201 protein-coding genes, 10 tRNA genes and 2 rRNA genes (2 of these 213 running past the window's edge) are annotated in these 199,595 nt (G+C 31.4%); 108 read left to right on the top strand and 105 right to left on the bottom strand.

What is annotated here, in order from left to right; all coding sequences use genetic code 11:
- From ACTPNM_RS14625 to ACTPNM_RS14605, 5 genes are all read left to right on the top strand, one after another.
- Positions 1–2,111, top strand: a 23S ribosomal RNA gene (locus ACTPNM_RS14625); it begins 762 nt to the left of the window's first position.
- Between the two features lie 97 nt (positions 2,112–2,208).
- Positions 2,209–2,317: ribosomal RNA gene (rrf, locus tag ACTPNM_RS14620) — 5S ribosomal RNA — on the top strand.
- Positions 2,318–2,500: 183 nt separating this feature from the next.
- Positions 2,501–4,594, top strand: coding sequence for a phosphate acetyltransferase (pta, locus tag ACTPNM_RS14615; protein ID WP_440122529.1), 2,094 nt, complete (start codon positions 2,501–2,503; stop codon positions 4,592–4,594).
- A gap of 21 nt (positions 4,595–4,615) precedes the next feature.
- Positions 4,616–5,797, top strand: a complete 1,182-nt coding sequence (locus tag ACTPNM_RS14610) for an acetate/propionate family kinase (RefSeq protein WP_440122528.1) — start codon at positions 4,616–4,618, stop codon at positions 5,795–5,797.
- A 1-nt stretch (position 5,798) separates the two neighbouring features.
- Positions 5,799–6,605, top strand: a complete 807-nt coding sequence (locus ACTPNM_RS14605; protein WP_440122527.1) for a tRNA pseudouridine(38-40) synthase TruA — start codon at positions 5,799–5,801, stop codon at positions 6,603–6,605.
- On the opposite strand, the gene ACTPNM_RS14600 is transcribed toward ACTPNM_RS14605, so the two are convergent.
- From ACTPNM_RS14600 to ACTPNM_RS14585, 4 genes are all read right to left on the bottom strand, one after another.
- A complete protein-coding gene (locus ACTPNM_RS14600; protein WP_440122526.1) occupies positions 6,602–8,251 on the bottom strand; it encodes an ArnT family glycosyltransferase in 1,650 nt (549 codons plus the stop codon). The genes ACTPNM_RS14605 and ACTPNM_RS14600 overlap by 4 nt on opposite strands.
- Before the next feature lie 3 nt (positions 8,252–8,254).
- A complete protein-coding gene (locus ACTPNM_RS14595; RefSeq protein WP_440122525.1) occupies positions 8,255–9,121 on the bottom strand; it encodes a lysylphosphatidylglycerol synthase transmembrane domain-containing protein in 867 nt (288 codons plus the stop codon).
- Complete coding sequence (locus ACTPNM_RS14590) at positions 9,114–10,064, bottom strand: glycosyltransferase family 2 protein (RefSeq protein WP_099213908.1); 951 nt, start codon at positions 10,062–10,064, stop codon at positions 9,114–9,116. The genes ACTPNM_RS14595 and ACTPNM_RS14590 overlap by 8 nt, the downstream gene beginning before the upstream one ends.
- A gap of 103 nt (positions 10,065–10,167) precedes the next feature.
- Positions 10,168–11,310: an acyl-CoA dehydrogenase gene (locus ACTPNM_RS14585; protein ID WP_440122524.1), complete on the bottom strand. Its 1,143-nt coding sequence runs from the start codon at positions 11,308–11,310 to the stop codon at positions 10,168–10,170.
- A 93-nt stretch (positions 11,311–11,403) separates the two neighbouring features.
- Between ACTPNM_RS14585 and ACTPNM_RS14580 the strand changes: the two genes are divergently transcribed.
- The 27 genes from ACTPNM_RS14580 to rfbB all read left to right on the top strand — a co-directional run bounded on the left by ACTPNM_RS14580 (position 11,404) and on the right by rfbB (position 38,878).
- The gene (locus ACTPNM_RS14580; protein ID WP_440122522.1) at positions 11,404–12,474 is read left to right on the top strand and encodes an anhydro-N-acetylmuramic acid kinase; all 1,071 of its coding nucleotides are present in this window, start codon (positions 11,404–11,406) and stop codon (positions 12,472–12,474) included.
- A gap of 180 nt (positions 12,475–12,654) precedes the next feature.
- Complete coding sequence (locus tag ACTPNM_RS14575) at positions 12,655–13,881, top strand: Glu/Leu/Phe/Val dehydrogenase dimerization domain-containing protein (protein ID WP_440122520.1); 1,227 nt, start codon at positions 12,655–12,657, stop codon at positions 13,879–13,881.
- A 175-nt stretch (positions 13,882–14,056) separates the two neighbouring features.
- Positions 14,057–14,740, top strand: coding sequence for a MotA/TolQ/ExbB proton channel family protein (locus ACTPNM_RS14570; RefSeq protein WP_099213912.1), 684 nt, complete (start codon positions 14,057–14,059; stop codon positions 14,738–14,740).
- Positions 14,740–15,132, top strand: coding sequence for an ExbD/TolR family protein (locus ACTPNM_RS14565; RefSeq protein WP_159616334.1), 393 nt, complete (start codon positions 14,740–14,742; stop codon positions 15,130–15,132). The genes ACTPNM_RS14570 and ACTPNM_RS14565 overlap by 1 nt, the downstream gene beginning before the upstream one ends.
- Positions 15,133–15,951, top strand: a complete 819-nt coding sequence (locus ACTPNM_RS14560; RefSeq protein WP_440122518.1) for an energy transducer TonB — start codon at positions 15,133–15,135, stop codon at positions 15,949–15,951. It begins immediately after the preceding gene.
- Positions 15,952–15,982: 31 nt separating this feature from the next.
- Positions 15,983–17,191, top strand: coding sequence for a bifunctional folylpolyglutamate synthase/dihydrofolate synthase (locus ACTPNM_RS14555; protein WP_440122517.1), 1,209 nt, complete (start codon positions 15,983–15,985; stop codon positions 17,189–17,191).
- A gap of 69 nt (positions 17,192–17,260) precedes the next feature.
- Positions 17,261–17,335, top strand: a tRNA-Val gene (locus ACTPNM_RS14550).
- Positions 17,336–17,363: 28 nt separating this feature from the next.
- A tRNA-Val gene (locus ACTPNM_RS14545) sits at positions 17,364–17,438 on the top strand.
- 106 nt (positions 17,439–17,544) lie between these two features.
- Positions 17,545–18,825, top strand: a complete 1,281-nt coding sequence (locus tag ACTPNM_RS14540; RefSeq protein ID WP_440122515.1) for a nucleotide sugar dehydrogenase — start codon at positions 17,545–17,547, stop codon at positions 18,823–18,825.
- Positions 18,825–19,757 carry a Gfo/Idh/MocA family oxidoreductase gene (locus tag ACTPNM_RS14535; RefSeq protein ID WP_440122514.1) on the top strand — a complete coding sequence of 311 codons (933 nt, stop codon included), beginning with the start codon at positions 18,825–18,827 and terminating at the stop codon, positions 19,755–19,757. Before ACTPNM_RS14540 ends, ACTPNM_RS14535 begins: the two co-directional genes overlap by 1 nt.
- Positions 19,758–19,787: 30 nt before the next feature.
- Positions 19,788–21,113 (top strand): UDP-glucose dehydrogenase family protein, encoded by a 1,326-nt coding sequence (locus ACTPNM_RS14530; protein WP_440122513.1) that lies wholly within the window; start codon positions 19,788–19,790, stop codon positions 21,111–21,113.
- Positions 21,113–22,129, top strand: a complete 1,017-nt coding sequence (locus ACTPNM_RS14525; RefSeq protein ID WP_440122512.1) for an NAD-dependent epimerase — start codon at positions 21,113–21,115, stop codon at positions 22,127–22,129. The genes ACTPNM_RS14530 and ACTPNM_RS14525 overlap by 1 nt, the downstream gene beginning before the upstream one ends.
- Position 22,130: 1 nt before the next feature.
- The gene (locus ACTPNM_RS14520) at positions 22,131–24,578 is read left to right on the top strand and encodes an SLBB domain-containing protein (RefSeq protein WP_440122511.1); all 2,448 of its coding nucleotides are present in this window, start codon (positions 22,131–22,133) and stop codon (positions 24,576–24,578) included.
- Positions 24,579–24,722: 144 nt separating this feature from the next.
- Complete coding sequence (locus ACTPNM_RS14515; protein ID WP_440122509.1) at positions 24,723–25,511, top strand: ATP-grasp fold amidoligase family protein; 789 nt, start codon at positions 24,723–24,725, stop codon at positions 25,509–25,511.
- 316 nt (positions 25,512–25,827) lie between these two features.
- The gene (locus ACTPNM_RS14510) at positions 25,828–26,886 is read left to right on the top strand and encodes a hypothetical protein (RefSeq protein WP_440122508.1); all 1,059 of its coding nucleotides are present in this window, start codon (positions 25,828–25,830) and stop codon (positions 26,884–26,886) included.
- Between the two features lie 17 nt (positions 26,887–26,903).
- Positions 26,904–28,136 carry a flippase gene (locus ACTPNM_RS14505; RefSeq protein WP_440122507.1) on the top strand — a complete coding sequence of 411 codons (1,233 nt, stop codon included), beginning with the start codon at positions 26,904–26,906 and terminating at the stop codon, positions 28,134–28,136.
- On the top strand, positions 28,126–29,295 hold the full coding sequence (locus ACTPNM_RS14500; protein WP_440122505.1) for an alanine dehydrogenase: 1,170 nt from the start codon (positions 28,126–28,128) through the stop codon (positions 29,293–29,295). The genes ACTPNM_RS14505 and ACTPNM_RS14500 overlap by 11 nt, the downstream gene beginning before the upstream one ends.
- 14 nt (positions 29,296–29,309) lie before the next feature.
- Complete coding sequence (locus ACTPNM_RS14495) at positions 29,310–30,296, top strand: ATP-grasp domain-containing protein (RefSeq protein ID WP_440122503.1); 987 nt, start codon at positions 29,310–29,312, stop codon at positions 30,294–30,296.
- 1 nt (position 30,297) lies between these two features.
- On the top strand, positions 30,298–31,356 hold the full coding sequence (locus ACTPNM_RS14490) for a glycosyltransferase family 4 protein (protein WP_440122502.1): 1,059 nt from the start codon (positions 30,298–30,300) through the stop codon (positions 31,354–31,356).
- Positions 31,357–31,624: 268 nt separating this feature from the next.
- Positions 31,625–32,635: an O-antigen ligase family protein gene (locus tag ACTPNM_RS14485; RefSeq protein ID WP_440122501.1), complete on the top strand. Its 1,011-nt coding sequence runs from the start codon at positions 31,625–31,627 to the stop codon at positions 32,633–32,635.
- Positions 32,625–33,422, top strand: a complete 798-nt coding sequence (locus tag ACTPNM_RS14480) for a glycosyltransferase (protein ID WP_440122500.1) — start codon at positions 32,625–32,627, stop codon at positions 33,420–33,422. The genes ACTPNM_RS14485 and ACTPNM_RS14480 overlap by 11 nt, the downstream gene beginning before the upstream one ends.
- Positions 33,423–33,424: 2 nt before the next feature.
- Positions 33,425–34,177, top strand: coding sequence for a glycosyltransferase family 2 protein (locus ACTPNM_RS14475; RefSeq protein ID WP_440122499.1), 753 nt, complete (start codon positions 33,425–33,427; stop codon positions 34,175–34,177).
- A 129-nt stretch (positions 34,178–34,306) separates the two neighbouring features.
- A complete protein-coding gene (locus ACTPNM_RS14470; RefSeq protein WP_440122498.1) occupies positions 34,307–35,239 on the top strand; it encodes a sugar transferase in 933 nt (310 codons plus the stop codon).
- A gap of 39 nt (positions 35,240–35,278) precedes the next feature.
- Complete coding sequence (galE, locus tag ACTPNM_RS14465) at positions 35,279–36,289, top strand: UDP-glucose 4-epimerase GalE (protein WP_440122497.1); 1,011 nt, start codon at positions 35,279–35,281, stop codon at positions 36,287–36,289.
- A gap of 78 nt (positions 36,290–36,367) precedes the next feature.
- Positions 36,368–37,243 carry a glucose-1-phosphate thymidylyltransferase RfbA gene (gene rfbA, locus ACTPNM_RS14460; RefSeq protein ID WP_440122496.1) on the top strand — a complete coding sequence of 292 codons (876 nt, stop codon included), beginning with the start codon at positions 36,368–36,370 and terminating at the stop codon, positions 37,241–37,243.
- Between the two features lie 2 nt (positions 37,244–37,245).
- Positions 37,246–37,800, top strand: coding sequence for a dTDP-4-dehydrorhamnose 3,5-epimerase (gene rfbC, locus ACTPNM_RS14455; protein WP_440122495.1), 555 nt, complete (start codon positions 37,246–37,248; stop codon positions 37,798–37,800).
- Between the two features lie 31 nt (positions 37,801–37,831).
- Positions 37,832–38,878, top strand: a complete 1,047-nt coding sequence (gene rfbB / locus ACTPNM_RS14450) for a dTDP-glucose 4,6-dehydratase (RefSeq protein WP_440122493.1) — start codon at positions 37,832–37,834, stop codon at positions 38,876–38,878.
- Positions 38,879–38,930: 52 nt separating this feature from the next.
- On the opposite strand, the gene ACTPNM_RS14445 is transcribed toward rfbB, so the two are convergent.
- The 5 genes from ACTPNM_RS14445 to porV form a co-directional block, all read right to left on the bottom strand.
- Positions 38,931–40,766, bottom strand: coding sequence for an amino acid ABC transporter substrate-binding protein (locus tag ACTPNM_RS14445; RefSeq protein ID WP_440122491.1), 1,836 nt, complete (start codon positions 40,764–40,766; stop codon positions 38,931–38,933).
- A gap of 31 nt (positions 40,767–40,797) precedes the next feature.
- Positions 40,798–42,333 (bottom strand): glutamine-hydrolyzing GMP synthase, encoded by a 1,536-nt coding sequence (gene guaA / locus ACTPNM_RS14440; RefSeq protein WP_121148125.1) that lies wholly within the window; start codon positions 42,331–42,333, stop codon positions 40,798–40,800.
- A gap of 71 nt (positions 42,334–42,404) precedes the next feature.
- Positions 42,405–43,469: a 3-oxoacyl-ACP synthase III family protein gene (locus ACTPNM_RS14435; RefSeq protein ID WP_440122490.1), complete on the bottom strand. Its 1,065-nt coding sequence runs from the start codon at positions 43,467–43,469 to the stop codon at positions 42,405–42,407.
- Positions 43,470–43,642: 173 nt separating this feature from the next.
- Positions 43,643–44,125, bottom strand: coding sequence for a cytidine deaminase (gene cdd / locus ACTPNM_RS14430; RefSeq protein ID WP_440122489.1), 483 nt, complete (start codon positions 44,123–44,125; stop codon positions 43,643–43,645).
- A gap of 81 nt (positions 44,126–44,206) precedes the next feature.
- Positions 44,207–45,301, bottom strand: coding sequence for a type IX secretion system outer membrane channel protein PorV (porV, locus tag ACTPNM_RS14425; RefSeq protein WP_121148133.1), 1,095 nt, complete (start codon positions 45,299–45,301; stop codon positions 44,207–44,209).
- A 374-nt stretch (positions 45,302–45,675) separates the two neighbouring features.
- Here porV and gldJ point away from each other — a divergent pair, with 374 nt between their 5' ends.
- Both gldJ and ACTPNM_RS14415 read left to right on the top strand, forming a co-directional pair.
- A complete protein-coding gene (gldJ, locus tag ACTPNM_RS14420) occupies positions 45,676–47,376 on the top strand; it encodes a gliding motility lipoprotein GldJ (RefSeq protein ID WP_440122488.1) in 1,701 nt (566 codons plus the stop codon).
- A 65-nt stretch (positions 47,377–47,441) separates the two neighbouring features.
- Positions 47,442–48,695: a UDP-N-acetylmuramoyl-tripeptide--D-alanyl-D-alanine ligase gene (locus ACTPNM_RS14415; protein WP_440122486.1), complete on the top strand. Its 1,254-nt coding sequence runs from the start codon at positions 47,442–47,444 to the stop codon at positions 48,693–48,695.
- Here ACTPNM_RS14415 and ACTPNM_RS14410 read toward each other — a convergent pair.
- From ACTPNM_RS14410 to ACTPNM_RS14355, 12 genes are all read right to left on the bottom strand, one after another.
- Complete coding sequence (locus tag ACTPNM_RS14410; protein ID WP_440122485.1) at positions 48,692–49,543, bottom strand: N-acetylglucosamine kinase; 852 nt, start codon at positions 49,541–49,543, stop codon at positions 48,692–48,694. The two genes, ACTPNM_RS14415 and ACTPNM_RS14410, sit on opposite strands and share 4 nt — an antisense overlap.
- A 69-nt stretch (positions 49,544–49,612) precedes the next feature.
- Positions 49,613–50,128 (bottom strand): DUF2892 domain-containing protein, encoded by a 516-nt coding sequence (locus ACTPNM_RS14405; RefSeq protein WP_440122484.1) that lies wholly within the window; start codon positions 50,126–50,128, stop codon positions 49,613–49,615.
- A gap of 61 nt (positions 50,129–50,189) precedes the next feature.
- Positions 50,190–53,336 carry a cytochrome c biogenesis protein CcsA gene (gene ccsA / locus ACTPNM_RS14400; protein ID WP_440122483.1) on the bottom strand — a complete coding sequence of 1,049 codons (3,147 nt, stop codon included), beginning with the start codon at positions 53,334–53,336 and terminating at the stop codon, positions 50,190–50,192.
- A gap of 105 nt (positions 53,337–53,441) precedes the next feature.
- The gene (locus ACTPNM_RS14395; RefSeq protein ID WP_440122481.1) at positions 53,442–54,320 is read right to left on the bottom strand and encodes a phosphatidylserine decarboxylase; all 879 of its coding nucleotides are present in this window, start codon (positions 54,318–54,320) and stop codon (positions 53,442–53,444) included.
- Positions 54,321–54,325: 5 nt separating this feature from the next.
- Positions 54,326–56,389: a methylmalonyl-CoA mutase gene (gene scpA, locus ACTPNM_RS14390; RefSeq protein ID WP_440122480.1), complete on the bottom strand. Its 2,064-nt coding sequence runs from the start codon at positions 56,387–56,389 to the stop codon at positions 54,326–54,328.
- Positions 56,382–57,029 carry a hypothetical protein gene (locus ACTPNM_RS14385; protein ID WP_440122479.1) on the bottom strand — a complete coding sequence of 216 codons (648 nt, stop codon included), beginning with the start codon at positions 57,027–57,029 and terminating at the stop codon, positions 56,382–56,384. The genes scpA and ACTPNM_RS14385 overlap by 8 nt, the downstream gene beginning before the upstream one ends.
- Positions 57,022–58,368, bottom strand: coding sequence for a methylmalonyl-CoA mutase subunit beta (locus tag ACTPNM_RS14380; RefSeq protein ID WP_440122478.1), 1,347 nt, complete (start codon positions 58,366–58,368; stop codon positions 57,022–57,024). Before ACTPNM_RS14380 ends, ACTPNM_RS14385 begins: the two co-directional genes overlap by 8 nt.
- Positions 58,368–58,685, bottom strand: a complete 318-nt coding sequence (locus ACTPNM_RS14375; RefSeq protein WP_440122477.1) for an FtsB family cell division protein — start codon at positions 58,683–58,685, stop codon at positions 58,368–58,370. The genes ACTPNM_RS14380 and ACTPNM_RS14375 overlap by 1 nt, the downstream gene beginning before the upstream one ends.
- Before the next feature lies 1 nt (position 58,686).
- The gene (gene udk, locus ACTPNM_RS14370; RefSeq protein WP_047790269.1) at positions 58,687–59,292 is read right to left on the bottom strand and encodes a uridine kinase; all 606 of its coding nucleotides are present in this window, start codon (positions 59,290–59,292) and stop codon (positions 58,687–58,689) included.
- Between the two features lie 100 nt (positions 59,293–59,392).
- Positions 59,393–59,466: transfer RNA gene (locus ACTPNM_RS14365), tRNA-Thr, on the bottom strand.
- Positions 59,467–59,633: 167 nt separating this feature from the next.
- Positions 59,634–59,708, bottom strand: a tRNA-Pro gene (locus ACTPNM_RS14360).
- 146 nt (positions 59,709–59,854) lie between these two features.
- Positions 59,855–60,085 (bottom strand): hypothetical protein, encoded by a 231-nt coding sequence (locus tag ACTPNM_RS14355; protein ID WP_125066875.1) that lies wholly within the window; start codon positions 60,083–60,085, stop codon positions 59,855–59,857.
- A 360-nt stretch (positions 60,086–60,445) separates the two neighbouring features.
- Between ACTPNM_RS14355 and ACTPNM_RS14350 the strand changes: the two genes are divergently transcribed.
- Positions 60,446–61,057 carry a DUF1684 domain-containing protein gene (locus ACTPNM_RS14350; RefSeq protein WP_440122476.1) on the top strand — a complete coding sequence of 204 codons (612 nt, stop codon included), beginning with the start codon at positions 60,446–60,448 and terminating at the stop codon, positions 61,055–61,057.
- Positions 61,058–61,090: 33 nt separating this feature from the next.
- On the opposite strand, the gene ACTPNM_RS14345 is transcribed toward ACTPNM_RS14350, so the two are convergent.
- The 4 genes from ACTPNM_RS14345 to ACTPNM_RS14330 all read right to left on the bottom strand — a co-directional run bounded on the left by ACTPNM_RS14345 (position 61,091) and on the right by ACTPNM_RS14330 (position 63,927).
- Positions 61,091–61,795 (bottom strand): crotonase/enoyl-CoA hydratase family protein, encoded by a 705-nt coding sequence (locus ACTPNM_RS14345; RefSeq protein WP_440122474.1) that lies wholly within the window; start codon positions 61,793–61,795, stop codon positions 61,091–61,093.
- A gap of 54 nt (positions 61,796–61,849) precedes the next feature.
- The gene (gene crcB, locus ACTPNM_RS14340) at positions 61,850–62,242 is read right to left on the bottom strand and encodes a fluoride efflux transporter CrcB (RefSeq protein ID WP_440122472.1); all 393 of its coding nucleotides are present in this window, start codon (positions 62,240–62,242) and stop codon (positions 61,850–61,852) included.
- Positions 62,243–62,392: 150 nt separating this feature from the next.
- Positions 62,393–63,364, bottom strand: a complete 972-nt coding sequence (locus ACTPNM_RS14335) for a BT_3928 family protein (protein WP_440122471.1) — start codon at positions 63,362–63,364, stop codon at positions 62,393–62,395.
- A gap of 17 nt (positions 63,365–63,381) precedes the next feature.
- On the bottom strand, positions 63,382–63,927 hold the full coding sequence (locus ACTPNM_RS14330) for a DUF1599 domain-containing protein (RefSeq protein WP_099213972.1): 546 nt from the start codon (positions 63,925–63,927) through the stop codon (positions 63,382–63,384).
- Positions 63,928–64,007: 80 nt separating this feature from the next.
- Between ACTPNM_RS14330 and folP the strand changes: the two genes are divergently transcribed.
- Entirely contained in the window at positions 64,008–64,826 is an 819-nt protein-coding gene (folP, locus tag ACTPNM_RS14325) for a dihydropteroate synthase (protein WP_440122840.1), read from the top strand.
- Positions 64,827–64,906: 80 nt separating this feature from the next.
- The gene (cdaA, locus tag ACTPNM_RS14320) at positions 64,907–65,689 is read left to right on the top strand and encodes a diadenylate cyclase CdaA (RefSeq protein WP_125066882.1); all 783 of its coding nucleotides are present in this window, start codon (positions 64,907–64,909) and stop codon (positions 65,687–65,689) included.
- 48 nt (positions 65,690–65,737) lie between these two features.
- On the opposite strand, the gene ACTPNM_RS14315 is transcribed toward cdaA, so the two are convergent.
- The 3 genes from ACTPNM_RS14315 to truA form a co-directional block, all read right to left on the bottom strand.
- A complete protein-coding gene (locus ACTPNM_RS14315; protein ID WP_440122470.1) occupies positions 65,738–66,193 on the bottom strand; it encodes a hypothetical protein in 456 nt (151 codons plus the stop codon).
- A 70-nt stretch (positions 66,194–66,263) separates the two neighbouring features.
- Entirely contained in the window at positions 66,264–68,030 is a 1,767-nt protein-coding gene (locus ACTPNM_RS14310) for an ABC transporter ATP-binding protein (protein WP_440122469.1), read from the bottom strand.
- Positions 68,030–68,764, bottom strand: coding sequence for a tRNA pseudouridine(38-40) synthase TruA (truA, locus tag ACTPNM_RS14305; protein WP_440122467.1), 735 nt, complete (start codon positions 68,762–68,764; stop codon positions 68,030–68,032). Before truA ends, ACTPNM_RS14310 begins: the two co-directional genes overlap by 1 nt.
- A 247-nt stretch (positions 68,765–69,011) precedes the next feature.
- Here truA and ACTPNM_RS14300 point away from each other — a divergent pair, with 247 nt between their 5' ends.
- Positions 69,012–69,509, top strand: a complete 498-nt coding sequence (locus tag ACTPNM_RS14300; protein ID WP_440122466.1) for a metallophosphoesterase family protein — start codon at positions 69,012–69,014, stop codon at positions 69,507–69,509.
- On the opposite strand, the gene ACTPNM_RS14295 is transcribed toward ACTPNM_RS14300, so the two are convergent.
- The 4 genes from ACTPNM_RS14295 to ACTPNM_RS14280 all read right to left on the bottom strand — a co-directional run bounded on the left by ACTPNM_RS14295 (position 69,492) and on the right by ACTPNM_RS14280 (position 73,645).
- Positions 69,492–71,321, bottom strand: coding sequence for a tetratricopeptide repeat-containing sensor histidine kinase (locus ACTPNM_RS14295; protein WP_440122465.1), 1,830 nt, complete (start codon positions 71,319–71,321; stop codon positions 69,492–69,494). The two genes, ACTPNM_RS14300 and ACTPNM_RS14295, sit on opposite strands and share 18 nt — an antisense overlap.
- Positions 71,322–71,328: 7 nt before the next feature.
- The gene (locus tag ACTPNM_RS14290) at positions 71,329–72,063 is read right to left on the bottom strand and encodes a hypothetical protein (RefSeq protein ID WP_440122463.1); all 735 of its coding nucleotides are present in this window, start codon (positions 72,061–72,063) and stop codon (positions 71,329–71,331) included.
- Between the two features lie 272 nt (positions 72,064–72,335).
- Complete coding sequence (locus ACTPNM_RS14285) at positions 72,336–72,992, bottom strand: response regulator (protein ID WP_440122462.1); 657 nt, start codon at positions 72,990–72,992, stop codon at positions 72,336–72,338.
- Between the two features lie 218 nt (positions 72,993–73,210).
- Positions 73,211–73,645, bottom strand: coding sequence for a DUF4293 domain-containing protein (locus ACTPNM_RS14280; RefSeq protein WP_440122461.1), 435 nt, complete (start codon positions 73,643–73,645; stop codon positions 73,211–73,213).
- Between the two features lie 199 nt (positions 73,646–73,844).
- Between ACTPNM_RS14280 and rho the strand changes: the two genes are divergently transcribed.
- Positions 73,845–75,452 (top strand): transcription termination factor Rho, encoded by a 1,608-nt coding sequence (gene rho / locus ACTPNM_RS14275; RefSeq protein ID WP_440122460.1) that lies wholly within the window; start codon positions 73,845–73,847, stop codon positions 75,450–75,452.
- Positions 75,453–75,498: 46 nt separating this feature from the next.
- Here the strand turns inward: rho and ACTPNM_RS14270 are convergent, their stop codons facing one another.
- From ACTPNM_RS14270 to ACTPNM_RS14260, 3 genes are read right to left on the bottom strand one after another with little or no spacing between them, the layout of a single operon-like run.
- Complete coding sequence (locus ACTPNM_RS14270) at positions 75,499–76,047, bottom strand: 5-formyltetrahydrofolate cyclo-ligase (RefSeq protein WP_440122459.1); 549 nt, start codon at positions 76,045–76,047, stop codon at positions 75,499–75,501.
- A gap of 4 nt (positions 76,048–76,051) precedes the next feature.
- The gene (locus ACTPNM_RS14265; RefSeq protein WP_440122458.1) at positions 76,052–76,417 is read right to left on the bottom strand and encodes an MmcQ/YjbR family DNA-binding protein; all 366 of its coding nucleotides are present in this window, start codon (positions 76,415–76,417) and stop codon (positions 76,052–76,054) included.
- Positions 76,417–77,028 carry a DUF4230 domain-containing protein gene (locus tag ACTPNM_RS14260; protein WP_274641137.1) on the bottom strand — a complete coding sequence of 204 codons (612 nt, stop codon included), beginning with the start codon at positions 77,026–77,028 and terminating at the stop codon, positions 76,417–76,419. The genes ACTPNM_RS14265 and ACTPNM_RS14260 overlap by 1 nt, the downstream gene beginning before the upstream one ends.
- A gap of 145 nt (positions 77,029–77,173) precedes the next feature.
- Here ACTPNM_RS14260 and ACTPNM_RS14255 point away from each other — a divergent pair, with 145 nt between their 5' ends.
- The 7 genes from ACTPNM_RS14255 to ACTPNM_RS14225 all read left to right on the top strand — a co-directional run bounded on the left by ACTPNM_RS14255 (position 77,174) and on the right by ACTPNM_RS14225 (position 83,124).
- On the top strand, positions 77,174–78,271 hold the full coding sequence (locus ACTPNM_RS14255) for a sensor histidine kinase (protein WP_440122457.1): 1,098 nt from the start codon (positions 77,174–77,176) through the stop codon (positions 78,269–78,271).
- A gap of 5 nt (positions 78,272–78,276) precedes the next feature.
- Positions 78,277–79,602 (top strand): sigma-54-dependent transcriptional regulator, encoded by a 1,326-nt coding sequence (locus ACTPNM_RS14250; protein WP_440122455.1) that lies wholly within the window; start codon positions 78,277–78,279, stop codon positions 79,600–79,602.
- 184 nt (positions 79,603–79,786) lie between these two features.
- Positions 79,787–79,966, top strand: coding sequence for a hypothetical protein (locus ACTPNM_RS14245; RefSeq protein ID WP_440122454.1), 180 nt, complete (start codon positions 79,787–79,789; stop codon positions 79,964–79,966).
- Between the two features lie 86 nt (positions 79,967–80,052).
- Complete coding sequence (locus ACTPNM_RS14240) at positions 80,053–81,354, top strand: Glu/Leu/Phe/Val family dehydrogenase (protein WP_440122839.1); 1,302 nt, start codon at positions 80,053–80,055, stop codon at positions 81,352–81,354.
- Between the two features lie 11 nt (positions 81,355–81,365).
- Complete coding sequence (locus ACTPNM_RS14235) at positions 81,366–81,785, top strand: GreA/GreB family elongation factor (RefSeq protein WP_274641141.1); 420 nt, start codon at positions 81,366–81,368, stop codon at positions 81,783–81,785.
- A gap of 10 nt (positions 81,786–81,795) precedes the next feature.
- Positions 81,796–82,182 carry a hypothetical protein gene (locus tag ACTPNM_RS14230; RefSeq protein ID WP_440122453.1) on the top strand — a complete coding sequence of 129 codons (387 nt, stop codon included), beginning with the start codon at positions 81,796–81,798 and terminating at the stop codon, positions 82,180–82,182.
- A 198-nt stretch (positions 82,183–82,380) separates the two neighbouring features.
- Complete coding sequence (locus ACTPNM_RS14225; RefSeq protein WP_440122452.1) at positions 82,381–83,124, top strand: ThiF family adenylyltransferase; 744 nt, start codon at positions 82,381–82,383, stop codon at positions 83,122–83,124.
- On the opposite strand, the gene ACTPNM_RS14220 is transcribed toward ACTPNM_RS14225, so the two are convergent.
- Positions 83,121–83,882: a response regulator transcription factor gene (locus tag ACTPNM_RS14220; RefSeq protein WP_440122451.1), complete on the bottom strand. Its 762-nt coding sequence runs from the start codon at positions 83,880–83,882 to the stop codon at positions 83,121–83,123. The two genes, ACTPNM_RS14225 and ACTPNM_RS14220, sit on opposite strands and share 4 nt — an antisense overlap.
- A gap of 168 nt (positions 83,883–84,050) precedes the next feature.
- Here ACTPNM_RS14220 and ACTPNM_RS14215 point away from each other — a divergent pair, with 168 nt between their 5' ends.
- From ACTPNM_RS14215 to ACTPNM_RS14155, 13 genes are all read left to right on the top strand, one after another.
- Complete coding sequence (locus ACTPNM_RS14215; RefSeq protein ID WP_440122449.1) at positions 84,051–84,737, top strand: hypothetical protein; 687 nt, start codon at positions 84,051–84,053, stop codon at positions 84,735–84,737.
- A gap of 49 nt (positions 84,738–84,786) precedes the next feature.
- Positions 84,787–87,192 (top strand): TonB-dependent receptor domain-containing protein, encoded by a 2,406-nt coding sequence (locus tag ACTPNM_RS14210; protein WP_440122447.1) that lies wholly within the window; start codon positions 84,787–84,789, stop codon positions 87,190–87,192.
- Between the two features lie 12 nt (positions 87,193–87,204).
- Positions 87,205–88,209, top strand: a complete 1,005-nt coding sequence (locus ACTPNM_RS14205; RefSeq protein ID WP_440122446.1) for a hypothetical protein — start codon at positions 87,205–87,207, stop codon at positions 88,207–88,209.
- Positions 88,210–88,224: 15 nt separating this feature from the next.
- Positions 88,225–88,473 carry a hypothetical protein gene (locus tag ACTPNM_RS14200; RefSeq protein ID WP_440122445.1) on the top strand — a complete coding sequence of 83 codons (249 nt, stop codon included), beginning with the start codon at positions 88,225–88,227 and terminating at the stop codon, positions 88,471–88,473.
- Complete coding sequence (locus ACTPNM_RS14195; protein WP_440122444.1) at positions 88,451–89,422, top strand: hypothetical protein; 972 nt, start codon at positions 88,451–88,453, stop codon at positions 89,420–89,422. The genes ACTPNM_RS14200 and ACTPNM_RS14195 overlap by 23 nt, the downstream gene beginning before the upstream one ends.
- 11 nt (positions 89,423–89,433) lie before the next feature.
- Positions 89,434–91,605, top strand: a complete 2,172-nt coding sequence (locus ACTPNM_RS14190) for a peptidase domain-containing ABC transporter (protein WP_440122443.1) — start codon at positions 89,434–89,436, stop codon at positions 91,603–91,605.
- Positions 91,606–91,655: 50 nt separating this feature from the next.
- Positions 91,656–91,817, top strand: a complete 162-nt coding sequence (locus tag ACTPNM_RS14185) for a hypothetical protein (RefSeq protein ID WP_415269494.1) — start codon at positions 91,656–91,658, stop codon at positions 91,815–91,817.
- 211 nt (positions 91,818–92,028) lie between these two features.
- Positions 92,029–92,178: a hypothetical protein gene (locus ACTPNM_RS14180; protein WP_415269495.1), complete on the top strand. Its 150-nt coding sequence runs from the start codon at positions 92,029–92,031 to the stop codon at positions 92,176–92,178.
- 78 nt (positions 92,179–92,256) lie between these two features.
- Complete coding sequence (locus tag ACTPNM_RS14175; RefSeq protein WP_415269496.1) at positions 92,257–92,409, top strand: hypothetical protein; 153 nt, start codon at positions 92,257–92,259, stop codon at positions 92,407–92,409.
- Positions 92,410–92,484: 75 nt separating this feature from the next.
- On the top strand, positions 92,485–92,634 hold the full coding sequence (locus ACTPNM_RS14170; RefSeq protein WP_440122442.1) for a hypothetical protein: 150 nt from the start codon (positions 92,485–92,487) through the stop codon (positions 92,632–92,634).
- Positions 92,635–92,712: 78 nt separating this feature from the next.
- Complete coding sequence (locus ACTPNM_RS14165) at positions 92,713–92,865, top strand: hypothetical protein (protein ID WP_415269496.1); 153 nt, start codon at positions 92,713–92,715, stop codon at positions 92,863–92,865.
- A gap of 75 nt (positions 92,866–92,940) precedes the next feature.
- A complete protein-coding gene (locus ACTPNM_RS14160; RefSeq protein ID WP_415269496.1) occupies positions 92,941–93,093 on the top strand; it encodes a hypothetical protein in 153 nt (50 codons plus the stop codon).
- A gap of 75 nt (positions 93,094–93,168) precedes the next feature.
- Entirely contained in the window at positions 93,169–93,318 is a 150-nt protein-coding gene (locus ACTPNM_RS14155) for a hypothetical protein (protein WP_415269497.1), read from the top strand.
- Positions 93,319–93,540: 222 nt separating this feature from the next.
- Here ACTPNM_RS14155 and ACTPNM_RS14150 read toward each other — a convergent pair whose 3' ends face one another.
- From ACTPNM_RS14150 to ACTPNM_RS14130, 5 genes are all read right to left on the bottom strand, one after another.
- Positions 93,541–95,220 carry a tetratricopeptide repeat protein gene (locus ACTPNM_RS14150; protein ID WP_440122441.1) on the bottom strand — a complete coding sequence of 560 codons (1,680 nt, stop codon included), beginning with the start codon at positions 95,218–95,220 and terminating at the stop codon, positions 93,541–93,543.
- A 96-nt stretch (positions 95,221–95,316) separates the two neighbouring features.
- Positions 95,317–96,036: a DUF2490 domain-containing protein gene (locus ACTPNM_RS14145; protein ID WP_440122440.1), complete on the bottom strand. Its 720-nt coding sequence runs from the start codon at positions 96,034–96,036 to the stop codon at positions 95,317–95,319.
- A 3-nt stretch (positions 96,037–96,039) separates the two neighbouring features.
- Positions 96,040–96,675 carry a class I SAM-dependent methyltransferase gene (locus tag ACTPNM_RS14140; RefSeq protein WP_440122439.1) on the bottom strand — a complete coding sequence of 212 codons (636 nt, stop codon included), beginning with the start codon at positions 96,673–96,675 and terminating at the stop codon, positions 96,040–96,042.
- A gap of 80 nt (positions 96,676–96,755) precedes the next feature.
- Positions 96,756–97,619, bottom strand: a complete 864-nt coding sequence (locus ACTPNM_RS14135; RefSeq protein WP_440122438.1) for a helix-turn-helix domain-containing protein — start codon at positions 97,617–97,619, stop codon at positions 96,756–96,758.
- Between the two features lie 115 nt (positions 97,620–97,734).
- Positions 97,735–97,809: transfer RNA gene (locus ACTPNM_RS14130), tRNA-Pro, on the bottom strand.
- A gap of 221 nt (positions 97,810–98,030) precedes the next feature.
- On the opposite strand from ACTPNM_RS14130, the gene trxB reads away from it, so the two are divergent.
- A complete protein-coding gene (trxB, locus tag ACTPNM_RS14125) occupies positions 98,031–98,969 on the top strand; it encodes a thioredoxin-disulfide reductase (protein ID WP_440122437.1) in 939 nt (312 codons plus the stop codon).
- A gap of 54 nt (positions 98,970–99,023) precedes the next feature.
- Here trxB and ACTPNM_RS14120 read toward each other — a convergent pair whose 3' ends face one another.
- From ACTPNM_RS14120 to ACTPNM_RS14105, 4 genes are all read right to left on the bottom strand, one after another.
- Positions 99,024–99,635 (bottom strand): aspartyl/asparaginyl beta-hydroxylase domain-containing protein, encoded by a 612-nt coding sequence (locus tag ACTPNM_RS14120; RefSeq protein WP_440122436.1) that lies wholly within the window; start codon positions 99,633–99,635, stop codon positions 99,024–99,026.
- Between the two features lie 146 nt (positions 99,636–99,781).
- Entirely contained in the window at positions 99,782–100,228 is a 447-nt protein-coding gene (locus ACTPNM_RS14115) for a GNAT family N-acetyltransferase (RefSeq protein ID WP_440122434.1), read from the bottom strand.
- Positions 100,229–100,294: 66 nt separating this feature from the next.
- Positions 100,295–100,705, bottom strand: coding sequence for a nuclear transport factor 2 family protein (locus tag ACTPNM_RS14110; protein WP_273693628.1), 411 nt, complete (start codon positions 100,703–100,705; stop codon positions 100,295–100,297).
- Positions 100,706–100,710: 5 nt separating this feature from the next.
- Positions 100,711–101,235, bottom strand: a complete 525-nt coding sequence (locus tag ACTPNM_RS14105; protein ID WP_274641150.1) for a TetR/AcrR family transcriptional regulator — start codon at positions 101,233–101,235, stop codon at positions 100,711–100,713.
- Between the two features lie 181 nt (positions 101,236–101,416).
- On the opposite strand from ACTPNM_RS14105, the gene ACTPNM_RS14100 reads away from it, so the two are divergent.
- Together ACTPNM_RS14100 and ACTPNM_RS14095 are read left to right on the top strand one after the other, a co-directional pair.
- Positions 101,417–102,172 carry an SDR family oxidoreductase gene (locus ACTPNM_RS14100; RefSeq protein WP_440122433.1) on the top strand — a complete coding sequence of 252 codons (756 nt, stop codon included), beginning with the start codon at positions 101,417–101,419 and terminating at the stop codon, positions 102,170–102,172.
- A gap of 78 nt (positions 102,173–102,250) precedes the next feature.
- Positions 102,251–102,832, top strand: coding sequence for a TetR/AcrR family transcriptional regulator (locus tag ACTPNM_RS14095; protein WP_440122432.1), 582 nt, complete (start codon positions 102,251–102,253; stop codon positions 102,830–102,832).
- A 22-nt stretch (positions 102,833–102,854) separates the two neighbouring features.
- Here the strand turns inward: ACTPNM_RS14095 and ACTPNM_RS14090 are convergent, their stop codons facing one another.
- From ACTPNM_RS14090 to ACTPNM_RS14005, 18 genes are all read right to left on the bottom strand, one after another.
- Positions 102,855–103,415: a TPM domain-containing protein gene (locus ACTPNM_RS14090; RefSeq protein WP_440122431.1), complete on the bottom strand. Its 561-nt coding sequence runs from the start codon at positions 103,413–103,415 to the stop codon at positions 102,855–102,857.
- A 56-nt stretch (positions 103,416–103,471) separates the two neighbouring features.
- Positions 103,472–103,813 carry a hypothetical protein gene (locus ACTPNM_RS14085; RefSeq protein ID WP_440122430.1) on the bottom strand — a complete coding sequence of 114 codons (342 nt, stop codon included), beginning with the start codon at positions 103,811–103,813 and terminating at the stop codon, positions 103,472–103,474.
- A 99-nt stretch (positions 103,814–103,912) separates the two neighbouring features.
- Positions 103,913–104,569 carry an intradiol ring-cleavage dioxygenase gene (locus tag ACTPNM_RS14080; protein ID WP_440122429.1) on the bottom strand — a complete coding sequence of 219 codons (657 nt, stop codon included), beginning with the start codon at positions 104,567–104,569 and terminating at the stop codon, positions 103,913–103,915.
- A gap of 132 nt (positions 104,570–104,701) precedes the next feature.
- Positions 104,702–105,604 carry an alpha/beta hydrolase family protein gene (locus tag ACTPNM_RS14075; RefSeq protein ID WP_440122428.1) on the bottom strand — a complete coding sequence of 301 codons (903 nt, stop codon included), beginning with the start codon at positions 105,602–105,604 and terminating at the stop codon, positions 104,702–104,704.
- Positions 105,605–105,856: 252 nt separating this feature from the next.
- Positions 105,857–107,443: an Eco57I restriction-modification methylase domain-containing protein gene (locus ACTPNM_RS14070; RefSeq protein WP_440122427.1), complete on the bottom strand. Its 1,587-nt coding sequence runs from the start codon at positions 107,441–107,443 to the stop codon at positions 105,857–105,859.
- Positions 107,436–108,035, bottom strand: coding sequence for an HNH endonuclease (locus tag ACTPNM_RS14065; RefSeq protein WP_440122426.1), 600 nt, complete (start codon positions 108,033–108,035; stop codon positions 107,436–107,438). Before ACTPNM_RS14065 ends, ACTPNM_RS14070 begins: the two co-directional genes overlap by 8 nt.
- Positions 108,036–108,038: 3 nt before the next feature.
- Positions 108,039–108,686: a hypothetical protein gene (locus ACTPNM_RS14060; protein ID WP_440122425.1), complete on the bottom strand. Its 648-nt coding sequence runs from the start codon at positions 108,684–108,686 to the stop codon at positions 108,039–108,041.
- Position 108,687: 1 nt separating this feature from the next.
- On the bottom strand, positions 108,688–111,027 hold the full coding sequence (locus tag ACTPNM_RS14055) for an ATP-binding protein (RefSeq protein ID WP_440122424.1): 2,340 nt from the start codon (positions 111,025–111,027) through the stop codon (positions 108,688–108,690).
- A gap of 2 nt (positions 111,028–111,029) precedes the next feature.
- A complete protein-coding gene (locus ACTPNM_RS14050; protein ID WP_300022921.1) occupies positions 111,030–111,248 on the bottom strand; it encodes a helix-turn-helix domain-containing protein in 219 nt (72 codons plus the stop codon).
- A gap of 305 nt (positions 111,249–111,553) precedes the next feature.
- Complete coding sequence (locus ACTPNM_RS14045) at positions 111,554–111,973, bottom strand: hypothetical protein (RefSeq protein ID WP_440122422.1); 420 nt, start codon at positions 111,971–111,973, stop codon at positions 111,554–111,556.
- A gap of 281 nt (positions 111,974–112,254) precedes the next feature.
- Positions 112,255–112,674 carry a hypothetical protein gene (locus ACTPNM_RS14040; protein ID WP_440122420.1) on the bottom strand — a complete coding sequence of 140 codons (420 nt, stop codon included), beginning with the start codon at positions 112,672–112,674 and terminating at the stop codon, positions 112,255–112,257.
- Positions 112,675–112,825: 151 nt separating this feature from the next.
- The gene (locus tag ACTPNM_RS14035) at positions 112,826–113,254 is read right to left on the bottom strand and encodes an META domain-containing protein (RefSeq protein WP_440122419.1); all 429 of its coding nucleotides are present in this window, start codon (positions 113,252–113,254) and stop codon (positions 112,826–112,828) included.
- Between the two features lie 11 nt (positions 113,255–113,265).
- On the bottom strand, positions 113,266–114,267 hold the full coding sequence (locus tag ACTPNM_RS14030; RefSeq protein WP_440122418.1) for a PliI family lysozyme inhibitor of I-type lysozyme: 1,002 nt from the start codon (positions 114,265–114,267) through the stop codon (positions 113,266–113,268).
- Between the two features lie 237 nt (positions 114,268–114,504).
- On the bottom strand, positions 114,505–116,313 hold the full coding sequence (locus ACTPNM_RS14025; protein ID WP_440122417.1) for an acyl-CoA dehydrogenase family protein: 1,809 nt from the start codon (positions 116,311–116,313) through the stop codon (positions 114,505–114,507).
- 45 nt (positions 116,314–116,358) lie between these two features.
- A complete protein-coding gene (locus ACTPNM_RS14020; protein WP_133537302.1) occupies positions 116,359–116,721 on the bottom strand; it encodes a four helix bundle protein in 363 nt (120 codons plus the stop codon).
- Between the two features lie 38 nt (positions 116,722–116,759).
- Complete coding sequence (locus ACTPNM_RS14015; RefSeq protein ID WP_440122415.1) at positions 116,760–117,950, bottom strand: acetyl-CoA C-acyltransferase; 1,191 nt, start codon at positions 117,948–117,950, stop codon at positions 116,760–116,762.
- A gap of 68 nt (positions 117,951–118,018) precedes the next feature.
- On the bottom strand, positions 118,019–120,424 hold the full coding sequence (locus ACTPNM_RS14010) for a 3-hydroxyacyl-CoA dehydrogenase/enoyl-CoA hydratase family protein (RefSeq protein ID WP_099214019.1): 2,406 nt from the start codon (positions 120,422–120,424) through the stop codon (positions 118,019–118,021).
- A gap of 17 nt (positions 120,425–120,441) precedes the next feature.
- On the bottom strand, positions 120,442–120,903 hold the full coding sequence (locus ACTPNM_RS14005; RefSeq protein WP_121148237.1) for a MarR family winged helix-turn-helix transcriptional regulator: 462 nt from the start codon (positions 120,901–120,903) through the stop codon (positions 120,442–120,444).
- A gap of 190 nt (positions 120,904–121,093) precedes the next feature.
- On the opposite strand from ACTPNM_RS14005, the gene ACTPNM_RS14000 reads away from it, so the two are divergent.
- The 5 genes from ACTPNM_RS14000 (at position 121,094) to ACTPNM_RS13980 (ending at position 125,864) form a co-directional block, all read left to right on the top strand.
- Positions 121,094–122,023 (top strand): ABC transporter ATP-binding protein, encoded by a 930-nt coding sequence (locus tag ACTPNM_RS14000; protein WP_028892832.1) that lies wholly within the window; start codon positions 121,094–121,096, stop codon positions 122,021–122,023.
- Between the two features lie 3 nt (positions 122,024–122,026).
- The gene (locus ACTPNM_RS13995) at positions 122,027–123,349 is read left to right on the top strand and encodes an ABC transporter permease (protein ID WP_440122414.1); all 1,323 of its coding nucleotides are present in this window, start codon (positions 122,027–122,029) and stop codon (positions 123,347–123,349) included.
- Positions 123,350–123,438: 89 nt separating this feature from the next.
- Positions 123,439–124,278 carry a mechanosensitive ion channel family protein gene (locus tag ACTPNM_RS13990; protein WP_274640387.1) on the top strand — a complete coding sequence of 280 codons (840 nt, stop codon included), beginning with the start codon at positions 123,439–123,441 and terminating at the stop codon, positions 124,276–124,278.
- Positions 124,279–124,350: 72 nt separating this feature from the next.
- Complete coding sequence (locus ACTPNM_RS13985) at positions 124,351–124,662, top strand: four helix bundle protein (RefSeq protein ID WP_415269512.1); 312 nt, start codon at positions 124,351–124,353, stop codon at positions 124,660–124,662.
- Between the two features lie 38 nt (positions 124,663–124,700).
- A complete protein-coding gene (locus ACTPNM_RS13980; RefSeq protein ID WP_440122412.1) occupies positions 124,701–125,864 on the top strand; it encodes a sigma-54-dependent transcriptional regulator in 1,164 nt (387 codons plus the stop codon).
- Positions 125,865–125,931: 67 nt separating this feature from the next.
- On the opposite strand, the gene katG is transcribed toward ACTPNM_RS13980, so the two are convergent.
- On the bottom strand, positions 125,932–128,130 hold the full coding sequence (gene katG, locus ACTPNM_RS13975) for a catalase/peroxidase HPI (protein ID WP_440122411.1): 2,199 nt from the start codon (positions 128,128–128,130) through the stop codon (positions 125,932–125,934).
- Positions 128,131–128,418: 288 nt separating this feature from the next.
- Here katG and ACTPNM_RS13970 point away from each other — a divergent pair, with 288 nt between their 5' ends.
- The 3 genes from ACTPNM_RS13970 to ACTPNM_RS13960 all read left to right on the top strand — a co-directional run bounded on the left by ACTPNM_RS13970 (position 128,419) and on the right by ACTPNM_RS13960 (position 129,719).
- Positions 128,419–129,060, top strand: coding sequence for a peroxiredoxin (locus ACTPNM_RS13970; protein ID WP_121148250.1), 642 nt, complete (start codon positions 128,419–128,421; stop codon positions 129,058–129,060).
- A 90-nt stretch (positions 129,061–129,150) separates the two neighbouring features.
- Positions 129,151–129,459 (top strand): thioredoxin family protein, encoded by a 309-nt coding sequence (locus tag ACTPNM_RS13965; RefSeq protein ID WP_099214027.1) that lies wholly within the window; start codon positions 129,151–129,153, stop codon positions 129,457–129,459.
- A 2-nt stretch (positions 129,460–129,461) separates the two neighbouring features.
- Positions 129,462–129,719 carry a DUF6952 family protein gene (locus ACTPNM_RS13960; RefSeq protein WP_028892839.1) on the top strand — a complete coding sequence of 86 codons (258 nt, stop codon included), beginning with the start codon at positions 129,462–129,464 and terminating at the stop codon, positions 129,717–129,719.
- 57 nt (positions 129,720–129,776) lie between these two features.
- On the opposite strand, the gene ACTPNM_RS13955 is transcribed toward ACTPNM_RS13960, so the two are convergent.
- The 3 genes from ACTPNM_RS13955 to ACTPNM_RS13945 form a co-directional block, all read right to left on the bottom strand.
- Positions 129,777–130,199, bottom strand: a complete 423-nt coding sequence (locus ACTPNM_RS13955; RefSeq protein WP_440122409.1) for a response regulator — start codon at positions 130,197–130,199, stop codon at positions 129,777–129,779.
- Positions 130,200–130,201: 2 nt separating this feature from the next.
- On the bottom strand, positions 130,202–132,076 hold the full coding sequence (locus ACTPNM_RS13950; protein WP_440122407.1) for a sensor histidine kinase: 1,875 nt from the start codon (positions 132,074–132,076) through the stop codon (positions 130,202–130,204).
- 96 nt (positions 132,077–132,172) lie between these two features.
- Positions 132,173–132,553, bottom strand: a complete 381-nt coding sequence (locus tag ACTPNM_RS13945) for an Hpt domain-containing protein (protein WP_274640382.1) — start codon at positions 132,551–132,553, stop codon at positions 132,173–132,175.
- A gap of 132 nt (positions 132,554–132,685) precedes the next feature.
- Between ACTPNM_RS13945 and ACTPNM_RS13940 the strand changes: the two genes are divergently transcribed.
- The 5 genes from ACTPNM_RS13940 to ACTPNM_RS13920 all read left to right on the top strand — a co-directional run bounded on the left by ACTPNM_RS13940 (position 132,686) and on the right by ACTPNM_RS13920 (position 139,312).
- Positions 132,686–133,054, top strand: coding sequence for a response regulator (locus ACTPNM_RS13940; protein ID WP_274640381.1), 369 nt, complete (start codon positions 132,686–132,688; stop codon positions 133,052–133,054).
- Between the two features lie 157 nt (positions 133,055–133,211).
- Positions 133,212–134,183, top strand: a complete 972-nt coding sequence (locus tag ACTPNM_RS13935; RefSeq protein ID WP_440122406.1) for a HEAT repeat domain-containing protein — start codon at positions 133,212–133,214, stop codon at positions 134,181–134,183.
- A 12-nt stretch (positions 134,184–134,195) separates the two neighbouring features.
- Positions 134,196–135,629 (top strand): glycosyltransferase family 2 protein, encoded by a 1,434-nt coding sequence (locus ACTPNM_RS13930; RefSeq protein WP_440122405.1) that lies wholly within the window; start codon positions 134,196–134,198, stop codon positions 135,627–135,629.
- A gap of 6 nt (positions 135,630–135,635) precedes the next feature.
- The gene (locus ACTPNM_RS13925) at positions 135,636–138,047 is read left to right on the top strand and encodes a sulfatase-like hydrolase/transferase (RefSeq protein ID WP_440122403.1); all 2,412 of its coding nucleotides are present in this window, start codon (positions 135,636–135,638) and stop codon (positions 138,045–138,047) included.
- A gap of 119 nt (positions 138,048–138,166) precedes the next feature.
- Positions 138,167–139,312 (top strand): YaiO family outer membrane beta-barrel protein, encoded by a 1,146-nt coding sequence (locus ACTPNM_RS13920; RefSeq protein ID WP_440122402.1) that lies wholly within the window; start codon positions 138,167–138,169, stop codon positions 139,310–139,312.
- 93 nt (positions 139,313–139,405) lie between these two features.
- Here the strand turns inward: ACTPNM_RS13920 and ACTPNM_RS13915 are convergent, their stop codons facing one another.
- From ACTPNM_RS13915 to ACTPNM_RS13895, 5 genes are all read right to left on the bottom strand, one after another.
- A complete protein-coding gene (locus ACTPNM_RS13915; protein WP_440122401.1) occupies positions 139,406–140,719 on the bottom strand; it encodes a DUF3570 domain-containing protein in 1,314 nt (437 codons plus the stop codon).
- A 27-nt stretch (positions 140,720–140,746) separates the two neighbouring features.
- Entirely contained in the window at positions 140,747–140,956 is a 210-nt protein-coding gene (locus ACTPNM_RS13910; RefSeq protein ID WP_099214035.1) for a DUF4266 domain-containing protein, read from the bottom strand.
- Positions 140,953–141,948, bottom strand: coding sequence for an FAD:protein FMN transferase (locus tag ACTPNM_RS13905; protein ID WP_440122399.1), 996 nt, complete (start codon positions 141,946–141,948; stop codon positions 140,953–140,955). The genes ACTPNM_RS13910 and ACTPNM_RS13905 overlap by 4 nt, the downstream gene beginning before the upstream one ends.
- Positions 141,932–142,369: a thioredoxin family protein gene (locus tag ACTPNM_RS13900; protein WP_440122398.1), complete on the bottom strand. Its 438-nt coding sequence runs from the start codon at positions 142,367–142,369 to the stop codon at positions 141,932–141,934. Before ACTPNM_RS13900 ends, ACTPNM_RS13905 begins: the two co-directional genes overlap by 17 nt.
- Positions 142,370–142,492: 123 nt before the next feature.
- Positions 142,493–143,386 carry a LysR family transcriptional regulator gene (locus tag ACTPNM_RS13895; RefSeq protein ID WP_099214038.1) on the bottom strand — a complete coding sequence of 298 codons (894 nt, stop codon included), beginning with the start codon at positions 143,384–143,386 and terminating at the stop codon, positions 142,493–142,495.
- Positions 143,387–143,495: 109 nt separating this feature from the next.
- Here ACTPNM_RS13895 and ACTPNM_RS13890 point away from each other — a divergent pair, with 109 nt between their 5' ends.
- A complete protein-coding gene (locus tag ACTPNM_RS13890; protein WP_440122397.1) occupies positions 143,496–144,119 on the top strand; it encodes a LysE family translocator in 624 nt (207 codons plus the stop codon).
- Between the two features lie 107 nt (positions 144,120–144,226).
- Here ACTPNM_RS13890 and ACTPNM_RS13885 read toward each other — a convergent pair whose 3' ends face one another.
- From ACTPNM_RS13885 to ACTPNM_RS13870, 4 genes are all read right to left on the bottom strand, one after another.
- The gene (locus tag ACTPNM_RS13885) at positions 144,227–144,727 is read right to left on the bottom strand and encodes a cupin domain-containing protein (protein WP_440122396.1); all 501 of its coding nucleotides are present in this window, start codon (positions 144,725–144,727) and stop codon (positions 144,227–144,229) included.
- Positions 144,705–144,878, bottom strand: coding sequence for a hypothetical protein (locus ACTPNM_RS13880; protein ID WP_440122395.1), 174 nt, complete (start codon positions 144,876–144,878; stop codon positions 144,705–144,707). Before ACTPNM_RS13880 ends, ACTPNM_RS13885 begins: the two co-directional genes overlap by 23 nt.
- The gene (locus tag ACTPNM_RS13875) at positions 144,871–146,313 is read right to left on the bottom strand and encodes a sodium:solute symporter (protein WP_440122394.1); all 1,443 of its coding nucleotides are present in this window, start codon (positions 146,311–146,313) and stop codon (positions 144,871–144,873) included. Before ACTPNM_RS13875 ends, ACTPNM_RS13880 begins: the two co-directional genes overlap by 8 nt.
- A 63-nt stretch (positions 146,314–146,376) precedes the next feature.
- Positions 146,377–147,009, bottom strand: coding sequence for an NAD(P)H-dependent oxidoreductase (locus ACTPNM_RS13870; protein ID WP_440122393.1), 633 nt, complete (start codon positions 147,007–147,009; stop codon positions 146,377–146,379).
- 182 nt (positions 147,010–147,191) lie between these two features.
- On the opposite strand from ACTPNM_RS13870, the gene ACTPNM_RS13865 reads away from it, so the two are divergent.
- Positions 147,192–148,463 carry a DUF2851 family protein gene (locus ACTPNM_RS13865; RefSeq protein WP_440122392.1) on the top strand — a complete coding sequence of 424 codons (1,272 nt, stop codon included), beginning with the start codon at positions 147,192–147,194 and terminating at the stop codon, positions 148,461–148,463.
- Between the two features lie 77 nt (positions 148,464–148,540).
- Positions 148,541–149,311 (top strand): SH3 domain-containing protein, encoded by a 771-nt coding sequence (locus ACTPNM_RS13860; protein ID WP_440122390.1) that lies wholly within the window; start codon positions 148,541–148,543, stop codon positions 149,309–149,311.
- Between the two features lie 84 nt (positions 149,312–149,395).
- Here ACTPNM_RS13860 and ACTPNM_RS13855 read toward each other — a convergent pair whose 3' ends face one another.
- From ACTPNM_RS13855 to uvrA, 28 genes are all read right to left on the bottom strand, one after another.
- Complete coding sequence (locus tag ACTPNM_RS13855) at positions 149,396–151,849, bottom strand: alpha-ketoacid dehydrogenase subunit alpha/beta (protein WP_440122389.1); 2,454 nt, start codon at positions 151,847–151,849, stop codon at positions 149,396–149,398.
- A 117-nt stretch (positions 151,850–151,966) separates the two neighbouring features.
- Positions 151,967–154,750: an aminopeptidase gene (locus ACTPNM_RS13850; protein ID WP_440122388.1), complete on the bottom strand. Its 2,784-nt coding sequence runs from the start codon at positions 154,748–154,750 to the stop codon at positions 151,967–151,969.
- A 144-nt stretch (positions 154,751–154,894) separates the two neighbouring features.
- Positions 154,895–155,605, bottom strand: coding sequence for a TIGR00730 family Rossman fold protein (locus ACTPNM_RS13845; RefSeq protein WP_440122387.1), 711 nt, complete (start codon positions 155,603–155,605; stop codon positions 154,895–154,897).
- Between the two features lie 149 nt (positions 155,606–155,754).
- Entirely contained in the window at positions 155,755–155,931 is a 177-nt protein-coding gene (locus ACTPNM_RS13840) for a hypothetical protein (RefSeq protein ID WP_440122386.1), read from the bottom strand.
- Between the two features lie 68 nt (positions 155,932–155,999).
- Complete coding sequence (locus ACTPNM_RS13835) at positions 156,000–156,185, bottom strand: hypothetical protein (protein ID WP_440122385.1); 186 nt, start codon at positions 156,183–156,185, stop codon at positions 156,000–156,002.
- Positions 156,186–156,280: 95 nt separating this feature from the next.
- Positions 156,281–156,424 carry a hypothetical protein gene (locus ACTPNM_RS13830; RefSeq protein WP_440122384.1) on the bottom strand — a complete coding sequence of 48 codons (144 nt, stop codon included), beginning with the start codon at positions 156,422–156,424 and terminating at the stop codon, positions 156,281–156,283.
- A gap of 86 nt (positions 156,425–156,510) precedes the next feature.
- Positions 156,511–156,684 (bottom strand): hypothetical protein, encoded by a 174-nt coding sequence (locus tag ACTPNM_RS13825; RefSeq protein WP_440122383.1) that lies wholly within the window; start codon positions 156,682–156,684, stop codon positions 156,511–156,513.
- A gap of 28 nt (positions 156,685–156,712) precedes the next feature.
- A complete protein-coding gene (locus ACTPNM_RS13820; RefSeq protein ID WP_440122382.1) occupies positions 156,713–156,892 on the bottom strand; it encodes a hypothetical protein in 180 nt (59 codons plus the stop codon).
- A gap of 550 nt (positions 156,893–157,442) precedes the next feature.
- Positions 157,443–157,661: a hypothetical protein gene (locus ACTPNM_RS13815; RefSeq protein WP_440122381.1), complete on the bottom strand. Its 219-nt coding sequence runs from the start codon at positions 157,659–157,661 to the stop codon at positions 157,443–157,445.
- Positions 157,662–157,678: 17 nt separating this feature from the next.
- On the bottom strand, positions 157,679–157,855 hold the full coding sequence (locus tag ACTPNM_RS13810; RefSeq protein ID WP_440122380.1) for a hypothetical protein: 177 nt from the start codon (positions 157,853–157,855) through the stop codon (positions 157,679–157,681).
- Positions 157,856–157,872: 17 nt separating this feature from the next.
- Positions 157,873–158,052 (bottom strand): hypothetical protein, encoded by a 180-nt coding sequence (locus ACTPNM_RS13805; protein ID WP_440122379.1) that lies wholly within the window; start codon positions 158,050–158,052, stop codon positions 157,873–157,875.
- A gap of 84 nt (positions 158,053–158,136) precedes the next feature.
- Positions 158,137–159,426 (bottom strand): HlyD family secretion protein, encoded by a 1,290-nt coding sequence (locus ACTPNM_RS13800; protein ID WP_440122378.1) that lies wholly within the window; start codon positions 159,424–159,426, stop codon positions 158,137–158,139.
- A gap of 62 nt (positions 159,427–159,488) precedes the next feature.
- Positions 159,489–159,656 (bottom strand): hypothetical protein, encoded by a 168-nt coding sequence (locus ACTPNM_RS13795; protein ID WP_440122377.1) that lies wholly within the window; start codon positions 159,654–159,656, stop codon positions 159,489–159,491.
- Between the two features lie 46 nt (positions 159,657–159,702).
- Positions 159,703–159,897: a hypothetical protein gene (locus ACTPNM_RS13790; protein ID WP_440122376.1), complete on the bottom strand. Its 195-nt coding sequence runs from the start codon at positions 159,895–159,897 to the stop codon at positions 159,703–159,705.
- Positions 159,898–159,912: 15 nt separating this feature from the next.
- The gene (locus ACTPNM_RS13785; RefSeq protein WP_099214051.1) at positions 159,913–160,140 is read right to left on the bottom strand and encodes a hypothetical protein; all 228 of its coding nucleotides are present in this window, start codon (positions 160,138–160,140) and stop codon (positions 159,913–159,915) included.
- Between the two features lie 237 nt (positions 160,141–160,377).
- On the bottom strand, positions 160,378–160,587 hold the full coding sequence (locus ACTPNM_RS13780; RefSeq protein ID WP_440122375.1) for a hypothetical protein: 210 nt from the start codon (positions 160,585–160,587) through the stop codon (positions 160,378–160,380).
- Between the two features lie 84 nt (positions 160,588–160,671).
- Positions 160,672–162,858: a peptidase domain-containing ABC transporter gene (locus ACTPNM_RS13775; RefSeq protein WP_440122373.1), complete on the bottom strand. Its 2,187-nt coding sequence runs from the start codon at positions 162,856–162,858 to the stop codon at positions 160,672–160,674.
- 55 nt (positions 162,859–162,913) lie between these two features.
- Positions 162,914–163,102, bottom strand: a complete 189-nt coding sequence (locus ACTPNM_RS13770) for a hypothetical protein (protein WP_440122371.1) — start codon at positions 163,100–163,102, stop codon at positions 162,914–162,916.
- Positions 163,103–163,121: 19 nt separating this feature from the next.
- Positions 163,122–163,316, bottom strand: coding sequence for a hypothetical protein (locus ACTPNM_RS13765; protein WP_440122369.1), 195 nt, complete (start codon positions 163,314–163,316; stop codon positions 163,122–163,124).
- 60 nt (positions 163,317–163,376) lie between these two features.
- Complete coding sequence (locus ACTPNM_RS13760) at positions 163,377–163,559, bottom strand: hypothetical protein (RefSeq protein WP_440122368.1); 183 nt, start codon at positions 163,557–163,559, stop codon at positions 163,377–163,379.
- 24 nt (positions 163,560–163,583) lie between these two features.
- Entirely contained in the window at positions 163,584–163,763 is a 180-nt protein-coding gene (locus tag ACTPNM_RS13755; RefSeq protein WP_440122367.1) for a hypothetical protein, read from the bottom strand.
- Between the two features lie 11 nt (positions 163,764–163,774).
- Entirely contained in the window at positions 163,775–163,966 is a 192-nt protein-coding gene (locus ACTPNM_RS13750; protein ID WP_440122366.1) for a hypothetical protein, read from the bottom strand.
- A gap of 233 nt (positions 163,967–164,199) precedes the next feature.
- Positions 164,200–164,358 (bottom strand): hypothetical protein, encoded by a 159-nt coding sequence (locus ACTPNM_RS13745; protein ID WP_440122365.1) that lies wholly within the window; start codon positions 164,356–164,358, stop codon positions 164,200–164,202.
- Between the two features lie 35 nt (positions 164,359–164,393).
- Positions 164,394–164,600, bottom strand: coding sequence for a hypothetical protein (locus ACTPNM_RS13740; RefSeq protein ID WP_099214059.1), 207 nt, complete (start codon positions 164,598–164,600; stop codon positions 164,394–164,396).
- 2 nt (positions 164,601–164,602) lie between these two features.
- Positions 164,603–164,761 (bottom strand): hypothetical protein, encoded by a 159-nt coding sequence (locus tag ACTPNM_RS13735; protein WP_164723453.1) that lies wholly within the window; start codon positions 164,759–164,761, stop codon positions 164,603–164,605.
- 116 nt (positions 164,762–164,877) lie between these two features.
- Positions 164,878–166,476, bottom strand: a complete 1,599-nt coding sequence (locus ACTPNM_RS13730; protein WP_440122363.1) for a vitamin K epoxide reductase family protein — start codon at positions 166,474–166,476, stop codon at positions 164,878–164,880.
- A 119-nt stretch (positions 166,477–166,595) separates the two neighbouring features.
- Complete coding sequence (locus ACTPNM_RS13725; protein ID WP_099214061.1) at positions 166,596–167,279, bottom strand: response regulator transcription factor; 684 nt, start codon at positions 167,277–167,279, stop codon at positions 166,596–166,598.
- A gap of 139 nt (positions 167,280–167,418) precedes the next feature.
- Positions 167,419–170,244, bottom strand: a complete 2,826-nt coding sequence (gene uvrA, locus ACTPNM_RS13720; protein ID WP_440122362.1) for an excinuclease ABC subunit UvrA — start codon at positions 170,242–170,244, stop codon at positions 167,419–167,421.
- A 75-nt stretch (positions 170,245–170,319) separates the two neighbouring features.
- Here uvrA and ACTPNM_RS13715 point away from each other — a divergent pair, with 75 nt between their 5' ends.
- From ACTPNM_RS13715 to ACTPNM_RS13590, 26 genes are all read left to right on the top strand, one after another.
- The gene (locus ACTPNM_RS13715) at positions 170,320–171,168 is read left to right on the top strand and encodes a class I SAM-dependent methyltransferase (protein WP_440122360.1); all 849 of its coding nucleotides are present in this window, start codon (positions 170,320–170,322) and stop codon (positions 171,166–171,168) included.
- Positions 171,168–171,395, top strand: a complete 228-nt coding sequence (locus ACTPNM_RS13710) for a PspC family transcriptional regulator (RefSeq protein ID WP_099214064.1) — start codon at positions 171,168–171,170, stop codon at positions 171,393–171,395. Before ACTPNM_RS13715 ends, ACTPNM_RS13710 begins: the two co-directional genes overlap by 1 nt.
- Positions 171,392–172,396 (top strand): potassium channel family protein, encoded by a 1,005-nt coding sequence (locus ACTPNM_RS13705; RefSeq protein WP_440122359.1) that lies wholly within the window; start codon positions 171,392–171,394, stop codon positions 172,394–172,396. Before ACTPNM_RS13710 ends, ACTPNM_RS13705 begins: the two co-directional genes overlap by 4 nt.
- Complete coding sequence (locus ACTPNM_RS13700; protein ID WP_440122358.1) at positions 172,396–173,295, top strand: SDR family oxidoreductase; 900 nt, start codon at positions 172,396–172,398, stop codon at positions 173,293–173,295. Before ACTPNM_RS13705 ends, ACTPNM_RS13700 begins: the two co-directional genes overlap by 1 nt.
- Before the next feature lie 85 nt (positions 173,296–173,380).
- The gene (locus ACTPNM_RS13695; RefSeq protein WP_440122357.1) at positions 173,381–175,072 is read left to right on the top strand and encodes an alanine/glycine:cation symporter family protein; all 1,692 of its coding nucleotides are present in this window, start codon (positions 173,381–173,383) and stop codon (positions 175,070–175,072) included.
- A gap of 12 nt (positions 175,073–175,084) precedes the next feature.
- Entirely contained in the window at positions 175,085–175,984 is a 900-nt protein-coding gene (locus ACTPNM_RS13690) for a helix-hairpin-helix domain-containing protein (protein ID WP_440122355.1), read from the top strand.
- A 31-nt stretch (positions 175,985–176,015) separates the two neighbouring features.
- A complete protein-coding gene (locus ACTPNM_RS13685) occupies positions 176,016–177,182 on the top strand; it encodes an acyl-CoA dehydrogenase family protein (RefSeq protein ID WP_440122354.1) in 1,167 nt (388 codons plus the stop codon).
- 230 nt (positions 177,183–177,412) lie between these two features.
- Positions 177,413–177,610, top strand: a complete 198-nt coding sequence (gene rpsU, locus ACTPNM_RS13680; protein WP_028892869.1) for a 30S ribosomal protein S21 — start codon at positions 177,413–177,415, stop codon at positions 177,608–177,610.
- An 84-nt stretch (positions 177,611–177,694) separates the two neighbouring features.
- Complete coding sequence (locus ACTPNM_RS13675; protein ID WP_440122353.1) at positions 177,695–178,582, top strand: tyrosine-type recombinase/integrase; 888 nt, start codon at positions 177,695–177,697, stop codon at positions 178,580–178,582.
- Between the two features lie 14 nt (positions 178,583–178,596).
- Positions 178,597–178,905, top strand: a complete 309-nt coding sequence (gene hpf / locus ACTPNM_RS13670; RefSeq protein ID WP_440122351.1) for a ribosome hibernation-promoting factor, HPF/YfiA family — start codon at positions 178,597–178,599, stop codon at positions 178,903–178,905.
- A 97-nt stretch (positions 178,906–179,002) separates the two neighbouring features.
- A tRNA-Thr gene (locus ACTPNM_RS13665) sits at positions 179,003–179,076 on the top strand.
- Positions 179,077–179,119: 43 nt separating this feature from the next.
- A tRNA-Tyr gene (locus tag ACTPNM_RS13660) sits at positions 179,120–179,202 on the top strand.
- A gap of 22 nt (positions 179,203–179,224) precedes the next feature.
- Positions 179,225–179,297, top strand: a tRNA-Gly gene (locus tag ACTPNM_RS13655).
- An 11-nt stretch (positions 179,298–179,308) separates the two neighbouring features.
- Positions 179,309–179,381, top strand: a tRNA-Thr gene (locus ACTPNM_RS13650).
- A 75-nt stretch (positions 179,382–179,456) separates the two neighbouring features.
- Complete coding sequence (gene tuf, locus ACTPNM_RS13645; protein ID WP_099214072.1) at positions 179,457–180,644, top strand: elongation factor Tu; 1,188 nt, start codon at positions 179,457–179,459, stop codon at positions 180,642–180,644.
- Positions 180,645–180,702: 58 nt separating this feature from the next.
- A tRNA-Trp gene (locus tag ACTPNM_RS13640) sits at positions 180,703–180,775 on the top strand.
- A gap of 54 nt (positions 180,776–180,829) precedes the next feature.
- Entirely contained in the window at positions 180,830–181,021 is a 192-nt protein-coding gene (secE, locus tag ACTPNM_RS13635; RefSeq protein WP_274640337.1) for a preprotein translocase subunit SecE, read from the top strand.
- Positions 181,022–181,023: 2 nt separating this feature from the next.
- Positions 181,024–181,572, top strand: coding sequence for a transcription termination/antitermination protein NusG (gene nusG, locus ACTPNM_RS13630; protein ID WP_099214163.1), 549 nt, complete (start codon positions 181,024–181,026; stop codon positions 181,570–181,572).
- A 65-nt stretch (positions 181,573–181,637) separates the two neighbouring features.
- A complete protein-coding gene (gene rplK, locus ACTPNM_RS13625; protein ID WP_047790105.1) occupies positions 181,638–182,075 on the top strand; it encodes a 50S ribosomal protein L11 in 438 nt (145 codons plus the stop codon).
- A 20-nt stretch (positions 182,076–182,095) separates the two neighbouring features.
- Positions 182,096–182,785: a 50S ribosomal protein L1 gene (gene rplA / locus ACTPNM_RS13620; RefSeq protein WP_099214074.1), complete on the top strand. Its 690-nt coding sequence runs from the start codon at positions 182,096–182,098 to the stop codon at positions 182,783–182,785.
- Between the two features lie 21 nt (positions 182,786–182,806).
- On the top strand, positions 182,807–183,325 hold the full coding sequence (rplJ, locus tag ACTPNM_RS13615) for a 50S ribosomal protein L10 (RefSeq protein WP_274640336.1): 519 nt from the start codon (positions 182,807–182,809) through the stop codon (positions 183,323–183,325).
- A 50-nt stretch (positions 183,326–183,375) separates the two neighbouring features.
- Positions 183,376–183,750 (top strand): 50S ribosomal protein L7/L12, encoded by a 375-nt coding sequence (gene rplL, locus ACTPNM_RS13610; protein ID WP_099214076.1) that lies wholly within the window; start codon positions 183,376–183,378, stop codon positions 183,748–183,750.
- A 240-nt stretch (positions 183,751–183,990) separates the two neighbouring features.
- A complete protein-coding gene (gene rpoB / locus ACTPNM_RS13605) occupies positions 183,991–187,800 on the top strand; it encodes a DNA-directed RNA polymerase subunit beta (RefSeq protein WP_440122350.1) in 3,810 nt (1,269 codons plus the stop codon).
- A 98-nt stretch (positions 187,801–187,898) separates the two neighbouring features.
- Entirely contained in the window at positions 187,899–192,173 is a 4,275-nt protein-coding gene (gene rpoC / locus ACTPNM_RS13600) for a DNA-directed RNA polymerase subunit beta' (RefSeq protein WP_274640334.1), read from the top strand.
- Between the two features lie 91 nt (positions 192,174–192,264).
- Positions 192,265–192,576, top strand: coding sequence for a DUF3467 domain-containing protein (locus ACTPNM_RS13595; protein WP_047790111.1), 312 nt, complete (start codon positions 192,265–192,267; stop codon positions 192,574–192,576).
- Between the two features lie 70 nt (positions 192,577–192,646).
- A complete protein-coding gene (locus ACTPNM_RS13590; RefSeq protein ID WP_440122349.1) occupies positions 192,647–194,452 on the top strand; it encodes a BspA family leucine-rich repeat surface protein in 1,806 nt (601 codons plus the stop codon).
- A gap of 22 nt (positions 194,453–194,474) precedes the next feature.
- Here ACTPNM_RS13590 and ACTPNM_RS13585 read toward each other — a convergent pair whose 3' ends face one another.
- On the bottom strand, positions 194,475–195,161 hold the full coding sequence (locus tag ACTPNM_RS13585) for a Crp/Fnr family transcriptional regulator (protein ID WP_440122348.1): 687 nt from the start codon (positions 195,159–195,161) through the stop codon (positions 194,475–194,477).
- A 103-nt stretch (positions 195,162–195,264) separates the two neighbouring features.
- Between ACTPNM_RS13585 and ACTPNM_RS13580 the strand changes: the two genes are divergently transcribed.
- The 4 genes in view from ACTPNM_RS13580 to hemN are tightly spaced (at most 51 nt apart) and all read left to right on the top strand, a layout consistent with a single transcriptional unit that may run on beyond the window.
- On the top strand, positions 195,265–197,637 hold the full coding sequence (locus ACTPNM_RS13580; RefSeq protein ID WP_440122346.1) for a heavy metal translocating P-type ATPase: 2,373 nt from the start codon (positions 195,265–195,267) through the stop codon (positions 197,635–197,637).
- A 4-nt stretch (positions 197,638–197,641) separates the two neighbouring features.
- Positions 197,642–198,307 (top strand): deoxyribose-phosphate aldolase, encoded by a 666-nt coding sequence (gene deoC, locus ACTPNM_RS13575; protein WP_440122345.1) that lies wholly within the window; start codon positions 197,642–197,644, stop codon positions 198,305–198,307.
- A 42-nt stretch (positions 198,308–198,349) separates the two neighbouring features.
- Positions 198,350–199,048, top strand: a complete 699-nt coding sequence (gene deoD / locus ACTPNM_RS13570; protein WP_440122344.1) for a purine-nucleoside phosphorylase — start codon at positions 198,350–198,352, stop codon at positions 199,046–199,048.
- 51 nt (positions 199,049–199,099) lie between these two features.
- On the top strand, positions 199,100–199,595 hold the 5' portion of the coding sequence (gene hemN, locus ACTPNM_RS13565) for an oxygen-independent coproporphyrinogen III oxidase (protein WP_440122343.1). The gene runs 866 nt beyond the window's last position; the window shows 496 of its 1,362 coding nt (coding positions 1–496); the start codon lies at positions 199,100–199,102; the stop codon falls past the right edge of the window.

Raw genomic sequence — 199,595 nt, 5'->3', positions numbered from 1 at the left:
AACCAGTTGACGTTGAAAAGTCTTTGGATGACCTGTGGGTAGGGGTGAAAGGCCAATCAAACTCGGAAATAGCTCGTACTCCCCGAAATGCATTTAGGTGCAGCGTTGAGTAAAAGTTTTATAGAGGTAGAGCTACTGATTGGATGCGGGGGCTTCACCGCCTACCAATTCCTGACAAACTCCGAATGCTATAAAATGTTTCTCAGCAGTGAGGGCATGGGTGCTAAGGTCCATGTCCGAGAGGGAAAGAACCCAGACCATCAGCTAAGGTCCCCAAATATATGTTAAGTTGAAAAAACGAGGTTTGACTGCCCAGACAGCTAGGATGTTGGCTTGGAAGCAGCCATTCATTTAAAGAGTGCGTAACAGCTCACTAGTCGAGCGGTCGAGCATGGATAATAATCGGGCATAAACATATTACCGAAGCTATGGACTTATTAAAGTGGTAGGGGAGCATTCTATAGGCGCTGAAGGTGTGCTGTGAGGCATGCTGGAGCGTATAGAAAAGAAAATGTAGGCATAAGTAACGATAAAGGGGGCGAGAAACCCCCTCACCGAAAGACTAAGGTTTCCTCAGCGATGCTAATCAGCTGAGGGTTAGTCGGGACCTAAGGCGAATCCGAAGGGAGTAGTCGATGGACAACAGGTTAATATTCCTGTACTTCTTATAATTGCGATGGGGTGACGGAGTACTGAAAGCACCGCGAACTGACGGAATAGTTCGTTGAAACATTTAGGTATTAGACTGGTAGGCAAATCCGCCGGTTTAGCTGAAGTGTGATAGTACCACAAGTCTTCGGATGCGTGGATAGTGTGCCTAAAATCTTCCAAGAAAAACCTCTAAGCTTCAGATTATAAGAACCCGTACCGTAAACCGACACAGGTAGTTGGGATGAGAATTCTAAGGTGCTCGAGAGATTCATGGCTAAGGAACTAGGCAAAATAGACTCGTAACTTCGGGAGAAGAGTCGCCCTACTCCGGTAGGGCCGCAGTGAAAAGATCCAGGCGACTGTTTATCAAAAACACAGGGCTTTGCTAAATTGAAAGATGATGTATAAGGCCTGACACCTGCCCGGTGCTGGAAGGTTAAGTGGAGTTGTTAGCTTCGGCGAAGCAATCAAATGAAGCCCCAGTAAACGGCGGCCGTAACTATAACGGTCCTAAGGTAGCGAAATTCCTTGTCGGGTAAGTTCCGACCTGCACGAATGGTGCAACGATCTGGATACTGTCTCAGCCATGAGCTCGGTGAAATTGTAGTATCGGTGAAGATGCCGATTACCCGCAGCGGGACGAAAAGACCCCGTGAACCTTTACTATAGCTTCGTATTGACTTTGGATAAGTAATGTGTAGGATAGGTGGGAGACTTTGAAGCGGCGTCGCTAGGCGTTGTGGAGTCATCCTTGAAATACCACCCTTTGCTTATCTAGAGCCTAACTCAGCAATGAGAACAGTGCGTGGTGGGTAGTTTGACTGGGGTGGTCGCCTCCAAAAGAGTAACGGAGGCTTCTAAAGGTTCCCTCAGCACGCTTGGTAACCGTGCGTAGAGTGCAATGGCATAAGGGAGCTTGACTGAGAGACATACAGGTCGATCAGGTACGAAAGTAGAGCATAGTGATCCGGTGGTTCCGCATGGAAGGGCCATCGCTCAAAGGATAAAAGGTACTCCGGGGATAACAGGCTGATCTCCCCCAAGAGCTCACATCGACGGGGGGGTTTGGCACCTCGATGTCGGCTCGTCACATCCTGGGGCTGGAGAAGGTCCCAAGGGTTGGGCTGTTCGCCCATTAAAGTGGCACGCGAGCTGGGTTCAGAACGTCGTGAGACAGTTCGGTCTCTATCTGCTGTGGGCGTTAGAAATTTGAGTGGATCTGACTTTAGTACGAGAGGACCGAGTTGGACTGACCTCTAGTGTATCTGTTGTCTCGCCAGGGGCACTGCAGAGTAGCTACGTCGGGAAGGGATAAGCGCTGAAAGCATATAAGCGCGAAACCCACCACAAGATGAGATTTCTTTAAAGGGTCGTGGAAGATCACCACGTTGATAGGCTATAAGTGTAAGTGCAGTAATGTATGTAGCTGAGTAGTACTAATAACCCATAGGCTTATGTACGTATCCCGGTCTTCGACCGGGAGCAAACTCTTTGATGATTTAGGATATGATTTTACTAATATGTTAACTTTTACAGTTGAAATATACTGCAACGATTTAAGGTGATTATCGCAATGGGGCTCACCTCTTACCATTCCGAACAGAGAAGTTAAGCCCATTAGCGCCGATGGTACTGCCACTGGTGGGAGAGTAGGTCGTTGCCTTTCTTTTAAACCTCAATCTTTTATTAGATTGAGGTTTTTTTTTACTCTTATTTTAATGAAAATTCTTTTTTGCAGATGAGTGATTATTATTCGACTTCCTGAGATTACTATATCTCGTAGTTTTTAATTCTTTTCCCGTTATTTTTATAATTTTAAAAGAAGTAATTTTGCTTCAAAAGCAAGAATATGAATAAATCAATTTACATAGCTGCAAGTGATGCAAATTCAGGAAAATCTATGTTGAGTTTGGGGTTGATGCAATTATTACTTCGAAAAGAACCTAAAGTAGGTTATTTTAGACCTATAATTGACAATCCAATAGGTAATAAGAGAGATAATCATATAAATACAGTTCTTAATTACTTTAACTTGAAAAGTAGTTATGATGATTGTTATGCTTTTACAAGGTCAGAATTAATTAGAAATCTGAATGAGAATAAAGAAGACGAAATTATTAACAAAATCATTGAAAAATATAAGAAATTAGAAGAAGAGAATGATTTTGTAATTATTGAAGGAACTGATTTTTCTGATCATGGAGCTGTGATTGAAATGGATTTAAATGTTCTTATAGCTAAAAATATTGGAACACCTGTAATCATAGTATCAGGAGGTGTGAATAAAACACTTGAAGATTTTACTCAGAGTCTACGATTAACTTACGACTCTTTTGTGAATAAAGATGTACAGGTTATTGCAGTTGTAGCAAATAAAGTGCAAGAAAAGAATATTCCAATTATTGTAAAAGAAGTTGGTGGTAACTTACCAAAGTCAGTTTCTATAAATGCTATTCCAATAGATCAAAAATTAAATAATCCAACAATCAAGGAATTTTTAATGGAGATTGAAGGAAAAGTTTTATTTGGTGAAAAGTTTTTAAATAATACTACAGGTGATATTAAAGTTGGAGCAATGCAATTATCTCATTTTTTACATCATTTAGGAGATGATAGTGTAGTGGTAACACCTGCCGATAGATCAGATATATTGTTAGGTACTTTGCAAGCCAATATCTCTAGTAATTATCCATCTGTAGCTGGGATTATTCTTACAGGAGGAATGGAATTAAATTCTTCTATAATAAAACTAATTGAAGGATTAGAAAAAATAGTGCCAATTCTTTGGGTAAAAGATGGAACATTTAGTGTAGCATCAAGATTGGGAGCTGTACGTTCTCATATTTATGCTGAGAATGTTGATAAGATAAAAATGTCTATCAACATGTTTGAAAAATATGTTGATGTTACAAACTTGAATGAAAAGCTGGTTAGCTATAGAGGATCAGAAGCACTCACACCGAGAATGTTTCAATATAATTTATTAAAAAAAGCAAAAGAGACTCGTAAACATATTGTGTTACCTGAAGGGAATGATGATAGAATATTAATTGCAGCTTCTCAATTACAAAAGACTGATGTTGTTAAGTTAACAATATTGGGGAAAAGAGTAAATGTAGAAGCTTCAGTTAAGCGATTAAATATCCCTTTTGATTTTGAAAAAACAGAAATTATCAATCCTATAGAATCAGAATACTTTGCTGATTTTTCTAATACATTATATGAACTAAGAAAACATAAAGGTTTAAGTCCTGCAATGGCAGAAGATTTAATGGGAGATGTTTCTTATTTTGGAACGATGATGGTGTATAAAGGAATTGCAGATGGTATGGTTTCTGGAGCAGCACATACTACGCAACATACTATAAAACCAGCGTTACAGTTTGTAAAAACCAAACCAGGGTTTTCAGTAGTTTCTTCAATTTTCTTTATGTGTTTGGAAGATAGAGTGTCTGTATTTGGTGATTGTGCCATTAATCCAAACCCGACAGCTGAAGAATTGGCTGAAATCGCAATTTCTTCAGCAGATTCAAGCATTGCTTTTGGAATAGATCCTAAAATAGCTATGTTATCTTATTCATCAGGTACTTCTGGAAAAGGAGAAGATGTTGATACTGTTAGAAGAGCTACAGAAATAGTGAAAGAAAAGCGTCCAGATTTAAAAGTAGAGGGACCTATTCAGTATGATGCAGCGGTTGATCCTTCAGTAGGAAAAAAGAAATTACCAAATTCGGAAGTTGCAGGTCAAGCAAATGTGTTAATTTTCCCAGATTTAAATACAGGAAATAATACCTATAAAGCTGTACAACGTGAAACAGGAGCTTTGGCTATAGGACCGATGTTACAAGGGCTGAATAAACCAGTAAACGATTTAAGTAGAGGTTGTACAGTTGATGATATTTTTAACACTGTAATTTTAACTGCAATTCAAGCGCAAGAATAGCTTGCTTATCAATATAAAATAATGAAAGTTTTAGTAATTAACTCAGGAAGTTCTTCTATAAAATATCAATTGTTTGAAATGCCTCAACAAGAAGTACTTTGTTCGGGTATGATAGAAAGAATTGGTTTAGAAATAGGAAAAGTTCACTATAAATCAAACAATGATAAAATTGAAGAAGAAGTAGTAATTAAAGATCATAAATCAGGTTTAGAGAGAGTAGTTGATTTATTATTGGATGAAAAAGTAGGCGTAATTACTTCTACTGATGAAATTAAAGTTGTAGGGCATAGAGTAGTACATGGAGGAAGCACATTTACAAAAACCGCCATAGTTACTGATGAAGTTAAAAAGAAAATAGAGTCATTATTTTCGTTAGCTCCTTTACATAATCCGGCAAACTTAGAGGGCATTATAGTATCTGAATCCATTTTTACAAATGCACAACAAGTGGCTGTTTTTGACACAGCATTTCATCAAACCATACCTGTTGAAGCTTACAAATATGCAATTCCTAATAAATTTTTAGATGAACATAGAATTCGTTTATATGGATTTCATGGAACTAGCCATAAATATGTATCGGAAAAAGCGATTGAATATCTTCAAAAAGAAAAATCAAAAATTATTACCATTCATTTAGGAAATGGGTGTAGTATGACTGCAATAGAAAACGGAAAAAGTATTGATCACAGTTTAGGGTTTGGTCCAGTTACAGGTTTAATCATGGGGACACGTTCTGGAGATATTGATCATTCTTTGATTTTCTATTTGATAAACAACTTAGGATATGATGCTGATTATGTAAACAACATGTTACAAAAAGAAAGCGGAATGTTAGGCTTAACTGGGTTTAGTGATTTACGAGATATCGAAGCAGCGGCAGCAAAAGGAGATAAGAATTGCCAGTTAGCGTTGGATATGAATGCCTATAGAATAAAAAAATACATAGGTTCGTATGTGGCTGCGATGAATGGTTTGGACTCAATTGTATTTACTGCTGGGATTGGTGAAAATTCAGATGTGATTAGAAAATTAGTTTGTACAGATATGGAATATTTGGGGATTGAATTGGATACGGAAAAGAATGCTATTCGAGCAAAAAAATTAACTGAAATTCACAAAGAAACTTCTAAAGTAAGAGTATTGGTAATTCCAACAAATGAAGAGTTAGAAATCGCAAAGCAATCGTACGAGTTATTTTAGTATGAATTATAAGTATGCTTATTTAGTACGGTTTCAATATTTAGGATTTCGTTTACACGGTTGGCAAAAACAACCTAATTTAAAAACAGTTCATTTTTTTGTTGATAAAACATTAAAGTTCGTGTGTAAAGGAATTCGATGTAAGTCGGTAGGAGTTGGGAGAACAGATGCAAAAGTATCATCTACCGATTATTATTTTCAGTTGTTTATTGACGAAAAATTAGATGAACCTTTTTTTATTGAAGACTTTAATCGGAATTCACCTTCTGATATTCGTGTGTTAGCTGTAGAGCAGCTTCATGATGAAGAGTTTAATATTATTCAACATCCGAAAATTAAGGAGTACCGTTATTACTTTTCTTTTGGAGAGAAAAATCATCCTTATTGTGCCCCTTTTTTAACGGGATATTTAGATGAATTAAATGTGGAGTTAATGAAAGAAGGAGCACAGCTTTTTGAAGGTTTTCATAATTTTAAACATTATTGTACAAAACCTTCACCAGAAACGAAAGTTGAACGTACTATTGATTTATGTAGAATTGAAGAGAATACTGAGTTATCGGCTTCTTTTTTTCCACAGAAAAGCTATGTGCTAATCATTAGAGGAAGTGGTTTTTTACGTAATCAAATTCGTTTAATTATGGGAGCTTTAGCTGAATTAGGTAAAGGTAACTACGGCTTAGAGTTCATCAAGAAAAGTTTGAGTCCTGAAAATAGTGATATAGACTTTATGAAAACTATAGCACCAGCTTCTGGTTTGCATTTACATGGGATTGAATTTAAAAATGAAAAGAGTAAATTTCATTAAGATTTTCTTGAAGCTATTTTTAATAAATACGCATCACTTAACTTAGAATCTCTCGTTTTAGGGTTTAGAAATTTTAAGCTAAGTCTAGTTACTCTAAAATGATCAACTCTGTGTTTTTCTTTAATGATAAAACCATCTTCTTCAACTTTTTTAAGTGGGATATTTCGAATAACAATCCAAACGTCTTTATTAATGTTTTTAAGTTCTTCCTTTGTAATATGGGGAGTATTTCTTTCGGTATAAAAATCTAAAGGCCAAGAGTAATCATTTTCATAAAAATATACGTTTTCAATGTTTATGGAATCGTTTTGGTTAACAATGGTAGCTAGTTTTATCCCTCCTTGATATTGTAGCAATTCAGGATAGAAGTAAGTATTAAGTACTACATTGATAAACACCATTAAGAGAACAGAATTAATAACTATTTTTTTACTAAGATTCTCCTTCTGAATTAAAGAAAATAGTAATACTAAAAATAAAATACAACTAATTATAAAAGTTAAGATAGACGGAGTATTAAAAGTAAAGCATAAAATTAAAACAACAGCAATGGTTAATACAATTGTCATAAAGTAAACGAAGCCTACAAATATTTTTAATGTTTTTTGTTGATTGTCTTTTTGTAGCTTATACAAAACCCCTGCTGTAAAAACCGAGAATAAAGCTAATAATGGATTTAAATAATGAGGTAATTTAAATTTTGAAAAGCTAATAATTAGTAATGTAATTAATACTCCTCCTAGGGTTAATAGTTCTATGTCTTGTACAGACTTAAATTTATTTTTAACCAATTTTTTGATCTGATAAAATAAACCGTAGTACATTAAAAAAGCCCAAGGTAAAAAAGTCCAAAGTAGAGAATGAAAAAAGAAAAAGTAATCAGGACTGTTTTTGGTAAAACCTTTAGCTGTAATTCTTTCCACATTTTGATTCCATAATATAAAGTTAACTCCATCTATACCAAACTGAATATAGTAAGCATACAAAACAGGTGTAATGGAAAGGAAGAACATGGCTAAACCTATAAGAACTTTGTAGGAAAATATTACGTTAAACTTTTTGGTATAAATTATATGTGAAAATATAGCGAAACAAATAATCCCTACTCCATAGAATCCTTTAGTAGAAAAGGATACGCCCATACCAATAGCTCCAAGAATAATTGAAACTAGATTTCTTGTTGAAACATATTCAAACAATTGCCAAATGGCAAAGATTGTAGCTCCAGTTAATACAGCATCTGTACGAACATCGTGATTAGCTAAAATGATAGATTGGCTAGTTAAAAAAATAAGTGAACCAAAATGAGCTACACTTTCACTATATAGTTTTTTTGTTAATTGATAAACAGAATAAGCTCCTAAAGCAGTAAATAATAAGGCAGGAATTCGGTAAGCCCATTCATGTAAACCAAAAATTTTAAATGAAATAGCTGATAACCAAAAATGCATATGTGGTTTATCTAAATAAGGATTAGGACCTTTTAGTAATTCAAAAAAATTATCACTCAAATACATACGCATTGCCATGGTAGCATGTTGCGCAGAATCATTGGCCATTAAAGGAATAAACAACCCTATAACATAAACCACTGCAACTAAAAAATAGAGATATTTAATGTTTTTTTGTTGGTAAAAAAAGTCCATAAATTATTTATTGTATGAAACAGTTGTTAGCTGTACTTTGTTTATAATAAAAACTAATCCAATTAATGAAATTAAAGCAGTAATAATATTAAATGAAAGTCCAATACTTGTAGCAATTGTGTCTTGTGTGTTTAAAAAACTGGATGCTTTTAAAAAGATATATTCTCTAGCTCCAAATCCAGCAAAAGATACCACAGAAAGTACTGAAGATATTAGAAAAACAAAACAGTAACTAATAATTGCAGTTACTTTTAACTGAAAGGCTTTAATAATACAAACAATAACACCAACTTGTAATAATTGAATAACTATTGAATAGCCAAAACTATAAGTATAATAAATGTCACTGTTTTTAAAAATTCTCGTTAATACAAATTTTGCTATAAAAAAAGTAATAAAAGCAAGAACTATACTTATCAAAAGTAGTATTGAATTTGAAAAAAATAAATAACCTCCCATTAAAATTAATAGAAAAAAAATAGCCAATAAGCCAATAAGTCTATCTATAAATACACATTTAGTTAGCTGCTTTGGCTTCCATCCAAACTGTTTATTTAATATATATACTTTATAGGCGTCTCCACCCACACCCCCTGGAATAAAGAAGTTGTAAAACATTCCAACGAAATACAATTTTAAATTACTAATTTGACTTAGTGGAAACTGATTTTGATGAAAAATATAATTTAATCGTAAGGATGAAACAAATTGCGAAATAACAAATAAAACAATAGCCAATACTAAGTAAAAAGGATTGGAAGTTTCATACAGTTCAATAACTTGGTTAAAGTCAATTTTAGTAAATACCAAGTATAAGAGTAAGATACTTACTCCTATTTTAGCGAGAGTTTTAACAATTTTATTATTCACTTACATGAATTTTTCTAATAGTATAAGGACGTTTTTTTTGTGATTCGTAATAAGTTCTCATTAATAAATCTGTAATAATCCCCACAGTAAAGAATTGTAAACTAATAATAACTAACATTACACCTACAATTAATAAAGGTCTGCCCCAAATATCTTGTCCTAATAATTTTAAAATTAGTAGATAAAAATTGATAGCTAATCCGAAGAACATAAAAAATAACCCGAAGTTACCAAAAAGATGAACTGGACGCTGCATATACTTTCTTTGGAAGATTATTAAAATAATATCATTAATAACCTTTACAGTTCTACCTAAACCATATTTTGATTGCCCATGTATTCTAGGGTGGTGTTTTACTGGTATTTGCGTAATTCTAGCACCATTTAAATGCGCCAAAAGATTAATAAATCGGTGCATTTCACCATATAAATTTAAATCTTTAGCTATATCTTTTTTAAATACTTTTATAGCACACCCTTGATCTTTTAAATCTAAACGAGTAGCTCTTCTAATTAAAAAATTGGCAATTTTGGAAGGAATAGTACGAATAAAAGAGTCTTTTCTTTTAGCTCTAATTCCAGTAACAACATCCCAATCTTCTGTTTCTGCTTTTTCAATCATGTGTGGGATATCTGACGGGTCATTCTGCATGTCTCCATCAAGCGTAACTATATAATCACCTTTTGCCTGATCAAACCCAGCAGCTAATGCTAAACTCTGACCATAATTTTTACGTAGCTCAACCAAAATAACTCTAGGGTTATTCATGTTAACAACATTTTTCTTTGTGTTATCGGTTGAAAAATCATCAACATAAATGATTTCGTAATCAAATCCTTCTAAACTATCATCAATTTGTTGAGTTAACGGAACTACATTGTCTTCTTCATTATAAACAGGAACAATTACAGATATAAATCCGTAGGATTTTTTATTTGACATAAGTGATTATTTATTGGGCAAAGTTACTATAAAGAATTTAAAAAAGTAAAAGCTCATTTTTAAAATGAGCTTTTACTTATATATAGATATGAAAGAGAAATAATTAATCTCTTAATACACTTCTTGAAATTACAATTTTTTGAATTTCAGAAGTTCCTTCGTAAATCTGAGTAATTTTTGCATCACGCATTAAACGTTCAACGTGGTATTCTTTAACGAAACCGTTACCTCCATGAATTTGAACTGCTTCAACAGTTTGCTCCATTGCTACTTTAGAAGCATATAACTTAGCCATAGCACCTTCACGATCGTAGTTTTCACCAGCATCTTTCTTGCAAGCAGCAGCCATAACTAAATGACGTGCAGCAGCAATCTCTGTATACATGTCAGCTAATTTGAAAGCAATTGCTTGGTGGTTACAAATTTCAGTACCAAAAGCTTTACGTTCTTTAGAGTATTTTAAAGCTAATTCGTATGCTCCAGAAGCAATACCTAAAGCTTGAGCAGCAATACCAATACGTCCACCAGATAAAGTTTTCATTGCAAACTTAAATCCGAATCCATCTTCACCAATGCGGTTTTCTTTAGGAACTTTTACGTCGTTAAATTGTAATGTATGTGTGTCAGAACCACGGATTCCTAATTTATCTTCTTTAGGTCCAATGTGGAAACCTTCCATACCTTTTTCAACAATAAAAGCATTAATTCCTCTATGTCCCTTACTTCTGTCAGTTTGTGCAATTACTAAATAAGTATCTGCACGCCCACCATTAGTAATCCAGTTTTTAGTACCATTTAATAAGTAGTAATCACCTTTATCTTCAGCAGTAGTAGCCTGTGAGGTAGCATCAGAACCAGCTTCAGGTTCACTTAAACAAAAAGCTCCTATTTGTTCACCAGTAGCTAATTTTGTTAAATATTTTTGCTTTTGTTCTTCAGTACCATAAGCTTCTAAGCCATAACATACCAATGAATTGTTTACAGAAACCATTACTGAAGCAGAAGCATCAATTTTAGATAATTCTTCCATAATTAATACGTAAGAAACAGCATCCATTCCACTTCCTCCGTATTTAGGATCTACCATTACTCCCATAAACCCTAATTCACCCATTTTGCGAACAAGTTCATTAGGAAACTCTTGTTTTTCATCTCTTTCTATAACTCCAGGTAATAATTCGGTTTTAGCAAAATCACGTGCAGCATCACGAATCATTAAATGCTCTTCTGTAAGGTTAAAATCCATTATCTATTTTTATATTTTGTTAAATTCGTAAAAAATGTGCTCAAAGATACTTTTTTAATAGCAATTTTTCAATAGACTTACTATTTTTACTTTATGCAAGACAACTATATTTATTGTATTGGATTAATGTCTGGAACTTCTTTAGATGGAATAGATTTAGCATACATTAAAATACACAAAAAATTATACAAGGATTTTAAAATTTTAAAAGCTGATACAATACCATATTCTAATGAATGGAAAAGTAAACTGCAAGAGGCAATTAATTATGATGAGAAAGATTTACAGGCTTTAGATATTGAATATGGTAAATTTCTAGGAAAGGTATTAAGTAATTTTATTACTGAACATCGCATTTTAAAATTAGATTTTATAGCTTCTCATGGACATACTATTTTACATCAACCAGAAGCAGGAATAACTTTACAAATAGGTAATGGCCAAGAAATAGCAAATATTACTAAAAAAGAAGTTATTTGTGACTTCAGAATTCAAGATTTAGAGCTAGGAGGACAAGGAGCCCCTTTGGTGCCTATAGGAGATAAATTATTATTTGTAGATTATGACTATTGTCTAAACCTAGGTGGGTTTGCAAATATTTCTTATGAGAAAAATAATGAAAGAATAGCTTTTGATATTTGCCCTGTAAATATTGTATTGAATCATTATACTAGAAAATTGGGACTTGATTTTGATGATAAAGGAGTTATAGCTTCAAAAGGAGAAATAAATACAAAATTATTAGAAAACCTAAATAGTCTTCCTTTTTATACTCAATTACCACCAAAATCTTTAGGTTTAGAATGGGTACAATCAACTATTTTTCCTTTAATAGATAAAGAAGAAACAGAAATTCCTACTATTTTAAGAACTTTTGTAGAGCACTCAGCAATGCAAATAGGTAAAGTAATAGGAGATAAAAATGAAGCAATGGTTTTAGTAACTGGAGGAGGAGCTTTCAATAGTTTTCTTATGAATAGAATAGAGTTTTATATTAAAAAAACAGTACCAATGGTTAATGATGGGTTAATCAACTACAAAGAAGCATTAGTTTTTGCATTTTTAGGGCTGTTGAAAAAGCAAGAAAAAGTAAATTGTTTACAGTCAGTAACTGGAGCAAAAAAAGACCATTCTTCTGGTAATTTTTTTTATCCACAGAAATAATTTAAAGTATTTGAGTAATGTTGTTTTTTATAATAAATTTGTTCGGTAACAACTACACACTAAAACCTATATTATAATGAATCAACTTTAGCTTCCCTTAGGGGAATAATTACAACGAATTTTTTTGAATATGAAAAAGAAACAGGTAAAGTTGAAAATCATCTATTATAACATTAAACAATGAAAGAATTATTAAAGCAATACGAAGAAAAGCAACCAGAAATAGTATTTAATTGGAAAGACTCTGAAACAGAAGCTGAAGGTTGGACTGTAATAAACTCATTAAGAGGAGGTGCTGCCGGAGGTGGTACACGTATGCGTAAAGGATTAGATAAATATGAAGTAATGTCACTTGCTAAAACGATGGAAGTGAAGTTTACAGTATCTGGACCTGCAATTGGAGGAGCAAAATCAGGAATTAATTTTGATCCGCAAGACCCTCGTAAAAAAGGAGTTTTAGAGCGTTGGTATAAAGCTGTTGCTCCATTATTGAAAAATTATTATGGAACAGGAGGAGATTTAAATGTTGATGAAATACATGAAGTAATTCCAATTACAGAAGATAGTGGTGTTTGGCATCCACAAGAAGGGGTTTTTAACGGACATTTTAAACCTACTGAAGCAGATAAGATTAATCGTATTGGTCAGTTACGTCATGGAGTTATCAAGGTGTTAGAAGATGAAAACCTATCGCCAGATATTTCCAGAAAATATACAGTAGCTGATATGATTACAGGGTATGGTGTTGCTGAAGCAGTTCGTCATTACTATGATATTTATGGAGGAACAGTAGAAGGAAAGCGAGCAGTAGTACAAGGTTTTGGTAATGTAGGTTCAGCAGCAGCTTATTATTTAGCGCAAATGGGGGCTAAAGTTGTGGGTATAATTGATCGTGTTGGGGGAGTCATTAAAGAAGAAGGATTCTCTTTTGAAGAAATTCAAGAAATGTTCTTAAACAAAGACGGTAATACTTTAGTTTCTGAAAACATGATTCCTTTTGAAGAAATTAACGAACGTATTTGGGACTTGCCATGTGAAATTTTTGCACCATGTGCAGCTTCAAGGCTAGTTACTCAAGATCAAATTAATAGCATGATAAACTCAGGATTAGAAGTTATTTCATGTGGAGCAAATGTTCCGTTTGCAGATAAAGAAATTTTCTTTGGTTCTATTATGGAGGACACGGATAAGAAAGTAAGTTTAATTCCAGACTTTATTTCGAACTGTGGTATGGCAAGGGTATTTGCTTACTTTATGGAGCGTAGAGTAGAAATGACAGATCAAGCTATTTTTGAAGATACTTCAAATACTATTAAAAAAGCTTTACAAAGAACACATGCAAAAAGTGCTGCAAAAACTCAAATAAGTGAAACAGCTTTTGAAATTGCATTAAAAGAACTAGTATAAACCTATTAGTTTTTATGATTACAAAAGTGCTTTTTTTGGTTAATCAAGTATAATAAAAGTAAAAGTCTTCCTTCATTGTTAAAAGTAAGGAAGACTTTTTATATCAAACAATTTTAAATAAAAGAAATCGTTAGTTAAATAGCGAAAACATAATATAAATCCTAATTTAGTATTCATGCTATTATTTCAAGAAACTCAGGAGTTGGTAGAGGAAGTGCCTCAAGAAAAAACTTTATCAATCTATAATTTAATTATGGATGGAGGTGTAGGCGGTCAAATCATTATTGCTTTGTTATTCGTTTTATTAGCCGTAGCTCTTTATATTTATTTTGAACGTTTTTTTGCTATTAAAGAAGCATCAAAAGTTGATGTTAATTTTATGGACCAAATTAGAGATCATGTAACTAACGGAAGAATAGATAGTGCTCAATCGCTTTGTGATAATACAGTTACACCAACGGCAAGGTTAATTGGAAAAGGAATTTCTAGAATAGGAAAACCTTTAGAAGACATTAATACGGCAATAGAAAATGCAGGAAAACTTGAAGTGTATAAGTTAGAAAGAAATGTTTCAGTTTTAGCAACAATTGCAGGTGCCGCTCCAATGATAGGTTTTTTAGGAACTGTAATTGGAATGATTGTTGCGATTCATGAAATAGCAAATTCAGGAGGACAAATTGATATTAAGATGTTATCAGACGGTTTGTATACAGCTATGACAACTACTGTAGCAGGATTAATAGTTGGAATTATAGCATATATCGCTTACAACCATTTAGTAGTTCGTACAGATAAAGTAGTTTATCAAATGGAAGCAAAGTCTGTTGAGTTTTTAGACTTATTAAACGAGCCAGTATAATGAATTTACGTGGAAGAAATAAAGTCAATCCAAATTTCAATATGTCATCAATGACTGATATTGTTTTTTTGTTATTGATATTTTTTATGTTAACATCTACACTTGTAACAGTGAGTGCAATTGATGTTTTGTTGCCAAAAGCTGGAGGTAAAACAGAAAACAATACATCAGTAGCAGTAACCATAACAAATGATGCGTCATTTTATATAGATAAAACAAAAGTAAGCAACGTAAATTTAGAAAGGGAGTTGTTAACTAAAGTAGGTGTTGATAAAAAGAAAACAGTAGTTATTCGTGGTGATCAAAATGTGCAGTATAAAAATGTAATGCAGGTAATTGATATTGCTAATAGAAACAAGTTAAAAATGATTTTGGCTGTTAAAGGTAAATAAATGACAGTTTTAGATACACAACATAAACGTAAATCAGCTGTGATAACAGCAATTATTCTGATATTATTAATAATCGGGATATTCAATTACGGAATGAAATATCTCGATCCGCCTATTGAATATGGTTTAGCGATTAATTTTGGTACTTCTGAAGTAGGAAGTGGTGAGCCTGTTGAAAAAACAAAATCGAAAGCTACTCCAAAGCAAGAAGAAATTGTTGAAGAGTTGGTAGGAGAAACTCCAGAGGAAACCATCAAAGAAGAAATTATTACAGATGATACAGCGGAAGAGGTTCCAGTGGTTGAAAAAGAAGTAGAAAAGAAAGAAGCTGTAAAAGAAACTCCAAAAGAAGTAAAGCCTAAAGAGAAGCCAAAGCCAAAACCATCAAAAGAAACGACTGATGCTTTAAATAGTTTGTTAAATGGAACATCAAAAGATGGAGCAAACTCTGGCGAAGGAGATGATAAACAATCGGGAGTTAAAGGAAATGAAAATGGAGACCCAAATTCAGATAAATATTACGGGAATTCAGGAAGTGGTTCAGGAGGTAATTATAACCTTGCAGGAAGAAAAGCTTTATCAAAACCTATTCAAAAACCAGATTGTCAAGAAGAAGGTACAGTTGTGGTAAGTATTGAAGTAAATCAAAAAGGACAGGTAACTAAAGCAACTCCAGGAGCTCGAGGAACTACAAATTCAGCTTCATGTCTATACGATGCAGCAAAAAAAGCAGCATTGAAAACAAAATGGAATGCAGATGGAAATGCACCATCAAAACAACGAGGAACAATTATCTATAAGTTTTCTCTTTCAAAGTAAATATACCTATTTTTTAGACTAAGATATAAAAATGACCTATCAAGAAGTATTAGACTGGATGTTTGCTCAGTTGCCAATGTATCAGCGTCAGGGACAAGCAGCATTTAAAAAAGATCTAACTAATATCACAGCACTTTGTGATGAACTTGGTGATCCGCAAAAAAAGTTTAAAACCATTCATGTGGGCGGAACTAACGGAAAAGGTTCTACGAGTCATATGATAGCTTCTATATTGCAAGAAGCGGGGTGTAAAGTGGGTTTGTATACTTCACCACATTTAAAAAACTTTACAGAGCGTATCCGAATCAATGGAGAAGAAATACCAAAAGAGTCGGTAGTTACATTTATAGAAAAGAATAAGTTGTTTTTAGAAAAACAAGGATTGTCTTTTTTTGAAATGACTGTTGGTATGGCGTTTGAAGAATTTGCAAATCAAAAAGTAGATGTTGCCGTTATTGAAGTCGGTTTGGGAGGAAGATTAGATTCGACAAATATTATTATACCAGAAGTTTCGGTAATAACCAACATAGGATTAGATCATACACAGTTTTTAGGAGAGACTTTACCAGAAATAGCTTTTGAAAAAGCAGGGATTATTAAAAAAGGTGTTCCTGTGGTTATTGGTGAACGTCAAAAAGAAATAGAAAACGTTTTTATTGCTAAAGCAGAAAAATGTAGCTCTTCAATTATTTTTGCTTCGGATGAAGAGCAATATTATAGAACTGATTTATTGGGTGATTATCAAAAAAATAATGTAAAAACAACAGTAAAAGCCATTCAGCAACTAAAAGGGTTTGCTATCTCTGAAGAAAATATAAAAAACGGATTATCGAAGGTGGTAAAAAACACTAATTTGAAAGGGCGTTGGCAGGTGTTACAAGAACATCCGAAAATAATTTTTGATACCGCACATAATAAAGAAGGATTGCTTTATACATTACAACAGTTAAAAAAGGAAAAATATAAGCAGTTGCATATTGTTTTAGGAGTTGTTTCAGATAAGAATTTGAGTGAAATTTTACCAATGTTTCCTCAAAAAGCAAAATATTATTTCTGTAAACCAAATATTCCTCGCGGATTATCTGCAAGCGAATTACTAGAGGAAGCAAGTGTGTTTAGTTTAAAAGGAGAGATGTTTGGTTCTGTAAATCAAGCTTTTGAAAAATCAAAGGTAAATGCTTCAAAAGAAGATGTGATTTATGTAGGTGGAAGTACATTTGTGGTTGCAGAAATTTTATAGAAAAAAATAAAAAAAAATATTGTTAATTTATAAAACTGTTATATATTTGCACCCGCAATTAACAAGTAAGGGCGCGTAGCTCAGTTGGTTCAGAGCACTTGGTTTACACCCAAGGGGTCAGGGGTTCGAATCCCTTCGCGCCCACAACTCTTACAAAGATTTAATTGCAAACGGGCGCGTAGCTCAGTTGGTTCAGAGCACTTGGTTTACACCCAAGGGGTCAGGGGTTCGAATCCCTTCGCGCCCACTGTTAAGTCTCATCTTTTTGGATGAGACTTTTTTGTTTTATAAGCTTTTGTTCGTACTATTTTTTGTAGTTTTGTGAACTTGAAAAATCTTTAAAGGACTACGTATTGGATAAGAAAATAGCAATAATAGGGTTAGGGTATGTAGGGTTGCCATTAGCGAGGTTGTTTGCTACAAAATATTCTGTAGTTGGATTTGATATAAACAAAAAAAGAGTACAAGAGCTAAATAAAAGCATAGATGTTACTAAGGAGGTAGATTCCGAAGTATTGTTGTCTGTCATACGAAGCAAAGAGACTAAAAAAAATGGGCTGTTTTGCACATCTGAAGTTGATGATATTAAAGATTGTACTGTTTTCATAGTAACAGTCCCAACACCTGTAGATAAAAATAATAGAGCAGTACTGACACCTTTAATACATGCAAGTGAAACTGTAGGGAGAGCTTTGAAGAAGAATGATGTTGTTATTTATGAATCAACAGTATATCCTGGGGTAACAGAAGAAGTTTGTGTTCCAGTATTGACGAAAACATCTGGGTTAGAATTTAATAAAGACTTTTTTGCAGGGTATTCTCCTGAAAGGATTAACCCCGGAGATAAAAAAAACACCATTGAAAATATTTTAAAAGTAACTTCTGGTTCAACTCCTGAGGTAGCCAAGTTTGTTGATGAATTATATAGTTCAGTTGTTACAGCAGGAACTCATTTGGTTTCTAGTATAAAAGTAGCAGAAGCTTCAAAAGTAATTGAAAATTCGCAACGAGATATTAATATAGCTTTTGTGAATGAATTAGCGAAGATTTTTGGGTTTATGAATATCAATACTCAAGAAGTATTAGAGGCGGCAGGAACCAAATGGAACTTTCTACCTTTCAAACCAGGTTTAGTAGGAGGACATTGTATAGGAGTAGATCCATATTATTTGGTGCAGAGGGCGGAAGAATTAGGCTACCACCCTGGGATTATCCTTGCCGGTAGAAGAATGAATGATGGAATGGGAGAGTATGTGGCTTCCCAAGTAATCAAGTTAATGATAAGCCGTGATGTCAAAATTAAAAAAGCGGATGTTTTAGTGTTGGGGATTACATTTAAAGAGAATTGCCCAGATGTTCGCAATACCAAAGTGGTGGATGTCGTTCGTTCATTAAAAGAATATGGAGCAAATGTGATAATATATGATCCATGGGCAAATGTTGATGAGGTTGAAAAAGAATACGGATTACAATCGACAAAAGAATTACCAACTGAAAAGTATGATGCTATTGTATTAACAGTAGCACATAATGAATATAAAGAGTTAGATATTATTTCCTTAAAAAAGGAAGAGTCTGTGGTGTATGATGTAAAAGGAGTATTATCGAAGAAAGTAGTAGATAAAAGTTTATAATGAAGAATTTTGCACTTATAGGAGCAGCGGGTTATATAGCTCCACGTCATTTAAAAGCGATTAAGGATACAAATAATGTTCTAATTGCAGCTTTGGATAAAAATGATAGCGTTGGTGTTATGGATAGTTACTTTCCTAAGGCCGATTTTTTTGTAGAATTTGAGCGTTTCGATCGTCATATAGAGAAACTCAAAAGACAACAAAATATTCAACTAGATTATGTGAGTATATGTACTCCTAATTATCTTCATGATTCCCATATTCGAATGGCACTCCGTAGAGGAGCTGATGCAATTTGCGAAAAACCTTTGGTTTTAAACCCATGGAATGTAGACGCTTTAGAAGCGATAGAGAAAGAATCAGGAAATCAAATTCATACAATACTTCAGTTGCGATTACACCCAAGTATTATCGCTCTTAAAAACAAAATAGATAAAGAAAATAAGAAGGAGAAATATGAAGTGGATTTAACTTATATCACTTCACGAGGAAATTGGTATGATATTTCTTGGAAAGGTGATGAGAGTAAATCAGGAGGAATAGCGACTAATATTGGGGTGCATTTTTTTGATATGCTTTCTTGGATTTTTGGAAGTGTTCAAGAGAATATAGTTCACCTAAGAGAAAAACATAAAGCGTCAGGCTATTTAGAGTTTGAAAAAGCACGTGTGCGTTGGTTTTTGTCAATTGATGAAACTACCTTGCCAAAACAAATTCAAGAAAAAGGACAACGAACTTATCGTTCTATTACAGTAAACGAAGAAGAAATTGAATTTAGTGGGGGGTTTACTGAATTACATACTATAAGTTATCAAGAGATATTAAAAGGAAATGGTTTTGGTCTGCGAGAGGCAAGGCAATCAATAGAAATAGTGCATGATATTCGTAATTCTAAATTAATAAATACAGGAGAGAAGCATTATCTTTTGTAATATATATATTTGTATAAAAAATAGAAAGAAATGAAAGTAACTGTTATTGGAACAGGATATGTAGGATTAGTATCGGGGACCTGTTTTTCAGAGATGGGGAACAAGGTGGTTTGTGTTGATATTAATCAAGAAAAAATAAATAAACTTCATCAAGGAATTATTCCTATTTATGAACCAGGTTTAGAAAAAATGGTGTTGAAGAATGTAGAGAAGCAGAATTTATTCTTTACTACTAAATTAGAAGAAGCTATCAACGAATCTGAAATTGTTTTTATAGCAGTTGGAACTCCAATGGGGGAAGACGGATCTGCAGATTTACAATATGTATTAGCTGTAGCTAAAGAGATAGGTCAGAAGATGAATGACAGATTGATTGTTGTTGATAAATCTACTGTGCCAGTAGGAACAGCAGATAAAGTAAAAGCAACAATACAAGCAGAACTAGATAAAAGAAACGCAACAATTAAATTCGATGTAGTGTCAAATCCTGAGTTTTTAAAAGAGGGGGATGCTATCAATGATTTTATGAAACCTGATAGAGTGGTAATAGGAGCAGAATCTGATTATGCTTTTGATAAAATGCGTCAACTGTATACACCTTTTACTATGTCGCATGAACGTTTTATTGCTATGGATGTTCGCTCAGCAGAAATGACAAAATATGCAGCAAATGCAATGTTGGCAACAAAGATATCCTTCATGAATGAAATGGCAAATATCTGTGAGCGAGTTGGAGCTGACGTAAATAATGTTCGAGCAGGAATTGGTTCAGACTCAAGAATTGGTTATAGTTTTATTTACCCTGGTGCAGGATATGGAGGTTCTTGCTTTCCAAAAGATGTAAAGGCCTTAAAAAAGATAGCTGAAGAGAATGGATATGAAGCAAAATTGATTACGTCTGTTGAGAAAGTAAATAATCGTCAGAAATTTGTGATAGCTGATAAAATCATCAATAAATTTGGAGAAGATTTATCAGGAAAAACTTTTGGTCTCTGGGGGTTGGCATTTAAGCCAGGAACGGATGATATGCGTGAAGCGCCTGCAATTTATGTGGTAAAAGAACTAGTAAAGAGAGGTGCTAAAGTACAAGCATATGATCCTAAGGCTATGGAAGAAGCACAACACTTTTATTTAAAAGATGTAGAGAATGTTGACTATAAAAATGCAAAGTACGAGGTGCTAGATAATGCAGATGCGTTGATTTTATTGACAGAATGGAAAGAGTTCCGTTCACCAGATTTCTCTGAGATTGAAAAACAACTGAAAGCTCCAGTTATTTTTGATGGAAGAAATCAATATACTACCTATGGATTGGAAGAAAAAGGATTTGAATATTATCAAATAGGGAAAAACTAATGAAAATTTTAGTTACAGGAGCAGCAGGCTTTATTGGATTTCATTTAAGTCAAAAACTTTTAGAGCTAGGACATACAGTTGTAGGAATAGATAATATCAACGATTATTACGATGTCAATTTAAAGTATGCTCGATTAAAAGAGTTAGGTATTGATAGAAAAAATGCTGAGATATTTTATCAAGAAACAAATAGTAGTACTCATGATAACTTTAAGTTTATACGACTAAGCTTAGAAGATAAAGAAGAATTATTTAAATTATTTACTATATCAAAATTTGATGTAGTTTGTAATTTAGCAGCTCAAGCTGGAGTTCGTTATAGTATTGAAAAACCTGATGTTTACATTCAAAGTAATATTGTTGGTTTTCTGAATATTTTAGAATGCTGTAGACATCATGAAATTAAGCATTTGGTATATGCAAGTAGCTCAAGTGTATACGGAGCAAATAAAGAAGTCCCCTTTTCAGAAGAGGATAATGTAGATACACCAGTTAGTTTATATGCTGCGACCAAAAAGAGCAATGAACTAATGGCACATACGTATAGTCATTTGTATAAGATTCCAACAACAGGACTGCGATTTTTTACAGTGTACGGACCATGGGGAAGACCCGATATGGCACCAATACTATTTGCCGATGCCATTTCAAATGATCGTCCAATCAAAGTGTTTAATAATGGAGATATGGAACGTGATTTCACTTATATAGATGATATTGTAGAAGGAGTAAAAAGAGTAATTGAAAAGTCTATTGAAGAAAGAGACTTGTATAAAGTCTATAATATAGGAAATAATGATTCTGTAAAATTGCTGGATTTTATCACCCAGATAGAAAAGAGTTTAGGAAAAGAAGCAACAAAAGAAATGTTACCCATGCAGATGGGGGATGTGAAAAAAACATGGGCAAATGTTGATGGATTAATTAAAGATTATAATTACAGTCCTAATACAAGTTTAAGTAAAGGAATAAAAGAGTTTATTAATTGGTTTAAAGTTTTTTACATTGGAAGTTAAAATGTTATTTAAGAGAATTCTGCTACAAATATTTCTAGCTACTTTTTTGGTGTTAGCTAGTGCTGAGGGACAAGCCCAAAATATTCAGAATCAAATGAGTCAAATAGAAGTTGATGATTTATCTGATGAACAAGTAGCTAAGTACTGGGAAAAAATAAAAGAAGAAGGATATACTCTAGATCAGGCTTTAGCAATAGCAAAAACAAGAGGAATGTCCGAATTACAAGCTCAAAAGCTTAGAGCAAGAATAGAGACGCTTAAAAGTAAACCATTAAATAAAAAAGAGGAAAATGAAGAAGAACTACAAGAAGAAGTAGATAGTACTCAACTTCTTTTTGGGTTAACAGGAGAAGAAGAAAAAAAGGAAGAAAAAAAAGAAGAACTCTTCGGATATGACTTTTTTAATAATCCAAATATTTCGTTTACACCAAATTTAAATATAGCTACACCAGAGAATTATATAATAGGAGCGGGAGATGTAGTTTCAATTGATCTTTGGGGTGCTGCAGAGGTAAATTATGAGAAAAAAGTAAACAAACAAGGAGCAATAAATGTAGAAGGTGTTGGTTATATTCAATTAATAGGATTACCAGTTAGTGCTGCAAAATCTAAAATAAAAAATTACCTAAAAAGAATCTATGCAGGAATAGGAGCTTCTTCTAGTAGTTATAATAAAGTAAATATAGCTGTTTCTATAAAAGAAGTAAGAAATGTTCAAGTGAATATCGTAGGAGAAGTGAAGGTCCCAGGGTCATATTCAATTAGTGCTTTATCCACAGTATTAAATGCTTTATATGCAGCAGGAGGGCCAACAAAGAATGGTACTTTCAGAAGGATCCAGCTTTTTAGGAGAGGAGTGAAGGAAGCTGATTTTGATTTTTATCAGTTTTTAGTAAATGGTTCAGAAGAAGGAAACATAACGGTTCAAGATCAAGATGTTATAATAGTAAAACCTTATGAAAGTAAAATTACTATTGAAGGGGCCGTTAAAAGACCAGGTATTTTTGAGATGAAAACTGAAGAAAGTGTAAAAGACTTATTAAATTATTGTAGTGGTTTCACCTCAAATGCATATAGACAAAAAGTTGTTATAGAGAGAATTAAAGGGGTTCAAAAAGAGATTGTAGAGGTTTCAAAAGATAATTTTGATTTAGTTAAAATAAAAGACGGAGATTATATCAAAGTAAATGAAATAGTAGACGAGTTTTTGAATAGAGTTAGTATTGGTGGGGCTGTTTTTCAGCCTGGTAACTACGAATATAAAGAAGGAATGACTGCTTCTAACTTGTTACTAAAAGCTGAAGGGGTAACCAAAGAAGCCTTTTTAGATAGAGGTATTATTGTAAGAACACATGATAAGAGTGATAAGGAAACGCTATCTTTCTCTCCAAGAAAGGCAATGGAAAATAAAGAACATATACTCTTAAAGGAAAGTGATAGTATTTACATTTTTACGAAAGAGGAGTTGAAAGAAAAAGAGTTTATTACTATTAATGGAGCAGTGAATAAAGAAGGAGAATTTGACTATATGAAAGGAATGCGTGTTGAGGATTTAATAGTATTGGCGGGAGGATTGAAAGATGGGGCGGATGCAAGTATGATTGATGTATCTAGAAGACTGAAAGATGGAAGTTTTGAAACGGTTAGTGAAAATTTTGATTTAAGTGCAAGTAAAAATCTAGGTACTGATCATTTAGATAATTTTGTGCTAAAACCGTTTGATATTGTTTCTGTAAGATACTTAAAAGGGTATACAGAACAAAAAAGAGTAACTATTACTGGTGAAGTTAATTTTGAAGGAGAGTATTCAATTGGTCAAAAAAACCAAAGAATTTCTGATTTAATAGAACAAGCTGGAGGCTTAACAAAGTATGCTTATGTAGAAGGAGCTTTTTTAACTAGAAAAAATAACGAAGAGGAAGATGAAAAACAGTCAGTTTTTATAGCTGATTTTGCACAAAGAGATTCGTTAGCTAGCAATGTTGAAGAACGTATACAGAAGAAAAAAGATTTTAAAATAGGAATAGAGTTACAAAAAATATTAGCCTCAGGAGGGAAAAAATCAAAGTATGATATAATTTTAGAAGAAGGAGACGAGTTATTTATCCCTTCTGAAAGACAAACGGTGAAGGTTGAAGGAGAGGTGTTGTCACCATCATTGGTGAGATATGAAAAAGGGAAATCATTTAAACATTATATTGAAAACTCTGGAGGTTTTTCAGAAAGTGCAAAAAAGAGTAGAGCATATATAGTGTATGCAAATGGAGATATTAGAACAACAAAAAAGTTTTTGTTTTTTAAATCGTACCCAGATGTAAAACCAGGAGCAGTTATTTTAGTCCCTAAAAAACCAGAAGTTAAAAATAAAGTAACTACTCAGCAGGTAATAGCTATTACAACAGGATTAGCAACTTTAGGGGTACTAGTGAAAACATTAACGGAGAAATAACATGTTTAATTTATGATTAAAAGGGTGTTCAGGTATAATAATCTTATTGGTTTTTTACTTAAACCAATAAGAAAGTTCTATAGTTTTTATAAATATAGACTTCTGCCTGAGGAGGTGTATTTGAAGGAGAGGTTTAAAAAAACTTTGGGTTATAAGTTAGATTTGCAGAAACCACTAACATTAAATTCTAAAATTCAATGGTTAAAATTAAATGAAAGAAGTAATTTACATACCATTTGTGCTGATAAATATAAAGTTAGAAATTTTATAAAAAAAACATTAGGGGAAGAATATTTGATTCCCTTGTTTTTTGTTACTAAAGATGTAAACAAAATAACTCCGGAGAACTTACCATCAACACCTTTTATTATTAAAACTAATCACGATAGTGGAACTTATTTTATAGTTAAGGATAAGTCTAATCAGGACTGGAATGAAATAAAAAAAGCATTAAAATCATCTCTTAAAAATAATTATTATTACAAAGGGAAAGAATGGCAATATAAAAATATTGACCCTTGTATTATTGTAGAAAAGTTATTACAGACGAGTGAAGGAACAATACCTAGTGATTTAAAATTCCATTGTTTTAATGGAAAAGTAACTTTTATACAAGTAGATATTGATCGTAAAACTAACCATAGAAGAAGTTTATTTGATATAAATTGGAATTTATTAGATTTTCAAATTCATTACCCTAAAGGTGGGTATGTAAAAAAACCAGATAGTTTAGATAAGTTGATTGAATTTTCGGAAAAAATTTCTAAAAACTTTACTTTGGCTAGGGTAGATTTTTATGAGGTTAACAATAAAATATTTTTTGGAGAAATCACTTTTCATCCAGAGTCAGGTTTTGGAAATATTTCACCAATTGAGTGGGATTATAAGTTGGGTGATTTACTCGAGTTACCAATAGAAAACTATGGATTGTAAAAATAAAGTACGTTTTGAGCTGAAATGTTAGAAGAAAATTGAAATAAGAATAGTTTTAGTGGAATAAGATAAAGTTGTATCTATACAAAAGACAAAGATTAATGAAGAATGTATATTTAAATGAAAATATAAATGTAGCTTAAACCTTTTTAGTTTTTAGATTGTATCTTGAAGTTAAACATAGTACAGTTAATTTAGTGCTAAACAAATAAGGGATTAAAAATAGAATAATAATTTAACAGATAATAACCAACCCAATGAAACTTATTATACTAATTCAAGGGGTATTGGTTTTAAACTTAACTGAAAAAATAATATGAGAGATGATAGATTAGATCTAAATGTTTTTTTGAATAAAATCATTCTTAAGAAAAAAAAACTTTCAAGAGTCTTTATTGTAACTTTTTTAGTGTTTTGTATTTATACAGTATTTTTTTATAAAAAAGATTATAAATCAAGAATTGTTTTTTTACCAAATATATCTTCATCATCATCCATAATGGGGGCAAGATTAGGAGGGGTTGCAGCTTTGGCAGGAATAAATTTGGGTGAAAATTCTCAGAAAGATATTTCTCCTGAACTTTATGTAAATATCTTAAATAGTAATACTTTTTTAGATAAGTTGTCAAAAAGTCATTTAACTACCTTTAACGATAAAGGGGAGGAAATTAAAATGACTTATAAGGAGTATTATAAGATTCATAACCCTGAACCTATATTAAGTAAAATAAAAAAGTCAATAGGTTTTAATAAAAGTAAAGGGTTAAACATTATAAAAAATGAAGATATAAAAAGGTATTCTAATGAAGATATTAATGTTTTTAAATCTCTACAAAACTCATTGAGTTTTAATTATAATTCAGAAGAAAATTTAGTAACTATTGAATCTACATTAAATGAAGCATTACCTTCGTCAGAATTATTGTTGAGTGCGGTAAATCTTTTAAAAGAGGATTTATCAAAAATAAAATCACTAAAAACAAAAACTGAATTAGAATTTATTGAGAAAAGGTATGAAGAAAAGTTAGAAGAGTTTAAAAGTATTCAATACAGTTTGGCTGCTTTTGAAGATAGAAATCAATATCTAAAAAGTTCAAGATCAAAAACTCGGTTAATGAATTTAAGAACCAATTATGAATTACTTTTTAACATATGTTCTGAATTACAAAAGCAAATTGAAACAAAAAAAATACATTTAAAAGAAAATTCACTTTATATTACAGTTATAGAGCCTATAACCATACCTAATGAAAAATCAGGGTTAAGAAAAAGTTTAATGCTAGTTATAGGAGGGTTTTTAAGCTTTTTTGTTGTAATATTTTATGTGTTTATTGAAGATTTTTATGTTAAAATAAAAAAAGAAGTACATAAATAAGTTTACTTAAAGCTCTAATGATAAACATAAAAAACATAGAAAAACCTAATTCTTCTATGCTGAAAAATTTTTCTTTTTTAGCAATATTACAAATTTTTAATCTTTGTCTACCATTGATAACAATACCATATGTTATAAGTGTTGTTGGAGCTGAAAATTATGGGCTTCTAGCCTTTTCATTAGCTACAATAATGTATTTTAATATAATTGTAGATTATGGATTTAATTTAACAGGAACAAGAGAAGTTGCTCTTAATAAGGGGGATTTACCAAAAATAATAGAAATATTTAGCAATGTAATTACAATTAAGACAATATTAGTAATCTTATGTTTTTTCATATTGTTAATTTTAGTACTATTTGTAGATGTATTTAGTTTAAATAGTAAACTTTATCTTTTTACTTTTGGAATAGTAGTTGGACAAGCGTTTTTTCCAATTTGGTTCTTTCAAGGCATGGAAGAGATGAAATACATTACATATTTAAATGTAATTACGAAAAGTATATTTACGATTGCTATTTTTATTTTTTTAAAAAATAAAGACGATGTTTTTTTAGTGCCATTTTTTAATTCTTTAGGAGGTGTTTTTTCAGGGATAATATCATTTATTATAATTAAAAAACAATTTAAGGTTTCATTTAAATTTCAAAAAACAATTGTTGTTAAAAGATATTTTAGAGAAAGTTGGAATGTTTTCGTTATTGATTTTTTACCAAACATGTATAATAATTTTTCTACTTTTTTGTTAGGCTTTTTTGCTTCATTAGAGTTCGTTGGTTTTTACGCATTAGCATTAAAATTAATTGGAGTATTGAATAGTTTTTTATATGTGATTAGAAATGCAACTTTTCCATACTTAAATAAAGATAGAACTAAATTAAGCAAGGTTACCAAAGTAACTATAAGTGTGGGGATGTTATTTACAATATGTGTGTTTGTTTTTTCGGGAGTTATAGTGCCGTTTATCTTTGGTGAAACTGGCCAGAATAGTTTAAGGTATTTGTATATATTAGCTCTTAGCCCATTGTTTTTATCTATAGCTATTTCCTATGGGAGTAATAAATTATTGATTTTTAAAAAAGATAAAATAATGAGAGATATAACTATAGTGTATTCCTTAATAGGCTTTGTAATGGCTTTAATACTTATACCTATATATGCTGCTTTTGGAGCAGCTCTTACAGTGGTTGCAACAAGATTAATAATGGCAGTATTAACATATAAAAAATCAATTGAATATGAGAATTAGTGTTTTAAAAGAGATTAAAAAAGATGAAAATAGAGTAGCTCTTTTACCTTGTCAAGTGAAAATTTTAATAGAAAAAGGACATAAAGTATTTGTAGAAAAAAATGCAGGTTTAAATTCGGGATTTTCTAATTTAGATTATAAAAATTCTGGAGCTAAAATAGTAACAAAAAATGAAGCCTTATCTGAAGGAGAGTTATTGTTAAAGGTCAAAGCTCCATTAGAAATTGAATATGATAATTATCAGAAAGGGCAAACATTATTTACTTATTTACATTTTGATGAGAATATACCCAAAAGTAAAATTAATTTACTGATTAAAAATAATTTTACAGGTATAGCTTATGAGTGGGTTGGCAAAAACGGAGATTACCCTTTACTCTACCCTATGAGTAAAATTACTGGGTATTTATTTGCCCAAAAATCAATTGAGTTATTGAGTAAGTATAAAGGAAAATTAGCTGGCGCTTATGAAAATGAACATAAGGCAGCAGAAGTGTTGATAATAGGTCTGGGTACCATTGGTATGTCTGCTTTTAAATATTTTAGATCTAATAATATAAAAATAACAGTTGTAGATAAGTCGCCAAGTACAATAAATGAAAGGCTTAATAAAAGGTTCTCTACAGTTGATATAGATTATTTATCAGAAATTAATGTCATTAGATTTGATATGAATAACCCTATGAATATTAAGGATGTATTAATGGTCGAACTACATAAATTTGATATAATATTGAATTGTGCAGTAAGAAGAAGTGACCTTACTAAAGAAATGTTAGATTATATAATAGATAACTCTATGTTAGAATTATTAGAAAAAGGAACAGTGGTTTGTGATACAACTGGTTGTGATAAAGATTTAATTGAAAGTTGTATTTCGTCATCTGAACTTGAATATGTAGATAAAATTAATGGAATTATACACTATAACTGTGATCACATACCTTCTGGTGTAGCCAATACATCTAGTAGGCTCTTAACAGATAAAACTTTTCCTTATGTTTTAGAAATAGCATCAAAAGGGGTTAAGCAAGCTATTAAGGACAATGAATATTTAAGAAATGGGGTGTCATGCTATAATGGCTTTATAACTCATAAGTATTCAGCAGAAAAAAAAGATATGATGGATGCTTTTAAGAGCATTAATGAACTAATTTAACGGAATAATAGAAGATGAAACTAGGGATTTTAACTGATTTTTACAATGAATATAAGTTATATGAGAAAAGCTGTGTTGAGTTAGGAATTGATTATGTAATAATAGATTTTTTATCGTCCAAATGGTTAGAAAATATTAAAAATAATTTAGAATGTGATGGTTTTTTGGTACGTCCATCACATGATTTTCAAGAGCATAATGATGTTTATATGGAAAGATTATTTTTTTTAAATAAAGTTTTAAATAAAAAAATATATCCTAGTTATAATGAACTAAAGCTTTATGAAAATAAAAGAAACATGGCTAGTTGGCTTCAAATAAATGATATTAAACATCCGGAAACAAGGGTGTTTTTAAGTAAAAAAGAAGCTTTGAGTTTTGTGTTTGGTACAGAGTTTCCTATTGTTTTTAAATCAAATACTGGAGCTGGGGCTTCTGGAGTTGAAATAGTTAAAAGTAGGAGAGAAGCAAAAAAAATCATAAAAAATATTTTTGGAAGATTTAATCCATTATTAACTTTAGGTAATCCTAAGATTAAAAGAAAATTTAACATCAAAGTTCCTTTATATGGAGATGCTCAAAAACATGTTGTTTTAATTCAAAAATTTTACCCTATTAAATGGGAATGGAGAATTATAAAAATTGGAAATTCTTATTTTGGTCATCAAAAATTACTTAATGGAGAATTTGCTAGTGGAAGTGGTAAAGTAGCATGGGAGAAACCACCAGAAGATTTATTAAAACTTGTTAAAAGTATATGCGATAAGGGAAACTTTAATTCTATGGCTGTAGATATTTTTGAAACGATAGAAGGTGAATATATGGTTAATGAGTTACAAAGTATTTTTGGTTCGTATTTGGATTATCAAATGAAAATAGGTGAAAAAAAGGGAAGATATAAATATATAAATGATGAATTTATATTTGAAGAAGGAGTTTTTAATCAATATGGAAGTAACTTATTAAGAGTTAGTCATTTTGTTGAAATATTAAAAGAATAAAATGATTGCTTTTTTTGTTTATAAATTAGATAGTTATAGCGGGGCTGCTCAACAAGCTTTACTATTAGCAAAAGAATTGAATAGAAAAGTGTTAATATTTAACCATAACAACTCTAGTTATAGAAAGTATAGGATTGGTGAAAAGATATTAGTTGTTGATGTACCCAAAAATAATGTACTAAAGTTGTTTATAGTAATTTATTTTTCTTTTGTAAAAAGAGTTAGGGTTTATCATCTACATGGTTTTTTTAAACATGGTTTAGTTTTGGCGACTCTATTAAAAAAAAAGATTATTTTAAAAACAACGTTGTTAGGCTCGGATGATTTCGATTCCTTAAAGAAGAAAAAAAATTGGAACAAAAAAAAATGGTTAATAAATAAAGTTGATGTTAACGTTGTACTATCAAAAAAAATAGGAGAAATTAACTCGAAATATATTTCTGCAACTAAAATAAAATTAATTCCTAATGGTGTAAGAATAAATAATAACTTAAAAGCTATTAAGGAGAAAAAAGAGAATTTTTCATACGTAGGTTTAGTTTGTGAACGCAAAAGAACTTATGAAAGTATTAAGTATTTTGCGGAGTTTTATTCAAATATTCCACAAGCTAAACTATATATAGTTGGTCCTTACAAGGATGTTAAGAATAATGTAGAGTTTAAAGAAGAATATGTGAAAAAATGTTTTGATTTAATTAAATCAAAAAAAATACAAGATAAAGTTGTTTTTACAGGTTTGATATCTAAAGAAGAGACTCAAGAAATTTTAAATAAATCAAAAGCATTGTTGTTTTTTTCTTCTAAAGAAGGTTTACCTAATGTAGTTTTAGAAGCTATGTCTAATAATTGTGTTCCATTGGTTAGTGAACTAGATGGTGTATCTGCAGAAATTTTTAATAATGGGGAGCATGGGTTTATTTTAAAGGATAATGTTTTTAATCCTGTAGATATAAAAGAGATTGATAAAATTCTAAAAACAAGAGCTCCTTATAAATTAATAAAGGAAAAGTTTGATATAAACATTATAGCCAATGTTTATAGAGGAGTATATGAGAGTTAATAGAATAAATAATAAGTTTTTAGTTTTAATTTTTATATTATTTCCTTTTTGGGAAATAATAACACTACAATTAAACTATTTTACAAAACTACCAGTATCTTTTTTTACATCATTAAAATATTTATTGGTTTTTATTCCTATTTTTTTATTTATGCTTCAAATTTTTGAAGGCAACAGAATAGTTTTAAGAAAAGAAGCGGGGTTAATGTCAATATACATATTATATGTTTTTTTTCATATAGTAGGTTCAGCTAACATTTTTTTAAAAATGGACGCTATTAAGTTTGAATTTTTATTTCCTTTCTTTACACTACTTTATTTCCATAATAGTATTGATAATGACAAAGACTACATAGATTTTTTGATAAAGGTTATTTTTTATCAAGGAATAATAACCTTGTTTTTAGCTGTTTTAGAGTATCTTAATCAAGAAGTTTTAACCATTATTTATAGACAATCTCTAGACGAAATACCACATATTCATTGGTTTAATATACCTAGGTTAATCTCTACAGCAGGTAACCCAATTAACTTGGGAGCTACTTTATGTGTTTGGATAGCTTCTTACATCTATATGGTGAAAAAAAAATATTTTAAGATTCTAAATGTATTGTTTCCTTTAGCCTTATTATTAAGCTTATTTGTTGTTTCCATGACATTAAGTAGAACTTCATTAATTGTATATGTTTTTGTTGTATTATTTTCCTTTTTAATTGGCATTAAAGGTTGGTTTAATAAAATACTTTTTTTGTCGTTAATAGGAGGGACTGGGATATTAATAATTTCAGTGTTTTTACAAGGTATTGATATAGCTTTTTTATTTGATAGATTTGGGAATTTATTAGAAGGCAACGAATATACTAAAAATGCAAGAGTTATAAATTGGAATTATGCTGTTAGTAGCATGGATACAATTGAATATATTTGGGGTAAGGGTATTGGAGCATCAACACCCAATGGAGAGTATGTTACTAAATATAATGGTTATATGATTGAAAACGGATATATGTCTACTTTTATTAATTATGGAATTATAGGTGTGTGTTTTTATGTAACTATAATAATAAGGTTTTATTATTTAAGCTTGAAAATAAAAAAAAGAAATGAAGCACTGGGGTTGTTTTTGATATTGTTTTTGGTAGTATATACACTTTTCAACACTTCTAATGATTATAATAGGAACTTACCATATATGTTGTACTTTTGGTGTTTTTATATTTTAGCGGAGATTGAACAAATAAAAATAAACCAAATTAGTAGAGGTAGACATGACAGTTGATATTTTAATAGCGACAGTAAATAAGAATTTAAAAAATGTACCTCTAGTTCTTTTAGAAGAGCGTGAAGATGTGTCATATATTGTTTCGGTACAAGATATTGATGGTTTTGGATATGAAATTCCACATGCACTAAAAAACAGGAGAGATGTCAAGGTTGTATTCTGTATAGGCAAAGGATTATCTTTGAATAGAAATAATTGTTTGAAATACTCAACAAAGGATATTTGTGTAATAGCAGATGATGATGTATCATATAAAAATGAATATATAGATATAATTAAATCGAAATTTATTGAAAACACTACATTAGATGTTTTAGTAGGGAAAATAAAAACATATGCAGGAGAGCCAGAATATAAAAAATACAAAGAAAAAAAACACTCTATTAATATTTTCAATTTTAAAAATATAAGTAGTATTGAAATAGCGTTTAGAAGAGCATCAATAATTAAAAATAGTTTATCATTTGACACTGATTTTGGTTTAGGTTCAAAAAAGTTTCCTAAAGGAGGAGAAGAAAGTATTTTTATTAAAGATGCGCTAGACAAAAAACTTAATGTTTTATATTTTCCGTTTTTTATAGTAGAGCATCCATACGAAAGTTCAGGAAAAATTAAAGAATATAACGAAAAGTATTATTGTTTTTTAGGAGGGTACAGTAGAAGAGTTTTTGGTAAGTTAGGAGTTGTTTTTATTATATATTTTTTAATAAAATTAAGAGAAGGTCTTACACTCTCTCAAAATAGCTTATTTATAAAAAAATTTATAAAAGGATTTAATCAATAAAAATGAATAAAAAAGTTTCAATTATAACACCAACATATAATTCAGGAAAATTTATTTCTGAAACTTTAGAAGCTATTCAAAAACAAACATATACCAATTGGGAGCTTTTAATTACAGATGACTGCTCTACGGATAATACCTTAAAAACTGTTAAAATTTATACAGATAAAGATAGTAGAATAAAAATTTTTCAATTAGAAGCAAACTCAGGAGCAGGTATAGCAAGAAATAATTCTATAAAAGAGGCAACAGGTAGGTTTATTGCTTTTTGTGATAGTGATGATGTTTGGCGAGAGGATAAATTAGAAAAACAAGTTGCTTTTATGTTAAAAAATGATTTGTCTTTTACATACTCTGCCTATCAAAAAATGAATGAAAAAGGAGATAAAGGATCTGTTATTTATCCACCTAAAAAAACAACTTTTAAAAGTTTGTTAAAAACATGTACCATAGGATGTTTAACCGCAATTTATGACACAGAAAAACTAGGTAAAAGATATATGCCTGTTATAAGGAAAAGGCAAGATTATGGTTTGTGGCTTACTATATTTAAAGATATAAAATACACTGAAGGTATTCATAATGAGGCTTTAGCTTATTATAGAGTAAGATCTAACTCTGTATCTAGTAATAAACTTAAAGCAGCAAAATATCATTACAGAGTTTTGAGAGAGTGTGGAGAGGTAAGTTTTATCAAATCAATGTACTATTTTTTTTATTATTCTGTTAGGGGGGGGATTAAATACTTAAAGTAATAGATAGTTAAAATTAAAGCATAGTAGTTTCTTAAAAAATTCTTAATATTGCCTAGTGAACTAAAAAGTGATTTAATATTAGGGTTTAGATACTTTTCTTCTTAGGTGTTCACTTTTTAAGATGAAATAATGATAAAAAGAAAAAAGGAAAAATGTCTGTTTGTTAACGTTAGCAAGTCGCTAGATAAATTATTATCTAGTAGTAAAATTGCAGATAGATATGAAATTGTTTTTTATAAAGAGTTAGAGCCATCTAAAATAACATTCACAAACTATATAAAAGAGAACTATATAAAAGTTGTAGTTTTCGAAAGTTCTCAGTTAAATGAACTATCAAAAAAACAAGTTAATGAATTAATTAAGTTAAGATTGTCAGGTGTTGAAATTCACGATTCAGAAGACTTTTATGAATGTATAAATAAAAGAGTACCAATTATAAAAACACAGGACAATCAATATTTTTCTGACGAGATTTTTAGTTTAAGACGTAAACGTAGATTATTATTCTTTAAAAGAGGATTTGATATTTTATTTTTCCTAATTCTTTTTCCTATTGCGTTACCATTAACAATAATTGGTTGTTTTTTCACCAAGCTTACTTCAAGAGGAACGATGTTTTACTCTCAAATAAGAGTAGGTAGAGGAGGGAAGCCTTTTAAAATTTATAAAATACGAACCATGAAGACAAACAATGGAGGGTATACGGTGGCTAACGATAATAGAATTACTCCAGTGGGTAAATTTTTGCGATTCTCTAAAATAGATGAGTTACCTCAGTTATATAATATTTTAAAAGGTGACATGAGTTTGATAGGACCAAGACCAGAACAACCAAAATATGTAGAGGAGTATAGTCAAGAAAATCCATTTTTTAATTTAAGGCATATGATACGACCTGGTGTTTCTGGTTGGGCACAAATACACTTACCTAAAGCAACTCCTGAAGAAAGTCTTAAAAAATTGGAATATGATTTGTTTTATATCAAAAGGTATTCTTGGAAATTAGATGTTAAAATTTTATTAAAGACTATAAAGATCATTTTCACAATGAATAGTCATTAAATAGTTTCTAAAAAGTAGTTATAACATCAAGATTAAGAAATGAAAAAAATACTAGTAACAGGCGGTTTAGGCTTTATAGGATCTCATGTCGTAGTAGAGTTACAAAACTCAGGTTTTGAGGTAGTGATTATCGATGATTTATCTAATTCTAAAATAGATGTATTAGAACAAATTACTAAAATATCCAATATTAAACCAGACTTTTATCAGATAGACTTACGAGATAAAAAAGCAGTAAGTAGCTTTTTTAATGATGGTACAATTGATGGAGTAATACATTTTGCTGCTTTTAAGGCTGTAGGAGAAAGTGTTCAAAAGCCATTGGATTATTACGAGAATAATATCAACGCCTTAGTTTATCTGTTACAAGAAATGAAAAATAGGAATATTGATCATTTTATTTTTAGCTCATCATGTACGGTTTATGGACAAGCAGACGAGTTACCTATTACAGAAGACGCTCCAGTAAAGATTGCTGAATCTCCTTATGGGAATACCAAGCAAATTGGAGAAGAAATTATAAAAGATAGTTGTAAAGCGTACGACATGAATGCTATAGCTTTACGATACTTCAACCCAATAGGAGCACATAAATCTGTAAAAATTGGAGAGTTACCATTAGGTGTTCCGCAAAATTTAATTCCGTTTATTACACAAACAGCTGCTGGTATCCGAGAAGAACTAGCTGTTTTTGGAGATGATTACCCAACACCAGATGGTACCGCCATTCGTGATTATATTCATGTAGTTGACCTAGCAAAAGCGCATGTGAAAGCCTTACAACGTTTATTGAATAAGGATAATGAAGAAAATTTTGAGTTTTTCAATGTGGGAACTGGTAAAGGAAGCTCTGTGATGGAGATTATAAAAACTTTTGAAGAAGTTACTCAACAATCGTTGAATTATAAAATAGTAGCAAGAAGAGAAGGGGATATCACAGCAGCGTACGCTGATACTACAAAAGCTAATGAAGTTTTAGGTTGGAAACCTCAAGAAACATTAGAAAAAGCATTGCTTTCCGCTTGGAAATGGCAACAAAAACAAGAATAAAATAGAAATCAAAGCTCAGGTTTTTCCTGAGCTTTATTTTTTCTATAAATTAGCATACTCATAAATAATAGTTAATAAATGAAAGGAATCATACTAGCAGGTGGGTCAGGAACACGTTTATATCCGATTACCAAAGGAGTATCAAAACAGTTACTTCCGGTATATGATAAGCCTATGATTTATTATCCTCTATCAGTATTAATGTTAGCAGGAATTAAAGAAATATTGATTATTTCTACTCCTGATGATTTACCCAGTTTTCAAAAGTTATTAGGAGATGGAAGTGACCTAGGAATTTATCTTAGTTATGCAGAGCAGCCATCTCCAGATGGGTTAGCGCAAGCATTTATTATTGGTGAGGAGTTTATAGGAAATGATAATGTTTGCTTGATTTTAGGAGATAATATTTTTTATGGACACGGATTGCCTGAAATGTTACAATCTGCAATTCAAAATATAAAAGACAATAATAAAGCTACTGTTTTTGGGTATAATGTAAAAGATCCTCAACGTTACGGAGTAGTAGATTTTGATACTAACGGAAATGCAATTTCTATAATAGAAAAACCCAAAGAACCGAAATCTAATTATGCAGTGGTTGGTTTGTATTTTTATCCAAATAATGTGATTCAAGTGGCAAAAAATGTAAAGCCTTCAGGAAGAGGAGAATTAGAAATTACTTCGGTAAACCAGCATTATTTGGAAAGCGAACAGCTAAAGGTTGAGTTAATGGGGCGTGGCTATGCATGGTTAGATACCGGAACACATGATTCTTTATTAGAAGCCAGTCAGTTTATTGAAACGATAGAGAAACGTCAAGGATTAAAAGTGGCCTGTATAGAAGAAATAGCGCTGTATATGGGCTATATTAATAAAAAGCAAGTTAAAAAGTTAGCAGAGCCTTTACAGAAAAATAGTTACGGACAATACTTACATAATCTAGTAAAAGATTAGCAATGGTTTTTACAAAAACAGAGATTCCAGAGGTTGTAATTATTGAACCGAAAGTTTTTGGAGATCAAAGAGGGTATTTCTTTGAATCGTTCAATCAAAAGGAATTTGAAGAACATATTGGACATATAAATTTTGTGCAGGATAATGAATCAAAATCCACTTTTGGAGCTTTACGAGGACTGCATTTTCAAAAACCACCTTTTGCTCAAGCTAAACTAGTGCGTTGTATTCAAGGAAAAGTATTAGATGTAGTTGTGGATGTCCGAAAAGATTCACCAAGTTATGGTAAGCATATCACCGTAGAATTATCCGAAGAAAATAAAAAGCAATTATTTATACCGAGAGGGTTTGCACATGGGTTTGTTACTTTATCTAAAGAAGCCATTTTTGCATATAAAGTAGATAATTGGTATGCACCAGAATACGATTCTGGAATTATTTGGAATGATGCTACTTTGAATATTGATTGGAAAATTAATTCAGAAGAGGTAATACTTTCTCCAAAAGACCAACAACTTTCAACTCTTAAAGAGCTAGAAACTCCATTTATTTATTAGTAACTTTGAAAAGTTTATATAGTAAACTCTTATGAGGAACATATTAATTACTGGAGGGGCGGGTTTTATTGGCTCGCATGTGGTACGTTTGTTTATAAACAACTATCCTGATTATAATATCATCAATTTAGACCTTCTAACGTATGCTGGAAATTTAGAAAATTTAAAAGATATTGAAGGCAAATCTAATTACACCTTTGTAAAGGCGGATATTTGTGATTATGATGCTGTAACTGATATTTTTTCAAAATATAAGATAGATGGAGTAATTCATTTAGCGGCTGAATCGCATGTAGATCGCTCTATAAAAGATCCTTTTTCTTTTGCCAGAACTAATGTGATGGGAACGTTGAGTTTATTACAGGTAGCAAAAAGCTATTGGGAAGATAATTTTGAAAACAAGTTGTTTTACCATGTGTCTACCGATGAGGTTTATGGTTCTTTGAATAAGGAAGGGTATTTTACTGAAACTACAGCTTACGACCCACATTCTCCTTATTCTGCTTCGAAAGCATCTTCTGATCATTTTGTAAGGGCTTTTTTTGATACCTATGGTTTACCAATAGTAATTTCTAACTGCTCTAACAATTATGGAGCTAATCAGTTTCCAGAGAAATTAATTCCATTGTTTATAAATAACATTGTTAATAACAAACCATTACCGGTGTATGGTAAAGGAGAAAATGTGAGAGATTGGTTGTATGTGGAAGACCATGCTAAGGCAATCGATATTATTTTTCACAAAGGAAAATTAGGAGATACATATAACATTGGAGGTTTCAATGAATGGAAGAATATTGATTTAATTAAGGTAGTTATAAAAACAGTAGATAAGCTCTTAGGAAGACAAGAGGGAATCTCTGAGAAGTTAATAACGTATGTAACTGATAGAGCTGGACATGATTTTAGATATGCTATAGATTCGTCAAAACTCAAAAATGAATTAGGCTGGGAACCGTCTTTACAATTCGAGGAAGGAATAGAAAAAACAGTAAAATGGTATTTGGAAAATAATGAATGGATTGACCATATAACAAGTGGAGAGTACCAAAAATATTATAAAGAAATGTATGAATAATAAAAAAGCCAAAACTTTTAGTTTTGGCTTTTTTATTATATTAGATTAAGGTTTACCTAAGTCTACTTAAGCTTAAATCATTATTGTATTTAACAATAAATAATCCTTGATTTCCGCTACTTCCAAACATTTTTTTATGGTAGTCAAATTTATTTTCAACACGTAAAGAAACTCCTTTTTTAAAGGTTTCTGTAAGCTCATTTCCTGAAGCCAAACGCATTAAAACATCATATGTAATATCAAACCCTTTAATAGCATAGTCTGAAGGAATAGTATTATTTTTTTGTAAATATTTGTTATTGAAATCTTTCGTTTCTAAGGCGTCTTCGTCTGAATAAGTGTTAGAAACGTAAGTAAAATTGATGCTGGAAAGCTTATTATTATCAATCTTATCATAAGCGTTACCTTTGCTAGTAGCAAATACTTGAACTTTAGTTTCATCAGGTAAGCTAATCATACTATTTAAAGCATCAGCAACAACTACATTATCTTCTGAAGCAAAGATTACCCAGTTATGTCTTTTAGAAGACATCTTACTTGTAAAACGCTCTCTTTTTATATAACCTTTTTCTGGTTTTAAAACATGTATATTATTAATACTATCATGTTTTTTTAGTTCAGAAATAATTTTAGAAACCCTCGTGTTCGTTTCTTTTTGATTATCACTAACAATAAAAATTTCTTGATCTTTATAGCTGTCTTTTAAATAAGAAGCTAAATAACTCACATAATTATCTTTTTCAGGTGAAGTTTTAACTAATTTAGAAGAAGAGAATTTACTTTGTTTACTAGAGTAATGAGGAAAAACTACAGGTGCATTTACATCGCGAGCAACAACTTCAGCTTTATCAGAGTAAAAAGGACCAATAACTACATCAGTATTTTCTAGTTTTTTGTCTTTTAATATAGTTGCTATATTTTTTCCTCTGTTTCCTGTATCAAAAACATTAACTTTTACTTGTACTCCTTGCTTTTTAATAGAGTCAATAGCTATCTCTGCCCCAAGATAAAAGTCAGTAACCATATTTGCTAATTGGTTTCCTTCAAAAATATCTTTACTTGATTGAGAGTTATACTCGTCAGCTTTAAATGGAAGTAAAATAGCAAGGTTTATAGAAGTATCTGTTTGAACAGAATCTTTATAAAAAGTATAATTCTCTTTTTTACTTACTTCTTCAATAGGTTTAATTTTTAATAATTGACCTATTGATAATTTATTATCAACTAAACCTGGATATTCAGGGTTTAAACGTAATAAATCTTCTTTGGATACATTGTAGAAACGAGTTAAACTATACATAGTTTCTTTACTCTTTACAGTATGTGTTAAGAACTTTTCTAAAACTTTTTCTTTATCAATAGTAATAGTTTTCTTAACTTCCTTAACCTTTAATACCTGACCTATACTTAAATTATTACCTTGAATATTAGTGTATTCAGGATTAAATTTAATTAAGTCATCTTTGGTAATACCGTATTGTTTTGTAATACGATACACAGTTTCTCCTTTTTGAACTTCGTGAGTCTCATATTCAACAATTGTTTGTTTAAAAACAGTATCATCTTCATTAGTTTCAGGAGTTGTATCCTCAACATTATTAGTATCGGTAGTATCTACAGTTTCTTCTTCAGGAGAAGAAGTAGTAGATGAAGAAATATTCTTTTTAATTTTAGGATTAGGTATTACAATTACCGTGTTAGCATCTGGACGTCTTCCAACATCTGGGTTTAAACGTAATAAATCTTTTGTTTTCATGTCTAAGCGATCTGCAACGTCTCGCATCGTTTCTCCTTCTTGGATTTTGTAAGATACGTAACGCTTTTGCTGCCCACATGAAACGGTAATAGTTAAAATACAAACTAATAGTAAAAACTGTAATTTCTTCATCTACTCTTTTTTTGAAATTAATAATGGATTTTTATTCCCATTCAATTGTTGCTGGTGGTTTAGAGCTAATATCATATACAACTCTATTTACACCTTTTACATTATTTATTATTTTATTTGATGTTTTTTGTAAAAACTCATAAGGTAAATTAACCCAATCTGCTGTCATACCATCTGTACTTTCTACAGCTCTTAAAGCAACTACCTTTTCGTAGGTCCTTTCATCTCCCATAACTCCAACAGAGTTTACTGGTAATAAAATAGCACCTGCTTGCCATACTTTATCGTACAATCCGCTTTCTTTTAACCCGTTGATGAATACAGCATCTACTTCTTGCAAAATACGAACTTTTTCTGCGGTAATATCTCCCAAGATTCTGATAGCTAAACCAGGTCCTGGAAATGGATGACGACCTAATAATTCTTTATCAATTCCCATAGAAGCACCAACCCTACGTACTTCATCTTTAAAAATCATACGTAAAGGCTCAACAACTTTCAATTTCATGAAATCAGGTAAACCGCCTACATTATGATGACTTTTAATAGTAGCTGAAGGACCTCCATTTACTGAAACTGATTCAATTACATCAGGGTATATTGTTCCCTGTGCTAACCATTTGGCATCTTCTATTTGGTGTGCTTCATCATCAAAAACATCAATAAAAACCTTACCAATAGCTTTACGTTTTGCTTCTGGGTCACTTAATCCAGCTAGTTCGTCCAAAAAACGTGCCGAAGCATCCACTCCTTTAACGTTTAATCCCATACCTTCGTATTGTTTTAATACATCGGTAAACTCATTTTTACGTAACAATCCGTTGTTTACGAAAATACAGTGTAAGTTACTTCCAATTGCTTTGTGTAATAAAACTGCAGCTACGGTAGAATCTACTCCTCCAGATAAACCTAAAACAACTTTGTCATTACCAATCTTAGCTTTTAATTCAGCTACAGTTTCGTCAACAAAAGAATCTGGAGTCCATGTTTGAGCAACCCCAGCTATATTAACTAAAAAGTTTTGTAATAATTGTTTACCATCTGTAGAATGATATACTTCTGGATGAAATTGGATAGCATAAGTAGTCTCTCCATCAATTTTGTATGCTGCATTTTGTACATCATGAGTACTTGCTAATAATGTTCCTCCAGTAGGTAACTCTTTAATTGTGTCTGAATGACTCATCCAAACTTGACTTCCTTCAGAAATATCTTTAAAGAATTCTTCTCCTTCTTTAATAAAAGATAAGTTAGCTCTACCATACTCACGAGTATTAGAAGGAGCTACTAAACCACCTGAAAAATGAGCTAAATATTGAGCCCCATAGCATACAGCTAATAAAGGTTTTTTACCTCTAATTTCAGATAAATCAGGGTGTGGAGCTTCTTCTGAACGAACTGAAGATGGGCTTCCTGAAAGGATTACAGCTTTAAAATCGTTTAAATTTTGTGGTATTTTGTTGTAAGGGTGAATTTCACAATAAATATTTAATTCTCTTACACGGCGCGCAATTAACTGTGTGTATTGCGATCCGAAATCTAATATAAGTACGTTGTGTTGTTGCATGCGCAAAAATAGTACTTAGATTTTATATTTGCGAGAATATTTAGTAAGAAATTAAAGAGTTTTTTAAACTATTAAATCTTGTAAACTATGGCATTAATATTCATGCCAGCACCTACTGATGCTAAAATAATAACATCTCCTTTTTTTACTTCTTGGTTTTCAATATTTCCTTTTAAAACTAAATCGAGTAGGGTAGGTACGGTTGCTACTGAACTATTTCCTAATTTGTGGATACTCATAGGCATTATACCTTCAGGAACAGGCTTTTTGTATAATCGATAAAAGCGTTTAATGATAGCTTCATCCATTTTTTCATTGGCCTGATGGATAAATATTTTTTTTACATCATCAATGCTTACACCACTTTTATTTAAAGCAGTTTGCATTGCTTTAGGTACATTAGTTAATGCAAACTCATAAATTTTTCGGCCGTGCATTTTAATGTAACGAACATCTTTGTCTTTACTCTTGTCATTTGAGTTGCCAAAAAATAAATAATAGGCTTCATCTTTAGTAAAAGTTTGTGAAGCATGACTAAGAATACCACTATCGTTTTTGTCTGTAGCTTCCACGATACAAGCTCCAGCGCCATCACTATAAATCATGGAGTCACGATCGTTCATATCTATAACTCTTGATAGTGTTTCACCTCCAATAACTAAACATTTCTTTGCAATGCCAGTCTTTATAAAAGCCTGTGCTTGAATAACACCTTCAATCCAACCAGGACAGCCAAATAGAATATCATATGCTACACAATTTGGGTTTTCAATTTGTAGTAAATGTTTTACACGAGTTGCTAAACTTGGAAGAATGTCACTTTGAATAGCGTCTTTTTTTACATCTCCAAAATTATGAGCAAAAATGATATAATCTAATTCTTCTGGATTAATATTAGCATCTTCAATTGCCTTTTTTGCCGCAAAAAAACCAAGATCTGAAGCTTTATATTCTGGTTTAGCGTATCGACGCTCTTCAATACCGGTTATCGATTTAAACTTTTCAATAATCACAGGGTTAGAATTGTCAAAGGAAGTTCCATCAGCATTTAAAAAGAAACTGTCATTAAATTTACTATTTTCTTTTTTTATTGAAGGAATAAAGGCTCCTGTTCCTGTAATTACGGATAATTTCATTCGAAATACTAATTTTTAAATGTTGAGTAGTTACAAATAAAGCATTTTTATTGACGATAACCACTTTATATACAGTCAATTTTTTAGAATTATGATATTCTTAAAAAATGAAGTGCGTTTTGTTTTTTTATAAAAAACAAATAGGCTTTTTTAAGATTTTAATGCTATAGGTGTTATAAATAGGAGCTGTCAAAAGAAAAAGGCAGTAAAGATAGTAACGACTCAGTTTTCACAATTTTACCAACTTCTCCCATAAAAATAATCTTTATAGGTTGTTGTTGATTTATTTCATATTCTGATAATGTTTGACGGCATGCACCGCAAGGCCCAACAGGTTTATCTACTGTTGAGTTTTCAGAGGCTGCAGTTATAGCTATTTTTTTGACCTTCATATCAGGAAATTCAGAACCAGCTTTCCAAATAGCAACACGTTCTGCACACATACCAGAAGGGTATGCAGCACTCTCTTGATTATTACCTAAAACAATTTCACCATTATCAAGTAATATAGCAGCACCAACATTAAACTTTGAATAAGGGGCATAAGCTTTCTGTCTTGCTTCAACAGCTTTTTCCATTAAAAAGGCATCTTCGGTAGATAATTGTGAAATATTATCAAATAAAGTAGCAGTAGTGGTTAAATCAATTTTTTCCATCGTAAATAAATTAGTCAAAAAAAGCAGTCGGTGAGACTGCTTTTGTATTCTGATACGAATTTATAAAAAAAATACTGTTTTTTAATAAACTTCATAGAGTTCTCCTAAATCAAAAGATAAAGAAAAACGTAAAGTATTTTCTAAAGGATTATTAACTGCTGCTGTGTTTACTAAATATGATAAATCTAGAGTAAAAGCTCTTGCAGTAAACCCGGTACCTAAAGTAAAGTACTGGCGTTGTCCTTTTTCTTCACTCTCATGAAAATAACCAGCTCTAAGAGCAAAGGCGTTGTTGTATAAATATTCAGCTCCTAAAGCCCAAGTAGTTTCTTGTAATTCTTCACTAAAGCTTCTGTCTCCTAAAGAAGTAAACATTCCTTCAAACCAACCTCTTTCAGAGTTAGGGCTTGATGGGACTAATAATTTTGTGAACTCTAAGTTAAGCCCTAAAATATTTTTGTCATCAAAAATGAAGTCAAAACCACCACCAACTTTAGCGTTTGTAGGAATAAAGTTAGGAACACCAGGGCTGTATTCAACTTTTGGACCTATGTTAGATATGTTAAAACCTAACCTGTAGCGTCCGTTAAAGCTTCCATAGTTATCTTCTTTAGATTGATAATAACCAGAAACATCAACTGCAAAAGAATTAACGGCATCTAAATTAGAGTCGTTACTTCTTATTTTGTAGTTTGAGTGGATGTACTTTAAACCAATTCCCATAGAAAAAGTTTCACTTAACTTTAAAGAATAAATTCCTGTAATGGCTAATTCATTAGGATTTTCTATCCCATTAGAAGTACCACTGTCATTTGTTAAAGCTACTTCTCCAAGAGAAAAATACTTTAAATCAACTCCCCAAGCTGATTTTTCACTATACCTATTAACGTAAGAACCTCCACCAACAAAAATATCATCAGTTAAGTTTCTAAGCCAAGGAGTATAGTTAAGTCCTATGCTTATTTTGTTTTGATTAAATGCAGTTTTTGCAGGGTTATGAAAGATAGAAAAGGCATCTGAAGATGTAGCAACTCCAATATCCCCCATACCACCAGCACGAGCATCAGGTGTAATCAATAAAAAAGGCATTGCCGTTGTATTTATTGATGTTTGGGCTTGCGCTTTATTTTGAAGGGTAAAGCACACAAAAAATAATACGATTGATAATTTTTTCATGTAAAATTTGATTAATTGTTTAGCAAATATATAATTTTTCTTGGGGGAGTATACAACTAATAACTTTTTTTGGACTTCTTGTAATACTTAGCTTAAAAGTTTATTTATTAGTTTAATAACGTAACGTGATTACTAACATAATATTATATGTGTTGTTAGATTTAAGAGGAAAATTATTTTTTACCGTTAAAAATATTAAACTTTAACAGCCTATATTTTAATCTTTTTCTTAGATTCGTAATACTAAAGTATAAAAACTGTCGTTTGTAATCTTGCATAGACAAGGTTACTAAATGTGAATTTATAGATAAATTAGTTGTAAGAAATTAGAAATATTGTAAATTGCGACACCCTTAAAAAACAGTTAAAAATACATGAAAAGTACGTTGAAATTATTTAGTTTATTAGCGATCACTGGTTTATTAATTACTTCTTGTAAGAGTAATGGAGCTAGATCGGGTAAGTCTTCATTAACTGGTTGGAACTTTAATGATCCTAATTATGGAGGTTATTTGAAGGGAGAGTACAAAGAAGGTAAAAATGTGCCGCCAGGGATGGTTCATATTGAAGGAGGTACCTTTACTATGGGATTAGTTCAAGATGATGTTATGTTTGATTGGAATACAACTCCTCAAAAAATGCACGTTCGTACTTTCTATATGGATGAAACAGAGGTGACCAATGCAGAATATGGGTTGTTTATGCAATACACTAAAGATGTATTCCCTCCTGAAGATCCGCAGTTTAAAGATATTTATCCATCAATATTACCAGATACATTAGTATGGAGAAAAGGTTTAGGTAATACAAACTTATTATCTGAAAGTTATTTAAGACATCCTTCGTATGCAGAATATCCTGTTGTTGGGGTTAGCTGGATACAAGCCAATAAATATTGTAAGTGGCGTACTAATGCTGTTAACTTAAAGATATTAATGGATAAAGGAGTTATAAAAAACATCTTTAAGGAAGATTCAATAAGCTTTAAAGGAGAAAATAACTTTGACACAGATACATATTTAACAGATCCTTATGCCATTTTTGATGGAGATTCTACAATCTATAAAAAAGGTATCCCAGTACCAAGATCTAAAGGAGAACCTAAACCAGAAAAAGGAGCTTTTACAGGAAGACAAGTAACTTCTTCTGATGGTATATTATCTCAGAAATTTAGATTACCAACAGAGGTAGAGTGGGAATATGCAGCAAAGTCTATTTTTGAAAACCGTGAGTATAATAATATTAGAGGTAGAAAGAAGTATGCTTGGAGTGGAAAATATACTCGTGATAGAGATAAAAGAAGAAGAGGAGATCAGTTAGCTAACTTTAAGCAAGGTAAAGGAGACTATAGTGGTATTGCTGGTTGGAGTAGTGATGGATCAGATATTCCTAACGCTGTTAAAAGTTATCCTCCTAACGCCTTTGGTTTATATGATATGTCTGGTAACGTATCTGAATGGGTACAAGATGTATATCGACCAATTATTGATTCAGAAGCAAATGATTTTAACTATTTTAGAGGTAATATTTTTACTAAAAAGCTAATTAATGAAGATGGTAAAGTTGTTATAGTTGGTGATGGTGAAGTACAATATGATACTCTAGAAAACGGTAGAATTGTACCTAAAGATTTACCAGGAAGTGTTAAGTATATTCCAATTACTAAAGAAGATACTTACATGAGAAGAAACTATAACTTAGCTAATAACTCTAGTTTAGGTGATGGAGACCAAGCTTCTTCTAAGTTCTACGGATTAGATAAAGATCAATTAGATCGTACTACTAGAATGTATAATTCTCCACAAAAACCAGAAGCAGAAGTAGATACTTTAGGAAACGTTGTAAACAACTATAAGTATGACGATAAGAGAAGAACTACACTAATAAGTGATAAATCTAGAGTTTATAAAGGTGGTTCTTGGGCTGATAGAGAATATTGGTTAGATCCAGCACAAAGAAGATATTTCCCAGAATATATGGCAACGAACTATATAGGGTTTAGATGTGCAACTGATAAAATGGGACCAATGGTTTTAAACAAAAGAAAAACCGCTACACCAGATAAAGTGAAATAATATTTGAACTTAAAATTATATTAGAACCTCATTGAATCTCAATGAGGTTTTTTTATTTTTACAATATGAAGATAGAAGATTTATACAAGCTGTACATCACTTATGGTTTAGTAGATACAGATACTAGAAGTATTAGAAAAAACACACTTTTTTTTGCTTTAAAAGGAGAAAATTTTAATGGAAATAAGTTTGCAGAAGAAGCTATTAACAAAGGTGCTAGTTATGCAGTAATTGATGAAGTTGAGTATAAAACTTCAGAAAAACTAATTTTGGTTAAAGATGTTCTAGAAACACTTCAAGAACTAGCAAATTATCATAGAAATCAATTGAGTGCTCCTATAATTGCTTTAACAGGAAGTAATGGGAAAACGACTACAAAAGAATTAATAAATGCAGTTCTTTCAACTAAGTATAAAACAACAGCTACTTTAGGAAACTTAAACAACCACATTGGCGTACCATTAACCTTATTGTCAATGAATAAAAATACGGAGGTAGGTATTGTTGAAATGGGAGCCAATCATGCAAAAGAAATTGATTTTTTATCAAGAATTGCTAATCCTGATTATGGTTATATAACAAATTTTGGGAGTGCACACTTAGAAGGTTTTGGTTCTTTAGAAGGTGTGGTAAAAGCTAAATCTGAATTGTATGATTTTTTAAGAGCTCATAATAAAAAAGTTTTTGTCAATCCTACAGATGAAAAGCAAGTAGAAGGAACAGAAGGTATAGAGGCAATTACTTTTGAAGAAAGTATAAAATTAACTGAAGCAAATCCATTTGTAAGGCTATCTTATAAAGGTACTGATGTTTCAAGTAATTTAATAGGAGCATATAATTTTGCTAATATATCAGCAGCAATAACTATAGGAAATTACTTTAACGTATCATTAGAGCAAATAAAAAATGCTATAGAGAACTATGTTCCGTCTAATAATAGATCTCAAGTAATAAATACTGAAACTAATAAAGTAATTCTTGATGCATATAATGCTAACCCAACAAGTATGAAAGCTGCTTTAGAAAGCTTTAGTGAACTACATGGTAATAATAAAACAATAATTTTAGGGGATATGTTTGAGCTTGGAGAATATAGTTCAAAAGAGCACCAGAACATAGCAGATATGATTGAAAAACTAGATTTAAAAAAAGCTTTTCTTATAGGAGATAATTTTTATAAGACAATTACTGAGTGTAAAAAGTTTAAGAACTTTTATGAGTTTGAAGATTATATAAAGAATAACCCAATAGAAAATAGTACAATTTTAGTTAAGGGGTCAAGAGGGATGGCTCTTGAAAGAATTGTAGAGTCTTTTTAAAATGAATGATTTCGATGAAAGTCAACTAAATTATCAATTGGGCGTTGAATAACATCTGTAACGATTAAGTTGTTTTTTAAAGCAACTTTTTCTAATATATCCTGAAAGTAATAAGCTATTGATCCGATAAAATAAATTGGGGTATGTTTGTCTTTTTCAAACGGAAGAATACGATACTTAAAAAATTCTTGAACCCCTTTTTTAATCATTTTTCTGATATACTTTTCACTTTTATACTCTAGCATAAATTTAGCAAATGAAGCCAAGTACATATTTGGGTAAGGCTTTCTATACAGGTTCATTTTTACGGTATCTGTATCAAGTTCGAAAGAAGCTTTGAAAGCTGAAGCTATTCTTTTAGGCATTTTATCGTAGTAAAAATCACGTAATAATTGTTTACCAAAATAATTTCCACTTGCTTCATCCATAATAGTATAACCTAATGAAGGAGCTGTAGTAGTTATATTTTTGCCATCGTAATAACAACTATTTGATCCAGTTCCTAAAATGCAGACAATTCCAGGTTTGTCGCCTGTACTAGCATAAACAGCAGCTAAAGTATCTTCTGAAACAAATACAGTGGCTTTTTTAAAGATAGATTTTAGAACATTTTGTAAGCTTTCAGTAGCTTTAGGGCTTCCACAACCAGCTCCATAAAAATGAATCTGTAAAGTATCGTTTTGTACTTTTAAGAGATCATCAGCATTACTGATTGTACTAAGCATTTCATCCTCTGTAAGAACCGATGGATTTAAGCCTAGAGTAGTTGTTCTAAAAACTTCTTTTTTAGTATCGTCAAGAGCAATCCAATCAGCTTTAGTAGAGCCACCATCGGCAATTAAAATCATTTCTTATGTTTTTATAAGCTAAATATATGATTAAATGAGATTAGAAAAACTCAAAAACACGAAGAAGTGTTAAATCTTCTTCATTTGTTGCTTCATCATTTGCATTTGCTCTTTAAGCATTCCATGTTTATCTAGCTTTTTAGCTTCTGCCATTAAGTTCGTAGCTTCTCTTTTTCTGCGTTTGGTCATTGCTATCCCAGCTAACTGTAATTTAGCCATAGCTAAATCATGATCCATAGCTAAACCTAATTTAACAGCTTTCTTTAAATATTTTTCAGCTTGAGTTATGTTCGTTTGAGACAACATAATTCCGTGTAAGTAGTTATAGTAACCTTCTTGCTTTTTCGTTAAAGCAGCAGAAGGATTTTTAATATATCCTAACCATTTTTGAGCTCCAGCAAAGTTTTGTTTACGTAGCTGTAAAAAGGCCAAAAGAATAAATTCGTTTTTAAAATAAAATAAAATAAACAGCCCAGCAAGTAGAAGTATAGATATACCGTTCATGATGTGCCCTTGTGTAAATTCATACACTGACCATACAGTTATTAAGGTAGCTAATACTAATTTTATATTTTTATTGAACATAATTGTTTTTTCTTTTTATCGGTTTGCAAAAATACATTTTTTTAACAGAAAAACTGCCAACTTACTTCTTGTAATACTTTTTATTCTTTACCCAAGCTAGAATTCCTAAGATACTAACAAAAGCTATAGAGTAATATACTGAAGTAGGGGTGATTACTTTATCACCACTAGCATACGAATGTAGTCCTGATAAATAGAAGTTTACCCCAAAGTAAGTCATCATAATAGATGCAAAAGCTATAATTGACCATAAGTTGAAGGTATACCTTCCTCGTAAACCTGGAATTAATCTCATGTGTAACACAAAGGCATATACCATAATTGAAATTAAAGCCCAAGTTTCTTTAGGGTCCCAACCCCAGTAGCGTCCCCAACTTTCGTTAGCCCACATACCTCCTAAAAAGTTACCAATAGTAAGCATTACCAAGCCTACGGTTAATGCCATTTCATTAATAACAGTTAGTTCTTTAATATGTAGATCCATTTTCTTTTTATTCTTTTCATTAGTGAAAATGATTAAGAATAAAGAAAAGATTCCTAAAATCATTCCCATAGCAAATGGACCATAACTAGCTACAATTACAGAAACGTGAACATATAACCACCAAGAATTTAATACAGGTTGAAGGTTCGCAATTTCAGGATCTAACCAGTTTTGATGCGCAAACATTAAAATAACTGAAACTAAAAATGTGGTAGCAGCAATAGTTAATGAAGATTTTTTTCCTAGGATCAATCCAAACAACATGGTTGCTAAGCCAACAAAAATAATGGACTCATAAGCATTACTCCAAGGAGCATTTCCACTTATATACCAACGAGCAGTTAACCCTAAAACGTGAAAGACAAATAAGAAAATTACAATACCTATTAATACTTTTACTACACTGTTAACCCATGGTTTATTGTTGAAAATTTGTAAGAAAACAAATACAATTAAAACTAAACTTACATATCCGTAAGATTTAGAAAGTTTAACAAAAATGTTTAGTTTGTTGTAAGCTATTTCTAAATCGATTTTATCTTTTGCAGGGATAACTTCTGAACCAAACTTTTGTTGAAACTTCTTAATTCCGTTTAGAACTTTGTTAGTTTCAGTATAGTTTCCTGACTTTTTTGAAGCTTGTAATAATTGTAAATAAACAGGTAATGATTGACGAACAAAAACAGAGTCTGTTCCTTTAAAGTTAGCTTGTAGTGTTTCTGGTTGAGAAACCCACTTATTGTTTTCATCATTTGGAATAGGGTAGATGCGTAACATACCACCTCCTAAAGCTTGAGATAGTAACCAAACTCTTCGTTCAATTTTTATAATATCTTTCTCAAACTTATTTTGAATTTTTTTCTTTTCAGCTTCAACTACTAGTTTGCTAATTTTTGAAGAGCCATCTTTATTGTAGAAATCAATAAAACGAGCATATTCAGCATCTTCAGGTACACCTAAAATTTCTCTAACTTGGGTGTTTCCATCTTCTAAATATACAAAAGGAACATTTAGCCAAAGCATAGGGTTTTCAGTAATAGAAAGTAAAATTTGGCTTGGGTCTAAATCTTTGAATTTATCAACATGCGCTACTTTCCTCACTAATTCAGAAGCAAAAGTATGAGCAGGTTTCATACGTCCGCCAGCATCTTGAATAACTAAAGAACTAAATAAAGCAGCGTGTTTATCATCTACTTTATTAGCTGTTAAAATAGAATCTATTTGAGCTTCAGTAATTTGTTTTGGTTCATGAGTTTCATGTTGACCAAAACTAACTAAAGAAAATAGTAAAGCAATAACAGATAATTTAGCTTTTTTATTTCTGATTTTTACTAATGATTGTTTTAAATCATCAAAGCGAGTATTTTTAACAAACAATGAAGCGATTAATCCGAAGAATAATAAAAAATAACCGATATAAGTAATCCAAGTTCCCCAAAAATCGTGGTTTACTGATAAATGTGTTTGTTCGTGTTCACCTTCGATTTTATAACTTGATTGGAAGAATTTATAACCTCCGTAATCTAAAATATGATTCATAAAAATTCTATAATCAAAAGTTTCATTAGGTGCTATTACGGTAATCTCACTAGCATAAGCAGCTGCACTTTCTGAACCAGGGTACTTTTCTAACTGAAAGTCATTTAGTTTTATACTAAAAGGAGTTTGTAATAATTTAGCACCATACCATGCTCTAAAGTTTAATTCACCAATACTAAATTGTTGTTGATTATCAACATTAAACTTTCCACCGTAAAACTCAACACGTTTAGTTTCTCCGTTAGCAGTAACATCAAAAATTACAGTGTCATATTTTTTATCGTCTTTTTTACCTCTTACAGTTTTTATTTCTCCTTTTTCTGGAGATTTAGGAACTACAAACTGTAGACCATTTACATTATGAAGTGTTAGCAGTTGAAAGTATTGTGCACTATCTTTAACTATTAAACCTTTTTTCTGGTCAGCCATTCTAAACCAATCACCATCATTTTTAGAAATCATTTTTAAGCTACCATCTTCATAAAAGAAGTTAATTGAAGCCGCTTCTTTATTAGGAGCTTCAAAACCTACTAAAATGTTATGAATGTTCTCTATAGTTCCTTTTTTAATGTAGTGTTCATGTCTACTTCCGTCAGAACTTTCTACAAAAAACAAGTGTTCAGTTCCGTTTTCATCTAAAACCATTTTTGTTTCAGACCAAGGGATATAGTCCACTAAATTAAAAGTAACTTCATGGTTTTTACCTCCTTTTTCAGGTTGGAAGTTTTCTCTAAAGTTTACCGAGTTATCGCCCCAAGCAGATAAAAGTAACTTGTTAGCAGTGGTTTTTTGAAATTCGCTATTATCAATTATTACATTTAAATATGTGTGTTCTGAATAAAATTGGTTGGTTGTTTCTCCTTCGTCAATAACCATTAAACCTTCATAACTAATATAACGAGTAATACCAGCTCCAATTAAGATTAAAAGAAAAGAAATGTGAAATAACAATACTGACCATTTTTCTTTTTTATATAACCTGTACCTAAAAATGTTTCCGAAAAAATTGATAACAAAAAACACCATTATTAACTCAAACCACCAAGTGTTGTAGATTAGTGCTTTAGAAGTTTGTGTTCCGTAATCGTTTTCAATAAAAGTTGCAACTCCCATGGCAATGGCAAAAGCAAAAAATAAAACGGCCATTAAACGGGTAGAGTAGAGGGTATCTAAGATTTTTTTCATCAGTAAATCTGCTAAGTATAAAACGACGCAAATTTACGGATTAAAGCTTTAATCGCCTTATGAAATCAATCATTTTTAAAAGGTAAAATGTTAAATTTATGAAGGTTAATTTCCAATACGTTCTCCCATTTTAACAAAGGTTTCCATTCTGTTTTTAGTGTTAGCTAAAATGTCTTCGTCAATAGTGGTTTTTGAGCTATCAACCAATAATACAATAGTAGACCCTCCAAAAGCAAAATATCCCATCTCATCACCTTTTTTAACCTCTGTATTTGGGGTGTAAGTTTCTATGATGCTTCCAACCATCGTAGCGCCCACAGGGGCAATGATAATATCCCCTTTGTCGTGTGTTTTTAAAGTGCAGAATTCTCTTTTGTTTTCACAGAATACTCTGGTGAAGTTAGCAGCTAGGGCATAAGGTGATACTGAAAAATAACGTCCTTTAATTTTTGTTACTTCAGATGGAATTCCGTCGTAAGGGAAGTGGTAACGATGATAATCGTTAGGTGCCAATCGAAGTATAATTAAAGAATCGTCTTTATGCTTTGTGGCTAGTTCTTTGTTGCCTAAAAATTCTTCTAAGGTGAATTTTCTTCCTTTAACAAAGAAGTTTTGAATATCTGAAATATTTTTAAAGGCTAACATTTTTCCGTCACCAGGAGAAACAAAACCTTCTTCAATAGGTCGGGCGTCAGATTTTAACTTTCGATAGAAAAAATCATTAAAAGAAATATAGTCTTCTGAAGGTCTTTCGGCTTCGCTCATATCAATTTGAAGCTCTCTAACAAAACTATTTATTTTGTTAATAGAGTTGGGTTTGTTCATGAGTTTACCATACCACGATGATAAAAATTTACGCTTAACTAATGGCAATAAAGCCATTTTACCAAACGGGTTGTTATATAGCAACTTTAAATACCCTTCTCCAGGAGGGGTTTCGGTAATTATTTTACCTGTTTTTCTATCAATGAATTTTATTTTCATAACCGTTATTCTTCGGTACTATCAATTAAAATAGTTAACATGTCAATAGCAGCTTGTGCAATTTTAGTTCCTGGACCAAAAACACCTACGGCACCAGCATCAAACAAGAATTGGTAGTCTTGTGCAGGAATTACACCACCAACAATAACCATAATATCTTCACGGCCATATTTTTTAAGTTCAGCAATAACCTGAGGAACTAAGGTTTTATGTCCTGCAGCTAATGATGAAATTCCTAAAATATGTACATCATTTTCTATAGCTTGTTTGGTAGCTTCTTGCGGAGTTTGGAATAAAGGGCCTATATCTACATCAAAACCTAAGTCGGCATATCCTGTAGCTACTACTTTAGCTCCACGATCGTGACCGTCTTGTCCCAATTTAGCAATCATAATACGTGGACGACGTCCTTCTAACTCAGCAAACTTATCAGCTAGTTCAGTAGCTTTTTTAAATAACTCGTCATCTTTTATTTCTTTACTATACACGCCAGATATGGTTTTATGCACTGCTTTATGACGTCCGAAAATAGTTTCAAGGGCGTCAGAAATTTCACCTAATGTAGCTCTGTTTCTCGCAGCTTTTACTGCTAAATCTAATAAATTTCCTTCACCTGTTTTAGCAGATTCAGTTAAATCGCTCAATGTTTTATCAACTTCAGCTTGATTTCTTTTTGATTTTAAATTGTTTAGTCTATCAATTTGAGATTGACGAACGGCTTCGTTATCAACTTCTAAAATATGTAAAGGGTCTTCTTGTTCTAGCTGATATTTATTAACACCAACAATAACATCTTGACTACTATCAATTTTGGCTTGTTTTATAGCAGCAGCTTCTTCAATACGCATTTTAGGAATCCCTTTTTCAATAGCCTTGGTCATTCCTCCTAATTCTTCAACTTCTTGAATTAATTCCCAAGCTTTGTTGGCGATTTCTTCGGTAAGTTTTTCTACATGATAACTACCCGCCCAAGGATCAACCGTTTTTGTAATATGGGTTTCTTGTTGTAAATATATTTGTGTGTTACGAGCAATGCGCGCTGAAAAATCAGTAGGTAAGGCAATTGCTTCGTCTAAAGCGTTGGTGTGTAAACTTTGTGTTCCTCCAAAAGCAGCAGCCATAGCTTCAATTGCAGTACGAGCCACGTTGTTAAAAGGATCTTGCTCAGTTAAACTCCATCCACTAGTTTGGCAGTGAGTTCTTAATGCTAACGACTTTGGATTTTTAGGGTTGAATTGTTTTACCAATTTAGCCCATAACATTCTACCTGCACGCATTTTGGCAATTTCCATAAAATGATTCATTCCGATAGCCCAGAAAAAAGATAGGCGAGGAGCAAAGGTGTCGATATCCATTCCTGCTTCCAATCCTTTTTTTATGTATTCTAATCCGTCAGCTAAAGTGTATGCTAATTCAATTTCTGCTGTAGCACCAGCTTCTTGCATATGGTAACCAGAAATAGAAATTGAATTAAACCTAGGCATGTTTTCAGAAGTATATCTAAAAATATCAGCAATAATTTTCATTGATGGAGTAGGTGGGTAAATGTAAGTGTTACGCACCATAAACTCTTTTAATATATCGTTTTGAATAGTTCCGGATAATAATTCTGGAGCTACACCTTGTTCTTCGGCTGCTACAATATAAAATGCCAAAATTGGTAATACAGCTCCGTTCATGGTCATAGAAACCGACATTTTATCTAGCGGAATCTGATCGAACAAGACCTTCATGTCTTCCACAGAATCTATAGCAACACCTGCTTTTCCAACATCACCTTGTACACGTTCATGGTCTGAGTCGTACCCTCGGTGTGTAGCTAAATCAAAAGCGACCGATAATCCTTTTTGACCCGCAGCTAAATTTCTACGGTAAAAGGCATTACTTTCTTCTGCAGTAGAAAAACCTGCATATTGACGAATTGTCCAAGGTCTACGAACATACATAGTAGAGTATGGTCCACGTAAGTTAGGTGCAATACCAGCAACAAAATCTTCGTGTTTAAAGTTTTTATATTGCTGCTCTTGGCTTTTATCTATTTGTATGTTTGATATATCTTGTCTACTCATTTTTGTCCAAGGTGTTTAAAACAGTGTAATACAGTTCGAATGCAATAAAGGTTTTTAAAGAAGGGTCTTTGTAGTTTTCTTTATTTATATATGTAAAAGCAAAAGCACTTGAGCGAGGAGATGTGTCAGGTATATCTCTTAAGGTTGCAAGCACCTCTTTTAAATCGCTAACTTTTGTCTCTTTAAGTAGTTTACTTGAGTATTCATCAGAATAATTCACTCCTAATTTGTTAGTGTATAGGGGTTCTGTGCTGTTTCTCTCGTCTTTAATTTCGGTTATTTGGATTTGTTCTTCTTCTTCAATGTTTTTTATAAAACGTTCAAATTTTTCTTTATCAGTAATCCAGATATATTCTTTTAAAGTTTCATTAGAAATCTTTAAAAGTTCTAATCCTTCTTTAGAAGTTAAAATGTTTATATTGATCCTGTTAGAGTTGAAATCATTTACATACTTAAAAAAAGCTTCATCAGAGTTTTCCTTGTTGATTGAATAATAGTTGCAAATTTGACTCTCAAATGAATCAACCATCAATTTGATAAGTTCAGTTTTTGGAATGTTGCCTAGATTTTGAGCATTTAAGGATAATGTTCCAAAAAGGAATATAATGAAAACAGATATGTTAACTAGTTTTTTACTCATTTTTTAAACGTTCTTGTTCTAGCTTTTCTGCTAATCGTTTTTGGATAATAGGTTGAATTAGGGTTTTTTCATTACGAATTTTCAAGAAAGGAGAAGCTTCTAAATCGTTTTTCATCTTGTCTTCTTCGTTTTGAATTTTGTTTGTACCAAGTAATACTAACTCTCCTGAATCGAATAATTGTTGTTGTTTATCCGCAGTTTCTTTTATTTTTCTTTGGATAACTCCTTCTTTTAGTTGTTTTAAAAAACCACCACCTTTCTCTATTAACTTAAAAACTTCTAGTGCTTTTTGAGCAAGTTGTTGAGTGATTGTTTCAATATAATATGCACCGTCAGCAATATTTTGAGCTTCTGCTAGCTCACTTTCTTGTTGTAAAATTAATAGCTGATTTCTTGAAATACGTTCTCCAAATTCATTTGAGTGATGAAAAATTTTATCATAAGAGCTATTGGCTACTGTATTTGCTCCTCCTAAAATAGCACTCATACACTCTGAAGTTGTACGAAGCATATTTACATTATAATCATATAAGGTTTTGTTTCGTAAACTTGGTTGAGCAAAAATATGGGCAGTAGCTTTGGTGTTGTATTCGTTTAATAAAGAATCCCATAAAATCCTAAAAGCTCTTAGTTTGGCGATTTCAAAAAAGTAATTGCTACCTACTGAAAAATTAAAGTGAATATTATTAGCAATTGAACTTCCGAAATGATTCAAATATTCATTTGCATGTGCAAGGGTGTATGCTAATTGTTGAACAATCGAAGCTCCAGCATTTTGATAAGTAGAAGCGTTAACACAAATGGAATTTTGAGTTGCTTTTGCTATTTCTTCTAATTGGGTATGGTCATTTTTAAGATTAGAATACCAATTTCCTGAGCTGGCTAAGTGTCCTATAATATCAATGTTAAAAAAGCAATTGTCTGAGTTTGTATAATCAGCTAGTTTTTTAATGAGTTCTGATGATAAAAAATCAAAAGTAAAGTAAAGTGTAGTTTTTTGAGTGTCAATTCCTTTTAATAAGGCATTGTAGTCAAACTCTTTTTTAGCAATGAATTCAATAGCACTAGCTCCTCTTTTAAGAGAGTCGATAGCAAACGCATTTGCTTTTTCTTCATCTTCAATATTGATAGATTGGCAAATGGTAAAACCTTGCTTGGAAGTTTTTACTCTAATATTAGTTCTATCTTCTTTAGTGTAAAAAGGTTTTACAGTAATACTCTCTTCAGTTTTCCATAAAAGAGTGTCGTTATAATCGGCACCTTTAAGGTCTACTTGTATTTTTTGTTTCCATTCTGCAGGGGTAACACCTTGAAATTCGTCAAATAAATAGTTACTCATTACTTTTTTATGGTATCAAATTCAATAATATAAATATCTTCATCTTCTTTCTTCATTAAATATTTTTCTCTAGCATAGCGTTCTAGTTGAAGAGAGTCTTGTAGTTGTTGTATGGTTTTTTTGTCTTTCTTGATTTTTTTTTCATGATAATCAATCCAGCTTTTTAACTCATTAATTTCTTTATTAAACTCTCTATGTGTAAGGTAAGAATTTTCATCAAAAAAAAGCATCCATACCACAAATACAGTAAGTATAATCACATAAATATTAGTGGCTACTTTAAAGGAAGGTTTGTTTTTTATTGATTTAAAACTCATGTTATAAACGGTCGTTAATTACAGTTCTTACAATGTCTATAGCAACAGTATTATATCTGTCGTTAGGTATAATAATATCAGCATAATTTTTAGTAGGTTCAATAAATTGTTGGTGCATTGGTTTTAAGGTGCTTTGGTAGCGGTTTAAAACTTCATCAACATCTCTACCTCGTTCTTTAATGTCTCTTCTTACACGTCTAATTAAGCGTTCGTCAGCATCAGCATGAACAAAAACTTTAATGTCACACAAGTTACGAAGTTCTTTGCTATTAAAAATCAAAATACCTTCAATAATAATAACTTTTCTTGGGTGTGTTTTTATTGTGTCTTTGGTTCTGTTGTGGGCAACGAATGAATATACAGGTTGTTCAATAATGCATCCGTTTTTTAATTCAGATAGGTGATCTACCATTAAATCAAAATCGATAGCTCTAGGATGATCAAAGTTTATCTTTGTTCGTTCTTCGTAAGTTAGGTTATCTGTTTGTTTATAGTAAGAGTCTTGAGAGATAACGCATACTTCATCGGCAGGAAGTTCGTTAATAATTTGGTTTACTACAGTGGTTTTTCCACTCCCTGTACCTCCAGCAATACCAATAACAAATATATTTTTCATTAAGTTTTTGTAAAAATAGAGTTATGACAAATTTAGCAAATTAAGCGCATAAAAAAAGCGCTAACTTTTTTGTTAGCGCTTTTAGTTTTTGAGCCGATGGAGGGACTCGAACCCACGACCTGCTGATTACAAATCAGCTGCTCTAGCCAGCTGAGCTACATCGGCGTTTGCTTTAAAAGCGTGGCAAATATATAATGTTTTTTGAAACTGAAAAAACTTTTTTTAAAAATTTTTAATGCTTGTTTTTTGTAATGGTTTAGAGAGTTTTTTAAGTTGTTGAATTAGAGTTTGTTTTAACTTTTTTAGTGAAGTTTTTTTTTTAATAAAATAAGTCGGGATGAGTGGATTCGAACCACCGATCTCTGGTCCCCCAGACCAGCACTTTAACCGGACTAAGCTACATCCCGATTTCACAAATATATTTAAAAAAGAAAAGTTCTAAGTAAATTTACTTAGAACTTTATCAAGAATAAATATTATAATGAGAGTGGTAGTTGATGAAACTACTATTCTTATGTATATATCATAAACGAGCTTAAAGGTTGTTTATTGTTTAAGCTGTTAAAGGTTTTCCTTTTAAACGTTTTTCAATACGTTGTTTTACAGCTGTTAAACGCTTCATTAAGTCCATTAACGTGCTGTCTTTTGTTTGTTTATATACCTCATTAATCTCTAGAATCAGAGCTTTTGCTTCTCTAGAGGCTAGTATTCTATCACTAGTAGTAACAAATTTGAATTTTCTGTTTTCAAATTCTTCTGCCTTATTGATTAATTCTGAATTCATAAATTTACCAATTTAATTTAAAATTTCTTTATTAGGTTTTGTCTGATAAAAGATATATGCCTAAAATAACTGGGGCGGCAAATATATGGGAAACTTTCTGTTTGCAAAGAAACAAGCTCATCAATTTGTTTTATTATTTAATAAGTTTTTCTTATAAGGTGAAAAAATCTTTTCTTACACTATCTTATATCAGTCATAAGTATTATCTATAAATATAAATGTAACGATTTTATTTTGTTATTTCAAATTATTAATAGAAAATTAACAGTTTTCACCTCTTTATTTAGCGATTTTTTAAGGAATGATGGTGTTTTGGTTGTAATACAGTATTTTTGTGTTAAGAGATATATAAATGCCAATATGAAAAAACTATTATTATTAATTTTTACTGTTTCAATATTGTCTTGTAACAGTCAAGGAAAAAGAGCTGTCTTGGGAGAGTCTGATTTTCAAAAAGAAATGAATACTAAGTTCAAAGACGCTTCTAGGTCACCACTTACCAAAAAAGGATTAAAGAAGTTTAAAGGATTAGATTTTTTTCCTATTGATAAAAAGTATACTGTAAAAGCAGAATTAGTAAAAACACCAGATGCGCCTATTTTTGATTTTCAAACGACGACCGATAGGGTGGCGATGTATAAAAAATATGGTGTTTTATCTTTTTCTATTGATGGAGAGGATTTTAAACTAGTTATTTATCAAGATGTAAATCCTAAGCCCGAATATGCAAATCATTTGTTTTTACCTTTTTTAGATAATACGAATGGTAAAACGTCTTATAAAGGAGGTCGTTTTATAGATATTTATACAACAGATATCCAGAAGGATGGAACTGTGGAGATTGATTTTAATAAAACATACAATCCATATTGTGCTTATAGTGATAGATATTCTTGTCCAATTACACCAAGCGATAATTATTTAGATACAGAAATTAAAGCAGGGGTAATGGCTTATAAGAAACCTAAATAAATAAAAAGTCCTGCAAATTGCAGGACTTTTTATTTATTTAGAAGGAGGTGTTAGACCTTCTTCACTGTCTTGTTTGATAGCTTTAGCTAAAGATTCTAAATATGATTCTCTTACTTTTAACTTGGTCTCTTTATGTGCTTTCTTGTTTAGTTTAGAAAACATTTCTGCAACCTTTACAGCTGTTGGTAGTAAGTGTTCTTGAGGAACAACTTTATCTAAAAATCCAGCAGTAATAGCATCTTTAGGGTTATATATTTCAGAGCAGCTAACGCTTCTTTCAAAATAAATAGGAGATAAGCGCGCTTTTGCTATTTCAATTCCAGCATTGTGCATAGTCATACCTATTAAAACTTCATTTAGCCCAATTTTAAAATCACCTTCAATACCTAACCTATAGTCAGTAGATAGGAGAAGAAAAGCGCCCTTAGCCACTGCGTGTCCTGAACAGGCTGCAATTATTGGGTAAGGAAAAGAAAGCATTCTATGTGATAATTGCGATCCTTTAGTTACTAGTTCTAAGGCTGATTCAGGAGACTTTGTCATGCTTTTTAAATCATAACCTGCTGAGAATATTCCTGGTTGTCCTGTTAATATTACAGGTTTTTCTTCTTTTTCAGCTTTGTCAAAAGAGGTGTTTAAAGCATCAATCACTTCATGAGAAATAGCGTTAGCTTTTCCGTTAGTAATAGTAATAATTACGTGATTTTCTTCTGAATTGTATTGTATAAGTTCACTCATTTGTTATATAAATTTACTCACAAAGTGAGGTTTGTTTTAGGGGTAAAGTATTATTTAAATTGATTGTGCGTTCGTCCAAAAGTAATTAACAATGTAGATTCCTGCGAAAACAGCTAAAAACCCGATGATAAAACTTGCTATAGTGTATAAAGCAAAAGAGGTAAAATCGCCAGACTTTAAAAAGATATGATTTTCATAAGCAAAGGTTGAAAAAGTTGTGAATCCACCACAGAATCCAGTAGCTAATAATAAAGTGTGGTTTTGAGTTATTGTTTCGTTTTTAGTAGCAAGTCCTAAAATAATTCCAATAAGTAAACTTCCAAGAATATTAGCTGCAAAAGTTCCGTAAGGAATTCCTGTTTGCGAACTGTTTAAAGCTTTTCCAATGATGTATCGTAATACGCTTCCTGCACCGCCACCTATAAAAACTAATAATAATTGTTTCACAAAAATATTTCTAAGTTAATAGCTTGGTTTTGCTCTCTTATTGAAAGAGATGTTGTAAGAATCTCTACAAGAGCTATTTCATGTTATTGCGAAAATAAGAAAACCTCACAAATTTGTGAGGTTTTCTTTATATATAAATAGTATAACTGTTTATAGTTCTACATCATCGGCATCGGTCCAATTCCATTTTCCAACAATGACTCCTCTTTTTACGGTAACAATACCAGGGTTAGCCCTAATTACTGTTTTTAAAGCAGTTTCATCACAAAACCCAAAAGTATAAGGAAGTCCATATTCTTTTTGAGTTGCAGCTAAGTCTTCAATATAAGAAGCAGTTAGTACATAAATTTCATAACCTTGTTCACTAGCTTGTTTAGCTACTTCAGAAACTCCAGTAATACCTTCTTTTTCTGTTTTCTTGAAGTTAGACATGATAATAAGCATAGCTTTTTCTTTAGCAAGCATTCCTTCTAACTTATCTCCTTCATCTGTTTCAATCATGAAATCGTGTATAGGAGGAAGCTCATCGCTATCTTCTGGATATTCCATTCCTTTAGCAATATCTGTTCCTATAGAATAAGCTCTAAAATCAATAATTGGTAAATGTTGTAAAACATAGTAACTAATAATGAGCGCTAAAAAAACAGAAGAAAAGGTTGTTATTGAAGAAAACTTATTTGAAATTAAAGGCTTAATGTGTTTAACACCTATAATAAGAATAACAATAAAGATCATAAAAACAACATTCTTGTAAAATGTTTCTTTAGGAGTAAGCTTTAAAGCGTCACCAAAACATCCACAATCTGTAACTTTATTGTAAGTATATGAATACCATGTTAAAAATAAGAATACTAGGTTTAAACCAAATAAGCTCCAAACGGTAAGTTTTGGTTTATAACCAACTAAAAGCATAATACCTAAAACCAATTCGGTAACAATTAAAAGAATTGAAAAAGGTAAAGCAAAAGGAATTAAGAATTCTAAGTTTAGTACACCGGCACTAAAGTACTCTTCAAATTTATATTGAGATCCAATTGGGTCTACTAATTTTACAAATCCAGAGTAAATAAAAAGAAGTCCTACAAGTACTCTTGAAATATGAGTTAACATTTTTAAAATCATATAGGGATGTTTTTAGGTTAATTATCTGATTCAGAAAGGTGAATCATGGCAAAAATAGCATAATTAATCATATCTTGATAATTAGCGTCAATTCCTTCAGAAACTAAGGTTTTACCTTGATTGTTTTCTATTTGTTTTACACGAAGTAGTTTTTGTAGAATTAAATCGGTTAACGAAGAAACTCTCATATCTCTCCAGGCTTCACCATAATCATGGTTTTTGTTTTCCATTAATTCTTTGGTAATCTTTATGTGCTTATCATATAAATTAGTAGCCTCTTCAGTAGTTAAATCAGGTTGCTCAACAACGCCAAGCTCAATTTGAATTAATGCCATTATTGAGTAGTTGATAATGCCAATAAATTCTGATTTTTCTCCTTCATCAACTTTTCGTTCAGTATTTTCTTGTAATTGACGTATGCGTTGAGCTTTTATAAATATTTGATCGGTTAATGAAGGAAGTCTTAATATTCTCCAAGCACTACCATAATCACTCATTTTTTTTACAAACAAATTTCTACATTCTTCAACTACAGTATCATACTGTTTAGAGGTGTTCTGCATCTTTCTTATTTAAAAGTATTCGACCAAAAATAGTAAATATTACAAGCTTTTCATTTATTTTTACTTGGAAATTTAGCATGATGACAATTAATTGTAAAGGAACCTTAGTAGATTTAACTAAGCCTAAGGTTATGGGGATTTTAAATGTTACTCCTGATTCTTTTTTTGATGGTGGAAAGTATAAAAACGAACGAGATATTCTTGAGCAAGCAGAAAAGATATTGAGTGAAGGGGCTACGTTTATAGATGTTGGAGCGTATTCTTCAAGACCAGGAGCAAAACATATTTCGGAAGAAGAGGAGCTACAAAGAATGCTTCCTGTTGTGGAATTGCTGATTAAAAACTTTCCTGAAATTATTATATCGATAGATTCTTTTAGAAGTAGAGTGGTAGAAGAGTCGATTAATGCAGGGGCAGCAATTATTAATGATATTTCTGGAGGAAAGATGGATGAGCAGATGTTTAAAACAGTTGCTAAACTTCAAGTTCCATATATTATGATGCATATGAAGGGAACGCCGCAAAACATGCAACAAAATCCACAATATGAAAATGTGGTTACAGAAGTGATTTCCTTTTTTGCTGAGCAGCTTTTTAAATTGCGTGAACTAAAGGTGAATGATGTAATTATTGATGTTGGTTTTGGTTTTGGTAAAACGCTCGATCAAAACTATGAGTTGCTTAAAAAATTATCACTATTCAAAAGTTTAGATGTTCCCATTTTAACTGGTGTTTCAAGAAAATCAATGTTGTATAAGTTGTTAGGTGTTACACCAAAAGAAGCTTTAAATGCTACTACCGTAGCTAATACAATTGCTTTGTTAAATGGTACACATATTTTAAGGGTGCATGATGTAAAGGAAGCAGTTGAGACGGTTAAAATTGTGGGGCAGTTGTAATAAAATCCTTACATTTACTTATCAGGCAATTTATAATGCCTAAAAACTTGTTTTTAAAGTTAAAAAACTTCAAAAAATTAATGAATTTAGATTTTATCGACTTTTCGTTTCTTGATGTGTTAGATATTTTTTTAGTAGCAGTGTTGCTTTTCTATATATATAAATTACTAAAAGGAACTGTAGCTATTAACATTGTAATTGGAATTGCATTTATATTTTTAATATGGAAAGTTACTCAGGCTCTACACATGGAAATGTTGAGTGGAATTTTGGGTTACTTACTTTCTGGTGGTGTTATAGCATTGATTATTGTATTTCAACAAGAAATTCGTAAGTTTTTATTAATGATAGGGACGACTAATTTCTCTACTAAAAAAGGGTTTTTAAATCAGTTGAAGTTTCTAAAAACTGAAATTCATACAGAAACAGATGTTGAAACTATTTTGACAGCTTGTGTTAATTTATCAAAAACCAAAACGGGTGCATTGTTAGTGATAGAGAAAACAAATAATCTTGATTTTTTAATTAATACTGGTGATAAAATGAATGCTTTGGTAAATGAAGCAATTATTGAAAGTATTTTTTATAAAAATAGTCCGTTGCACGATGGAGCAACTGTTATTCGTGATAATTATATTGTAGCAACTCGAGTAATATTACCTGTTTCTAATAGTGCTAAGATACCTTCTAGGTTTGGATTACGTCATAGAGCAGCTATTGGTGTTAGTGAGAAAACGGATGCAATTTGTTTGTTGGTTTCAGAAGAAACAGGGGAGATTTCGTATATAAAAGATGGAGAGTTTGTGTTATATAAATCGTTAGAAGAACTCCATAGGAAATTAGAAAAAGATGTAATGGCATAAAAAAAAGCTCGCAACTTGCGAGCTTTTTTATTTTCTGTTCAAAAAAGATTATTGAGCAGGAGCCATTTTAGATTGAATAGCAGTCATAACGCTATTGAATTTTTTAGCAGCTTCTTCGTCTAAGTTAGCAACGATGTCTTTAGCTTGTGTAGCTAATTCAACACCTTTTTTAGCTAATTCAGAGTTCTTTACTACGTCTCCTTTTGCTTCGATATAATCTTTAGCATATTGAGAATAAGACTGTAAGTATTCTCCTACTTTTGGGTCTTCAAATTCTGGAATTTCGATACCTTCGATTGCAGATTCTACAGCTTCAACAGCTTCTTCAGTAGCCTCTTTAGCTTCTTCTGTTGCTTCAGTAGCAGCTTCTTTAGCTTCTTCAGTAGCTTTTTCTACAGTTTCAACAGCTTCTGTTGTAGCGTCTTTAGCTTCTTCTTTAGTGTTCTTACATGATGTTGCTAATAAAGCACCAACTACAAATACTGATAAAATTACTTTTTTCATCGTTTATTGATTTTTAGTTTTTAAGATTGAATAACAAATGTACTATTTTGATTGATGTAAACAAATTTATTTACACCACCGTTTCACTATTAAACTGTTTTTCGTACAAATTCTTATAATAGCCCTCATGTTTTTTTAACAATTCTGTATGATTCCCTTTTTCAACTATACAACCCTTGTCCATAACAATAATCATATCAGCTTTTTTAATGGTTGCTAAGCGGTGTGCAATTACAATAGAAGTTCTGTTTTTTGTGATTTCGTCAGTTGCGTATTGGATCATTTGTTCTGAATGTGCGTCAACAGAAGAAGTGGCTTCATCTAAAATCAAAATACTAGGTTTGCTAACATAGGCACGTAAAAAGGCAATTAATTGACGTTGACCTGAAGATAACATACCTCCGCGTTCTTTTACATTATAATGATAGTTGTTAGGAAGACTCATTATAAAATCGTGGATTCCAATTTGTTTGGCAGCAATTTTAACTTCTTCAAGAGAAATACTTTCATTGTTAAGAGTGATATTATTTAAAATACTATCAGAAAATAAAAATACATCTTGAAGTACTACGGCTACTTTTTGACGTAAAGAAGCTATTTTATAGTCTTGAACAGGGATATTATCGATAGATATTTCACCGCTATCTATTTCATAAAAGCGATTTATCAAATTAATAATGGTAGATTTTCCAGCTCCTGTAGCACCTACAATTGCAACGGTTTGTCCTTTCTCAACACTAAAACTAATTCCTTTTAAAATTTCTTCTCCTTTAATATAGCTAAATCGTACATCTTTAAAATTAATAGTTCCTTGTATATTATTAGCAGTAATTGTTCCGCTTTTATCTATTGAGCTCTCAGTATCAATTACATTAAACACACGTTCTCCAGCAACAATACCCATTTGTAATTGATTAAATTTATCTGCTATTTGTCTTAAAGGTCTAAAAAGCATTTGAGCCATTTTAATAAAACCAATAATAGCACCAACACTTACAGCTTTATCTTCAACAACTTGTAACCCGCCATACCATACGATAAGTCCTATTGCAATAGAAGAAAGAATTTCAGCAATAGGGAAGAAGATAGAGTAGTACCATACAGTTTTAACATGAGCTTTTTTGTGCTTATTGTTAATTTCAATAAAGTTCTTATACTCAATTTTTTCTCTATTAAAAAGTTGAACAATTTTCATTCCAGTAACTCTCTCTTGTACAAAACTATTAAGGTTTGCTACTTGGTTACGAACATCTTGAAAGGTGGATTTTATAGCTATTTGGAATAATTTGGTAGCGTAAATTAATACAGGTAGGGTTGCTAAAGCAATTAAAGCTAACTTCCAGTTTGTATAAAACATTACAATGATTACTACAATCATTTTTAAAACATCACTAACAATCATAAAAACACCTTGTGTAAAAAAGTTAGCAATAGTTTCTATATCTGAAACAACGCGAGTTACCAATTTTCCAACTGAAGAATTATCAAAATACCCCATTTTAAATTGAAGTATTTTTCTAAAAGTTTTGGTTCTTATGTCTCTAATAATGTGTTGACCTACCCAGTTGGCGTAATAAATAAAGCTAAATTGAAAAAAGACTTGAATAAGTAACACAACTATCATAGCAATTGTGAAATATAATAGCCTTGAAATATCTTTAGTTACAGTGAAATCGTCTATAGCTGTCATTAAAATGACAGGGGTTAGTACAGCAAAACCAGCTAGTAAAATGGTAGATAATGCTGCAATTATAAATCGTACACGGTATTTTTTTGCAAAACTCATTAGTCGTGCAAAAATTTTAATATCGAATGCTTTTCCTGTTGTTTTACTCACTATATATATTCGTATTTTACTTTTGTTAAAAATAAACCTTTTGCAGGAACTGATACGCCTGCATTACTACGATTTTTACTTTCTATAATTTTTTTGAAATCATTTATAGTTATTTTTTCTAGACCAACATCAATTAATGTTCCTACAATAGCACGAACCATGTTTCTTAGAAAACGATTAGCACTGATATGAAACGTTAATTCATTCCCGTTTTTAATCCATTCAGCATTAGTTACTGTACAGTTAAATGTATGTACATCAGTCTTTACTTTTGAAAAGCATTCAAAATCTTCATAGTCGTATAGAGTTGCAGCGGCTTTATTCATTAACTCTATATTTAATTGCTGATGATGTAATTGCCAAGTGGTATCTAGTAAAAAAGGGTTTCTACCTAACCAAATTTTGTACTCATAACTTCTGCTAAGGGCATCAAAACGAGTGTGGGCATCGTCATGTACTAATTGTGTTCTAAATATAACTATGTCATCGGGCAGAATAGCGTTTAATTTATAAGAAAAGTTTTCGTTTACTGGAGTATCTACATCAAAATGAGCAAACATTTGTGAAGCATGTACTCCAGAATCGGTTCTCCCTGCGCCTACAATGTTTACTTCTTTTCTTAAAATTGTACTGATTGCCTTATTTATTTTTTCTTGAACTGAAATTGCATGTGGCTGTACCTGCCATCCATGATAATTTTTTCCGTTGTATGCTAATTCAATAAAATACCTCAAGAAGTGTAAATTTTTAAGGAGCTAAATTATAAAATTCTAATTTGAAAAGTGCTAGAGAGAAGTGTAAAATAATGTTTTTGAGTTTTATTAACATATGTTAACAGATTAACTGTAATGTTTGTGTTATTTTTGTCACCTTTATAGAAAACGATAGTGAATTCCCCTTTCATTAATATCCCCTTAGTATAAAGAAATCCATGATGTAATGTCGTGGATTTTTACTTTTTAATTCATTAGTTTTGCTCTAATGAAGAAGATTTTACTCCTTTCTGATACACATAGTTTTATTGATGAACAAATTTTAAAGTTTGTAAAGCAAGCTGATGAGGTTTGGCATGCAGGAGATATAGGTAATTTAAAAGTTACTGATGCAATAAAAAAGCTTAAACCACTTAGAGCTGTTTATGGGAATATTGATGATAAAGATGCTAGAGCAGAATTTCCGTTGGATAATAAATTTATTATTGATGGTGTTTCAGTTTGGATAACACATATTGGAGGTTACCCAAATAAGTATAATCAAAGGGTTAGGGGTGGATTAAAAGAAAATACACCACAGTTGTTTATTTGTGGGCATTCACATATTTTAAAAGTTCAATACGATAAAAAACTAAATTTACTTCACTTAAACCCTGGTGCAGCTGGAAATCATGGATTTCATAAAGTTAGAACTATGTTGCGTTTTGAAATAGATAATGGTAGTATAAGGAATATGGAAGTTATTGAACTAGCTAACAGAGGTTAGCTTGCTAAGATTTTTTTCTTTTTTTAGTATAGGAACCTTGATGTGTATAGAAGTGCCTACATTTACTTCAGATTTTATAGTTAATTTACCATCCATCATGTGAATTCTAGCTTCAACTTGATTAAGACCAATACCATCAGAAAAAGAAGAAGACGAGGTAGAAAATCCTACCCCATCATCCTTAACGAGAACGGTTAGTTGATTATTCTCTTCTTTTAAATCTATTTGTGCATGTTTGGCTTTACTGTGTTTCAATATGTTATTGATTAACTCTTGAATCACATTAAATATTTTTATTTCAAATTCTTGATTATATCGGTTGATGTTTTTTGCAGAAACATCTAGTTTTAATTGACTGTTAGAATACTTTTTAACGACGTCTTTAATAGCGTATTCAAGTCCGAATTTTAATAGAATTGAGGAAACCAAGTTATGAGATAAATCTCTAACCTTTTGCGAAGCTTCAGAAATTATAGCTTGTGTTTTTTCTATTTCTTGAGGAGTATCACCGTCAAATTGTTTTTTTGTAGCTGTTAAATGCATATTAGCAGATGAAAGCAAAGCGCTAACATTATCATGTAATATTTCTGCAATGAGTTTTCGTTCAGTTTCTTTTCCGTCTATTGTAGCATTAAGAATTTTAACTTGTGCTTCTGATTTAACTTTTTCAAGATTTTGTTGTTGTATAAGTTTGCTTTCAGATAATTTAAGGCGTAGATTTTTCTGACGAAGTTTATAGTTATATATGATTACTCCCGAAATAATTAAGACTAAAAAACTTAAGGCGCCAAAGAGCATAGAGGTTTTAGCTTCTTGAGCTTCTTCTAGTTTTCGTTGTTCTTTTACTAGGGCGGTCTTTTCCTTTTCTAAGTTTTCTTTATGTTGAGTGTAAATTTGCTCAACCATTCTTCTAATTTCCTTATCTCTCAAGTTATCTTTAATGTTGTAAGATTTTTCTTGATAATCATAAGCAGTGTAATCTTTAAGAAGGTATAAAGTGTATGCTAAATTAAAATATAAATCCTCTTTAAATTTAGTAGCCTTTATACTATTACTCATTTCTAATAACTCTAATCCTCTAAAGTATACTTCTTTGGCCTTTTTGTAATTTTTTTCATGTAAGTATATGTTAGCTAAATTATTTAGGGCAGAAGCTTCAGATATTTTATTGTCATTATTTTTATGTATTTCTATAGCTTTATTTGTGTATTCTTTAGCTAGAGATAAGTTATCTTTTTTATAGATACCAGATAAATTACTGTATGCTTTAGCTCGTATATCTTGAACCTCTTTGTTGAGAGAGTTTAATTGAATTATTTTTTTATAATAAACTTTAGCACTATCAATTTCGTTTGTTAATTGATAATTGCCAGCTAATCCAATTAGAACTTTAGCATATGATTCGGGAGGAATAGAAGCCATTGGTGAAAATTCATCTTTTGACTCAAATGAATTAAGAATGTTCAAAGATTTGTAATAATAAGAGATAGATTTATTCCTAACATTTAAATTTTGAAAAATTTCAGCTATTAATAAGTTAGTAGAAAAATCTAATTCGGCATTATTTTTTGTTTTTTGGGCTAAAATTAGAGCTTTATTTAAGGCTTCAGTATATTTTTCCTTTTGGTATAGTTGGTATAAGTTATTATAGCTTTCTTTAAGAGAAAGAGAATCAACATTATTTTTTTGTAAATATGTTTTCTTTTCTACATTTATACTATCATTTATTTTAGGATATACAGTACTCAAAGAGTACGAGTTACCTATTGTAAGCATAGAAAGAAAATACGATAAAAATAATACACTTCTCATTTTAAATTTAAATATCAACAGAGGTTCTTGGCTTTTCTTCTATTGTATATGAAGCAACAACCTCTTCAGTTCTAGCACTAACTTCTTGTTGTAGTTTATAGTAATTAACAAAGTTAAGATTTAATTTTTCCCCTTGGGAAATATTTAAATCTATTGAAAAACTATTTTTTTCTTCTATATCACTACTAAAGTTTGCTTGTGTTAGAGGGGCAATATCTTCAGATAAATGAACTTCGTAAGTGTCTTTAGTATTATTATATACAAACATTGTTTTAACCTTATCAGCAACAACAAAATCTAAATTGTACTTACCGTCATTGCTAACACTTATGGTGTACGATATTAGGTAATTAGGAGTAGAGTCTGTTCCTTTTCTTGAAAGTGTTATATTATCATCTTCTATATAAACGTGTCTTTTTTTGCCTCTATTAGCTTCCAAAAAGCCTATTTTTAAATGGTCGTTTTTAATAGAAAAATCATTGCTGTGTTTTGTAGCTGTTTTTTGTGGTGTTTCAGCTAAAATTATTTCTTTAGAGTTGTCCACATTAGTTACTGTAGTTACATCTGTGTTTTCTGTTGTATTAAAATCAATAGAATAAGCACCAGTAGCATCTCTTTTAAGTGTATATGATTGTAATAAGCTTTCAGGATTATTCTCTATAACTTCCGCTTCGTTAGAAGAACAAGAAGCGAAAATAACACTAAGGCTCAAAGCTAGGAAATAAGGAGTAAATTTTTTCATGACTTATTGGTGTTTATTGAGATTAGACTTCTTTTTTTTAAAAAATAGCGATGTACTTAGGATAGATGTTAAGAGACGGGGGACGATATCTCTTAGGGGATAAAAGAAAACAAAATGAAGGGGTTTTCTATACTATGTTAAATAACGCGTACATCGCTATTGGGTTTATTGTTATTAGCAGTAGTTGATTAGCGATGCATAAAGTGTATAGACTCGGGGGGCTTCTTCTTAATCTGGGGGACTAAAGAAAATTTGAAGGGTTGATTATGTCTTTACACTATTTTGTTTCTCACTGCATACATCGCTAAACCTACTACATTTTTTACTTTTAATTTTTTATATAAATTACTTCTATATGTTTCTACTGTTTTTATGCTGACATTGAGCTGATCTGCAATTTCGTTGGAGCTTTTCTCTTTAGCAATTAACTTTAATACAGCAATTTCCCTCTCAGTTAAATCTCCATGCAAAAATTCTGTTTCATCTTCGTCTTTTGCATCTGAAGCATATAGGTCTAATAATTTTACTTTAATATCTTCACTAATATATTGTATGCCGTTGTGTACAACTTTAATAGCATCAATTATTTGTTCATTAGCTCGACTTTTATCTACAAAGCCATTAGCGCCTAACGCAATCATTTCTTGAACAAGTTTTGGGTCGCTTAAACTAGATAGTATTATTGTTTTAATTGTTGTGTTACGTTTTTTAAACGTTTTTAAAACTTCTATACCATCCATTTCAGGCATGTTAATATCTAAAACTAATACATCTGCTGTATTTTTAGAAGACCAGTTTACTACTTGCCTTCCAGTTAAAGAAAAACCCTCAACTTCAATGTCGTCTTCAGTATTTAATAAAGCAATGACTCCGTCTATTAAAATCTTATGGTCATCTGCTATGTGAACTTTTATCTTGTTGTAATTCATGGTTGTTATTACAGTTACAAATTTATGAGGTTAAAACAGTGTGTACAATACACAATATCCCTAATCGTTTCATTAATGACTCAGGGTTAACCCTGAGTTTTTTTTAACATTTCTTTAACATTTAAAGCTGTAGGCCTTGAATATGCTAGGAACAAAAATAAAAAAACCGAGGATTAAACCTCGGTTTTTTTCGCACTAAATATACTAAGATGTTAGGTTTATCGTAATCTATCTACAGATTTTACAAGATCTTCATCCTTCTTAATGGCTCTATTTGCTAAAACTAACAGCAAAATAACAATGATAGGAAAGAACATCCCAATACCTTTCTCAGAAACCGAAGCTTCTCCAGATAATGTTTGTGATAAATATATCAATACTCCTAATAAAAAAAGATTTATCAATATGTTTAAGCGGTTTAGAACAAATTGTAACTGACGATTTTTAAATAAAAATATTGTTGCAATAGCTACTAAAGCCGAGATAAAAAATAAAACAGGAATACTTTTTTCTAGAATTGAGTTTCCAGAAAACAAATCTAATATATATATAGTGTTAGTTTGAGAGTTACTCCAAAGACTAAATAGAAAAGTCAATCCTCCAGAGATAATTCCTGCCACTAATAGGTATATAGATTGTATTCTTTGTATCATAATTTTTTATCGGGTAGCAAATGTAATACTTCTTTTTTTAAAAAGAAATATTAGAAGTTAAAATATTTGTATATATTTGCCTTGTATGTAACCGCACAAAATTATTATATAGCCCCTATATAATTAGCACTCAAAACAAAACTTAATACAAAATAATTCTTTATACATAAGGAATTTTAGTAACTTAATTATTTAACGAATGTTCGATATTTCGGAATTAAAAACTAAAAAATTAGCTGATTTACAAGTTATTGCCAAATCAATAGGATTAACCAAGATTAGTCAACTTAAAAAATTAGACTTGGTATACAAAATTTTAGATGCGCAAGCAGAAGCAAGTGCTAATGAGGCAAAACCAAAACCAGCACCTAAGGCAGATAAGCCAAAAAGGAAAAGAATAACTAAGACTGAAGCTAAAACTACTACAGAAAAGCCAGAAAGTAAAGTTGTTAAAGAACCAGAAGTAAATAAAGCTCCAGAAAAAAAGGAAGTTGTTAGTAAGCCTAAGAAAAGGCAAGAAGAGAAGAAGCAAACTCAAGCTTCAGACGATAATAAAAAACAGCAACAACCTCAACAGCAAAAGCAGCAGCATAATAAAAACCATAACAGAGGTAATAAGCATAATAAAAATCAGAACAGTAATAAACAACATCATAAGAGTGGTAACAAATACCGTGACCCAGATTTTGAATTTGATGGAATTATTGAAAGTGAAGGTGTATTAGAAATGATGCCTGATGGATATGGATTCTTACGTTCTTCTGATTATAACTACTTATCATCACCTGACGATATTTACGTATCACAGTCTCAAATAAAATTATTTGGATTAAAAACAGGTGATACAGTTAGAGGTAATGTCCGTCCTCCAAAAGAAGGAGAGAAGTATTTCCCACTGATTAGAGTTTCAAAAATTAATGGATTAAACCCGAACATTGTTCGTGACCGTGTTTCTTTTGAACACTTAACTCCGTTATTTGCTGATGAAAAGTTCAATTTAGCAGAAAAAGGAAGTTCATTATCAACTAGAATTATCGATTTGTTTTCTCCTATAGGAAAAGGACAACGTGGTATGATTGTAGCGCAGCCTAAAACTGGTAAAACGGTATTACTAAAAGATGTAGCAAAGGCAATAGCAGCGAATCATCCTGAAGTTTATCAGATTGTTTTATTAATTGATGAACGCCCAGAAGAGGTTACTGATATGCAACGTAGTGTACGTGGTGAAGTAGTTGCTTCTACTTTTGATGAACCAGCTGATAAACATGTACGTGTTGCCAATATCGTGTTAGAAAAAGCAAAACGATTAGTTGAATGTGGGCATGATGTTGTAATTTTATTAGACTCTATTACACGTTTAGCAAGAGCATACAATACAGTAGCACCAGCATCTGGTAAGATTTTATCAGGAGGTATCGATGCGAATGCATTACATAAACCAAAACGCTTCTTTGGTGCAGCTCGTAATATTGAAAATGGTGGTTCGTTAACTATTATTGCTACTGCACTTACCGAAACTGGTTCGAAAATGGATGAGGTTATCTTTGAAGAATTCAAAGGAACAGGTAATATGGAGTTACAATTAGAACGTAACATTGCTAACCGTAGAATTTATCCTGCAATTGATTTAATTAAATCGAGTACACGTCGTGATGATTTATTATTAGATGAAAAGACTGTACAACGTATGTGGGTATTACGTAAATATTTGGCAGATATGAACCCTATTGAAGCAATGGAGTTTATTCAAGATAGAATTAAAAGATCATTAAATAACGAGGAGTTCCTGATTTCAATGAATGGATAATCCGTTAGTTATATAAAATAAAAAATCCCGCTCTTAGCGGGATTTTTTATTTTGGATATATCACAGAATTTAATGGGACATCAAATTCATGGGTATCTTCTATCTTTTTAATAGGAGAAAAGAAGTTGAGTCCGATAGTTTGAGTGTCTTCTCTACATTCTGATAAAAACCGATCATAAAACCCTTTTCCGTAACCAACTCTATAGTTTTGTTCGTCAGAAATTAACATAGGTACAAAAACCAAATCGATGTCTTTTACATTAGCTTCTTCGGCTTTTATAGGTTCTGGAACTCCAAATTTGTTGAGTTCTAGTTTGGTGTCTTTTTCAAAATAGAAATGAGTTAGTGAGTCATCTTCAAAATTACAACGACTAACAATAATTCTTTTCCCTTTATCTCTAAAAAAATCGATGATAGGTTGAGTGTCTATTTCATTAAACTTACGCATGGATAAAAACAAATGTACAGTATAAATATCATCAGTTTTTAACTCGAATATTTGTTGGTAAATGCTCTCTTGTAATTTTTCTTTTTCTGTTTGAGTAAGGGCATTTCTTTTTTGTTTGTATAATTTTCTAAGGTCAGATTTAAGCATTGGGTTATAGCGATTTTAATTCTTCTTTAAGTTTTTTTGTTAACCCTTTTACAATAAGTTCATATGAATGGTCAATCAACTCAAAAGCAAAAGTATCAGAAACATCATTGTTTAAAGTAACCGTGTTCCAATGTTTCTTACTCATATGAAAACCTGGATTAATACTTTCGTACTCAGTTCTTAATTCTAAAGCACGCCCAGGTTCACATTTTAAATTAACCTTAGGCTCATGTTGTTCCCAGCTATCTATACCCGATAAAGCAAACATTTTATTCATTACTTTAAATACTAAAACATTATCATCGAAAGGAAAATGTTCAGTTACTCCTTTTTTGGTAATGCAATAGTTACGAAATTCTTCAATATTCATTATTCAATTAAGTTTTGAGTTGATTCAGGAATCTTTAAAGCTGTGTAGTCTAGTTTCCATCCAATAGTTTCCACTAAATTTTGCATTAAGGTAACAGCTTCTAAGGCTTCTTTATTTGCTGTTTGCATTAAATTACTTTCAGGTATTTTTTGAAGAATATGATCTTTAGCTTCTTTATTTACTTCAGTTAAATCTTCTGAACTAAATTTGTTAAGTAATCCGTTTTGAATATCATAAAAACGTAAGTTAGGCTCTATTGAAAATACTTCGGGTTGCGGAAATTCAGAAAGAACTAATACTTTTTTCTTAGTATCCGTATACATTTTTATTTTTCTAAAATCAAAACCAATATGAACTTTAGCATTAATTAAAATAATAGCTTTTTTCTTACTCGTAACAAGTCCTAAAAACTTCTCTTTGGTATTTTCATGATGATATATCTCGGCAAATTCTCCTTCAACAGTAATTAATTTAGATACTTTTTTAATCTTATCAAGCAGAACTACCGATTGTTTTTCGGTTAAATTTTTTCTTTTTGCTGAGGTGAATTTTTTAAAAATGTAATAGGATATAATGGCACCTCCTGCCAAACCTATAAAAAGTAATTCCATAGTTACGAATTTACATAAAATAGGTAAAGCATAAAAGAGAATATATATTGTAGTAGTTTTTATAAATGAAGTAAGTGGAGGAAAGTTATTTTGTATTTTTATTCTCAGAAAGTAAAAGAGTTTATCAGAGTAAAACAACTACTTAATGGGATCAGCAAGCGCAACAGAAAAAGAACTAAAAGAACGTATAAAAGAGCTAACTTGTTTATATGAAGTAACCTCTTTAATAATAAATGCAAACCTAGATCAAGTTGATGTAGCTTTAAAAGCTATAGCTAAAAGTTTAAAAAAAGCATTACAGTTTCCAAAAAACACGCGAGTTTTTATTGATACGGAAAAATATTCTGAAGAGGGAAGTAAAACCGAGGAAGAGCTTTGTATTATTTCAAGTCCTATTTCAGTATTTAATATTCCTAAAGGGAAAATATCAGCATTTATAAAAGGAAAGGAACTTAAGGACAATTTATATCTAAAGGAAGAAAAAGAATTATTTGATACCGTTGCTATAAAAATAGGAGGACTTTTAGAGCGTATTGAAATAAAGAACAATGAGTTGTCGATGAAACGTAAAATGGAGCATGCCGATCGTTTATCAATCTTAGGAGAATTAACCGCTGGTATTGCCCATGAATTAAATACTCCTTTAGCTAATATATTAGGTTATTCAGAACTATTGAAAGCAGATATGTCTAGTAATGAAAAGGCTTTGGCAGATGTAGATAAAATTATTCAAAGTGCAATTTTTTCAAGAGAAGTAGTAAAAAAACTCATGTATTTTGCTTGTGAAATGCCACAAGAAATGAAAAAAGTAAACATAATTCCGAGTATAAAAGATGCTATAAATTTACTGGACGCTACTTTTAGAAGGCAATCTGTAAAATATTTAGTGAAAGTTGAGGAGTCAGAATTATGGTTGCGAGCAGATACAGTTCAACTTACTCAAATTATTTTTAACCTTATTATAAACGCTATTTATTTTTCACCTAAAAACGGGCTTGTAACCATAGAAACATTCCAAACAGATAAAGAAGTTATTTTAAGGATTTCTGATGAAGGAATAGGCTTAAGTAATGAAGCTCTTGAAAAAGTGTTTCAACCTTTCTTCACAACGAAACCAACAGGAGAAGGAACAGGGCTAGGATTAAGTGTTGTGCATGGTATTGTATCGAGTCATAAAGGAACAATAACTGCTAAAAATGGCATTGAAAAAGGTGCTATCTTTGAGGTTAGGTTACCAAAATAAAAGAAATGCCGTTAAAAAAAGAAAATATATTAATAGTAGATGATGATGTTCATATTTTAGAATTGTTACATCGACATTTACAGTCTTGGAATTATCATACCTACAAGGCGGTATCGGTTAAAGAAGCAGTTATAATTTTAAGAGATACACCAATTGATTTGCTAATAACTGATTTAAAAATGCCTGAAGTAGATGGATTTGAACTAGTTAAATTTGTCTCAGAGCATTATCCAAAGCTACCAAAACTTATTGTAACAGGATATCCATCTGTTCAAGATTCACTAGAGGCAATTAAGTCAGGTGTAGTAGCATACCTAACGAAGCCGTTTACTAAAAACGAGTTGAAAACGGCAATGGATGATGCATTAGCAAAATCAGGAATAAGTAAGAAAAGTGCTGCTCAAAAAAAAGAGAAGAAAGACTTTTATGGAGACATGATAGGGGCTTCAGAAAAGATTAATGAAATTTTCCAAATAATAGATCGAGTAAAAAATAATAAAGCTACAGTTTCTATTAAAGGTGAAAGTGGTACTGGTAAAGAATTAGTAGCAAGAGCAATACACTATGAAGGTAAGTTTGCTAAAGGGCCATATATAGCTGTAAACTGTGGAGCAATTCCTGAAAATTTATTAGAATCTGAATTATTTGGTTATGTAAAAGGTGCTTTTACAGGAGCAGAAAGTAATAGGAATGGTTTTTTTCAAGCGGCAAATGGAGGAACTATTTTTTTAGATGAAATAGGTAATGCTTCTTTAAATGTACAATCTAAATTATTAAGAGTTTTACAAGAAAAAGAAGTTGTAAAGGTTGGGGCTCAAAAAGCAGAAAAAGTTGATGTTAGAGTTATTGCAGCAACAAACAATAACCTAAAGGAAATGATTCAAAAAGGAACGTTTCGAGAAGATCTGTTCTATAGATTAACAGTTGTTGAAATAGAGGTGCCACCTTTAAGAGAAAGGAAAGAGGATATTTCTATGTTGGTGGAAAAGTTTCTATTTAAATATGGAATAGAATACAAGGATAGGTTCATAAAAATAAGTCCCAAAGCTACAGATATACTTCAAAGATACAATTGGCCTGGAAATATAAGGGAGTTAGAAAATATAATACAACGTGCGGTAATTATGTGTGATCGTATAGTAGAGGTAGAGCACTTACCTGATTCATTAAAATATAATGTCGATTTTTCTGAAGAAGGATTGATATCTTTAAAAGAAATGGAAAAGCGTCACATACAACATGTATTAAATGCAACTAATAATAATAAAACAAAAGCGGCAAAAATTCTCCAAATAGATCGTAAGACACTGCGAGAAAAGCTAAAAGAATAAAACATCTTTTTTGAGAGTTTTTTCTCCACATGAGGAGAAACTCCCCACTTCAACTTTAAAATCAAATTTCAAATAAACTTCTGAGTCCTCTGTAAATAAAGGGATTCAGAGGTTTTTTACTTTTTTGGCATGTTCGTCGGCATGCCATTTGCCTTTATAGATGAAAATAAAATAAATGTAATTTATGAATACGAATCCTTTTAATATTTGTCCATCATGTATAGAAGTAAATATATGTGTGTTAACCAAATCTAAAGAAAAGGTATGGTCGTGTAGTGAGTATAATGAGGTAAATGAAGTAGTAGAGAAAGAGAAGAAAGAAGAGGCAGTTGTAAGCCCAGAAATGCAAGTTCAAACTGCTTAAGACAAGAAAAGCTTACTAATAAATAAAGTATGAATAATACAAAAAGTGAAGTATCAGAAAGTAAAATAAATTCAAACATAAGTGAGATGACATTAACCAAAGAATTAAAAAAACCAGCGAAGCGAAAGAATGCTAGAGGAATGGTTGATAATGTATTAGAGCAGTTTAATAGTGCATCTGATCAAATTGGTTTACACCCTAATATTCGTAAAATATTAAGTATTACGAATAACGAAATCATTGTTAATTTTCCTGTGAAGATGGATAATGGTGATGTTGAAATTTTTCAAGGATATCGTGTACAGCACAACAATGCTTTGGGACCATATAAAGGAGGTTTACGTTATCATCCAACGGTAGATATAGATGCAGCAAGAGCTCTGGCTATGTGGATGACATGGAAAACATCTTTGGCAGGTTTACCATATGGTGGAGGTAAAGGAGGTATACAAATTGATCCTGCTAAATATTCAAAAGATGAATTAGAACGAATTACAAGACGTTTTACGTTTGCTTTAGGAGATAATATTGGGCCAGAACATGATATTCCTGCTCCAGATGTAAACACAAACGCTCAAACTATGGCGTGGATGGCAGATACATATATGAGTACTAAGGCTCCTGCAGAACGTTCAATGAATCAACATGTAGTTACAGGAAAACCAATTGGTAGTGGAGGTCTAGAAGGAAGAGACAGAGCTACAGGTTACGGAGTGTTCCTAACAATTAAGTTTTGGATAGAAGAAAATAACCAAACCTTAGAAGGTAAAACCTTTATCGTTCAAGGTTTTGGAAATGTAGGGTATTGGGCTGCTTATTTCTTAGAAAAAGAAGGAGCTAAAATGACAGGAGTTCAAGATGCTTACGGAAGTATTCAAAATACAAGTGGAATCAAGGTAGAAGACCTTTTTAACTATACAAAAGCTAATAACGGAAGTTTAGTTGGGTACCCAGAGTCAACAGAGATAGAAAAGGAAGACTTCTTTGCTATTGACTGTGATATTTGTATTCCTGCCGCTTTAGGGAACCAAATAACTGAATATAACGCACACTTAATTAAAGCTAATTTAATAGCAGAAGGCGCAAATGGACCTATAAATGTAGAAGGAGAAAAAATCCTTTTAGAAAGAGGAGTAACAATAATTCCTGATATATTATGTAATTCAGGTGGTGTAATTACTAGTTACTTTGAATGGCTTCAAAACCGTAATGGTGAGTTATGGAATATGGAAGAGGTTATTGTACGATTAGATAAGAAACTAAAAGATTCATATACCAGAGTTTCAGACTATGCAAAATTAGAAGGTGTAGATATGCGAAAAGCAGCTTATTGCATAGCTATACAGCGTATTGAAAAGGCTTATGTTCAACGAGGTATTTTTCCATAAAAAGAAGTAAAATGAAACACGGAAGTTTAGTTTTAGAGAAAAAAGAGTATGTGTACATTAAGAGTTTGCTAAATGTTTCAGAGCATACTGAAGAAGGTAAAGTACAAACATCACTAGATAAGTTTGCTGAAGAATTAAAATCGGCTAAAATTTTAGATGAAGAAGAAATGCTAGATGATGTGGTACGATTAAATACTGTTGTGACTATAACTTCTGGAGATGATTGGAAAAAAACTATTCAGATTGTAAAACCAACTGAAAAGGATTTGAAAAACAACAAGATTTCCATTTTAACACCAATAGGCATAGCTTTATTTGGTTATGCTTTAAACGATGTAGTTCACTGGGATTTACCAGGAGGAAGGAAAGAGGTTGAAATTTTAAAAGTAACTCAAAAAGAGGGGGAAGAGAGTTTTAGCACCTTAATTTAAAGACAAAAAAATGACACTTAATAATCACGGTAGCGATATAGATGTAGTACATAAATACAACCATGTAGAATTAAAAGGATGGGTAGATCAATTGCAATATATTAATAAAGAAATTGACAATCTTTTAAGCTTACATGAACACTCTTTAATAAATAAAACCATTTCTGAAGAAACATTGAAGCTTTTTTCTGAGAGAAAAAAAATAAACAATGAGCTTTATAAAACTGTTTTGTCATACTCAAACACCTATGTTAACGTAGCGGAGTGTGATGATATTCAGTGTGACATGGCTTATTTAGGAGAGTACGATAGGTTACGTGAGAATTATCACAATAATTTGGAAGCTTACCAAAAACTTAAAGACAAGTTTTTTGAGGAAGTTTTACTAAAAGAATAGCATTCTTGTAAAGCAAGTATGTTAGATTTGTAGAGTTAGTTGTAAAACCTTGGAATCATGTAGTTCCAAGGTTTTTTATTTTTAAAAATATTAAGAGCTCTTAAGAGGTGTATTAATGTTTTAATAACTACACTTTAGTGTAAGGTTTGATTAGGTATGTTTAGTTATTTTTGTTTAAATAAACCTTAGAAAGAATCAATGTATAGTAGAAATAGAATATATATTAAACCAGAAGAACAAGAGTTGATAAAGGATTATCCAATCTTATTAGGTGGTAGTGGTATAGGTAGTAATATTGCTGAGTGTGCTTTAAGGTTAGGTTTTGAAAAAATTACTATTGTTGATGGGGATGAGGTTGAGCTATCAAACTTGAATAGGCAGAATTATACTGAAAAAGATATTAAAACTGATAAGGTGGAAGCTCTTTCTCAAAGGTTGTTGTCTATTAATCCTAAAGCAGACATTACAGTTTATAATTGTTTTATTACAAAAGAAAATATACACTCAATAATTGAAGGACACAAAGTAGCGATAAATGCTTTAGATTTTACATCTGACATACCGTTAATATTTGATAAGATTTGTAGGGATAAAGGGATTCCAATTATTCATCCATATAATTTAGGTTGGGGAGCTTTAGTTTCTGTAATTACTCCTGATAGTTTATCACTAGAATCAATAGCTAAGGAAGAAGAAAAGTTTAATGAAGTGAAAATGGTAGAATATGCAGTAAGCTATATGAAGTTTTGGGGAAAACCTCAAAAATGGATAGAGGATGTTATAGAGGAGTATAAAAAAGAAAAAAAAATATTACCTCCTCCTCAATTATCTGTTGCGTCATGGTTAGTGGCGTCCATTTGTACGCACTTGCTATTTAATATTTCTACAGGGAAATCGGTAAAAAAATTTCCTGAATTTTACTTGTCATCTATCAATAGCTAAATAAGTCTATTATTAGTAGCAAAAGAAATAGCTTCTGTTATGTTGGCGACTTCTAATTTGTCAAATAATTTTTTTCTATGAAATTTAACAGTATCAGGAGAAACAAAAATAGATTCGGCTATTTCATTAATTTTAAAACCCCTTGCAGAATATTGTAAGATTTCTTTTTCTCTATTTGTAAGGGTTATTTTTTCTTCTGTTTTCCAATATTCACCTTCCAGATTATAAGTAAACATTTTGTTGTCTCCTTGTTTGTATATTTTAATATTTCCAGAGTGTTGCTCTGTAGATAAAGAGATAATACATATAGCCTTCCAAACTTTACCATCATTACTTAAAAATAAAGGAGTTAATTTTTGGTTTATTAAAATGTTTTTTTTCTCTTGGTTTTTAATACTAAAATCATAAGAAATTGTGTAAAGTAACCTTTCTTCAATAGGTAGTTTTTCAAAAAAATCAAACCCTACTGTATTTATTTTTAAAAGTAAATCTAAATCGGGTGGTGTAACATATTTAAAATAAAAAGCATACCCCATTTCTTTTACTTCTTCAGCTGTATGACCACATAAGAATAAGGGGTTGTCAGAAACATATTCAAATCCTTTTTTTTGATAGTCAATAATATAAATGCTTTTATAAGTAGTTCGAGCAAAAGCTTTGATAGGAGCTAAATAATCAGATGTTTTAAGTAGTTCACTTTCAGAAATATTATCAACAGTGTTTTTCATCGAGAAAAAATCATTGATGTTGTTTTTCATAATTAAAAATATTGAAGAGTCCCAACAAATCTACTAAAAAGTATATTATTAGGTCTAATAAAACTACACAAAAGTGTAGTTTTTTGATAATCAAACACTTAACTACACTTTAGTGTAATTTAAAAGCTTAGGTCTATAGATAGTTTTGGAAGTATAAAACACAATGTTATGACTTTTAAAAACACATCCTTAGAAATATTATCATCAAGTGAAATAATAAATTTAGCTGAATTTATAGTTAAAGAGAACTTTAAACATCATACAAAAGGAAACTTACCTAGTAATGATTATTCAAGTGTTAAATCTATTTATAAGGAAGAGTTAGGTTTTTTGAAGAGTTCGAAAGTTTTTGTTTCAAAAGGAGATAAAGGAGAAATTGAAGGAGCAATAAGAGTATTAAGATGGGATTACTCAAAAAAGTTACCAATTCAAAAAATATTTGGGATAAACCCAATAGAGATTGCAGGGATGTCTCCTTTGAAAACAATTTGGCATATAGGTAGATTCGCAATAAAAAAAGAAGTGAGTGATATAAACCTTTTCAAAAAACTCATGATCTGTGCCATAACACCAATATGTGAAAAAGAAAATTCCGTAGCTTTTGCAGAGTGTGATAGTAAATTATTGAGGGTTTTAAGAATATTAGGAATAGAAGCTACTGTGGTCGGAGAGTCGGTGAATTACTTAGGGTCAGAGACTATACCTGTGTGTATGACTTATTCAGGTTTAATAGAGTTCTATAGAAAAAATAAGCATTTAATATTTAAATCGATGGATGAGAGTTTGGTAAAAAAATCAAAGCTACCCGAAAGTGTAGTTATTGGTAGTCAGCGAATTAACTACACTTTTGGGTAATAAGATAGCTGTAGTGATCATTTAAATTTGGAATATAATAAAAAAGACAATGAAGAAAAATAAACTTTTAACACTATTAATATTATTTGTAAGTATTACAGTTTTTTCCCAAATAACATATAAAGGAACTGTTATAAATGAAGAGAATAAACCATTGTCCTTTGTGAATATAATTGTTTACGATAGTTCAGATAAATCTTTGATGAAAGGTGTTATTACAGATGATAATGGGGAGTTTGATGTTAAGGTTGAAAAAAATAAGCCTGTTTATATTGAAATAAGTTTTTTAGGTTATAAAACTATTAAAAAAGAGTTTGATAACCAACAAGATGTAGATTTTGGTGAGGTAGCTCTTCAGCCTGATTCGAATACTTTAGATGAGGTTGTTATAACCAAGAAAAAAGAGTTAATAGAAAAGCATTCTGATCACTTTGTTGTTAATCTTTCTAATAGAAGTTTTGTACAAAACTCCAATAGTTGGCAAACTCTTAAAAAAGCACCATTATTATCAGTAAAAGAAAATAAAGGGTTAGGTATACTTGGTAAAGATGATGTGGTGGTTTATATAAATAGTAGGAAGAGTAATTTTTCTGGAGATGAGCTAACAAATTACTTGAAAAATTTAGCCGCAGATAGAATTAGCAAAGTTGAAATTTATACGAGCCCTCCAGCTAGGTTCGATGCACAAGGAAATGGAGTTGTGAATATAATTTTAAAAGCGAATCCTCAAGAAGGGTTAGTAGGTTCCATTTCAAATATCTTTAGACAATCAAGATATGCAGCTTTTAAAACTTCAGTAAATCTAAATTATAATAAGGATAAATGGAATGTCTATAACTCTACATGGTTTTCAGAGGGAACAAGTTACGTTAAAGAACAATCAAAGCAATATTTTCCAAATAATATAAACACATCCACTCACGACACAGATAGGTTATTGCCATCAAACACCATTGTAGGAACAAAGTTAGGAATAGATTACAATTTATCAGACAAACATTTATTAGGGTTTTTATTTGATGTAAATTATAACAAACCTAGTATTGAAAACAGAACCTACAGTAACTATTTCACAGGTAATACATTAGATTCAATTACTACAACTACCGCAGACGGAAGTCAAAAGAAGTTAAATTATAATTTTAACCTTAATCATTTATTTAAAATAGATAGTCTTGGAAGTACTTTAAGTTGGGATGTAAATTATTTTAAGTACGAAAATACTCAAAATACAAAGAACAATAACTTTTTAAACAATTCGTCAGAGCCTAGCTTATTAAGTGTAGATAATTTTCGATCTGATGTTACTCAGTATATTGATAATATAAATGTTAAAGCAGATTATTATAAGGTTTTAAATGATGAATGGAACCTGAGTTTAGGAGGGCAATATTATGAAACAAATACAGAAAACGAAATTATTTTAAGAAGGTATAATTCTGGAGTTTATGAAATCGATCCTGATGTGAGTAATCTATTTAATTTTGAAGAAAAAGTTACTTCAGGGTATATATCTATAAAGTATAACCCAAGTCAGATATGGAACTATAGTTTAGGTTTAAGAGTTGAGGGCACTTACCAGAAAGGAAATCAGAAAACCACAAAATCAATCAATACTAACAAATATAAGAATGTGTTTCCTTCAGCCTATGTGAAATACGCACCCAATAGAAAGCATGTATTAAGTGTATCATTAAATAATAGAATTGTTCGCCCAGGATTCTGGCAGCTAAATCCATTCAGAAATTACGTGACTCCTCAAATCTATTCAGAAGGAAACCCATTTCTCAACCCCTCTAGAACCTTTACAACAGAGTTGTCGTATGTGTTAAACTCTAAGCACACCTTTATTTTTAACTATAGCAAAGAGAGAGATGTGATAGGTCAGTTATCGAGAGTATTACCAGATAATGTTTTGAATTATTATCGAGATAATTATGGGGTTTATGAAAGGTTTGGAGGAACATATTTATATAATTTTTCAACTAAGAATAGCAGATTTGAAAGTCAATTTACTGCAAATGCAAGTTATAAAAAACTTATAGCTATACCTTCTTTTAATGAGGCCTTTACTAGGGATGGTTTAGAGTTAGATTTAAGATCGTACAATTACTACTATTTCTTAAAAGATAAGAGTTTGGAGGCATGTATAGATTTTTATTACAACAGGTATGGTCCGCTTACTCAAAGTACTTTATCGCCTGTTTTTTCAACGGATTTTAGTTTGTCCAAAAGGTTTAACAACTGGTATTTAAGCCTCTTTATTCAGGATATTTTAAAAACAGATAAGTACAAGTTTAATCTGTCAGAAAACACCGGGTATAGACGAACTAATGAAAATTATTATGACGCACGAAGAATAGTGTTTTCGATGAGATATAATTTTGGAAGAAAAACAGTAAAAAAGAAAAGAAATAGAAGAACAAATTCTTCAATTAGAAACAGAGTAAATTAAAAAGATAAGATTATGATTTTAGTATTAACCTATAGTATGTATGAGCAGTGTACCGATCCAGTTGTTGATTGGTTATTAGAAGATAATGTTCCTTTTTTTAAGTTAAATTTAGAAGACTTAGTAACCAAAAAAGTGTCTTATTGTGTTGATGTAATTAACAACGATATCTTAATAGAAGGAAAAAGTATAAAAGATGCAATCGATGTTATTTGGTACAGAAGGTTTTATTCAATATTAGATTACATTCCTTTTGGTGAGAACAATAAAATCTTAGAACAAGTTAATGAGGAAGCAGATTCAGAAATAAAAACTTTTTTAGAGTATTTAAAGTACTTTTTTAAAGATAAAATCATCATGCCTGAAATGCCAACTTATGGAGAAAACAAACTAATCTTTTTAGATTATGCTAAAAAAGCTGGTTTGAGTTGTCCAGAGACAATTGTAACAAATGATAAAGAAGAGTTGTTAAAGTTTTATTATAGAAATGATGGAGAAATTATAAGTAAACCTCTTTATTTCTCAAATTACTTTATCAAAGGAGAAGAAACTTATTCAATTTATACAACAACTTTTAAGAAAGAAATGGTAGAAAAGGCTCCTGATAAGTTTTTTCCAACCTTGTTTCAGGAAAAAGTGTCATCTCTTCATGAAATTAGAATATTTTATTTGGATGGTAAAATCTTTTCAACAGCAGCAATTACTACAAATTCAGAAAAGAATGTAGATATCAAACTAAATTACTATACAGACCATATTCACTGGGTAAATTATCAATTACCACAAGATATTGAAGATAAGCTTCGTGTTTTTATGAAAAGCATTAATTTAAACACAGGTTCTATAGATATATTAAAAACAGAAAACGGATTTAAGTTCATAGAAGTAAATCCAGTAGGACAATTTTTAGCTCCAGGTAACTATGGGAACTACTATTTAGAATACGAAATAAAAAACTGGTTAAAGCACCAATTAGAGAAATGCGGAAATGTAAGAAAAGTGCTAGAATATATTAATTAAACAGAAATGAAAATTATGAGAAGTGAAAAATTAAGTCCGATAACCGATGATTGGGAGGTTCTAAAAAGGATTCCTTTGAATTATCACTACATGCATGTTGACCCTACTAACAGTATTAGAGAATTGTATTCAGAAGTACGATTTAGTTCATCAACAAAGCACAGATCCATGAGAAGTTTTATAAACTACAGTAATTACAAACCGAACTCAAATTTATTTTTAAGACAAATACTTAAGATCAATGAAAAGAACAGAGTACTTTAAGTTATTTTCCCATAATGTAGCTGTAAAGGGAAAAGAGAGAAGCACAATATACAATCTCCAGCGATCAGACATCAAGTTTATACCAAACAGTTTATATGATGTCTTAGAGAAACTAGAAACTCAATCTATAAATGAGGTTAAAGATTTAGTTAAGCCAGAAGAAAGAATAATTTTCGAAAGTTATATAGAATTTCTTTTAAAAAATGATTTTGGGTTTATCACTTTTGATCATCAAGAGTATCCAAAAATGTCTATGCAATGGCGAACACCAAATAAAATTAATACTGCAGTTATAGAGTATGATTTTAATGACCCTAAATATTCTTTACAAAAACTTATATATCAGTTAGACGAACTCCTATGTTCCCATATTGAAGTGCGATTAAGAGTAAGAGATTGTAATGATATAGTCGAGTTTTCTAGCTACACAAAAGGATTAGTATTTAGATCTGTTAGTTTAATTGTTGAATATGTTGAAAACATTGAAGATACTGTTGAAAATATTTTTGAAGAAAATCAGAAATTAGACTACGTCATTGTTCATAATTATCCAACATCGGGGATGTTCTCAAAGAAATTTGAAAATCAAGTTAATTACTTAGAAGAAAATATTTATTCTGATTTACACAAGAAACATTTTCCTGATAATAACTACATCGTAAATGTAAAATACTTTACAGAATCTAAGAGCTATCATACCTATTATAACAAAAGAGTATGTATTAATTGGGACGGAAATTTAAAGAACTGTTTGTTGCACTTAAATGATTATGGCAATATAAATGATGTTGACGTAAGAGAAGTAATAGAAACTAGTGAGTTTAAGGAACTATGGAAAGTAAATCCAGATCGAGTTCTCGACTATAAAGAAGATGAACTGCGCTACAGTAAGTTTTACACCCATCAATTAGAAAAAGTAGATGATTATTTCTATAAAGTAGTAAGTTAAAAAAGTAAAACATGAAATTTTATCACCAAATAGGCGTAACAGATTGTGGACCAACCTGTATTAGAATGATTGCTTCTCAATATGGTAAAGAATATTCTTTAGAAGAAATAAGAAAGAGATGTGAAATAACTAGAACAGGGGTTTCGTTCTCAGATCTTATTCAGGGAAGTGAAAAGCTAGGGTTAAAAGCTATGGGGGTAAAAATCACTGTTGATAACTTAAAATCAGATGTTCCTTATCCTTTAATTCTTCATTGGAATCATGATCATTTTGTTGTTCTTGAAAAAATTAAAAACAATGTTTATTATATTCTTGACCCAGGACATGGGAAATTAAAACTAAAAGAAGAAGAGTTTTTAAAGTTTTGGAAAACAACAGAAGGAAAGGGAATCGCCCTACTACTCCAACCAACAGAAAAGTTTTTTGATGTAGAGCCAGAGAAGGTTGAAAACGGTACAAAGAGAGGGCTACAGTTTTTAAAATCGTATTATAAAACATATAAGAAACCAATAGTTAAACTTGTAGCTATTTTAGGAGTTACTTCAGTTTTAGCATTTATTTTTCCAATGACGATTCAATATTTATTAGATGAAGGAGTACAAAAAAAGAAACTAAATATTGTATGGGTGGTACTACTTTTTCAATCACTATTGTTTCTAGGACAAGTTGTTTTTGAGTGGTTTAGAGGAGTTTTATTAATAAAACTTGGAGTTACAGTAAGTTTAAAAATTATAACAGATTTCTTATATAAAATTATAAAACTACCAATCAAGTTTTTTGACACACGATTATACACAGACATTCTTCAAAGAATTGATGAGCAAAATAAAATAGAACGATTTTTGAATCATATAATGATTCAATCAATATTTACCTTTTTTTTGATTGTAGCTTTATCTATCCAACTTGCAATATTAAACACTACCGTATTCATAGTTTTTCTGGTTCTTAGTTTACTCTCAGTCGGATGGATGTTGTTTTTTAATAAGAAAAGAGAAAGACTCAACTATATTGCTTTTAACAATGAATTAGAAAATAGAAACGCATTAATTGAATTAATCACAGGTATGACTGAGGTTAAAATAAACAATGCTCAAGCAGTTAAAGTATCTGCGTGGAAAAAGATACAGTATAAGTTGCACGATATAAAATTACAAGGACTACGGATAGATCAGTTTCAAGAAGTAGGAATGCGAGGGTTTAACCATATTAAAAGTATACTGATAACATTTATTTGTGCATACTGGGTAATTAACCAATCAATGACACTGGGGGTAATGTTAAGTGTAGGGTACATACTTGGTCAATTAACAAATTCATTTGAAACAGTTGTAGATTTTGTACGAGCTCTTCAGGAGGCAAAAATATCTTTTGATAGAATGGATGAGGTTCACCAAAAAGAAGATGAGAACAAACCTTTAATGATTAAACCAAACGGACTAAAAAATAAAATTGCTCTTAAAGGTGTAAGTTTTAAATACGAAGGAAGTAATGCTCCGTACATACTTAAAGACATTGATTTAGAAATTCCTGTTGGAAGTGTTACTGCAATTGTGGGGGTAAGTGGAAGCGGAAAAACAACCTTGATGAAATTATTACTAAAATTTTATCAACCAACAGAGGGGAGAATAAATCTCGACAATCTTGATTTTAAAGATGTAAATGCAGATGATTGGAGGGATCAATGCGGAGTAGTATTACAGGATGGACATATATTTAGTGGAACAATTGCTGAGAACATTGCATTGTCTGATGAAGAACCAGATATGAAACGACTCGAATTTGCAGCAAAAACAGCATGCATTTATGACTTCATTCAACGTTTACCACTAAAGTTTGATACCAAAATAGGAAATACTGGACTAGAGTTAAGTGGTGGTCAAAAACAAAGACTATTTATTGCAAGAGCCGTATATAAAAATCCAGAATATATTTTTCTAGATGAAGCTACTTCTGCTTTAGATGCGAATAACGAGAGTATGATTATGGATAATTTAAATCAGTTTTTTAAAGGAAAAACAGTTTTTGTAATTGCTCATAGATTAAGTACAGTAAAAAATGCAGATCAGATTTTGGTCTTAGAAGACGGAAAAGTTATAGAGCAAGGGAATCACAAAGTTTTAGTAAAAAATAAACATAAATACTTTAATCTGGTTAAAAACCAGTTAGAGCTAGGAGCATAATAATAATAAATAAATAAAAAGAAGTAGTAAAACTTAATAACATACTAATTATGAATTTAGAAAACTTAGAAAAATTTGAAAAGTTAAATCAAGATCATTTAGAAACAGTAGAAGGAGGATTTTATGAATCTATTAGTGAATTAGGAGACCCAGATAGACCTTCAAGAAAAGTAGATTATATCGGTCAGCCAAAGTATTCTTCTTTATTCTAAGGTTTAGAGAATTTAAAGTGTTAAATCAAAGAAGATTTTCAAATTATTCAACAAATATTACTGTAGTGCTGGTTCTAGGATCTAAAAGTGGAGACACTTTTTAAAAAAGAAAAATATGCAATATAGTACTGCAGTAATCTTTTTTGAACGATTAAACTTTAATCAAAAGAAACCTTTTTAAAACCAGTGAATTAACCATAAAACAAGAATTATGAATTTAGAAACTTTAGGAAAATTTGAATTAATGAACAAGCAAGAGTTAGATATTATTCAAGGAGGATTTGCAGCAGCTTCAACTGTGGAATCAGAAAGAGATGATTCTGATACAAGTAGTGAGAAGAAGGACGGAAATACTTTATAATAATAAAAATTAAGGAACAAAAAATTAGGGCAAGTGAAACCTATATAAGAAGTAGCATTAACAATAAAAATTAAGATCATGCAATTAGAGACATTATCAGGAATTGAAATGATGAATCAAGAAGATTTAAACATTATTCAAGGAGGATTTGCGGCAGCTTCTACAGTAGAATCTACAAGTGGAGATTCAGATACAGTAAGTGAGAAGAAGGACGGAAATACTTTACAATAGTAAAAATTAGGGAACAAAAAATTAGGGCAAGTGAAACCTATATAAGAAGTAGCATTAACAATAAAAATTAAGATCATGCAATTAGAGACATTATCAGGAATTGAAATGATGAATCAAGAAGATTTAAACATTATTCAAGGAGGATTTGCGGCAGCTTCTACAGTAGAATCTACAAGTGGAGATTCAGATACAGTAAGTGAGAAGAAGGACGGAAGTACTTTATAATAGTAAAAATTAAGGGACAAGAAATTAGGGCAAGTGAAACCTATATAAGAAGTAGCATTAACAATAAAAATTAAGATCATGCAATTAGAGACATTATCAGGAATTGAAATGATGAATCAAGAAGATTTAAACATTATTCAAGGAGGATTTGCGGCAGCTTCTACAGTAGAATCTACAAGTGGAGATTCAGATACAGTAAGTGAGAAGAAGGACGGAAATACTTTACAATAGTAAAAATTAGGGAACAAAAAATTAGGGCAAGTGAAACCTATATAAGAAGTAGCATTAACAATAAAAATTAAGATTATGCAATTAGAGACATTATCAGGAATTGAAATGATGAATCAAGAAGATTTAAACATTATTCAAGGAGGATTTGCGGCAGCTTCTACAGTAGAATCTACAAGTGGAGATTCAGATACAGTAAGTGAGAAGAAGGACGGAAATACTTTACAATAGTAAAAATTAGGGAACAAAAAATTAGGGCAAGTGAAACCTATATAAGAAGTAGCATTAACAATAAAAATTAAGATCATGCAATTAGAGACATTATCAGGAATTGAAATGATGAATCAAGAAGATTTAAACATTATTCAAGGAGGATTTGCGGCAGCTTCTACAGTAGAATCTACAAGTGGAGATTCAGATACAGTAAGTGAGAAGAAGGATGGAAATACTTTATAACAAACTGTAGTAAATGGTTAAATCACAGAAAAAACCTACATTTTTCTGTGATTTTCTTTCTTTAAAATTTATTAATTATTTGTTTTGTCAATGTTTATAAGGAGATTGTAGGTGAAAAACCTGTAGATACTTACAATGTTTAATTTCAGGTTTACCAGAGTTTATTTTATTTTTTCTTTTTGAAAAACTAAATTAGTTTTTATATCTAAACTTAAAAAAGGATTAAACAGTCAGTTCACTTAATTGTTGTTTTCGGAAATCAGAAGGTGTAAACCCAGTATGATTTTTAAAAACACGATTAAAGGAGGTTTTACTTTTGAAACCAGCTTCGTAGGCAATTGCTAAAATTTTATAATCTTTATAATCAGGATCTTTCATTATCTTTTGTGCTTCGTTTACTCTATACAGGTTGATGAACTGATAAAAATTTTGATCGAAACAAAGGTTTAAAACTTCAGATAGGTGGTGCTTGCTCATAGAGAGTTTAGAAGCTAATTCTGATTGATTAATTTCAAAATCAAGATAAGGTTTTTTTGTCTCCATATAATCAAGAATCAATTTCATGTAGTAATCTTTATCTTTTTCTGTTAAAGAAGAATTTTTGTACTGAACAGTTTTTGGAGATTGTTCTTTTTTTACAGTGGCAAACTCTAGCATTTTGGCTTTTAAAGCTTTGTTTTCGTTTTGAAGTAAGGAATTTATTTTTTTAAATAGCTCACGGTCGGCTTCAATGGTTTTCTTTTTGCGGATATAAAAAAAGAGTAATCCTCCTAAAAAAACAATTGAAACTCCGCCACCAATAAGCAAATTACTTTTTTTATTCTCAATAGAAGCTAAAGAATTTAATTTTGATTCTATATTCTGTTTTTCAGTATCGGAATCATGTTTTAAATCAAGAAGAGCAGCATTTGACTGTTCCTTCAATAAAACCTTCATTATTTCAGCATAATTTTCTTGTTCTTTATGAGAGTTTTTAAAATCACCTAATAACTTATAAGCTTTAGCCAAGTGTAAGTGAGCTTCCTTTTCTAGCTCAAGATCTTTTCTATTAGTGGCTATAACTAAAACTTCTTTTAATAAAGGTATAGCTTTGTTAGTTTCTTGTTTTTTAACGTAAGACATTCCTAAATTAAGGAGAGCAACAGGTCTTTTAGGTAATCCGTTTTTTTTAGAGTACGCTAATGATTCTTTAGCTGTTTTTATAACCTTGTCCCACTTTTCTTGTTGAAAATAAGAATACCCAATATTATCAAGAGCGGTATTAACAGCTTGAACATTATTTATGTTTTCAGCCAAGTTTTTCATTTTGTATAAATAAGCTAGTGCTTTCTCGTAATTTTCTTTTTTAGTATAGCTATTGCCTAGTCCGTTGTATGCCGCTAGTTTAATAATATCAGATACATTATTTTTTTCAGTCAAAGCAAGTACTTTTTCCATGTAAGCAATTACTTTATCAGGCTTGTCTATTTGACTGTAAACATTAGCAAGATTAACTAATATGTTAATTTCTGTTACTTCGTTATTGAGGTTAGCTTTATTAAAATCAAGAGCTTTATGGAACTCTACAAGAGCTTTTTCATAGGAATCAGTAACATTATAGTAGATACCATGATTTATAATAGATTTTATTTCTACGTCTTTTAACTCTTTAAAATTTTGAGTAATTAATAAAATAGAATCGTTATACTTTTTAAAATCTTCAACATTAGCTTTATTATAGGCTTCTCGAGAGAGGTTTAGGTAGTAGTTACACTTTTTTTTAGCTAAATCAATATTAGCTATGGTGTTGTTATGTGAAGGCTGACTCTCTTGGGCTTGGATAATAAAAGAAGAAAGTGATAATACACAAAAAACAAAGTAATATAAAGTTTTTAGTTTTGAGATAGGGGAATTAATTATCATACTAATTAAGTATTCTTATCAGCACTATTTCTAGTGAGTCATTGTAATAAAAAAATAAACACAAATGTAAGGTGTTTGTGTTTATTTTTCTAAAAATTATAGTAAACTAAACTGTTTCTTTTTCTTTCTGAAATCAATTTTGTGAGATAGTTTTATCATTAAAGTATGGTTGTTTTCAATACGGTTTTCTTTTATAATTATGTATTGATTCATATATCCTATACTTAATGCCAAAGCACTATTTAAAGGAATATCAACAGCACCATAAATTCTGTTCTGACTAAAGTTTTTATTGTTTGCGTACTTGTCGACATCTAAAAATACTTGATTAGAGAATGATAAACCTATTATTGTTTTACCTTCTTTAGAACATATGATTGGTGTTTTTGTACTAAATACTAATCGTAATCGGTGTCTTGTTTTGTCTTTCATGATACGCTGTTCTAATAGCATTCCATAATTAACGGAAACTTTTTTAATTTTATTTTTTATGGTAAAGTACTCATAAATACGATGCTCTATTCTTTTCTTAGGGACAGGATGTGCTCCATAAGGAAAGAGAACTACCCATTCATACCCAGCACCAAAACTTATATTTTTTAAGTAGTTATAACTTGTACCAAGTCTTAGTTTTGATTGTTGCCAATTCTTAACAAGATTATGTCTGCTCCAAGAGTATAAGGTTTCAATATTGAACTTTTCAGTTAATTGATACTTACCAGAATAATACCACCATGAATTAAACTGGTCGGCTTTTTGGGCATTACTCTTAAAAACTATAAATAGAAATACTACAGCTAGCATCTTTTTCATCATTTCCTAGAGTTTTTTACCTATAAAACGAAGCACACTTCCTTTGCCGTTGTGGGAGTTTCCTTCATTCAAAAAAACTTCCTCTTCTTCTAAAACTTGAATTTCAAAACCAGTAAAATCTTGTTGTATTTGTTCTACTGAAAAAAGCATATCTATATCTTTTGGTCCACCTATTTTTGGATCATCATTCTGATATTTTAAATGATTTTTACTGAACGCTTCGAATATTATGTATCCTCCAGATTTAAGAAGTGTAACTAATTTTTGATGAATTGTAGAAATTTTCCAAGCTGTAAAATGAGCGTAGATTAAACCAATAGCATCAAAAGATTCTTTTGGAAATTCAAGGTTTTGTATATCGCCTACAATATACTGTAGATCTATACCGAATTCGTTGGCTAATTTTAGAGCTTTACTTTTTCCTTCTATGCTCAAATCGGTAGCAGTAACATCCCAACCTAATTTTGAAGCGTATACACCATTTCTACCCTCTCCGTCAGCAGGTAATAAGATTTTTCCAGTTCTTATTTTTTGAAGCTCTTCTTTAAAAAATAAGTTGGGTTCTTTGCCATAGGCAAAGGTGGTGTTTTGATATTTTTCATTCCAAAACTCTTTATACTTTAAATCACCTTTTGTCATCATATTTTAATTTGATTTATATGATGTAAAAGTATATTTAGTCTAAGCCTCTAGGATAGGATAATTGTAAAGTAGTATTGTACTTATGTTAGTTTTTTTCTGAAAGCTTCAGGAGAGTAACCAGTATGTTTCTTAAAAAAACGTATAAAATAAGAAACATCTTCATAGCCTAAATGATATGCTATTTGATTTATTTGATTGGAAGATGCTAAAAGATACCTTTTAGATTCTAGTATAATTTGTTCATTAATAATTTCTGAAGCTGTTTTATCTAAAGTCTGTTTAGTTATAGTATTTAACTGGTAGTTAGATAGATTTAACATACTAGCATATTTAGAAACTTGTTTTATGCTAGTAATATTTGTTTCTAATAAATGTAGAAATTTTTCAAGAGATTCTTGAATATATAGATCCTTAGTGTTAGAATCTTTATTGTTGGTGCTTTTTAACCTTAGTAGCTCTATAAAAAGAATATGAAGATTAGACTTTATAACTTCTTTATATGCTTCAGCTTTATCTTTATATTCTGAAAAAATAGAGGTCAATAAAGGGTTAATTCTTAAAAAAAAGTCTTCTTCTAGTAGATAGTAGTTTGAAGTACTTACTTTTTGTAATAGAGAATTCATTCTTTTATCAAAAGGATAGTAAAAATCAGTATTAAACTGAATCATAAAACCTTCGCTGTTACTTTTTAATTCTAATTCGTGCACTTGACCAGGGCGAACTATAAAAACAGTATAATCTGTAACATCATAACTAACAAAGTCTATTTCATGGTTTCCTATCCCTTTTTTTAATACTAAAAAGAAGTAAAAATCGTGCCTGTGAAGCTCGTGAACCATATCTTTTCCGTTAAGAAGTTCCTGAAGATCCTTAATCATAAAATCACCAGATAGGTTAGGTTCTTTTTGAGAAGTCTTTAAATGTCTTACGGGGATGGTTTTCATGATATTAGAATGAAACTAAAGCAATACAAATTTAAGTAGAAAAAGAGCAAGGAATAATAAGTAATTCTAAAAAATAAAAAAGTCCTACAAATCAGATGATTTAAGGACTTTTTAGTCGGGGTGGCAGGATTCGAACCTGCGACCTCCTGCTCCCAAAGCAGGCGCGATGACCGGGCTACGCTACACCCCGAAAAGTGTAAAATTCGTAGTGTAGTTTATCTCGAGTAAAATGAGAGGCTACACCCCGAATAATTGGGACTGCAAATGTAGAAAAAAAAAGTAAATGACAAATAAAAAAATGAAATAATTATTAAATAATTTGACTTTATAAGACAATAGTTAAAATATATTTAAAAGCAGATAACTAGAAATAAAAAAAAATTACATTTGTAACTTCAAAAATTCAAGATAATGGCAGAAAAAATTAAATGTTTGATTATTGGGTCTGGTCCAGCAGGTTACACAGCAGCTATTTATGCAGCGAGAGCAGACATGAAACCAGTTATGTATACAGGAATGCAAATGGGAGGTCAGTTAACTACAACAACTGAGGTAGATAATTTCCCAGGATATCCAAAAGGTACTGATGGTACAGCAATGATGGAAGATTTAAAAAGTCAAGCAGAGCGTTTCGGAACAGATGTTCGTTTTGGAATGGTTACTAAAGTAGAGCTTTCTAAAGAAGAAGGAGGAACTCATAAAGTAACTGTAGATGAATCGACAGAAATAGAAGCGCAAACTATAATTATATCTACAGGAGCAACTGCAAAATATTTAGGATTAGAAAGCGAGCAACGTTTAATTGGTGGTGGAGTTTCAGCTTGTGCTACTTGTGATGGTTTCTTTTATAAAGGACAAGATGTTGTTGTTGTTGGGGCAGGAGATACTGCTGCAGAAGAGGCAACATACTTAGCAAATATTTGTAGTAAAGTTACTATGTTAGTACGTAAAGATTATATGCGTGCTTCTAAAGCAATGCAACACCGTGTTAACAAAACAGAAAATATTACTGTTATGTATAATACTGAAATTGATGAGGTATTAGGAGAAAACGTTGTTGAAGGAGTTCGTGCTGTTAATAACCAAACTGGTGAAAAAACAGAAATTCCAGTAACAGGAGTATTTATTGCGATAGGTCACAAACCAAACTCTGATTTATTCAAAGGTTTATTAGATATGGATGAAACAGGATATTTAATAACAAAAGGTAAATCTACCAAAACAAACTTACCAGGAGTTTTTGCCGCTGGTGATATTCAAGATAAAGAATACCGTCAAGCAGTAACAGCAGCAGGTACAGGTTGTATGGCTGCTTTAGACGCAGAGCGTTATTTAGGAGCTTTAGAATAGACTATAAAGTTATATAAAACAAAAAAGGGTACGTATTAGTGTACCCTTTTTATTTTATTTAGAATTTTGTGCACTTTCTTTAATAACCCTTCGAATCCAATCGTTAGGAATCATGTCTATGGTAAGGTTTATACGTTCTTCATCACCATTATTAATAACCTTATGAGGATCCGTAAGTCTCATGTACCAACATTCTCCTGGTTTCATCAATACGGGAGTATCATTTAAATAAAAAGTAACATTATCATTATTAAGAATAGGTATTGTAAGTCGAATTACTGATCTTTCAACCTCTAAACCTAAGGTAGGATCCGTATGTTCTTTAACTGTTGAATGTGGAGCTAATCGAAGTAGTCGTACTAAAGTTACTGTAGTGTTTTCTTTAAAAAAATCAATAACACTAGTCAAATATGGAGACTTTTTTAAAGCATTAGTATCTAACCAATCTGTCCACGAACCATCAGCATAATCTTCAGCAGGAGGAGGGAAAGGTAATGATGTATCAACTAGGTGTGCAGGCGATCGCAAAGCAATTACATTATAATATTCAAAATTATCCAATTGTAAAGCTTTAGCTTCTTCAAGCATTTTGGTTGTATCAAAGTTAAAAGGCAATTTAATACGATCACTAAAAGTATTACTTGTTTTGGTAGTAACTGTTTCCATAGACGTATGTTTATAAAAGTTTAGGTTAGTATATTGTAAAACTACAAAAAGTTAAACTTTCTTCACAAGTGTTACATTTTGATAAAGTTAATTCTTCTGTTTTAATTTTAGGAACTAAAGTTATTAGTAATAACTCTTAAGCTCTTTTAGAGAGTATTATTTAACTGCATGTGTAAAATAGGATAAGGTTTTCCTGTAGCGTCTAGCTCTGAACGGTTGATAGTTTTAAAACCAAAATGTTGATAGAAACCAACAGCCTGCTCATTTTGTTCATTTACATCTACCTTATCTACATTCAATTTGTCAATAGAGTATTCTAATAAGGCTTTACCTACCTTTTTACCTCTATATTCAGGATGGATAAAAAGCATTTCTAAATTTTCTTCAGCAACGCCTAAAAAACCTACTATTTTATGATTGATTTTTATACATTTTAATTCTACCGCATCCAAATACGTATTAAAAATAAGGGGTTTAAAATAAGCGATATCTTCTTCTTTTAAAAAATGATGTGTAGCTCTAACGGAAGCTTCCCATACATCAGCTACTTCTTGATATTCAGACTTGTTTATATTATCTATTTTATAATTCATTTTACAGTTCAATTATTTAATTCATAAGTATATTATTATTCACTTTTTCAATTTTATGCTAAAAAATTAAAGATACCTATCAACTTCCTCTATTTCAAGATCATTAATACTAGCGTACCTTTTTTTCATTTGTCCGTTGTTATCAAATTCCCAGTTTTCATTACCATAAGCCCTAAACCATTTGCCTTCTTTGTTTTGATATTCATATTCAAAGCGTACAGCAATTCTGTTTTCACTATGTGCCCAATACTCTTTTTTTAGTTTGTAATTAAGCTCATTTTGCCACTTTTTACTCAAGAAGTTAATAATTTCTTCTCTACCATTAACAAAGGTGTCTCTATTTCTCCATTCACTATCAACAGTGTAAGCTAATGCTATTTTTTCAGGGTTTTGAGAATTCCAAGCGTCTTCTGCGAGTTGAATTTTTTGTTTAGCTGTTTCGAGGGTAAAAGGAGGAAGTGGATGTTTCTGTTCCATAATAATTATAGTAAGTTTTGTATGATTTTTTTTGATTTATATACTATTTCATTTGATTTGAAGAGTTGACTTTCTATAATAGCACTTTCAAAAAGTAGATAAATATGTGTAGCAAGTAGTTCATTGTCTATTAACTCTTGAAAAAAGTTGTTCAATTCTTTTTTATGTAATTGAATTACGGTTAATATACCCTCTTGTTCTTTAGATATTTCTGATAGAATATTTAGGAAACTACAACCTCTAAAATTTTCTTTTGTATTCATATAAGCTATAAAATCGAATGCTAGCAATACTCTATCTTTTGAATTTTTACTTTTTGAAGTATACTTAAAGAGTTCTTTAAACCAAAGCTCGTGCCTGTTATTTAAGAAATCAATACACAAAGCATCCTTTGATTTAAAGTGCTGATAAAAACTAGCTTTAGCAACTTTAGCCTCTTTTATAACTTGATTAATACCTGTACTGTTATAACCTTGTTGATGAAATAAATGTGCAACTGTTTCTAATATTCGTTCTCTGGGACTACTCATACCTCTTAATTTATGTCAAAGTTACAAAGTTTAAAAAGAACAGACAAGTCTGTTCGGTGTTTTAACATTTTAACCAAATAAAATAAGTGTAAATTTAATTTGGAACAATCGTTCTAATATATGTATGTTTGTAAACGGAACGATCGTTCTATAATTAATTATTAACTAAAAAATAAAAACAATGAGTACATTAAAAGGAAAAATAGCCGTTATAACTGGCGGGAACAGTGGAATTGGGTTTGCATCTGCTCAAGAATTAAAAAATCAAGGAGCAACAGTAATTATTACAGGAAGAAATTCTGAAAAAGTAAAAGAGGCTTCGAAAAAACTAGGAGTACAAGGAATTGTTGCTGATGTAAAAAGTCTTTCTGCTATTGAAAACTTAGTAGAACAGGTAAAGAGAGACTTCAATAAAGTTGATATACTATTTGTAAATGCGGGTATTTTTCAACCAGCACCAGTTGGAAGTATAAGTGAAGAAATGTTTGATCATCAAATGGCTATTAACTTTAAAGGAGCTGTATTTACTACTGAAAAATTCTTACCCATTTTAAATGAGGGAGCATCAATTATAAATTTATCATCTATAAATGCTTATACCGGAATGCCAAATACAGCAGTATATGCAGCATCAAAAGCAGCGTTAAACTCTTATACTAGAACAGCAGCTACTGAATTAGCTTCGAGAGGAATACGAATTAATTCGGTTAATCCTGGTCCAGTAGCTACTCCAATTTTTGGAAAAACGGGAATGAAAGAAGAACAATTGCAAGGTTTTGCTCAAACCATTGAAAATCGTGTTCCTTTAAAGCGATTCGGACAACCAGAAGAGGTGGCAAAGTTGGTGTCTTTTTTAGCATCTGACAATGCTTCTTTTATTACAGGAAGTGAGTATAATATTGATGGAGGTATAAATATCAATCCATTAATGAGCTAAATTTTTTTGAATATATTTGGAATGATAGTTCCAGTATGGTAATTTTGTGGAAGTGTTAATCGCTTCCACATTTTTTATATGCCAAGAGTTAAATCATTTAATGAAAAAGAAGTACTAACCAAAGCAATGTGTTTGTTTTGGAAACAAGGGTATTCTGCTACCTCCGTACAAGATTTGGTAAGTCACTTAGGAATAAACAGAGCAAGTTTATATGATACCTTTGGAGATAAAGAACAACTATTTAAAAAGTCTTTCGAGCTTTATAGAGCTACTACAAAAGAGGGACTAATAGAGTTTTTTCAAAATCACCCAGATGTAAAAGAAGGGTTTTCAGAGTTATTTAATAAAGCTATAGATGAAGCTATTCTTGATGAAGATAAAAAAGGATGTTTTGTTGTAAATGCTACGACAGAACTTATTCCGAATGACGAAAGTTTACACAAAGTACTAATTGAAAATAAAAGTGATTTCGAAAACCTATTTTATGAGTATTTAAAAGCAGGTAAAGAAAGAGGACAATTAAAAAATAGTCAAGATTTAAAATCTATAGCCACTCTTCTTTACACACTTTACAATGGTATTCGAGTTGTTTCTAAAGTAAATCCTGATAAAAAAGAGTTATCAAATTCAATAAATGTTGCCTTGTCTTTACTGAGCTAATCAAATAAGGTTGAGTAAAAAGTTACCTTTTTAAAGGTTTTTGCCACTTAGCTATTAACTCTGTAATTCCTTTTTCAATACCAACGTAATATTCTCCTTTTTTAAACTCAGGGATAATTGTTTTCTCAATTACTTCCTCACAAATTTCGTCTGTTAAAATTTGTTTAGTTCCAATGCCAGTAGAAATTCTTATTTTTCTTAAGGTTTTACTAAAAACAATAGTTAAACCGTTGTTTTTTTCTTTTTGCCCTACACCATTATGATTTGATAAGTCAATAGCGAATTGACTAAAATCGGTGTATTTTCCGATTGATTTAATAGAAGCAATAGCTATTTGATTGGAAGTCTTTTTCTCATACTCTCGAATTAACAAGGTTAACCTTTCCAGTTGTTCAATGGTGAAGAGAGATTCATAATCATTTACTACATTTTTTAGTGTGGGTAAATCACTTTCACCTAAATCGAATTTGGTAAATTCAGCTTTAGGAGCGTTAGTGTTTATTTCATTCTTCTCATCTTGCTTAGACTTACAGCCCAAAACTATTAAAAAAGAGAGTATAATTATTTGAAAGGAAAGTTTCATTTTTTGATATAGTGATTAGATGCTAATAAAAATGGAAAATAAAGATCCAACTAACTTTATTCTACCCAGTCTAAAACAAGCTCAGGCATTTTAAAGCTTTCAGTTAAATCTATTTTTTGAGTTTTTTCAACATTTGCTTTAAACCATTCTGAAAACTCGGAAGTATCTTCTTTAAAAAGTTCCATAAAATTATCATTAACAGCCTCGGTGTATACCAATACTTCGTAGCTGTCTTTTTTCTCTTTTAAAAACCATAACTCTTTGGTAACGCCAATTCTTTCATGCATTTTTGTAAACTCCTCGTTTTTTTCTCCGTTTACTTTTTCAGCAAAACTTTTCCATTCATCAATTTTTTCTTTCAGTATAGGAAAGCTATACATGTACTTTTTTATTTCCATAAAAATATAAGGTTAACTTTTTCTTGAATTAAGCAACTAATTTAACAAATTGAAACTGAATAGAAAATCTAAAAAAGTAAGTGGTGGTAAGAAAAGGTTTTACTCATAGTCAGGAATATTTAATCCTAAAATTAAATCTCTATGGGCAGTCCAAATGCCATCTTCTTTTTTAAGTTGTATAATTCCAGAACCACCTCTGTTTTTTTCTGACTGCTTTTTTTCTTCAGTAAGAGCAGGGTCGCTTTCAAATTGATAGCTGTCAATATAATAAGGCACAGTATTGGGCTCTTTTACATAAATATGAATGTGTTCTGGCTCTTGTGTATTGGGGTAAGATGCAGGTCTGAATGTATAAAAAGTAAATTTTCCATTGTTACCTGTTTTTAGCCAGTTTCTATATTGTCCGTGTCTTTTTTCCGAACCTACAGGTTTGTCACTAGGTTGATAAATTCCATTTCTGTCTGTGTGATAAATGTAGAGTATAACATTTTCTGCGGGTGTTTTTCTGTCTTTTTTAAATGCAGTACCCGTTATTTTTAGTTTTGGTTCATTTTCATGAAAACCAGGTAAGGTATCAACTGACTTAGGTGTTATGTTAAGCATTTTATAATCCAATAAAGCTTTACAGTCTTGGCAACCTCCACCCACGTTTCTTTCTATGTTTGTTTGCGATTGTCCTTTGCAGGAAGTTACAATAAGCATTAAAAAAAGCGCTCCTAAATAGTGTTTTAGTGTTTGGTATTTAGAAGGATACATAACGTATTCGTATAAAATTAGTTGTGTTTTTAAAGCTCTAATTTAATGAATACGAACTGAATAAGAAAACTACTGTTTTTCAGAAGTAGGCGAGAACAAGTAATTACTTATAGCCATTGTTGTGGGTAGTTTTTATTTTTTTAATCGTTTGTTAAACCATTCAATTACCATTTCGTTCAATTCTGTTTTATATTCTGAAAAGAAATGATCTGTTTCAAATTTTCTTAATTCAAAATCATAATTCATTTCAGATAACTTCTCTGCAATTTTATCAGCTTGTTCTGGGTTTACTCTTTTGTCGTTTGTTCCGCATAAAATTAAAAGGCTACTATTTTTGTCTAATTCGTCTGCCCAGTAAATTACTGACCGTTTTTTTAATTCCGATTCTTTATTGTTCCAGTAATCAGGAATACATTCGGCAAATACATTGGTTTCCATTTTTGGTCTAAACTTGGCTGTGTCAAACAAATCAGATACTCCATTTCCGACGATAGCTGTTTTTATTTTGTTTGATTTTTGTAAAGCTAAATAGGTCATCATTCCGCCTCTTGACCAACCAAACATTCCGATACTATTAGGGTCAGCTTTTTCAATTTCCTTTACGGTTTCTGTCAAATTCAGCACGTCATTAATTTCTGCGCCACCAAATTCATCTTTTTCTCGATAGTTGCTACCAATAATAATATAACCTTGTTCCGCTAATTTGGAAGTGTACATTATCAAAGTTGCAATTGTTAATTGAGCAAAATCTCTATTCCCACCACGATTGAAAATAACAACAGGATATTTTCCATCTTTTTTTGGCTCAACTAATAATCCTTTAACTTTTTGGTTGTCACTTTCGTAAGAGATAGAGTAAAAATCCAACTTCTTTAGATGCTCAAAAGAAGGAAGTAATTCGTTGTTTTGAGAAATTTTATTCCAAATAGTTGTGTTAGAAATATCAACTAATCTTTTCGAGATTAATTTTCCGTTTTGAGCAAATCCGGAATTTAAAAAAAGGAAGAAAAATGTTGATATTAAAATTCTGTTCATTGGTTTGGGTAAATTACAGGGAACTGTCTAGTATAAGAATAGTAGTGGATTTACACACACTAACTTTTCAGTTAAACATAGACCTTTTTTATATTTACTTACTTCGGTTTTAGCGATTAAACCACTATTATTTTTATACATTGTTGTACACTGGCTTTTCTTTCCTCAAACTCGCTAGCGTTGGCAAAGACATACTCTTTTGCAATTTTAGGCTTGTGTGTTGGTTGTAGCGAATTGCAAATGTGTATGGCTTTAAGCATTGGCATATTCACGTAATCTTTTCTTTTTTAATTTATTTCTTATTTCTGTCAGTTTTTTTAGATTATCATAGTCCATTCCCAAAGTTGAGTTAAGTATATTAAAGTCATTTTGATTTAATATTTGCTCAATATTTGATTTGTTCTCAAAATCAATTGTGAAATTTTCAAATTGATTTTGCTCAATCTCAAAGTATGGAATGGGTAACTTTTTAAATTCACTTGGAATCAATTCTAAAACTCCTCCACCATAATATCTGCCATCTAATTCTGTAAGAAGTAAGGTTAGCGTATTGTAGAATGAATAAATAAAACTATTCAAGTCAAATCCATTTCGTATATCAATTTTGTAAGCAGAATCAGTCACAAAAGCACCTGAATTGTTCTTTAAAAGCTTTGGATATAAGTGACTTCTTTTAAAAAAGAAAGCTTCTGGACTTTCTGAAACATTAGGAATCACATACCAATTGTTCCTGATTCTACACTTATACCTATTTGGAACTTCTTCCAATTCACCAAGTTTTAAATACTCTCGTAATTTTTTTGAAATTTTATCATTGTCGTTTAGTTGCAAAAGCCGTGTTGGACGATTATCTTTTTCAAGCTCTTTTAAGTTTTCATCATTAAAAACCACACTTCCATTTACAAAGAGACCTTTTTGTATGATTGGTTTTGTGTACTTTGATAAATTGTATTTTTTTTCTGTTTCTTTATCAATAATAAAAAACTTATTTGCTGCAGTAACGATACCAGGTCGTGAGACTGTATAATCGTTGACAGTTTTAAGCTCTTTTTTTAGGTTGTTTATAAATGTTAATTCATCAGATGACAAGAAATGATGAGTCCATTTTATTTTAGAAGAAACAAGTAATTCGTTATTTTTTAAGATGAAGTCATTATTTTTTAATGATTCTTTTGAAGTTATATTAGCAAAAAATTCGCCTTTGAAATCGGATTTTTTATAGGCAAAAAGTACGATTGTATCTTGTCCTTTGCACTCGAACATTAAGTCATTGAAAGTAAAAATTTCAATTCTTTCAAACTCTTTTTTTAGATATTCTCTAACTTCTTCGGCAAATTTAACTTGTAATAGTTCTGAAGGTAAGACGAATGCTAAAACTCCATTTTTTGATAATAATTTATTTGCTTTTACCAAGAATGTAGCCCAAATATTCTTAACGGATGCCTCAGTTAGTTTTTCACTTAAATGTATTTCTCTGCTTAATTGAATTTGTTTTGATGTAAGTATATTTTTTTTGACATAAGGCGGATTACCAATAATAGCTGAATATTGCCTTGAGGAAGAGTATTCTAAGAAGTCGGTTTTTATAAATGAAGCTGTTTTTTTACTCCATTTTTTAGAAGCTGTTTTCAATTCTACATCATTGATATCTAACGCTGTTAAGTTGATGTTTATATCGCTTTCTTTTTCTAATTCTAAAATAAATGCTCCATCACCAACACTTGGTTCTAATATTGACATACGTGTTCTGTTTTCAAAGTTAGATAAGACTCTCTTTGAAATAAATTCAGCCAAATAAGATGGCGTATAATAAGAACCAGTATTTTTTTTATTAGTCATTAGAATTAAAAATTTGTCTAAATATATCAGTTATTTCTTTAGTTATTTTACTGTGAATTTCACTTAACTCATCATTATTTATCTCTTTTAATTTTAAATCTACTTTCTCTTCTAAATCCATTAATTTTTCAATTCTCCACATTAATGAATGAATTGGATGCCAAAGCATTAGTTCGTCCTTTATGTATCTAGCTAAATTGTTGTTTTCAATTGGAATAATACGACCATTCGTATTTCTAAAAAACAAATCTTTGTATTCATCTCTTGTTGGTTTTACAAAACCTTTATTTCCATCATTTTCGATTGCTTCATTATCTGTTGGCCATTTATTCCATTTTGCTCTATTACAATATGAACAACAATAGATGAGATTGTCGTACTGATTAGCTGGTGTCTTTGGTCTAAAATTCAGTGGCTTTTGTGGAATAAAATGGTCAATTGCAAAACTTCGAATTCTATATTTATTTGTGTCATTACAATAAGCACATCTTTTCTTGAAGTCGACAATCAGTAAATCCTTGTACTGCGAGTATCTAGAATAAGTTGGTGGATTAAGTCTATGTTTTGGTGTTTCTTGAATAAAAGTGTACATATCTTAATCCAATTTTTTTAGAAGCTTTTCAGTCTGCTTAATTATTAAATCTAATCTATCATTGGTTCCTTCACTAAAATATTTTTGAGGTAATGCATCATATCCTGATAGAGATTTTGATAATTTGTTATTTAATTCAATGTATCTATTTTCTTTATCTCCTAATTTTTCCCCTTTCTCTAATAAAGATTCTAGAACTTTTAACTCATTTATATCTTCTTGAATTTTATTTTGATGAATTTCAATCTCATATATCAAATCTTCAACGAATTTCTTTTTTTCAACTTTGTTATCTGGATTTAAAAAAGAATGTATTTCTGCCTTATCAACAATAAATCTTGGGTTTATTTTTTTGCTCTCTTTTTTTGCATTTAAAACATTTTGTGTCAGTACAAAGGCAGGGAATTCACCAAATTTTTCTAATAATTCATTAAAAAAATAATCACCATTGAATTCAAACCCTTTATTGTGGTCTTTTAATTTATAATCAATAGATAGAACATCAATTTTCTCAGATTTAATAATATCAATAAGGTCTTCTATTGATTTTGCATATTCTATCTTAACAATATTAAAAACATCTTCAAATGCAGCTTCAATAGTGTCTATTTGTTCTATTTCTTCATCAAGTATTCCTAATGTATATTTCATATTAATTAATTTTTTTAAACCAAAATGTGATTTCAAAACCTTTAGAAGGTCGAGATAATAGAACTTTACCTTTATTACTATCAATTGCTGATTTTACTAGCCACATACCAAGTCCTGTTCCAATTTGATTCCCTAAATCGTCTGTTTTAGAAGTTTCAAATGGTTTGAAAATATCGTTGATTTTAGTGTAGTCTTTGACTATTCCAGGACCATTATCGGTATATTGAACTTTGATGTTTTTACTTTCGATTTCTAATTTAATTGAAATTTTCCTTTCACCTTTAACACCATTTCTTTGAAAGGCTTCTATTGAGTTGGTAATTAAATTATCGAAAATTGTATCTAAATCTAATTCTGAGATATTAGTTGTTAATGAACCTTTAACACTTTCGTCATAATCATAAGAAAATGAAATATCTCTTTCTTTAAATAAATTACTATTCCAGTCCTTATTAAAGTTTGAGAAATAATCAATAAGGTTTATTTTTTTATTTTTTCTTCTATCTTTCTTTGTTAAACCAATTGCAAATTCAATCCATTGTTTTAATTTCTGGTCTTGCCTATATAGTTTATCAATTTCATCGTTCAACTTTATTCCTTCTTCTTTGCTATTTAAATCTTCTTCATTAATCACTTTATGTAATTTTCGCTTAAGAAGAAAAATTCTAGAAGTGAGATTATTTTTTATGCCGTGGAATTCGTGAGAAAAGCTTGCAATCATTATCCCTGCCGAAGCCATTGCTCTTGAGGTAGCTAGTTCATCTTCTTTTTCTGAGAGTTTTTTATCTCTAGCTTTTACACCTTGTTTTAGTTTTTTGTTTTTAGACTTTGTATCTTCTTGTGACTCGTTTTCATCATTATCTTCATTAGCAATGTTTCCGCTTTCATCAATAATTTCCTCCTCTTTATTTATCTCAGAATTTAGTTTGTCAAGATTAAAACCTACCGTACTTCTGTCATCTTCTTGAACTTTTATTAAACCTTTTAATAGGTTTTTAAAAAATTCGAATGTTGCACTTTCTTGTATACCTTCTCGGTTTGATTTGTCTTCTAAATAGGGATTATCTATTCTTGAAAATTTCACCACTCCTGCTACTTGGTTTGGTCTAACTCTACTTCCTTTTCGAGAAAAAGCAGCTGGGTTCTGACCAAATCGTTCTCCTAACATTAACCAATCATAAGCTTGAGTGTTAATTTCTCCGTATGGTCTAATTCTAAAATCATCTCTGTATAACTTTATTCCACCAAACTTTTCAATCCATTTTCCTCTATTTCCTAAAAATTCCTTTTGGTAGAATTTTTCTCTGTCTTTTGTTGATAATGTATTTTTAAGGAAATAGAAAGTAAATTCAAAGTCTCCTATATTTTCGAAAATTCCCTTTTCGTTGGATGCTCCTTTAATTAATTCGTTAAAAGTTCTTTCGATTTCAAACTCTTCATTTTTAAAAGTTTCTTTATCAAAAGGAAACTCTTGCATATCCTCATAATTAAATAGTTCTTTTGGTATCAAATTATAATCAAATTCATTTCTATGAATTTGAATTCTAACATTGAACTTTTCGTTTTTTTTGTATTTAGCTGTTAACTTATAGTCATAATCTCTAAACTCTTCATTTTCAACTAATCCATATTTATTTGGTTCCTCATTACTTAAAAGCCATATTTTAATTTTATTTAAGCCTTCTGGTGGATTTAGTAGTTCAAGAGTTTGAAAAACCTTTGAAATATTTGAATCAGACCAATCATCTCTTAAATTTTTTATAAAGATTGCTGTACCATTAACAATAGGTTTTTTACTATTAATTTCTTCAAGTATTGAAATCACTTTTTTATTGGTGATGTTCCTTTTTAATTGACTAAAATAATTTGAGTCTTCAATATTATTTATTTGCGCAAATACTTCATTAATCTTGACATTCCTGCCGTCTTTGTCCTTTCTCTCAAATTTATTCCAATCAACATCCCATTTAAATCCAGAGCTGTTTTTTGTTTTTGGGAAAGTTATCATTGAACAAGTTTCACCAAGACGGTCTAGAGCGAATCTCCCAATACCTTTTGCTCCTGATTTTATTCTTCCTGATTTTGTGACAGCATTATATAATTTGTCATCTGTTCCAATGGTCATCCATTGCTCAGAAATGATTTTATCGTCCATTCCATCACCAGTATCAATTATAAGAATTGTACTATTAGTTTTGTCTAGAAAGATTATTGAATTCTCTGAATCTGCATCATAACAGTTTTTGACAAGTTCAATTAATGCACCTTCTGCATTAGCAACATTTTCACGTCCAATTAATCTTGCTGTTCTTGCCGAAACTGTGAAAGGTATATCCGCCATCGCTAATGATTCTCTAATTTTAAGTGCTTACAAACTTCCTCTAATACTTCAACAGGTTCAATGTCAATTGCTAATGCAATTAAATAAAGTTCTTCAGCTGTTAGACGAGTAGAGTTTTTTAAACTTAATTCGCTTAGACGGGAAGCACTAATTCCTGTTCTTCTAGATATTTCAGCCTTATTAACTGATTTTTTATCTAAGAGCTTTCCTATTTCAGTCATTATTTAGAAATGTTTGAAACAAATATATAAAAACAGGATGATTATTTAGATTTTCGGGATGTTTAATTCATTCGTTAGCATTGGAAAAAGGCAAGCTCTTTTTATTTTGTGAGGCACGAGCAAAATAAAATGTACTTGACTGCGGGGTGGCTTTTCAGAGCTTGTGTACAACGGTCTCGTATAACCGTCAGTTACGGGTTAATATGCGTTAATTTTCGGTTTGACACTGACTTTAGCAATTCCGAGTGGATTCGGACGTAGTCGAATCCGCCGTAATTGCGGTTATACATTGTTGCCCACAGTATTTATTCATTGTCAATTTTTTCTCCAATTGGGACAAAATCTTTTTCATTCGGATAGTAATTGCGCATAAATTTATAATATTCTCTAACTTCTCCACCTTTATCTCCCAAACCTTTGGTGTAAAAAATCAACGTATCATTTGGACTTAATATTTTGTAAATCCGTCCACTTTTTGGGTCAGATTTTGTCCGTTCTATTTTTTGAGCAAAATGTTGTTCAAATTCGTTGTTAGTATTCTCAATAATGACAGGCTTGAGTTTATTCGTTCGCCATTGATATTTCATTTCAAATGTGGTGTCTTCCTTAATTATTGCTTGAAGTTGAGTTTGATTGTTCTTTTTTGTAACAGTTAAGGTGTCAACTCTAATCCACCATTCCATATACAGTTCGGCAATAATTTTTATCGTGTCTTTTTCACTCATCACGTTTGTAAAATCCGATAAATGTTCATTCAGATTTAGTTCCGAAATATAGTGTTCAGTCTTTTTTTTCGATTTGCAATTTGTTAGTAAAACAGAAGTCAAAATTATAAGACTGAATATCAATTTGGTCACTTTTTCCATATTGTGGGCAACTTGTTTATATAGATGTATAATACATCGTTATACAACCATTTTGGTAGGTTTATGATTGTATTTATGTTTGTTTATACTTTTACGAACTTAACAATAATAATTTAATTTTCTTACGGAAATCCATAAGCTTAGCTGTTTAGGTAATAAAAGTTGTTATAGCTATCATTAAAGGTTACACGGGTCGCTGATATCACGGCATGCTCCGAAGACACCACGGCACGGGTCGCTGATACCACGGCGTGCTTCGAAGACACCACGGCACGGGTCGCTGATATCACGGCGTGCTCCGAAGATACCGCGGCACGGGTCGCTGATATCACGGCATGCTCCGAAGACACCACGGCACGGGTCGCTGATATCACGGCGTGCTCCGCAGACACCACGGCACGGGTCGCTGATATCACGGCATGCTTCGAAGACACCGCGGCATGGGTCGCTAATATCACGGCGTGCTCCGAAGACACCACGGCATGGGTCGCTGATATCACGGCGTGCTCCGAAGACACCGCGGCACGGGTCGCTAATATCACGGCATGCTCCGCAGACACCGCGGCACGTGTCGCTGAAACTGTATACTTATTAGCGGATGTTGCCTTTGGTAGTAAAAAATAAACCTCATACTAACAAACCAAAAAAAGGCTATATAGTATGAGGTTTCCCCTAAGTTATTAATTCGTTTAAAGTAACAACTATTGTGAATTATTCTTCAGTAGTTACTTTTTTAAAGCGCATCATTGTTACATCGTCCATTAATAAGTTTAGTTTTCCTTCTAAGTCAAAACTATACTTGTTTATTTTTTTAATGGTTTTTAAAAACTCTTGTTCACCTTGTCCGCAGTACATCATCGTAGTTGGTCCTGGTTCTCCAAAAGAAATCGCATTTTCTTCACCTAACATAAATTCAGCAGAATACCCATTACAACCGTTATTTCCTATAGCTTTGTTTGCTTCTTTATCAAACGTAAGTTGAGGTTTTTTATCAGGAAACAATCCGTCAAAAGCAATTCTTGGTCCAGAAATGTATTCCAGTTCCCAAGTAGTTCCGTATAATTGTTCGGCTGTGTCTTTTTTAGCACAAGACACGGTGATTAATAGAATTACTGCGAATACAAATGATAGTTTTTTCATAATATTTAAGTTTAGTTATTAGTATTAAAATCAGTTGAGTTTTTTATTTCAAATTTTCTTGATGCTTCTCCATCTACCAATTTATAATTAATTTGTCTGATGCCTCCTGTTGGGTTAGCATTAGAATCTTCTTTTGTATAAATAGGAAAACGTTGAGATAGGGTAGTTTCAACAATGGTAAATTTATCGTGTCCCATATATCCTTCACTTAATTTTTTATTTTCAGTAATAGGAGGGAAGTATATTTGACTCACCGATTTTCCGTTATTAACAGAGTATCCAATTACGTTACCGTAGCTTCCGCTTCCATCAGATTGAGTATAAATAACTACTTCAGGAAAACCATCTGAGTTTAGATCTTCAATTTCAGCATCAACAACACTACCATCAATGGTTTGGGTAATTGCTGAATTATCAATTTCTAATCCGTACGGAGCAACCGTTAATTCAGTATCTACTTCATTTTTTTTAGTAGAAATATTAAAACCAATTCCTTGTAAGGTTAAATGCTTCTTAAAAATGGTTTTGTCTATTTGTGTTTGGTCTAAGTCTCCGTCAATTTTATGGTAAGAACCTGCAAGGCTTCCTCCACCAGAACAGTAAAAGTTTAATAAACCACTGTCTTCTTTGTTTGCCGTTGCAATAGAAATTTGTTTGTTTTTAAAAGAAAATACTACAGTTTTACCATTTATGTCAGCTTTGTAGGTACTGTCATTTGCTTTTTTAGCAAGAGCGTTAAAAGTACAGGTAGGTTTTTTCTTATCAGCTCGAGAGCGAACTACAATTTTTAATTGATTATTTATAGCTGGTTTAACAGCTACAGAAACCCAATCGTATCCTTCGTTTCTTTTTTCATATTCTGAAGAAACGTAGTTTCCAGTAACATCAGTCATGGTAGCTACTGTTTCTTGTTTAACGGTTTCTTGTGTGTCTGCTTTTTTTGCTTCTTTTTTACAGCTAACCATAGCTAAAAAAGCCATTCCTAGTAGTGCTGTATTGGTAAGTTTTATCATGCTATTTTGTGTTTTTTTGCTTCTAAATAACAATAAATATACCATTAAAGATATGAAAAAACGTTTTAAGAAAACCTTAAGATTCTTGATTTTCTTGAAAGTTGATATTGTGGTGTATAGGTTTTTTTGGCTTTTTTAGAGGATAAAAAAAAGACCGCCAAAAACTAATTTGACGATCTTTTAAACAAACAACTAAATTCTAAAACCTATAAAAGTTGAAGAAAATTTTTCTATTTTTTAGAAGCAGTACTTATTTTCTGCTTTTAATTTTTCTGCGATTGTGTCACGTAACTCAACTACGTTAGGGTAGTTTGCGTATTTTGTAAAACGCTTAAGTCCCATTAACATCATACGTTGCTCATCACCTTCAGCGAAAGAAATAATTCCTTCTCTTGCGCTTTTAGTAATAGTTTCTACGGCATTGAATAAGTATAACTTAGCCATAGCAATCTGTTCTTTTTGAGCATCTTCACCAAAACGCTTCGCGTTCTTTTCAGTTCTTAAAATTCCAGACTCTGCCATGTATATTTCAATTAAAATATTTGAAGCAGCAGTTAATAACTGTTGGTGTTGTTCTAACTCAGGTCCAAATTTTTGTAAAGCAGCTCCTGCAACCATTAAGAATACTTTCTTAAGTTTAGCAAGAATTTCTTTTTCTTCTGAGAATAATTCAGAATAATCTGGAGTATCGAAAGAAGGAATTCCCATTAATTCATTTTGAACTGCCATTGCAGGATTTAATAAATCTACATGACCTTTCATTGCTTTTTTAACCAACATTCCTACCGATAATAAACGGTTAATTTCGTTAGTTCCTTCGTAGATACGAGCAATACGAGCATCTCTCCAAGCAGACTCCATTGGAGTTTCTTCAGAGAATCCCATACCTCCGTAAATTTGGATTCCTTCGTCAGCACAGTTTTGTACGTCTTCAGAAACAGCTACTTTTAAGATAGAACATTCAATAGCATATTCTTCTACACCTTTTAATTCTGCTTCTTGATGAGAGTTTCCTTCAGATTCACGAATCGCGATTCTGTCTTCAATATTTTTAGCTGCTCTGTATGATGCAGACTCACCAACATAAGCATTAGTAGCCATTTCAGCTAACTTCATTTTAATAGCTCCAAACTCAGCAATAGGAGTTTTAAATTGCTTACGCTCGTTAGCATAGTTTACAGCATGAGTTATAATTCTTCTTTGAGAATCTAAACAAGCACCGGCTAATTTGATACGACCAACGTTTAAGGCGTTCATTGCAATTTTGAATCCACCACCACGAACAGATAACATGTTTTCAACAGGAATTAATGTATCGTTGAAAAATACCTGACGTGTAGATGATGCACGAATACCTAATTTGTGTTCTTCTTCTCCTAAAGTTACTCCGTTAGGATTGTTTTTATCATATTCTAAGATAAAACCAGTAATGTTTTTATCGTCTTCAATACGAGCAAAAACGATGAAGATTTCAGCAAAACCTGCATTCGAAATCCACATTTTTTGTCCGTTAATTTTGTAGTGCTTTCCGTCTTCAGTTAACTCAGCAGTAGTTTTACCTGAGTTCGCATCCGATCCTGCTCCTGGTTCAGTTAAACAGTAAGCTCCAAAACGCTCTCCCATTGCCAACGCAGGAACGTATTTTTGCTTTTGCTCTTCAGTACCGTATAAAGTAATTGGCATTGTACCAATACCAGTGTGTGCACCAAAAGCAGTACTAAAAGATCCTGTTCCACTTGAAATGTAATCACAAGTTAACATCGTAGAAACGAATCCCATTCCTAATCCGCCATAAGCTTCAGGAACAGCCACACCTAAGAATCCTAATTCACCAGCTTTACGCATAGTTTCTTCGGTAAGTGCATAATCTTTTGCCTCGAAACGAGTTTTATGAGGAATGATTTCACGGTCGTTAAATTCTTTAACCGCATCACGCATCATTGTTTGTTCTTCTGAAAAATCTTCAGGAGTAAATATATCTTCGCATTTTGTTTCTTTTACTAAGAACTGCCCTCCGCGTAAAAGATCTTTATTTAATTCTGACATCTTTATTAGTTTTAAGAAAAGAGAAAATAGAGAATAGAAAAAAGACTAGGTAAGAGTATTTTGAAAACTCATTGTCATTCTTTGAAATTCTTCTATTTTTTCTTCAAGTATTGTTAATGTTTTTTGGTTAATATATTTCCTATGGAAAGCAACTAATAATTGTGTGCCTAGCTCAAAAGAAGAACCTAAAGCAATGTTTAAATAGTTGCTAAATGATTTATTCGTATTTGCAGAACCTTCCGCAATATTACTGGGCATAGAAACAGAGCATCTGCTCATTTGAGAAGACAAATCATAACGCTCATGCTTTGGAAACTCCACTAATACATCAGAAATGTCATTTGCAATTTCTAATCCTAGTTGCCAAATTTTTAGATTTTTATAATTATGTCTCTTACTAGTACTCATTAAAGTCTATTCTCTTTTCTCTATGCTCTTTAATCTTACTAGCTAAGGAACTCAAAAATACCAGCAGCACCTTGACCAGTACCTACACACATGGTTACCATTCCGTATTTGTTATTCATGTTACGCTTACGCATTTCATCAAATAACTGAACAGATAGTTTACCTCCAGTACATCCTAATGGGTGACCTAAAGCAATTGCTCCACCATTTACGTTAACGATATCCGGATTTAAACCTAATTCGCGAATAACAGCTAACGATTGTGAAGCAAACGCTTCGTTTAGCTCAATTAATTCAATATCACTTTGTTGTAAACCTGCTTGTTTTAATGCTTTTGGAATAGCTGCTACAGGACCAATTCCCATAATACGAGGTGGTACTCCTGCTGCTGCATAACTTACTAAACGAGCTTCTGGTTGAATACCTAACTCTTTTACCATATCTTCACTCATTACCATTACAAAGGCAGCACCATCACTTGTTTGTGATGAGTTACCAGCGGTAACAGAACCATTAGCTGCAAATACTGGACGTAATTTTGCTAAGGCTTCTACGCTAGTTCCACGACGTGGACCTTCGTCTTTAGTAACTGTGTAATTTCTTGTTGCACGTTTTCCGTTTCCATCAATGTAAGTTTCTTCTACATCAATTGGAGCTATTTGATCTTGAAAATGATCACTATCTAACGCTTTTAAAGCTTTCATGTGCGATTCGTAAGCAAATTGATCTTGGTCTGCACGAGATACATTGTATTGTTGAGCTACTGCTTCAGCAGTATTTCCCATTCCCCAATAGTAATCTTCGTGACCTGCATTTACGATATCGTAGTTTAATTCTGGTTTAAAACCTGTCATTGGTACAGAACTCATACTTTCTGCTCCACCAGCAATAATACACTCTGCCATTCCAGATTGAATTTTTGCTACAGCCATACCAATAGTTTCTAATCCTGATGAACAGAAACGGTTTACGGTAACTCCAGGAACATCTACAGAATCTAATCCGATTAACGAAATAATTCTTGCCATGTTTAATCCTTGAGAACCTTCAGGCATTGCGTTACCAACAATAACATCGTCGATACGCTTTACATCGAATTCTGGCAACTTACCCATCATATATTTGATGGTTTCAGCAGCTAATTCGTCAGCTCTTTTAAATCTGAACACACCTTTTTTAGATTTCCCTACGGCGGTTCTATATCCTTTTACTATATATGCTGTTTTCATATTTTCTTGCTTTTGGCTATTGGCTTTTAGCTATTTGCTAACAGCTAGAGGCTAATAGCATAGTAATTTTAATTACGTAAAGGTTTACCAGTTTTTAACATATGCTGAATACGCTCTAACGTTTTACGTTCTGTAGTTAAACTTAAGAAAGCTTCACGTTCAAGGTCTAATAAATACTGCTCAGTAACTTTTGTTGGTTCTGATAAATCTCCTCCAGCCATTACATAGGCTAGTTTGTTTGCAATTTTCTGATCGTGTTCAGAAATATATTTAGAAGCTTCCATAGAATCTGTTCCTACTAAGAACATACCTAAGGCTTGCTTACCTAATACTAAAACATCTTTACGTTTTGCTGGTTGTGTATAACCTGCTTCTGCTAACAACACAGCGTGTTTTTTAGCTTCTGCTATCTGGCGGTCTTTGTTTACAACCACAACGTCTTTTCCTTTTTGTAGTAAGTTTAAGTCGTATGCTTCATAAGCTGAAGTAGCAACTTTTGCCATACCAATAGTTAAGAAGTGCTCTTGTAATACGTTTAATTGAACATCGCCAGTGTGGAATAAGTCCTGAGCTCTTAAAGCCATTTCTTTAGATCCACCACCACCAGGAATTACTCCAACTCCAAACTCTACTAATCCGATGTAGGTTTCAGCAGCAGCAACTACTTTATCAGCGTGTAATGATAACTCACATCCACCACCTAAGGCCATTCCGTGAGGAGCAGCAATAGTAGGAATTGCAGAGTAACGCATACGCATCATGGTATCTTGGAAATACTTGATAGCCATGTTTAATTCATCGTACTCTTGCTCAACAGCCATCATAAAAATCATTCCAATGTTGGCACCTACTGAGAAGTTTGCAGCTTGGTTACCAATAACTAATCCTTGGAAGTCTTTTTCAGCTAAATCAACTGCTTTATTTAATCCTGCTAAAACATCACCACCAATAGTGTTCATTTTAGACTGGAATTCACAGTTTAAGATTCCATCTCCTAAATCTTCAATAACAACTCCAGAGTTTTTAAATACCTCAGTAGTTTTACGAATGTTATCTAAGATGATAAATGAATCTTGTCCTGGTTTTTTAACTTGTGCTTTTGCAGGTACATCGTAGTAATATGTTGCACCGTCTTTAACTGTATAGAAAGATTTCTCTCCTTTAGCTAACATTTCTGTTACCCAAGCAGCTGGCTCTTTTCCTTCAGCTTTCATTAATTCGATACCTTTTTCAACTCCTACCGCATCCCAAATTTCGAAAGGACCATTTTCCCATCCGAAACCTGCTTTCATAGCATCGTCAATTCTGTATAATTCGTCAGAAATTTCTGGAATTCTATTTTGAACGTACGCAAACATTGCTGCAAAGTTCTTACGGTAGAATTCTCCCGCTTTATCTTTTCCGCCAACTAATACTTTGAATCGGTCAATTGGCTTATCGATTGTTTTTGTTAATTCTAACGTAGCGAATTTTGCTTTTTTAGACGGACGGTATTCCATCGTATCTAAATCTAACGCTAAAATTTCACGTTTTCCTTCAGCATTGGTTGTTTTTTTGTAAAAACCTTGCTTGGTTTTGTTACCTAACCACTTGTTTTCCATCATTGTGTTGATGAAATCTGGTAACTTAAATAAATCGTGAGCTTCGTCGTTAGGACAGTTTTCGTAGATTCCGTTAGCAACGTGTACTAAAGTATCTAACCCAACAACATCAACAGTACGGAAAGTAGCTGATTTTGGTCGTCCAATAACAGGACCAGTTAATTTATCAACTTCTTCAACTGTTAATCCTAATTCTTTTACTTGGTGAAATAACGATTGGATTCCGAAGATACCAATACGGTTACCAATAAATGCTGGTGTATCTTTTGCTAATACTGAAGTTTTTCCTAAGAATTTAGAACCATAATCCATTAAGAAGTCAGTAACTTCTTGTTTACAGTCTGGTCCTGGAACAACTTCAAATAATTTTAAATAACGAGGAGGGTTAAAAAAGTGAGTTACCGCAAAGTGCTTACGAAAATCTTCACTACGTCCTTCGTTCATAAACTTAATTGGAATACCCGAAGTGTTGGTAGAAATAATTGTACCCGGTGTACGGTATTTTTCAACTTGTTCAAAAACACTTTGTTTAATGTCTAAGCGTTCAACAACTACTTCCATAATCCAATCTACATCTTTTACTTTGTGTAAATCGTCTTCAAGGTTTCCAGTAGTAATTCTATCTGCAAATTTTTTATTGTAGATAGGTGATGGTTTCGATTTTAACGAAGCAGTCAAAGCATCATTTACCAAACGGTTACGAACTACTTTGTCTTCTAAGGTTAATCCTTTTGCCTTTTCTTTGTCGTTAAGCTCTCTTGGAACGATGTCCAAAAGCAATACTTCAACGCCAATGTTAGCAAAATGACATGCAATACCTGATCCCATGATACCAGAACCGATAATTGCTACTTTTTTAATTCTTCTTGCCATTTGTTTGTTGGTTTGTTTTATACAGCTTTATTGTCAATATCATCTTCGTATATTAACTTATCTGTAATTAGTTTGTTTATTGTTGTTGTTACTTTAAAAAAGCTATCTAGCTCTTCTTCAGTAATATGTTCTCTTACCTTATTATTGAATTGGTATACGTGTCCTTTTGAAACTTCGCGCATTTCTTTACCGTATTCGGTAAGTTTTAAAATAACGCTTCTACCATCATTTGGATTTTTCTCGCGACATATAACTCCCTTATCTTCCATAGTTTTTAATAAACGAGAAAGACTTGTAGGTTCCATTCCCATTAACGGACCCAATGCAGTTGAAGGGGTGCCGTTTTCAGAATCGATATTCAACAAAGCAAAAGCCGTGGCCATTGTGCTATCGTGCTTTGCAGCTTGCTCGTTGTACATTTTTGCAACGGCTTGCCACGTGGCTCTTAATTGGTGGTCTATTGATTTATCCTTGTCCATGGATGCCAAATATATAAAATTTTATTATGCATGCATAGTATTTTGCAAAAAAGTTATGCATGCATAATAAAATTAACAAAAAATTAATCTTGTAACGTTTGGAGAGAACCGTATACTAATTGAGTATAAAAATATGTAAGTTTGTCACTGCTGTTTTTCAATAAGCGGTAATTAATCAACTATAAAATCTATGAACAATTTATTAGAAATTAACAATGTGGTAAAGCGTTATGGCGATTATACTGCGTTAAATAATGTGTCAATGCACATACCTAAAGGAAGTGTTTTTGGTTTGTTAGGTCCTAATGGCGCAGGAAAAACCTCGCTTATTAGAATTATCAATCAAATTACAATGCCTGATGCAGGTGAAATTATATTAGATGGAGAAAAGTTAGCTCCAAACCATATAGAGCATATAGGTTACTTACCAGAAGAAAGAGGGTTGTATAAGAGTATGAAGGTAGGAGAGCAGGCATTATACCTTGCTCAATTAAAAGGGTTGAGTAAATCGGAAGCTAAAAAACGATTGAAATATTGGTTTGATAAATTTGATATAGGTGCTTGGTGGAATAAAAAGATTGAAGAGTTATCTAAAGGAATGGCACAGAAGGTACAGTTTATAGTAACTGTACTACATCAGCCTAAATTATTGATTTTTGATGAGCCTTTTTCTGGTTTCGATCCTATTAATGCCCAACTAATAGCAAAAGAAATTTTACAGTTGAGAGATGAAGGAGCTACTATTATTTTTTCTACTCATAGAATGGAGTCTGTTGAGGAAATGTGTGATTATATAGCGTTGATTAACAAGTCGAATAAAATTTTAGATGGTAAGCTAGAAGATATTAAAAAGGAGTTTAGAACAAATACTTTTCAGGTTGGATTAGCTACTTCTAATTCAAAAGAAGTGGAGCAAAAGCTAAAAGAAAACTTTGAGGTTTTACCAGCAGATTTTAAATTGTTAAATGAAGGGTTAAAGTTGAATGTAAAACTTACTAACGGAAGCTCTCCAAACGATTTACTATCGTATTTAACCAACCAAGGTCAAGTACAGCATTTTGTAGAGTTAGTGCCAAGTGCTAATGATATTTTTATTCAAGCAATCCATAAAAACAGTTAAGCAATGAAAAGATTACGATTAATTATAGAACGCGAGTTTATTGCTAAGGTTAGAAATAAGTCGTTTATCGTTATGACTTTTTTAAGTCCACTGTTAATGATTGGTATGGGGGCTTTAGTATTTTTCTTAATGAAGAAGAACGATGAAAAGGTTAAGAAGATAGTATATGTTGATGAGTCTGGAATGTTCTCTAAAGATGTTTTTAAAGATTCAAAAACAGTAAAGTACGAGGACTTTACTTCTTTAGGAATAGAAGATTCTAAAAAGAAAGTTGAAGAAGGTGATTATTACGGAGCTTTATATATACCAAAACAAGATAGTTTAGAAGTGTTGGCAAAATCGATTGAGTTTTTCTCAAAAGATTCACCAAGTATGTCTATCATGGAAAGTTTAGAAGATAAAATTGATAAGGAGTTACGTCATAAAAAACTAACAAGCTTTGGAATTGATATTGCACACATTGAAGAATCAAAAATAGCTTCAGAAATAAAAATGTTGAACTTCTCTGGTGAGAAATCATCAAAGTTAATTAATGGATTGAAGATAGGAGTGGGAGCTATTGCAGGATATTTGTTAATGATGTTTGTAATGATTTATGGTACATCGGTAATGCGTAGTGTAATTGAAGAAAAAACAAGTAGAATTATTGAAGTAATTGTTTCTTCAGTAAAACCTTTCCAATTAATGTTAGGAAAGATTATTGGAAATGCATCAGCTGGATTATTACAATTCTTTATTTGGGGAATTTTGTTTTTAGTGTTTAGCCTAGTAGCATCTTCTTTCTTTGGAGTTGATATGATGGAAATGCAATCAGCAAAAGTATCACCAGAACAAATGGAAGCTATTCAGCAAACAGCAACCAATAAAGGTGAAATGATTGTGCAAGAAATTTTCAGATTGCCTTTAGTAAAAATGTTCTTCTTATTCATTTTCTACTTCTTAGGAGGATATATGTTGTATAGTTCTTTGTTTGCAGCGGTAGGAGCAGCAGTGGATAACGAAACGGATACGCAACAATTTATGATGCCTATTATGTTACCGTTAATTTTAGCAGTATATGTAGGTTTTGCAACGGTAATTAATGATCCTCATGGTCCGGTTTCAGTAATATTCTCATATATACCATTTACGTCACCAATCGTTATGTTAATGAGAATTCCATTTGGAGTAGCTTGGTGGGAAATAGCTATTTCTATGTTGCTATTAATTCTTACTTTTATGGTGATTGTATGGATTGCTGCAAAAATTTATCGCGTGGGTATTTTAATGTACGGTAAAAAGCCAACCTACAAAGACTTATGGAAGTGGATTCGTTATAATGGATAATTAAATCTTTAAGTTAACTTAATAAATATTATTCTAAAGAGTTTAATAGTGAAACGAATCTGATGAATAAAAACAATAAGAACTAGTAGATGAAAGAATTAATAAAAGAAGTAACCGATTTTCTAAACCTTAGAATCCCAGTAGGAGGGAAAGAAATAGATATTACAATAAAGACAGTTTTGTTCTTGATACTTGGTTTAATTCTTGTGAAAATTTTACTGAAGTACTTAAAAAAACTAGCTAAAAGTAAACTGGAACAAGAGGACAAGAATAAGTTTGATACTATTTTCTCTTTTACCAGCTGGTTAGCTTATGTAGTTGTCTTTTCAATAGCTTTAAGTTCAGCAGGAGTTAATTTGAGTGCAATTTTAGTAGCGTCTTCAGCTTTATTAATTGGTATTGGTTTAGCATTACAGACTTTTTTTCAAGACATAATTTCTGGAATTTTTATTATTCTTGATAAAAGTGTTCATGTTGGTGATATTATTGAGTTAGATGATAAAGTTGGTAGAGTAGAGGAAATAAAACTAAGAACCACTAGAGCTGTTACTATTGATAACAAAGTATTGGTAATACCTAATCATAAATATTTATCTAATAGCTTATATAACTGGACACAGAACGGTACAACAACAAGAGAAAGTGTAACGGTAGGTGTAGCATATGGAAGTGATGTAGCTTTGGTGAAAAAATTGTTAATGCAAGCGGCTAACGAACATTCAAAGGTGTATCAACATCCTGCTCCGTTAGTGCTTTTTGAAAATTTTGGAGATAGCTCTTTAAACTTTAAATTGATTTTTACATTAAACGATAGTTTTCAAGCAGCTATACCTAAAAGTGACATACGATTTAGAATAGACGAACTGTTTAGAGAACATAATATTAGTATTCCTTTTCCTCAAAGAGATATACATATTATTAAAGAGTAAAGACGAAAAGAAAAAAGAATTAAGACGGTGGGAAAACATAATTTTAAAAAACTTAAAATTTGGGTTTATTCAATGAAGCTTTGTGATAAGGTTTTTAAGATTACAAAAGAGTTTCCAAAAGAAGAAGTATATTCTTTAACATCTCAGATAAATAGATCAGTAATTTCTATCCCGTCGAATATTGCAGAAGGGTCAAGTAGAAGTTCAAATAAAGAGTTTAAAAGATTTTTAGAAATTGCACTTGGCTCGCTTTTTGAATTGCAAACACAAATAGTTCTTTCTTATTATAAAGAATATATCAATAAAGTAACGTTAATAGGTTTAGAAGACGAAATAGAAGAGCTTCAAAAAATGATTTCGGGGTTTAAGAATTCATTAAACTAGTCTTTTTTCTTTTGGTCTTGCATCTAAAAGTCTAAAATATGAGTAAAATATTAATAATAGAAGATGAAGCTGCAATTCGCAGAGTATTAAAAAAAATTATTTCTGAAGAGAATGATTCCTATGAAGTAGAAGAAGCTGAAGATGGTTTACAAGGAATTGAAATGATAAAGAAAACTGATTATGATTTAGTTTTATGTGATATTAAGATGCCTAAAATGGATGGTGTTGAGGTATTGGAAAAAGCCAGAAAATTAAAACCAGAAATACCTATGGTAATGATTTCTGGTCATGGAGATTTAGATACGGCAGTAAACACTATGCGTTTAGGAGCCTTTGATTATATTTCTAAACCGCCAGATTTAAATCGTTTACTTAACACAGTAAGAAACGCTTTAGATAAAAAGGAGTTGGTAGTAGAAAATAAGCGTTTGAAAAAGAAGGTGAGTAAGAATTATGAAATGATTGGAGAAAGTGATGCCATTACTCATATTAAAGATATTATTGAAAAAGTATCTGCTACAGATGCTAGAGTTTTAATTACTGGCCCTAATGGAACAGGAAAAGAATTAGTAGCACATTGGTTACACGAAAAATCTGAACGATCTAAGGCTTCAATGGTTGAGGTGAATTGTGCAGCTATTCCTTCTGAGTTAATAGAAAGTGAACTTTTTGGACATGTAAAAGGAAGTTTTACAGGGGCTAATAAAGATAGAGCAGGGAAGTTTGAAGCAGCAAATGGAGGAACTATTTTCTTAGATGAAATAGGAGATATGAGTTTGTCGGCACAAGCAAAAGTATTACGAGCATTACAAGAAAACCGTATTCAAAGAGTAGGGTCTGATAAAGATATAAAAGTAAATGTACGTGTAGTTGCTGCAACAAATAAAGATTTAAAGAAGGAGATTGAAGAAGGACGTTTCCGTGAAGATTTATATCACCGTTTAGCAGTGATTTTAATTAAAGTTCCTGCGTTAAACGATAGAAGAGAAGATATCCCGTTATTAGTAGATTTTTTCGCGAAGAAAATTTCTGAAGAACAAGGAATGTCAAAGAAAGGCTTCTCAGAAGATGCTATTAAGTTATTACAAGAATATGATTGGACAGGGAATATTCGTGAGTTACGAAATGTAGTTGAACGATTACTTATTTTAGGAGAAAAAGAAGTTTCTAAAAATGACGTGAAACTATTTGCGAGTAAATAACATTACTAGATAATAAATAAAAAAGAAGAGCATTTTGCTCTTCTTTTTTTATGATTTAGTTTTTAGATTATGCTAAATCATACCTGTCAGCATTCATTACTTTAGTCCAAGCGGCTACAAAATCTTTTACAAATTTTTCTTTGTTATCATCTTGTGCATATACTTCAGCATACGAACGTAAAATTGAATTTGAACCAAATATTAAATCAGCTCTTGTAGCAGTCCATTTAGTATTTCCGGTTTTACGGTCAACAATATTGTATAAGTTTTCCCCTGCAGGCTTCCATGAGTATTTCATATCAGTAAGGTTTACAAAGAAGTCATTACTCAATACGCCTTCATTATCTGTAAATACACCATGTTTGGTACCTCCATGGTTGGTTCCTAGTACACGCATTCCTCCAACTAAAACAGTCATTTCTGGAGCGGTTAAACCCATAAGCTGTGTTCTATCTAATAATAACTCTTCAGGTTTTACTACATAATCTTTCTTTTGCCAGTTTCTGTACCCGTCGTGTAAAGGCTCTAAAACATCAAAAGATTCAGCATCTGTCATTTCAGCGGTTGCATCACCTCTTCCAGAAGTAAAAGGAACCTTAATGTTGACACCACCTTCTTGAGCAGCTTTTTCAACAGCAGCACTACCTCCTAAAACAATTAAATCAGCAATACTTACTTTTTTACTTAGCTCTGATTGAATCTCAGTAAGCTTATCTAGTACCTTCTTTAATCTTGCTGGTTCGTTTCCTTCCCAGTCTTTTTGAGGAGCTAAACGAATACGAGCTCCATTAGCACCACCTCTAAAGTCGGATCCTCTATAAGTTCTAGCGCTATCCCAAGCAGTATTTATAAGTTCAGTACGAGAAAGTCCACTATTTAATAGTTTTTCTTTCAATTCTTCAATTTCACTGTCATTTAAAGTATAGTCAACAGTAGGAACAGGATCTTGCCAGATAAGTGTTTCTGCTGGAGCATCAGCACCTAAATAACGTGTATTAGGTCCTAAATCACGATGTGTTAATTTAAACCAAGCACGAGCAAATGTATCAGCAAAATACTCAGGGTCTTTATAGAATTTTTCAGATATTTTTCTGTATTCAGGATCCATTTTCATCGCCATATCCGCATCAGTCATGATAGGGTTTCTTTTGATGTTCGGGTTGTGAGCATCTACAGGCTTGTCAGCTTCATCCATACTAACAGGCTCCCATTGCCACGCTCCTGCAGGACTCTTTTTTGATTCCCATTCATGATTCAGTAATAAATGGAAGTATGTGTTATTCCATCTATCAGGTGTTGTTGTCCACGCACCTTCTAAACCACTAGTTACTGTATGTTCAGCATTTCCATTTCCTTTAGGATTCATCCAACCAAAACCTTGGTTGTGAATTTCTGCCCCTTCAGGACTTTGACCTAAAGCATCAGCATCACCGTTACCGTGAGCCTTTCCTACGGTATGTCCACCAGCAGTTAAAGCAACAGTTTCTTCATCGTTCATTGCCATTCGCTTAAAAGTCTCTCTAACATCTTGTGCAGTTCTTAACGGATCAGGTTTTCCGTCTACACCTTCAGGGTTTACATAAATTAATCCCATTTGAACGGCAGCAAGAGGGTTTTCAAGTGACTCACGGTCATTGTCACTTCCGTATCTATTTTTGGTAGGAGCCAACCATTCTTTTTCAGTACCCCAATAAATATCTTTTTCAGGGTGCCAAATATCTTCGCGTCCTCCTGCAAAACCAAATGTTTTGAATCCCATAGACTCATAAGCCATATTACCTGCTAAAATAATAAGGTCTGCCCAAGATAGTTTATTTCCGTATTTTTTCTTGATAGGCCATAATAGTCGTCTAGCTTTGTCTAAGTTACCATTATCTGGCCAGCTATTTAATGGAGCGAAACGTTGGTTTCCTGTATTACTACCACCTCTACCGTCTGCAACTCTATAAGTACCTGCAGCATGCCATGCCATACGAATCATTAAACCACCATAATGTCCCCAGTCGGCAGGCCACCAATCTTGGCTATCAGTCATTAAGTCTTTTAGGTCGTTTTTAACAGCTTCTAAATCTAATTTTTTAAATTCTTCAGCATAATTAAAACTTTCTCCTAAAGGATTGGTTTTAGTGTCGTGTTGATGTAGGATGTCTAAATTCAATGATTTAGGCCACCATCCCATAACGTTGTCATGTATTTCAGTATTAGCGCCTTGAGAAAAAGGACACTTTCCATTTTTACTAGAAGAGTGTGAGTGTAAATCTTTCATATTTATATTTTTTTTCAGGTTAGAATACGTTCAAATTTACAATAAAACCATGGATAATTTTTATCTATATTTTTTATTTTGGTATAATATATTTTTATTCTGTGTTTTTTTTGTTCTGTAAGTTGTTGGCTTTTAAAACGGTATTTGCTTTATTGATTTTGTTGGTTAGGAAGTATTGATAATTCTTATAATGTAATAAAAAAATATTTTTAGATTCACTCTTTTAATGATAAGAAACGAAATACATTTGTGCTCGTAAAAAATTATTAATCAATAAAAAATTATAAAATGGCTACAGCAGTAGGAAAAAAATTCCCAAGTTTAAACGTAGATGCAATGAATGAAATGGGTGATACGTTTAAATTAAATGTATTAGAAGAAGCAGTTAAAAACAAGAAAAAAGTGTTGTTATTTTGGTATCCGAAAGACTTTACTTTCGTTTGTCCAACTGAGTTACACGCTTTTCAAGCTGCATTACCAGAATTTGAAAAAAGAAATACTATTGTAATTGGAGCTTCTTGTGATACTCCTGAAGTACACTTTGCTTGGTTAAGCCAATCAAAAGACAACGGAGGTATTGAAGGTATTACTTATCCATTATTAGCTGACAGTAATCGTAATTTGTCATCTATTTTAGGTATCTTAGACATCTCTAACGAAACTTACGATGAAGCTACAGGAACTGTACAAGTTGAAGGTGATAACGTAACGTATAGAGCTACATATTTAATTGATGAAGAAGGAACTGTATTCCATGAAGGAATCAACCACATGCCAGTTGGTCGTAACGTAAACGAATATTTACGTTTAGTTGATGCTTACACTCACGTACAAGAAAAAGGTGAGGTTTGTCCAGCAAACTGGGAAGAAGGTAAAGAAGCAATGCAAGCAAATGCTAAAGCTACTGCAGAGTACTTAGCAGCAATCTAAAATATAATTTAAGAAAGGAAACAAGTTCGTGTGAGATAAGTGAAGGGGTCGAGCACGAGCTCCTTTCGAAATTGATAATATTAAGAAACTATGGTACAAGAATTGAGTCAAGACAATTTATCAGAGGTTGTTGCAGGTAATAAAAAAGTAGTAGTACAGTTTTCAGCTACTTGGTGTGGTAACTGTCGTATTATGAAGCCAAAATTTAAAAAATTATCTTCTGAAAATGAAGATATGGTTTTTGTAATTGCTGACGCAGAGAAGTTTCCTGAAAGTAGAAAACTTGCAGATGTAAGTAACTTACCTACTTTTGCTACTTTTATTGATGGTAAATTTGTAAATCAAACTCAAACTAACAAGTTTGATGTGTTGAAAGATTTAGTAAACGAAGTAGCTTAATTATGAAATTACCTGTAATTAAACACTTAACTTCATTTATTGAAGAAAACGATCAAGACTACGTACTAGAAACTATTGAAACCCTTGAAGCTTTAACTGAGGTTCCATCGTTAAAAGACGAAGAATTAGACGTAATAGGAGAGTTGATCTCTAATATGTACGGAGCAATTGAAGTTGATAAAATGATAAAAGACGGAACACCTAAAAAAGAAGCGTTAAATAACTTTATGAAACGCGTTTTAGGTTCAATTGACCAATAGTTTTTAGAAAGACATTTTATAGAATCCCAGTTAACAGTTAACTGGGGTTTTTTATTTTTAAGAGTGATTAAATTTTGTTGGAAAATTTGAAGCTAAAATACTTTTTAGTTTATCTGAAGTTAAAGGTTTTGATTGAAACTCATTTATTTGATTAATAGATTTAGCTTTTTCTCTGTCATTAGGATCTAAAGATGTAGTAAGCATAATAACAATCTTTTTAGCTTGTCGATTTTTATCAAACTTTTTATACTCTTCCAAGAAATCCCACCCATTCATTTTAGGCATATTAATATCTAAAAAGATAAGTTCTGGATGAGGGGAGTTGTCTTCAATTTTAGATTTTAAATATATAAGAGCTTCTTCAGCACTTTGTTTACATACAACATGTTCAGTACAGTTTTCTTTTTCTATAATTAACTTATGAAGAAAGTTGGTTGCAGGATCGTCATCGATTAATAAAATAGTGTGTAGTTTTTTCATAATTATTGGTTTGGTATTGTAAAGAAAAAGGTACTACCTTTTCCTAGTTTAGACTTAACTCCGATTTCTCCTCCATGCATTCCTACTATCTTATGGCAATGTGCAAGACCAATTCCGGTACCTTCATATTCATTTTCTGAATGTAGGCGTTGAAAGATTGAAAAAATCTTTTTTTGAAATTGCTCAGGTATTCCAATACCATTGTCTTTTACATAGAATTTCCATGCATGGTCTTTCTTTTTTGCTCTAATTGAAACTTCAGGAGGAATATCTTTTTTAGAAAATTTTATAGCATTACTAATAAGGTTCTGAAATAATAACCTAAGTTCTGTTGGATAAGCGTCAATAATGGGTAAATCACTATATTCTACAGTTGCTTTGTTTTGTTTAATGCTACTGTTTAAGTCTTCTATAATATCACTAACCAGAAGATTACAGTTTACTTTAGATATTTCTCTTTGACGACCTAACCTAGAGTAATCTAATAGGTTTTTAATTAAACTACTCATTCTACTAGTAGCTTTCTTTATAAAAAGAAAAAGTTGTTTAGCATTGTCGTCTAATTGATCGTTATATTCTTCATAAAGTATGTCAGAAAAAGCAGCAATAGTTCTTAAAGGCTCCTGTAAATCGTGAGAAGTAATATAGCTAAATTGCTCTAACTCTTGATTTTTTTGCTCTAAGGTTTTTACATATTTAGAAGCAAGTAATTCTTCAGCTTCTTTACGCTTTGTAATATCTAATTGAATAGCCATATACTCTCTAATATAGTCAGTTCTTTTCTTCAAAGGAACAATGGCAGTTTCTGTCCAATACAACGAACCGTCTTTAGCTCTATTTTTTACTTCTCCAAACCATGGTTTTCCTGAGGACACTGTTAACCAAGCTTCTGTAAAAAATGAGTCTGGATGGTAATCTGAACGAACAATTTCATTTGTGTGCCCTAGGATTTCTTCTCTAGAATATTTAGAAATTTCACAAAACTTATCGTTTACATATTTAATAAATGTGTTTTCATCTGTAATAGCAACAATAGCTATTTTATCTAAAGCTTCTTTAAACTGTAATAATTCTGAGTTTTTATGAATTAGACTCTTTTCTAATACTCTTCTTAGATAGTCAGATTTATTTAACCCTATAGATATAATGTAGGTGTATAAAAAACCAGAAAGAATAAGTACTAAAGTGTATACAATGATACCAGACTGTGCCCCAATAATATTTTCATTTATTAAGGTTAACATTAAAAAGCTCAAGAAAAAAGGAATAAGAATAATAAAAGGTAGTAGTCTTTGAAGAGATTTGCTACCATCGCTGTTTCCTAAAATAGTTTCTTTAAACCCAATGTTATACGATTTAAATACTAATAAGAATGAAATAAAAATAAAAGATACTGCTGTTTGGATAGACATGGTTCTGAAGAAACCAATTTTTGATTCCATCGGGATTCCTAAAATAAAATAAAGGATACTAATTAACGAAACAACAGAGGTTACAAGGGCAACATGTTGAGTAGTTGCTATATAAGCTCTATTGGTTGATTTTAGACCTGTAAGTCCAATAGAAAAGAAAATAAAACATACTGCTGTAGCTTCAGACATTCTTCCTGGGTTAACTGCTGTAAAAGTATCTTTTACGAATAGGTTGTCTATATGTAAGTTAATCCTAAAAATATATTCTATAAGAGTTAAAGTGCTAATAAATAGTATGGTGTATGTTAGAATAAAGAAAGGTTTTCTGTATTCGCGTTGTTTTATTCTACAAATAATTAAACTTATTATAGATAGAAAAAATAATAAGGCAGTATTAAACTTAGTTGTAGCCCCGTTTTTATTAATTGTAAATACGAGTTGTTTATGAAAAAACCACTCGAGCATAGTCAAAAGACTAAAAAATAAAACTAAATATGTGAACAAGTAACTTATGTACTTAAGTTTTTGAGATTTCATATAGTGAGGGACTCTGTAAGTAGGTTAATTATTGTTTTTAGAAAAGCAAGATAGCATTCTCTCATACTCAATAATGCTTTCGTGATAATTATCTATAACTGAATTTATAAGCAGTTTTATTCGTTTAATATCTTTTGATTGTGAGCTTAATTCTTCAATTTCAATAAGCAAATTTTTAGATTTTAGCCCCATAATGGTAAAGGAAGACTTTAAAAAATGAGCAACTTCTTTAATTAAAGTAAAATCTTCTTCATCACTAGCTTTTTTTAGAGTAGCAATTTTCTTTTTACTTTCTGTTAAGAAGACAGAAATCATTTCAACATACAAGTCAATATCATCAGAAAGATTCCTATTTAGAAAATCTAAATCAACAATTTCGCTATGAAAACAATTGTTTTTTAACATGGGGGACAGTTTTTTAAACACAGTTTTATTAAAGATAATTAAGTAGTTAAACTAGCATATTTTTGTTATATTTGAGTATTAAGTGTGATTTTTCTATAAAATTAGTAAAAAAAGTATGTAAATAATAATTTAATGAGCAAGGAAAAGAAAATTGTTATAGCTGAGGACAACTCAGTGTTTTTATTATTAATTAAATTGAAATTAGAAAAGGAAGGTTATGAGTTGTTTGTTGCTGAAGATGGAAAAAAGGCAATTGAACTCATAGAAGCTCATCAACCTGATTTGATTTTAACAGATATAATGATGGATTACCTTTCTGGTTTGGAAGTTATAAGTCATGTTAGAAATGTATTAAAAATGGATGTCCCTATTCTTGTTTTTTCGGCTTCAGGTCAAGAAGAAATGGTAACGCAAGCGTTTAATTTAGGTGCTAATGATTTTATGGTAAAACCATTAATGCCTAATGAGTTAGTGATAAGGGTAAAAAGAATGCTTATGTAAAATAAACTTATCCCTCAACTTTATGGTCCCCCCTCAATTTATCGATTCTTTTTTAAAAGACCTTCCGTCTATTGCCAAAATAATCTGGATACTTGCTATAGTCTTCTTTTTTATTTTACTAAGTCTTGTCCTATTTTTAAAAGTGGTAAGATTTCGTTTGAGAAAAAAAGAAGCATTTGTTAAAAATCAGAGTGAGCAATATGAAATTTATATTGTAGACTACCTATATGCATGTGAAGATAGTAAAGAAGTAAACAGTACTCAGAAAAAGATTGTCTCACAAATAAAACTCAGTTTAACAACCAGTATAAACAGAAAAACATTTGTTAATACACTTTTAAAATTAAAAGGAGAAGTTTCTGGTAATATGATTGATATAATTAATCAGTTGTATAAAAAATTAGAGCTAGACACGCGAGCCTTATCTAAGCTAAAAAGTAGTAAATGGCATATAATAGCAATAGGAATTAGAGATTTAAGAAGGTTTAAAGTATTAGAAGCTCAAAATGAAGTAGCGAAGTGTATTAATCATTCTAAAATGGAGGTTCGTAGACAAGCCTATTTATACTTTATAAATTTATTTGGTTTTAAAGGACTTGATTTTTTAGATAACTTAAAGTCATCAATTTCCGTTTGGGATCGAATAGGAATTTTAGACGCATTACAAGGAATAAAATCTCAAGAAACCCCCGATGCTGGTAAGTGGTTAAACTCTAAAAATGATTATGTTGTATTATTAGCTCTTGAATTAGTAAGAGTTTATAATTTAAGGGGAACAAAAGAAGAACTACTACAACTAATACAGCATAAAAATAGTGAGATTCGTCTTAAAACAATAAATGTTTTAAACTACTTGTATATAACAGAAGCAAAAGAATTGCTAATTAATACTTATGAAACTTTATCGGTAAAAGAACAAATAGCTGTATTTAAGTTGTTGGAAAATATGGGAGCAAAAGAAGAAGAGCCTTTTGTTTTAAAATATGTTACCAGTAACGTTTTTGAAATTAAAGTTTTAGCCCTAAAAATTTTAAAACAAATAGACTCCCCTAAATTTATAGGTATTAAAAATGAAATAAGTAGGCTAGGGAATTTTAAGGTTATTGATTTTTTAGAAAATACCCAGTAAAAAAAGAAAACTATGGATACTTCAAGTGTTGCATATTACATATTGTTAATCATTCACTTTTTATTTTTAGGATACTCGTTTTTGGTTTTAATATCCTATGGAATACTGGCTGTTTACTCTAGAAAAGAAACAATTTCATATTTACGAAAAAATAGCTTTGTTAATTACAAAGAAATCTTATCATCAAGGTTAGCACCAGGGATTTCAATAATTGCTCCAGCCTATAATGAAAGTTTAAATATTGTAGAAAATGTAAGATCATTGCTTTCTACTCACTATGCAGATTATGATGTAATTATAGTTAACGATGGAAGTACAGACGATAGTTTAGAAAAGTTAATTAAAGCTTACAATTTAGAGAAGGTAGAATACCTAATTAATGAACGTATCAAAACAAAACAAATAAGGGCAGGAGTTTTTAAATCAAAAAACCCAGCCTTTGAAAGACTTATTGTAGTAGATAAAGAAAATGGAGGAAAAGCAGATGCCCTTAATGTAGGGCTAAACATTAGTAAAAATGATTATGTGGCTTGTATTGATGTAGATTGCCTGCTGATGGAAGACTCGCTACAAAAAATGATTAAGCCTTTTTTAGAATATACAGATAGAAAAGTAATTGCATCTGGAGGAGTTATAAGAATAGCTAACTCATGTATTATAAAAAACGGGAAATTAATAGATATAAACTACCCAAAAGCAACCTTAGTTAGATTGCAAATACTAGAATACTTAAGATCTTTTTTATTGGGTAGAATGGCATGGAGTAAATTAAATGGATTGTTGGTAATTTCAGGAGCGTTTGGAATGTTTGATAAAAACATAGCCATTAAAGTAGGCGGATATAGTACAGAAACAGTTGGAGAAGATATGGAAATTGTTGTTCGAATGCGTAGGTACATGGAAGAGCAAAACAAAAAATATAAAGTAGCATATATTCCAGACCCTTTATGTTGGACGGAAGCTCCAGAAAGTTATAGAACATTTATATCACAACGAAATAGATGGACAAGGGGAACAATTGAAACATTAAAAACACACAGAGTAATAGGATTCAACCCAAAATATAGAGTTTTAGGAATGTTAAGTTTTCCTTATTGGTTTCTTTTTGAGCGACTAGCGCCCATAATTGAAGTATTAGGAATTATATACTTTACAGTATTACTTTTTATAGGAAGTGTTCATTGGAATTATGTATTTGGATTTTTCTTAGCAGCCTATTTTTCTTCAGTAATTTACACCTTACTAGCAATTTTTTCAGAAGAATTTAGCTTTCATCAATATAAAAAAAAGGGAGTAGGCTTTCAGTTAATAAAGTCAGCATTTATAGAGCCATTTCTATTACATCCAGTAGTTTTGTATGCAGCGTTAAAAGGAAATAAAGACTACTATTTTAATAAAAAGCTTAAATGGGGAAAAATGACTAGAAAAGGATTGAGTAACAAGTAATAAATTATGAAAAAAAGCCTATCAATATATTTAAAAGTACTTGCAGCATTATTAGTAATGTTTTGGTTACTGGGTGTAGTAGAGGTTTTTGCTAGTTTTAAAGAAACACATACAATATTTTACGTTACAAAACTTGTTATGTATAAGCTATTACATGCTTTTGTAACAGTTGTAATAATAGGATTGTTATTTTTTCCGGTATATTATTTAGTAGGGCTAGGAAATAAAAAATTAGCGGAAATAACAATTATAGCTTTAGGGCTATTTCTTGTTATAGGAGAGTTTTCTTTAGTAAAATATAGTACAACTACTCTGTTAAATTTAGGGGCAGATCTTTTAGGGTATTCGTATGACGATATTTATAAAACTATTGAATCTTCAGAATCCTTTTCTGTTGTGAATTACCTGTTTTTCCTAGCGATTCCGTTATTGTTTTTAGTATTAGTATATCTGTTTAAAAAGAGAATACCAGAAAAAACTTTTCTTAAAACAGCTTTAGGATTGCTAATAGTAGCAGTACTATTAAGGCTCTTTAGTTTAGAGTTTAATGAAGTCAAATATCAAAATAAGATTAGTTTTTTAGCAGCAGATATTATAAAATTTAAATTAGATAAACTACAAACACATAATTATCAGCCTGAAGAAGCTGAAGAATATCCTCTTTTAAAACCATCAGAAGAAACAAAAGATGTGTTAGGAGCTTTTTTTAATAAAAAGTTGCAAAAACCTAATATAGTTATTATTGTAATGGAAGGAGTAGGGACTGAATTTGTAGATGGAAATTCATACAGCGGATTCACTCCATATTTAGATAACCTGATAACACAATCGTTATATTGGGAGAATTTTGTTAGTAACACCGGTCGAACCTTTGGGGTACTACCTTCACTACTTGGATCGTTACCTTTTGGAGACACAGGTTTTTTAGAAATACCCAAAACACCATCACACCTATCGCTATTTAATATATTAAAAGCAAACGGGTATACAACTTCGTATTATACAGGAACCCAATCTAGCTTTGATAAAATCATTAACTTTTTAGAATATAATAGCGTTGATTTTATTGTTGACGAAAATAAATATGGACCGTCATATGTAAAAACAGGTGGAGTAGATGGTTTTTCTTGGGGCTATCCAGATGCAGAAATGTTTAAAAAAGTACTAAGTACTATAAAAAATAAAAAGCAACCTAGGTTAGATGTGATAGCAACACTTAGTAATCACGAACCTTTTGTGTTTCCAGAGAAAGAGATCTATAAAAAGAAAGTAGACAGTATATTAAATACATCACGGGTTTTTGGAGTTTCTAAAAGAGAAATAGAAAATAAAAAAGATATTTATGCAACACTACTTTACAGTGATAACTCTCTAAAAAACTTTATGGAGAGTTATAAAGAAAGAGAAGATTTTGATAATACAATTTTTGTGATTACGGGTGATCATAGATTAATTCCGATAGAACAAAAAGATAAACTGTGTAGGTTTCATGTACCGTTGCTAATATATAGTTCCATGTTGAAAAAAGCGGAACGCTTTAAATCTGTCTCTTCTCATTTAGATATAGCTCCGAGTCTCTATTCCTTTTTAACGAATAACTATATGTTAGAACTATTAAAAGAAACATCATGGGTAGGAACAGGTTTAGATACCACAAAAAGGTTTAGAAATATTCATCAAATAGGCTTAATGCGTTACAAAGGAGGTTTGAAAGATTTTATTGATGGAGAATATTTACTTTCTGATGGAGATTTGTATAAAATAGATGAAGCTTTCGATACCCATAAAATTAGCGATGGAAAAATACTTACCGAGGTAAAAAAGTCTTTTGAAGAGTTTAAAGCAATCAATAAATATGTAACTCAGCAGGATAAAATTTACCCAGATGTTATTTATGAAAAAAAACAATCCAAAATTCAATTTACACAAGAAGAACAAAAAAGTATAAGAGAAATAACCGAAGAAAAAACGTTTGATGAGGTGTTTTTAATAGCAAGATCAAAGGCTTTTGATGGAGATAGAGTGGGAGCGAGACTATTATGCGATTTCATTTTAAATAATATGCCAAATCATGCGGATGCAAGAATTTTAAAAGCCAGAACCTTATCCTGGGATGGAGAATATAAAGAAGCAGAAAAACTCTTGTTAAATGCAGTTGAAAGGCATCCGTTTTATGATGATACATATGTTGCTTTATTAGATTTATACTGGTGGTCTGGTCAAGAAAGTAAAAGTATAGCTGTAGCTAAAGAAGCTTATGTAAATGAAGTCAAAAATCCAGACATAAGTTTTAAGCTAGCAAAAGCACACCAACGATTGAAACAAAAAAAACTGGCATTAAAAATTATGGATAGTCTCTTAACAATATATCCAGACAATAAAGAGTATGTAGAATTAGAAAAAGCATTAAAAGAATGATTCTAAAAAGTATAAAGTATCACCTTTGTATACTGTTAACTTTGTTTGTATGCTCTGTTTTTTCACAACAGAAAGTATTTCAAGGTGATCCTGATGTAGCTTTTGAAAAAGCGAGAAAAATGGCTTTTAATAAACAACGAAAGGAAGCTCAAGATGCCTTACGATTTATTTTAACAAAATATCCAAATTATTTAGATGTACGTTCCTTTTTGGCAAGTACTTATTCTTGGGATGGAAACTATAAAGAAGCTAGAAAAGAGTTTGAATATGTGTTGAAAAAAGATCCAAAAAGGAAAAATGATTGGATAGCAACAATTAAAAACGAGTTGTATGCTTCATTGCCATATAAAGCAAATGACTTGGTGAAAAAAGCATTATCATATTTTCCAGACGATACAGATTTATTATACCTAAAAGCAAAGTCAGAAGAAAAACTGCAAAACCCAGAAGAAGCTTTAATAACTCTAGATAAAATAATTAGTATTGATGCTAACAATTCTAATGCAATTTCTTACAAAGAAAGCTTAATCAATACATTGCGTTTTAATAGCGTTGGATTGAGTTATTCAACAGTTTTATATAATAAAAATGAAAGAGATGCATCTCACTACAGCACACTTAATTATACAAGACAAACAAAATATGGTAGTATTATAGCTAAAATAAACTACTCAAGACGTTTTGATACAGATAATTTACAATATGAAGTAGACTTATACCCAAGAATAACAGATGGTTTATATGCGTACGTGAGTGCAGGTTTTTCAAATTCTAGTTTATTTCCTAAAGTGCGTTATGGAGTAGAATTATATAAGTCGTTACCACTTGGCTTAGAAGTTTCTTTAGGTTTTAGAGGATTAAAATTTTCTGAAACAACAACTATTTATACAGGATCTGTAGGTTGGTATACAGGAAATAGTTACTGGTCATTAAGACCTTATTTTACACCTAATGATAATGGTACAAGTAAATCCGTTACACTAACCTATCGTAGATATTATAGTGACGCTGATAACTATTTTGGCGTTGCAGTAGGGGCAGGATTCTCTCCAGAAATTGACAGATTTCCTGTAAATACAGAGCAAACGGTTGTTTTTGATTTAAAAACACAAAAAATTAGTGGTGAATATGCATTTACATCTAAAAGTAAAAAGCATGCTTGGAAAGTATCAGTAAATATTTTACGAGAAGAAAAAAGTTTTGATCGCGGCGAATATTTCTTACTATACACCTTAGGAATATCTTATGATTTAAGATTTAGATAGAGTTTTGGTTAAAACTCTTATTGGATATAACTTCTGTGTTAAAAATAAAGGCCTCGAATTATAATTCGAGGCCTTTATTTTATGAGAATTTTATTAGTCCATAATAAACTTAAACCCTGCCGTAATTAAACTTGAGTTAAAAGTTGTATTTCTGTCGTATTTATAAAACTTCACATCAATGCTTTTTAGTCCAAACTTCCATATATGTGCTTTTGAAAATATATCAGTATAAGAAACACCAAAACCAAATTGGTTAGAAGAATATTTTGAAAGATCATAGTCTGAGGTATAAAAATTGTTTGTAGACAAATGTTTTTCGTAAGCTGCAAAATAATCTGCCGCAGTTTGGTTATAAAATCGGTATGAAGGGTACAATGTAAACTTATCTGTAATCTTTACAGGAATTTCAATACTTGCTGTATGAGAGTTAATTCCCCAATCGTCAAAATAGTAACGATAAAAAGTTCGAATTGTAAGTAATTCGTTCAAGTACCAATTTAGTCTACCACCTAAGGCAATTTTAAGCCTATTGTTTGGTAGTTTTTCGTTAGCATCTGCTAATTGAAAGTTGTCAATAAACGAATCGTCTATATCACTAAAATACACTCTTTGGAAAGGAGTAGAAAGTAAGCCACTTTGCTTAGTAAGATCAAAAGCTAATGAACCCTGTACGTTTTTATGTAAAATTTGAGAAAAACCTAGCCCAAAGGAATAAGAGTTCCTGCCTTTATCAGAAAAATCATTAAAAATAGGATTGTAATTAGGGTTTCCTGTAACTGTATTTTGGATAAATAACGCATCATTTATACCATCACCTCCATCAGAAAAAGGTCTTAATTCATAAGGGTAAATAGTTTTCCAAGTATCTAAGTATATGTTAGCACTAATACTAAGTTCAGTGTTTTTTTCATTAAAAAGTCTCGTGTAACTTCCACCGAAACCTATTGAAGAGTAATCAAACTCTGAAGAAACCGAGGCTTTTGCTGCCCAAATTTGGTTTCTGTCATCAGAACTATGGCTATAATTTCCTGTAAAATTAAACCATAAATCTGAACTTGAGGCTCCTGTAGATGCTTGAAAAGGGTCAGCAGTGCCTTTATCAAAAGGATTTACATTACTTGAAGAAGCTGAGGTATAGGCAGAAATACCTGTGTCTAAAGTTAGTACATCATCATCATTTAAAGGAATAGAAACAATAATGTTAGCAGTTATGTCGGTTAATTCCTCCGTACCAACACCTCCATTTACTGCAGCATTATCACCATCTTGGCTATAATAGCTTGTTAAAAAATCTACTTCGGTAGTTTCTAAAACACGTTTTTTGTACACCTTAACTGAGTCTTTAGCTTGTTGAGAGAAGCTAAAGAATGATGTAAACAAAAAAGTTATTGATAAAAAATATTTCAAATTATAATTATTAAAAAATTTAACAAATTAATTGCAGCCGCAACCGCCTCCTGTTTTTCCTCCATTAGCTCCAGAAGCTGCTTCTCTATATGAATGCATAGTGGTTACATAGCGATCACATTTTTTTTCCGTAAGTGCCATGTCAGGATCGTTGATATTTATTTTTTCGTATTCTTTTACAGCCACACAGCTTGTGCAGAAGAAAATACTTATACTAGCAACTATTAATTTTTTCATATTTTGTCTATCGTTATATTTTTTGAGGTTGAAATTCCACCTTTATCATCAATAATAATGCATTCAACTTTTGGTAATTGATTAACTCTGTTTATACCAACATTTTTCCCCATTACAAAGATTGATGTAGCTAAGGCGTCTGCTAGTTCTGCTTTAGGAGCAAAAACAGTAACACTAATAATTCCGCTAGAAGGATACCCTGTTCTGGGATCAATAATATGAGTGTATCTTTTTCCGTTTAAATTTACGAATTTTTCATAATTTCCAGAAGTAACTACAGCACTATTAATTAAAGGGAAAAGAGCAAATACTTTGTTCTTGTTTAAAGGATTGGTAATAGCAACTTTCCAAGGTTTACCATCAGGTTTACTTCCCCAAGTATTCATATCGCCTGAAGCATTGATAATACCAGCAGAAACACCTTTAGAAATAAGCAATGTTTTGGCTTTATCTGCAGCGTATCCTTTTCCAATAGCACCAAAGCCAATTTTCATTCCCTTTTCTTTTAAAAAGACAGTATTTTTACTTTTGTCTAGTATAATATTTTGGAAACCAACTTTAGCTACAGAAGCACTTATCTTATTAGGAGGAGGCATTTTTGTCATACTACCATCAAACTTCCATATTCGGTCCATTGAAGCATAACTAATATCAAAAGCACCATCGGTTAATTTTGAGATAGAGATTGCTCTTTTAATAAGTTTAAATAGTTCTGAATCAACGACAACAGGTTTAATACCTGCATTCTTGTTAATTTTTGATGTTTGTGAGTTAATATCCCAAGAAGAAATTAGTTTTTCAATTCTTGTAATTTCAGATACGGCAATATCAATATTTTTGTTTGCTAATGCCGAATCATATGCAACTACTGTAATGTCAAAACGACTACCCATTAGTTTGAGAGTACGTTGATATGTTTGTTGACCGTAATTATAACTAGTAACTACTAAAAACAGTAGAAGAAAAGAGACTGTTTTATTTAATGAAAGCATTTAATTCGTCAATATATGATACTGGAGTTGTTTTTTTATATCCTGTTTCACCCAATACTTTTCCATCTTTATCTAATACTACAACTAAAGGGAAGAAACCTTTCTTGTTATAAGTTTCAAACAGTTTTGCATTGGTGTTCTGTTGTTCTTTAGATAATTTATTTTTCTTTTTTCTAGGAAAATCTGCTTGTAACATTACATAATGTTCTTTTGCATACTCTTTAAAAGTGTTTGTGTTCCAAACTTCTTTATTCAGCTTCATACATGGAATGCACCAATCTGACCCTTGAAAAACAAGGATGATAGGTTTATTTTCTTGCGAAGCCATTTCTTTTGCTTTTAAAAAATCTGTTTGCCAATCTTGGGCATAAGTAGTGCTTAAGCCTATTAGAAAAAAGATGATAATTGTTATTTTATTCATCGGATTGTTATTTTATTGTATTAATAACGAATTATATTTCCCTTTCTTACAATTTATATTAAAAAAAAAATAAAAATAAATACTCAATATAAATGTGGTTTAACAATTTTAAGTTGGCTGGTTCTATATGAATTTTTGGTTATAGTTTTTACCTAGTTTTACCGAATAGTCAATAACGTTTTTAATAATTTTTCTATTGTCATTTTTACGCCAATTAATGTATAGTTCAGTACTTTCTGGTAGTGTGATAAAACGAAGATTGGTATTTAAAGAAAACTGATACGAGTAAGGTAAAATAGAAATACCCAAACCTCTACCAATTAAATTTAAAATCATGCTACCAAAATCAGATTCAATATGAGTTTGGGGTTCAAAACCGTAAGTATTAAAAATATTGCGTAACAACGAAGAAAAATAAGTTGTATGATGTAAACCTGAAAGAATAAACTTTTCATCTTTTACATCTCTTAAATCTACAAATGAATCTTCTGTTACCCAATGATCTTTCGGAACTACAAGACAAACAGGTTCAGCATACAGTCTTTCAGATAAAATAGAAGCATTTAAAACCTCATTTCTACTAAAAGCAAAGTCTATTTGATAACTAGAAAGTAGTTTTTCAAGAGTAATATCTGTAGGCTCCATCAGTTCTACTTTTAAATCAGGTTTCTCTTCTGAAAATATTTTGAGTAACTCAGGTAAATAGTTATAAGAGATAGAACCGGGGTAGGCAATACTAACAAGCCCAGAAGAACCTTCGTCAATTTTTTTAGCATGCTGATGTGTACGATCAAACTCGTCTAATAAAACGTCCCATTTTTTCTTAAGGAATACACCAGCTTCTGTAAGTTTTACATTTCTTTTATCTCGCTCAAATAAAGTAACACCTAATTCTTCTTCTAAAGACTGAATTTGCCTACTCAATGACGATTGAGAGGTGTAAACTTTCTCTGCTGTTTTCCAAAAATGTAGCTCTTCTGCTAACGTTAAAAAATATCGAATCTGTTGAAATGTCATTTTAATGCGTTTTTTGCATTAATCAGTCAAAAATAAGTATTTTTTAATAAAGAGAACCGTAGTTGCTTTGCATAAAAAAACTTTGTAATCATTTTTAAAAAGTAAGGAAATGGGAATTGAGAATTTTATCGCATTTTTAGTAGCAACTGTTCTTTTTGTGTTAACACCAGGAATAGAAACTGTTTTTTTAATTAATAAGTCAATTAGCCAAGGACGAAGGTCTGGTGTATATACTAGTTTTGGTCTAAATACTGGGGCTTTAGTGCATACTTTGTTTGGAGCATTAGGCTTGTCTATTATGGTAGCGAAGTCAGCGATATTTTTTGCATTGATTAAGTATTTAGGAGCTGCTTATTTAATTTATTTAGGAGTAGCAAAAGTGATGTCTAAAAAAGGATTGATAGCTGATACAAATGAAGAACAAAAGAAAGATTCAGCAAAAAGTAGTTTTACATCAGGATTTGTTACAAATATATTAAACCCGAAAGTTGCATTATTCTTTATAGCTTTTTTTCCGCAGTTTATAAGTCCAACAGAAATAGAAAATCCAGTTCCTTTTATTATTTTGGGAGTAATTTATGCAACGATGACTACTGTTTGGTATTTAGTTTTAACATCGTTTGCAGGATCATTTTCAACGAAAATAAAAGAGAACGAAAAAATAGGAGTTAGACTAAACAAAGTATCAGGTGCAATATTTGTATTGATGGGCTTACAGATAGCGTTTATGTAAAAATAAAAACCGATAGTGATTGAAAACTTCGCTATCGGTTTTTATCATTTTTTTAGAATTTTGTAATCACTAACTAATTTAACCGATAGATAATAAAGTTGAAATTACTAAGAGTGTGTCAGCTTACTTATAATTTCTTTATGTTGTGGAAACAGTTGTGTGAGTTCTTCTCTTTTAGGTAATACAAAATCGTTAAAGTCAAACCCAGGAGCAACGGTACAACCTGTAAAAGCGTATGAGTTTTCTTTACTAACTTCAGCAGCAAACCAATAACCAGCAGGGACCACAAATTGTGGTTGCTCATCATTTTCTATGTTATTTCCTATAAGAACAAAAGAATAGTTTCCTTCAGGCGAAATCATATGTAGTTTTAAAGTACTTCCTTTATAAAAATGCCAAATTTCATCTTGATTGATTTTATGAAAGGCAGAAAATTTTTCAGAAGTCAATAAAAAATAAATGCAAGTACTGTAATTTCTATCACCGATAAAATTAGAACTTAATTGCTCATTTTTAATTATTCCGTTGCTTCTGTATGTTTCTTTGTAAAAACCACCTTCAGGATGCTCAGTTAGATTGAATTTTTTAACTATCTGTTGTGTTGTCATTTTCTTTTTGTTCGTTAACTTTTTTAATAATGGCTTTTAAACGTTCTTTAGTACGTTGTTTTTCCAAACGAAGTTTGTTTTCTTTTTGTTTCATTAAGCGAGTATGTTTCGCTTTGTTTACCGTGTTTTTTGCTTTTCCTTTTTTAGGCATTTTTTGATGTTTTAATAGCTAATAACCCCAAGAAAGTTAAGAATCCGTTTAATATTAATACGAAGAATCCAAAATCAAATCCAAACTTTTCCTTGCAGTAAAAACTAATAACATAAGTTAAAACTGGAGCAATCAAACAAATTATGGGAACAAACTTGTCTTTTATATTTAGTTTGGTAAATAATCCGAAGGCATATAAGCCTAATAAAGGTCCGTAAGTATAACCAGCAAACTGAAATATTTTAGCAATTACACTCTCGTTAGCAATAAAATATTTAAAAATTAAGATTGTAGCGACTAAAATAAAAGAGAATAGTACATGGATTTTCTTTCGTGTCTTTTCCCTTTCTTCTTCATTATCTTTTTTGTCAATTTCTAAAATATCAATACTAAAGGACGTAGTTAACGAAGTTAAAGCACTATCTGCACTAGAATAAGCAGCTGCAATTAAACCAAGTAAAAAGAATAGAGAAGTAGCCAGTCCTAAATCACCACTCATTGCTATAGTAGGGAATAAGTTGTCTTTATGAGCGTTTAGTTCATTTGCTGTAGCGTAATCAGTTAACAAGATCCCTAAAGCTAAGAAGAAGAAGTTAACAATGATTAGCACAATGGTAAACCAAAACATGTTTTTTTGAGCATCTTTTAAATTGCGGCAAGTCAAGTTTTTTTGCATCATGTCTTGATCTAAACCTGTCATTACAATTGAAATAAAAGCACCTGAAAAGAATTGTTTCCAAAAATAGTTACCGGCTTTTACATCGTCAAAAAAGAAAGTTTTAGATAAACTATTGTCTGTTACATACGAAAACAAATTATCAATTTGCATTTCATCTTTTATCATTACTATACAAACTCCAACGGCAATTAGCATAAACAACGTTTGTAAAGTGTCTGTCCATACAATAGTTTTTATACCTCCTTTAAAAGTATATAGCCATATAAGTAAAATGGTAATTGTTACTGTTACCCAAAACGGAATTCCATAAGCATCAAACAAAATTAACTGTAATACATTTGCCACTAAAAACAAGCGAAAGGCAGCACCAATAGTTCTTGAAAGTAAGAAAAAAGAAGCCCCTGTTTTATACGAATATCTACCAAAACGCCCTTCTAAATAGGTGTAAATTGAAGTTAAATTTAATCGGTAATAAAGTGGAAGTAATACCAATCCAATAACGGCATAACCTAATACGTACCCTAGCACCATTTGCATATAACTCATTTTGTCACCTTCAACCCAGCCAGGAACCGAAATAAAAGTAACTCCAGATAGTGATGCTCCAATCATACCAAAGGCAACTAAATACCATGGAGATGAGTTGTTTGCTTTAAAAAATGTTTGATTGTTTGCCGATTTACCTGTGATGTATGAGATAAGAATTAATACACCAAAATAGGCTAAAATAAGGAGTAGTATATGTAACGGTTGCATATAGTTAAATTATGAATTACGAATGTACTAAAATTATCATTCGTAATTCATAATTAGTATTGTCTAAGAAAGTTCTATAACGACATCTTCGGTCTTTCTACGAACTTTTTTTAAGTCTTTCATGTAGTCATCTTCTGCTCTAAAACCAACAGGTAATACTAAAACCGATTGTAAGTTGTATTTATCTAGTTCTAAAATCTCATCATATTTTTCAGGAACAAAACCTTCCATAGGGCAGCTATCAATTTTTTCATTAGCAGCAACAGTCATTAGATTTCCTAAAGCAATATATGCTTGGTTTTTCATCCAATGGAATAATACTTCAGGAGATTTATTCTCTATATCGTTAGTTAAAAACTCTTTGAACGGATTTAAAATTTCATCGGGTGTGTTTCTTATGTCTTTTACTAATTTAAAATAGCTCTCAACATCTTTAGTAGTAAGTTCTTTTGGGGTACACAATACCAATAAATGAGAAGCCTGTGCAACTTGGTGTTGATTCCAAGAATGTGCTACCAATTGTTGTTGTAAATCTTTGTTTTTAACCACAACCATTTTTACAGGTTGTAATCCATAAGAAGTAGCAGTTAAATTAAATGCTTCTTTTAAAATATTAATTTGTTCTTCTGAAAGAAATTTATGTTCGTCAAATTTTTTAACAGCGTAACGCCATTGTAAATTTTCTATACTATTCATGTGGTTTAATTTTTACTCGATAACCGAGAGTTAAAATATTTCAAGATTTATCTTATTGATTTTATAAGATAAATTTCTTGACAAAAATAGAGGAATAAAAAGTTGCTTAAAAATACTTTGAATAATTAATATTGATAGTATCATAGAAATATTTTGTACATTGAAAGTGAAAAAGAAAGCTTATGAAAGAAGAGTTTTTACACTTTTTGTGGCAATACAAATTATTTAACAAAGCAAGCTTAATATCAGTAAAAGGAGAAATCGTTGAGGTTATAGATTCTGGAAGTCAGAATACAAATTCAGGACCTGATTTTCTAAATGCAAAATTAAAAATTGATGAGCAGTTATGGGTTGGAAATGTTGAAATTCATATAAAATCATCAGATTGGTATGCACATCATCATGAAAAGGAGGTGAATTATGATGCGGTTATTTTACATGTTGTGTGGGAGCATGATGCAGATGTGTTTATGAAAAACAATCATCCAATTCCGACAGTTGAATTACAAAGTTTTGTTCAAAAAGAAGTATTGGCAAACTATAAAAAACTGTTTTTAAAAGAGCAGCGATGGATTCTATGTGAAAAGCAAATAGCTGAAACTAGTTCTTTTATATTGAATAACTGGTTAGAACGTTTATACTTTGAACGACTGGAAAACAAATCGGTTGTAATAAAAGAATTATTGCAAAAATCCAATAACAACTTTGAGGCTGTATTGTTTCAGCTATTAGCTAAAAACTTCGGATTAAAAGTAAATGGAGAAGCATTTCTGCAGCTAGCACAATCATTTGATTTTTCTGTATTGCGTAAAGTTCGATTCAGTGAAGAACAATTATCAGCTTTATTGTTTGGGCAAGCTGGATTCTTAGAGCAAGAACTAGAAGGAACTTATTATCTACAACTACAAAAAGAATATGCTTACATACGGCATAAATATAGGTTAAAACCAATAGCTAAGCATAGATTTCAGTTTTTTAGAATGCGCCCGAATAACTTTCCTACGATTAGAATAGCTCAATTGATAGCTTTATATAACAAGTATCAAAATTTGTTTTCAAGATTAATAGATATAAATAAAGTAGAGGACTTTTATGACTTATTTACAGGTGAGGTGAATGATTTTTGGAAAACACATTATACATTTGAATCAGAATCAAAGAAATCAGATAAAAGGCTTACAAAATCATTTGTTGACTTGTTAATTATTAATACGATTATTCCTTTAAAGTTTGTTTATGAACAGGCTAGAGGAGAGGTTGATCAAGAAGGTTTGTTACAATTAATAAAACAGTTGAAACCAGAAAATAACTCGATTATAAATAAGTTTTTGGAGTTAAAAATTAAAGCAAATAATGCATTTGAATCTCAAGCTTTATTGGAGCTTAAAAATAATTATTGTGTAGGGAAAAGATGTTTAAACTGTAAGATAGGAAGTTTTATTATGAATAGATGATGTAAAAATCAAAAAAATGGATGTCATAAAACTATTTGATTAATAAAATGATATATTTGCGACAAAAATTTATAAAAATGAAAAAAGTATTAATTGCTATTACATTAGTATCTACTATTTGTGTAGGTTGTAAAGACAACAAAAATTCAAAAAACAATGGAGAAGCTTCAACAATTGAAGAATCTATTAGTGAAAAAGAAGAAAAATCAGCTTCAGCAATTTGTTTATTAGATAAACTATCTATTAGAGAAAGTGCTTCTGCCAAAGGGAAATGGATTACTTCTATTAGTTTAGGTGAAAAAGTAACCTTAACAGGAGAAGAAGCTATAGATTCTGTTTCGAAGAAGGAGTATTTCAAGGTAAAGTTGATTGACGGAAAAGAAGGATGGACTAGATCTACCTTTTTAGCTGTTAATGGTAAGGTGGGAGCTATGTTAGAAGAAGCAGTAGTTTATAAAAGACCAGATTTACTTACCAAGACAGAAAAAAAATACAGCATTATGGATATCATTGCTGTAACTGAAACTCAAGGAGATTGGATTAAGGTTAAAGGAAAAAGGTCTGAAGGAAAGTATATTGAAGAAGGTTGGGTAAAAACTTCTAACATTACAAATGATCAAGTTGATATAGCAACGGCTAAATTTGCAGGAATAGCAAATACTCAACCAACAATGACAGAAAGAATAAAAGCATTGAAAGATGTTATAAATAATTCAGATTTATCTTCTTCTAAGTTTATTACAGTTATAGAGAATAAAATAGAAGATTACGAGTCGAAAAATCAACCTTTAGATGCTCAGGAAGCAGCAACAGCTACTGAGGAAGTAGCAGAGAAAACAGCTGAATAATTATAAAAAAAGACTAATAAAAAAACGATTTTAGAATATTCTAAAATCGTTTTTTTTATTTTAATCTATTTTGAAAAATAGTTATTAATATAAACTCTTAAACTTAGCAGGATTTGCTTCGTTCATAATTTCGTATACTTTTTCAAAAATATCTTCTGCAGATGGTTTAGAGAAATAATCTCCATCGGTACCATAAGCAGGTCTATGTGCTTTTGCAGTTAAGGTTTGTGGTTTACTGTCTAGATGTTTGTAACCATTTTGATTCTCAACAATTTCTTGTAATAAATATGCTGAAGCTCCACCAGGTACATCTTCGTCAACAACTAACAAACGATTTGTTTTTGCAATTGATTTTACAGTGTCATGATTCAAGTCAAAAGGTAATAAACTTTGCGCATCTACAATTTCTACATCAATACCTACTTGTGCCAAATCTTTAGCAGCTTCTTCAACAATGCGTAAGGTAGAACCGTAAGAAACAATTGTAATGTCAGTTCCTTCTTTGATTGTTTCAACAACACCAATAGGTGTTTTAAAGTCTCCTAAGTTTGTTGGTAATTCTTCTTTTAAACGGTATCCATTTAAACATTCTACTACTAAAGCAGGATCGTCACCTTCTAATAAAGTGTTATAGAAACCAGCAGCTTTTGTCATGTTACGTGGAACTAATACATGAATTCCTCTTACGTTGTTTATTATTCCGCCCATTGGTGAACCTGAATGCCAAATTCCTTCTAAACGATGTCCACGAGTACGAATAATTAATGGAGCTTTTTGCTTTCCAAAAGTACGGTAACGTAGCGTTGCTAAATCGTCACTCATAATTTGTAAAGCATATAATAAATAATCTAAATATTGAATTTCAGCAATAGGACGTAATCCACGCATTGCCATTCCAATACCTTGACCTAAAATGGTAGCTTCTCGAATTCCTGTGTCAGAAACACGTAACTCACCAAATTTTTCTTGCAAGCCTTCCAATCCTTGATTTACATCACCAATATACCCTGCATCTTCACCAAAAATTAATACTTCTGGGTGTTTTGCTAAAATAGCATCAAAATTATCACGCATAATAATACGTGCATCTACAATATTTTTTTCTTCAGCATAAGTTGGAGCTTCTGCAGCAATATTTTCAGTTGCTAATTCAGTTTCACTTAATAAATGTGCAGAATATTTTACAGCAGCTTTGTCAATTGAAGCTTTGATGAAGTTTTTAAGTGCTGTTTTTTCAGCAAAATCTTCATCTCTTAAATAACGTAAAGCTTTACGAGCAGCTACTAAAATATCTTTTCTGATAGGTTCAGAAATAGCGGCTAAATCATTTTTATATTTTGTAATGAAAGAACCATTATTGCTTTTTTGAGCAATGGTTTCTAATAAAGAAATAGCTTCAGCTACTTCTGCTTTTATTTCATTTGTATAAGCACTCCAAGCATCACGTTTTGCCTTACTTACTTCTTTTTTTGCTTCTTTTTCAATGTTGATTAAATCTTCTTCAGAATCAATAAACTTTAAAGTTTCTCCATCTTCATTTTCTAATTCAAATTCTAAAATCCACTTACGCATTTGGGCAATACAATCAAAGTCTTGTTCCCATTGTAAACGTTCTTTTGATTTATAACGTTCATGTGAACCTGAAGTTGAATGCCCTTGAGGTTGTGTTAATTCTTTTACGTGAATTAATACAGGAATATGTTGTTCTCTTGCAATTTGAGAAGCTTTATTGTAAGTGTCAATTAACTGAACATAATCCCAACCATTTACTACGAAAATCTCATATCCGTTACTTTCATTTTCACGTTGGAATCCTTTTAAGATTTCAGAAATACTTTCTTTAGTTGTTTGGTGGCGTGCATGTACTGAAATTCCGTACTCATCATCCCAAACATTCATTATCATTGGAACTTGTAGAACACCAGCAGCATTAATTGTTTCAAAGAATAACCCCTCACTAGTACTAGCATTACCAATAGTACCCCAAGCAACTTCGTTACCGTTGATTGAGAAGTTTGTGTGATTTTCTAAACCTTCAACATTTCTGTAAATTTTAGATGCTTGTGCTAATCCTAATAAACGAGGCATTTGACCTGCTGTAGGAGAAATATCTGCTGATGAATTTTTTTGAGCTGTTAAGTTTTTCCAGTTTCCATTTTCATCTATAGAATGCGTTGCAAAATGTCCTCCCATTTGACGACCAGCAGACATGGGCTCAACATCAATATCAGTATGAGCATACAAACCTGCAAAAAATTGTTGTGGAGTTAATTCTCCAATAGCCATCATAAATGTTTGATCACGATAATAACCTGATCTGAAGTCTCCATTTTGAAAAGCTTTAGCCATAGCTAATTGTGGTACTTCTTTACCATCTCCAAAAATTCCAAATTTAGCTTTACCTGTTAAAACTTCTCTTCTCCCTAATAAACTACATTCTCGACTAATACGAGCAATTCTATAGTCCTTTAAAACTTCATCTTTAAAATCTTGAAAAGAAAGCTGTTGAGTATTAGCTATTTCGGTATTTTGCGTCATAATCATCTAATTTAGGTATGGTTACAAAGATAGGTTTTTTAGTTGAAATTTAAAAATTTCTATTTTCATTGAATATTTTTCAAAAAAAAGAGAAAAAACAAGATATTATTGAGGTATCTATAATATACCTCTTCTTATAAAGTTATAAATTCTATCAATATCCGTTGTAATGATGAATCTAATTTTTGAAGGATAGGCTCTCTTATTAATTTCAAAACCTTCGTTGGTGTATATAGGCAAGTAAAATTCAAATATTTCAGGAAGGAAGTTTAATCGAATACCATTTTCATAGAAAAATTTAGGAGAAGTGTTTTTGTTTTTCAACATAGCAACATCATTATAAATTTCAGCCCACTTCCATAAACTTACGCTAGTATTAATAGATGTTATAAGTTGATTAGCAAAATAAGGTTCTTTAAAATTAGATTTGAAACCTCCTTGTCCTACAACAAATTGCTGACTGAAAAAACCTTCATTTTCAGAACGCCCAAATAGGTTTTGTTCAAATAAATAATCGTTACCACGGTTTAATCCAAAGCTAAAGTAATTTCCTTCTGTTTTATTAGATAAAAAGAGTCCACCAAAAAAACGAACTTCAAAACTTTCATTAGCGGTAAAAAACTTTCTATAACGAAAATCAGTAGATATTTTACTAAAATTTGAGTTTATCTCAAGGTTAGCAGCATATCTAATTCTGTGTATAGCATCAAATTTGTTGTTGATATAGCGTAGGTTAAAAATATTATACTTCTCTTGGTCTCCTTGAATATTGTTAGGAGCAACTTCTTTATCAACACTAACCATACGAGCTATTAAGAATTTAGAGCCAATATCACGAAGTGTATTTCTTCTGAATTGAAAATTAATAAATGGGCTTAAAGTATTGTATCCTAATTCAGGTGCGTAATGAAAGTTACTTCCTGAAATTCCATATCGTATTTTATAAACTTTAGAGTCTCTTAAAAAATGATTGTATCCTACAGAGAATGATCCGGTTAAGTTTCTACTTTTAAGACCATAATTAGGAGTTAAACTGAATTGAAAGTTATGACTGACGAGTGATCTGTTATTTATGTTTACCCCAAGTATTAATCCATCATATAAATTGTATTTAATATCAGGATAATAGAATAGTTGATTATAGTATGGGTTTTCAAAATCTTTAAAAAAACGAAACTGAATAGGTTTACTTATAATGCTATTATTTACATTTCTAAAATTATTAAGGGAATTAAATTCAGGATAATTATTTTCATAATTCAAAGCTAGCTTGTTAAAATCGCCTCTTTTAATTTTTACTGTTTTGGTAGAATCTACATTGGTAACCCAGGTTTTAAGTTTTATTTTTTTCTTTTGAATACCATAAAGTGCTACGGGAGCTGTAAAATCTCTTTTGTTTTTGATGGTTACAAATAGAGAATCTTTATTTTTAGAGTAGGATACCTTTTTTATTTTGTAGTCAATTTTTTTATCGGTAGTAAGATAATCACCAAAAAACCATTGTAAATCTTTTGAGGTTTTCTTTTGAAGAATCTCAGCAAAGGATTTACTACTTGAAGGCGTTAATTGATTTTTAATATAAAATTCTTTTACAGTTTCTTTTAAGATGCTATCTCCAACAAAGTCATGTAAGTATTTAATTCCTAAACCAGCTTTATATTTACTTACTACTTTTCTGTTAAAGTTAGAAAGAGAGTCACTAGAGGTTGTTAAAGGTTGATCATAAAACTTACGAGAACTAAATTGATAAACAAGAGGATATTTATCGTTTTGTTTTAATTTAGCAATATTATAGGTTTTTATGGGCCAATACTTGGAGTATTTACCCAGAAAAGTAACTTCTGGATAGTATTTTTTTACATACTCCATCATTAAATAAGTTTGTAAACCATCAGTTAACCAATAATCTTTTCTCGGTTTTTGAATTATTACATCATCGAAATACTTTTGAGTAAGTGCTTTAAAAAAACCTGTTTCCCATCTAAAGTTCTTAGGAAAAGGTTTTAGCCAACTAGGAAGACCATAAATTTCATGTAGAGAGTTTTTGTTTATAGTACGTGAATCTACAAGGATTTCAGGGTGCGGGTGTTTGCCAATGAAGTCTTCTATAAACTGTATTTGTCTATTTATAATTTTGGTAGTTTCTTCATTAGGGATTTGTTTTAGGTAAGCATCTGTTTTTATTTCTTTACCTTTTAACTTAAAAGATTTAAAAGTTCTTACTGTATCAATATGAAGGATGATATCCTTTTTTTTTGCACCAACTAAATAGAAGTTGGTGTAATTATCATTTTCAGTTTTATACTGATATAAGTTACTTTCTATATGATAGTTTTTAGGAATGTCTATAGAAATAGAGTAATTAGAGAGTTCTTCGTATAAATCATCTAAATTTAAGTTGCTCATTAACTGCCACTCTTTATCATATACAGCAGGAGTTATGTACCAAAACCGTAAATGATACCCTGTTTTTGTTTTTCCATATCCTGTATATTTTGCATTTGGTATTTTTACAGAATATGAGGTACGGAGTATTAAACTATCTTTTGGATTTAAGGGCTTATTAAGAGATACTTTAATAATGTCTTGTCGATTCTTTATCTCTTTAAATGAAACTTGTTTAAAGTTAACTGTTAAGTTTCTTACTATGCTATAGCCTCGGTCTTTATCTTTTGAAAAATGAAAAGTTTTTCTATAATCTTCAATAAAACGTTTAGCTAAAGGAGTGTCGTCATTTTTATAACTATTAGCCCAGTTATGTAAAAAAATATAATTTAGATTAGAAGAAGAGCGATTATAAAGTGTTGTTTTTTGTAGAATATGAATTACATCGTTGTCTATATCTAATTTAGCTTTTATTTCAACAGAATTTTCTTGTGCTACTACTTTAAAGCAATACAAGATGATAGTACATAATAAGAGGAGTGTTTTCTGTTTCAATATTATATAGGGTCTGTTTTAAGAAGGGTTATAAAAATATTTAATAAACCTTGTGAAAATAAAAAAGCTCATTGAATTTTCAATGAGCTTTAAAGATAAATATTTTTAGAAGTTTGGTTTTAGCTGATATTTAGCATAGAATTTATTAAAGTGTTCAACAGCTTCATCTGCAGTATCAACAACTCTAAATAAGTTTAAATCTTTTTCGCTAATGTTACCTTCCTCAATTAAGGTGTTCTTAATCCAGTCTAATAAACCAGCCCAAAACTTTCTTCCAATTAGAACAATAGGGAATCGACCAATCTTATTAGTTTGAATTAAAGTAATTGCTTCAAATAGTTCATCCATTGTACCAAAACCACCAGGCATTACAACAAACCCTTGAGAGTATTTTACAAACATTACTTTACGAACAAAGAAATAATCAAAGTTCAAGTTTTTATCACTATCAATCCATGGATTATCATGTTGTTCAAAAGGAAGATCAATATTTAAACCTACTGAGGTGCCTTTTCCTCTATGAGCTCCTTTATTACCAGCTTCCATAATACCAGGACCACCTCCAGTAATTACTCCAAAACCACTTTGTGTTAATTTAAAAGCTACTTCTTCTGCTAATTTATAGTGAGGATCATCGGTTTTTGTACGTGCTGATCCAAAAATTGATACACAAGGACCAATCTTGCTTAGCTTTTCATAACCCTCAACAAATTCAGACATAATTTTAAATATTGCCCAAGAGTCATTTGTTTTTATCTCGTTCCAAGTTTTTTGCTGTAGTTTTTCTCTAATTTTTCTGTCATCATTCGGACTCATAATTCTTCTACTTTTATATTAAATAACAAATTAAACTGCCAAAATTTGATTTTTAGCAAGCCTGCTAATTTAGTGGTTTTTTAGAAAAAAATATTAATTATATAAAAAAAGAAAAGCAACTCAATTGAGTTGCTTTTTTTTTAATGGTTTTAGCAGTGGATTAAGTCAATAGCAATTTTAGGATTAAAACACTCTCCATGACAACAACCTTCATCTGGTCCACAGTCTTTGGATGTGTAGCAAAAGCTACCAGTATTACCTCCTTTAATTGTTTTTTGCTTAGTTTTATTTAAACTTGTTCCTAAATTTAAAATTGATTTTTTCATAGTTAAAAATTTTAAAATAATTAATAATTAGATGTTTAAAGACATTCAAGGTCTATACTTTGAAAAAATTATTCATAGCAAGCCCAACAATGACCTTCGTACCAAATTTCATGGACTAGTCTACAGCTTTCCTTAGTTCGATCATAGAAAATGGTTCCTCCTAGCTCACCACAAGGTCCATCGTTACCTCCGTTAATTTGTTTCTGATCAGCTTTGTTTAAAGCTTTACCTAGGTTTAAGATTGATTTTTTCATTTTCAAATAATATTTAATTGACTTTTTTAGGAACAAACAACTAGAAGGTTAAATGTCTAGTTGTTTGTTTTTTGTATTCAGTTTTAGTTAAAAGTTTATAAACAACCACTTTGCCATTTGTAACAAATACGTTTAATTGGATCCCAATCTAAACAACATCTTGGTATGCTGCCACCGTTTATTTGTTTTTGGTTGGTTTTATTTAAAACTTTCCCTAAGTTTAAAATTGATTTTTTCATGATTAAAAAATTTAAATATTTAATAATCCTTGAACTATTTAAAGACACTCAAGGTTTGCGTCTATTCTTCGCGAAAGGTTTTGTTTTTAATTTGTTTCTCTTTGACATTGCTCTTCAGTTAAACATAACCATTGATGTGTTCTTTTTATGTAACAAAGAACATAATCACATTGAGTACCTCCTTTACTGAAGCCTCCATTAATTTGTTTTTGAATAGTTTTGTTTAAAACTGGTCCTAAGTTTAAGATTGAATTTTTCATAATTTAGGGTTTAGATATAATTGTTGAGTTAGTACCACATACAGCGAAATCCGTCACATCTTCCAGCATCACATAAAGTGAAACCTCCAGAAGTAGTTTGACAACATTTATACCCGTCTTGATAGCAACCACGTGCTATACCACCATTAATTTGTTTTTGGTCAGTTTTATTTAAAATTTTACCTAAGTTCAAGATTGATTTTTTCATTTTATTATTTTTTTAGATTAAATACTTATAGAATGGTTCATAGTTTTCTTATTGTTAAGAAAAACAATCATAATTAACGAGCGTCATATTTTGACACTCCTGTGTTAAGTTATGGTAATCTTGACAGGAGCCACAAAGAGTAGCAGGTGTGTTGAGTGGTTCGTCAGAGTAATAGCATCCTCTTGGAGGACATGATTGATTACCTCCGTTAATAACTTTCTGTTGACGCTTATTAAGAGGTTTTCCTAGATTTAAGATTGATTTTTTCATTTTAAAAAGCTTAAAATTTGACAAAATCCTTGAACCGTTTAAAGACACTCAAGGTTTGTGTCTATTCTTCGCGAAAGGTTTTTTACTTTAATTTGTTTCTCTTTGACATTACTCTTCAGTTAAACATAGCCATATTGATGTGTTCTTTTATGTAACAAAGAACATAATCACATTGAGTACCTACTTTACTGAAGCCTCCATTAATTTGTTTTTTGAATAGTTTTATTTAAAACTGTTCCTAAGTTTAAAATTTGCTTCTTCATATTAAAATATTTTACAGTTAAGAGGGGGTGTTTTCTTCACAATCAATGTGAACAAGAACACATTTTTTATGCTCTAAAGGAAGTGCTTGATATTGTGAACATGTACCACAAACCCCATTGTTTACACCATAACATGGAGGACCAGAGTAAGTGTCACAACTAGAAGCTCCTCCGTTAATTTGTTTTTGATCAGCTTTATTTAAGGCTTTTCCTAGGCTTAAGATTGATTTTTTCATAATTCTAAATTTTAATATTAATACCAAATGCACCCAAAACGGTCACATCTTCCTGGAGCACATAAGTTACCCCATGAAGTAGATTCACAACACATTATTCCATCTTGTGTACAGCCACGAGCGATACCTCCATTAATTTGTTTTTGGTCAGTTTTATTTAAAGCCTTACCAAGGCTCAAAATTGATTTTTTCATAATTTATTTTTTAGATATTAATACCAAATGCAACCATATTGTGTACATCTTCCTGCATCACAGAATTGTCCCCATTGAGTTTGTACACAGCATCTACTTCCACTTCCAGTACAAGAACCAGATCCGATTCCACCATTAACTTGTTTTTGATCAGCTTTATTTAAAGCTTTACCTAAGTTTAAAATTGATTTTTTCATTTTAAAATAATTTAAATTTGATAAAAATCCTTGAACTATTTAAAGACACTCAAGGTTTATGTCTATTCTCCGCGAAAGAATTTCTTATTTAAGAATATTTTTAAGCTGATAGAAAAAACGTTCTATCAAGCGTAAGTCTTCAGTTACGATATCTGCAGCTCCTTTCATTTCTTGTCTAAAAGGAATTGTTTTATTGTATGTAGTTTCTAAATTTTGGGGTAATTCTACATTAACTAAGTAATTACCTCCTTCATTAGGGGTTAATGAAATTGATTTGACTTTTCCATTTAATTCTCCGAATTCATCAGAAGGATAGTTTAATAGCTTAATCTGAACTTTTTGACCTTTTTTTATTTTTCCAGAGTTAGCAGCAGGTGCTTCTATTTTTCCGATAAATGAATTTCCTTTGTTAGGAATAATAGTGAATATTAAATCACCCGTATTAACAGTTTGATTTTTATTCCAAAATGATAAGAAGGATACTTTACCATCTATTGAAGAAGTTAAAGCATATTGCTTTTCCCAATCTTTAATAGCTTTTTTTAAGTACAAGAAAGATTGTATAGCTTTCTTTTTAAGGCGTGTATCTTGTTGTGTTTTTTTTATGGAGGTTCCTTCTAAGTTTTTTGCAGAGTTATTGATTAATTCTCTTATTTGTGAAATTGAAGACTCTAAAGTTTTGTATGATCGTTTAGCTTGTAAATACTCTATTTCTTTTTGGTCTTTTTCTTTGGCAGAAATAACGCCTTGACCAAACATTTTTCTACTACGTTCTAAGTCCTTTTCTTTAAACTCCAACTCTTTTAAGTTAAGTTCCTTTTGTGATAATAAAATTTGCAACCTACCTCTTGCTTCTATAACAGACATTTGGTTTGCGAAATTTTCAGATTTAAATGGAGTTAACTTTTCATTTAAAACATATTCAGAGTAGTCATTTTCAAATTGAGAGTAGCTAGATGTTATGTCGCCTAAAATTAGTGGAGGGACTTTGTCAACAGGGAAAAAGAATTTTTGTTGATTCATTTCAATAGTATCAACAATACTCTTTAAAAGTAAAACATCTTTATAAGAAGCACTGTTTTCAATTACAGCTAAAACATCACCTTCAGAAACAGTTTTACCTTCACTAGTTAGAAAAGTTTCGAATTGACCTGTTGATTTAGCATAAATTTTTTCAGGCGGAGTAGAGGTAGTAACCATTACCTCTGTAGATATAACGTCAGGATATTTTACAAACCATGAGATGAATAATAGCATCAGAATTAGTCCAAGAAGCAAGGTGTTTCCCCAACGAATCATCCAGTTAGGAACATGAGTTAAAATTTCTTGAACTTCTTCACTTCGAATTTCTATATCTTGAGTATTGTTTGGCATATTAGAGAAAGTAAAGGTACTCCTGTATTAATGGTAGGAGTACCAATGAAATAAATTATTAATTAGGACATGATACAAGTTCCGTTATAGCATTCCCAAGGTGTTAAAGGGGCTCCAGGACCATCTTGATCGTAACAATCTTTTTCGGTTTTACAAGGGTAACCACCATTAATAAGTTTTTGCTCTATTTTACTTAAGTTTTTACCCAAGTTTAATATTGATTTTTTCATAATTAAATTATTTTTATACTAATTTTAGTTGTGAGATAAAAAACGACTATTGGGATTGTTGACAGATTTGTGTGTAATCTGGAACACAGGTGTCTCCTTGTAGTTTACAACAACCTGAACATAAAACACCATAAGGTCCATCATCTACTATATAGCAACCATTATTGGTAGATCCACCATTTATATTCTGTTGTTCTATTTTGCTTAAACTTTCACCTAAGTTTAAAATTGATTTTTTCATTTTTCATTTTTTAAATTATACACCGAAACAATAATACCCAACTCTAACTCTGTTTTGACAGCTAGAAGGAAGGTTGTTATAGTCACTACAACTCCCACAATAAACAGCACCACCAAATAACTCTGTGTCACTATTACCATAGTAGCAGTTAATTGGAGGACATGATTCATTTCCTCCACCGTTAATTGTTTTCTGATCTATTTTACTTAGACCTTTACCAAGGTTTAAAATTGATTTTTTCATAATTAATTATTTATAAGGTTAAGCAGGGCAACATTGTCCGTTTTTGATGATGCCTCTATTGGTTCCCCCTGTACCATTTGGTACAGCACAAACATCTCCTTCTTCACAATCTAAAGCACAAAAAAAGTAGCTTGAGCAAGGAAAACCAATTACCTTTCCTCCACTAATTTGTTATTGCTCAGCTTTATTAAGAGCTTTTCCTAAATTTAATATTGATTTTTTCATATTATTTTATTTTTAGATGGCGCATTCGCAGTAACCTTGGTTATTACATATAGCATCCATATCGCAATTACTGTTATTACTGTTATAACACCTAATTCTAGATTGTGATTCTTGATCGCATTCCCCATCTGAATCGCCCACAGGTATACCATATCCTCCAAGGATCTTTTGTTGGCTAGTTTTATTTAAAGCTTCACCTAGGTCAGAGATTGATTTTTTCATTTTTAAATAATTTAAAATTTGATAAAATCCTTGAACATTTAAAGACACTCAAGGTTTGTGTCTATTCTTCGCGAGAGAATATTTTTATTTGCCTAAGTCTAGTTGGTTTTTAACTAGATGGTAATAACTTCCTTTTAATTTGATTAGTTCTTCGTGACTTCCTTTCTCTATGATTTTTCCTTTTTCAAGCACTACTATTTGGTGGGCATTTTTTACAGTACTTAATCGGTGTGCAATTACCACTGCTGTTTTGTCGGCAAAAAATTCATTAAGTTTACCCATAATAACCTTTTCGTTATTGGCGTCTAATGCACTAGTTGCTTCATCAAAGAATAAGAATTTTGGATTTTTGTAAACAGATCTTGCAATTAATAATCGTTGTTTTTGACCCGTACTCAATCCGTTTCCTTCACTACCTATTTTTGTGTTGTAGCCTAAAGGCAAGCCTTCAATATAATCACCAATGTTTGCTACATCGATTGCATGAGCTAATTTTTCTTTATCAATATAATCTTCACCTACAGCTATGTTTTTAGCTATAGAATCATTAAAGATGTAACCTTCTTGCATCACAACTCCGCAATTTCTCCTCCATTCTTTTTGCGATACATTTTTCAAATTGAAGTTGTTTATCATAATGTCTCCTTGGTCTACTTGATAGAAACCAAGTAGCAACTTCATTAAAGTGGTTTTACCACTACCACTAACACCTACTATTGCCGTTGTTTTATTGGCTGGAATTTCAAGAGATAAATCTTTTAAAACAGGTTCTAATCCCCCAGTGTATCTGAATGAAATATTATTTAATTTTATGGATGCATTTTCAGGAATAGCAGTAACTTTTTCATCACCAGGTTTTTCTTCATCTTCCATGTTGTGTATTTCACCTAGTCTATCTAAAGAGATTTGTGCATCTTGTATATCTCTCATGAAATTTATTAGCTGTGTAATAGGTCCATTTAATTGACCAACTATATAGCTAATAGCCATCATCATACCTAAAGTAATTTGCCCATCTATAACTAGTTTTGCTGAAAGTATGGTAATGAACATGTTTTTAAGCTCATTAATAAAGTTTGATCCTACACTTTGGGTTTGTTCTAAAGCAAGACTTTTGGTGGCCACTTTAAATAAACGAGCTTGTACATATTCCCAATTCCAACGCATGCGTCTTTCAGCATTGTGGAGTTTAATTTCTTGCATTCCATTAATAAGCTCAATAACTTTGCTTTGTTCTTGACTTACTTGAGAAAAACGCTTATAATCAAGTTCTTTTCGTTTTTTAAAGAAGAACAATACCCATCCAAAATATAGTGCACTTCCTAATACAAAAACTCCAAATATCTGTAAACTGTAATAACCTAAAACTAAACTGAAAATTATAAGATTAAAAAAAGAAAATAACACAGTTAAAGAAGATGTGGTTAAAATCCGTTCAATACGTTTATGGTCATTTATTCTTTGTAATAAATCTCCAGTCATTCTCACATCAAAGTAAGAGATAGGTAGTTTCATTAGTTTGATAAAAAAGTCAGAAATTAAGGAGATGTTAATACGTGTACTAAGGTGTAGTAGAATCCAACTTCGAATGATTTCTAGAGAAGCTTTTCCTATAAAAAGAAATAGTTGAGCAAATAAGATAAGGTATACAAAATTTAGATCCTGATTTTTAATACCTACATCAACCACACTTTGAGTTAAAAAAGGTAAGATTAATTGTAATAAGCTACCAGCAAGAAGTCCTATTATTAATTGAACTATAAACTTCTTGTATTTGTATAAGTATTTAAAAATAAATGAGAATCCAAATTTTTCATCTTCTTCAAACTCTTCTTGATAAAACTTAGGTGTTGGCTCAACTAACAAAGCGATTCCTTCCTCTGTGTTTTCGTCAGCGTTGTTACCAATCCAATGTTGAATAAACTCTTCTTTTGTAAAAGTGATTAGGCCATGAGCAGGGTCAGAAATATAAACCGTGTCCTTTTTTATTTTATAAAGAACTACATAGTGGTTTTTATTCCAGTGAACTATACAAGGAAAAGGAGCTTCTTTAAGTTTGTTAAAAGCTAATTTTATACCTAAAGACTTAAAACCTATAGACTCGACAGCTTCACTTAAGCCGAGTAAGCTACTTCCTTCTCTGGTTGTTTCACTTAATTTTCGTAATTGTTGAGTATTGATGGTTTTACCATAGTGTTTAGCTATGATTTTTATACAAGTAGGCCCACAATCTTTAGCCTCAGTTTGTTTGTAGTTTGGGAATTTTTTCAAGTTAAGCTTAGATATAAAACAAGTTAGAGGATTAATCCTCTAACTTGTTAATTTATTAATTATTACAAATTCTTCTATAATCTTCTCCTTCCATACAAAGTCCAATATAAGGAGGGTTTTTACAACACCCCATATGACCAGGACAATCAGAATTAGTATAACAGGCAATAGCAATTGAACCGTTAATTAATTTTAGTTCACTTTTATTTAAAGTTTTGCCTAAGCTTAAAATTGATTTTTTCATAAAGTATTAATTTAAAATTTTATAGATAAGGGGCAGGGCATTCTGGTGTTCCATAGCAGCAATTGTACTGATCTGTCCAACAGCATCTTTCAATAGGATTCCAGTAATAGCCTTTATCTGTTCTACATCCTCCTGGTATTTCTTTACCTCCGTTTATCTGTTTTTGGTTGTTTTTGTTTAGAGCTTTTCCCAAGCTCAGAATTTGTTTTTTCATAATTGTTTGTTTTATGAGAAATTAATTTTATTGGTAATTCTATCTTATAGAGTTAAAAGTCTATTGACCACGACACCAGCCGTTATTGAAATAGTCATCTGTTCTACATAACATTTGAGAGTAGCAACAACCAAATCCACCAGGGCAATCTTGATGGTTTTCACAAAGTATTGCCCCACCATTAATTAATTTTTGCTCTATTTTATTTAAAGATTTCCCTAAACTTAATATCGAATTTTTCATAATTTCAAGATTTAAAAGTGTTAATTAAGTTTGGCATAGTAAACCAGCTGAGTTAGGACTTCCAATTGTTTGACAAAAATTAGCTGTATTACAACAGCCAAAGTTACAATCATCATTAGTAATACAGTTGTATTTACCCCCGTTTACTAGTCTTTGTTCTAGTTTACTTAAAAGGTTACCTAAATTTAATATCGATTTTTTCATAATTAATTTAGTTAAATTATACTACCATCACATAAAAATCCTGTGTTTCCTTGATCACCAAATAACTGACACCATCCAGCAGTATTACAGCAATACCCATTTCCACATTGGTAATGATTGTCACATTGCACTTTACCTCCGTTAATTTGAGTTTGTTCTACTTTTCTTAAAGTTTTACCTAAATTTAGAATTTGTTTTTTCATAAATTTAAAATTTAAATACAACAGTTTACAGCCGGGTGATATTGACAGCCTGAAATATAATTGCCTCCACAGCTAGGGTTGTTAAGAGCCGCATAGCTTGTGGTACAACATTGTAACGCAGGATCACAACATTTAGTAGGTTTTAGGCGACCACCATTAATTGCCTTTTGACTTCTAGTATCTAAATGTTTGCCTAGATTTAAAATTGATTTTTTCATTTTGAAATTTTTTATCTAAAAAGGACCAAAAGCACAATATAATTCAGCACAGTGATCTCCATAATCTTCACATACTCGGTCTTTGTTTGTATCACACATTTTTCTACCACCATTAATTTGGATTTGTTGAGCCTTATTTAAAGTTTTTCCTAAGTTTAAAATTGATTTTCTCATAATTTAATACTTTTTGTTAAGAAGAAGTTAGTTAATTATTCTGGGAAATTTGGGCATTCCATTGCAGGACAATTCCCTGTAGGGTAATTAGGGGCTGATACAAGGAAACACATATTGCTACAGCAATGAGAGTTAAACCCACAATCAGAATCACATTGACAAAACCTTGGAGCTCCTCCTTTAACTTGCTTTTGTTCAGTCTTGTTTAAAAGCTTACCTATGTTTAAAATTTGCTTTTTCATAACTATTCAAGTATTAGTCTGCAGTAAGTTTCAGCACATTGCCAACCATAGTATTCACATACACGATCTCTGTTAGAGTCACATTGCATTCTACCTCCGTTAATTTGAGCTTGTTCCGCTTTTTTTAAAGCTTTACCTAAATTTAGAATTTGTTTTTTCATAATTAAAATATTAAGGTTACTTTTGCGGCGAACATTTAAAGACACTCACCAATGTGTCTATTCTTCGCGAGAGAATTTTGTTCAAAATGCAAAGCCCTTTTTAGGGCTTTGTCTTTTTATGCTGTTTTTAATGAAATATTAGAAGTTTGCGAGTTCTCTTCTAAATCTTCAATAAATAATATTAAATCAGTTCTGTTATATTCTTTAGGGAATGATTTCCCGTTTATTAGAATTTCCGGAGTAAAGTTGATCGCATTTTTTGTACACCAATTTTTTTCTTTTTCGAGTTCTGAAATATAGGCTTCTTTGTCAGTACACTCATCCCATTTTTTTAACCAAGCAGCAGGCTTTTGTCCCTCATAAATGGCATCCATAGCTATGAGGCATTCCTTATCTCCTTTGGTATTGTATATTTCTATGAGCCTACTAGTAATTTTAACAACATCACTATCCTTATTTTCTACACTTATATTAAACCTTACTTTAATTTTTACATTGTTATGATACCTTTTGATGATTTCATCAACGTGAGCATGAACAGGTTTACAGTGCCCACAAAAAGGATTGGTAACTATTGTTATCTCAAGATTAGAGTTTGGGTTACCAAAAACGATTTCTTTGCTATCGGTTAACTGAGTATCAAGTTGAGGCGACTTTTGTAAAAGGCTATCAAATAGCGCGTAGTTTCTTTTAAATTTAACACTTGCTATTTTTTCTTTTTTAAGCTCTTGTACTTCAGTAAACAAAGGTTTTATATAGCTCCAAGTTAACCAAGTAAAAGAAGCAACAAGGCCTAAAGTAACAAAATCACTAAGTATAAAAGTATTAATGTAATTACTTGTTAATATAGGAGCTAATGCTTGTAGCCAAAGTACTCCAACTATGCTTAAACATAAAAGGCACCATTTTTTTACTACTACATATTGATAATATAATGAGTAGAGAGTAACAGGTATAGCTAGTAAACTAATAGTATATGAAATTGTAGGGTTAGAGATTTGAGTAAAAGTTAAAAGAGATAATCCAATAAAATAAAGCATACTAAAGTCGCTTAATTTATACCCTTTTAAAATCTCCGCTCCTTTTGAAGTTAATACAGCGTCACAATCTTTTTTATCATCGGCTCCAGAACAAAAGGCATCACCAATTGATGTTTTCAATCCAAGCTCTTGTTTTATAATTGCAACACTAATAACAGCTCCAGTAATTGATAGTAGGAAATAAAAAGTGTTATACCACGAAGTTGAATTGTTAAAAACAAAAAATAAAGCAAAAACAGCAAGTAGAGAGAAACCAATAGTTTTTACCAGTTTGGAGTTGTTTTTAGAAGCTTGATAATCCTCAGTTTCTTCAACAGCAACAATAATTCCAGTAAATTTATTTAGAAACTCACTTTCTGTTAGTTTTGTTTTTTTGTTTTCAGAATCGTAAATTATGTAATCTAACTTTTTTCTTTCTACTACAATTAAATCTTGACCATGTTCACTGTTTATTTGAGCAATAAAACAGTCGGGTAGTTGAGAAAGAGTTTCTGAGTTAACAGGAACATCAGCAGCAACATTTTCAATATTAAAATGATCTAAAACTCCTGTAATTGCATGTAAACTAGGGTAAGAAGGATGGCTTTGAATTTGAAAAGCTAATTCTTCTTTGTCAAAAGAAATACTATTTTTCTTAAGTAATTTTTGTACTAAATTGATTAATGTGTCTTTCAAAAGTAAATAAGTTTTTTAAGGATAGCTATTTTAAATCTTCCCAAAGCTATATGTTGATAATTATTTTTTTGTGAAAAAAACCATAAAAAAAGTATGGAAAAACCGTAGTTTTTATTTTTTTAAATGAATCCTTTTTCTTTGGCTACTAATATTAACTCTCTGTCTCCTTTAGCTTTAACATTAAATATTTTCTTTAAATGTCGTTTTCGCTTTTCAATACTAGCTGCAGAAAGTGGTATGTAATTAGGCATGTCTTTCATTTTAGAACCCAATGAAAGTTCGTATAGAATTTGTCGGTCTATTGAATCAATAGAGAAGTTATTAGAAACTTCTTTTCTCAAAAGGCTTAAAACAGTTTTACTATAATAAGGAATATTGTTTGTTACATTTTTTATAGCGTTTTTTAACTCTTTTGAAGTTAGATCACTTTTAACAAGAAAACCTTCAGGGTTTAAGCTTTTAAATATATTGTGAATTCTATAGTTGTCATTGCAATCAGTTGAAACAATAAGTTTTGTACTTGGTAGTAGTTTCCTGATTAAAAGGCCTAAATCTTCACCGGATAAAATTTTTCTGTTCTTAGCAGGTGAAAGTTTTAAATCTAAAACAACAAAGTTTAGAGAGGTTTCTTTTTCAATTGTTTTTTTTATAATATCGTAAGCTCCATTACAATTATAGGTAATGTCCGTGTTAAAATTAAAATTTGGGTTTAATCTAGCTATTTTAGATATTATGTTCTTATACGTTTCGCAAATAAGCGGGCAATTATCCGCTAATAAGGCAGACTGTTTTTCTTTTCTCATGTTTAAATAATTTCGGGGGGAATACTATTTAATTGATTTTTTTATTCAAAAAATCAGCTCATAAATTTATATAAACTAATTTAAAATCAAAAAAAATATGTATAAAATAAATTATCTATTGATGAGAAATATTGTAATTCTATTTTTTTAACTCTTTTTTTAAGAATTTTGCAGTGTAGCTTTTTTTGTGTTCAGAAACTTCTTCAGGAGTCCCAAAAGTCAGTACTTTACCGCCTTTTTTACCACCTTCCATACCTATATCTATAATATAATCGGCTAGTTTGATAACATCTAAATTATGCTCAATTATTAAGACAGTGTTTCCTTTATCTGCTAATTTATTTAAAACATCCATTAATACACGAATATCTTCAAAATGAAGACCAGTAGTTGGTTCATCTAAAATATAAAAAGTATTTCCAGTATCTCTTTTTGAAAGTTCTGAAGCTAATTTAATACGTTGCGCTTCACCACCAGAGAGGGTAGTAGATTGTTGTCCGAGTGTAATGTAACCTAAACCAACATCTTTAATTGTTTTTAGTTTTCTGTATATTTTAGGGATATGCTCAAAAAATGCTGTAGCTTCATTAATTGTCATTTCTAAAATATCAGAAATAGACTTTCCTTTATAGCGAATTTCTAATGTTTCTCGATTAAAACGTTTTCTTTGACAGGTTTCGCACTCTACATGAACATCTGGTAAGAAATTCATTTCAATAACACGAACACCACCTCCTTGACAAGTTTCACAACGACCACCCTTTACGTTAAAACTAAAACGACCTGGTTTATATCCTCTTATAGAGGCTTCTGGGGTTTTTGCGAATAAACTTCGTATTTCGCTAAACACTCCAGTATAAGTAGCGGGGTTTGAACGAGGAGTTCTACCAATAGGAGACTGATCAATATCAATTACCTTATCAATATGATCTAAACCTTCAATTTTTTTGTAAGGCATCGGTTTTTTAACTGCTCGATAAATATGAGCATTTAAAATAGGGTAAAGGGTTTCATTAATTAAAGTAGATTTACCACTACCTGAAACACCTGTAACACAAATCATTTTACCTAAAGGAAACTCAACAGAAACATTTTTTAAGTTGTTCCCAGAAGCACCTTTTAAAGAAATTATTTTTCCGTTTCCTTCACGACGTTTTTTAGGAACTTCAATTACTTTTCTTCTAGATAAATAATCAGCAGTAAGGGTGTCGTGACTTTTTAAATCGTCAAAATTGCCTTCACTAACAATTTCTCCACCATGGCGACCAGCACCAGGGCCAATATCTAGGACAAAGTCAGCATTTTTGATCATGTCTTCATCGTGCTCAACCACTAAAACAGAATTACCAACATCACGAAGTTTGATAAGAGAATCAATTAATTTTTGATTGTCACGTTGATGTAAACCAATACTAGGTTCATCTAAAATATATAAAACACCAACTAGTTGTGAGCCTATTTGTGTTGCAAGTCTAATACGTTGTGCTTCTCCTCCAGAAAGTGATTTTGATGTACGGTCTAATGTTAAATAATCTAGTCCTACATCTAATAAAAACTGAATTCGTGTGCGGATTTCTTTTAAAATTTCAGCAGCAATGGTTAATTGTTTTTCTGATAGTTTTTTATCTACATTCTTGAACCAGCTGGCTAATTCTAGCACATCCATTTGCGCTAAGTCACTAATATTTTTATCGGTAATTTTAAAATGAAGTGCTTCTTTTTTTAAGCGCTTTCCATCACAGGAAGAACAAGAAACTTCATCCATAAAACCTTTAGCCCAACGTTTTATGGAAGTGCTTTCTGAGTTTTTGTATTGATTTTCAATAAAGGCAATGATTCCTTCAAAATCAATTTCATAATTTCTGGTAACACCAGCAGTTTTTGACTGTATTTCAAACTTTTCTTTTCCGCCATGAAGAATAATCTCCATAGCTTCTTTTGGAATACTTTTTATAGGGTCGGTTAACTTAAAACTATAACGTTCAGCAATAGTTTGAAGTTGTTTGAAAATCCAACTATTTTTTTGTTCGCCTAGGGGAGCTATTCCTCCATTTTTAATAGAAATGCTACTATCTGGAATTACTTTTTGATGATTTATTTCATTTGTAATCCCTAGTCCATTACACTTAGAGCAAGCTCCTTTTGGTGAATTGAACGAAAAGGTGTTAGGTTCTGGGTTAGGGTAAGCGATTCCCGTGGTAGGACACATAAGTTCACGGCTAAAATAACGTGGTTTTTCATCATCAACATCAATCACCATTAAGATATTGTCGCCAGTGTATAAAGCAGTTTTTATAGTTTCTTCCAGACGTTTTTCTGCGGTATCATTTACAACTAAACGGTCAATAACCACTTCTATATCGTGTGTTTTATAACGATCGAGTTTCATGCCTTTTTCAATCTCACGAATTTCACCATCCACACGAACACGAACAAAACCTTGTTTAGAAATTTGTTCGAATAATTCACGGTAATGTCCTTTTCTCGATTTAATTAAAGGTGCAAGAACAGCAATGCGCTTTCCGTCAAAATCTTTTAAGATTAAATTTCTAATTTGTTCATCAGAATAGCTAACCATTTTCTCGTCTGTGTTGTATGAGTAAGCATCTGCTGCTCGAGAAAATAATAAACGGAGAAAATCGTAAATTTCAGTAATAGTACCTACTGTAGAACGTGGACTTTTATTAGTGGTTTTTTGTTCAATAGAAATTACAGGAGAAAGTCCATCTATTTTATCAACATCAGGACGTTCTAATCCTCCTAAAAACTGACGGGCATAAGCAGAAAACGTCTCAATATAACGACGTTGTCCCTCAGCATAAATGGTGTCAAAAGCCAAAGAAGACTTTCCACTTCCACTCAAACCAGTAATTACAACTAGTTTTTCACGAGGAATTTTAATATCAATGTTTTTTAAATTATGAGCGCGTGCTCCGTAAACTTCTATGTATTCTTGTTCTTTCAAAGTGAGGATTTTACCAAAAACAGCAAAGTTACCAAAACCAAATTTATTTTAAAGTAACCATTGTTAACAAATAAGTTGAAAATAGTATCTTGCGTATTAATGAGTGGCCTAGGAATAGAAATATATGAAACAGCGTTTGTTACATCAACATTTAGATCTTTAAATGCTGAGTTAAGTAGAGATATGTATGCAAAGCTTTGGAATAACTCTCGGACTGACGAGTTAGTGGAAAAATATCTTAATAACGTTTGTGAAGAAGAAGTTTCAGCTCATTGCTTAAGAAATAGGTTTTTTCTAGAGGAGATAGAAAGGTTAAAACCAGCCGTAATTATAAATTTTGGATCTGGTTTTAGTATGTATCCGTTTTTATTGGATAAAAGTATAATCAATATTGAAATTGATAAAAAAGAAATTATTGATTATAAGGAAGAGAGGATAAAAGAATTTCAAAAAAAAGGAGAACTACCAAATAGAACAATTCATTATGTAGGAGTTGATTTTAGTGAAGATTATGTTGAGGATTTACTAGAAAGAATAAAACCTATTATAAAAAACAAAACTTCATTTGTTTTAATAGAGGGAGTATTGTTTTTTCTGTCAAGAAAAGATACCGATAAACTTTTTGGTTTTTTCTCGATGTTACAAAGAAAAGGAGATTATATAGGAAGTGCTTCATTTCAAAAAGATTTAAAAAAATCTAAAGGGTTTAAAAAATTACTCGATTTTTGTAATAAGGAAATGGTGAAAACTGAAGCATCAGATTGGCAAACAATCGAAGATGATTTTTATGTTGAGAACAAAAGTTATGATTTGTTAAATCATCAAGATTATTTTAGTCTCTCAGAAAAATATAATAATGAAGTGAAGTTAGAAAAAGATTTAATTTTAAATGAGAATTTTTATATCTTGAAAAAAATAGTGTAATGAAATTTATCCATTCTGTACGACATTTTTTTGAACGACATGGTTTTAACGTGTCTTCGAGGTTTGCAGACCGTTTAGGTATGCGAGCTACCAATGTACGTCTGTTTTTTATATACATATCATTTGTAACAGTAGGTTTGTCTTTCGGTTTGTATTTAACTATGGCATTTTTACTGAGATTAAAAGATATGATTTACACTAAAAGAACTTCTGTTTTCGATTTATGATAAACACCGTATTTAAGTCAAGATTATATAAAGCTATAACTTATTCTGTACTAATTGTTTCAGTAGGAATGTTGGGTTATATAGTGTTTTTTGGGTACTCTTTAATAGATGCCTTATATATGACAATTATAACCATAAGTACTATTGGTTTTGGTGAAGTACACCCTTTTGGTACAGGTGAAAAGTTATTTACTATAGGGCTAATAATATCTAGTTTATTTATTTTTGGTTACGCGGTTTCTTCATTTTCAGAATATTTAATTAGTGGGCAATTTTTTCATCAACTAAAAGTAAAAAAAGTGCAAAAACAAATAGAACAATTACGAGGTCACACAATTGTGTGTGGTTACGGAAGAAATGGTAAACAAGCTATTTCAAAATTAAAAAATTACAAGAAGCAAATAGTTGTAGTTGAAAAGTTTGAGGGAATAGCTAGACAACTGAATGAAAAAGGAGTGTTAACTATTCAAGGAGACGCAACGCTTGACGAAACATTGTTAAGAGCTGGTATTATGAATGCTAAAAATTTAATAATTGCTTTACCTTCTGATGCCGATAACTTGTTTGTAGTGTTAACAGCAAAACAATTAAATAAAGATTGTAAAATAATAAGTAGAGCATCAAAAGAAACTTCGTATAGTAAGTTGAAAATTGCAGGAGCAGATAATGTAATTATGCCTGATAAGTTGGGAGGTTCACACATGGCGTCTTTAGTGGTAACTCCAGATGTTATAGAGTTTGTTGATAGGCTAACTATAGAAGGAGAAACTACTGCAAATTTAGAGGAAGTAGCTATTAATGGTTTACCTGAAAAATATATTGACAAGACAATTTTAGACTTAGATTTAAGAAAAAAAACAGGATGCACAGTGATTGGATATCGTACACCTGATAAAGACTATATCATTAATCCAGAAGCATCTGTAAAATTAGAAGCAGGAGGGAATTTAATCGTTTTAGGTCGACCAGAACAAATAGAAACGCTTAGAAGAATTTTTTAATGAAGAAAGTTGTTGTAACTGGAAGCAATGGTTTGCTTGGGCAAACTTTAGTAAACCTTTTATTAGAAGAGAAGGAAAAATATCAAGTAATAGGTTTTTCTAGAGGAAAGAATAGGAGTGGAAGAAGTGATTTTGACTATGTTTCGATAGATATTACAGATGAATTGTTACTTCGTGAAAAATTAACTGAATACAAGCCAGATGTTATTGTAAATACAGCTGCAATGACAAACGTTGATGCTTGTGAAACAAATCAAGATGCTTGTGATGAATTGAATATAGGTGTCGTTCAGTACCTAAAAAACTATGCAGAAGAAAATAATACCCATTTAATTCATATTTCTACTGACTTTATTTTTGATGGTAAAAACGGTCCATATAAAGAAACAGACGTTCCAAATCCGTTAAGTCATTATGGGATTTCAAAACTAAAATCAGAAGAGGTTTTAACAAAGTCTACAATAGATTACACTATTTTACGCACGATACTAGTATATGGAAAAGTATATGATATGTCTCGTAGTAATATAGTATTATGGGTAAAACAAATGTTAGAAGAAGAAAAAGAAATAACGATAGTAAATGATCAGTTTCGTATGCCAACTTATGTCGAAGATTTGGCACTAGCATGCAAGCTTTCAATTGATAAGCGAGCACTTGGGGTTTTTAATGTGTCGTCGAATACTTTGCTGAGTATTTATGAAATAGCACAGCAAATAGCAGAAGTTTTTAAGTTAAATAAAAACCTAATAAAGCCAATTACTACAGCTACCCTAAGTCAAAGAGCTAAACGCCCAGCAATAACTGGCTTTGATTTAATAAAAACGAGGGAATATCTAGGCTTAAACCCAAAATCATTTCAAGAAGATTTACAAAAATTTAAAGAAAAACTAACGTAAAAACTATATTTAACAACGAAAACTTGTTGTAAGTACATTTTTTTATGATATTGCGGGCTACTAATTCAAAAATCTAATACATATTATGAACAAAAAACTACTTGCATTGCTGTTATTAATGACGCCAATGTTAACATTTGCACAGGAAAAAGGTTTAGACCAACAAATAGATGAAGCTTTTAAGCCTATTTCTGATTTTTTTAGTAGTGTGATTTTCTTTCCAGTATTTGGAACCCCTTTTGTATTGATTTTGTTAGTGGCTAGTGCCGCTTTTTTTACGCTTTATTTTAAGTTTCCTAATTTCCGCCATTTTTTCACTGCAATTAATGTTGTAAGAGGAAAATATGAAGATATAGAAAAACATGGAGCACAGGTATTGTATGGAGAAGACGGTATAGCTCAAGGAGTAGATATGAATGAGGTTGATGATATTGAGGAGCATATTGAAAATGTAGAGAGTTTACATAGTGATTTAGAAATTGACGGAGATATTAAAGATACTATTCGTGATGAGAGTCATGAAGGCGAGGTGTCTCATTTCCAGGCATTAGCAACAGCAGTTTCTGGTACAGTTGGAAATGGTAACATTGCAGGGGTTGCGTTAGCGATCGCTTTAGGTGGTCCAGGAGCAACATTTTGGATGATAGTTTGTGGTTTACTTGGTATGTCAACAAAATTTGTTGAATGTACACTAGGAGTGCACTACCGAGATGTAGGTGAGGATGGAACAGTATATGGAGGACCTATGTATTACTTATCTAAAGGATTAAAAGAAAAAGGTTTTGCAACTTTAGGTAAAATTGCTGCAGGAGCATTTGCTGTTTTCTGTATTGGAGGTTCTTTTGGTGGTGGTAATGCAGCACAATCTAACCAAGCAACAATAGTAATTAAAGAGTTATTAGGTTTAGAAAGTACAGCAGCAGGAGCTATTATAGGTATTGTATTAGCTATTTTAGTAGGTATTATAATTATTGGGGGAATCAAGAGAATTGCTTCTGTAACAGAAAAAGTAGTTCCTTTCATGGCATTATTATACTTATTAGCGTGTCTTTATATTTTAGGAATTAATTTTTCTTTAATAGACGATGCTATATCATTAATTATAAATGAGGCGTTTAATCCAACAGCAATTGGTGTTGGAGGAGTTATTGGTGTTTTATTAGTAGGATTTAAAAGAGCAGCTTTCTCAAACGAAGCAGGAGCAGGATCAGCTTCTATTGCTCACTCTGCTGTAAAAACAAAATATTCAGCTTCTGAAGGTTTAGTAGCGTTATTAGAGCCGTTTATCGATACAGTATTAATATGTACAATGACAGCTTTAGTTATTATTATCTTTAACTTCGGAGGAGCTTTTGAATACGGAGGAGATGGAACAGGATCAGTATTTATTGATGGTGTAGCTTATGAAGGAGCAGGAATTACTTCAAGAGCATTTGCAGCTTACATTCCTTTCTCAAATGTATTCTTAACAGTAGCAGTAGTGTTATTTGCAGTTTCTACAATGATTTCTTGGTCGTATTACGGATTACAATCTTGGAAATTTTTATTCGGTAGAGGTAAGAAAGCAGATTTAACATATAAAATTTTATTCTTAACTTTCGTGGTAATTGGAGCTGCGGCTAGTATGAAGTCTATTTGGGACTTCTCAGATGCAATGATTTTTGCAATGGTATTCCCTAATATGGTAGGTTTATACTTATTGATGCCAGTGGTTAAAAAGCAACTAAAAAGATATTTAGATGCTATTAACCTTAAAAAGGAGGCAGTAGAAGACTAAGAAGTAAAACAAATGAAAATATTTAAACCCCATTTCTGGTATAACAAACGCCAACGAAATGGGGTTTTCTTTTTATTGTTTGCGATAGTTTTCTTGCAAATTGTGTATGTTTATGTAGATTTTTCTTCAGAAAAAGTACAAGCTTTAAATAAAAATGAGTTGATAGCTTTTCAGAATACTATTGATAGTTTGAAAAGAATAGAGCAGAATAAAAGAAAACCTAAACTGTATCCATTCAACCCAAATTATATAACAGATTTTAAAGGCTATCAATTAGGAATGTCAATAGAGGAAATTGATAGGTTACATAATTATAGAAAGCAAAACAAATGGATTAATTCTGCTAAAGACTTTAAACAAGTAACAAAAATATCTGACAGTTTATTGAGTAAAATAGCTCCGTATTTTAAATTTCCAGATTGGGTTGTAAAAAAAGAAAATAAAAAGAAGAGAAGTATAACAAAAGCAAACTCAGTTAAGAAGAATACATATAATAAGGAGTATAAGGTTTCTACAAATGATATTAATAAAGCTACTCAACAAGATTTTGAAACTATTGGTGGAGTAGGGGAAGTGTTATCTTCTCGAATTGTAAAGTATAGAAATAAACTACAAGGATATTCGTTATCTAAACAACTGTATGAAGTTTGGGGTTTAGATAAAGTTACAGCAGATAGGGTTATGCGAACCTTTATTGTAATAGAAAAACCAACTATTAAAAAAGTTAATGTAAATACAGCTAAATTTAAAGAGGTGTTGAAAAATCCATATATAAACTATGAATTGTGTAAAAAGATTTTTGAATACAGAGACGAAGTAGCAGAATTACAAGATATATCAGAATTAAGAAATATTAAAGATTTTCCGTTAAATAAATACGATAGAATAATCTTATATTTGGAAGCAAAATAAGCAAACAACAAAATTTAATAAACAAACCACTATGAATAGTATGTACTTTACCGAAGAGCATGAAGCCTTTCGTCAGAGTTTTAGAGATTTTTTACAAAAAGAGGTAGTTCCTCATATAGATAAATGGGAGAAAGAAGGTACGGTAGAGCGTTTTATCTGGAAGAAATTCGGTGAAATGGGGTACTTTGGTTTAAATCAACCAGAAGAATATGGAGGATTAGGTTTAGACCTTTTTTACACTGTAATCTTTTTAGAAGAGTTGCAGAAAATAAATTCAGGAGGTTTTGCAGCGAACATGTGGGCACATGCATATTTAGCGATGACCCACGTTAACAAAGAAGGAGACGATCGAATTAAAAGAGAATACTTAACACCAAGCATTGAAGGAGATAAGATAGGGTGTTTATGTATTACAGAACCTTTTGGAGGAAGTGATGTGGCAGGAATGCGTACTACCGCAATAAAAAAAGGAGACACTTATGTAGTTAACGGATCAAAAACCTTTATTACAAACGGAGTGTATTCTGACTATCTAGTAGTGGCAGCCAAAACAAACCCAGAAGATAAACATAAAGGAATGAGTATTTTTATTATTGATAGAGATACTCCAGGAATATCATCAACTAAATTGGATAAGTTAGGATGGAGAGCTTCAGATACTGCTGAAATAGCGTTTGATAATGTAGTGATACCTGCTGAAAACCTGATGGGAGAAGAAGGGAAAGGATTTCCTTACATTATGCAGCATTTTGCATTAGAACGTTTGATTATGGGAATTAACGCTCATGCCCGTGCTGAATATGCTGTAGATTATGTAGTACAATATATGAGTGAACGTGAAGCTTTTGGAAAAACATTAGATAAGTTTCAAGCTTTACGTCATAAAGTAGCGGAAATGGCAAGTAGAGTAGATATGTGTAGAGAGTACAATTATTCTATAGCAAAACGTTTAAATGATGGTATTTACGTTGTAAAAGAAGCAAGTATGAGTAAACTATTGTCTACTAAAATGGCAGATGAGGTCATATATGACGCTTTACAGTTACTAGGAGGTTATGGTTATATGGAAGAGTATCCAATGGCACGTTTATTACGCGATAGTCGATTAGGACCAATAGGAGGAGGTACTTCAGAAATCTTGAAAGAAATCATTGCAAAAATGGTGATTGATAAGAAGGAGTATAGACCAGCTACTTAATGGTTTCTGTTTTGTAATAATAATTATTGATAGACATATTAAAAGAAGAATCCTGCGTTTGCAGGATTTTTTATTTTTTTACTGAAAACAGAAAAAAATAATTTTAATTTAAAGAAAACGTTGTATCTTTGCCGTCCAAAATCTAATAAAATAATATAATTAACTGATATACTGTTTGTTGTCGGTTTTTTTGAAAATATAGATACTACGATGAAAGGAGGTGCAAAAATATGTTAATCATTCCAGTTAAAGAAGGAGAGAATATCGATAGAGCGTTAAAACGTTATAAGCGTAAATTTGATCGTACAAAAACGATGAAGCAGTTACGTAACAGAAAGCAGTTTACTAAGCCATCTGTAGCTAAACGTGCTCAAATGATTAAAGCATCTTACGTTCAGAGATTAAGAACTCAAGAAGAAGTAGGATAGTAATAATCCTAAAAAGTATAAAAAACCTGTATTGATATCAATACAGGTTTTTTTTGTACCTTCAATTAATAAAAAAAGTTAATAATGCTAATAGAAGCTTTCTTGGAATATTTAGAATTTGAGAAAAAATATTCAAAAAATACAATTCAAGCATATAAAACAGATTTAATTGCATTTAAAGATTTTTGCGAGGTTGAGTTTGATCAAGTAGATTTAGAGAGTGTTCATTACAATCAAATTAGAACATGGATTGTTAGTTTGGTTAATGCTAATGTGTCGAATAGAAGTGTGAATAGGAAGGTGAGTTCGTTAAAAACCTTCTATAAGTTTTTACAAAAAATAGGAGAGGTAGAAACAAACCCGTTATCAAGTCATAAAGCGTTAAAAGTTCAAAAGAAAATACAAACACCTTTTGATCAAAATGAAGTGAAAGAAGTTTTAGAACTAATAAAAGAAGGTGTCGATTTTGAATCAGTAAGAGATCGGTTGATTATAGAGATGTTGTATTCAACTGGAATGAGAAGAATTGAATTAATAAGTATTAAAGAACAAGATATAGATCATACCGGTAAAACAATAAAAGTGTTAGGAAAGAGAAATAAAGAAAGGTATGTAACAATCTTGCCGTCAGTATATAAAACTTTACAAGAATATTTAAGGCAAAAAAGAGAAATTAAAGAGGTGGATTTGGAGGTGCTTTTTGTAACTAAAAAAGGAGTTAAAATTTATGAAACCCTTGTTTACCGAATAATAAATTTGTACTTTAGTAGGGTGTCTACAAAAGCAAAAAAAAGCCCTCATATATTAAGGCATGCTTTTGCGACACATTTACTTAATAACGGTGCGTCGTTAAATTCGGTTAAAGAATTACTAGGGCATTCAAGTTTAGCCTCAACCCAAGTCTATACGCACAATAGCTTGGAACAAATAAAAAAAGTGTATAATAAGGCTCATCCTAGAGAGTCAACTTAAAAGATCGAAGAATTATGAAGGTATTCACGCAATCAGTAAATTTCTCAGCAGACCAAAAACTAATAGACTTCATTGAGAAAAAAGTAGGAGGATTAGAAAAGTTTCATGATAAGATCGTTGATGCAGAAGTGTTTTTGAAAGTGCAAAAAACGAGTGAAAAGGAAAACAAAATAACTGAAGTAAAAATTAATATACCTGGAAATGAATTAATCGTAAAAAAACAAACTAAAACCTTTGAAGAAGGAATTAGTGTATCTGTTGAATCTTTAAAAAGACAGTTGCAAAAATCAAAAGAAAAATCAAAGGATGCCTTAGTGTCGTAAAAACGATAAAAAATAATTAAAAAAGTTTTAAAAATTAAAAATTACTTTTTACATTTGCAGTCCGTTAGAAATAGCGGATTGTTTTTTTATAACAAAAGCCGATGTAGCTCAGCTGGCTAGAGCAGCTGATTTGTAATCAGCAGGTCGTGGGTTCGAGTCCCTCCATCGGCTCTAAAAGAACAAAAGTTCATTAAAATTTTGAATTAAGATTTTTGGGGAGATTCCAGAGCGGCCAAATGGGACGGACTGTAACTCCGTTGTCTTACGACTTCGCAGGTTCGAATCCTGCTCTCCCCACAAAAATCTTAATAACAAATTTGCGGGAGTAGCTCAGTTGGTAGAGCGTCAGCCTTCCAAGCTGAATGTCGCCAGTTCGAACCTGGTCTCCCGCTCTAAATTCGTTGCCGACATAGCTCAGTTGGTAGAGCGCATCCTTGGTAGGGATGAGGTCACGGGTTCAAATCCCGTTGTTGGCTCTATTTTAGAGTTTATTTGACAAGGGTTTAAAAATAACACTAAATATATTTAACTAAGAATTAAAATTAATAATCATGGCAAAAGGAACTTATGATCGTTCGAAACCGCACTTAAACGTAGGTACTATTGGTCACGTAGATCACGGTAAAACTACTTTAACTGCTGCAATTACTAAAGTATTAGCAGATGCTGGATTTTCTGAGCAGAGAGCTTTTGATCAAATCGATAACGCTCCAGAAGAAAAAGAAAGAGGTATCACAATTAACTCTTCTCACGTAGAGTATGCAACAGCTAACCGTCACTACGCACACGTTGACTGTCCAGGTCACGCCGATTACGTAAAGAACATGGTAACTGGTGCTGCACAAATGGATGGTGCTATCTTAGTAGTAGCTGCTACAGATGGTCCTATGCCTCAAACTCGTGAGCACATCTTATTAGGTCGTCAGGTAGGTATTCCACGTATCGTTGTTTTCTTAAACAAAGTTGATATGGTTGATGACGAGGAGTTATTAGAATTAGTAGAAATGGAAGTAAGAGATTTATTATCTTTCTATGAGTATGATGGAGATAATGGTCCTGTAATTGCTGGTTCTGCTTTAGGTGCATTAAACGGAGAGCAAAAGTGGGTTGATACAGTTTTAGAATTAATGGAAGCTGTTGATAACTGGATCGAAGAGCCACCAAGAGATACTGAAAAAGATTTCTTAATGCCTATCGAGGATGTATTCTCTATTACTGGTCGTGGTACAGTAGCAACTGGACGTATCGAAACTGGTATCGTAAATACTGGAGATCCTGTTGAGATTATTGGTATGGGAGATGAAAAATTAACATCTACTGTAACTGGTATCGAAATGTTCCGTCAAATCTTAGATAGAGGTGAGGCAGGAGATAACGCAGGTATCTTATTAAGAGGTATTGAAAAAACTCAAATTAAGAGAGGAATGGTAATCTGTAAGCCAGGTTCTATCACTCCACACGCTAAGTTTAAAGCTGAGGTGTATATCTTAAAGAAAGAAGAAGGTGGACGTCACACTCCATTCCACAACAACTACCGTCCACAGTTCTACGTGCGTACAACTGACGTAACAGGTAACATTAACTTACCAGAAGGTGTTGAAATGGTAATGCCAGGTGATAACTTAACTATTACAGTTGACTTAATCCAACCTATCGCATTAAACACAGGTTTACAGTTCGCTATCCGTGAAGGAGGTAGAACAGTAGGAGCTGGTCAGGTAACTGAAATCTTAGACTAATTATAGTTTAATAATAAAGTATAAGGAGTCTCTTTTTAGAGAGAGACTCCTTTAAAATACGGGTTTAGCTCAGTTGGTAGAGCACTGGTCTCCAAAACCAGGTGTCGGGAGTTCGAGCCTCTCAACCCGTGCAAAAAACTAAAACGAGTTGTGGTGAAAACTGCAACTCGTTAAAAGGATAAAATATGAGTAACTTTGTACAATACATTAAAGATTCTTTTGAAGAATTAAATACCAACATGACTTGGATTTCTCGTGAAGAAGCTCAAAAGTCTACTGTAGTAGTTGCAGCATTTACAATTGTATTTGCTTTAGCTGTAGCAGCTATAGATAAGGTTTTTCAAACAGGGTTAGATAACTTCTTTAAAATGTTTTAATGATGGCTGATTCGGTGATGAAGTGGTATGTGGTTAGAGCTATTGGAGGTCAAGAGAATAAGGTGAAAACTTATATCGAGACTGAGATTGCTCGTCATGGGTTGTCTGATTTTGTGAACCAAGTAATTGTTCCTACAGAAAAAGTTATTCAAGTAAGAAACGGAAAGAAAATTAACAGAGAAAGAGTTTACTTTCCAGGTTATGTAATGGTAGAAGCTAACTTAGCAGGAGAGGTTCCTCACGTAATTAAATCAGTAACAGGAGTTATTGGTTTCTTAGGTGAAACAAAAGGAGGAGATCCAGTGCCAATGCGTAAATCAGAAGTAAACAGAATGTTAGGTAAAGTAGATGAACTTTCTGTTAAAGATGAAAATATCGCAATACCTTATACAGTAGGAGAAACTGTAAAAGTAATTGATGGTCCTTTCAATGGATTCGATGGAACTGTTGAAAAGGTAAATGAAGAAAAGCGTAAGTTAGAAGTAATGGTTAAGATTTTTGGAAGAAAAACACCATTAGAGTTAAACTATATGCAAGTAGAGAAAATATAATAGTTACACCTATATTTAGATAGTGTTTAAGCTTCCAATTTAAACACATCGTTAAATCTTAAACAATGGCAAAAGAAGTAAGTAAATTAGTTAAACTACAAGTTAGGGGAGGTGCAGCGAATCCGTCGCCACCAGTTGGACCCGCTTTAGGTGCTGCCGGTGTTAACATCATGGAGTTCTGTAAGCAGTTTAATGCTCGTACACAGGACAAACAAGGTAAAGTATTACCAGTTGTTATTACAGTTTATACAGACAAATCATTTGAGTTTGTTGTAAAAACTCCACCAGCCGCAGTACAATTATTAGAAGCGGCCAAAATTAAGAAAGGTTCAGGAGAACCTAATAGGAAAAAAGTAGCAAGCGTTTCTTGGGATCAAATTCGTGGAATTGCAGAAGACAAAATGGTAGATATGAATGCCTTTGAAGTAGAGTCTGCAATGAGAATGATCGCTGGAACAGCTCGTTCTATGGGATTAACAGTAACAGGTGATGCACCTGCTTAAACTTTAAAAGATATTTAGAAATGGCAATTACTAGAAAGCAAAAAGAAGCTCGTGCTAAGGTAGATAGCTCTAAAGTTTATAGCTTACAAGATGCATCAGCATTAGTTAAAGAGATTACAAACGTAAAATTTGACGCATCTGTAGATTTGGCAGTACGTTTAGGAGTTGATCCTCGTAAAGCTAATCAAATGGTTCGTGGTGTTGTAACATTACCTCACGGAACAGGTAAAGATGTAAAAGTTTTAGCATTAGTTACTCCAGATAAAGAAGCAGAAGCTAAAGAAGCAGGAGCTGATTATGTTGGATTAGATGAATACCTTCAAAAAATTAAAGGAGGTTGGACTGATGTAGACGTTATTATTACTATGCCAAGTGTAATGGGTAAATTAGGTCCTTTAGGACGTGTATTAGGTCCTCGTGGTTTAATGCCTAACCCAAAAACTGGTACAGTAACTATGGATGTTGCAAAAGCAGTACAAGAAGTAAAAGCTGGTAAAATCGACTTTAAAGTAGATAAAACTGGTATTGTACACGCTGCAATCGGAAAAGCATCTTTCGATGCTACGAAGATTGAAGAAAATGCAAATGAGTTATTACAAACATTAATTAAATTAAAGCCAACAGCAGCAAAAGGAACATATATTAAGAGCATTTTCATGTCTTCTACAATGAGTCCTAGTGTTGCTATAGATGTAAAATCTGTATCGTAAGGCAGTTAAAACTTTTTAATTATGACTAGAGAGGAAAAATCACAGGTAATACAAGATTTAACAGCACAATTAGCAGATACAAGTACCATCTATTTAGCAGATATTTCTGGTTTAGATGCAGCAACTACATCTAACTTACGTAGAGCTTGTTTTAAAGCAAACGTACAATTGGCTGTTGTAAAAAATACATTGCTTTCAAAAGCAATGGAAGCTTCTGATAAAGATTTTGGAGAGTTACCAGATGTATTAAAAGGAAACACTTCAATGTTAATTGCTGAGGCAGCTAATGCGCCAGCAAAAGTTATCAAAGAGTTCAGAAAAAAATCAAAAGATCGTCCTTTATTAAAAGGAGCGTATGTTGAAGAAGCAGTTTATATTGGAGATGAACAATTAGATGCTCTTGTTAACATCAAATCTAAAGAAGAACTTATTGGAGATATCATTACATTATTACAATCTCCTGCTAAGAATGTTGTTTCAGCATTACAGTCAGGTGGTGGTAAGTTATCAGGTATCTTAAAGACATTATCAGAAAAATAATTTCGCGCACTAATAAACTAAATAAATAAAATTTTTAAAAAACAATTAAAATGGCAGATTTAAAAGATTTCGCAGAACAATTAGTTAACTTAACAGTAAAAGAAGTTAATGAATTAGCTGATATTTTAAAAGAAGAGTATGGTATTGAGCCAGCAGCAGCAGCAGTAGCAGTAGCAGGACCAGCAGCAGGTGGTGGAGATGCAGCTGAAGAAAAAACTGAGTTTGATGTAATCTTAAAAGCAGCAGGAGGTTCTAAATTAGCAGTTGTAAAATTAGTTAAAGAATTAACTGGATTAGGATTAAAAGAAGCTAAAGGTATTGTAGATAGCGCACCAGCACCAATTAAAGAAGCAGTATCTAAAGATGAGGCAGAAGGTCTTAAGAAGTCTTTAGAAGAAGCAGGAGCTGAGGTAGAGCTTAAGTAAGCTATACTCCCGAATTATAAAAAAACGGGAAAAAACAATAAAGGTTTAGGTACTAAAAACTTATGTTTTTAGGCCTAAACCATTTTGTGTATATATTCGTTCTTTATTTTTCACAATTTGCAGAATTGTGAATTTACGATTATAAAGTGCTGATTTTTAATCAGTAACAGCAATTAAAATTGCAGTATTGAAACTGTTAAGTTTCAAAAATAATATTTTTAATTAAAAATAGCATCTCTTTTGGCAACGATAAATACTACTGAAAGAATTAACTTCGCGTCATCGCAGTTAGGAGCTGATTATCCAGATTTTTTAGATATTCAGGTAAAATCTTTCCAAGATTTCTTCCAATTGCAAACTAAAGCTGAAGAGCGAGGAGAAGAAGGTTTGTATAAAACTTTCATGGATAACTTCCCGATTACAGATACACGTAATCAATTTGTATTAGAATTTTTAGACTACTTTGTAGATCCACCAAGATATAGCATCCAAGAATGTATAGAACGTGGATTAACTCACAGTGTACCTCTAAAAGCACGTTTAAAATTATATTGTACCGACCCAGAACACGAAGATTTCGAAACAATTGTTCAAGATGTTTATTTAGGTACAATTCCTTATATGACAAACTCTGGTACCTTTATTATAAATGGTGCAGAAAGAGTTGTAGTGTCACAATTACACCGTTCACCAGGTGTATTCTTTGGGCAATCTTTTCACGCTAACGGAACCAAATTATACTCAGCAAGAGTAATTCCATTTAAAGGTTCTTGGATTGAATTTGCTACAGATATCAATCAAGTAATGTATGCTTATATTGATAGAAAGAAAAAATTACCAGTAACAACGTTATTCAGAGCCATAGGTTTTGAAAGAGATAAAGATATTTTAGAAATCTTTGATTTAGCTGAAGAAGTAAAAGTTTCTAAAGCTGGATTAAAGAAAGTATTAGGGCGTAAATTAGCAGCAAGAGTATTAAAAACTTGGCACGAAGATTTCGTAGATGAAGATACAGGAGAAGTTGTATCTATTGAGCGTAACGAAATTATTTTCGACCGTGATACTATTATAGAAAAAGAACATATTGATGAAATAATCGAATCTGGAGCTAAAACTGTATTACTACACAAAGAAGATAACCAGCAAGCAGATTATGCCATCATTCATAATACATTACAAAAAGACCCTACAAACTCAGAAAAAGAGGCTGTAGAGCATGTATATAGACAATTACGTAATGCTGAACCGCCAGACGAGGAAACTGCAAGAGGAATTATTGAAAAATTATTCTTCTCAGAACAACGTTATAGTTTAGGTGAGGTAGGACGTTTTAGAATGAATACTAAACTTGGTTTAGATGAAGATTTAGATCAAAAAGTATTAACTAAGAACGATATCATTACAATTATTAAGTATTTAATTGAGTTAATCAATTCAAAAGCTGAAGTTGATGATATCGATCACTTATCTAACCGTCGTGTTAGAACTGTTGGTGAACAATTAGCAGGTCAGTTTGGTGTAGGTTTAGCTCGTATGGCACGTACAATTCGTGAAAGAATGAATGTTCGTGATAACGAAGTATTTACTCCAATCGACTTAATTAACGCTAAAACGTTATCTTCAGTAATTAACTCTTTCTTTGGTACTAACCAGTTATCTCAGTTCATGGATCAAACCAACCCATTAGCAGAGATTACTCACAAGCGTCGTTTATCGGCATTAGGGCCTGGAGGTTTATCACGTGAAAGAGCAGGTTTCGAGGTTCGTGACGTTCACTATACACATTACGGTCGTTTATGTCCTATTGAAACACCTGAAGGACCAAACATTGGACTTATTTCTTCTTTAGCTGTTTATGCTAAAGTAAATAATATGGGATTCATTGAAACACCATATAAGAAAGTAGCAGAAGGAAGTGTTTTAGGAGAAGAGCCTATTTATTTAAGTGCAGAAGAGGAAGAAGGAATGAAGATTGCTCAATCTAACTTACCAATAGCAGAAGATGGTAAGATAGAAAGAGATAGAGTAATTGCACGTGAAGAAGGTGATTTCCCAGTTGAAAGCCCTGAAGCAATTAATTATATGGACGTTGCTCCAAACCAAATTGCTTCGATTTCAGCATCGTTAATTCCTTTCTTAGAACATGATGATGCGAACCGTGCATTGATGGGATCAAACATGATGCGTCAAGCAGTTCCATTATTACGTCCAGAATCTCCAATCGTAGGTACAGGTTTAGAACGTAGAGTAGCAAAAGACTCTCGTATCTTAATTAATGCTGAAGGAGCAGGAGTTGTTGAGTATGTAGATGCCAACAAAATTACAATTAAGTACGATAGAACAGAAGAAGAGCGAATGGTAAGCTTTGATTCTGATGAGAAATCTTATGACTTAATTAAGTTTAGAAAAACCAACCAAGGTACTAACATCAACTTGAAACCAATTGTAAAAGTAGGAGACAGAGTTGAAGAAGGACAAGTACTTTGTGAAGGATATGCAACACAAAAAGGAGAATTAGCTTTAGGTAGAAACATGAAAGTAGCCTTTATGCCTTGGAAAGGGTATAACTTTGAGGATGCGATTGTGATTTCTGAAAAAGTAGTTCGTGAAGATATTTTTACTTCTATCCACATTGATGAATACTCATTAGACGTTCGTGATACAAAATTAGGAGCAGAAGAGTTAACAAATGACATTCCTAACGTTTCAGAAGAGGCTACAAAAGACTTAGATGAAAACGGAATGATTCGTATCGGAGCAGAAGTTAATCCTGGTGATATTTTAATAGGTAAGATTACACCAAAAGGAGAATCTGACCCAACTCCAGAAGAAAAATTATTACGTGCTATCTTTGGTGATAAAGCGGGTGATGTAAAAGATGCATCATTAAAAGCTTCTCCATCGTTAAGAGGTGTAGTAATTAATAAAAAACTATTCAAACGTGCAGTAAAAGATAAAAATAAGCGTGCTCGTGATAAAGAAGCTATTTCAGCTTTAGAAGCATCTTACGTGTCTAAGTTTGAAGGGTTAAAAGAAGTTTTAGTTGAGAAATTATTCAACTTAGTATCAGGAAAGACTTCTCAAGGAGTTTATAATGACTTAGGAGAAGAAGTTTTACCAAAAGGTAAAAAGTTTACACAAAAAATGTTAAACTCTGTTGAAGATTTTACACATTTAAGTGGAACATGGACTACTGATAAAGACTTAAATCAATTAGTTGTAGAATTAGTTCACAACTATAAAATTAAAGTAAACGATTTACAAGGAGTTTTACGTCGTGAGAAATTTACAATTTCTGTAGGAGACGAGTTACCAGCAGGAATCTTAAAACTTGCTAAAATTTACGTAGCTAAGAAGCGTAAGTTAAAAGTAGGAGATAAGATGGCAGGACGTCACGGAAACAAAGGTATTGTTGCACGTATTGTACGTCAAGAAGATATGCCTTTCTTAGAAGACGGAACACCAGTAGATATCGTATTAAACCCATTAGGGGTACCATCTCGTATGAACATTGGTCAGATTTATGAAACTGTTCTTGGATGGGCAGGTCAAAAATTAGGTCAAAAATATGCGACACCTATTTTTGATGGTGCTAAAATAGATCAAATTAATGCTTTAACTGATGAAGCAGGAATACCACGTTACGGACATACATATTTATATGATGGAGGTACAGGTAAACGTTTTGATCAACCAGCAACAGTAGGAGTAATTTATATGATTAAGTTAGGTCACATGATTGAAGATAAAATGCACGCGCGTTCTATTGGACCTTACTCATTAATTACACAACAACCACTAGGAGGTAAAGCTCAGTTTGGAGGTCAGCGTTTTGGTGAGATGGAAGTTTGGGCACTTGAAGCATATGGTGCATCAAGTATCTTACGAGAAATCTTAACTGTTAAGTCTGATGACGTATTAGGTAGAGCAAAAACTTACGAGTCTATCGTTAAAGGAGAAGCAATGCCAGAACCAGGTTTACCAGAATCATTTAACGTATTAATGCACGAACTTAAAGGTTTAGGATTAGACGTTAAGTTAGAAGAATAATCACAGTGAAATGTCTCAGAGCAATAGCTCTGAGACAAATCATTTTTTCAATATCAGTCTTATTACAAGACATTTATTTTTAATTCGAATCCATTATCATGGCAAGAAAAAACGAAAAATACACTGTTAAGAAGTTTAACAAAATTTCAATAGGTTTAGCATCACCTGAGTCTATTTTAGAGGCTTCTAAAGGAGAGGTGTTAAAACCAGAAACTATAAACTACCGTACACACAAACCAGAAAGAGATGGGTTATTTTGTGAGCGTATCTTTGGTCCTGTAAAAGACTATGAGTGTGCGTGTGGTAAATATAAAAGAATTCGATATAAAGGTATCGTTTGTGACCGTTGTGGTGTTGAAGTTACTGAGAAAAAAGTACGTAGAGATAGAGTAGGTCATATTAACTTAGTAGTACCAGTAGCACACATTTGGTACTTTAGATCATTACCTAACAAAATGGGATACCTTTTAGGTTTACCATCTAAGAAGTTAGATATGATTATTTACTACGAACGTTACGTAGTAATTCAACCAGGTATTGCTAAAAATGCCGAAGGAGAACCATTACAAAAAATGGACTTCTTAACCGAGGAAGAGTATTTAGACATCGTAGATGAACTTCCTCAAGAAAATATGTACTTAGAAGATTCTGACCCTAATAAGTTTATTGCTAAAATGGGAGCAGAGTGTTTAATTGATTTATTAGAAAGAATTGATTTAGACGAATTATCTTACCAGTTACGTCATAAAGCAAATACTGAAACTTCTAAGCAACGTAAAAATGAGGCATTAAAGCGTTTAAATGTTGTTGAAGCATTTAGAGATTCTCAAAAAAATAGAGAGAATAACCCAGAATGGATGATAATGAAAGTAGTTCCGGTAATTCCACCAGAATTACGTCCATTAGTACCATTAGATGGAGGTCGTTTTGCTACTTCTGATTTAAATGATTTATATCGTCGTGTAATTATCCGTAACAATCGTTTAAAACGATTAATGGAAATTAAAGCACCAGAAGTAATTTTACGTAATGAAAAACGTATGTTACAAGAATCAGTAGATTCATTATTTGATAACACACGTAAATCATCAGCAGTAAAAACTGAGTCTAACAGACCATTAAAATCATTATCTGATAGTTTAAAAGGTAAGCAAGGTCGTTTCCGTCAAAACTTATTAGGTAAACGTGTTGATTACTCTGCACGTTCGGTAATTGTTGTTGGACCAGAATTAAAATTATACGAATGTGGATTGCCAAAAGATATGGCAGCTGAATTATACAAACCTTTCGTTATTCGTAAGTTAATCGAAAGAGGTATTGTAAAAACAGTAAAATCTGCAAAGAAAATAATTGATAGAAAAGAACCAGTTGTTTGGGATATCTTAGAAAATGTAATTAAAGGACATCCAGTTTTATTAAACCGTGCTCCTACCTTACACCGTTTAGGTATTCAAGCTTTCCAACCAAAATTAATTGAAGGAAAAGCAATTCGTTTACACCCATTAGTATGTACGGCATTTAACGCCGATTTTGATGGGGATCAAATGGCGGTTCACTTACCATTAGGACCAGAAGCTATTTTAGAAGCGCAGTTATTAATGTTAGCTTCTCATAACGTTTTAAACCCTGCAAACGGAGCACCAATTACGGTACCGTCTCAGGATATGGTTTTAGGGTTATACTATATGACAAAAGAAAGAAAGTCAACTCCAGAAGTGCCTATTAAAGGTGAAGGATTAACTTTCTATTCTCCAGAAGAAGTTACTATTGCTTATAATGAAGACAGAGTAGACTTAAATGCTGGAATAAAAGTAAGAACTAAAGATTTTAATGAAAACGGAGAGTTAGTAACTCAAATAATTGAAACAACTGTTGGTAGAGTATTATTTAATGAAGTTGTACCAGAACAGGCAGGATATATTAATGAGGTATTAACAAAGAAATCATTACGTGGAATTATTGGTAATATCTTAAAAGTAACAGATATTCCATCAATAGGTAAGTTCTTAGATGATATTAAAGGAATGGGATATAAGTTTGCCTTCCAAGGTGGATTATCTTTCTCATTAGGAGATATCATTATCCCAGAAGAGAAACATAGCATGATTGCTGAAGCTAATAAAGAAGTGGATGGAATCGTTATGAACTATAACATGGGTATGTTAACGCAAAAAGAGCGTTATAATCAGGTAATTGATGTTTGGGGATCTACTAACAATAGATTGACTGAATTATCAATGAAACGTTTACGTGAAGATCAACAAGGATTTAACTCTGTATTTATGATGTTAGATTCTGGAGCACGTGGATCGAAAGAGCAGATTCGTCAGTTAACAGGTATGCGTGGATTAATGGCGAAACCTAAAAAATCGACTGCTGGAGGTGGGGAAATTATTGAAAACCCAATTTTATCGAACTTTAAAGAAGGTTTATCAATTTTAGAGTACTTTATCTCAACGCACGGTGCACGTAAAGGTCTTGCCGATACCGCATTAAAAACAGCCGATGCAGGATATTTAACACGTCGTTTAGTAGATGTGTCTCAAGATGTAATCGTTAACGAAGAAGATTGTGGTACATTAAGAGGATTAGAAGTTTCTCCATTAAAGAAAAACGATGAAATCGTTGAACCTTTAAGTGAAAGAATTTCAGGGCGTACAGCATTATATGATGTTTATGCACCAGCATCAGATGAATTATTAGTTGAAGCAGGTGAGTTAATAACACCAATCTTAGCTGATAAAATTGAAGCTGCGGGAGTAGATAAAGTAGAAGTTCGTTCAGCATTAACATGTGAATCTGAAAGAGGAATTTGTGAAAAATGTTACGGACAAAGTTTATCAACAGGTCAAAAAGTTCAAAGAGGTGAGGCAGTTGGTGTAATTGCAGCACAGTCTATTGGAGAGCCTGGTACACAGTTAACATTACGTACATTCCACGTTGGAGGGGTAGCAGGAAACATCTCAGAAGATAACAAGTTAATCTCTAAATTCGATGGATCTGTAACAATTGATGATTTACGTACTGTAAAAGGTAAAGATTCAGCAGGAGAAGAAGTAGATATCGTTATTTCTCGTACAGCAGAAATTAAAATTACTGATAAGAAAACAGGAATTGTATTAAGTACTAACATTATTCCTTACGGTTCTATCATCTTTGATAAAGATAGAAAGACAATTAAGAAAGGAGATGCAGTATGTCAATGGGATCCATTTAACGGAGTTATTGTTTCTGAGTTTGGAGGAAAAGTTAAGTTTGACAACTTAGAACAAGGAATTAACTACTCTGTTGAAATAGATGAACAAACAGGTTTCCAAGAAAAAGTAATTACTGATTCTAAGAACAAGAAAATTATTCCTTCATTAATTATTGAAGATGCTGATGGTAATGCTTTACGTTCGTACAGTTTACCAGTAGGAGCACACTTAATGGTAAGTGATGGAGATAAAGTAGAGTCAGGTAAAACATTAGTTAAGATTCCTCGTAAGTCTGGTAAAGCAGGAGATATTACAGGAGGTTTACCACGTGTAACAGAGTTATTCGAAGCACGTAACCCTTCTAATCCAGCTGTAGTAGCACAAATTGATGGAGTTGTGTCATTTGGTAAAATTAAGCGTGGTAACCGTGAAATTATTATCGAATCTAAAACAGGAGAGATTAAGAAATACTTAATTAAGTTATCTAATCAAATCTTAGTTCAAGAAAACGACTTTATTAAAGCAGGAATGCCTTTATCTGATGGAGCAATTACTCCTATTGATATTTTAAATATCAAAGGACCTTCAGCAGTTCAAGAATACCTAGTTAACGAAATTCAAGAAGTATATCGTTTACAAGGGGTAAAAATTAATGACAAGCATTTCGAAGTAGTAGTACGTCAAATGATGCGTAAAGTTAGAATTATTGATTCAGGAGATACTTTATTCTTAGAAAATCAATTAGTTCATAAAACTGATTTCATCAAAGAAAATGACGCTATTTACGGAATGAAAGTTGTTGAAGATGCTGGAGATTCTGCAAACTTAAAACCAGGACAAATAGTTTCAGCTCGTCAATTAAGAGATGAAAACTCTTTATTACGTAGAGAAGATAAAAACTTAGTAGTAGCACGTGATGCTCAACCAGCAACAGCTGAGCAAGTATTACAAGGTATTACAAGAGCATCGTTACAAACGAAGTCATTTATCTCAGCTGCATCATTCCAGGAAACAACTAAAGTATTAAATGAAGCCGCTGTAAATGGTAAAATTGATACCTTAGAAGGATTAAAAGAAAATGTAATTGTTGGTAAACGTATACCAGCAGGTACAGGAATGAGAGCTTACGAAGATATCGTAGTTGGACCTAAGGATGAGATTGAACAAAGTTTATAAAAACTTAAGTTTATAAATAATATCAAGGGTTTAGAGTTCTTAGAACTCTAAACCCTTATTTTTTTAATTAAATAATATTAAGAGATTAATTATGGAAGATAATAAGAAAGAACCACAATTAAATATAGAGTTAGATCAAGAAATAGCAGAAGGAACTTATAGTAATTTAGCTATTATAAACCATTCTGTATCAGAATTTATTGTTGATTTTATAAATATTATGCCAGGGGTTCCAAAAGCAAAAGTAAAATCAAGAATTATCTTAACTCCACAACATGCAAAACGTTTATCAAAAGCTTTAGCAGACAATATTCGTAAGTTTGAACAAGCTCATGGAGAAATAAAAGATTATGAGCAACCACCAATTCCAATGAATTTTGGAGGTACTACAGGAGAAGCTTAAAAGCAATAAAAAATCGTCTATTTAGACGATTTTTTTTATAAAAATACTATTTTTGCTTTAAAAAATTAAAATGAAAAGTTTTCAATTATTTATAGTTTCTATTTTTTTACTTTTAATTTCTTGTACAGAAAAAGAAGATTTAGAACAGGTAAAATATGAAATTACCTTTGAGAGTAATGGGGGCTCTGTAGTTGCTAATCAACTTTTAGAAAAAGGAAGAAAGGTTAAGAAACCTGTAGCACCAATAAAAGAAGGATATAATTTTGTTAATTGGTATAAAGAAAAAAGCTTAATTGAAATTTTTGATTTTGATAATGAAAAGGTTTATAAGGATATAACGTTATATGCTAAATGGGACAAAATTAATTATAGTGTAAACTTTGAAAGTAATGGAGGAACACCAATTAATAGCCAAAGTGTAGCTTATGGCAATAAAGTAATAAAGCCTACTGCACCAACCAAAGCAGGGAACATTTTTGTTAATTGGTATAAAGAAGCTGAGTTAAAATCAGTTTATGATTTTAATGAAATTATCACTGAAAATATAACCTTATATGCTAAATGGTCTAAAAGTTATACTGTAACCTTTGATTTAAATGGAGGAACAGGAACAGAAATTGATAAGCAAAATATAGAGGAAGGAGAAAAAGTAGTTAAACCAACTTCTGATTCCAAATTATATTGTTTAGAATTTAATGGTTGGCATACAAAAAAAGATTCCGACAGTCCTTTTGATTTTTCAACTACTATTAATGAAGACTTAATTTTATACGCTCGATACACTAATTCTTCTTTCAAACATAACCCTAATACAAAAGAAGAACTTCAGTATTTAGTAGACAATAAAATAGATTTGAGTACTATAAATACTTGTGCTATAACAAATATGGCAAATCTTTTTGAAAATAAAACATCTACAACAGATTTTAATGGTAGTATTTCAAATTGGAATGTTTCTAATGTTACTAGCATGTATAGAATGTTTAATAATGCTTCAGGGTTCAATCAAAATATAAACTCATGGGATGTTTCTAGTGTTACCATAATGCAAGCTATGTTTCAAAAAGCTTCAAGTTTTAATCAACCCCTAGATAAATGGAATGTATCTAATGTTAGAAATATGAGTGTTATGTTTAGAGAAGCTTTTGTGTTTAATCAAAATATAAATTCATGGAATGTTTCTAATGTTACCAATATGGAGGCTATGTTTCAAAGTGCGGTTTCTTTTAACCAACCTCTAGATAATTGGGATATTTCTAAACTTACTAGTTTAGATCAGGTTTTTGCTCATGCAAAAGCATTCAATCAAAATATAAACTCATGGAATGTTTCTAATATAACAAGTATGGAGGGAACGTTTTCTATTGCAAGTTCTTTTAATCAACCACTTGATAGTTGGGATGTGTCTAATGTTACTCATATGCATGCCATGTTTAGATCGGCAGAAAAATTCAATCAAGATATAAGTTCATGGGATGTTTCCAATGTTGTAAATATGAGTTCTATGTTTTCTAGAGCAAAAGCTTTTAATAAAGATATTAATTTATGGAATGTGTCAAAAGTGACACGTATGAGTAATTTATTTGCTTGGGCGAAAGCATTTAATCAAGACCTTAGTAAGTGGGATGTTTCTAATGTAACAGATATGAGCAGAATGTTTAAAGAAGCTTCAAGTTTTAATCAAAATATAAGTACATGGGATGTTTCTAGTGTAACAGATATGGAAGAGATGTTTTTTAATGGAAGGGCTTTTAATCAGTCAGAAATTAAAAGCTGGAATATTCAATCAAATACAATTATAAATAGAATGTTATGGAGTACATCTCTCCCCGAAACTTTTAGGTTTGACAATTTACCAGATAAAGATCCTTTTTAATATTAATGTGAGGTAATTTAAGTTAAAATCCCTCAGAAAGTTCTTTTAAAGCTTTCACATCAGTTATAAAGATTTCTTTACCTTTTAAATCTATTAGTTTTTTCTTTTTAAATTCAGAAAGTAAACGAATAGCACTTTCAGTAGCTGTACCTATAATATTAGCTATATCTTCTCTTGATAAATTAATATTTATAGAGCCATTTTCGTTTTTATCAAACTTTGAGTCTAGTAATAATAGAGTAGCAGCCAAACGTTGTTTAACGGTCTTTTGAGCCATATCTACAATAACATCATCAGCTTTCTTTAAAGAATTGGCCATTTTCTTTAAAACATCCATAGAAAAGTTAGAGTTGTTTTCTAAATCTCTAAGAATTTCGTCTTTAGGAATAAAGCAAACCTCCATGTCATTCACAGCAATAGCTTTTAAGTTTGAAGCCTCATTGTTTATTAAACTACGCTCACCTAAAATATCACCTTTTCTTATTAAGTGAATAATTTGGTCTCTACCATTATCACTCATTTTAGACACTTTACAAACACCATCTTTAACACAAAAAACACCATTAATATATTCGCCTTCATCAAAAAGGACTTCTCCTTTTTTAATTTTTTTAGACGTTTTGCATCCAGAAATCCTTACCAATTCATCTTTGGTTAAAGCCTTCAAAGAATTAAATTCTCGAATGATACATTGCTCACACTTGCTCATAGATATGCCCTTTTTTTACTACTCAAATATACGGAAAACCTGACAATTATCATGTTTTAAATTGATATCTTATCGGACATTTGTACTAGGCAAAAGAGTAAATATGGAAAGCACAACATGTTTTCATTGTGGTAACGAGTGCGATACAAAAACAATTACAATAGAAGAAAAATTTTTCTGTTGTAATGGATGTAAAACAGTTTATGAAATTTTTTCAGAGAACGATTTAACTTGTTATTACGATTTTCAAAACAACCCAGGAGCAATACCTGAAGAGATACAAGGAAAATACGATTTCTTGGACAATGAGTCTATTGTAGATAAACTATTAGAGTTTAACGATGGTAATGTACAAGTAGTAAATTTATATATTCCACATATACATTGTAGTTCATGTATTTGGGTATTAGAAAATTTACACAAACTACAAGAGTATGTGTCTTCATCTCAAGTTAATTTTCCTAAGAAAACGGTACGAATTACTTTTAATTCAGAAAAAACATTACTTAAAGAAATAGTATTGTTACTAAGTTCTATAGGATATGAGCCCTATATAAGTCTTGAGGATTACGAAGTAGGTAAAAAGAAAGTAGACCGTAGTTTAATTTATAAATTAGGAATAGCAGGTTTTGCTTTTGGAAATGTGATGTTCTTGTCATTTCCAGAATACTTTGAAGTGTCAGAATATTGGTTAGAACAATACAAAGGAATCTTCCGTTGGTTAATGTTTATATTTTCCCTCCCAGTAGTTTTTTATGCAGGGCAGGATTATTTTATCTCAGCTTATAAAGGAGTTCGGTCAAAAATTTTAAATATCGACGTTCCTATTGCTTTAGGAATCTTAGTATTATTCATACGAAGTACAGCAGAAATAGTTCTTGATTTAGGAACAGGTTTTTTTGATAGTTTAACAGGATTGGTGTTCTTTTTATTGCTAGGAAAATTTTTTCAGCAAAAGACCTATAACTTTCTTTCATTTGAACGCGATTATAAGTCATATTTTCCAATTGCAGTAACCAAGATAACTTCCGACAAAAAAGAAGAGAATACTCAAATTTATGAGGTAAAAAAAGGAGATAGGTTACTAATTAGAAATCAGGAGTTGATTCCTGTTGATGGAATTTTAATTAACGGAGAAGCAAAAATTGATTACAGTTTTGTTACAGGTGAGGCTGTTCCTGTAAATAAAAAGTCAGGAGATAAATTATTTGCAGGAGGAAAGCAACTGTCAGGAAGTATAGAAATGGAAGTGCTAGCTTCAGTTTCACAGAGTTATTTAACACAGCTATGGAGTAACGATGTATTTCAAAAAGATAAAAACTCATCATTTAAAACCTTAACAGATAAAATCAGTAAAAACTTTACCATAATTGTACTGTCTATAGCGTTTTTATCTACAGCTTTTTGGTTGTATTACGATTCAAGTGTAGCATTAAACGTATTTACATCAGTATTAATTATAGCATGTCCATGTGCAATAGCATTAGCAGCACCGTTTACTTTAGGGAATATTTTACGAATTTTTGGAAGAAAGAAGTTCTATTTAAAAAATGCTACAGTCGTAGAGCAGTTAGCTGCTGTAAATTCAGTTATTTTTGATAAAACAGGTACACTTACTACTAATAAAGAGAATACAATAACATATGAAGGAGAAGACTTAGATAAAACTCAAAGAGCGATATTAAAAAGTTCATTAAGATCTTCAAATCATCCACTGAGTAGAATGCTATACACTTCCTTAGAAGAAGAAATATTACCAGTTGAAGACTATCAAGAACATGTTGGAAAAGGAATTGAAGCAAGCTATAAGCACACAACTTTAAAAATAGGCTCATCATCATTTGTGAAAAACGCAAAAGAACAAGCAAATCTTGATACTTCTGTTCATATTAGTGTAAATAATGAGTACAAAGGAAAGTATGTATTTAAGAATGCTTATAGAAAAGGAGTTAAAGAGTTGTTTTCTAACTTAACTAAAAAATATAGTCTATCAGTAGTTTCAGGAGATAATGAAGGAGAAAAGAAATTTTTAGAAGAGTTATTGCCAGAGGAAACTACATTTTTATTCAATCAAAAACCTCAAGATAAATTACACTACGTAGAAGAATTACAAGAGAAGAAGAAAAGTGTATTAATGATAGGTGATGGATTAAACGATGCAGGAGCGCTAGCGCAAAGTAATGTAGGGATAGCGTTATCAGAAAATATAAATGTATTTTCTCCTGCTTGTGATGCTATTTTAGATGCTACAAAATTTAGTGAGATAGGCAATTATATTAAAGCATCGCAAAAAGCAATAAAAATTATTAAATATTGCTTTTTATTATCTTTAATGTACAATATTGTAGGGCTTTATTTTGCAGTAACTGGTCAACTAATGCCAGTAATAGCTGCAATTTTAATGCCGTTGAGTTCAATTAGTGTGGTAGTGTTTACAACTATAGCTACCAATATTTTAGGAAGAAAAATAAAATAAAAAGATGCAGATTAATAAATATATAGATCATACGTTACTAAAAGCCACAGCTACAAAAACTGATATTATAAAACTATGCAATGAAGCTAAAGAGTATGACTTTTATGCAGTTTGTGTAAATGGATGTAATGTAGAGTTAGCAGCCAAAGAATTAAAAGGTTCAGATGTAAAAGTAGCAGCAGTAATAGGTTTTCCGTTAGGAGCAATGACTACAGAAACTAAAGTTTTTGAAGCTAAAAACTGTATAAAAAATGGAGCTTCAGAAATAGATATGGTTATTAATATAGGCAAGTTGTTAGAAGGAGATGAAGATTATGTGGAAAACGAAATTCGATTAATAAAAGAAGCTATTGGAGAAAATACCTTAAAGGTAATTTTTGAAAACTGTTCTTTATCAAAAGAACAAATTAAAGTAGCAAGTAAATTGGCTGTTGAAGCTGGTGCTGATTTTGTGAAAACTTCTACAGGTTTCGGTACTGGAGGAGCAACCTTTGAAGACGTTGCAATAATGGATAGCGTTGTAGATGGAAAAGCGCAAATTAAAGCAGCTGGAGGTATTAGAGATATAGAAACGGCTAGGAAATATATAGAAAATGGAGTAACTCGTTTAGGAACCTCTTCAGGAGTAGCTTTAGTAACTAGCGGTGTTTCTGATAAAAACCAATATTAAAAACCGAATCTTAATAGTTCAAAACCTAAAAAAAAGTAAAGAATGAGCATACATATAGAAGCAAAAAAAGGAGAAATAGCAGAAACTGTTTTATTACCAGGTGATCCTATGCGTGCAAAATGGATTGCAGAAACATTTTTGGAAAATCCAGTTTGTTATAACGATGTTCGAGGTATGTTAGGATTTACAGGAACCTATAAAGGAAAACGAATTTCCGTACAAGGAACAGGAATGGGAATTCCTTCTGCTTTAATTTATGCTCATGAATTAATTAATGAATATGGGGTTAAAAACTTAATAAGAGTAGGTTCTGCGGGGTCGTATCAAAAAGAAGTAAAAATTCGAGATATTGTTATTGCTATGGCAGCTTCTACAAATTCAGGATTAAATACCATCCGTTTTAACGGAGCTGATTTTGCACCAACAGCAAGTTTTGAGTTGTTGCAAAAAGCTGTAGATGCAGCAAAAGAAAAAGGAATTCCATTAAAGGCTGGAAACATCTTAAGCTCAGATGAATTTTATGCAGATGAATTTGAAAGCTATAAAAAATGGGCAGACTACGGTGTATTGTGTGTTGAAATGGAAACCAACGGATTGTATACAGTTGCAGCAAAGCATAAAGTAAACGCATTATCAATTTTAACCATTTCAGATAGTTTGGTTACAGGAGAAAGAACCACAGCTGATGAAAGGGAACAAACCTTTAAAGAAATGATTGAAATTGCTCTAGAGTTGGCGTAATGTCAGTTAGAGTCATTTTATTGAAGAATGAAACAAAATAGTATTAAGAACATGAATTCACTTATTCAAAAATATAACATTCCAGGACCTAGATATACAAGTTATCCAACAGTTCCATATTGGGATAACGAAACATTTTCAAAAGAAAAATGGATAGAAACTTTTAAGCGTTCGTTTATAGAAAGCAATTCCTCAGAAGGAATTAGCTTATATATTCATTTACCATTTTGTGAGAGTTTATGTACGTTTTGTGCCTGTCACAAGCATATTACAAAACGCCATGAAATGGAAGATCCGTATATAGAAACCGTTTTAAAAGAGTGGCAGCTATATGTTGATTTAGTTGAGGAACCCCCTGTAATAAAAGAAATACATTTAGGTGGAGGAACACCAACATTCTTTTCAGAGAAACAATTAAAAAGGTTAATTGAAGGAATTTTTATTAATGCTGAAAAACATCCAGATCACGAATTTAGTTTTGAAGGGCATCCAAACAATACTACAAAAGAACACTTGCAAACATTGTACAATTTAGGTTTTACAAGAG

Origin of the sequence: Tenacibaculum sp. Ill, assembly GCF_051938915.1 — a bacterium.
Taxonomy (GTDB): domain Bacteria; phylum Bacteroidota; class Bacteroidia; order Flavobacteriales; family Flavobacteriaceae; genus Polaribacter; species Polaribacter larymnensis.
The sequence above is the reverse complement of the archived record's forward strand: the minus strand, read 5'-3'. Positions and strand labels throughout refer to the sequence as shown.

Bases quoted from the DNA above. Each gene is read 5' to 3' on its own strand.
- folP (WP_440122840.1), top strand. From the start codon at position 64,008: ATGACAATTAATTGTAAAGGAACCTTAGTAGATTTAACTAAGCCTAAG.
- ACTPNM_RS14445 (WP_440122491.1), bottom strand. From the start codon at position 40,766: ATGAAGAAATTACAGTTTTTACTATTAGTTTGTATTTTAACTATTACC.
- ACTPNM_RS14240 (WP_440122839.1), top strand. From the start codon at position 80,053: ATGACATTAACCAAAGAATTAAAAAAACCAGCGAAGCGAAAGAATGCT.
- ACTPNM_RS13875 (WP_440122394.1), bottom strand. From the start codon at position 146,313: ATGCAACCGTTACATATACTACTCCTTATTTTAGCCTATTTTGGTGTA.
- ACTPNM_RS13580 (WP_440122346.1), top strand. From the start codon at position 195,265: ATGGAAAGCACAACATGTTTTCATTGTGGTAACGAGTGCGATACAAAA.
- ACTPNM_RS14505 (WP_440122507.1), top strand. From the start codon at position 26,904: ATGATAAACATAAAAAACATAGAAAAACCTAATTCTTCTATGCTGAAA.
- ACTPNM_RS14085 (WP_440122430.1), bottom strand. From the start codon at position 103,813: ATGGAAATAAAAAAGTACATGTATAGCTTTCCTATACTGAAAGAAAAA.
- ACTPNM_RS13910 (WP_099214035.1), bottom strand. From the start codon at position 140,956: ATGAAAAAATTAATAGTTGCTAGTATAAGTATTTTCTTCTGCACAAGC.
- ACTPNM_RS13970 (WP_121148250.1), top strand. From the start codon at position 128,419: ATGGCTACAGCAGTAGGAAAAAAATTCCCAAGTTTAAACGTAGATGCA.
- ACTPNM_RS13925 (WP_440122403.1), top strand. From the start codon at position 135,636: ATGAAAAAAAGCCTATCAATATATTTAAAAGTACTTGCAGCATTATTA.
- ACTPNM_RS14000 (WP_028892832.1), top strand. From the start codon at position 121,094: ATGAACAATTTATTAGAAATTAACAATGTGGTAAAGCGTTATGGCGAT.
- ACTPNM_RS14060 (WP_440122425.1), bottom strand. From the start codon at position 108,686: ATGAAATATACATTAGGAATACTTGATGAAGAAATAGAACAAATAGAC.
- ACTPNM_RS14470 (WP_440122498.1), top strand. From the start codon at position 34,307: ATGATAAAAAGAAAAAAGGAAAAATGTCTGTTTGTTAACGTTAGCAAG.
- rho (WP_440122460.1), top strand. From the start codon at position 73,845: ATGTTCGATATTTCGGAATTAAAAACTAAAAAATTAGCTGATTTACAA.
- ACTPNM_RS14500 (WP_440122505.1), top strand. From the start codon at position 28,126: ATGAGAATTAGTGTTTTAAAAGAGATTAAAAAAGATGAAAATAGAGTA.
- ACTPNM_RS14015 (WP_440122415.1), bottom strand. From the start codon at position 117,950: ATGAAAACAGCATATATAGTAAAAGGATATAGAACCGCCGTAGGGAAA.
- ACTPNM_RS14245 (WP_440122454.1), top strand. From the start codon at position 79,787: ATGAATACGAATCCTTTTAATATTTGTCCATCATGTATAGAAGTAAAT.
- ACTPNM_RS14250 (WP_440122455.1), top strand. From the start codon at position 78,277: ATGCCGTTAAAAAAAGAAAATATATTAATAGTAGATGATGATGTTCAT.
- rplA (WP_099214074.1), top strand. From the start codon at position 182,096: ATGGCAATTACTAGAAAGCAAAAAGAAGCTCGTGCTAAGGTAGATAGC.
- ACTPNM_RS14215 (WP_440122449.1), top strand. From the start codon at position 84,051: ATGACTTTTAAAAACACATCCTTAGAAATATTATCATCAAGTGAAATA.
- ACTPNM_RS13820 (WP_440122382.1), bottom strand. From the start codon at position 156,892: ATGAAAAAATCAATCTTGAACTTAGGTAAAATTTTAAATAAAACTGAC.
- tuf (WP_099214072.1), top strand. From the start codon at position 179,457: ATGGCAAAAGGAACTTATGATCGTTCGAAACCGCACTTAAACGTAGGT.
- ACTPNM_RS13700 (WP_440122358.1), top strand. From the start codon at position 172,396: ATGAAGAAAGTTGTTGTAACTGGAAGCAATGGTTTGCTTGGGCAAACT.
- deoD (WP_440122344.1), top strand. From the start codon at position 198,350: ATGAGCATACATATAGAAGCAAAAAAAGGAGAAATAGCAGAAACTGTT.
- ACTPNM_RS14575 (WP_440122520.1), top strand. From the start codon at position 12,655: ATGAAAGAATTATTAAAGCAATACGAAGAAAAGCAACCAGAAATAGTA.
- ACTPNM_RS14005 (WP_121148237.1), bottom strand. From the start codon at position 120,903: ATGGACAAGGATAAATCAATAGACCACCAATTAAGAGCCACGTGGCAA.
- ACTPNM_RS14180 (WP_415269495.1), top strand. From the start codon at position 92,029: ATGAATTTAGAAACTTTAGGAAAATTTGAATTAATGAACAAGCAAGAG.
- cdd (WP_440122489.1), bottom strand. From the start codon at position 44,125: ATGGAAAAAATTGATTTAACCACTACTGCTACTTTATTTGATAATATT.
- rfbB (WP_440122493.1), top strand. From the start codon at position 37,832: ATGAGGAACATATTAATTACTGGAGGGGCGGGTTTTATTGGCTCGCAT.
- ACTPNM_RS14075 (WP_440122428.1), bottom strand. From the start codon at position 105,604: ATGAACAGAATTTTAATATCAACATTTTTCTTCCTTTTTTTAAATTCC.
- ACTPNM_RS14175 (WP_415269496.1), top strand. From the start codon at position 92,257: ATGCAATTAGAGACATTATCAGGAATTGAAATGATGAATCAAGAAGAT.
- ACTPNM_RS14140 (WP_440122439.1), bottom strand. From the start codon at position 96,675: ATGATGACAAAAGGTGATTTAAAGTATAAAGAGTTTTGGAATGAAAAA.
- ACTPNM_RS14560 (WP_440122518.1), top strand. From the start codon at position 15,133: ATGACAGTTTTAGATACACAACATAAACGTAAATCAGCTGTGATAACA.
- ACTPNM_RS14010 (WP_099214019.1), bottom strand. From the start codon at position 120,424: ATGGCAAGAAGAATTAAAAAAGTAGCAATTATCGGTTCTGGTATCATG.
- ACTPNM_RS14380 (WP_440122478.1), bottom strand. From the start codon at position 58,368: ATGAGTAACTATTTATTTGACGAATTTCAAGGTGTTACCCCTGCAGAA.
- ACTPNM_RS13985 (WP_415269512.1), top strand. From the start codon at position 124,351: ATGAAGCTTTGTGATAAGGTTTTTAAGATTACAAAAGAGTTTCCAAAA.
- ACTPNM_RS14605 (WP_440122527.1), top strand. From the start codon at position 5,799: ATGAATTATAAGTATGCTTATTTAGTACGGTTTCAATATTTAGGATTT.
- ACTPNM_RS14105 (WP_274641150.1), bottom strand. From the start codon at position 101,235: ATGAGTAGTCCCAGAGAACGAATATTAGAAACAGTTGCACATTTATTT.
- ACTPNM_RS13830 (WP_440122384.1), bottom strand. From the start codon at position 156,424: ATGAAAAAATCAATTTTAAACTTAGGGAAAGTTTTAAATAAAACCAAC.
- ACTPNM_RS14115 (WP_440122434.1), bottom strand. From the start codon at position 100,228: ATGAATTATAAAATAGATAATATAAACAAGTCTGAATATCAAGAAGTA.
- ACTPNM_RS14020 (WP_133537302.1), bottom strand. From the start codon at position 116,721: ATGAGTACTAGTAAGAGACATAATTATAAAAATCTAAAAATTTGGCAA.
- ACTPNM_RS14290 (WP_440122463.1), bottom strand. From the start codon at position 72,063: ATGAAAAAATTTACTCCTTATTTCCTAGCTTTGAGCCTTAGTGTTATT.
- ACTPNM_RS13940 (WP_274640381.1), top strand. From the start codon at position 132,686: ATGAGCAAGGAAAAGAAAATTGTTATAGCTGAGGACAACTCAGTGTTT.
- ACTPNM_RS13790 (WP_440122376.1), bottom strand. From the start codon at position 159,897: ATGAAAAAATCAATTTTAAACTTAGGTGAAAGTTTAAGCAAAATAGAA.
- ACTPNM_RS14160 (WP_415269496.1), top strand. From the start codon at position 92,941: ATGCAATTAGAGACATTATCAGGAATTGAAATGATGAATCAAGAAGAT.
- ACTPNM_RS13880 (WP_440122395.1), bottom strand. From the start codon at position 144,878: ATGCCTAAAAAAGGAAAAGCAAAAAACACGGTAAACAAAGCGAAACAT.
- ACTPNM_RS13770 (WP_440122371.1), bottom strand. From the start codon at position 163,102: ATGAAAAAATCAATTTTAAGCTTAGGCAAAACTTTAAATAAAAGTGAA.
- secE (WP_274640337.1), top strand. From the start codon at position 180,830: ATGAGTAACTTTGTACAATACATTAAAGATTCTTTTGAAGAATTAAAT.
- ACTPNM_RS14120 (WP_440122436.1), bottom strand. From the start codon at position 99,635: ATGGAAACAGTTACTACCAAAACAAGTAATACTTTTAGTGATCGTATT.
- ACTPNM_RS14050 (WP_300022921.1), bottom strand. From the start codon at position 111,248: ATGACTGAAATAGGAAAGCTCTTAGATAAAAAATCAGTTAATAAGGCT.
- ACTPNM_RS14195 (WP_440122444.1), top strand. From the start codon at position 88,451: ATGAAAAGAACAGAGTACTTTAAGTTATTTTCCCATAATGTAGCTGTA.
- ACTPNM_RS13690 (WP_440122355.1), top strand. From the start codon at position 175,085: ATGAAAATATTTAAACCCCATTTCTGGTATAACAAACGCCAACGAAAT.
- ACTPNM_RS14145 (WP_440122440.1), bottom strand. From the start codon at position 96,036: ATGATGAAAAAGATGCTAGCTGTAGTATTTCTATTTATAGTTTTTAAG.
- ACTPNM_RS14495 (WP_440122503.1), top strand. From the start codon at position 29,310: ATGAAACTAGGGATTTTAACTGATTTTTACAATGAATATAAGTTATAT.
- rfbA (WP_440122496.1), top strand. From the start codon at position 36,368: ATGAAAGGAATCATACTAGCAGGTGGGTCAGGAACACGTTTATATCCG.
- ACTPNM_RS14585 (WP_440122524.1), bottom strand. From the start codon at position 11,310: ATGGATTTTAACCTTACAGAAGAGCATTTAATGATTCGTGATGCTGCA.
- ACTPNM_RS13785 (WP_099214051.1), bottom strand. From the start codon at position 160,140: ATGAAAAAATCAATTTTAAACCTTGGTAAAGGTCTAAGTAAAATAGAT.
- ACTPNM_RS14025 (WP_440122417.1), bottom strand. From the start codon at position 116,313: ATGTCAGAATTAAATAAAGATCTTTTACGCGGAGGGCAGTTCTTAGTA.
- ACTPNM_RS14315 (WP_440122470.1), bottom strand. From the start codon at position 66,193: ATGAAAAAAGTAATTTTATCAGTATTTGTAGTTGGTGCTTTATTAGCA.
- ccsA (WP_440122483.1), bottom strand. From the start codon at position 53,336: ATGAAAAAAATCTTAGATACCCTCTACTCTACCCGTTTAATGGCCGTT.
- ACTPNM_RS14520 (WP_440122511.1), top strand. From the start codon at position 22,131: ATGTTATTTAAGAGAATTCTGCTACAAATATTTCTAGCTACTTTTTTG.
- porV (WP_121148133.1), bottom strand. From the start codon at position 45,301: ATGAAAAAATTATCAATCGTATTATTTTTTGTGTGCTTTACCCTTCAA.
- ACTPNM_RS13725 (WP_099214061.1), bottom strand. From the start codon at position 167,279: ATGAGAAAAGAAAAACAGTCTGCCTTATTAGCGGATAATTGCCCGCTT.
- ACTPNM_RS14225 (WP_440122452.1), top strand. From the start codon at position 82,381: ATGTATAGTAGAAATAGAATATATATTAAACCAGAAGAACAAGAGTTG.
- ACTPNM_RS13890 (WP_440122397.1), top strand. From the start codon at position 143,496: ATGGGAATTGAGAATTTTATCGCATTTTTAGTAGCAACTGTTCTTTTT.
- guaA (WP_121148125.1), bottom strand. From the start codon at position 42,333: ATGCAACAACACAACGTACTTATATTAGATTTCGGATCGCAATACACA.
- gldJ (WP_440122488.1), top strand. From the start codon at position 45,676: ATGAAAAGTACGTTGAAATTATTTAGTTTATTAGCGATCACTGGTTTA.
- deoC (WP_440122345.1), top strand. From the start codon at position 197,642: ATGCAGATTAATAAATATATAGATCATACGTTACTAAAAGCCACAGCT.
- ACTPNM_RS13995 (WP_440122414.1), top strand. From the start codon at position 122,027: ATGAAAAGATTACGATTAATTATAGAACGCGAGTTTATTGCTAAGGTT.
- ACTPNM_RS13810 (WP_440122380.1), bottom strand. From the start codon at position 157,855: ATGAAAAAATCAATTTTGAGCCTTGGTAAGGCTTTAAATAAAACTGAC.
- ACTPNM_RS14485 (WP_440122501.1), top strand. From the start codon at position 31,625: ATGGACGCTATTAAGTTTGAATTTTTATTTCCTTTCTTTACACTACTT.
- ACTPNM_RS13590 (WP_440122349.1), top strand. From the start codon at position 192,647: ATGAAAAGTTTTCAATTATTTATAGTTTCTATTTTTTTACTTTTAATT.
- ACTPNM_RS13960 (WP_028892839.1), top strand. From the start codon at position 129,462: ATGAAATTACCTGTAATTAAACACTTAACTTCATTTATTGAAGAAAAC.
- ACTPNM_RS14265 (WP_440122458.1), bottom strand. From the start codon at position 76,417: ATGAATATTGAAGAATTTCGTAACTATTGCATTACCAAAAAAGGAGTA.
- ACTPNM_RS13950 (WP_440122407.1), bottom strand. From the start codon at position 132,076: ATGCTCGAGTGGTTTTTTCATAAACAACTCGTATTTACAATTAATAAA.
- rplL (WP_099214076.1), top strand. From the start codon at position 183,376: ATGGCAGATTTAAAAGATTTCGCAGAACAATTAGTTAACTTAACAGTA.
- ACTPNM_RS13870 (WP_440122393.1), bottom strand. From the start codon at position 147,009: ATGAATAGTATAGAAAATTTACAATGGCGTTACGCTGTTAAAAAATTT.
- ACTPNM_RS14200 (WP_440122445.1), top strand. From the start codon at position 88,225: ATGAGAAGTGAAAAATTAAGTCCGATAACCGATGATTGGGAGGTTCTA.
- ACTPNM_RS14610 (WP_440122528.1), top strand. From the start codon at position 4,616: ATGAAAGTTTTAGTAATTAACTCAGGAAGTTCTTCTATAAAATATCAA.
- ACTPNM_RS14030 (WP_440122418.1), bottom strand. From the start codon at position 114,267: ATGATAAAACTTACCAATACAGCACTACTAGGAATGGCTTTTTTAGCT.
- ACTPNM_RS14590 (WP_099213908.1), bottom strand. From the start codon at position 10,064: ATGTCAAATAAAAAATCCTACGGATTTATATCTGTAATTGTTCCTGTT.
- ACTPNM_RS14210 (WP_440122447.1), top strand. From the start codon at position 84,787: ATGAAGAAAAATAAACTTTTAACACTATTAATATTATTTGTAAGTATT.
- ACTPNM_RS14480 (WP_440122500.1), top strand. From the start codon at position 32,625: ATGACAGTTGATATTTTAATAGCGACAGTAAATAAGAATTTAAAAAAT.
- ACTPNM_RS14555 (WP_440122517.1), top strand. From the start codon at position 15,983: ATGACCTATCAAGAAGTATTAGACTGGATGTTTGCTCAGTTGCCAATG.
- ACTPNM_RS14435 (WP_440122490.1), bottom strand. From the start codon at position 43,469: ATGAAATTATCCGTAATTACAGGAACAGGAGCCTTTATTCCTTCAATA.
- ACTPNM_RS14410 (WP_440122485.1), bottom strand. From the start codon at position 49,543: ATGATTTTAATTGCCGATGGTGGCTCTACTAAAGCTGATTGGATTGCT.
- ACTPNM_RS14095 (WP_440122432.1), top strand. From the start codon at position 102,251: ATGCCAAGAGTTAAATCATTTAATGAAAAAGAAGTACTAACCAAAGCA.
- ACTPNM_RS14525 (WP_440122512.1), top strand. From the start codon at position 21,113: ATGAAAATTTTAGTTACAGGAGCAGCAGGCTTTATTGGATTTCATTTA.
- ACTPNM_RS14300 (WP_440122466.1), top strand. From the start codon at position 69,012: ATGAAGAAGATTTTACTCCTTTCTGATACACATAGTTTTATTGATGAA.
- katG (WP_440122411.1), bottom strand. From the start codon at position 128,130: ATGAAAGATTTACACTCACACTCTTCTAGTAAAAATGGAAAGTGTCCT.
- ACTPNM_RS14600 (WP_440122526.1), bottom strand. From the start codon at position 8,251: ATGGACTTTTTTTACCAACAAAAAAACATTAAATATCTCTATTTTTTA.
- ACTPNM_RS14565 (WP_159616334.1), top strand. From the start codon at position 14,740: ATGAATTTACGTGGAAGAAATAAAGTCAATCCAAATTTCAATATGTCA.
- ACTPNM_RS13945 (WP_274640382.1), bottom strand. From the start codon at position 132,553: ATGTTAAAAAACAATTGTTTTCATAGCGAAATTGTTGATTTAGATTTT.
- ACTPNM_RS13780 (WP_440122375.1), bottom strand. From the start codon at position 160,587: ATGAAAAAATCAATCTCTGACCTAGGTGAAGCTTTAAATAAAACTAGC.
- ACTPNM_RS13815 (WP_440122381.1), bottom strand. From the start codon at position 157,661: ATGAAAAAATCAATCTTAAGCCTAGGAAAAGCCTTAAATAAAGCTGAT.
- ACTPNM_RS14150 (WP_440122441.1), bottom strand. From the start codon at position 95,220: ATGATAATTAATTCCCCTATCTCAAAACTAAAAACTTTATATTACTTT.
- ACTPNM_RS13895 (WP_099214038.1), bottom strand. From the start codon at position 143,386: ATGACATTTCAACAGATTCGATATTTTTTAACGTTAGCAGAAGAGCTA.
- ACTPNM_RS14295 (WP_440122465.1), bottom strand. From the start codon at position 71,321: ATGAGAAGTGTATTATTTTTATCGTATTTTCTTTCTATGCTTACAATA.
- ACTPNM_RS13745 (WP_440122365.1), bottom strand. From the start codon at position 164,358: ATGAGAAAATCAATTTTAAACTTAGGAAAAACTTTAAATAAGGCTCAA.
- ACTPNM_RS13965 (WP_099214027.1), top strand. From the start codon at position 129,151: ATGGTACAAGAATTGAGTCAAGACAATTTATCAGAGGTTGTTGCAGGT.
- ACTPNM_RS13805 (WP_440122379.1), bottom strand. From the start codon at position 158,052: ATGAAAAAATCAATTTTAAACTTAGGTAAAGCTTTAAATAAAGCTGAT.
- rpsU (WP_028892869.1), top strand. From the start codon at position 177,413: ATGTTAATCATTCCAGTTAAAGAAGGAGAGAATATCGATAGAGCGTTA.
- ACTPNM_RS13955 (WP_440122409.1), bottom strand. From the start codon at position 130,199: ATGAAAAAACTACACACTATTTTATTAATCGATGACGATCCTGCAACC.
- galE (WP_440122497.1), top strand. From the start codon at position 35,279: ATGAAAAAAATACTAGTAACAGGCGGTTTAGGCTTTATAGGATCTCAT.
- ACTPNM_RS14035 (WP_440122419.1), bottom strand. From the start codon at position 113,254: ATGAAAAAACTATCATTTGTATTCGCAGTAATTCTATTAATCACCGTG.
- ACTPNM_RS13685 (WP_440122354.1), top strand. From the start codon at position 176,016: ATGAATAGTATGTACTTTACCGAAGAGCATGAAGCCTTTCGTCAGAGT.
- rfbC (WP_440122495.1), top strand. From the start codon at position 37,246: ATGGTTTTTACAAAAACAGAGATTCCAGAGGTTGTAATTATTGAACCG.
- ACTPNM_RS14280 (WP_440122461.1), bottom strand. From the start codon at position 73,645: ATGATACAAAGAATACAATCTATATACCTATTAGTGGCAGGAATTATC.
- ACTPNM_RS13990 (WP_274640387.1), top strand. From the start codon at position 123,439: ATGAAAGAATTAATAAAAGAAGTAACCGATTTTCTAAACCTTAGAATC.
- ACTPNM_RS14220 (WP_440122451.1), bottom strand. From the start codon at position 83,882: ATGAAAAACAACATCAATGATTTTTTCTCGATGAAAAACACTGTTGAT.
- ACTPNM_RS14270 (WP_440122459.1), bottom strand. From the start codon at position 76,047: ATGCTTAAATCTGACCTTAGAAAATTATACAAACAAAAAAGAAATGCC.
- ACTPNM_RS13735 (WP_164723453.1), bottom strand. From the start codon at position 164,761: ATGAAAAAACAAATTCTAAATTTAGGTAAAGCTTTAAAAAAAGCGGAA.
- ACTPNM_RS14185 (WP_415269494.1), top strand. From the start codon at position 91,656: ATGAATTTAGAAAACTTAGAAAAATTTGAAAAGTTAAATCAAGATCAT.
- ACTPNM_RS14475 (WP_440122499.1), top strand. From the start codon at position 33,425: ATGAATAAAAAAGTTTCAATTATAACACCAACATATAATTCAGGAAAA.
- ACTPNM_RS14065 (WP_440122426.1), bottom strand. From the start codon at position 108,035: ATGTACACTTTTATTCAAGAAACACCAAAACATAGACTTAATCCACCA.
- ACTPNM_RS13885 (WP_440122396.1), bottom strand. From the start codon at position 144,727: ATGACAACACAACAGATAGTTAAAAAATTCAATCTAACTGAGCATCCT.
- ACTPNM_RS14530 (WP_440122513.1), top strand. From the start codon at position 19,788: ATGAAAGTAACTGTTATTGGAACAGGATATGTAGGATTAGTATCGGGG.
- ACTPNM_RS13705 (WP_440122359.1), top strand. From the start codon at position 171,392: ATGATAAACACCGTATTTAAGTCAAGATTATATAAAGCTATAACTTAT.
- ACTPNM_RS14510 (WP_440122508.1), top strand. From the start codon at position 25,828: ATGAGAGATGATAGATTAGATCTAAATGTTTTTTTGAATAAAATCATT.
- ACTPNM_RS13825 (WP_440122383.1), bottom strand. From the start codon at position 156,684: ATGAAAAATTCAATCTTAAACTTAGGACCAGTTTTAAACAAAACTATT.
- ACTPNM_RS13845 (WP_440122387.1), bottom strand. From the start codon at position 155,605: ATGAGTCCGAATGATGACAGAAAAATTAGAGAAAAACTACAGCAAAAA.
- ACTPNM_RS13675 (WP_440122353.1), top strand. From the start codon at position 177,695: ATGCTAATAGAAGCTTTCTTGGAATATTTAGAATTTGAGAAAAAATAT.
- rplJ (WP_274640336.1), top strand. From the start codon at position 182,807: ATGACTAGAGAGGAAAAATCACAGGTAATACAAGATTTAACAGCACAA.
- ACTPNM_RS14170 (WP_440122442.1), top strand. From the start codon at position 92,485: ATGCAATTAGAGACATTATCAGGAATTGAAATGATGAATCAAGAAGAT.
- ACTPNM_RS14395 (WP_440122481.1), bottom strand. From the start codon at position 54,320: ATGAAAATAAAATTCATTGATAGAAAAACAGGTAAAATAATTACCGAA.
- ACTPNM_RS14165 (WP_415269496.1), top strand. From the start codon at position 92,713: ATGCAATTAGAGACATTATCAGGAATTGAAATGATGAATCAAGAAGAT.
- ACTPNM_RS14285 (WP_440122462.1), bottom strand. From the start codon at position 72,992: ATGAATTACAACAAGATAAAAGTTCACATAGCAGATGACCATAAGATT.
- ACTPNM_RS14110 (WP_273693628.1), bottom strand. From the start codon at position 100,705: ATGGAACAGAAACATCCACTTCCTCCTTTTACCCTCGAAACAGCTAAA.
- ACTPNM_RS13855 (WP_440122389.1), bottom strand. From the start codon at position 151,849: ATGACGCAAAATACCGAAATAGCTAATACTCAACAGCTTTCTTTTCAA.
- ACTPNM_RS14205 (WP_440122446.1), top strand. From the start codon at position 87,205: ATGATTTTAGTATTAACCTATAGTATGTATGAGCAGTGTACCGATCCA.
- ACTPNM_RS13740 (WP_099214059.1), bottom strand. From the start codon at position 164,600: ATGAAAAAGCAAATTTTAAACATAGGTAAGCTTTTAAACAAGACTGAA.
- ACTPNM_RS14055 (WP_440122424.1), bottom strand. From the start codon at position 111,027: ATGGCGGATATACCTTTCACAGTTTCGGCAAGAACAGCAAGATTAATT.
- trxB (WP_440122437.1), top strand. From the start codon at position 98,031: ATGGCAGAAAAAATTAAATGTTTGATTATTGGGTCTGGTCCAGCAGGT.
- ACTPNM_RS14415 (WP_440122486.1), top strand. From the start codon at position 47,442: ATGAAGATAGAAGATTTATACAAGCTGTACATCACTTATGGTTTAGTA.
- ACTPNM_RS14335 (WP_440122471.1), bottom strand. From the start codon at position 63,364: ATGATTTTAAAAATGTTAACTCATATTTCAAGAGTACTTGTAGGACTT.
- hpf (WP_440122351.1), top strand. From the start codon at position 178,597: ATGAAGGTATTCACGCAATCAGTAAATTTCTCAGCAGACCAAAAACTA.
- ACTPNM_RS13710 (WP_099214064.1), top strand. From the start codon at position 171,168: ATGAAATTTATCCATTCTGTACGACATTTTTTTGAACGACATGGTTTT.
- ACTPNM_RS14330 (WP_099213972.1), bottom strand. From the start codon at position 63,927: ATGCAGAACACCTCTAAACAGTATGATACTGTAGTTGAAGAATGTAGA.
- ACTPNM_RS14255 (WP_440122457.1), top strand. From the start codon at position 77,174: ATGGGATCAGCAAGCGCAACAGAAAAAGAACTAAAAGAACGTATAAAA.
- ACTPNM_RS14580 (WP_440122522.1), top strand. From the start codon at position 11,404: ATGCAAGACAACTATATTTATTGTATTGGATTAATGTCTGGAACTTCT.
- ACTPNM_RS14190 (WP_440122443.1), top strand. From the start codon at position 89,434: ATGAAATTTTATCACCAAATAGGCGTAACAGATTGTGGACCAACCTGT.
- rplK (WP_047790105.1), top strand. From the start codon at position 181,638: ATGGCAAAAGAAGTAAGTAAATTAGTTAAACTACAAGTTAGGGGAGGT.
- ACTPNM_RS13835 (WP_440122385.1), bottom strand. From the start codon at position 156,185: ATGAAAAAATCAATCTTAAACCTAGGTAAAGCTTTAAACAAAGCTGAT.
- ACTPNM_RS13920 (WP_440122402.1), top strand. From the start codon at position 138,167: ATGGCTTTTAATAAACAACGAAAGGAAGCTCAAGATGCCTTACGATTT.
- ACTPNM_RS13585 (WP_440122348.1), bottom strand. From the start codon at position 195,161: ATGAGCAAGTGTGAGCAATGTATCATTCGAGAATTTAATTCTTTGAAG.
- ACTPNM_RS14135 (WP_440122438.1), bottom strand. From the start codon at position 97,619: ATGAAAACCATCCCCGTAAGACATTTAAAGACTTCTCAAAAAGAACCT.
- ACTPNM_RS13800 (WP_440122378.1), bottom strand. From the start codon at position 159,426: ATGCCAAACAATACTCAAGATATAGAAATTCGAAGTGAAGAAGTTCAA.
- ACTPNM_RS13765 (WP_440122369.1), bottom strand. From the start codon at position 163,316: ATGAAAAAACAAATTCTGAGCTTGGGAAAAGCTCTAAACAAAAACAAC.
- ACTPNM_RS14230 (WP_440122453.1), top strand. From the start codon at position 81,796: ATGACACTTAATAATCACGGTAGCGATATAGATGTAGTACATAAATAC.
- ACTPNM_RS14375 (WP_440122477.1), bottom strand. From the start codon at position 58,685: ATGAGTTTTAAATCAATAAAAAACAAACCTTCCTTTAAAGTAGCCACT.
- ACTPNM_RS13755 (WP_440122367.1), bottom strand. From the start codon at position 163,763: ATGAAAAAATCGATATTAAATTTAGGTAACCTTTTAAGTAAACTAGAA.
- ACTPNM_RS13695 (WP_440122357.1), top strand. From the start codon at position 173,381: ATGAACAAAAAACTACTTGCATTGCTGTTATTAATGACGCCAATGTTA.
- ACTPNM_RS13980 (WP_440122412.1), top strand. From the start codon at position 124,701: ATGAGTAAAATATTAATAATAGAAGATGAAGCTGCAATTCGCAGAGTA.
- ACTPNM_RS14490 (WP_440122502.1), top strand. From the start codon at position 30,298: ATGATTGCTTTTTTTGTTTATAAATTAGATAGTTATAGCGGGGCTGCT.
- ACTPNM_RS14570 (WP_099213912.1), top strand. From the start codon at position 14,057: ATGCTATTATTTCAAGAAACTCAGGAGTTGGTAGAGGAAGTGCCTCAA.
- ACTPNM_RS14045 (WP_440122422.1), bottom strand. From the start codon at position 111,973: ATGAGTGAAAAAGACACGATAAAAATTATTGCCGAACTGTATATGGAA.
- ACTPNM_RS14090 (WP_440122431.1), bottom strand. From the start codon at position 103,415: ATGAAACTTTCCTTTCAAATAATTATACTCTCTTTTTTAATAGTTTTG.
- ACTPNM_RS14080 (WP_440122429.1), bottom strand. From the start codon at position 104,569: ATGTATCCTTCTAAATACCAAACACTAAAACACTATTTAGGAGCGCTT.
- ACTPNM_RS14235 (WP_274641141.1), top strand. From the start codon at position 81,366: ATGAAACACGGAAGTTTAGTTTTAGAGAAAAAAGAGTATGTGTACATT.
- ACTPNM_RS13840 (WP_440122386.1), bottom strand. From the start codon at position 155,931: ATGAAAAAATCAATTTTAAATTTAGGAACAAGTTTAAATAAAACTAAG.
- ACTPNM_RS14345 (WP_440122474.1), bottom strand. From the start codon at position 61,795: ATGAGTGAACTTATACAATACAATTCAGAAGAAAATCACGTAATTATT.
- ACTPNM_RS13900 (WP_440122398.1), bottom strand. From the start codon at position 142,369: ATGAATAAAATAACAATTATCATCTTTTTTCTAATAGGCTTAAGCACT.
- ACTPNM_RS13795 (WP_440122377.1), bottom strand. From the start codon at position 159,656: ATGAAAAAATCAATATTAAACTTGGGTAAAAACTTAAGTAAAATAGAG.
- ACTPNM_RS14100 (WP_440122433.1), top strand. From the start codon at position 101,417: ATGAGTACATTAAAAGGAAAAATAGCCGTTATAACTGGCGGGAACAGT.
- ACTPNM_RS13865 (WP_440122392.1), top strand. From the start codon at position 147,192: ATGAAAGAAGAGTTTTTACACTTTTTGTGGCAATACAAATTATTTAAC.
- ACTPNM_RS14070 (WP_440122427.1), bottom strand. From the start codon at position 107,443: ATGACTAATAAAAAAAATACTGGTTCTTATTATACGCCATCTTATTTG.
- ACTPNM_RS14535 (WP_440122514.1), top strand. From the start codon at position 18,825: ATGAAGAATTTTGCACTTATAGGAGCAGCGGGTTATATAGCTCCACGT.
- ACTPNM_RS13750 (WP_440122366.1), bottom strand. From the start codon at position 163,966: ATGAAAAAACAAATTCTAAATTTAGGTAAAACTTTAAGAAAAGTAGAA.
- ACTPNM_RS13930 (WP_440122405.1), top strand. From the start codon at position 134,196: ATGGATACTTCAAGTGTTGCATATTACATATTGTTAATCATTCACTTT.
- ACTPNM_RS14385 (WP_440122479.1), bottom strand. From the start codon at position 57,029: ATGAGTAAAAAACTAGTTAACATATCTGTTTTCATTATATTCCTTTTT.
- rpoC (WP_274640334.1), top strand. From the start codon at position 187,899: ATGGCAAGAAAAAACGAAAAATACACTGTTAAGAAGTTTAACAAAATT.
- ACTPNM_RS14260 (WP_274641137.1), bottom strand. From the start codon at position 77,028: ATGGAATTACTTTTTATAGGTTTGGCAGGAGGTGCCATTATATCCTAT.
- ACTPNM_RS14350 (WP_440122476.1), top strand. From the start codon at position 60,446: ATGAAAAAACTATTATTATTAATTTTTACTGTTTCAATATTGTCTTGT.
- ACTPNM_RS14355 (WP_125066875.1), bottom strand. From the start codon at position 60,085: ATGAATTCAGAATTAATCAATAAGGCAGAAGAATTTGAAAACAGAAAA.
- pta (WP_440122529.1), top strand. From the start codon at position 2,501: ATGAATAAATCAATTTACATAGCTGCAAGTGATGCAAATTCAGGAAAA.
- ACTPNM_RS13595 (WP_047790111.1), top strand. From the start codon at position 192,265: ATGGAAGATAATAAGAAAGAACCACAATTAAATATAGAGTTAGATCAA.
- ACTPNM_RS13905 (WP_440122399.1), bottom strand. From the start codon at position 141,948: ATGCTTTCATTAAATAAAACAGTCTCTTTTCTTCTACTGTTTTTAGTA.
- ACTPNM_RS13860 (WP_440122390.1), top strand. From the start codon at position 148,541: ATGAAAAAAGTATTAATTGCTATTACATTAGTATCTACTATTTGTGTA.
- scpA (WP_440122480.1), bottom strand. From the start codon at position 56,389: ATGAGTAGACAAGATATATCAAACATACAAATAGATAAAAGCCAAGAG.
- ACTPNM_RS13760 (WP_440122368.1), bottom strand. From the start codon at position 163,559: ATGAAAAATTCGATATTAAGTTTAGGGAAATCTTTAAATAAAATAGAG.
- nusG (WP_099214163.1), top strand. From the start codon at position 181,024: ATGGCTGATTCGGTGATGAAGTGGTATGTGGTTAGAGCTATTGGAGGT.
- cdaA (WP_125066882.1), top strand. From the start codon at position 64,907: ATGAATTTAGATTTTATCGACTTTTCGTTTCTTGATGTGTTAGATATT.
- ACTPNM_RS14155 (WP_415269497.1), top strand. From the start codon at position 93,169: ATGCAATTAGAGACATTATCAGGAATTGAAATGATGAATCAAGAAGAT.
- ACTPNM_RS14405 (WP_440122484.1), bottom strand. From the start codon at position 50,128: ATGTTCAATAAAAATATAAAATTAGTATTAGCTACCTTAATAACTGTA.